The sequence below is a fragment of the Pontivivens nitratireducens genome (genome assembly GCF_014235845.1).
Lineage (GTDB): Bacteria > Pseudomonadota > Alphaproteobacteria > Rhodobacterales > Rhodobacteraceae > Pontivivens > Pontivivens nitratireducens.
Window position 1 is genome coordinate 1 of the sequence record NZ_JACJUQ010000005.1, and the last position, 228106, is coordinate 228106.

General features: G+C 62.3%; 212 protein-coding genes, 2 tRNA genes, 1 pseudogene and 1 riboswitch (1 of these 216 cut by a window edge). Of the genes and pseudogenes, 121 read left to right on the forward strand and 94 right to left on the reverse strand.

Annotated elements, in window-relative coordinates:
• Window positions 1-166: 166 nt before the first annotated feature.
• The 15 genes from H1S03_RS07265 to H1S03_RS07335 all read right to left on the reverse strand — a co-directional run bounded on the left by H1S03_RS07265 (window position 167) and on the right by H1S03_RS07335 (window position 16286).
• The gene (locus tag H1S03_RS07265; protein ID WP_185803835.1) at window positions 167-433 is read right to left on the reverse strand and encodes a DUF1467 family protein; all 267 of its coding nucleotides are present in this window, start codon (window positions 431-433) and stop codon (window positions 167-169) included.
• On the reverse strand, window positions 430-834 hold the full coding sequence (mce, locus tag H1S03_RS07270; protein WP_185803836.1) for a methylmalonyl-CoA epimerase: 405 nt from the start codon (window positions 832-834) through the stop codon (window positions 430-432). The genes H1S03_RS07265 and mce overlap by 4 nt, the downstream gene beginning before the upstream one ends.
• Window positions 835-907: 73 nt before the next feature.
• Window positions 908-1909 (reverse strand): ligase-associated DNA damage response exonuclease, encoded by a 1002-nt coding sequence (locus H1S03_RS07275; protein WP_185803837.1) that lies wholly within the window; start codon window positions 1907-1909, stop codon window positions 908-910.
• Between the two features lie 57 nt (window positions 1910-1966).
• Window positions 1967-2335: a hypothetical protein gene (locus H1S03_RS07280; protein WP_185803838.1), complete on the reverse strand. Its 369-nt coding sequence runs from the start codon at window positions 2333-2335 to the stop codon at window positions 1967-1969.
• A 16-nt stretch (window positions 2336-2351) separates the two neighbouring features.
• The gene (locus H1S03_RS07285; RefSeq protein ID WP_347339214.1) at window positions 2352-3164 is read right to left on the reverse strand and encodes a DUF6478 family protein; all 813 of its coding nucleotides are present in this window, start codon (window positions 3162-3164) and stop codon (window positions 2352-2354) included.
• Window positions 3112-3774, reverse strand: a complete 663-nt coding sequence (locus H1S03_RS07290; RefSeq protein ID WP_185803840.1) for a hypothetical protein — start codon at window positions 3772-3774, stop codon at window positions 3112-3114. The genes H1S03_RS07285 and H1S03_RS07290 overlap by 53 nt, the downstream gene beginning before the upstream one ends.
• Window positions 3761-5485: a dihydroxy-acid dehydratase gene (gene ilvD, locus H1S03_RS07295; protein ID WP_166189927.1), complete on the reverse strand. Its 1725-nt coding sequence runs from the start codon at window positions 5483-5485 to the stop codon at window positions 3761-3763. Before ilvD ends, H1S03_RS07290 begins: the two co-directional genes overlap by 14 nt.
• A gap of 304 nt (window positions 5486-5789) precedes the next feature.
• Window positions 5790-6896, reverse strand: coding sequence for a BMP family ABC transporter substrate-binding protein (locus H1S03_RS07300; protein WP_185803841.1), 1107 nt, complete (start codon window positions 6894-6896; stop codon window positions 5790-5792).
• Between the two features lie 42 nt (window positions 6897-6938).
• Window positions 6939-7988, reverse strand: a complete 1050-nt coding sequence (locus H1S03_RS07305) for an ABC transporter permease (RefSeq protein ID WP_185804030.1) — start codon at window positions 7986-7988, stop codon at window positions 6939-6941.
• A 77-nt stretch (window positions 7989-8065) separates the two neighbouring features.
• Window positions 8066-9154 carry an ABC transporter permease gene (locus tag H1S03_RS07310; protein WP_185803842.1) on the reverse strand — a complete coding sequence of 363 codons (1089 nt, stop codon included), beginning with the start codon at window positions 9152-9154 and terminating at the stop codon, window positions 8066-8068.
• The gene (locus H1S03_RS07315; protein ID WP_166189933.1) at window positions 9151-10650 is read right to left on the reverse strand and encodes an ABC transporter ATP-binding protein; all 1500 of its coding nucleotides are present in this window, start codon (window positions 10648-10650) and stop codon (window positions 9151-9153) included. The genes H1S03_RS07310 and H1S03_RS07315 overlap by 4 nt, the downstream gene beginning before the upstream one ends.
• On the reverse strand, window positions 10647-11588 hold the full coding sequence (xdhC, locus tag H1S03_RS07320) for a xanthine dehydrogenase accessory protein XdhC (protein WP_185803843.1): 942 nt from the start codon (window positions 11586-11588) through the stop codon (window positions 10647-10649). Before xdhC ends, H1S03_RS07315 begins: the two co-directional genes overlap by 4 nt.
• Before the next feature lie 40 nt (window positions 11589-11628).
• Window positions 11629-14019, reverse strand: a complete 2391-nt coding sequence (locus tag H1S03_RS07325; RefSeq protein WP_185803844.1) for a xanthine dehydrogenase molybdopterin binding subunit — start codon at window positions 14017-14019, stop codon at window positions 11629-11631.
• Complete coding sequence (xdhA, locus tag H1S03_RS07330; RefSeq protein ID WP_185803845.1) at window positions 14019-15434, reverse strand: xanthine dehydrogenase small subunit; 1416 nt, start codon at window positions 15432-15434, stop codon at window positions 14019-14021. The genes H1S03_RS07325 and xdhA overlap by 1 nt, the downstream gene beginning before the upstream one ends.
• Before the next feature lie 120 nt (window positions 15435-15554).
• On the reverse strand, window positions 15555-16286 hold the full coding sequence (locus H1S03_RS07335; RefSeq protein WP_185803846.1) for a hypothetical protein: 732 nt from the start codon (window positions 16284-16286) through the stop codon (window positions 15555-15557).
• Window positions 16287-16421: 135 nt separating this feature from the next.
• Here H1S03_RS07335 and dnaE point away from each other — a divergent pair, with 135 nt between their 5' ends.
• Window positions 16422-19949, forward strand: coding sequence for a DNA polymerase III subunit alpha (gene dnaE, locus H1S03_RS07340; RefSeq protein ID WP_185803847.1), 3528 nt, complete (start codon window positions 16422-16424; stop codon window positions 19947-19949).
• Between the two features lie 161 nt (window positions 19950-20110).
• On the opposite strand, the gene H1S03_RS07345 is transcribed toward dnaE, so the two are convergent.
• Window positions 20111-21232, reverse strand: coding sequence for an iron-containing alcohol dehydrogenase (locus H1S03_RS07345; protein WP_185803848.1), 1122 nt, complete (start codon window positions 21230-21232; stop codon window positions 20111-20113).
• A 110-nt stretch (window positions 21233-21342) separates the two neighbouring features.
• Here H1S03_RS07345 and H1S03_RS07350 point away from each other — a divergent pair.
• The 11 genes from H1S03_RS07350 (at window position 21343) to H1S03_RS07400 (ending at window position 30933) form a co-directional block, all read left to right on the forward strand.
• A tRNA-Gln gene (locus tag H1S03_RS07350) sits at window positions 21343-21417 on the forward strand.
• A gap of 432 nt (window positions 21418-21849) precedes the next feature.
• Window positions 21850-22869 (forward strand): extracellular solute-binding protein, encoded by a 1020-nt coding sequence (locus H1S03_RS07355; RefSeq protein ID WP_249777855.1) that lies wholly within the window; start codon window positions 21850-21852, stop codon window positions 22867-22869.
• 70 nt (window positions 22870-22939) lie between these two features.
• Entirely contained in the window at window positions 22940-24031 is a 1092-nt protein-coding gene (locus H1S03_RS07360; protein WP_185803850.1) for an ABC transporter ATP-binding protein, read from the forward strand.
• Between the two features lies 1 nt (window position 24032).
• A complete protein-coding gene (locus H1S03_RS07365; RefSeq protein WP_185803851.1) occupies window positions 24033-24896 on the forward strand; it encodes an ABC transporter permease in 864 nt (287 codons plus the stop codon).
• Between the two features lies 1 nt (window position 24897).
• Window positions 24898-25758, forward strand: coding sequence for an ABC transporter permease (locus H1S03_RS07370; protein WP_166190079.1), 861 nt, complete (start codon window positions 24898-24900; stop codon window positions 25756-25758).
• 485 nt (window positions 25759-26243) lie between these two features.
• A complete protein-coding gene (locus tag H1S03_RS07375) occupies window positions 26244-26735 on the forward strand; it encodes a DUF411 domain-containing protein (RefSeq protein ID WP_185803852.1) in 492 nt (163 codons plus the stop codon).
• Window positions 26736-26739: 4 nt separating this feature from the next.
• Window positions 26740-27216, forward strand: coding sequence for a c-type cytochrome (locus H1S03_RS07380; protein WP_185803853.1), 477 nt, complete (start codon window positions 26740-26742; stop codon window positions 27214-27216).
• 150 nt (window positions 27217-27366) lie between these two features.
• Complete coding sequence (locus H1S03_RS07385; protein WP_249777845.1) at window positions 27367-28122, forward strand: MauE/DoxX family redox-associated membrane protein; 756 nt, start codon at window positions 27367-27369, stop codon at window positions 28120-28122.
• Window positions 28123-28199: 77 nt separating this feature from the next.
• On the forward strand, window positions 28200-28958 hold the full coding sequence (locus H1S03_RS07390; protein ID WP_185803854.1) for a beta-keto acid cleavage family enzyme: 759 nt from the start codon (window positions 28200-28202) through the stop codon (window positions 28956-28958).
• Window positions 28959-29181: 223 nt separating this feature from the next.
• A complete protein-coding gene (purU, locus tag H1S03_RS07395) occupies window positions 29182-30066 on the forward strand; it encodes a formyltetrahydrofolate deformylase (RefSeq protein ID WP_185803855.1) in 885 nt (294 codons plus the stop codon).
• A 93-nt stretch (window positions 30067-30159) separates the two neighbouring features.
• The gene (locus H1S03_RS07400) at window positions 30160-30933 is read left to right on the forward strand and encodes an L-iditol 2-dehydrogenase (protein WP_185803856.1); all 774 of its coding nucleotides are present in this window, start codon (window positions 30160-30162) and stop codon (window positions 30931-30933) included.
• Between the two features lie 20 nt (window positions 30934-30953).
• Here the strand turns inward: H1S03_RS07400 and H1S03_RS07405 are convergent, their stop codons facing one another.
• Window positions 30954-31517, reverse strand: a complete 564-nt coding sequence (locus H1S03_RS07405; protein WP_347339215.1) for a gluconokinase — start codon at window positions 31515-31517, stop codon at window positions 30954-30956.
• Window positions 31518-31725: 208 nt separating this feature from the next.
• Here H1S03_RS07405 and H1S03_RS07410 point away from each other — a divergent pair, with 208 nt between their 5' ends.
• The 4 genes from H1S03_RS07410 to H1S03_RS07425 are packed head-to-tail and all read left to right on the forward strand — an operon-like array spanning window position 31726 to window position 34685.
• Entirely contained in the window at window positions 31726-32664 is a 939-nt protein-coding gene (locus H1S03_RS07410) for a zinc ABC transporter substrate-binding protein (protein WP_185803857.1), read from the forward strand.
• A gap of 8 nt (window positions 32665-32672) precedes the next feature.
• A complete protein-coding gene (locus H1S03_RS07415) occupies window positions 32673-33161 on the forward strand; it encodes a transcriptional repressor (RefSeq protein ID WP_185803858.1) in 489 nt (162 codons plus the stop codon).
• Window positions 33161-33889 (forward strand): ATP-binding cassette domain-containing protein, encoded by a 729-nt coding sequence (locus tag H1S03_RS07420; RefSeq protein ID WP_185803859.1) that lies wholly within the window; start codon window positions 33161-33163, stop codon window positions 33887-33889. The genes H1S03_RS07415 and H1S03_RS07420 overlap by 1 nt, the downstream gene beginning before the upstream one ends.
• A gap of 4 nt (window positions 33890-33893) precedes the next feature.
• Window positions 33894-34685: a metal ABC transporter permease gene (locus H1S03_RS07425; protein ID WP_166190097.1), complete on the forward strand. Its 792-nt coding sequence runs from the start codon at window positions 33894-33896 to the stop codon at window positions 34683-34685.
• Between the two features lie 54 nt (window positions 34686-34739).
• Here H1S03_RS07425 and H1S03_RS07430 read toward each other — a convergent pair whose 3' ends face one another.
• Window positions 34740-35642 carry a mechanosensitive ion channel family protein gene (locus tag H1S03_RS07430; RefSeq protein ID WP_249777846.1) on the reverse strand — a complete coding sequence of 301 codons (903 nt, stop codon included), beginning with the start codon at window positions 35640-35642 and terminating at the stop codon, window positions 34740-34742.
• 279 nt (window positions 35643-35921) lie between these two features.
• Between H1S03_RS07430 and H1S03_RS07435 the strand changes: the two genes are divergently transcribed.
• From H1S03_RS07435 to H1S03_RS07445, 3 genes are read left to right on the forward strand one after another with little or no spacing between them, the layout of a single operon-like run.
• Window positions 35922-36521, forward strand: a complete 600-nt coding sequence (locus H1S03_RS07435; protein ID WP_185803860.1) for a hypothetical protein — start codon at window positions 35922-35924, stop codon at window positions 36519-36521.
• The gene (locus H1S03_RS07440) at window positions 36518-36949 is read left to right on the forward strand and encodes a phage holin family protein (RefSeq protein ID WP_185803861.1); all 432 of its coding nucleotides are present in this window, start codon (window positions 36518-36520) and stop codon (window positions 36947-36949) included. The genes H1S03_RS07435 and H1S03_RS07440 overlap by 4 nt, the downstream gene beginning before the upstream one ends.
• A complete protein-coding gene (locus H1S03_RS07445) occupies window positions 36939-38147 on the forward strand; it encodes a DUF3618 domain-containing protein (protein WP_185803862.1) in 1209 nt (402 codons plus the stop codon). The genes H1S03_RS07440 and H1S03_RS07445 overlap by 11 nt, the downstream gene beginning before the upstream one ends.
• A 74-nt stretch (window positions 38148-38221) precedes the next feature.
• Here the strand turns inward: H1S03_RS07445 and ccoS are convergent, their stop codons facing one another.
• The 10 genes from ccoS to H1S03_RS07495 form a co-directional block, all read right to left on the reverse strand.
• Complete coding sequence (ccoS, locus tag H1S03_RS07450) at window positions 38222-38380, reverse strand: cbb3-type cytochrome oxidase assembly protein CcoS (protein ID WP_166190105.1); 159 nt, start codon at window positions 38378-38380, stop codon at window positions 38222-38224.
• Window positions 38377-40485, reverse strand: a complete 2109-nt coding sequence (locus H1S03_RS07455) for a heavy metal translocating P-type ATPase (RefSeq protein ID WP_185803863.1) — start codon at window positions 40483-40485, stop codon at window positions 38377-38379. Before H1S03_RS07455 ends, ccoS begins: the two co-directional genes overlap by 4 nt.
• A complete protein-coding gene (locus tag H1S03_RS07460; protein ID WP_185803864.1) occupies window positions 40482-40970 on the reverse strand; it encodes a FixH family protein in 489 nt (162 codons plus the stop codon). Before H1S03_RS07460 ends, H1S03_RS07455 begins: the two co-directional genes overlap by 4 nt.
• Window positions 40960-42675, reverse strand: coding sequence for a cytochrome c oxidase accessory protein CcoG (gene ccoG, locus H1S03_RS17465; protein ID WP_249777847.1), 1716 nt, complete (start codon window positions 42673-42675; stop codon window positions 40960-40962). Before ccoG ends, H1S03_RS07460 begins: the two co-directional genes overlap by 11 nt.
• A 101-nt stretch (window positions 42676-42776) precedes the next feature.
• Window positions 42777-43661, reverse strand: a complete 885-nt coding sequence (gene ccoP, locus H1S03_RS07470) for a cytochrome-c oxidase, cbb3-type subunit III (protein WP_185803865.1) — start codon at window positions 43659-43661, stop codon at window positions 42777-42779.
• On the reverse strand, window positions 43654-43860 hold the full coding sequence (locus H1S03_RS07475) for a cbb3-type cytochrome c oxidase subunit 3 (RefSeq protein WP_185803866.1): 207 nt from the start codon (window positions 43858-43860) through the stop codon (window positions 43654-43656). Before H1S03_RS07475 ends, ccoP begins: the two co-directional genes overlap by 8 nt.
• Before the next feature lie 10 nt (window positions 43861-43870).
• The gene (ccoO, locus tag H1S03_RS07480; protein WP_185803867.1) at window positions 43871-44701 is read right to left on the reverse strand and encodes a cytochrome-c oxidase, cbb3-type subunit II; all 831 of its coding nucleotides are present in this window, start codon (window positions 44699-44701) and stop codon (window positions 43871-43873) included.
• 4 nt (window positions 44702-44705) lie between these two features.
• Window positions 44706-46331 carry a cytochrome-c oxidase, cbb3-type subunit I gene (ccoN, locus tag H1S03_RS07485; protein WP_185803868.1) on the reverse strand — a complete coding sequence of 542 codons (1626 nt, stop codon included), beginning with the start codon at window positions 46329-46331 and terminating at the stop codon, window positions 44706-44708.
• Window positions 46332-46424: 93 nt separating this feature from the next.
• On the reverse strand, window positions 46425-47144 hold the full coding sequence (fnrL, locus tag H1S03_RS07490; RefSeq protein WP_166190121.1) for a transcriptional regulator FnrL: 720 nt from the start codon (window positions 47142-47144) through the stop codon (window positions 46425-46427).
• 244 nt (window positions 47145-47388) lie between these two features.
• The gene (locus H1S03_RS07495; protein ID WP_166190123.1) at window positions 47389-48786 is read right to left on the reverse strand and encodes a glutamine synthetase family protein; all 1398 of its coding nucleotides are present in this window, start codon (window positions 48784-48786) and stop codon (window positions 47389-47391) included.
• A gap of 145 nt (window positions 48787-48931) precedes the next feature.
• On the opposite strand from H1S03_RS07495, the gene H1S03_RS07500 reads away from it, so the two are divergent.
• The 9 genes from H1S03_RS07500 (at window position 48932) to H1S03_RS07540 (ending at window position 56976) form a co-directional block, all read left to right on the forward strand.
• A complete protein-coding gene (locus tag H1S03_RS07500) occupies window positions 48932-50035 on the forward strand; it encodes a polyamine ABC transporter substrate-binding protein (RefSeq protein ID WP_185803869.1) in 1104 nt (367 codons plus the stop codon).
• A complete protein-coding gene (locus H1S03_RS07505; RefSeq protein ID WP_185803870.1) occupies window positions 50008-51120 on the forward strand; it encodes an ATP-binding cassette domain-containing protein in 1113 nt (370 codons plus the stop codon). Before H1S03_RS07500 ends, H1S03_RS07505 begins: the two co-directional genes overlap by 28 nt.
• Before the next feature lie 160 nt (window positions 51121-51280).
• Window positions 51281-52189, forward strand: a complete 909-nt coding sequence (locus H1S03_RS07510) for an ABC transporter permease subunit (protein ID WP_185804034.1) — start codon at window positions 51281-51283, stop codon at window positions 52187-52189.
• The gene (locus H1S03_RS07515; RefSeq protein ID WP_185803871.1) at window positions 52189-52989 is read left to right on the forward strand and encodes an ABC transporter permease subunit; all 801 of its coding nucleotides are present in this window, start codon (window positions 52189-52191) and stop codon (window positions 52987-52989) included. The genes H1S03_RS07510 and H1S03_RS07515 overlap by 1 nt, the downstream gene beginning before the upstream one ends.
• 1 nt (window position 52990) lies before the next feature.
• A complete protein-coding gene (locus H1S03_RS07520; RefSeq protein WP_185803872.1) occupies window positions 52991-53407 on the forward strand; it encodes a GNAT family N-acetyltransferase in 417 nt (138 codons plus the stop codon).
• A gap of 61 nt (window positions 53408-53468) precedes the next feature.
• Complete coding sequence (gene sseA, locus H1S03_RS07525; protein ID WP_185803873.1) at window positions 53469-54320, forward strand: 3-mercaptopyruvate sulfurtransferase; 852 nt, start codon at window positions 53469-53471, stop codon at window positions 54318-54320.
• On the forward strand, window positions 54317-54868 hold the full coding sequence (locus H1S03_RS07530; RefSeq protein ID WP_166190137.1) for a GNAT family N-acetyltransferase: 552 nt from the start codon (window positions 54317-54319) through the stop codon (window positions 54866-54868). Before sseA ends, H1S03_RS07530 begins: the two co-directional genes overlap by 4 nt.
• A 12-nt stretch (window positions 54869-54880) precedes the next feature.
• Window positions 54881-56056 (forward strand): amino acid aminotransferase, encoded by a 1176-nt coding sequence (locus tag H1S03_RS07535; RefSeq protein WP_185803874.1) that lies wholly within the window; start codon window positions 54881-54883, stop codon window positions 56054-56056.
• Window positions 56056-56976: an ornithine cyclodeaminase family protein gene (locus H1S03_RS07540; protein WP_185803875.1), complete on the forward strand. Its 921-nt coding sequence runs from the start codon at window positions 56056-56058 to the stop codon at window positions 56974-56976. Before H1S03_RS07535 ends, H1S03_RS07540 begins: the two co-directional genes overlap by 1 nt.
• Window positions 56977-57123: 147 nt before the next feature.
• Here the strand turns inward: H1S03_RS07540 and H1S03_RS07545 are convergent, their stop codons facing one another.
• From H1S03_RS07545 to H1S03_RS07560, 4 genes are all read right to left on the reverse strand, one after another.
• Complete coding sequence (locus H1S03_RS07545) at window positions 57124-59802, reverse strand: sensor histidine kinase (protein WP_185803876.1); 2679 nt, start codon at window positions 59800-59802, stop codon at window positions 57124-57126.
• A 2-nt stretch (window positions 59803-59804) separates the two neighbouring features.
• Window positions 59805-60038: a hypothetical protein gene (locus H1S03_RS07550; protein WP_185804040.1), complete on the reverse strand. Its 234-nt coding sequence runs from the start codon at window positions 60036-60038 to the stop codon at window positions 59805-59807.
• The gene (locus H1S03_RS07555; protein ID WP_166190148.1) at window positions 60035-60409 is read right to left on the reverse strand and encodes a response regulator transcription factor; all 375 of its coding nucleotides are present in this window, start codon (window positions 60407-60409) and stop codon (window positions 60035-60037) included. The genes H1S03_RS07550 and H1S03_RS07555 overlap by 4 nt, the downstream gene beginning before the upstream one ends.
• A 92-nt stretch (window positions 60410-60501) precedes the next feature.
• Window positions 60502-61791: a helix-turn-helix transcriptional regulator gene (locus H1S03_RS07560; protein ID WP_185803877.1), complete on the reverse strand. Its 1290-nt coding sequence runs from the start codon at window positions 61789-61791 to the stop codon at window positions 60502-60504.
• A 232-nt stretch (window positions 61792-62023) separates the two neighbouring features.
• On the opposite strand from H1S03_RS07560, the gene H1S03_RS07565 reads away from it, so the two are divergent.
• From H1S03_RS07565 to H1S03_RS07595, 7 genes are all read left to right on the forward strand, one after another.
• A complete protein-coding gene (locus tag H1S03_RS07565) occupies window positions 62024-63367 on the forward strand; it encodes a substrate-binding protein (protein ID WP_166190152.1) in 1344 nt (447 codons plus the stop codon).
• Window positions 63368-63430: 63 nt separating this feature from the next.
• The gene (locus H1S03_RS07570; protein ID WP_185803878.1) at window positions 63431-64459 is read left to right on the forward strand and encodes a branched-chain amino acid ABC transporter permease; all 1029 of its coding nucleotides are present in this window, start codon (window positions 63431-63433) and stop codon (window positions 64457-64459) included.
• 3 nt (window positions 64460-64462) lie between these two features.
• Window positions 64463-65656 (forward strand): branched-chain amino acid ABC transporter permease, encoded by a 1194-nt coding sequence (locus H1S03_RS07575; RefSeq protein ID WP_166190156.1) that lies wholly within the window; start codon window positions 64463-64465, stop codon window positions 65654-65656.
• Between the two features lie 12 nt (window positions 65657-65668).
• Entirely contained in the window at window positions 65669-66427 is a 759-nt protein-coding gene (locus tag H1S03_RS07580; RefSeq protein ID WP_166190158.1) for an ABC transporter ATP-binding protein, read from the forward strand.
• 9 nt (window positions 66428-66436) lie between these two features.
• Entirely contained in the window at window positions 66437-67186 is a 750-nt protein-coding gene (locus H1S03_RS07585; RefSeq protein WP_185803879.1) for an ABC transporter ATP-binding protein, read from the forward strand.
• Between the two features lie 54 nt (window positions 67187-67240).
• A complete protein-coding gene (gene acs / locus H1S03_RS07590) occupies window positions 67241-69184 on the forward strand; it encodes an acetate--CoA ligase (protein WP_185803880.1) in 1944 nt (647 codons plus the stop codon).
• 135 nt (window positions 69185-69319) lie between these two features.
• Entirely contained in the window at window positions 69320-69589 is a 270-nt protein-coding gene (locus H1S03_RS07595) for an I78 family peptidase inhibitor (protein WP_185803881.1), read from the forward strand.
• A 63-nt stretch (window positions 69590-69652) separates the two neighbouring features.
• On the opposite strand, the gene H1S03_RS07600 is transcribed toward H1S03_RS07595, so the two are convergent.
• Together H1S03_RS07600 and H1S03_RS07605 are read right to left on the reverse strand one after the other, a co-directional pair.
• The gene (locus H1S03_RS07600) at window positions 69653-70573 is read right to left on the reverse strand and encodes an SDR family NAD(P)-dependent oxidoreductase (RefSeq protein WP_185803882.1); all 921 of its coding nucleotides are present in this window, start codon (window positions 70571-70573) and stop codon (window positions 69653-69655) included.
• Between the two features lie 28 nt (window positions 70574-70601).
• The gene (locus H1S03_RS07605) at window positions 70602-71375 is read right to left on the reverse strand and encodes an IclR family transcriptional regulator (protein ID WP_185803883.1); all 774 of its coding nucleotides are present in this window, start codon (window positions 71373-71375) and stop codon (window positions 70602-70604) included.
• Between the two features lie 93 nt (window positions 71376-71468).
• Here H1S03_RS07605 and H1S03_RS07610 point away from each other — a divergent pair, with 93 nt between their 5' ends.
• The 8 genes from H1S03_RS07610 to H1S03_RS07645 are packed head-to-tail and all read left to right on the forward strand — an operon-like array spanning window position 71469 to window position 79199.
• Window positions 71469-72635 (forward strand): acyl-CoA dehydrogenase family protein, encoded by a 1167-nt coding sequence (locus tag H1S03_RS07610; protein ID WP_185803884.1) that lies wholly within the window; start codon window positions 71469-71471, stop codon window positions 72633-72635.
• On the forward strand, window positions 72632-73066 hold the full coding sequence (locus H1S03_RS07615; RefSeq protein WP_185803885.1) for a PaaI family thioesterase: 435 nt from the start codon (window positions 72632-72634) through the stop codon (window positions 73064-73066). Before H1S03_RS07610 ends, H1S03_RS07615 begins: the two co-directional genes overlap by 4 nt.
• Window positions 73063-73437 (forward strand): Zn-ribbon domain-containing OB-fold protein, encoded by a 375-nt coding sequence (locus H1S03_RS07620; RefSeq protein WP_185803886.1) that lies wholly within the window; start codon window positions 73063-73065, stop codon window positions 73435-73437. The genes H1S03_RS07615 and H1S03_RS07620 overlap by 4 nt, the downstream gene beginning before the upstream one ends.
• Window positions 73434-74579: a thiolase gene (locus tag H1S03_RS07625; protein ID WP_185803887.1), complete on the forward strand. Its 1146-nt coding sequence runs from the start codon at window positions 73434-73436 to the stop codon at window positions 74577-74579. The genes H1S03_RS07620 and H1S03_RS07625 overlap by 4 nt, the downstream gene beginning before the upstream one ends.
• Entirely contained in the window at window positions 74576-76657 is a 2082-nt protein-coding gene (locus H1S03_RS07630) for an acetate--CoA ligase family protein (RefSeq protein WP_185803888.1), read from the forward strand. The genes H1S03_RS07625 and H1S03_RS07630 overlap by 4 nt, the downstream gene beginning before the upstream one ends.
• A 1-nt stretch (window position 76658) precedes the next feature.
• A complete protein-coding gene (locus H1S03_RS07635) occupies window positions 76659-76994 on the forward strand; it encodes a MaoC/PaaZ C-terminal domain-containing protein (RefSeq protein WP_249777848.1) in 336 nt (111 codons plus the stop codon).
• Complete coding sequence (locus H1S03_RS07640; protein ID WP_185803889.1) at window positions 76991-77752, forward strand: enoyl-CoA hydratase/isomerase family protein; 762 nt, start codon at window positions 76991-76993, stop codon at window positions 77750-77752. The genes H1S03_RS07635 and H1S03_RS07640 overlap by 4 nt, the downstream gene beginning before the upstream one ends.
• Window positions 77753-77768: 16 nt before the next feature.
• Complete coding sequence (locus H1S03_RS07645; RefSeq protein ID WP_185803890.1) at window positions 77769-79199, forward strand: hypothetical protein; 1431 nt, start codon at window positions 77769-77771, stop codon at window positions 79197-79199.
• On the opposite strand, the gene H1S03_RS07650 is transcribed toward H1S03_RS07645, so the two are convergent.
• Window positions 79196-80326 carry a CaiB/BaiF CoA transferase family protein gene (locus H1S03_RS07650; RefSeq protein WP_185803891.1) on the reverse strand — a complete coding sequence of 377 codons (1131 nt, stop codon included), beginning with the start codon at window positions 80324-80326 and terminating at the stop codon, window positions 79196-79198. The genes H1S03_RS07645 and H1S03_RS07650 overlap by 4 nt on opposite strands.
• Before the next feature lie 111 nt (window positions 80327-80437).
• Window positions 80438-81364 carry a LysR family transcriptional regulator gene (locus H1S03_RS07655; protein WP_185803892.1) on the reverse strand — a complete coding sequence of 309 codons (927 nt, stop codon included), beginning with the start codon at window positions 81362-81364 and terminating at the stop codon, window positions 80438-80440.
• Window positions 81365-81559: 195 nt separating this feature from the next.
• Between H1S03_RS07655 and H1S03_RS07660 the strand changes: the two genes are divergently transcribed.
• From H1S03_RS07660 to H1S03_RS07705, 10 genes are all read left to right on the forward strand, one after another.
• Window positions 81560-82687, forward strand: coding sequence for a TAXI family TRAP transporter solute-binding subunit (locus tag H1S03_RS07660; protein WP_185803893.1), 1128 nt, complete (start codon window positions 81560-81562; stop codon window positions 82685-82687).
• 154 nt (window positions 82688-82841) lie between these two features.
• Window positions 82842-84710: a TRAP transporter permease gene (locus H1S03_RS07665; RefSeq protein ID WP_249777849.1), complete on the forward strand. Its 1869-nt coding sequence runs from the start codon at window positions 82842-82844 to the stop codon at window positions 84708-84710.
• 10 nt (window positions 84711-84720) lie between these two features.
• Entirely contained in the window at window positions 84721-85386 is a 666-nt protein-coding gene (locus tag H1S03_RS07670) for a CoA transferase subunit A (protein WP_221892632.1), read from the forward strand.
• A complete protein-coding gene (locus H1S03_RS07675) occupies window positions 85383-86018 on the forward strand; it encodes a 3-oxoacid CoA-transferase subunit B (RefSeq protein ID WP_185803896.1) in 636 nt (211 codons plus the stop codon). The genes H1S03_RS07670 and H1S03_RS07675 overlap by 4 nt, the downstream gene beginning before the upstream one ends.
• Window positions 86019-86177: 159 nt before the next feature.
• Window positions 86178-87341: an acyl-CoA dehydrogenase family protein gene (locus tag H1S03_RS07680; protein ID WP_166190195.1), complete on the forward strand. Its 1164-nt coding sequence runs from the start codon at window positions 86178-86180 to the stop codon at window positions 87339-87341.
• 9 nt (window positions 87342-87350) lie between these two features.
• Window positions 87351-88172 (forward strand): HpcH/HpaI aldolase/citrate lyase family protein, encoded by an 822-nt coding sequence (locus H1S03_RS07685; protein ID WP_185803897.1) that lies wholly within the window; start codon window positions 87351-87353, stop codon window positions 88170-88172.
• Window positions 88169-88996 carry an HTD2 family dehydratase gene (locus H1S03_RS07690; RefSeq protein WP_185803898.1) on the forward strand — a complete coding sequence of 276 codons (828 nt, stop codon included), beginning with the start codon at window positions 88169-88171 and terminating at the stop codon, window positions 88994-88996. The genes H1S03_RS07685 and H1S03_RS07690 overlap by 4 nt, the downstream gene beginning before the upstream one ends.
• Before the next feature lie 10 nt (window positions 88997-89006).
• Window positions 89007-89969, forward strand: a complete 963-nt coding sequence (locus tag H1S03_RS07695; protein ID WP_185803899.1) for an NAD(P)H-dependent flavin oxidoreductase — start codon at window positions 89007-89009, stop codon at window positions 89967-89969.
• Window positions 89966-91714 carry an acyl-CoA dehydrogenase family protein gene (locus tag H1S03_RS07700; RefSeq protein ID WP_185803900.1) on the forward strand — a complete coding sequence of 583 codons (1749 nt, stop codon included), beginning with the start codon at window positions 89966-89968 and terminating at the stop codon, window positions 91712-91714. Before H1S03_RS07695 ends, H1S03_RS07700 begins: the two co-directional genes overlap by 4 nt.
• Window positions 91711-93003, forward strand: coding sequence for an MmgE/PrpD family protein (locus H1S03_RS07705; protein WP_185803901.1), 1293 nt, complete (start codon window positions 91711-91713; stop codon window positions 93001-93003). Before H1S03_RS07700 ends, H1S03_RS07705 begins: the two co-directional genes overlap by 4 nt.
• Before the next feature lie 56 nt (window positions 93004-93059).
• Here H1S03_RS07705 and H1S03_RS07710 read toward each other — a convergent pair whose 3' ends face one another.
• From H1S03_RS07710 to H1S03_RS07720, 3 genes are all read right to left on the reverse strand, one after another.
• The gene (locus tag H1S03_RS07710; protein ID WP_185803902.1) at window positions 93060-93728 is read right to left on the reverse strand and encodes a GntR family transcriptional regulator; all 669 of its coding nucleotides are present in this window, start codon (window positions 93726-93728) and stop codon (window positions 93060-93062) included.
• 143 nt (window positions 93729-93871) lie between these two features.
• Complete coding sequence (locus tag H1S03_RS07715) at window positions 93872-94888, reverse strand: AbrB family transcriptional regulator (protein ID WP_185803903.1); 1017 nt, start codon at window positions 94886-94888, stop codon at window positions 93872-93874.
• Window positions 94885-95529 carry a GntR family transcriptional regulator gene (locus H1S03_RS07720; protein WP_185803904.1) on the reverse strand — a complete coding sequence of 215 codons (645 nt, stop codon included), beginning with the start codon at window positions 95527-95529 and terminating at the stop codon, window positions 94885-94887. Before H1S03_RS07720 ends, H1S03_RS07715 begins: the two co-directional genes overlap by 4 nt.
• Window positions 95530-95730: 201 nt before the next feature.
• Here H1S03_RS07720 and H1S03_RS07725 point away from each other — a divergent pair, with 201 nt between their 5' ends.
• The 16 genes from H1S03_RS07725 (at window position 95731) to H1S03_RS07800 (ending at window position 113540) form a co-directional block, all read left to right on the forward strand.
• A complete protein-coding gene (locus tag H1S03_RS07725) occupies window positions 95731-96789 on the forward strand; it encodes a LacI family DNA-binding transcriptional regulator (RefSeq protein ID WP_249777850.1) in 1059 nt (352 codons plus the stop codon).
• A 70-nt stretch (window positions 96790-96859) separates the two neighbouring features.
• Window positions 96860-98206 (forward strand): ABC transporter substrate-binding protein, encoded by a 1347-nt coding sequence (locus H1S03_RS07730; RefSeq protein ID WP_185803905.1) that lies wholly within the window; start codon window positions 96860-96862, stop codon window positions 98204-98206.
• A gap of 73 nt (window positions 98207-98279) precedes the next feature.
• Window positions 98280-99524, forward strand: coding sequence for a carbohydrate ABC transporter permease (locus H1S03_RS07735; protein WP_185803906.1), 1245 nt, complete (start codon window positions 98280-98282; stop codon window positions 99522-99524).
• Entirely contained in the window at window positions 99524-100732 is a 1209-nt protein-coding gene (locus H1S03_RS07740) for a carbohydrate ABC transporter permease (RefSeq protein WP_185803907.1), read from the forward strand. The genes H1S03_RS07735 and H1S03_RS07740 overlap by 1 nt, the downstream gene beginning before the upstream one ends.
• Window positions 100729-102000, forward strand: coding sequence for an MGH1-like glycoside hydrolase domain-containing protein (locus H1S03_RS07745; protein ID WP_347339216.1), 1272 nt, complete (start codon window positions 100729-100731; stop codon window positions 101998-102000). Before H1S03_RS07740 ends, H1S03_RS07745 begins: the two co-directional genes overlap by 4 nt.
• Window positions 102000-103052, forward strand: coding sequence for an ABC transporter ATP-binding protein (locus tag H1S03_RS07750; protein ID WP_185803908.1), 1053 nt, complete (start codon window positions 102000-102002; stop codon window positions 103050-103052). Before H1S03_RS07745 ends, H1S03_RS07750 begins: the two co-directional genes overlap by 1 nt.
• Before the next feature lie 393 nt (window positions 103053-103445).
• The gene (gene urtA / locus H1S03_RS07755) at window positions 103446-104744 is read left to right on the forward strand and encodes an urea ABC transporter substrate-binding protein (RefSeq protein WP_205793321.1); all 1299 of its coding nucleotides are present in this window, start codon (window positions 103446-103448) and stop codon (window positions 104742-104744) included.
• Between the two features lie 81 nt (window positions 104745-104825).
• Complete coding sequence (gene urtB / locus H1S03_RS07760; protein ID WP_185803909.1) at window positions 104826-106424, forward strand: urea ABC transporter permease subunit UrtB; 1599 nt, start codon at window positions 104826-104828, stop codon at window positions 106422-106424.
• Window positions 106421-107521: an urea ABC transporter permease subunit UrtC gene (urtC, locus tag H1S03_RS07765; RefSeq protein WP_185803910.1), complete on the forward strand. Its 1101-nt coding sequence runs from the start codon at window positions 106421-106423 to the stop codon at window positions 107519-107521. The genes urtB and urtC overlap by 4 nt, the downstream gene beginning before the upstream one ends.
• Window positions 107518-108255 (forward strand): urea ABC transporter ATP-binding protein UrtD, encoded by a 738-nt coding sequence (gene urtD, locus H1S03_RS07770; protein ID WP_185803911.1) that lies wholly within the window; start codon window positions 107518-107520, stop codon window positions 108253-108255. The genes urtC and urtD overlap by 4 nt, the downstream gene beginning before the upstream one ends.
• 1 nt (window position 108256) lies before the next feature.
• Window positions 108257-108952: an urea ABC transporter ATP-binding subunit UrtE gene (gene urtE, locus H1S03_RS07775; RefSeq protein WP_185803912.1), complete on the forward strand. Its 696-nt coding sequence runs from the start codon at window positions 108257-108259 to the stop codon at window positions 108950-108952.
• 78 nt (window positions 108953-109030) lie between these two features.
• A complete protein-coding gene (locus tag H1S03_RS07780) occupies window positions 109031-110167 on the forward strand; it encodes an ABC transporter substrate-binding protein (RefSeq protein WP_185803913.1) in 1137 nt (378 codons plus the stop codon).
• A 50-nt stretch (window positions 110168-110217) separates the two neighbouring features.
• Window positions 110218-111138, forward strand: coding sequence for a branched-chain amino acid ABC transporter permease (locus H1S03_RS07785; RefSeq protein ID WP_166190233.1), 921 nt, complete (start codon window positions 110218-110220; stop codon window positions 111136-111138).
• A complete protein-coding gene (locus H1S03_RS07790; RefSeq protein ID WP_185803914.1) occupies window positions 111135-112118 on the forward strand; it encodes a branched-chain amino acid ABC transporter permease in 984 nt (327 codons plus the stop codon). The genes H1S03_RS07785 and H1S03_RS07790 overlap by 4 nt, the downstream gene beginning before the upstream one ends.
• Window positions 112111-112854 (forward strand): ABC transporter ATP-binding protein, encoded by a 744-nt coding sequence (locus H1S03_RS07795; RefSeq protein ID WP_185803915.1) that lies wholly within the window; start codon window positions 112111-112113, stop codon window positions 112852-112854. Before H1S03_RS07790 ends, H1S03_RS07795 begins: the two co-directional genes overlap by 8 nt.
• Entirely contained in the window at window positions 112851-113540 is a 690-nt protein-coding gene (locus tag H1S03_RS07800) for an ATP-binding cassette domain-containing protein (RefSeq protein WP_185803916.1), read from the forward strand. Before H1S03_RS07795 ends, H1S03_RS07800 begins: the two co-directional genes overlap by 4 nt.
• Before the next feature lie 394 nt (window positions 113541-113934).
• On the opposite strand, the gene H1S03_RS07805 is transcribed toward H1S03_RS07800, so the two are convergent.
• On the reverse strand, window positions 113935-114648 hold the full coding sequence (locus tag H1S03_RS07805; protein ID WP_185803917.1) for a Crp/Fnr family transcriptional regulator: 714 nt from the start codon (window positions 114646-114648) through the stop codon (window positions 113935-113937).
• Between the two features lie 88 nt (window positions 114649-114736).
• On the opposite strand from H1S03_RS07805, the gene H1S03_RS07810 reads away from it, so the two are divergent.
• On the forward strand, window positions 114737-116665 hold the full coding sequence (locus H1S03_RS07810; protein WP_185803918.1) for an FAD-dependent oxidoreductase: 1929 nt from the start codon (window positions 114737-114739) through the stop codon (window positions 116663-116665).
• Between the two features lie 9 nt (window positions 116666-116674).
• Here the strand turns inward: H1S03_RS07810 and H1S03_RS07815 are convergent, their stop codons facing one another.
• Genes H1S03_RS07815 through H1S03_RS07825 form a run of 3 tightly spaced genes read right to left on the reverse strand, consistent with a single transcriptional unit; the run spans window position 116675 to window position 123294 of the window.
• A complete protein-coding gene (locus H1S03_RS07815; RefSeq protein WP_185803919.1) occupies window positions 116675-117667 on the reverse strand; it encodes a hypothetical protein in 993 nt (330 codons plus the stop codon).
• A gap of 10 nt (window positions 117668-117677) precedes the next feature.
• Window positions 117678-119636, reverse strand: a complete 1959-nt coding sequence (locus tag H1S03_RS07820; protein ID WP_185803920.1) for an NAD(P)/FAD-dependent oxidoreductase — start codon at window positions 119634-119636, stop codon at window positions 117678-117680.
• A gap of 10 nt (window positions 119637-119646) precedes the next feature.
• Entirely contained in the window at window positions 119647-123294 is a 3648-nt protein-coding gene (locus H1S03_RS07825; RefSeq protein ID WP_185803921.1) for a hypothetical protein, read from the reverse strand.
• 178 nt (window positions 123295-123472) lie between these two features.
• On the opposite strand from H1S03_RS07825, the gene H1S03_RS07830 reads away from it, so the two are divergent.
• Complete coding sequence (locus tag H1S03_RS07830; RefSeq protein ID WP_185803922.1) at window positions 123473-125428, forward strand: bifunctional 2',3'-cyclic-nucleotide 2'-phosphodiesterase/3'-nucleotidase; 1956 nt, start codon at window positions 123473-123475, stop codon at window positions 125426-125428.
• A gap of 141 nt (window positions 125429-125569) precedes the next feature.
• Here the strand turns inward: H1S03_RS07830 and H1S03_RS07835 are convergent, their stop codons facing one another.
• The 4 genes from H1S03_RS07835 to H1S03_RS07850 all read right to left on the reverse strand — a co-directional run bounded on the left by H1S03_RS07835 (window position 125570) and on the right by H1S03_RS07850 (window position 130636).
• Window positions 125570-127087, reverse strand: coding sequence for a M48 family metalloprotease (locus H1S03_RS07835; protein WP_185803923.1), 1518 nt, complete (start codon window positions 127085-127087; stop codon window positions 125570-125572).
• An 18-nt stretch (window positions 127088-127105) separates the two neighbouring features.
• Window positions 127106-127474 (reverse strand): hypothetical protein, encoded by a 369-nt coding sequence (locus tag H1S03_RS07840; protein WP_185803924.1) that lies wholly within the window; start codon window positions 127472-127474, stop codon window positions 127106-127108.
• Between the two features lies 1 nt (window position 127475).
• A complete protein-coding gene (locus tag H1S03_RS07845) occupies window positions 127476-129299 on the reverse strand; it encodes a CHASE2 domain-containing protein (RefSeq protein WP_185803925.1) in 1824 nt (607 codons plus the stop codon).
• Between the two features lie 578 nt (window positions 129300-129877).
• Window positions 129878-130636, reverse strand: a complete 759-nt coding sequence (locus tag H1S03_RS07850) for a GntR family transcriptional regulator (RefSeq protein ID WP_185803926.1) — start codon at window positions 130634-130636, stop codon at window positions 129878-129880.
• A gap of 189 nt (window positions 130637-130825) precedes the next feature.
• On the opposite strand from H1S03_RS07850, the gene H1S03_RS07855 reads away from it, so the two are divergent.
• From H1S03_RS07855 to H1S03_RS07950, 20 genes are all read left to right on the forward strand, one after another.
• Window positions 130826-132304 (forward strand): 2-hydroxymuconic semialdehyde dehydrogenase, encoded by a 1479-nt coding sequence (locus H1S03_RS07855; protein ID WP_185803927.1) that lies wholly within the window; start codon window positions 130826-130828, stop codon window positions 132302-132304.
• Window positions 132305-132318: 14 nt separating this feature from the next.
• Window positions 132319-133116 carry a 2-keto-4-pentenoate hydratase gene (locus H1S03_RS07860; RefSeq protein ID WP_185803928.1) on the forward strand — a complete coding sequence of 266 codons (798 nt, stop codon included), beginning with the start codon at window positions 132319-132321 and terminating at the stop codon, window positions 133114-133116.
• Window positions 133113-134048, forward strand: coding sequence for an acetaldehyde dehydrogenase (acetylating) (locus H1S03_RS07865; RefSeq protein ID WP_185803929.1), 936 nt, complete (start codon window positions 133113-133115; stop codon window positions 134046-134048). The genes H1S03_RS07860 and H1S03_RS07865 overlap by 4 nt, the downstream gene beginning before the upstream one ends.
• Window position 134049: 1 nt before the next feature.
• On the forward strand, window positions 134050-135084 hold the full coding sequence (dmpG, locus tag H1S03_RS07870; RefSeq protein WP_185803930.1) for a 4-hydroxy-2-oxovalerate aldolase: 1035 nt from the start codon (window positions 134050-134052) through the stop codon (window positions 135082-135084).
• Window positions 135081-135848 (forward strand): 2-keto-4-pentenoate hydratase, encoded by a 768-nt coding sequence (locus H1S03_RS07875; RefSeq protein WP_185803931.1) that lies wholly within the window; start codon window positions 135081-135083, stop codon window positions 135846-135848. The genes dmpG and H1S03_RS07875 overlap by 4 nt, the downstream gene beginning before the upstream one ends.
• 11 nt (window positions 135849-135859) lie before the next feature.
• Window positions 135860-136078, forward strand: coding sequence for a 2-hydroxymuconate tautomerase (gene thmT, locus H1S03_RS07880; protein WP_185803932.1), 219 nt, complete (start codon window positions 135860-135862; stop codon window positions 136076-136078).
• A 74-nt stretch (window positions 136079-136152) separates the two neighbouring features.
• Window positions 136153-136974 (forward strand): alpha/beta fold hydrolase, encoded by an 822-nt coding sequence (locus H1S03_RS07885; protein WP_185803933.1) that lies wholly within the window; start codon window positions 136153-136155, stop codon window positions 136972-136974.
• A gap of 181 nt (window positions 136975-137155) precedes the next feature.
• Window positions 137156-137959, forward strand: a complete 804-nt coding sequence (locus tag H1S03_RS07890) for an ABC transporter ATP-binding protein (RefSeq protein ID WP_185803934.1) — start codon at window positions 137156-137158, stop codon at window positions 137957-137959.
• Window positions 137956-138717, forward strand: coding sequence for an ABC transporter permease (locus tag H1S03_RS07895; protein ID WP_185803935.1), 762 nt, complete (start codon window positions 137956-137958; stop codon window positions 138715-138717). The genes H1S03_RS07890 and H1S03_RS07895 overlap by 4 nt, the downstream gene beginning before the upstream one ends.
• A 98-nt stretch (window positions 138718-138815) precedes the next feature.
• On the forward strand, window positions 138816-139850 hold the full coding sequence (locus H1S03_RS07900; protein ID WP_185803936.1) for an ABC transporter substrate-binding protein: 1035 nt from the start codon (window positions 138816-138818) through the stop codon (window positions 139848-139850).
• A gap of 167 nt (window positions 139851-140017) precedes the next feature.
• Window positions 140018-140117: riboswitch (TPP riboswitch) on the forward strand.
• Window positions 140118-140177: 60 nt separating this feature from the next.
• Window positions 140178-140978 (forward strand): bifunctional hydroxymethylpyrimidine kinase/phosphomethylpyrimidine kinase, encoded by an 801-nt coding sequence (gene thiD / locus H1S03_RS07905; RefSeq protein ID WP_185803937.1) that lies wholly within the window; start codon window positions 140178-140180, stop codon window positions 140976-140978.
• Entirely contained in the window at window positions 140978-141952 is a 975-nt protein-coding gene (locus H1S03_RS07910; RefSeq protein ID WP_185803938.1) for an FAD-dependent oxidoreductase, read from the forward strand. The genes thiD and H1S03_RS07910 overlap by 1 nt, the downstream gene beginning before the upstream one ends.
• Window positions 141936-142133: a sulfur carrier protein ThiS gene (thiS, locus tag H1S03_RS07915; protein WP_166192559.1), complete on the forward strand. Its 198-nt coding sequence runs from the start codon at window positions 141936-141938 to the stop codon at window positions 142131-142133. The genes H1S03_RS07910 and thiS overlap by 17 nt, the downstream gene beginning before the upstream one ends.
• A 1-nt stretch (window position 142134) precedes the next feature.
• A complete protein-coding gene (locus tag H1S03_RS07920) occupies window positions 142135-142905 on the forward strand; it encodes a thiazole synthase (RefSeq protein ID WP_185803939.1) in 771 nt (256 codons plus the stop codon).
• Complete coding sequence (locus H1S03_RS07925) at window positions 142902-143498, forward strand: thiamine phosphate synthase (RefSeq protein WP_185803940.1); 597 nt, start codon at window positions 142902-142904, stop codon at window positions 143496-143498. The genes H1S03_RS07920 and H1S03_RS07925 overlap by 4 nt, the downstream gene beginning before the upstream one ends.
• Window positions 143495-144478, forward strand: a complete 984-nt coding sequence (locus H1S03_RS07930) for a HesA/MoeB/ThiF family protein (RefSeq protein WP_185803941.1) — start codon at window positions 143495-143497, stop codon at window positions 144476-144478. The genes H1S03_RS07925 and H1S03_RS07930 overlap by 4 nt, the downstream gene beginning before the upstream one ends.
• Window positions 144475-145410, forward strand: a complete 936-nt coding sequence (locus tag H1S03_RS07935; protein WP_185803942.1) for an ABC transporter substrate-binding protein — start codon at window positions 144475-144477, stop codon at window positions 145408-145410. The genes H1S03_RS07930 and H1S03_RS07935 overlap by 4 nt, the downstream gene beginning before the upstream one ends.
• Window positions 145407-146078, forward strand: coding sequence for a TenA family protein (locus H1S03_RS07940; protein WP_185803943.1), 672 nt, complete (start codon window positions 145407-145409; stop codon window positions 146076-146078). The genes H1S03_RS07935 and H1S03_RS07940 overlap by 4 nt, the downstream gene beginning before the upstream one ends.
• Complete coding sequence (locus H1S03_RS07945; RefSeq protein ID WP_185803944.1) at window positions 146075-146800, forward strand: ABC transporter ATP-binding protein; 726 nt, start codon at window positions 146075-146077, stop codon at window positions 146798-146800. The genes H1S03_RS07940 and H1S03_RS07945 overlap by 4 nt, the downstream gene beginning before the upstream one ends.
• Window positions 146797-147528, forward strand: coding sequence for an ABC transporter permease subunit (locus tag H1S03_RS07950; RefSeq protein WP_185803945.1), 732 nt, complete (start codon window positions 146797-146799; stop codon window positions 147526-147528). The genes H1S03_RS07945 and H1S03_RS07950 overlap by 4 nt, the downstream gene beginning before the upstream one ends.
• 10 nt (window positions 147529-147538) lie before the next feature.
• On the opposite strand, the gene H1S03_RS07955 is transcribed toward H1S03_RS07950, so the two are convergent.
• The 3 genes from H1S03_RS07955 to H1S03_RS07965 are packed head-to-tail and all read right to left on the reverse strand — an operon-like array spanning window position 147539 to window position 150675.
• On the reverse strand, window positions 147539-149089 hold the full coding sequence (locus tag H1S03_RS07955) for a DHA2 family efflux MFS transporter permease subunit (RefSeq protein ID WP_185803946.1): 1551 nt from the start codon (window positions 149087-149089) through the stop codon (window positions 147539-147541).
• Entirely contained in the window at window positions 149076-150218 is a 1143-nt protein-coding gene (locus H1S03_RS07960) for an HlyD family secretion protein (protein ID WP_221892633.1), read from the reverse strand. The genes H1S03_RS07955 and H1S03_RS07960 overlap by 14 nt, the downstream gene beginning before the upstream one ends.
• Window positions 150219-150222: 4 nt before the next feature.
• The gene (locus H1S03_RS07965; RefSeq protein ID WP_185803947.1) at window positions 150223-150675 is read right to left on the reverse strand and encodes a MarR family transcriptional regulator; all 453 of its coding nucleotides are present in this window, start codon (window positions 150673-150675) and stop codon (window positions 150223-150225) included.
• A 98-nt stretch (window positions 150676-150773) separates the two neighbouring features.
• On the opposite strand from H1S03_RS07965, the gene H1S03_RS07970 reads away from it, so the two are divergent.
• Window positions 150774-151232, forward strand: a complete 459-nt coding sequence (locus tag H1S03_RS07970) for a universal stress protein (RefSeq protein WP_185803948.1) — start codon at window positions 150774-150776, stop codon at window positions 151230-151232.
• A gap of 78 nt (window positions 151233-151310) precedes the next feature.
• Here H1S03_RS07970 and H1S03_RS07975 read toward each other — a convergent pair whose 3' ends face one another.
• From H1S03_RS07975 to H1S03_RS08005, 7 genes are all read right to left on the reverse strand, one after another.
• Window positions 151311-153500: a xanthine dehydrogenase family protein molybdopterin-binding subunit gene (locus tag H1S03_RS07975; protein WP_185803949.1), complete on the reverse strand. Its 2190-nt coding sequence runs from the start codon at window positions 153498-153500 to the stop codon at window positions 151311-151313.
• On the reverse strand, window positions 153497-154483 hold the full coding sequence (locus H1S03_RS07980; protein WP_185803950.1) for an FAD binding domain-containing protein: 987 nt from the start codon (window positions 154481-154483) through the stop codon (window positions 153497-153499). The genes H1S03_RS07975 and H1S03_RS07980 overlap by 4 nt, the downstream gene beginning before the upstream one ends.
• A complete protein-coding gene (locus H1S03_RS07985) occupies window positions 154480-154986 on the reverse strand; it encodes a 2Fe-2S iron-sulfur cluster-binding protein (protein WP_185803951.1) in 507 nt (168 codons plus the stop codon). Before H1S03_RS07985 ends, H1S03_RS07980 begins: the two co-directional genes overlap by 4 nt.
• A 224-nt stretch (window positions 154987-155210) precedes the next feature.
• The gene (locus tag H1S03_RS07990; RefSeq protein ID WP_166192514.1) at window positions 155211-155846 is read right to left on the reverse strand and encodes a TetR/AcrR family transcriptional regulator; all 636 of its coding nucleotides are present in this window, start codon (window positions 155844-155846) and stop codon (window positions 155211-155213) included.
• 208 nt (window positions 155847-156054) lie between these two features.
• Complete coding sequence (locus tag H1S03_RS07995) at window positions 156055-157680, reverse strand: long-chain fatty acid--CoA ligase (RefSeq protein ID WP_185803952.1); 1626 nt, start codon at window positions 157678-157680, stop codon at window positions 156055-156057.
• A 489-nt stretch (window positions 157681-158169) separates the two neighbouring features.
• Complete coding sequence (locus H1S03_RS08000; protein ID WP_185803953.1) at window positions 158170-159201, reverse strand: YeiH family protein; 1032 nt, start codon at window positions 159199-159201, stop codon at window positions 158170-158172.
• A gap of 337 nt (window positions 159202-159538) precedes the next feature.
• Window positions 159539-162658: a Hint domain-containing protein gene (locus H1S03_RS08005; RefSeq protein ID WP_185803954.1), complete on the reverse strand. Its 3120-nt coding sequence runs from the start codon at window positions 162656-162658 to the stop codon at window positions 159539-159541.
• A gap of 469 nt (window positions 162659-163127) precedes the next feature.
• On the opposite strand from H1S03_RS08005, the gene H1S03_RS08010 reads away from it, so the two are divergent.
• From H1S03_RS08010 to H1S03_RS08040, 7 genes and pseudogenes are all read left to right on the forward strand, one after another.
• Window positions 163128-163943 carry an alpha/beta hydrolase gene (locus H1S03_RS08010; RefSeq protein WP_185803955.1) on the forward strand — a complete coding sequence of 272 codons (816 nt, stop codon included), beginning with the start codon at window positions 163128-163130 and terminating at the stop codon, window positions 163941-163943.
• A 43-nt stretch (window positions 163944-163986) separates the two neighbouring features.
• The gene (gene aroQ / locus H1S03_RS08015) at window positions 163987-164415 is read left to right on the forward strand and encodes a type II 3-dehydroquinate dehydratase (protein WP_185803956.1); all 429 of its coding nucleotides are present in this window, start codon (window positions 163987-163989) and stop codon (window positions 164413-164415) included.
• 189 nt (window positions 164416-164604) lie between these two features.
• A complete protein-coding gene (locus H1S03_RS08020; RefSeq protein ID WP_185803957.1) occupies window positions 164605-165708 on the forward strand; it encodes an ABC transporter ATP-binding protein in 1104 nt (367 codons plus the stop codon).
• A 109-nt stretch (window positions 165709-165817) separates the two neighbouring features.
• Entirely contained in the window at window positions 165818-166930 is a 1113-nt protein-coding gene (locus H1S03_RS08025; RefSeq protein ID WP_185803958.1) for an extracellular solute-binding protein, read from the forward strand.
• Window positions 166931-167093: 163 nt separating this feature from the next.
• The gene (locus H1S03_RS08030; RefSeq protein WP_185803959.1) at window positions 167094-168356 is read left to right on the forward strand and encodes an ABC transporter permease; all 1263 of its coding nucleotides are present in this window, start codon (window positions 167094-167096) and stop codon (window positions 168354-168356) included.
• A gap of 30 nt (window positions 168357-168386) precedes the next feature.
• Window positions 168387-169244, forward strand: a pseudogene (locus H1S03_RS08035) (ABC transporter permease); the annotation flags it as partial.
• Window positions 169241-169960 carry a hypothetical protein gene (locus tag H1S03_RS08040; protein WP_185803960.1) on the forward strand — a complete coding sequence of 240 codons (720 nt, stop codon included), beginning with the start codon at window positions 169241-169243 and terminating at the stop codon, window positions 169958-169960. The pseudogene H1S03_RS08035 and the gene H1S03_RS08040, both read left to right, overlap by 4 nt.
• On the opposite strand, the gene H1S03_RS08045 is transcribed toward H1S03_RS08040, so the two are convergent.
• Genes H1S03_RS08045 through H1S03_RS08075 form a run of 7 tightly spaced genes read right to left on the reverse strand, consistent with a single transcriptional unit; the run spans window position 169907 to window position 176049 of the window.
• On the reverse strand, window positions 169907-170851 hold the full coding sequence (locus tag H1S03_RS08045) for an AEC family transporter (protein ID WP_185803961.1): 945 nt from the start codon (window positions 170849-170851) through the stop codon (window positions 169907-169909). The two genes, H1S03_RS08040 and H1S03_RS08045, sit on opposite strands and share 54 nt — an antisense overlap.
• A gap of 21 nt (window positions 170852-170872) precedes the next feature.
• Window positions 170873-171670, reverse strand: coding sequence for an MBL fold metallo-hydrolase (locus H1S03_RS08050; protein ID WP_185803962.1), 798 nt, complete (start codon window positions 171668-171670; stop codon window positions 170873-170875).
• Window positions 171670-172452 (reverse strand): TatD family hydrolase, encoded by a 783-nt coding sequence (locus H1S03_RS08055; RefSeq protein ID WP_185803963.1) that lies wholly within the window; start codon window positions 172450-172452, stop codon window positions 171670-171672. Before H1S03_RS08055 ends, H1S03_RS08050 begins: the two co-directional genes overlap by 1 nt.
• Before the next feature lie 5 nt (window positions 172453-172457).
• Window positions 172458-173552, reverse strand: coding sequence for a DNA polymerase III subunit delta' (locus H1S03_RS08060; protein ID WP_185803964.1), 1095 nt, complete (start codon window positions 173550-173552; stop codon window positions 172458-172460).
• Window positions 173549-174157, reverse strand: a complete 609-nt coding sequence (tmk, locus tag H1S03_RS08065) for a dTMP kinase (RefSeq protein WP_185803965.1) — start codon at window positions 174155-174157, stop codon at window positions 173549-173551. The genes H1S03_RS08060 and tmk overlap by 4 nt, the downstream gene beginning before the upstream one ends.
• Window positions 174158-174164: 7 nt before the next feature.
• Window positions 174165-175310, reverse strand: a complete 1146-nt coding sequence (locus tag H1S03_RS08070) for a D-alanyl-D-alanine carboxypeptidase family protein (protein ID WP_185803966.1) — start codon at window positions 175308-175310, stop codon at window positions 174165-174167.
• A 25-nt stretch (window positions 175311-175335) separates the two neighbouring features.
• Entirely contained in the window at window positions 175336-176049 is a 714-nt protein-coding gene (locus tag H1S03_RS08075; RefSeq protein WP_185803967.1) for an SPOR domain-containing protein, read from the reverse strand.
• A gap of 271 nt (window positions 176050-176320) precedes the next feature.
• Here H1S03_RS08075 and H1S03_RS08080 point away from each other — a divergent pair.
• Window positions 176321-176410, forward strand: a tRNA-Ser gene (locus H1S03_RS08080).
• A 152-nt stretch (window positions 176411-176562) separates the two neighbouring features.
• Window positions 176563-176796: a hypothetical protein gene (locus H1S03_RS08085; RefSeq protein WP_185803968.1), complete on the forward strand. Its 234-nt coding sequence runs from the start codon at window positions 176563-176565 to the stop codon at window positions 176794-176796.
• 18 nt (window positions 176797-176814) lie between these two features.
• On the opposite strand, the gene H1S03_RS08090 is transcribed toward H1S03_RS08085, so the two are convergent.
• The 15 genes from H1S03_RS08090 to H1S03_RS08160 all read right to left on the reverse strand — a co-directional run bounded on the left by H1S03_RS08090 (window position 176815) and on the right by H1S03_RS08160 (window position 188254).
• On the reverse strand, window positions 176815-177864 hold the full coding sequence (locus H1S03_RS08090) for a phage portal family protein (RefSeq protein WP_185803969.1): 1050 nt from the start codon (window positions 177862-177864) through the stop codon (window positions 176815-176817).
• Window positions 177861-178403 (reverse strand): hypothetical protein, encoded by a 543-nt coding sequence (locus H1S03_RS08095; RefSeq protein WP_185803970.1) that lies wholly within the window; start codon window positions 178401-178403, stop codon window positions 177861-177863. Before H1S03_RS08095 ends, H1S03_RS08090 begins: the two co-directional genes overlap by 4 nt.
• A 2-nt stretch (window positions 178404-178405) precedes the next feature.
• Window positions 178406-178951 (reverse strand): HK97 family phage prohead protease, encoded by a 546-nt coding sequence (locus H1S03_RS08100; protein ID WP_185803971.1) that lies wholly within the window; start codon window positions 178949-178951, stop codon window positions 178406-178408.
• Window positions 178951-180204 (reverse strand): phage major capsid protein, encoded by a 1254-nt coding sequence (locus tag H1S03_RS08105; protein WP_185803972.1) that lies wholly within the window; start codon window positions 180202-180204, stop codon window positions 178951-178953. Before H1S03_RS08105 ends, H1S03_RS08100 begins: the two co-directional genes overlap by 1 nt.
• Before the next feature lie 5 nt (window positions 180205-180209).
• Complete coding sequence (locus tag H1S03_RS08110) at window positions 180210-180467, reverse strand: HNH endonuclease (RefSeq protein ID WP_185804038.1); 258 nt, start codon at window positions 180465-180467, stop codon at window positions 180210-180212.
• Window positions 180468-180531: 64 nt separating this feature from the next.
• Window positions 180532-180891 carry a hypothetical protein gene (locus tag H1S03_RS08115; protein WP_185803973.1) on the reverse strand — a complete coding sequence of 120 codons (360 nt, stop codon included), beginning with the start codon at window positions 180889-180891 and terminating at the stop codon, window positions 180532-180534.
• Window positions 180882-182399 (reverse strand): terminase large subunit domain-containing protein, encoded by a 1518-nt coding sequence (locus H1S03_RS08120; protein WP_185803974.1) that lies wholly within the window; start codon window positions 182397-182399, stop codon window positions 180882-180884. Before H1S03_RS08120 ends, H1S03_RS08115 begins: the two co-directional genes overlap by 10 nt.
• Before the next feature lie 203 nt (window positions 182400-182602).
• Complete coding sequence (locus H1S03_RS08125; protein ID WP_221892636.1) at window positions 182603-183268, reverse strand: AAA family ATPase; 666 nt, start codon at window positions 183266-183268, stop codon at window positions 182603-182605.
• Window positions 183238-183669 carry an AAA family ATPase gene (locus tag H1S03_RS17650; protein WP_185803976.1) on the reverse strand — a complete coding sequence of 144 codons (432 nt, stop codon included), beginning with the start codon at window positions 183667-183669 and terminating at the stop codon, window positions 183238-183240. The genes H1S03_RS08125 and H1S03_RS17650 overlap by 31 nt, the downstream gene beginning before the upstream one ends.
• The gene (locus H1S03_RS08135; RefSeq protein ID WP_185803977.1) at window positions 183666-184466 is read right to left on the reverse strand and encodes a bifunctional DNA primase/polymerase; all 801 of its coding nucleotides are present in this window, start codon (window positions 184464-184466) and stop codon (window positions 183666-183668) included. The genes H1S03_RS17650 and H1S03_RS08135 overlap by 4 nt, the downstream gene beginning before the upstream one ends.
• On the reverse strand, window positions 184463-184684 hold the full coding sequence (locus H1S03_RS08140) for a hypothetical protein (protein ID WP_185803978.1): 222 nt from the start codon (window positions 184682-184684) through the stop codon (window positions 184463-184465). Before H1S03_RS08140 ends, H1S03_RS08135 begins: the two co-directional genes overlap by 4 nt.
• A gap of 145 nt (window positions 184685-184829) precedes the next feature.
• A complete protein-coding gene (locus tag H1S03_RS08145; protein WP_185803979.1) occupies window positions 184830-185018 on the reverse strand; it encodes a helix-turn-helix transcriptional regulator in 189 nt (62 codons plus the stop codon).
• Between the two features lie 95 nt (window positions 185019-185113).
• Window positions 185114-185812, reverse strand: coding sequence for a hypothetical protein (locus H1S03_RS08150; protein ID WP_185803980.1), 699 nt, complete (start codon window positions 185810-185812; stop codon window positions 185114-185116).
• On the reverse strand, window positions 185809-187092 hold the full coding sequence (locus tag H1S03_RS08155) for a tyrosine-type recombinase/integrase (protein WP_185803981.1): 1284 nt from the start codon (window positions 187090-187092) through the stop codon (window positions 185809-185811). Before H1S03_RS08155 ends, H1S03_RS08150 begins: the two co-directional genes overlap by 4 nt.
• A 397-nt stretch (window positions 187093-187489) precedes the next feature.
• Window positions 187490-188254, reverse strand: a complete 765-nt coding sequence (locus tag H1S03_RS08160; protein ID WP_185803982.1) for an AraC family transcriptional regulator — start codon at window positions 188252-188254, stop codon at window positions 187490-187492.
• Between the two features lie 156 nt (window positions 188255-188410).
• Here H1S03_RS08160 and H1S03_RS08165 point away from each other — a divergent pair, with 156 nt between their 5' ends.
• The 5 genes from H1S03_RS08165 to H1S03_RS08185 all read left to right on the forward strand — a co-directional run bounded on the left by H1S03_RS08165 (window position 188411) and on the right by H1S03_RS08185 (window position 194768).
• Complete coding sequence (locus H1S03_RS08165) at window positions 188411-189412, forward strand: dihydrodipicolinate synthase family protein (RefSeq protein ID WP_221892637.1); 1002 nt, start codon at window positions 188411-188413, stop codon at window positions 189410-189412.
• Window positions 189413-189482: 70 nt separating this feature from the next.
• Entirely contained in the window at window positions 189483-190454 is a 972-nt protein-coding gene (gene dctP / locus H1S03_RS08170) for a TRAP transporter substrate-binding protein DctP (RefSeq protein WP_185803984.1), read from the forward strand.
• Window positions 190455-190533: 79 nt separating this feature from the next.
• Entirely contained in the window at window positions 190534-191049 is a 516-nt protein-coding gene (locus H1S03_RS08175) for a TRAP transporter small permease (RefSeq protein ID WP_185803985.1), read from the forward strand.
• A 2-nt stretch (window positions 191050-191051) separates the two neighbouring features.
• The gene (locus H1S03_RS08180; RefSeq protein ID WP_185803986.1) at window positions 191052-192365 is read left to right on the forward strand and encodes a TRAP transporter large permease; all 1314 of its coding nucleotides are present in this window, start codon (window positions 191052-191054) and stop codon (window positions 192363-192365) included.
• Window positions 192366-192842: 477 nt separating this feature from the next.
• On the forward strand, window positions 192843-194768 hold the full coding sequence (locus H1S03_RS08185; protein ID WP_185803987.1) for a PhoX family protein: 1926 nt from the start codon (window positions 192843-192845) through the stop codon (window positions 194766-194768).
• Window positions 194769-194843: 75 nt separating this feature from the next.
• Here the strand turns inward: H1S03_RS08185 and cysG are convergent, their stop codons facing one another.
• From cysG to H1S03_RS08240, 11 genes are all read right to left on the reverse strand, one after another.
• Window positions 194844-196250 carry a siroheme synthase CysG gene (cysG, locus tag H1S03_RS08190; RefSeq protein ID WP_185803988.1) on the reverse strand — a complete coding sequence of 469 codons (1407 nt, stop codon included), beginning with the start codon at window positions 196248-196250 and terminating at the stop codon, window positions 194844-194846.
• Window positions 196251-196271: 21 nt separating this feature from the next.
• Window positions 196272-198899, reverse strand: a complete 2628-nt coding sequence (locus H1S03_RS08195; RefSeq protein ID WP_185803989.1) for a nitrate reductase — start codon at window positions 198897-198899, stop codon at window positions 196272-196274.
• Window positions 198896-199228 (reverse strand): nitrite reductase small subunit NirD, encoded by a 333-nt coding sequence (nirD, locus tag H1S03_RS08200; protein ID WP_185803990.1) that lies wholly within the window; start codon window positions 199226-199228, stop codon window positions 198896-198898. The genes H1S03_RS08195 and nirD overlap by 4 nt, the downstream gene beginning before the upstream one ends.
• Window positions 199225-201678 (reverse strand): nitrite reductase large subunit NirB, encoded by a 2454-nt coding sequence (gene nirB, locus H1S03_RS08205; RefSeq protein WP_185803991.1) that lies wholly within the window; start codon window positions 201676-201678, stop codon window positions 199225-199227. The genes nirD and nirB overlap by 4 nt, the downstream gene beginning before the upstream one ends.
• A 5-nt stretch (window positions 201679-201683) precedes the next feature.
• Complete coding sequence (locus H1S03_RS08210; protein ID WP_185803992.1) at window positions 201684-203366, reverse strand: ABC transporter ATP-binding protein; 1683 nt, start codon at window positions 203364-203366, stop codon at window positions 201684-201686.
• 5 nt (window positions 203367-203371) lie between these two features.
• Window positions 203372-204454 carry an ABC transporter permease gene (locus H1S03_RS08215; protein WP_185803993.1) on the reverse strand — a complete coding sequence of 361 codons (1083 nt, stop codon included), beginning with the start codon at window positions 204452-204454 and terminating at the stop codon, window positions 203372-203374.
• A 69-nt stretch (window positions 204455-204523) separates the two neighbouring features.
• On the reverse strand, window positions 204524-205891 hold the full coding sequence (locus H1S03_RS08220) for a CmpA/NrtA family ABC transporter substrate-binding protein (protein WP_185803994.1): 1368 nt from the start codon (window positions 205889-205891) through the stop codon (window positions 204524-204526).
• Window positions 205892-206163: 272 nt separating this feature from the next.
• Complete coding sequence (locus H1S03_RS08225; RefSeq protein WP_185803995.1) at window positions 206164-207339, reverse strand: CmpA/NrtA family ABC transporter substrate-binding protein; 1176 nt, start codon at window positions 207337-207339, stop codon at window positions 206164-206166.
• Window positions 207336-207920 carry an ANTAR domain-containing response regulator gene (locus H1S03_RS08230; protein WP_185803996.1) on the reverse strand — a complete coding sequence of 195 codons (585 nt, stop codon included), beginning with the start codon at window positions 207918-207920 and terminating at the stop codon, window positions 207336-207338. The genes H1S03_RS08225 and H1S03_RS08230 overlap by 4 nt, the downstream gene beginning before the upstream one ends.
• 122 nt (window positions 207921-208042) lie before the next feature.
• The gene (locus tag H1S03_RS08235) at window positions 208043-208906 is read right to left on the reverse strand and encodes an alpha/beta hydrolase (protein ID WP_249777852.1); all 864 of its coding nucleotides are present in this window, start codon (window positions 208904-208906) and stop codon (window positions 208043-208045) included.
• Between the two features lie 307 nt (window positions 208907-209213).
• Window positions 209214-210158: a LysR family transcriptional regulator gene (locus H1S03_RS08240; RefSeq protein ID WP_185803998.1), complete on the reverse strand. Its 945-nt coding sequence runs from the start codon at window positions 210156-210158 to the stop codon at window positions 209214-209216.
• Between the two features lie 84 nt (window positions 210159-210242).
• Between H1S03_RS08240 and H1S03_RS08245 the strand changes: the two genes are divergently transcribed.
• The 4 genes from H1S03_RS08245 to H1S03_RS08260 are packed head-to-tail and all read left to right on the forward strand — an operon-like array spanning window position 210243 to window position 214816.
• Window positions 210243-211799 (forward strand): sulfatase, encoded by a 1557-nt coding sequence (locus H1S03_RS08245; protein WP_185803999.1) that lies wholly within the window; start codon window positions 210243-210245, stop codon window positions 211797-211799.
• Window positions 211786-212775 carry a Bug family tripartite tricarboxylate transporter substrate binding protein gene (locus H1S03_RS08250; RefSeq protein WP_185804000.1) on the forward strand — a complete coding sequence of 330 codons (990 nt, stop codon included), beginning with the start codon at window positions 211786-211788 and terminating at the stop codon, window positions 212773-212775. The genes H1S03_RS08245 and H1S03_RS08250 overlap by 14 nt, the downstream gene beginning before the upstream one ends.
• Before the next feature lie 39 nt (window positions 212776-212814).
• Window positions 212815-213303, forward strand: coding sequence for a tripartite tricarboxylate transporter TctB family protein (locus tag H1S03_RS08255; protein WP_185804001.1), 489 nt, complete (start codon window positions 212815-212817; stop codon window positions 213301-213303).
• Between the two features lie 4 nt (window positions 213304-213307).
• Entirely contained in the window at window positions 213308-214816 is a 1509-nt protein-coding gene (locus tag H1S03_RS08260) for a tripartite tricarboxylate transporter permease (RefSeq protein ID WP_185804002.1), read from the forward strand.
• 121 nt (window positions 214817-214937) lie between these two features.
• On the opposite strand, the gene H1S03_RS08265 is transcribed toward H1S03_RS08260, so the two are convergent.
• A complete protein-coding gene (locus tag H1S03_RS08265) occupies window positions 214938-215858 on the reverse strand; it encodes a cation diffusion facilitator family transporter (RefSeq protein WP_185804003.1) in 921 nt (306 codons plus the stop codon).
• Between the two features lie 280 nt (window positions 215859-216138).
• Here H1S03_RS08265 and H1S03_RS08270 point away from each other — a divergent pair, with 280 nt between their 5' ends.
• From H1S03_RS08270 to H1S03_RS08305, 8 genes are all read left to right on the forward strand, one after another.
• Window positions 216139-217374: an alpha/beta hydrolase gene (locus H1S03_RS08270; protein ID WP_221892638.1), complete on the forward strand. Its 1236-nt coding sequence runs from the start codon at window positions 216139-216141 to the stop codon at window positions 217372-217374.
• 24 nt (window positions 217375-217398) lie between these two features.
• The gene (locus H1S03_RS08275) at window positions 217399-219075 is read left to right on the forward strand and encodes an AMP-binding protein (protein WP_185804005.1); all 1677 of its coding nucleotides are present in this window, start codon (window positions 217399-217401) and stop codon (window positions 219073-219075) included.
• 37 nt (window positions 219076-219112) lie between these two features.
• Window positions 219113-220249, forward strand: coding sequence for an FAD-dependent monooxygenase (locus H1S03_RS08280; RefSeq protein WP_185804006.1), 1137 nt, complete (start codon window positions 219113-219115; stop codon window positions 220247-220249).
• Window positions 220246-220752, forward strand: coding sequence for an acyl-CoA thioesterase (locus H1S03_RS08285; protein WP_185804007.1), 507 nt, complete (start codon window positions 220246-220248; stop codon window positions 220750-220752). The genes H1S03_RS08280 and H1S03_RS08285 overlap by 4 nt, the downstream gene beginning before the upstream one ends.
• Window positions 220749-221513, forward strand: coding sequence for a maleate cis-trans isomerase family protein (locus tag H1S03_RS08290; protein WP_185804008.1), 765 nt, complete (start codon window positions 220749-220751; stop codon window positions 221511-221513). Before H1S03_RS08285 ends, H1S03_RS08290 begins: the two co-directional genes overlap by 4 nt.
• A gap of 59 nt (window positions 221514-221572) precedes the next feature.
• A complete protein-coding gene (gene dctP / locus H1S03_RS08295) occupies window positions 221573-222550 on the forward strand; it encodes a TRAP transporter substrate-binding protein DctP (protein ID WP_185804009.1) in 978 nt (325 codons plus the stop codon).
• A gap of 66 nt (window positions 222551-222616) precedes the next feature.
• Window positions 222617-223144 carry a TRAP transporter small permease gene (locus H1S03_RS08300; RefSeq protein WP_185804010.1) on the forward strand — a complete coding sequence of 176 codons (528 nt, stop codon included), beginning with the start codon at window positions 222617-222619 and terminating at the stop codon, window positions 223142-223144.
• A complete protein-coding gene (locus H1S03_RS08305; protein WP_185804011.1) occupies window positions 223144-224433 on the forward strand; it encodes a TRAP transporter large permease in 1290 nt (429 codons plus the stop codon). Before H1S03_RS08300 ends, H1S03_RS08305 begins: the two co-directional genes overlap by 1 nt.
• Here the strand turns inward: H1S03_RS08305 and H1S03_RS08310 are convergent.
• The gene (locus H1S03_RS08310; RefSeq protein WP_185804012.1) at window positions 224428-225156 is read right to left on the reverse strand and encodes a TetR/AcrR family transcriptional regulator; all 729 of its coding nucleotides are present in this window, start codon (window positions 225154-225156) and stop codon (window positions 224428-224430) included. The genes H1S03_RS08305 and H1S03_RS08310 overlap by 6 nt on opposite strands.
• A 107-nt stretch (window positions 225157-225263) precedes the next feature.
• Here H1S03_RS08310 and H1S03_RS17350 point away from each other — a divergent pair, with 107 nt between their 5' ends.
• The 3 genes from H1S03_RS17350 to H1S03_RS08320 are packed head-to-tail and all read left to right on the forward strand — an operon-like array spanning window position 225264 to window position 226511.
• On the forward strand, window positions 225264-225965 hold the full coding sequence (locus tag H1S03_RS17350; protein ID WP_221892639.1) for a VOC family protein: 702 nt from the start codon (window positions 225264-225266) through the stop codon (window positions 225963-225965).
• A complete protein-coding gene (locus tag H1S03_RS17355) occupies window positions 225962-226222 on the forward strand; it encodes a hypothetical protein (RefSeq protein ID WP_205793294.1) in 261 nt (86 codons plus the stop codon). The genes H1S03_RS17350 and H1S03_RS17355 overlap by 4 nt, the downstream gene beginning before the upstream one ends.
• A 28-nt stretch (window positions 226223-226250) precedes the next feature.
• The gene (locus H1S03_RS08320) at window positions 226251-226511 is read left to right on the forward strand and encodes a DUF6455 family protein (protein WP_185804013.1); all 261 of its coding nucleotides are present in this window, start codon (window positions 226251-226253) and stop codon (window positions 226509-226511) included.
• Between the two features lie 101 nt (window positions 226512-226612).
• Here the strand turns inward: H1S03_RS08320 and H1S03_RS08325 are convergent, their stop codons facing one another.
• Both H1S03_RS08325 and H1S03_RS08330 read right to left on the reverse strand, forming a co-directional pair.
• Window positions 226613-227614, reverse strand: coding sequence for a fumarylacetoacetate hydrolase family protein (locus H1S03_RS08325; protein ID WP_185804014.1), 1002 nt, complete (start codon window positions 227612-227614; stop codon window positions 226613-226615).
• Between the two features lie 63 nt (window positions 227615-227677).
• Window positions 227678-228106: the end of a fatty acid desaturase family protein gene (locus tag H1S03_RS08330; RefSeq protein ID WP_185804015.1), read on the reverse strand. It continues 528 nt past the right edge of the window; 429 of the gene's 957 nt are visible here — the last part of the coding sequence; its start codon lies off the right edge, out of view — the gene reads right to left on this strand; the stop codon is at window positions 227678-227680.

Consider the following 228106-nt stretch of genomic DNA (forward strand, 5'->3'; position numbering starts at 1 on the left):
TCCGGAGAACTTCCTGGCAGCCATCAAGCTCGCAGCGATCCGCATCTGGATTGCTGATCAATGAGTCCACACCCTAGGGCCTCACCCAGAGGGCGCAGGTTTTCGAGGTTCCAGATTTCCCGCCGATGGCGCCTCGCGCGCCCTCGGTTCTGGGAAAGCGGCGCTCTCACCCCGTCGGGTCGAACACGTCCAGCATCTCGATGGTGATGACACCCGATATGATGATCCCGCAAATGATCGTGGACAGGATGCTGGCCACGATCGTGGTGATGATCAGCTTGCGTTTCATGTGCGGATGGGCGGGCGCGCCCTCGGGCGTTCCGGGTACGACGCGGCCATCCTCCGCCTGACTGACCTCACCGATGGGCAGCACGATGAACAGGGTCAGAAACCACAGAACCGCGAATACCACGATGACGGAGGTGATGGTCATGCCTGCTCCAACTCGACCAGGGTGCCGGTGAAATCCTTGGGGTGCAGGAACAGCACGGGTTTGCCGTGGGCACCGATCTTCGGTTCACCACTGCCCAGCACCCGCGCGCCGCTGTCCCGCAATTTGTCGCGTGCGGCGAGGATGTCATCCACCTCGTAGCAGATATGGTGAATCCCGCCCGAAGGGTTCTTGTCGAGGAAACCCTGAATGGGTGACCCCTCACCCAGCGGGTGCAGCAGCTCGATCTTGGTATTGGGCAGCGTGATGAAGACCACGGTCACACCGTGATCCGGCTCATCCTGCGGCGCACCGACATCCGCGCCCAGCGTATCGCGGTATTGCGCGACGGCGGCGTCCAGGTCGGGCACTGCGATTGCAACGTGATTGAGGCGTCCGATCATATTCGTCTCCTGATGGTTTGCCTGACTTCTAGTCCAACCCGCACGCGGGGGGAAGCGGGACGCGAGGTCGCGGTCAATCCTCCTCACCCCGCCCGGCAATGCTGAGCGGGGCGGCCTCCAGTCCCTGCTGGCGGCACCAGTGCACCAGTGCCTCCTCCGCGCCATGGGTTACCCAGATGGTCTGGGCCTTCACCTCGGTCACGGTGCGGCACAGCGCGTCCCAATCGCAATGGTCCGACACGATCAACGGCAGTTCGACGCGCCGTTGCCGCGCACGGGCGCGAACCTGCATCCAGCCGGACACGCCGACCGGCAGGGCATCGGGAAGCCGGCGCGCCCAGCGATCCTGAATGGCACCGGGCGGGGCGAGGACGATCTGCCCGCGCAATTCTTCCTTCTCCACCTCCATCACCTGTTTCCACGGGCCCAGGGGCACGCCCAGCGACTCGTATAACTGAGTCAGTTTGAGCAGCGCGCCGTGCAGATAGACAGGGCGGTCATAGCCGCGCGCCCGCAGTTCCGCCATGATGCGCTGCGCCTTGCCCAGTGCGTAGACGCCCAGCACATGCGCCCGCTGCGGGAACGCGGCGAGAGAGGCGAGCAATCGGTCCAGTTCCCCTTGCAGGGGCGGATGGCGGAACACCGGCAGGCCGAACGTCGCCTCGGTCACGAACAGGTCGCATTCCACCGGCTCGAACGGGGCACAGGTCGGGTCCGCCGCGCGTTTGTAATCCCCCGAGACGACGACACGCGCGCCACCGGTTTCCAGCACGATCTGGGCGGAGCCGAGCACATGCCCCGCAGGCACGAAGCGCACAGCGACATCACCGATGCGGATGGTTTGCCCGACCGGGGCCTCCTGAAAATTCTCGAATGCCTGCTCCCCATAGCGGGTGCGGGCGATCGCGACGGTTTCGGGTGTGGCCAGCAGGGATCGTGCACCGGGGGCGCAATGATCGCCATGCCCGTGCGTGACCAGCGCACGGTCCACAGGGCGGGAGGGGTCGATGTAGAAATCCCCGGCGGGGCAATACAGCCCGTCGGGCCTGACTTGCAAGACGTCGTGCGGCTTCATCGCGCCCTCCCTTTCAGGACAGAACGATAGAGCGGCGCGGGCGCAAGGCGAGGGGGATCAGATGCCGCGGCGCAGGCGTTCGCGCAGTACGGTCTTGACCAGTTCCAGCTCGCCTCGCAGCAGGGCGACCTCAGCCAGCAATATCTCGTCCGCGCCCTTGCCGATGATGACGGGCAGCGCGGCCAGAGGAGTTTCCTCGCCCTGCTTGCGCAGAAATATCACGCTGACACCGCTGGACACGACCTCGACCGGCAGTGGATGCTCGATTTCGACATATCCCGGCATCGTCTCGACAGGTCGGGGCACGGGGCGGGCGATGACCGCGCCGTCCAGAACCAGCTCCAACGGAACGAAGCCACCCGCCTTTACCTGGGCGTGCACCACACCGTTGTCGATCCAGAAGCGGTCTTCGGTCTGCGGGGTCATGACATCCTCGATAGGGTTAGAGCGACAGGCGCGGACGGCGAGAGATGACCAGATCGCGTACCACCACCCGGTTCAGCGGGCGCGTGTTGAAGATGAGGTCGATCCAGATCTCGCGCGCCCGTGTCGGATCGAAGGCGGTATAATGGACGTCGAATTCCAGCACGTCCCCCTGATTGCGCAGATCCAGCTGCCGCACCACCTGTTCCGTATTCGGACCATGCATCAGATTGAGCCGTGCGAACACATCGCAGCGCTGTTCCAGGTCGATGGTGTAGTCCAGACGGATCAGGTCCTCACGCGCGATCTTGGCCATCTGCTCCGATGGCAGGGCCAGGGCCAGCGACATGAAACTGCCCTGAGTGTTCCAGATATCCAGGGCAAAGTCATGATGCCCCTCGTCGCGCTGTATCTGGCGCGTCACGATGCGGGGTGGGTTCATGTCGTGGTGCAGGCTGACATCTGCGGCCAGTTGCGCCCCGCTCGGCGGGCTGACATGCCCGCCGGGGTTCTGGCGTATGGCCAGGATGCTGGGACGATGCAGAATTTCCGCGTCGTCGGGCATGCCGGTGGGGCGTTGCGATCTGTTGGCCAGACGCACGCCGCCGTCCATCTCGATCTCACGCGCGATCCGGCCCAGCTTTCGCGCCTGTCGTGTCCAACGGGTGGCCAGATCGTTATGCGCTGTCATGATGCGTCTGTGGCGACGCCGCATGATGCGGGCCGCCCACTGGATGACCAGATTCCCGATGATGCCACGTCTTGGCCTGCGCACCTGCCTAGACCGGCCCGGTATTGGCGGCCCGGATGCTCTCACGCAGGGCGATCGCACGTTCCAGCAGCGCCTGTTCGCCGGGCCAGAACATTTCGAGCGCGCGCACCGTCAGGATGACCATACGGTTGTTTTCCTCGCTCATCGCGCGCCAGAACCGCCGGTCGGCCCCATCGAAGGCGGTGGCTTCGTTATCCTCGACCAGGGCATAGACGGTGTCGCCGTGCAGGCGGGTTTCGATCAGTCGGGCCTCACCCCGGTGTTCGGCCAGCAGGCCTGCGATCCGCTCGCTCTGCAAGGCGCGCTCCAGTCGCGCGGCCCGCGCGGCCAGATGGCCATCGCCGGGGATCGCCGCATCTGCGACGCTGGCAGTCATCATGACCAGCGTTTCGCTGGCATCGCCGGCGGGCAGGGGGGCCTCGACCCCCATGGCCGCGCACCCCCCCATGACGACTGCGCCCTCATGGGCCACTTGCGGATCAATGCAATAGCCCTGAGGCGCCGCGATGGTGACGGCGTTTCCGCTACGCTCCAGCACGACGCTGCGAATTTCGACCTCACTGCGTGAGATCTCGCCCCCGGCCATGCCAGCGCCCTGCTGCTCGACACACGCGCCGAGCAGCAGGATCAGCCCTGCGCACAGAGCCTTCTTGACGTCACAGATCGACATAGACATGCGTTTCCGCATTTGCTCCCGGATGGGTCACCGCGCCCTTATAGGTGGAGCCGACCTGCTGCGCATATTTCCACAGCGCCCCCGAGGCATAGTTCGTCGCGCGCGGGCCGGGCCAGTCGGCTTTGCGTTGAGCCAGTTCCTCATCGCTCAGATCGACGGAGATGGTCCCCGCCCGCGCGTTCAGCGTGATGATGTCACCGTTGCGCAGCAGCGCGATGGGGCCGCCATGGGCGGATTCCGGTCCGACATGGCCGACGCAGAACCCCCGCGTCGCGCCCGAGAATCGCCCGTCGGTGATCAGCGCGACCTTCTTGCCCATGCCCTGACCCGACAGGGCCGCCGTGGTGGACAACATCTCACGCATGCCGGGGCCGCCCGAGGGGCCTTCGTTGCGGATGACGATCACGTCGCCTTCCTCGTATTCGCGTTTCTGCACGGCTTCGAAGGCGTCTTCTTCACACTCGAAGACACGGGCAGGGCCGCTGAACTGCAATTGCTCCTCGCTCATGCCCGCGATTTTCACGATGGCCCCTTCGGGGGCGATGTTGCCGGTCAGTCCGACGACCCCGCCGGTGGAGCTTAGCGGTGTCGCGACCGGGTGGATCACCTTGCCGTCCGCCTCACGCGTGACCTTGTCGATCTCCTCACCGATGGAATAGCCGGTGGCGGTCATGCAGTCGCGATAGATCAGGCCGGCCTTGTCCAGTTCCTTGAGGATGACGGGCACGCCACCGGCCTCGTACAGATCCTTGGCGACGTATTGCCCGCCGGGCTTGAGATCGACGAAATAGGGCGTCTCGCGGAAGATGTCGGTCACGTCCTGCAAGAAGAAGTCGATCCCCGCCTCATGCGCCATCGCAGGCAGGTGCAGGCCCGCATTGGTCGAACCGCCGGTGCATGCGACGACACGCGCGGCATTGATCAGCGATTCACGCGTGACGATGTCACGGGCGCGGATGTTCTTCTCGATCAGGTTCATGACCGCGCGGCCCGAGGCCTCACCATACTGGTCGCGGCTCTCATAGGGGGCCGGCGCGCCCGAGGAATTGGGCAGCGCGAGACCGATCGCCTCGGACACGCAGGCCATGGTGTTCGCGGTGAACTGACCGCCACATGCCCCGGCGGAGGGGCAGGCGACCTGTTCCAGCTTTTCCAGCTCGCAAGTGGACAGATTGCCCGCCTGATGCTGACCGACAGCCTCGAACACGTCCTGAACGGTGACGTCCTTGCCCTCAAACCGGCCCGGCAGGATCGAGCCGCCATAGACGAAGACCGACGGCACGTTCAGACGGATCATCGCCATCATCATGCCGGGCAGGGACTTGTCGCAGCCCGCCAACCCGACGAGCGCGTCATAGCAGTGGCCGCGCATGGTCAGCTCCACGGTGTCCGCTATGGCCTCACGACTGGCGAGGGATGAGCGCATCCCCTCGTGCCCCATGGCGATACCGTCCGTCACGGTGATGGTGGTGAACTCACGCGGGGTGCCGCGGGCGACCTTGACGCCCTGCTTGACGCTTTGCGCCTGACGGTTCAGCGCGATGTTGCACGGCGCGGCCTCGTTCCAGCAGGTTGCGACGCCGACCAGCGGCTGATGGATTTCCTCCTCGCTCAACCCCATTGCATAGAGGTACGAACGGTGCGGTGCCCGCGCCGGACCCTCGGTCACATGGCGGGAGGGCAGGCGGGATTTGTCGATGGTCATGGGTGGCTCCCTCAAGGTGGCGTCGTGCGCATTGCTTGGATCAAAGGCATATTGGCGCGAGGGGCCGAGGGCAAGAGCCGTGCCTTTCCCGAACGACGGTTAACGCGGGAAACAGAGGGCGCATTGGGGCACCTGCCTTGCCGCATGGGCCGGTATATCTGTGTTCCCGACCATGAGCGGATGGCACTCCGCCCCGATTTCATACACTGCACTCCCGTCTCAGTTCGCCGCCCGACCGGTGAGCCGGAACGCAAAAGGCCCCGGCGGGGTGCCGGGGCCTGTCACATTCACTTGCTGCGAAGGATCAGTTCGGGATCGCGCCCTCGATGCCCTCGACATAGAAGTTCATGCCCAGCAGCGTGCCGTCATCGGCGGTTTCGCCTTCTTCCAGCCAGACGGAGCCGTCCTGCTTGTTGATCGGGCCGGTGAACGGGTGCAGTTCGCCGGCTGCGATCGCCTCCATCGCGGCAGTCGCCTCGGCTGCGACATCCTCGGGGATGTTCTCGTTGAACGCGCCGATGGTGGTCGTGCCCTGGTCGATGCCGTGCCATGCGTCGGCGCTCTCCCAAGTGCCGTCCATCGCTGCCTGAACGCGCTCGATATAGTAAGGGGCCCAGTTGTCGATGATCGAGGAGAGACGCGCATTGGGTCCGAACTCCATCATGTCGGAGGCCTGACCGAAGGCGTAGATGCCGGTCTCGCCTTGCTCCAGCCCGTCCCATGTCGCCTCTGCGATGGTCATGGGGGCGGTGGAGTCGGTGTGCTGCATGATGACGTCAGCGCCCTGTTCGATCAGGGCATTTGCGGCGTCGGCCTCCTTCGCGGGGTCGAACCAGGTGGAGACCCAGACGATCTTGAACTCCACATCGGGGTTCACCGATTTCGCGGCGAGGTAGGAGGCATTGATGCCGCGGATAACCTCGGGGATGGGGAAGGACGCGATGTAGCCTATCACGTTCGATTCCGTCATATGCCCGGCCAGGATGCCCTGCACGGTGCGACCCTCGTAGAATCGGCCTGAATAGGTCGAGACATTGTCGGCACGCTGATAGCCGGTCGCATGTTCGAACATCGTGTCGGGGAACTGTTCCGCCACGCGCAGGGTCGGCGTCATATAGCCGAACGAGGTGGTGAAGATCAGGTCCGTGCCATCCTGTGCCATGCGACGGATCACACGCTCGCTGTCGCCCTCGGGGACGCTCTCGATATAGGTGGTCTCCACCGCATCGCCGAACTCTTCCTCCACGGCCAGGCGACCCTGCTCATGCTGATAGGACCAGCCGAAATCGCCGATCGGGCCGACATAGATGAAGCCGACCTTCAGCGGATCCTCGGAATGGCTCTCGGCCATCACGCCCCCGGTGGCGAGGGTCAGCGCCGTGGCCAGACCCAGTGACTTGAGAAGTTTCATAGCTGTCTCCTTGTTGATATGGTCGTCCCGCCCGCCCCTCGTTCAGTTGGAGGCGTGGAACACCCGACCCAGTGAGGCCGGGGCGTTGAGGGCCGCGCGCGTGCGGTCGCCGGAAATGGCAACCAGCACCACGATCGTCGTGAGGTAAGGTGTCATCGACAGATAGGCGGAGTCGAGACGGAAATCCGGCCATGTCAGGGCCATCGCCCAGCCAAGCAGCGCCAGTGCCCCTAAAAACGCCACCCTGATCCAGCCCTGCCGCGATTTTGTGCGAAGGTTGAATGCGATCATCACGACCGTGACCAGCGCCAGCACGATTGCGGCGATGGCCAGTATGTTGAGATTCGCGGCCTGAATGTTGATTTGCAGGATCGTGACGCCCCCGAACAGCCACGCGCCGATGATGACGCGCCCCGGTTTCCAGCTGGCGAACACCACGATGGCCAAGGCGATCCAGCCGATGCCCGCTGTCATCCCCTCGGACCAGTTCGGCACGCGCACGAGGCTGAGATACGCCCCCCCCATCCCCGCACAGGCCCCGCCAAAGGCGATGGCCGCCAGACGGATCGTGATCACACGGTAGCCCAGCGCGTGCGCCGCATCGTGGTTTTCGCCCACCGCACGCAGTACCAGACCGGGGCGGGTGTGATTGAGGAACCACCAGACTGCCCCCACCAGCGCCAGCGCGAAATAGACGATCCAGTCATAGGAAAACAGCATATCACCGAGGATGGGGAAATTCGACACTTCGGGAATGTCCAACCGCGTCGTCTGCGGCGGGCGGATGCCGGTATAGGTCTGTCCCATCAGCGCCGCCAGTCCCAGCCCGAACAGCGTCAGTGCCAGTCCCGTCGCCACCTGATTGCTCAGCAATACCTGCGTCAGAAATCCGAAGATCAGCGCCAGCAGTGCCCCCGCCAGCGCTGCGACGACAAATCCCGCGACGGGCGTGCCGCTTTCCACCGCGACGATGAAGCCGACGACCGCGCCCATAATCATCATCCCCTCGACGCCCAGGTTCAGCACGCCGGACTTTTCCACCACCAGTTCCCCGGTCGAGGCGAGCACAAGCGGCGTCGCCGCGATGATCATCGTGGGCAACAGCACGCTCAGCAGATAGCTCAGCGCCGTGACCAGCGACAGATCGGCGCTCAGCCCGATAACATCCATCATTGCGCGATCCCCCGTGCGCCGAAGCGGATGCGGTAGCGCACCAGAATGTCCAGCCCCAGCAGGAAGAACAGCAACATTCCCTGAAACACGCTGATCGCCGCACGCGGCAGGTTCAGGTCAAGCTGCGCGTTCTCACCGCCGATATAGGTCAGCGCCATCACCAGCCCTGCCGCCAGAATGCCCAGCGGGTTCAGGCGGCCCAGAAAGGCGACGATGATCGCGGTAAAGCCATAGCCCTGCGGCAGCGCAGGCACCAGCTGTCCGGCGGGACCGGCGACTTCGAACAACCCCGCCAGCCCGGCCAGCGCTCCGGACAGGCCCAGGCAGATATAGACGATGGAGGACGGGCGTACGCCCGAAAACCGTGCCGCGCGCGGGGCGGAGCCCATAACCTGAATGTTGAAGCCCAGCACATGCTTGCGCAGCAGAACCCAGGCCAGCGGTACGAGGATCAGCGCGATCAGCACCCCCAGATGCACGCGGGTGTATTGCGTCAGACCGGGCATTCCCTGCAACAGCGGCAGGACGGCACTGTCGTGGAACAGGCGGCTTTCGGGGAAATTGAAACCTGCCGGATTGCGCAGCGGACCCGCGACCATCGCACGCAGCAACTGATCGGCGACATAGACCAGCATCAGGCTGACCAGAATTTCATTGGCGTTGTAGCGGACCTTCAGGAACGCCGGGATCATCGCCCAGAACGTGCCCGCGGCCATGCCAGCCAGTGCCATCAGCGGCAGCAGCCAGATCGCTGGCGTGCCATAGAACGCCAGCCCCACCGCCGCGCCCGCGATGGCCCCGACGATGAACTGCCCCTCGGCCCCGATGTTCCAGATCCCGGCACGGAATCCGAAGGACAGCCCGATCGCGATCAGCACCAGCGGCGCTGCCTTCACGAACAGCTCATCCCGGCTGTAGGGATCCAGGATCGGATCGACGAAAATGGTCCAGATCGCCTCCACCGGGTTCTTGCCCAGAATGGCGAACAGGATGCCCCCCGCGATCATCGTGGCGATCACCGCCAGAACGGGGGTGCCCCACATCATGGTGCGCGACGGGGCGAGCCGGGGTTCCAGACGGATCATGCGGCTTCTCCCCCACCCATCATGCGGCCGATTTCCTCGATGCTGATGCTGCCGGCGGGGCGGGTGGCGCTCAACCTTCCACCGGCAATGACCGCGAACTGGTCCGACATTTCCATCAACTCATCCAGATCCTGTGAAATCACCAGAACGCTGGCGCCTGTCGCGGCCAGATCGCGCAGGCTCTGCCGGATTGCGGCGGCAGCGGCGGCGTCCACGCCCCAGGTGGGCTGATTGACCACCAGAACCCGCGGCTTTTGCATCACCTCGCGGCCAATGACGAATTTTTGCAGGTTTCCGCCGGACAGGGCGCGCGCGGGCGTATCCACCCCCGGCGTGCGCACGTCGAATTGCGCGATCACCGCCCGGGCGAAGTTCGCGGCGACGTTCCATTTCAGAAAACCCTGCGTGGACAGCCGCTGACGCACACGTCCGGTCAGCATGGTGTTGTCGGTCAGGCTCATCTCGGGCGCGGCGGCATGGCCCAGCCGTTCCTCGGGCGCGCTGAGCAGTCCCAGTGAGCGGCGACGGTTAGGGCCGAGCGTGCCGATGGGCGCATTGTCGAAGCGGATCATACCCGCCTCGACCAGAGCTTCGCCCGACAGGACCGCGACCAGCTCGTCCTGACCGTTGCCCGCAACCCCGGCGATCCCGGTGACTTCGCCGGCACGAAGCGTCAGGTCGATGCCGCTCAACGTCACGCCGAACGGATCATCGGTCGGCAGGCTCAAACCCGTCAGCTTCAGTAGGGTGCGACCGGGAATCGCGCGGCGCACCGGCGGGTCCGCCAGCGTGGTGCCAATCATCATTTCGGCCAGCGAACGCGGCGTCTCATCCCGTGGCAGACAGGTCGCCACCACCTTGCCGCCGCGCAGGATCGTGGCGCGATCGCACAGCACTCTGATCTCATCCAGCTTGTGCGAGATATAGAGGATCGCCACCCCGCGTTTCGACAGCAGGCGCAGCGTGTCGAACAGGGTTTCGACCTCCTGCGGGGTCAGAACGGATGTGGGTTCGTCCATGATCAACAGGCGTGGATCCTGCAACAGGCAGCGCACGATCTCGACCCGCTGCCGCTCGCCCACGCTCAGATCACCGATCAGGCGGTCGGGGTCCAGCGGCAGGCCGTAGTCGCGGCTGACGGTGCGAATGCGATCCGACAGGGTGCGCGGTGCGACCGCCTCGTCCAGCCCCAGCGCGATGTTTTCACGCACGCTCAAGGCCTCGAACAGGCTGAAATGCTGGAAGACCATGGACACACCGGCGGCGCGCGCGTCCTTGGGCGAGGTTGGCGCATAATCCCGGCCGTGCAGCCGCATGTGGCCCGCATCGGGTTGCACCAGCCCGTAAATCATCTTGACCAGAGTCGATTTGCCGGCGCCGTTCTCACCCAGCAGCGCGTGGACTTCACCGGGGGCGATATCAAAGGCGACATCGTCATTCGCGACGACGCCCGGATAGGCCTTCCTCAGTCCTGAGATGTCCAGAAGCATATTCATGCTCTCGATTCGGTAAGCTGCGTTACGTTATTTCGCAACTGCAAAAGTTCTGACGCAAGTCCAATCGCGATCTGGGCAGGTTCTTTTCCAAGGGACTTGTCGCCTATAGGGCAATTTAGACGGGCGATTGTGGCAGGGGCATGGCCGAGTTCACGCAACCGTTTCGCAAACCGCGCGGCCTTGGTCGCCGATCCGATCAGCCCCAGATGCGTGTGCGGGCGCAGCAAGACCCGGTGACAGATTTCCAGATCCAGCGCGTGCGAATAGGTCAGCACGATATGGATCGCGTCGAGCGGGGCGCGGCCCACCGCGTCCGCCGGGTTCGCGGCCATCAGCGGGGCCGCGTGATGGGGAATGTCTTCGGGAAATCTGGCGGCGGCATCATCGACCCAGGTGATGGCGAAGGGCAACCCGGTGAACACCCGCACCACCGCACGCCCGACATGGCCTGCGCCGTACAGCCAAAGGGATGTTTGTGCAGGGGCGATCCGCTCGACTATCCAGCGATCCTGCATCACGGGAACCTCGCGCCCCTCTCGCAACGCCTGCACGGCGCGGGCGACGGGGAAAGGCATCTGTGCCGCGCCATCGAGAGCACGTGCGAACACCGCGCCTGAGGGTTCGGCGGGCAAGGTATCGGGGGTGAACCGTTCAAAAACCAGATCGACGTGACCGCCGCAACACTGCCCCAGTGCAGGGCCCAGCGGCACGGCGCGCAGGGCGGTCGCGCGCCCACCCTTCAACATGCGGCGCGCCTGCGTCACCGCCTCGAATTCCAGTGTGCCGCCGCCGATGGTGCCGTGCTGACCCGTCGGTGTGACCAACATTGCGGTGCCCGCCTCTCGTGGGACCGATCCGCGATGCCGGGCGACCAGCACCCGCACCAGGGGTCCGCCGACACAGGCCGTGCGCAGCGCCTCAATGTCGAACCCGCTCATGAGGCCGCCGCCGCAATCCGCCCGGTATGCGCGCCCGCCGTCACCAACCTGACCCGCGTGAGGTTTCTATTGCGTTCAGCAGGCGTTCGGCTGTGGCTGGCGCGTCGAGCAGTACGTCCGAGCCTGCGGCCCGAACCGCGTCTTGCAAGGCCATCAGGGCCGAGATTCCCAACATCAAAGGCGGTTCGCCCACGGCCTTGGACCTGTGGATCGTGGCCTCGACGTTCTCATTTTCATAAAGGGCGACGTTGAAAACCTGTGGTCGATCCGCGCAGCCCGGAATCTTGTAGGTTGAGGGTGCATGAGTGGCCAGCCTGCCGCCCATGGTCGCGGGGCCCGGCGGAGTCCAGACCAGTTCCTCCGTCGTCAACCATCCCGCGCCCTGCACATAACCGCCCTCGATCTGGCCGATGTCCAGCGCGGGGTTCAGCGACTTGCCGCAATCGTGCAGGATATCCGTGCGCAGGATGCGGTTTTCCCCGGTCAGGGTGTCCAGCGCCACCTCCGTCACCGCCGCACCATAGGCGAAGTAGTAGAACGGCCGCCGGGGCCCGCTGCGCTGCATGCGGTCCCAGGCCAGCTTTGGCGTGGCGTAATAGCCGGTCGAGCTGAGCGAGATTCGCGCGACGTAGCAGGCCTGAACTGCCGCCCAGAACGGAATCGAATGTGTCCCGTCGCTCACCTGATCAGCGGCGAAGACCAGATCGTCAGGCGCGCAGTCGAAGGCATGTTCGCGGATCACTGGATGCCCGTCCCGGTCGATGATGCCTTTGCCTTCCTCGTCTCGGTCGTGCCACAGAACCTTGGCCGTGCACAGGTGTTGCGCCATGCGATCCCGGATCGTTTCGCAGGCCGCCTTGACCGCCATGCCGTTCATATCCGAACCGCTGGACGCCGCGGTGGCGGAGGTGTTGGGCACCTTCGCGGTGTCCGTCGCCGTGATCTTCACATGCGTGGCATCCACGCCGAACGCATCGGCGGCAACGGCGGCGACCTTGGTGAACAGGCCCTGGCCCATTTCCGTGCCACCGTGGTTCAACCGGATCGAGCCGTCAGTATAGACATTGACCAACGCGCCCGCCTGATTGAGCTGGGTCAGCGTGAACGAAATGCCGAACTTCACAGGGGTCAGTGCGATGCCGCGCTTGATGACCGGGCTGGTCGCGTTGAACTCGGCGATCTGCGCGCGGCGGGCGGAATAGTCGCTGGTTTCGGTCAACTGATCGACGATGCCGTGAATGACGTTATCCTCGACCTGCATTCCGTAGGGGGTGGTCTGACCGGTATTGCCCGGCGCATAGAAATTCGCGCGGCGCACCTCCAGCGGATCGCGGTCCAGATGGGCGGCGATATGCTCGATCACCCGTTCGATCCCCACTATGCCCTGCGGCCCGCCGAAGCCGCGAAATGCCGTGTTGGAACAGGTATGCGTCAGCAGCCGGGTCGATCTGATGCGCGCGGCGGGCAGGTCATAGGCGTTGTCCGCGTGCAGCATCGCGCGGTCGGCGACCGGCAGGCTGAGGTCGGCGGACCAGCCGCAGCGCACATATTGGTCAAAGATGACAGCCGCGATCCGGCCCGTGTCGTCGAACCCGACGTCGTAGTCGATGCGGATCTCGTGCCGTTTGCCGGTGATGGTCATGTCGTCGTCGCGGTCATAGCGCATCTTGACCGCGCGCCCGGTCCGCTGCGCGACCAGGGCGCAGGCGACGGCCAGTGCGTTGCCCTGCGATTCCTTGCCACCGAAGCCGCCGCCCATTCGGCGCACCTGTACCGTCACCTCGGCGAAGGGGACGTCCAGCGCCTGTGCGACCTTGTGCTGGATTTCGCTCGGATGTTGGGTGGAGGCATGGACGAGCATCTCATCCCCGTCGCCGGGGACCGCCATGGCGGCCTGACCCTCCAGATAGAAATGTTCCTGACCGCCGACCTCGATCCGGCCCTGCGCGCGGTGCGGGGCGGTGCCCAGTGCGTCGTCGGGGCTGCCTTTCTCCCACTCCAGCGGGTCCTCCAGCAGACGCCCTGCCGCAAGCGCCTGATCTATCGTCAGGATCGGTTCCCGTTCCTCGAACGTGACCTTGGCGGCGCGGGCGGCGTGGCGGGCCTGCAAATGCGTATCCGCAGCAACGACGAACAGCGGCTGGCCGTGGAACTGTACCTCGCCCGTGCACAGCAGGGGTTCCGGCGCGGGCGAGGGGGAGACATCGGGCATCCGCGCGAAATCATCCGGCCCCAGAACCAGCCGCACGCCGGGCATGGCGCGAACCGGCGCCAGATCGAGCGACGTGACCACCCCATGAGCGACCGCCGCAAGGCCAAAGGCCAGATGCAGCGTTCCGGCAGGTGCGGGAATGTCATCGGTATAGCGGGCGGCCCCGGTGACGTGCAGGGGTCCTGAATCGTGCGGTTTGGGCTGGTGAACGCTCGCCATCACGCGACCCCCGTTTCGGATTTCGGACCCACGAGGCGCGTCGGCACCCCCTCCACCCGCTCCAGCCAATAGCGCCGGATCATGTTGCGTGCCGCCTGCATCCTGTAGGCCGCGCTGGCCCGCATGTCGCTGAGGGGTTGGAAATCCTGGGTCAATGCGTTCTGAGCCTCCCGCACCGCATCCTCATCCAGCGCGCGCCCGGTCAGGGCTGCCTCCGCCGCGCTGGCCCGTTTCGGCGTACCTGCCATACCACCGAAGGCGATGCGCGCCTCGTCCACAACACCTCCATCCATGTGCAGCGCAAAACAACCGCACACTGCGGAAATATCCTGATCGAACCGCTTGCTCAGCTTGTAGCAGGCCAGCGTATCCTCCTGATCGGGCACGAAGATACTCTCGACGAACTCACCCGGCATCCGGTCCTGCTTGCCGTATTCGAGGAAGAAGTCTTCGAGCGGCATCCGCCTGCGATCCTCACCGTGGCGCAGCGTCAGCTCTGCCCCCAGCGCGATCAGCGCGGGCGGACCGTCCCCGATGGGGGAGCCATTGGCGATGTTGCCGCCGATGGTCGCGGCATTGCGCACCTGAACCGAGCCATAGCGGCGGATCAACTCGGCAAAGTCGGGATGGCGGTCGGCCATCGCGCCACGCAGCCTGCTGAGCGTGACGCCCGCCCCGATACGCAGACCGCCCTGCACACGCTCGATGCGGGCCAGATCGACGGCGCGGTGGGTGAAGATCACCGGACCGACCGGGCGGAACTGTTTCGTCACCCACAGGCCCACATCGGTGGCACCGGCCACGATTGTGGCGTTGGGATGCGCGGCATAGATCGCAGCCAGTGACGCGGTGGAGCCCGGCAGATACAGGCCCTCGCCGCTCATGTCCCCCGATTGCGCCAGCGCCTCCAGCGTGGCGCGTTCGTCGATCTCCCACGCTGGAACGGGGCGGGAGGCCGCGCGCTGGGCCGCGCGAACAATCGGGGCATATCCGGTGCAGCGGCATAGATTTCCGGCCAAGACATCGTCGTGATCGACCCGCCCGGTTCGGTGTGCGGTGTACATCGACATCACGAAACCGGGGGTGCAGAACCCGCATTGCGATCCGTGCTCCGCGACCATGGCGTCCTGAACCGGGTGCAATTCACCGTCAGGCGCGGCGATCCCCTCAACCGTTCGCACGGCCTTCCCGGCAAGTTGCGGCAGGAACAGGATGCAGGCGTTCAGGGCCTGATGTGTCACACCCGTGTCATCCAGCGTGCTGACGGTCACGGTACAGGCGCCGCAATCGCCCTCGTTGCAGCCTTCCTTGGTGCCGGTCAGGCCCCGCGTTTCGCGCAGCCAATCGAGCAGGGTGACCGTGGGCGCGGCCCCCTCGACCGTGACGATCTCTCCGTTGAGCATGAACCGGATCATAGCAAAGCTTTCCTCTAACCGTCGAAGCTGCCTTCAACGGTTTTTATCAAACGGTAAAATCACAGGGGCCGCAAGCCGCCCGCGACAGACCTGCCAGCATCCGCACCCTACAAAAGGCCGTCAAAGAGGATCGTAGCCCAGCGCCCGCATGATGCCATCGTCCAGTTGCAGGCGGAATTCGCGCAGATCGCGGCCCGGCAGACGGCGCAGGGCGGGCTCCCAGTTCGGCACCTCGATCCTGGCAAAGCCGGGCTTCGTGTCCTCCTTACGCATCATGTGGGGGGTCAGCGCGGCCTCGGCAGTCTCTCGCAGATTGGCGGCCTGCAACAGCACCACCTCACGATCCGTATCGGCGAGCTTTAGCAGCGCGCGTGCCTTGGCCGTCCACAATGCCAGGGGCAGGCGCGGTTCCTCATCGCCCAACCCGTCCCGCCGGTGGATCGGAAAGGGCTGTGCCAACCAGTCGGGCAGGGGCATCTGCTTGGTCGCGGCACCCGGTGTGCGCGGCCTGGCGTTCAACGCGGCGGCGAAGGCGGCGGGATGCATCGTCACACCCACGAACAATGTGTCCGCCGCATGGGCCGCAGATTGGATGATGTCCGGCGAGGGGGCCGTCGCGCTCCACCCGAAATCGGAATACAGGATCCGGTCATGCTCGGTATCCAGCATGTGGTTGTGCAGCGCGGCCCGCTCCCGCGGGGGGACGGATTTGAGGATGGAGCGAAGGCTCGCGCGGTCCAGTTCGGGTGCGCCGCGCATTTCGGTGACGTGCCATGCCTTGCGGATATCACGCCCCAGTTCTGCAGCGCCGCAATTCCGCTCGGCAAAAATCTTCACGAACAGTGCATTCACCCGGCAAACGCCCTTTCATTCGGTTCCCAACGATACCTAACGCCCGTGGACCGGCGGGGTAAAGCCCGGCATAATTTCCGCAGGCACCCCACGGGGCCGCTGGTTCACGAGCACGGCACACGATAAGGTCGAAGGATGACCACATCCCCCCGATTCATCCACCTGCGCGTCCACTCAGCCTATTCGCTGCTCGAAGGTGCGTTGCAGGTCAAGAAACTGCCCGAGATGGCCAAAGCCGCAGGTATGCCCGCGCTGGCCGTCACGGATACCTGCAACAATTTCGCCGCGCTGGAATTTTCCGAGGTCGCGGCAAAGGCCGGCCTGCATCCGATCATCGGCACGCAGTTCCCGCTGGCCTATGCAGGACCGCCCCGACCGGGTGAAAAGCCGGTGGAGCCTCGCTCGATCGTATTGCTGGCGCAGAACGAGACGGGCTGGGAAAACCTGATGCAGCTCAATTCGTGCGCCTATCTGGAGAGTGGCGATCTGCTGCCGCACCTGACGCTGGAGGAGTTGGCCCGACATTCGGACGGGTTGATCTGCCTGACCGGCGGTGCGCTGGGCCCGCTGGGGCAACTGATCCGCGATGGTCACGCACCCAGCGCCGCGATGCTAGCCGATCAACTGGCCGACATGTTCCCCGACCGGTTGTACATCGAACTGCAACGCCACCCCGTCGGAGACGCGACCCGGACACAGGAGGAATCCGCCAGCGAGCCCGGACTGGTGCAACTCGCCTACGCCAAGAACCTGCCGTTGGTCGCCACCAACGACGTGCACTTCCCTGTCAGAGAGATGTACGAGGCGCACGACGCTCTGCTCTGTATCGCCGATGGCAACTATGTCGATCAGGCGGAGCCGCGCCGCCGTCTGACCGAAGAACATTATTTCAAGAGCGCGGATGAGATGGCCGCCCTGTTCGCGGATCTGCCCGAAGCGCTGGAAAACACCGTCGAGATCGCCCATCGCTGTGCCTTCCGCGTGACGACACGCGATCCGATTCTGCCGAAATTCGCCGATGATGAAGTGGACGAATTGCGCCGTCAGGCGAACGAGGGCCTGCAAAACCGCCTCGCCGTGATTCCCCACGCCGTCCCGGTCGAGGAATACCAGAAACGTCTCGATTTCGAGTTGGAGATTATCGAGGGGATGGGCTTCCCCGGTTACTTCCTGATCGTTGCGGACTTCATCAAATGGGCCAAGGATCACGACATTCCCGTCGGTCCGGGCCGGGGCTCGGGGGCGGGCAGTTTGGTCGCCTACGCCCTGACCATCACCGATCTGGATCCCTTGCGCTATTCCCTGCTGTTCGAGCGGTTCTTGAATCCCGAACGGGTGTCGATGCCCGATTTCGACATCGATTTCTGCATGGACCGGCGTGAGGAGGTCATCCGCTACGTCCAGCAGAAATACGGGCGCGACAAGGTCGGGCAGATCATCACCTTCGGCGCGCTGCTGTCCAAGGCGGCGGTGCGCGACGTGGGCCGCGTGCTGCAAATGCCCTACATGCAGGTGGATCGCTTGTCCAAGCTGATCCCGGTCGAGGGGGTCAAGCCCGTCTCGATCCAGCAGGCGCTGGTGGATGAGCCACGACTGAAGGAAGAGGCCAGGCAGGAGGAGGTCGTCAACCGCCTGCTGACCATCGGTTCGGCGCTGGAGGGGCTGTTGCGCAACGCCTCGACCCACGCGGCGGGCGTGGTGATCGGGGACCGTCCGCTGGACCGGCTGGTGCCGCTGTTCAAGGATCCCCGCTCCGACATGCCGGCCACCCAGTTCAACATGAAATGGGTCGAACAGGCGGGGCTGGTGAAGTTCGACTTCCTCGGCCTGAAAACCCTGACCGTGATCCAGAACGCGCTCGACCTGCTCAAGGGGCAGGGCACCCCGTTGATGGATCCGCCCGAGGGCGACGACAACGCCAGCAAGGCCCGGCGCGCGGCGCTCGAAATCAATCCCTACGACATCTCCGCCATCCCGATCGACGATCCGCTCAGCTACGAGCTCTACGCCTCGGCTCAGACGGTGGCGGTGTTTCAGGTGGAAAGCTCAGGCATGCGCGACGCCCTGCGCCAGATGAAGCCCACCTGCATCGAGGATATCATCGCGCTGGTCGCCCTCTACCGTCCCGGCCCGATGGAGAATATCCCGACCTTCTGCGACGTGAAGAACGGGCGCAAGGAGCGTGCTTTGCTGCACCCCACCGTCGATCATATCTTGGATGAGACGCAGGGCATCATCGTCTATCAGGAGCAGGTGATGCAGATCGCGCAGGACATGGCCGGCTATACGCTGGGCGGTGCCGACATGCTGCGCCGCGCGATGGGCAAGAAGATTCAGGAGGCGATGGACGCCGAGCGCCCGAAATTCCTGGCCGGTGCTGCCGAAAACAACGTGGATCAGGCCAAGGCGCAGGAGGTCTGGGACCTGCTGGACAAGTTCGCCAATTACGGTTTCAACAAATCCCACGCCGCCGCCTATGCCGTGGTCAGCTACCAGACGGCATGGCTCAAGGCGAACCACCCGGTCGAATTCATGGCCGGCGTGATGAATTGCGACATTCACCTGACCGACAAGCTCAGCATCTACAAGCAGGAGATCGACCGCCTGAAAATCGGTCTGATCCCGCCCTGCGTGAACCGCGCCGAGGCGACGTTCACGGTCAAGGACGGGCAGGTCGTCTACGCCCTGGGCGGTCTGAAAAACGTCGGGGTCGAGGCGATGCGCCTGATAACGGATGCGCGGCGGGCGGACAGCGCGGACAAGCCCTTCCTCGACCTGTTCGACTTCGCCCGCCGGGTCGATCTGAAACGGGTGGGCAAGCGCCCGCTGGAAATGCTGGCCCGTGCCGGGGCGTTCGACCTGCTGGACGCGAACCGGCACAAGGTCTTCGCCAGTCTGGACAAGCTGGTGGCTTACTCCGCCGCCACGCATGAGGAAAAGAACTCCAGTCAGGGTGGTCTGTTCGGTGACGCGGGTGAGGATTTGCCCGCGCCGCGCCTGCCCATGCCCGAAGATTGGCTGCCGACGGAACGCTTGGCGCAGGAGCATCAGGCCATCGGTTTCTACCTGTCAGGCCACCCCCTCGACGATTATATGCCGCCCCTGCGGCGCAAGCGCGTGATGACCTTGGCGGACGTCACGGCCAAGGCGAAGGGCGGGCCCGTTGCTACGAAACTGGCCGGCACCGTTTCGGCCAAGCAGGTGCGCAAATCGGCGCGGGGCAACCGCTTCGCCTTCGTTTCCTGCTCGGACCCGACGGGCCTCTACGAGGTGACCGTGTTCGGTGACACGCTGGAACAGGCGGGCGATCTGTTCGATGTGGGCCAGAACATCGTGATGAGCGTCGAGGCCACGATGGAGGGGGACAGCCTGAAACTGCTCGCGCGCGGTGTCACCTCAGCCGAGGATATCGTGGCGGAGGCCGGAACCGCCGGTCTGAAGATCTATCTCAACGATCAGGACGCCCTCGGCTCCGTCGCCGCGCGTCTGGCCGACAGCGCCACGGGCCCGCGCCGGGGCAGGGGGCCGGTCAACCTGATCCTGCAACACCCGGACTTGCCGGGCGACGTGGAGATCAGGCTCAAGGACGAATACCGCGTCACGCCGCAGATCAAGGCGGCGATCAAATCGGCGCAGGGCGTGGTCTATGTGGAGGAATTCTAGCTCCGTCGGGATCGGCTAAACGAAATATCGGAAGGGGCATATCGCGCCCCTTCCAAGTTCGCACGGGCAGGGAGGACTCCGTACCGCTTCACCTTGGCCGGAAAAACCCTGCGATACGGTTAATCATGCGCAGGGGCAGACACCTCACAGCACCCGAACCGCTAGAAAACCGCGCGATAGATTTCGAGCGCGTCCGCATAGGCCACTTCACGCGGATTGTTCACCAGAAGGCGCGTTTGCTTCATGGCATCACGGGCCAGACCTTCCAGATGATGTTCCCCGACACCGACATCGCGCAGGGTCGTGACCAGCCCTATCTCTGGCGCGAGCGCACGAAATCCGTCGGCCAGCGTAACCCCGTCCTCGAAGAGGATCCGCGCCAATTCATCATATGGCTCTGAGGCCTGAGGAGCATTGAATGCCAGAACTTCCGACAGGACGAGGCAGTTGGACAATCCGTGCGGCACATGAAACTGACCGCCCAGCGGATAGGCCAGCGCATGGACCGCCGCCACCGGCGCGTTGGCAAATGCCTGCCCGGCGAGGCAGGAGCCCAATAGCATGGCGCCGCGCGCGTCCGCATCATCGGGATGGCTGCACACGCGCTTGATATTGCCCCCCAACAGCCGCAAAGCCTCTCGCGCGAGAGCGTCCGAAACCGGGTTCTTTTTCAATTTCGAGGTATAGGCCTCAATCGCATGAACCATCGCGTCCACGCCCGTCGCCGCAGTCACCGAGCGGGGCAGCCCAAGGGTCAGATCAGGATCGAGCAGCGCAATGTCCGGTAGCAGAACCTCACTGACCACGCCCATTTTTTCCTGCGTGCGCGTCGTCAGGATCGAAATCGGCGTAACCTCCGATCCCGTGCCTGCCGTCGTCGGCACAAGAATCAACGGCAACCGCGCGCCGGTGACATTTCCCACGCCGTACATTTGCGCCAAAGGCTGAGAACTGCACAATCGCACGGCGACCAGCTTCGCGATGTCGAGCGAAGATCCCCCACCGATCGACACGATTCCGTCGCACCCGACAAGCTGCTTCAGCGCATCCTCCAACATATCCTCGGTCGGATCAGGACTGGTGCCGTCATAGATGCTCACCTTCAACCCCGCAGAGTGCATTGATTTTTCAGCGGATTTCGTGAGGCTCAGCTCCCTCACCGTGCGGTCTGTCACCAGGCCCACATGCTGCACGCCCAATTCTGCTGCAAGGGCACCCAGCCGATCCGACGCTCCTGCCGCAAAGACGATCCGTCCTGTCGTTGAGAAGGTAAATTCCTGCATGTCGTAGGCTCCCTGTCCGCAGATACGACCCTCAAGACTGATCGCAGCTTTCTGAGGGCATTTTCCACTTGCAGCCCCGTTCCGCCACCACTAATAACCCCCTGACCTGTTGGGGTGTAGCCAAGCGGTAAGGCATCGGTTTTTGGTACCGTGTATCGTAGGTTCGAATCCTACCACCCCAGCCAGGCTTTCCAAGCCATTGTAATTATTTAGAGAAACGGCTTTTCGCCATCCACATCCTCTCACTGCGATAGATGGGTGTGATTCACTTGTGCGATACGCCCGCTTTCAGTTCTAAGCAACATGATCCTTTCGGCTCCATCAGGAGCCTAGAGAATGAGATTGCAGACCCGGTCCATCGCCGCGGTGCGGTCTATGTCTGCCGACGTCGTATTCCATCGAGCAATACCCGTGAATTAGGCGACTCAGTGGGCAGCAGGTCACGTGTTGCCGCGCTTTCAGATGCGATTGCGTGCTATCGGAGCGCGTCATGGCTTCGTCACGTAAAAAGTGGACATTGCGCGTCGGCCTTGCATTAATGCGGCAACTTCAAATCAAAGGAACTTATCATGGGTACGAAATCCGGCTTGCTGACCACGACGGTTTTGATCACGGCGATGTCCGTAGCCGCTGCCAATGCGGAAACGCTGCGTTTGCTGACCTGGGGCGGGTATGCACCTGATGATGTGATCGAGATGTTCGAGGCGGAAACCGGTCATTCTGTCGAGGTGACGACCTCCAACAACGAGGAAATGATCGCGAAGCTGCGGGCCACGAATGGCGGCGGTTTCGATCTGGCGCAACCCAGCCAGGATCGCATTACCAGCGCGCAGGAGGAGTTCGGCATCTACAAGCCGATCGATATGTCACGTGTCGATGCCGAGCAGTTCATCCCTTCGATGCTGAGCGCGACCGCGGATAACACCACGCTCGACGGTGAGGTTTATGGCCTGCCGCATGTCTGGGGCACCAGCGGCCTGGTGGTGAACACTGCCGAGGCGGGCGATGTGACGGATTACATGGACCTGTGCGATGAGGCGGTCGCAGGCCGCGTGTCGTATCGGTTGAAGCGGCCGACGCTGATCGGCTTTGCCTATTCGATGGGGCTTGACCCATTTGCGGCATATGGCGACACCGACAGCTATCAGGCCATTCTGGATGAGGTCGAGCAGACGTTGATCGACTGCAAGGACAACGTCAAAACCTATTGGGATGGCGGCGACGAGATCAAGAACCTGCTGCGGTCAGGTGAGGTGGTCGCGGCGATGGCATGGGACACGGGCGGCTGGCAGTTGAACGCCGACAACCCTGATATCACCTTCGTCGCGCCCGAGGCCGGTGCCCTGGGCTGGATCGACACATTCGTCCTGCCGGCGCGCGGTCGGGCGGATGATGCGGCTTACGACTGGATTAACTTCGTGATGCGCCCTGATATAGCGGCGATGATCACGAACACCGCAGGTAACTTCACCGCTGCCGTCGGTGGCGACGAAGGTGTCAGCGCCGAGTTGAAGGCCCGCTATCAGGGCAGCTTCGATCAGGCAGCGATCGACAACATCAAGTGGTATCCGCCGGTTCCTGCCGGGTTGGAAACGCTCGAAGGTGCCGCGCTGGACCGGATCAACGCCGCGAACTGAGCGATCCGAAAATATGATGACGGGAAGGGCGCAATCCGCGCCCTTCTTCGTTGAATGAAAGACACTGCACATGCCCGCAACCCCCGACCTGCAATGCATCGAACTAACCAAGGATTTCAGCGATTTTCGTGCTGTCGATCAGGTGAGCTTCGATGTTCCCCCCGGTTCCTTCTTCTCGATCCTGGGCCCGTCCGGGTGTGGCAAGACAACCTTGCTGCGGATGATCGCGGGGTTTCAGTTCCCCACCAGCGGCGATCTGAAGATCAAGGGCAAGTCGATGATCGGCGTTGGGCCGAACAAGCGTCCGGTCTCGATGGTGTTTCAACATCTGGCGCTGTTCCCGATGATGAATATAGGGGAGAATGTCGGCTTCGGCCTGCGACAGCGCGGCGTGAACAAGACGGAGATCAAGCAGCGGGTGGAGCGTGTGCTGGACCGGGTCGGCCTGCCCGGCATCACCGAACGACAGGTCAGTCAGTTGTCCGGCGGGCAGAAGCAGCGCGTCGCCATCGCGCGGTGCATGGTGCTGGAACCGGACGTTCTGCTGCTGGACGAACCGCTGGGCGCGCTGGATCTGAAGCTGCGCGAGCATATGAAGATCGAGCTGAAATCGCTGCAATCAGCCTTCAACACCACATTCGTCTATATCACCCATGACCAGTCCGAGGCGTTGGTGATGAGCGACAAGATCGCCGTGATGAACAAGGGCCGTTTCGACCAGATCGGCACGGCGCGCGAATTGTACTACGACCCCAACAGCGCCTTCGTGGCCGGCTTCGTCGGGGATGCGAACCGTTTCGAGGGGAAGATCACCGCCGTGAACGGGGACGCCGTGACGATGGTTACGGACAACGGATCGCACCTGAAGGCCTGCACGATCACGGAGCGTGTGACCAAGGGACAGCACGTACAGATCTTCATCCGGCCCGAGGCGATCCAACTGACGCTTGAGGCCGTTGCGGATGCTGACGAGTACACGATCGAGAGCGTTCTGTTCAACGGGGCCAACAGCCTGGCCATCCTGCGCGATCCGGCCACGGGTGATCTGCTCAACGTCACGCTGCCGCAAACCGGGGCGTTTCTGGGATTGGGCAAGGGCGACAGGGTTTATGCGCGATGGGAACCGGAGCAGGCCAGATGCTATCCGGGCGAGGGTCGCTAGGATGACCTCGGACAGATCGAAACTGGGATTCTACCTGCTGCTGGCGCCGCTTTTGCTATGGCTGGTGCTGCTGATCATCCTGCCGCATATCGGACTGTTCTTCGTGTCCATAAGTGAGAAGGTGGGTGTTCGGGAGTACGAGACGGGCTTGGGCAACTACGCTGTCTTTTTCAATGAGCCGCTCTATTGGCGGACATTCGCACGCACCGCGATCATGTCGATTTCGACCACCGCGCTGACACTGATACTGGGTTTTCCCATCGCGTATTACATCGCGAAGATGACGCGCGGGCGCACGAAGACCACCTTGTTCCTGATGTGTCTGATCCCGTTCTGGGTGTCCGAACTGGTGCGCACATTCGGGTGGATGATCCTGTTGCGCGAAACGGGAATTGTGTCCAATGCGCTGCAATATCTTGGCCTGACGGCGGGGCCGGTCGAGTTTTTGTACAATGACGCGGCGATCATGGTGGGGTTGGTCTATACCTCGATCCTGTTCATGATCGTACCGCTGGTCACTACGCTGGACAGCCTTGACGACAGCATGATTGAGGCGGGATACGATCTGGGCGGCACCGGCGTTTCGATCCTGCGTGAGATCATTATTCCCCACGCAATTCCCGGCATCGTTTCGGGCTGCATCGTTGTGTTCATGCTGTCGCTGGGCAACTACCTGACGCCGATCCTGCTGGGGGGTAAGGACAGCCTGTGGTTTACCGGGCTGATCTACACGCAGTTCATCACACGCTTTAACTGGGAGCTCGGCTCCGCCTTCGGGTTCCTGCTGCTGGCGCTGTCCTCGGGTATCGTCTTCGTCGGGTTGAAGCTGTCGCGTCAAACCCTGTCAGAAACGATGGGGCGTTGAGATGATCCCGACCGTACCGCAATCGGGCGTTCTGAAATGGTCCTACCGGGCCTATGTGACGTTGTTCTTTGTCTATCTCGCCCTGCCGCTCAGCGTGGTGTGCGCCTTCGCGTTCAACGACAGCGTGTTTCCCTCCCTGCCGTGGGAGGGCTTCACGCTGGATTGGTTCTTTGGCGATGAGGCGCCCTTCATCGGCGTGTTCCACGAACGCTCGATCCTGCGATCCATCGGAACGTCGGCCTTTGTCGCGGTCTGGGTGGCGGGCATGGCGGTTTCCGTGGGAACCTGCAACGCGTTCCTGTTCGTGCGGCACAGCTTTCGCGGGCAGGGGGTTCTTTATATTCTGATGCTGCTGCCGCTGATTATTCCGGGCGTCATTCTGGGGATTTCGATCCTGGTCTTTTCCAGCTCTGTCGCCAACACGTTGGAGGATGCGACCGGCCTGTGGTTCGACGGTCTGCGGCCGGGGCTGATCCTCGTCATTCTGGGGCAGTTCTCGTTCATCACGACCTTTGCGACGCTGGTCATTTCCGCCCGGTTGCAGAAGTTCGATCAAAGCCTGGAGGAAGCGGCCCTGAATCTGGGCGCCACGAAATGGGGCGCGGTCCGGCAGGTCACTCTGCCGTTCCTGCTGCCCGCCATTCTGGGGGCCGGTGTCGTTTCGGTGCTGATGAGCTTTGAGAACTTCAACACGACGCTGATGCTGGTCGGGTCGGATTCGCCGCTGACCATCACGATGTTCGACAAGCTCAAGCATGGCTCGACCCCGGTCCTGAACGCGGTTTCGCTGCTGCTGATCGTCTGTTCCGCCATTCTGGGCCTTATGTCCCTGCTGTTTCAGGGGCGCGGGAGTAAGGGCTGACAGAGTGCTGGGCCGGATCGGTCCTATATATGCCGGCGTGTGGGCATGGCCTGAACTTGTCATGCCCACCCTGCCGGCCTAGTTATCGGGAATGCGCAGGTTCCTCGCCTCTCTACTGGTTTTCGCTCTGCTCCTTGCGGTGCAGATGGATGTCGTACACGCGTTGGACCAAGGGCATGGCGATATGCCCGTGTCTGTTCAAATGCCTCTGCCTGCTCAAACGGATATGCATCAACTGAATGCGGATGAGTCCTGTTGCGAGACGTCAGGCGCGCATGCGAATTCTTGCCTGAGCGATATTGCGAACCCTCAGTACACTGCGATCACCGCATCGGGAACGCGTATCGTAAGGTTCAGTCCGTTTCAGGGGCGCACGCCTGTCACGTTCAGCCCCGATGGCCCTATCGACCCTCCCAAAGCCTGATCCCTATCGAACCTGATCTGTCGCGCCGGTGGCGGGGCATCTGTAGATATGAGGATCTTCAATGACAAATCGACGAGCTTTTCTGACTCTGCTGGGCGGTGGCGCCCTGACGAGCGCATTCACACCGGCGCTGGCAAATGCCGCCTCCGCACTGCCGGGCAACGACATTCACGTGCTGGCGGCACCGGGCTGTGGCTGTTGCCATGCCTGGGCCGATCTGGCGCGATTGCTTGGTTATGACGTGACGGTGGCGGAACTGGTGGAACCCGATGCGCAAAAATCGGCGCTGGGTGTGCCGCTGCGGTTGGCCTCCTGTCATACCGCGCTGTCGGGGGGATATATCTTTGAGGGGCATGTGCCCTTCGCAGCGCTCGCCGCTGTGTTGCGGGACCGCCCTGCCATCACTGGCCTTGCCGTGCCGGGTATGCCCGTGGGGTCCCCGGGAATGGGTGACGATCCGAACGCACGCTTCGACGTGATCGCATTCGGAGGCGACGCGGCAGACGGGCGGGTGTTCTATCGCGCGGGCTCCGAAGCCCCGTTCGCGGGGTGAGCGGATGCGTATCGCAGTCGTTTCACTGGCCGCCCTCGCTTTGATCGCGGGGGCTGGCTATTGGGCCATGTCCGGTTCCGACGGTTCGTCACCGACGGTGCAATTGTATCCGGAGGACCGGCAAAGAACTGCGAACGGGCGGCGGATCTATCGGCAGTCCTGCGCCTCGTGCCATGGTCGCGAGCTGGAGGGGCAACCCGAGTGGAGGAAAGCGGGCCCCGACGGTCTGATGCCCGCCCCACCGCATGATGAGACGGGCCATACCTGGCACCATGCCGACGCGGTGCTGTTCACGCTGACCCGCGATGGGCTGGGGGCGATTCTGGGTGAAAACGCGTCCTATACCTCGGCCATGCCGGCCTTTGGCGACAGCCTGACGGATGAGGAGATCGTGGACGTGCTGTCCTATATCAAATCGACGTGGCCCGAGGATATTCGGGCAACCCATGACGACATCAATGCGCGCGCCGCGAACGGCTAGGCCGATCGTTCTGACCGGTGCGGCATTCATGACCGGTCGCTTCCACCCCAGTCGATGCGGTGGAGGCGGCCAAGTTGCCGAGCCGATGCCGCGACATACCATGAATACGAGACTCGAAATTTCATAACCGACTTTGCAAAGGAAAATACGATGTCTGGAACCGATACTGGAAAGACCGCGGAACTTTACCGCATGGTGATGCCGGAGCACACGTGCCCCTATGGCCTGAAATCGAAGGACCTCCTCGAAAGGCAAGGTTACGACGTCGAGGATCACCCGCTGACCACGCGTGAAGAAACCGACGCCTTCATGGCGAAACACAATGTCGAAACCACGCCGCAGACCTTTATCGATGGCAAGCGGATCGGCGGATATGACGATCTGGAGGTGCATTTCGGCAAGAGGGATCCGAACGCGGATGATACCAGCTATACGCCGGTCATTGCCCTGTTTGCCGTGGCGGCACTGACCGCACTCGCCTTTAGCTGGTACGCGCTGGGCACCCTGTTCGCATGGCAGACGCTGGGCTGGTTCGTCTCGATCTCGATGATATTGCTGGGGCTGCAAAAGCTGAAGGATATCGAGAGCTTCTCGACCATGTTCCTCAATTACGATCTGCTGGCGAAACGCTGGGTGCGGTATGGCTATATCTATCCATTCGTGGAGACGGGCGCGGGAATTCTGATGACGGCGATGGTCGGCATCTGGCTGGCAGCACCCGCCGCGCTGTTCATCGGCACCGTCGGAGCGGTCAGCGTCTTCAAGGCGGTCTATATCGACAAGCGTGAGCTGAAATGTGCCTGTGTGGGCGGGGATTCCAACGTGCCGCTGGGGTTCGTTTCCCTTACCGAGAATCTGGGCATGATGGCCATGTCCATCACGATGCTTATCCTGCTGTTCACCTGACGCCGGTATTGATAAGCCGGAATTGGTAACGCGGTCCGCATTCCGCTGCGGGCCGCAATGGATCGGAGGTCCGCGCCATGAGACGTCCCTATATCATGGTTGCGCCGAACGGTGCACGGCGCGGCCGGTCCGATCATCCCGCGTTGCCTGTAACCTTGCCGCAAATCGTCGCCACGGCGGTGGCCTGCGCCGGGGCAGGGGCCGATGCGCTGCACCTGCATGTGCGTGACGCTGAGGGGCGCCATTCGCTGGATCCCGGCCGCTATATCGAGACCCTGGCAGAGTTGAGCCGCGCAGTGCCAGACCTGCGCGTCCAGATCACGACCGAGGCGGCAGGCCTCTTCGACGTTGCCACGCAGCTCGATTGTCTGACCCGTGTGCGGCCTGATTGGGCGTCGATCTCGATCCGTGAAATCGCCCGCGATCCTGCCCGTGCCAGCGCGATCTACGGCACCTGCGCCGCGCAGGGCACCCAGGTGCAGCATATCCTGTACGACAGTGCCGATATTGCCCTGCTGCGCGATTGGCGGGCGAGGTCTGTCGTCGCGGCGGGGCAAACCTCGGTCCTGTTCGTTCTGGGGCGTTATACAGCGGGACAGGTCGCCGCTCCACTCGATCTGGAGGAGTTCCTGGACGCCGCGCCCGACATGCGCGACTGGATGGTCTGCGCATTCGGCCCGCGCGAACATGAGTGTCTGCTGGCGGCCGCGCGGCGGGGCAGTGACCTGCGGGTCGGCTTTGAAAACAGTCTTACGGATCGTTTTGATCGCCAACATGCCGACAATGCGGCCTCGGTCCGTGCCTTGCGCGCCGCGCTTGAAAAACAGACCAGCTAGCACGTCGCCCTTGCGACCACTGGGCGGTCGGATCGCTTGCAGCGATCTGAATGCGAAATCGGCGGCATTTGTTCACAGAGGTCTGGCGGCACTGACCGCCAGCCCCTAAAGAACATACGGTATTCAACCGACCCGAACGAACGCCCAGCATTCAAACCAGATACCGGATATGGCCCCCCCGACCGGGCCATGACACGACCACCTGAGAGTATTCGGAGATTCCATGACCAAGTTCTGTCTGACTGTCGCCTGCCCGTCCCGCCGGGGTATCGTCGCGGCCATCGCCGGTTTCATCGCGGAGCAGGGCTGCAACATCACCGACAGCGCCCAGTTCGATGACCTCGAAAACGGCCAGTTCTTCATGCGCATCAGCGCGGTAGCCGAGACGGGCAGCACGCGCGACGAATTGACCGAACGTTTTACCGAACTCGCCCACACGTTCGAGATGGATTATCTTTTCCATGATGAGATGAGCAAGATGAAGGTCGTCGTCATGGTCTCCCGTTTCGGGCACTGCCTGAACGATCTGCTCTACCGGGTGCGCATCGGTGCCCTGCCGATCGAGATTGTCGCCGTGATCTCGAACCACATGGATTATCAAAAGGTGGTCGTGAACAACGATATCCCCTTTCACCTGATCCGCGTGACCAAGGAAAACAAACCCGAGGCCGAGGCCCGCATCATGCAGGTGGTTGAGGAGACCGGCGCGGAACTGGTGGTCCTCGCCCGGTACATGCAAATCCTCAGCGATCGGATGTGCCGGGAAATGTCGGGGCGCATCATCAATATCCATCACTCGTTTCTGCCCAGCTTCAAGGGCGCGAACCCGTACAAGCAGGCCTTCGCGCGCGGGGTGAAGCTGATCGGGGCCACCTCGCACTACGTCACTGCCGATCTGGACGAGGGGCCGATCATCGAGCAGGACACCGTGCGCGTCACCCATGCGCAAAGTGCGGAGGATTACGTCAGCCTGGGCCGGGACGTGGAGGCAAGCGTACTGGCTCGCGCCATCCACGCCCACGCGCATCGGCGCGTGTTCCTGAATGGAAACAAGACGGTGGTTTTCCCGGCCTCGCCCGGCAGCTACAGTTCCGAAAGAATGGGGTGATTTCGTGGTGCGACCCGGTTTGCGCCCCTTCGCCAACTCAACCGGTATGACCCGCCGCGCGGGCATCTTGCCGATGCCAAGGGAAAGTCTGATATGAAACGTCTGGACGGAAAATCGGCTCTGATAACCGGCGCGGCGCGTGGCATCGGTCGCGCTTTCGCGCAGGCCTATCTGGCCGAGGGGGCGACGGTCGGCATCGGAGATATCGACATGTCGGCGGCGGAACGCACGGCTGGCGATCTGGGTGCCGGGGCCTATGCGGTCCATATCGACGTGGCGGATCAGACGAGTATCGACGCCGCGATGGCTTGTGTGATTGCGCAAACGGGCAAGCTGGACATTCTGATAAACAACGCCGCCCTGTTCGATGCGGCGGAAACGGTGGATATCACCCGCGCCAGCTATGATCGGCTGTACGCCGTGAACGTGGCGGGAACCCTGTTCACCATGCAGGCCGCGGCGCGCCAGATGATCGCGCAGGGTCACGGCGGTAAGATCATCAACATGGCCTCCCAGGCGGGCCGCCGGGGCGAGAGCCTCGTTCTCATCTATTGCTCCACCAAGGCCGCCGTCATCTCGATGACGCAATCGGCAGGACTGAACCTGATCCAGCACGGAATCAACGTGAATGCCATCGCGCCCGGTGTCGTGGATGGTGAGCATTGGGAGCATGTGGACGCGATGTTCGCCAAGCTGGAGGGCAAGCAACCGGGTCAGAAGAAAGCCGAAGTAGCCGCCGGCGTTCCTGCCGGTCGGTTCGCCGTGCCGGAGGATTTGACCGGTATGGCGGTCTTCCTCGCATCCCGCGATTCCGACTACATCGTTTCTCAGACATACAATGTCGATGGCGGTCAGTGGATGAGCTGACGACGGTCCTCAGGACCCGCTCATCGGGGGGCAGTGCCCGTTCGAGACGTCTCGTGAATGCCCGCCAGCAAGTCTTGCACCACCGCGTCGAAGGGCTGGTCTATATCGACGGTAATCGCATCCTCGGGCGGGGTGGGGGGCTGCAAAGTTTCGAATTGACTGGCCAACAGCGCGGCCGGCATGAAATGACCCTCCCGATTGGCAAGGCGTTTCGCGATGACTTCCGGCGATCCTTCCAAAAACAGGTAGGTCACATGTTTGCCGGCGGCCTGCGCTATTGCGTCGCGATATTGTCTTTTCAGGGCTGAACATGCGATGAGCGTCGTCTCATCGTGCTGCGCCAGCGCCTTTCCAACCTCGATCAACCAGGGGGCACGGTCGGCGTCGTTCAGTGGTTCGCCTCGTGCCATCTTCGCGATATTGCTGGCTGGATGCAAAGCGTCGCCGTCGATGAAGGTGCCGCCCAAGGCCCGCGCGACCGTCGCGCCGATGGAGGATTTGCCGCAGCCCGACACACCCATCACGACGAAGGCCCTCGCGCTCGAATTTTCGCTTCGTATGGTGTCATGGTCCTTCGCGTTCACGACTCATATCCTCCGTTCGGTCGTCGGTGTCGCTGGCTCGGATTGCTGCACAACGCACGGATCGCAATCAGATGCGCAGACTGTCATCCTTGGCGTGCGCGTCAAGGTGGTGGGGAGTGGTCCCGCCTCTGCTGAACGCAACCGGAATGTAGGAATTGACAGGGGAAGGTTGTTATAACATAACAGCGCCATCAAAAAGGAGTCACCCATGCCGCACCTGCGTCCCACCCTCGCTGTTTTCAGTCTGCTCGCGACACCCGCCATGGCCGAGGTGCCACTTGTCGTGACCGATATCGCGCCGGTGCACTCGCTGGTCTCCATGGTGATGCAGGGCGTGGGGCAGCCCGATCTGCTGATCCCGGCTGGATCGTCACCGCATGATTTTTCGCTGCGCCCGTCGGATGCTGCCCGGCTTCAGGACGCGGACCTGATTGTCTGGATCGGTGAGGATCTGACCCCCTGGCTCGCCCGTCCACTCAGCATCGTAGCTGAGGACGCGGTGAACATGCCCCTGATCGAATTGCCCGTGACCCTGCTGCGTGAGGGGGGGCATGACCATGATACACTGGACGCGGCCGCCCATCCCGACGACGATCACGACGATCACGACGATCACGACGATCACGACGAGGAAATACATGGTTCCCACGATCCCCATGTCTGGCTGGACCCGGTGAACGCCATCGCATGGTTGCCGGAGATCGCAAGCGCGTTGACCAAGCAGGATCCGCAGAACGGCCCGCTCTATTCCGCGAATGCTGCAAACGCGGCGGACATGCTCGATCAGTTGCTGGACGAACTGGCGCAGGGCGACCTTGCCCGCCCATTTATCGTGTCCCATGACGCGTTTGGGTATTTCGAGGATCGTTTCGATGCACACGCCCTCGGCTCGATCGCGGGTGCCAATGCGTCGGCCCCCGGTCCCGCCCGTGTCGCCGCGCTGCGCGATGCCGCGCGCGCGGCGGATGTGCGCTGCGTTCTGGTGGAGCCTCAATTCAACTCCGGCCTGGCGGAGGCGGTCGTGCCCCAGGGGGTAACAATCAGACAGATTGACGCGATGGGATCGGATCTGCCGTTGGGCACCACGCTTTATCCCGATATGATCCGCAGCATTGCAGCCGCAATTTCGGGCTGCGCGGATGAGTGAGTGCAAAAATGAGTGAGCGCAAGGCAGAACAGGCCGCCGGCCTGGCCCGGCACGACCATTCCGCCTGTATCGCTGATGCGCTGGACGTGGTCGAGCGGACCTGCGCGACCGAGGGCCTGAACCTGACGCCTGTGCGTCGGCGCGTATTGGAGATCCTGCTGGAGACGCACACCGCGCTGGGGGCTTACGATGTGTTGGAGCGTCTGGCGGCGGAGGGGTTGGGCTCCAAGCCGCCCATAGCCTACCGTGCGCTGGGGTTTCTGGTGGATCACGGGTTCGCCCACCGCATCGAGGGGCGCAACGGCTTCGTCGCCTGTGCACATCCGGGGGAGCGGCACGAGCCCGCCTTCCTGATCTGCCGCACCTGCGGGCGGATCGGTGAGGCCCGGATCGAGACGGCGGAACTGGACCGATCCGCCGATCTGTCCGGCTTCGAGGTCGAGCGTACCGTTCTGGAGGCGGAGGGCCTGTGCCACCGCTGCGTAAAGGTATCCTGATGCAACCTCTCGTACAGACCCACGACATCGCCGTCGGTTTCGGCGGGCGGCAGGTTCTCTCGCATGTGGCCATCACCATCAATCCGGGTGAGATCGTCACCATCGTCGGCCCGAACGGTTCGGGAAAATCGACATTGCTGCGCTTGATCGCGGGGGCGGTAAAACCCGATCACGGTCAGGTCGTGCGCCGTCCCGGTCTGCGGATCGGCTATGTTCCGCAAAAGTTGCAGCTGGACCCCACACTGCCCATGACCGTCCGCCGGTTCCTCGATCTGCCGCGCCGCTGTGACGATGCCACGGCATTGGCCGCGTTGGAGGAAGCCGGGGTAAGCCCCGCCGCCGACAGGCAGATGTCCGACCTGTCCGGCGGTCAGTTTCAACGTGTCCTGCTGGCGCGGGCCCTGCTCAACCAACCCGACCTGCTGATCCTGGACGAGGCGACGCAGGGCTTGGATCAGCCCGGCTCCGCCGCGTTCTACCAAAGGATCGAGGCAGTGCGTGATAAACTGGGTTGCGGCGTCCTGATGGTCAGCCACGAACTGCACGTGGTGATGAGCGCATCGGACCGGGTCATCTGCCTGAACGGTCATGTCTGTTGCGAGGGGACGCCGGATGTCGTCTCCTCCGCCCCTGAATATCGTGAGTTGTTCGGCACCGGCACCGGCGGGGCCTTGGCGCTCTACCGCCACGAACACGACCACGCACACCACCACAACCCCGAGGATTAGACCCGTGTTCGACGATTTTCTGGTTCGCGCCACCCTGGCCGGTGTCGCCGTGGCGATGGCGGCTGCGGTGCTTGGATGTTTCGTCGTCTGGCGTCGCATGGCCTATTTCGGGGACGCGACGGCCCATGCCGCGATCCTGGGTGTGGCCCTGTCGCTGGGGCTGTCGATCTCGATCTTTGCGGGGGCGATGGCGGTGGCCGTCATCATGGCGCTGATCGTCGCGGGGTTGAGCGGTCGCGGCTATGCCGAGGATACGCTTCTAGGCGTTCTGGCGCATTCGGCGCTGGCCTTCGGTCTGGTCGCGGTGTCGTTTATCCCGGACGTGCGGGTCGATCTGGGGGCGTATCTGTTCGGGGATATCCTGGCGGTGGGCAAGGCTGATCTGGCCGTGATCTGGATCGGCGCGCTGGCGGTGGTCGGACTGATTGCATGGCGGTGGTCGCGGTTGCTGATGGCGACGCTGAATGCGGACCTTGCCTTTGCGTCGGGCATTCATCCCCGGCGCGAGCAACTGGTCCTGACGCTTGCACTGGCCATTGTGGTCGCCGTTTCGATCAAGGTTGTGGGTGCCTTGCTGATCACGGCCCTGCTTATCATTCCCGCCGCTGCCGCCCGCCCCTTTGGCCGCACGCCCGAAGCGATGGCGCTGGGCGCGGTGGTGATCGGGGTGGCCTCCGCCGTGCTGGGCATGGTCGCGGCCTATCAACTGGACACGCCGACCGGTCCCACGATCGTCAGCGTTGCGGCGATCCTGTTCGTGCTGAGCAATCTGAGCCGCCTGTTGTGGAGCCGCTAGGCCGCGCCACGCACGAGGCGGAGAAAGAGGCGTCGGGCCGGGAACGTGCCTCCCTCAACTTTCGGCGGAACTTTCCTGCGACTGCGGCGGTAGGGGAGCCGGGCTGTCGGACTTGAATGTCAAGGTCCTGTAGGGGAACGGAATTTCGATGCCGGCATCGTCCAGCGCACGCTTGACGGCGGACACGACCTGATCGCGGGAGGCCCGGATATCGACCGGGCGGGAGCCGGTCCACCAGGCGATCTCGAAATCTATGGACGAGGCGCCGAAGGCATGGGCGAAGACCTGCACATCGCGCACGTCATTGCGCACGGTATCGACGCTGCGCACCGCGTCCTCGATCACCGTGCGCGATATGTCCACATCCTCACCATAGGCGACGCCGCAGATGATAGTGGTGCGGCGCAGCTCGGCGTCGGTCCTGACAACCACGGGGTTCTGGAACAGCTCTGCATTCGGCACCACGGCAAGCTGCCCGTCGGTCTGGCGAATATGGGTGTCACGGATGGTGATCTCCTCGACCTGACCTTCGATCCCGGATTCCTCCGTCCAGATATAGTCCCCGATCTTGAAGGGTTCGCGCAGCAGGATCAGCAACCCGGCCAGAAAGTTCTCGAAGATATCCTTGAACGCGAAACCGATGGCGACGGAGCCCAGACCGAGTGTGGTGAGGGCGCGACCGGGGGTGATCGAAGGGAAGACGATCGTGCAGGCGATCAGCAGGCCGATCAGCCAGATTACAATGGACGTGAGCATCATCAGCACTTCACGCAGGTTTCGCCGCATCCGAGCGCGGTTGGCAACGCGCCGAATGATCCAGCGTGATGCGATGACTGTCAGCCAGGTGACAATTATCAGCAGGATAGCCGCCGCTATGCGGGGCAGGGCGGCGATCAGGGCCGTCCCGTATCCGCTGATCTGATCCATGATCAGAGTAATGAAACCCGCTTCTTCCATTGGCACCTCCCCGTTCGCAGGGACAGTTAGTCGCAATCGGCGTGAAATCAAAAAGTTAACGCGCCCGAACAGTTCGTTTCCCCTTGCCCGTGATGCGATTTTTGCCTGCCAATGGAACCATCGCTTTGCCGGGAGGTTGGTCGGGTACTCAAATAATAGGTAATTTCGAGGGAAAATAGATGGGTAGCGTATTCTATCTGATTGGTCTGATCGTGATCGTTCTGGCCATCATTAACCTTGTATTTTGAAAATTCTATCGGAGGCCCGATTATGACCGATATGCATAAAGACACCTCGTCCGGTTCCGCCAAGGACACCGCGAAAGAGACCAAGACCGAAGTTAAGGATGCGGCACGCGATGTTGCAGGCTCCGCGCGCGACGTGGCGCAGGACGCGGCCAACGCCGTTCGTGACGAAGCGCAAACCCACGCCGAGACCGCGAAGGGCAACGTTGCTGCTGAAGTTTCCAACATGGCGGAGGCGCTGCGCACTGCCGCAAGCGAGATGCGCGACGGTTCCCCACAGGAACGTACATTCGCCCAGATCGCGGACGGTCTGGCCGATGCGTCCGACAGCATCAAGGACAAGGACCTGGGTGAGATCGCCAGTGACGTGTCCCGCTTCGCCAAGCGCAATCCGCTGGTCTTCCTCGGCGGTGCCGCACTGGTCGGTTTCGCCGCCACACGGTTCGCGACGGCATCCGCCCGGAACGAGGCGGATTATTCCGGTTCGACCGGCACGTCCGCTCAGGGCAGCGCCCATGGCAGTGAACGCCAGCCCGTTACCTCGTCAACGACGCCACCTGTGAGCCGCCCGACACCAGCCATCCAGCCTGGTTTGCCGGGGGCCAAAGCCAACACATCGGGAGATAACGCATGACCGATCCCATCTATACCGATACCACTCCGCCGCAGCAGCCCGCCAGCCGCTCCACGACCGATCTGATCGGTGATGCGCTGAGCCATGTAAGCTCGCTCGTCCGTAAGGAAGTCGATCTGGCCCGCGCCGAAGTGAACGAAAACCTCAACCGCGCCGGTGTGGCGATCGGACTGATCGTAGGGGCCATCGTGATCGCGCTGACCGCGCTGAACGTTCTGGCCGCCGCACTGACCGCCGCATTGACCGAGGCGGGCATCCCCGCTGGGTGGAGCGCACTGCTCGTCGGTGTCGTGCTGGCCATCATCGCATTCGTGCTGATGAACAAGGGCCTGAACGACCTGAAGCTTTCGAGCCTCGCCCCCAGCCGCACCGCCGACAACGTCAAGCGTGACGCGCAAGCTGTAAAGGACGCATACGATGCAAAATGAAAACCGCACCCCCGAGCAGATCGAGCGCGACATCGAGCGTGAGCGCATGGATCTCAAGCAGACCATCAACGGCATCCAGGATCGGTTCTCGGTCGATGGCGTCGTGCGTGAAGTGTCCGACCAGTTGCGTGAGCATGGTGGCGACATCGGTCGTACGGTAAGCCGTTCGGTCAAGGAAAACCCGATGGCACTGGCACTTACGGGTGTTGGACTGGCATGGATGATCTTCGGTCAGAACCGGCCCGCGCCGCGTTCGGACGACGCATATCGCCCCCGGCATCTGCACCAGAACCGCCACGTCGCGCATTCCACTGATCTGGATGATGACGACTACGATTATGATGATCGCGTCGCGGTCGCCCGGACCACGCACACCCAGCGTCCTGCGCGCCCCGTGCCGCTGCCCGCTGGCCCCGAATGGTCGCGTCCGGTAACGCCCTCCGATTTCGACGACAATGATGAGGATTCCGGTCCTGGCATGATGGACAAGGCGAAGGACAAGGCCTCCGCTGCGGGCGATGCCGTGAAGAGCGGTTTGTCCTCCGCCGGGGACAGCGTCTCGAATGCGAAGTCCGCTGTTGGCGGGGCCGCGTCTTCGGCTGCTTCCTCGACTTCCGGTGCCGCAGGTGCGGTGCGGGATCGGGCGCGCGGCGCGTATTCCGATGCCAGCGCACGTGCACGGCTGATGCGTGAGCGTATGGCGGCGGGGACCGAATCCCTGTCCGAGGAGGCGCGTGAGCGTGTGATCGCCGCGCGTGAACGTGCGATGCAGGCGCGCGATGACGCGGCCCGCGCTCTTCGGAACAGTGGGGACAAGGCTGCTGACTTCTACGAGGATCATCCCCTCGTTGTAGGCGCTTTCGCATTCGCCATCGGTGCCGCTGTTGCAGGTGCCCTGCCGCGGACCCGGACGGAGGACGAGTATCTCGGCTCCCGCTCGGATGAGCTGTTCGACGAGGCGGAGCGCATCTTCGAGACGGAGAAGGCCCGTGCCAGCAAGGTCGCGGATGCCGCGTTGAAGGAAGCCAAGACGGTCATTTCCGACACCAAGGCCGATATCGACGCCAAGGCAGAGGGTGACAAGAACGCTGCCAAGGCTGTCGGAGACAAGGCCAAGGATGCCGCGGAACGGGTCAAGGATGCCGCAGCAGATGAGGCCGATAATCAGAACTTTGGCAGCAGCGTTCCCAAGCCCTGATCCCACCGCTTAACTGAATCGTGAAACGGCCCCGTCATCGGGGCCGTTTTTTCGTCCGCCTGTGAAACGCCTGTCTATTGCGGCTCGTCCGGCTCTCGGTCATCCAGCAAAATTCGGGCGGCGTCACCTTCCAGATCCTCGTATTGTCCATGTCGCAACGTCCAGATGCACGCCGCCAGCCCGGCAGCGCCCAACGTGATGGAAACGGGAATGAGAACGATGAGAATGTTCATCGGCGCACCGCATTTCCAACGACAGTGACCGACGACAGCGACATCGCGATGGCCGCGGTCAACGGTGAGGCGAGCCCGGCCAGCGCGATGGGTATGGCGATGGCATTGTATCCCGCCGCGATCGCCAGATTCTGCCGGATGCGTCGCAGCGCCCTTCGCGCCGCACGCAGCGATTGGGGGACGGCCCGCAAATCGCTGGCAAGGACCACTCCGTCCGAGGCGACCCGGGCGGCATCCAGCGCGGTGGCCGGGGCAAGGGAGACATGCGCCGCCGCCAGCGCCGCCGTATCGTTCAGCCCGTCCCCGATCATCAGCACCCTTCGACCCTGTGCGGTCAGTTCAGCGACCAGCGCGGCCTTGTCCTGTGGCTGCATCCCGGCATGAACATGCGAGATCCCCAACCGTGCCGCCAGAAGATCGGCAGCCTGCTGCCGGTCGCCGGTCAACATGTGCACGTCGTATCCGTCGGACCGCAGGCTCTCGATCATATCGGCAGCGCCGGGGCGCAAATGCTCTGCCATGTTCAGCGCGATCTGACAGTCTGGCAGCGTCAGGACGGTGCCATCGGGGCCGCGACCCAGCGCCACGGGGGAACCGTTCCATGTGGCGGTCATTCCCTGACCGGCGGTCTCGTGAATATCGTCGAGCGCAACCGGCGTGTGGCCCGTCAGCGCGGCGGCAATGGCTCGTGAAACAGGATGGCTGGAGGCCTGCGCCAGGGTCAACGCAATTCCGGCTGCAGTCGCGTCCAGTTCGGGCAATCGTGGCGTGCCCTCGGTCAGGGTTCCGGTCTTGTCGATCAGGATGCAATCGACCTCGGCCAAACGCTCCAGTGCCGTACCGGATTTCAGCAGGATGCCCGCCCGGAACAACCTGCCGGTCACACTGGCCGTGACGGCAGGCACGGCCAGGCCCAATGCGCAGGGGCACGTGATAATCAGGACGGCGGTCGCGATGCCAATGGCCAGATGTGCGTCACCCGTGCCCCACCACCAGCCCAGAAACGCCAGCGCGGCCAGCCCATGCACCAATGGCGCATAGAGCCGCGCGGCGCGGTCCGCGATCCCGGAATAGCGGTGGCGACCGGTTTCGGCCACCTCGACCAACGCGGCAAGGCGGCGCAAGGTGCTGTCCGCCGCACGGGCGGTGGCGCGCAGTGTCACGGGAGCGTCGAGGACGGTTTCGCCCGCGCAGATCGGCGCACCCGCCTCGATTGCGACCGGCGCGGATTCGCCCGTCAGGGCAGAGCGGTCGAGTATGGCCGGTCCCAGCGTGGTGCCGTCCACCGGCGCGCGCGCTCCGACGCTCAACGCGATATGATCGCCGGGCAGGATGCGGGCCACATCGACGGTGCGCCGTGTGGTGCCTTCGATCAGGGTGGCGCGAGGCAGTTCCAGCGCCGTCAGTTCCGCCGCCGCGGATCTGGCCGTGGCGCGGGCGCGGTGATCCAGATACCGCCCCGCCAACAGAAAGAACGTTAACGACAGCGCCGCGTCGAACCATGTGTCCGCCCCGGCGGAATAGATCGTTTCATGCAGCGAGGTGATGCTGGCCAGCAGGATCGCCAGAGCGATGGGCACGTCCATGTTGACGCGTCCCCCCCGGATCGCGCCGATGGCCGAGCTAAAGAACGGCACCGCCGCGTAGGCCAGCGCGGGCAGGGCGATGGCGGCTGAAACCCAGTGGAACATGGCTTCTGTGGTTTGCGAGGCCCCCGACCACACCGCGACCGACAGCGCCATGACATTCATCATGGCAAAGCCCGCCACCGCAATCCGCGCCAGCAGGGTGCGGCCCGTATCGTCGCCCGTGGGGGTCGCGATGCTGTCATCCAGCTGGTGGGCCTCGAACCCGGCGGCGGTCAGGGCCGCGAGGGCCGGGGCGGCTCCGATATCGGGCGCGGTGACGATGCGCACGCGGCGGCGGCCCAGATTGACCCGGGCGGCGCGAATGCCGGGCACCGAGGTCAGGGTACGCTCCACCCCGGCGATGCAGGCGGCGCAGTGAATGCCTGGCAGCGACAGATGCACCACCTCACCCGCCGCATCGCGGGCGATGTCCTGCGCGGAAGGGACCGCGACACAGGCTGCGCAGGCGGCAGTCATGGCAGCACATGCAGTGGGATGCGACGACGGAATGGTGTGCCGTCCGCGCTGCGCAGATCCAGGCGCAGGTTCCAGTTCCCCGGGGCGAGGGGCGTGTGCGCCGACAGATAGCTTCCCGTCCACACGAAGTCGGGCGTCATGTCCGAGGCCACCGTCGTCGCGCGGCCCAGCGTGGCGCTGATGATTTCGGGGTGCACATTCCGCCCATTCGGACCCACGATGTGCAGGTTCAGATCCTCATCTGCGTAAGTCAGATCGACGGTCCAGCCCAAGGCATCCTGCGCGGCGCGATCGGCGTCGAATGTCTGGCTGGCGACGTAGGAACTGTCCGTCTCCAGGCCGGGAAAGGTTCGCACGGCGCTATAGGCCAGCAGCAGGTTCACGGCGATGATGATGCCGAACCCGCCGATGAACATGGCCAATACGTGCCAGCCGGTCAGCGTGCGGTTGTGAGGGCGTCTGGTGTGCAAGGGTTCAGCGTGCATTGTTGCCTCGTCCGTTGAAGATGGTTTCACGGTGCGCCTCCTCGCCCGAGGCGGTGTCGCGGATCGTGAATCCGATCGTGGTGCGCTCATCCTGCGCGGCGTCGGTTTCGGGTGGTGCGATGACATATGCACGTTGCAGCATTGTCGCGTCGGGGGGAACCGTCACGGTCACGCCCGCATGTCCTTCGAGCATCAGCGCCATGTCGTCGTCAGAGGTGAGGGAGAACGCAAAATCGCGCGGCTCCCCGTGCTTGTTGCGCAGACGAATGTCGTAGGTGTTGCGCACCGCGCCGTCGGAAAGCGTCACGAAAGTCGGGTTGCGCACGGGGGCGATTGTCAGCTCGATATCCGGGCGCAGGTACAGGGCCGCCAGCAATCCCGCGCCGATAGCTGCCCATACGATGGTGTAGAGGATCGTGCGCGGCCGCAGTACGTGCCGCCAATTCGCGGTGGGCGTCCAGTCTTGGCTGTGAGACGTGGTGAAGGGCTGTTCCGCCGCATTGGGCGCAGGGGCCGGGTCGCCCTCAATCGGCGTGGTGGCCGTCGCGTCCGCGTCCAGCCCATCACGGGCGGCGGCGGTGGGGGTGGGTACGCCGGTCGCGGCACCCTGATCCTCCGGCACCTCGTTTCCGAAGGGGCGGACCGGGGCATGTTCGCCCGGCAAAACCGGCGGGCGGTCGTCGAGGGCGAGGTAGTCGATCAACCCGCGCGGGCGACCGATCCGGGCCATTACCTCATCACAGGCGTCGATGCACAGCGCGCAGGTGATGCATTCCAACTGCTGGCCCTCACGTATGTCGATGCCCATGGGGCAGACGTTGACGCAGGCCATGCAGTCGATGCAATCGCCCAGCACCTCGCCCTCGCGCGACAGTCTGGGTGCCGCGGTATCCTTGTCCGCGTCTGCGCCCGCGCCGTAGCGTACGGGCAGGGCGGGGCCAACCTCCGCCGCGACAGCGCGGCGTCGTGCGTTGCCCTTTCCACGCGGCTCCCCCCGCCAGTCGCGATAACCGACGGTCAGGGTGCCCTCGTCCATCATGGCGCCCTGGATGCGCGGCCAAGGGCACATGTAGATGCAGACCTGTTCGCGCATGAAACCGCCGAATATGAAGGTCGTAGCGGTCAGGATCGCGATGGTGACATAGGCGACCGGGGCCGCTTCGAATGTCACCAGATCGCGCAGCAATGTCGGCGCATCCGCGAAGTAGAACACCCACGCACCGCCCGTGGCCATGGCGATCAGCAGCCAGATCACCCATTTTGTGACGCGCAGCCGCCATTTATGCAGACTCCACGGTGCTTTCCACAGACGCACGCGGGCGTTGCGGTCGCCCTCGATCCAGCGTTCGACCTTCAGGAACAGGTCGGTCCACACGGTTTGCGGGCAGGCATAGCCGCACCAGACCCGACCAAGGGCGGAGGTGAACAGGAACAGCCCCAGCCCCGCCATGATCAGCAGGCCCGCCACGAAATAGAATTCATGGGGCCAGATCTCGATGAAGAAGAAATAGAATCGCCGGTTTGCCAGGTCGATCAGAACTGCCTGATCGGGCAGGGCGGGGCCACGGTCCCAGCGCAGCCACGGCACCAGATAGTAGATACCTAGGGTGATCCCCATTATCCACCATTTCAACCGCCGGTAAAAGCCGGAGACCCTTTTGGGAAAGATGGGTTCGCGTGCAGCGAAAAGGGGGGCATCGGACATGGGCGCGGCTTCCGTCGAAGGGAGGTTTCGCGGCCTGTATCGCGCACTGCACCCGCCCGCGCCTTGAGATGGATCAAGGCGCGGGCGGGTGCGGCGTTCTGTCAGTCGGTGGTGCCGACCTGTGCCTCACCGCCGCCCAGGCCGTGAACATAGGCGGCGACGGCGCGGACCTGCGCTTCGCCCAAGCGTTCGCCCCAGGGTGGCATCACGCCGAAGCGGGCGTTTTCGATGGTGTAGGTAACATCCTCGGTCGTGCCGCCATAAAGCCAGATCGCATCCGTCAGATCCGGCGCGCCCAAGGTGCGATCACCCGTACCCTCATCCCCGTGGCACGAGGCGCATTGGTCCGCGAACAGGGTCGCGCCCTGCGGATCTGCTTCCTCCAGCCCGGACAGGCTGCGGACATGGGTGGTCAGGGCCGCGATTTCTTCCTCCGACAGCATCTCGCCGAAGGCGGGCATGGCGGACCAGCGGGTCGCGGGGTCGTCCTCGGACCGGATGCCGTGGCGGACGGTGTCGGCAATGTCGGTGATCTGTCCACCCCACAGCCAGGCATCGTCGAGCAGGTTGGGATAGCCCGCCGCCTGCACGCCCGCCGCGCCCGCGCCGTGGCATTGCGAGCAATTCGTGCGAAACACCGCCGCCCCAGCCGATACGGCGAAACGGTGCAGCGCCTCGTTGCGTTCCAGCACGCCAAGGTCAACCTCGATCAGGCTCTGCGTCATCTCGGCGTTGGACAGGTTTACGGCCTCGATCTGTGCGGCGACCTCGCCCCGGGTGGTCCAGTCCAGGATGCCGCGGGTCGTTCCGGACACGAGGGGCCATGCCGGATAGAGGATCGTGTATATGATCCCCCAGACGATGGTGGCGTAGAACGTCCACAACCACCACCGGGGCAGCGGGGTGTTCAGCTCCTCGATACCGTCCCAGTTGTGGCCGGTCGTCTCTGTCCCGGTTTCGTCGTCGATGCGTTTCTTGTCAGTCATTGCCGTCACCTTTTGTCCGGGGGTCGTTGTGGCGGGGCAGCTGCGCATCGTCGTGACGGAAGGGCACGGCCGCCGCATCGTTGTGCATTCCGCGCGATCCCGGTCGGAAGGCCCACGCCACCACACCGAGGAAAATCAGCGTCAGGACCAGCAGAACCCAACTGTCGGCCAACTGGCGAAGGAAGGAGTATGTTTCCATGACGTGCGCCTCAACGATCAGGGTCGGGCGTGAAGGTCGAGAAATCGACCAACGTGCCAAGCATTTGCAGATAGGCGATCAGCGCGTCCATCTCGGACGTGCCCGGTAACCCGTCGAAATTGCGGACCTGTGCGCCCGGATAACGTTCCAACAGCCCGTCGATGTCGCCGGTGGGATTGGTCTGGACCAGGAAATCCGCGCGGGCCGCGATCACCATATCCTCGGTATAGGGCACGCCGACGCTGCGATGCGCTGACAGCAGATCTTCGATATGCGCGCCATTCAGGCGGGTATCGGCCAGGAAGGCGTATTTCGGCATCACGCTTTCCGGCACGACGGATTGCGGGTCGGACAGGTGATCGACATGCCATTCGTCCGAATAGCGCCCGCCGATGCGCGCCAGATCGGGGCCTGTGCGTTTCGAGCCCCACTGGTGCGGGTGGTCATACATCGATTCCGCGGCCAGACTGTAATGGCCGTAGCGTTCGACCTCGTCCCGCATGGGGCGGATCATCTGCGAGTGGCAGGTATAGCACCCCTCGCGCACATAGATCTCGCGCCCCGCCAGTTCGAGCGGCGAATAGGGGCGCATCCCCTCGACGTCCTCGATGGTGTTTTCCAGCCAGAACAGCGGCGCGATCTCAACGATGCCGCCGACGGTGACCACCGCGAAGCTGGCGATCAGCAGCAGGGTGGCGTTGCGCTCCAACCGCTGATGGAAGGATATGGTTGCCGTTTCGGGCGGCAACTGGTTGGGAACGTCGCCGGGTGCGTCCGACAAGGTCTTTACCTTGGGATCGTCCGCGGGATCGTAGTCGGGGTTGTGAGGGTCCTTGCTCATGTTCTTACTCCGCAGGGGTGGCGATGGCAGCGGTGCGCGGCTCGCGGATGGTCATCCACATGTTCCAGACCATCAGCACACCGCCCGCCAGATAGAGCGCGCCACCCAGGGCCCGCACGACATACATCGGGAATTTCGCATCGACCGTGTCCGCGAAGGAGTTCACGAGGAAGCCGTTGGGATCGACCTCGCGCCACATCAGGCCTTCCATGATGCCCGACACCCACATCGACGCGGCGTAGAGCACGATACCCACCGTCGCCAGCCAGAAATGGGCGTTGATCGCGGGGACCGAATACATCTCGCGCCGGCCCCACAGTTTGGGCGTCAGGAAATACAGCGCGCCAAAGGTGATCAGGCCGTTCCAGCCCAAAGCCCCCGAATGCACGTGACCGATGGTCCAGTCCGTGTAGTGCGACAGCGAGTTCACGGCGCGGATCGACATCATCGGGCCTTCGAACGTGCTCATCCCGTAAAAGGCCAGCGAGGCTACGAACATCCGGATGATCGGATCGGTGCGGATCTTGTCCCAGGCGCCTTGCAGCGTCATCAGGCCGTTGATCATGCCACCCCACGAGGGCATCCACAGGATGATCGAGAACACCATCCCCAGCGTCGCGGCCCAGTCGGGCAGGGCGGTATAGTGCAGGTGGTGCGGTCCCGCCCAGATATACAGGAAGATCAGCGCCCAGAAGTGGATGATGCTCAGCTTGTATGAATAGATCGGGCGGCCGGCCTGCTTGGGCACGAAATAGTACATCATGCCCAGAAAACCCGCCGTCAGGAAAAAACCGACCGCGTTGTGGCCGTACCACCATTGCGTCATCGCATCCTGCACACCGGCGAAGACCTGGACCGATTTTGACCCGAAAATGCTGACCGGAAGGGACAGGTTGTTGACCACGTGCAGCATCGCGATCGTCACGATGAAGGCGAGGTAGAACCAGTTGGCGACGTAGATGTGACGCTCACGCCGACGCAGGATCGTGCCGAAGAACACCGCCAGATAGGACAGCCAGACGATGGTCAGCCAGATGTCCACATACCATTCAGGCTCGGCATATTCCTTGGACTGGGTGGCGCCAAGGAGGTAGCCCGTGGCGGCCAGCACGATGAACATCTGATATCCCCAGAACACGAACCACGCCGTAGGTCCGCCCCACAGACGTGCGGCGCAGGTGCGCTGCACCACGTAGAAGGACGTCGCGATCAGCGCATTGCCGCCGAACGCGAAGATCACAGCCGAGGTGTGCAGCGGGCGCAGACGTCCGAAATTCGCATAGGGTTGCGCCCATTCGATGTTCAGCGCCGGAAAGGCCAGCTGGAACGCGATAAACGTGCCGACCAGAAATCCGACGACCCCCCAGAACGCGGTGGCGATCACGCCCGCCCGGACGGGACCGTCCATATAGCCGGTCGGTGCCTCGGGGGGCAGCACGGGGCCACCGCCCACCGGCAGGGATCTCAGGGTCCAGACGAACAGGCCTGCGGCCACCGTCATGAAAATGAGTGCGTGCACCATATAGGCGACATCGCGTGACCAGCCGGCGGCCAGGGCTGCGAAAAACGCAATTGCGGCCAGCGCGATCAGCAGCAGGACGCCCGAGGAGCCTCTGAGGTAATAGGACATGCGGACGGGATCCCTTTCCGATGGAGTTCGGATCGGGCATCGCAGATGCGCGGGGCCTGCGCCTTGATTCAGGTCAAACCGTTTGGAATTCGATCAGGGGGCTGCGTCGATTTCAGCCTCAGCCTGCAGGGCGGCCAGATCGGCACATAAAATACCGCGGCGCCCCTCCAGCCCGATCAGGCCGTCGCGGCGCAGGGCGGTCATCTGCCGGCTGACGGTTTCGATGGTCAGGCCCAGATAGATCGCCATCGCCTCTCGCGTCAGGGGCAATTCGGCGCGTATGGGATGCACGTCCGTTGCGGTGCGGCGCAGGATGTTGACCAGCAGGCTGGCGACTTTCTCCCGCGCGGTCTTGCGCCCCAGAACCATCATCCACTCGCGGGCGGCATCCAGTTCGTCCAGCGACATTTTCAGCAGGCGTTCCATGACATGCGGCGTGTCGCGAACCAGTTGCTGGAATTCCGCGCGCCGGAACAGGCAGAAGGTCACATCGGTGGCGGCGACGATCTGATACGCGGCACGGTCGCGATCATGCCGTCCGACGAAATCCGACGGCAGCAGCAGACCGACCATCTGCGTGCGCCCATCCTCCATCGAGCGGGTCAGTGTGGCGCAGCCTGATACAATGGACCCGACGAAGGGCAGAACGTCACCCTCCATCACGATGGTCTGTCCGACCCGCCAGCTGCGATAGGTCTTCATCCGTTCCAGCCGCAACAATTCATCGTCCTCGCAGGTCGCGCAGATGGCGCGGTGGCGGATCGGGCAGGCCGAACAGCTGGGCGCGGCGAGGGAGAGGTCGATACGGGTCATGCCGCACATCTACACACCAGTTGATCGACATCAAGGCGCGACGCTCAAACATCTGCTCCGGCCTGTCGAATCGTGCGGAACGTGACCCCGAGAACACGCGATTCGTTTTCCTGTCAGCGGGCAGCGAGAAATATGAAAACTGTCCACACCAGCGTGACGTGGGACTGCAACGGCGGACATCCGTGGCGCAGGCCGCCTGACAAAAGGGGCGGAGGCGCGAAGATCACGCCCCGGCCCGAAATCGCTACACGTTCAGCAGAAGATGCTGCCGCTCCCAGGGGGAGATGACTTGCATGAACTGGTCGTGCTCCGTCCGTTTCACGGCCGTGAACGTATCCACGAAATAATCGCCCAACACGTTGCGCAACTCCACGCTTTCGTCCAGCGCGACGATGGCGTCCAGCAGCGAGGTGGGCAGATCGCGGTCGCGGCTGTAGCTGTTGCCCTTGACCCGGACCCGCGGCTTGATCTCCTCGGTCAGGCCCAGATATCCGCAGGCCAGCGTTGCGGCCAGCGCGAGGTAGGGGTTGGCGTCCGCACCCGCGACCCGGTTTTCCACGCGGCGCGCGGCGGGGGTGGCGCGGGGGCTGCGCAGGCCGGTTGTCCGGTTGTCCTCGCCCCAGTCCAGATTGATCGGGGCCGACCAGCCCGGAATCAGGCGGCGGTAGGAGTTCACGTAAGGCGCGACCAGCGCCGTGGCCGCATGGAAATGCCCCTGCTGACCGCCGACAAAGGCATCGTGCAGCGCCGTCGCCTTTCCATCCGGGCCGGAAAAGATGTTGTTGCCGTTCACGTCCGTCACGCTCATGTGGATATGCATCGCGGAGCCGACCTGATTGCCATACGGCTTCGCCATGAAGGTCGCGTAGGAGCCGCAGCGCAGGGCGGCCTCGCGGATCAGACGCTTGAACAGGAACACCTCGTCGGCCAGCCGCACCGGATCGCCGTGGATCATGTTGATTTCCAGCTGGGCGGGTCCGGCCTCCTGAATGATGGTGTCGATGGCCAGGTTCTGTGCGTCGGCGTAATCGTAGATCAGCTCGATCACCTCGTCGTATTCATCCACCGCAGACAAGGAAAACGCCTGATTGCCGGTGGACTGACGCCCCGATCGGCCGACGGGCGGCTCCAACGGATAGTCGGGATCGTGGTTCGGTTTGACCAGATAGAATTCGATCTCGGGCGCTACGATCGGATACCAGCCACGCTCGTTATAAAGGCTCACCACCCGTTGCAGCACCTGACGCGGGGCGAGGCCGAACGCCTTGCCATCCTCGGTCTGGGCGTCATGCATGATCTGAAGCGAGCGGTCGTTGGCCCATGGCACGGCCCGGATGGCACCGTAATCGGGTGTCAGCACCAGATCCGGATCGGTATAGAGTTGCGGACCGACTTCCTCGGTGTAATCGCCGTTGATGGTGGCGAAGAAGGTGGACATCGGCAGACGCAGGCCAGGCTCACGCAGGAATTTCGCCGCCGGCATCACCTTGCCGCGTGCAATTCCGGCCAGATCGGGAATGACGCATTCGATTTCCTCGACCCGGTGTTCGCGGATCCACTGGCGAAGCTGATCCAGCGCGTCGGGTGCATCGCCGTCGATGTTGGGGGACTCGGTAAGGCTGAGCGGATTGCGCGGTTGCATTGTAAGGCTCCTGAAGCGTTGCGTTTACTGGCTAACATGGCCGCGATACGCGCGGTAGTGGGTCCGTGCGACGAAAGCTCTTCCCAAGCCGCGAACATGCTGCATATGCTCAAACCAAGCGAGAACGCCAACTGAGGAGTGCACCATGCTCAAGACCAAGCTGACCGCCACCACGGCCCTTGCCGCACTGGCGCTGACGGTCCCGGCCGCGCTGATGGCGCAGGACCGGGTGCTCAACATCTACAACTGGTCGGACTATATCGCCGAGGACACCATCGCGAAATTCGAGGAAGAATTCGACGTGACGGTCAACTACGACGTGTATGACGGCAACGAGGTGCTGGAGGCCCGGTTGTTCGCCGGAAATACCGGGTTCGACATCGTGGTGCCGACATCGGATTTTCTGCGCAGACAGGTTTTGGCGGGCATCTATCAGCCGCTCGATTATTCCAAGCTGCCCAATGCCGAAAACATGGATCCCGACCTGATGGCGGCCGCTGCGGTCTATGACGCGGATAACGCCCATTCCGTGATCTACATGTGGGGCACCACCGGCATCGGCTACAACACCGCAATGATCGAGGAACGGCTGGGCGCGGACGCGCCGACCGACAGCTGGGACATGGTGTTCGACCCGGAGGTAATCTCGCAACTGGCCGATTGCGGCGTCACCATGCTGGACGCCCCGACGGAGATGCTGCCCGCCGCGATGAATTACCTCGGCCTCGACCCGAGATCGACCGATACCGACGATCTGGAAGCAGGGGCGGAGCTGCTGGCCTCGATCCGGCCTTATGTGCGTTATTTCCACTCGTCCCAGTACATTTCCGATCTGGCGAACGGCGATGTCTGCCTGTCTGTCGGTTGGTCCGGTGACGTGTTCCAGGCGCTCTATCGTGCGGAGGAGGCTGAAAACGGGGTTGAAATCGCCTACGTGATTCCGTCCGAAGGCGCCTTGCAATGGTTCGACATGATGGCGATCCCCGCCGATGCGCCGAACCCCGATCTGGCGCATGAGTTCATCAACTTCGTGATGCGCCCGGACATCACCGCCGATATCACCAACTACGTCTGGTATGCCAACGGCAACGCCGCGTCGCTGGAACTGGTGGACCCCGAAATCACCGGCGATCCCGGAATCTTCCCGACGGAGGCCGCGAAGGACCGTCTGTGGGCCTCTGAAGTCTATGACGCGCGGACCGACCGGACGATCAACCGTCTGTGGACCACCGTCAAGACGGGCGAGTGATCGCGGTGCCGACGCAGGACGAACCGTTCCTGCGCATCCGCAATGTGGTGAAGGAATTCGACGGCGTGCGCGCCGTCGATGACCTGTCGATCGACATCCATCGAAAGGAATTGTTCTGCCTGCTGGGCGGCTCCGGTTCGGGAAAATCCACCCTGCTGCGCATGTTGGCAGGCTTCGAACTCCCGACCTCCGGCTCGATCGAGATCGAAGGCCGCGACATGGTCGGCATCGACCCGGCGGACCGGCCCGTGAACATGATGTTTCAGAGCTATGCCCTGTTCCCCCACATGAACGTTGCAAACAACATCGCCTACGGACTTCGCCGGATGGGTATGGGCCGCGCGGAGCGGGAGGCGCGTGTGCGCGAGATGTTGCGCCTCGTACGGATGGAAGGTTTCGCCACGCGCAAACCGCACCAGATGTCGGGCGGGCAACGCCAGCGGGTCGCCCTGGCACGGGCGCTGGCCCGGGGACCGAAACTGCTGTTGCTGGATGAACCGTTGAGCGCGCTGGACCGCAAGCTGCGTGAGGAAACGCAGTTTGAATTGATGGATATCTTCGACAAGACCGGCACCACCTTCGTCGTCGTCACCCACGATCAGGAGGAAGCGATGACGCTGGCCACCCGGATCGGCGTGATGGACAGGGGCCAACTGGTGCAGGTGGACACGCCGCGCCGCATCTACGAATTCCCGCGCAACAGGATGATCGCCGATTTCGTCGGCAACGTGAACATGCTGGAGGCGACCGTCAGGGGAATGGACGGTGATCGGGTCCGGCTGGATTGCCCCGCCATCGGGCAGCAGGTTCTGGCCGCCTGCGAGGGAACCCCGCCCGAGGTGGGTACACCTGTCACGCTGGCAATCCGGCCGGAGAAGATCACCCTCGGCACCGGGTTTCCTGCAGTGGTCGAGGATTACGCCTATCGCGGCGACGTCACCCGCTATCGCCTGACACTGCCGGGGGGCGGCACGCTGGACGTAACCCGCCCTAACCGGTTCCGCGAGGGGGAGGGCGACATCACCTGGGACACCCCCGTCCTGTTCGACTTCGCACCCGAGGGTGCCGTGGTGCTGCGCGAATGAGCGGGCATCGGATGAGCGGGAACCGGATCATTTCGCGCTGTCGCGCGAGGATATTTGCAGGACAGAAGAGGGCCGCTTTCTTCTGTCTTGAAATATCCATTTCGGATCCACCCCGATGAGCGAACCGGTGGAGGGCATCACGGACGTGACCGTCAGTGACATGGCAGGGGCGAAGCCCCGGCGCAGGCTGGGCGGCGGTTGGGGCAAGAGGCTGGTGATCGGCGTGCCGTTCCTCTGGCTGCTGCTGTTCTTTCTGATTCCGTTCGGCATCGTCTTTCTGGTGTCGCTGGGCAGTCCGCAGTTCAGCGTGCCGCCCTATTCGGCCGCTTTCGAGTTCGACGGCTGGTGGCCGCGCTTCGTCGGGTCGTTGGGCAATTACGTCTTTCTGACCGAGGACGATCTGTACTGGCGGGCCTATCTCGGCTCGGTGAAGATCGCGGCGGGCGCGACATTCCTGTGCCTGCTGGTCGCATGGCCGATGGCGTGGATGATCGCGCGGGCCGAACCCGCACGGCGCAATCTGTTGTTGATGCTGGTGATCCTGCCGTTCTGGACATCGTCACTGTTGCGGATCTATGCGCTGATGGGAATGTTGCGGCAGGGCGGTATCATCAATTCCGTTCTGATCTGGGCCGGTGTCATAGATCAACCGATCCAGATGATGCAGACGGATTTTGCCGTCTATCTGACCATCGTGTTTACCTATCTGCCCTTGATGGTGCTGCCCCTCTATTCCACGCTGGAGAAGCTCGACGGCGCGTTGCTGGAGGCATCCGCCGATCTGGGGGCCTCGAAATTCGCGACATTCTGCACCGTGACCTTGCCCCTGAGCGCACCGGGCATCGTCGCGGGGTGCCTGCTGGTGTTCATTCCGGCGGTGGGGGAGTTCGTGATCCCCGATCTGATGGGCGCTCAGGATTCCCCGATGATCGGAAATGTCCTGTGGGGTGAGTTCACGCGCAACCGCGACTGGCCCGTCGCCAGCGCGGTGGCCATCGCGATGCTGGCATTGCTGGTCATACCGTTCATGCTGCTGCGCTCCTCCCCGGCGCTGCGTGAGGAGGCGTGATGTTGAGGTTTCTGGCGATCCTTGGTTTCGCGCTGCTCTACGTGCCGCTGGCGATCCTTGTGATCTATTCGTTCAACGCCAGCCAGCTGGTCAGCGTCTGGGGTGGGTGGTCCACCAGGTGGTATGTCGAGTTGTGGTCCAACGAAGCTGTGCTGGACGCGGCCGTCGTCTCGCTGCAAGTGGCGGTGCTGTCCGCGACAGTGGGCACGGCGTTCGGCACGGTGATCGGCTATGTCCTGTCACGGTTCGGCGGGTTTCGTCTGCGCATCCTGTTCACCGCGATGGCCACGGCGCCCATCGTGATGCCCGAGGTCGTGACGGGCCTCTCGCTGTTGTTGCTGTTCATCACGATGGAGCAATGGTTCGGCTGGCCCGAGGGGCGGTCGATCCTGACCATCGTGATCGCGCACGCGACCTTCGGCATGGCCTTCGTCGCGGTGGTCATTCAGGCGCGTCTGGCCGGGTTCGACAAGAGCATCGAGGAAGCCGCCCGGGATCTGGGCGCACGTCCGCTGCGAATATTCGTCGGGATCACCCTGCCGGTGATCGCGCCGGCGGTGATTTCCGGCTGGTTGCTGGCATTCACCTTGTCGCTGGACGATCTGGTCATCGCGAGCTTCGTCAGCGGGCAGGGGTCCTCCACCCTGCCGATGGTGATCTACTCCAAGGTCCGGCTGGGTGTCAGCCCGGATGTGAACGCGCTGGGCACCATCGTGATCGCCATCGTCGGCGTGGGGCTGGTTGTGGGCATGCAAATCATGCGCCGGGCAGAGGCGCGCCGGAAACGGGGGCAGGATTGAAATGAGGATCACCCTCGATTCCGCCCCACCCACCGCGCGCGAAGCCTTCGCCCTGCGTGAAACTACCGGCTGGCCCATGCCGAGCGTGGAGCGGTTGGCCAGCGCGCTGGATGCTTCCTGCGCGCATGTGACCGCGCGCGACGAAGCCGGGAGCCTGATCGGAATGGCGCGCGCGGTCGGGGACGGGGCGCTGAACCTCTATATTCAGGATGTGATGGTCCATCCCGACATGCGCGGTTGCGGGATCGCCCGCGATATGGTGGCCAACCTGCTGGCACGGCTGCAATCGCAGGTGCAGCCGATGACGACCATCGGTCTGCTGGCAGTGGACGGGTTGGAGCCATTCTATGAAAGCCTTGGCTTCACACGTCGGCCCAATGGGCAATTCGGCGCCGGAATGATGCTGTTTACGCAATAGGCCACGCTTGAACTGACAGGAACCGCGCGGTAAGCACTTTTCAAAGCGTGGAGGGATTTCTATGGCAGTGGGTGAGACGGGCGATCTGGTCAGTGTCGAATGGCTGGCCAAACATCTGGGCGCACCTGATCTGCGCATCCTCGACGCCAGCTGGTTCCTGCCCGCGCAGGGCCGCGATGCCCGTGCCGAGTATGAGGACGAGCATATCCCCGGTGCTCGTTTCTTTGACATAGATGAGATCTCGGACAGTGCGTCCGATTTGCCGCATATGGCCCCCCCGGTCGAGAAGTTCATCTCACGCATGCGGGCGATGGGCATCGGCGATGGGCATCGTGTTGTGGTCTATGACAGCACTGGCCTGTTTTCCGCACCCCGCGTCTGGTGGCTGTTCCGCCTGATGGGCAAGAGCGACATCGCCGTTCTGGACGGTGGCCTGCCCGCATGGAAGGCCGCGGGCCACCCTGTCGAGGATGACTTGCCCTTGCTGCGTGACCGCCACTTCACCGCACGGCGCGACACGACCAAAGTGCGCGACGTCACGCAGGTCGCGGCACAGGTCAAGCTGGGTCAGGAACAGATCGTGGATGCCCGTTCCCCCGCCCGGTTCAAGGGTGAAGAGGAGGAGCCACGCCCCGGTCTGCGCGCGGGCCATATCCCCAATTCGCTGAACGTCTATTACAGGGACGTGCTGACGAGGGATGGAACAATGAAGTCGCAGGACGAACTGCGCACCGTGTTCGAGGGCGCCGACGTCGATCTGGACAAACCGATCATCACCACCTGCGGCTCCGGCGTGACGGCCGCGATCCTCAGCCTCGCGCTCGCTGTGATCGGGCATCGTCAGGTCGCGCTCTACGATGGATCGTGGGCCGAATGGGGGATGTACCCGGATCTGAAGGTCGTTCAGGGATGAGGCGCGAGGCAGGTGAGAAGGTCGAATATACCATCACCTTTCTGGAAATGAACGAACGGCCCGGTTTTCCCCGTCCTCCCGCGCCCAGCCGCCCCCCCGTGGCCTTGCTGAGGGCGGAGGATCCGCCGGTGCGCTATTTCCTCGACCTGTATCGCGGTGTCGGCTCCGATTGGGAATGGAACGATCGCTTGCGCCAGCCCCATGCGGAACTGGAGGCGTTCGTCTGCGATCCGAAGGTGCATCTGTACACCCTGATCCGAAACGGCTGGCCGTCGGGGTTCTTCATGCTCGACCACCGTCAGGATGAGATCTGCGATCTGGCCTATCTGGGCTTGATGCCTGAGGTCGTGGGGGCCGGTCTGGGCACCTGGTTGTTGCGCACGGCGATCCATTCCGCATGGGATGCCCCGGAAACCCGGCTCCTGACCATCAATACCTGCACGCTGGACCACCCGCGTGCGCTGCCGCTCTATCAGAAAAACGGGTTTTCGCCCGTGCGCCAAGAGATCGCGACCATGGTGCTGCGCGCACCGCGCGAAATGCCCTAAGGAGGCTTTCCAATGTTCAGCACCCTTCCCGAGCCGAAGCCGGACGCCATTATCGCGCTGATTCAGGCCTTTGCCGACGATCCGCGTGAGGACAAGGTCGATCTGGGGGTCGGCGTCTACAAGGACGATGCCGGCAAGACCCCGGTCATGCGCAGCGTAAAGGAGGCAGAGCGTCGCCTGCTGGCCCGGCAGGACACCAAGAGCTATACGAAACTCACCGGAAACCCCGATTTTGTCGCCGGTATGCAGCGCCTTGCCTTGGGTGAGGTGAACGACCGTCTGACCGGCGCGCAGGCCCCTGGCGGCACCGGGGCGTTGCGCGTGCTGTTCGAACTGACCCTGCGGGCGAACCCGAATGCGCGGTTCTGGCATTCCGATCCCAGCTGGCCAAACCATCAGGCGATGCTGGCCAGTATGAAGGTTCCGCACCAGACCTATCCGTATTTTGACACCGATACGCTGGGCGTGAAGTTCGATGCGATGATCGAGACGCTGGACAGGCTGGGCCCGGACGACATCGTGATCCTGCACGGCTGCTGCCACAATCCCACCGGCGCGAACCTGACTCAGGCGCAGTGGGAGCGTGTGACGCAAAGCGCACAGGACAATGGCTGGATGCCGCTGGTGGATTTCGCCTATCAAGGCCTCGGGGACGGGTTGGAGGAGGACGCGTGGGGCGTGCGCCACATGGCGTCGAAGCTCTCGCGTTTGATGATCGCCATGTCGTGCTCGAAGAATTTCGGCCTCTACCGCGACCGGGCCGGCTGCGCCATCGTTCAGTGTGAAAACGCGGCGGAGGCGGCGCTGGTCGCGGCGACGCTGGGTGTGGTGAACCGGTTGCTCTATTCCTTCGCGCCGGACCATCCTGCATCGGTTGTGGCGGAAATCCTGGGCGATCCCGAGCTTCGCGCCGATTGGGAGGCCGAGCTGGGCGCAATGCGCGATCGCATCAACGGCCTGCGCACCGGTCTGGCAGAGGCGCTTCGGCAGGAGACGAATTCCGACAGGTTCGATTTCATCGCGGAACATCGCGGCATGTTCTCGCGTCTCGGGGCGACCCCCGAACAGGTGGCCGCGATGCGTGAGGGGGGCATCTACATGGTGGGCGACAGCCGGATGAACATCGCAGGTCTGACCAGTGACAAGCTGCGCGATTTCGCACGCGGTGCGGCAAAGGCGGGAATTTGATGGCCGCGCTGCCTTATATCACGGCGGATGACGTCGGCAAATGCGACTGGCCGCGTCTGGTCGATGCGCTGCAGGCGGGGCATCGCGGTGCGGTGCCGGAAATCGCGGATCAGTTCCTGCATCGCGGCGAGGATGTGATGTTGAGCCGTGCCGCCTGGATCGACGGGCTGGGCGTGGGCGTGAAGTCGGTCACGGTCCTGCCGGGCAACACGGACAAGGGCCTGCCCAGCGTGCAGGGCGCGATGCTGATCTTCGACGATGCTACGGGCGCTCCGCGTGCCCTGATCGACAGCGAGTTGATCACACGCTGGAAAACGGCTGCGGATTCAGTGCTGGGCGCGCGTCTGCTGGCGCGCGAGGATGCAAAACACCTGTTGATTGTCGGCGCAGGCTCAGTCGCGGCGAGTCTGATCGAGGCCTATCCCGCCGTTCTGCCGGGACTCGAGCGGATCACCATCTGGAACCGCACGACAGCCAAGGCGCAGACTTTGGCCGCCGCGCATTCCGGCGTTGAGGTCGCGTCCGATCTGCACGCGGCGTTGGCCGATGCGGATATCGTGTCCACCGCGACGATGAGCAGCGCCCCGATCCTGCCCGGTGCCCTGCTGCGGCCCGGCACTCATGTTGATCTGATCGGGGCATTTACCGAGACCATGCGCGAGGCGGATGACGAGGTTCTGCGCCGCGGCCGCCTGTTCGTCGATGCGCGGGAAACCACAGTGGATCATATCGGGGAGCTGACGATCCCGCTGGCGGCGGGAACCATCAGCCGTACCGACATACAGGGCGACCTGCGCGATCTGGTTGCGGGCAGCGTGAAGCGCGACAGCATGCAAGAGATCACGGTGTTCAAGAATGGCGGCGGGGCGCATCTGGATCTGATGACCGCCGATCTGATTCTGACGATCTGCGGCGTTTAAGGAACTTTTCGCAATACGGTCACGTTGAGTGATTGTAATTGAAGATGAAAAGGAACTTTCCATGCGCAGCATCATTTATCTTGTCGGTCTCGTCGTCGTCGTTCTGGTCATTCTGAGCCTGCTCGGCATCGTTTGACCTTCGGGCCGTCACTGCGCGGCTGCAACATCTTCATGTGCATTCAGGCTGATCTGGAAACTTGCACCCGGCCCCTTCGGAGAGAGAGTAAGATCACCGTCCAGATTGCGCATGATTTCCCTGCTGATCGGCAGGCCAAGCCCAGCACTGCCCGCAAGGGTCTGATGGCCGAGCCGGGTGAATTTCTCGAACACCTTTTCCTGATCCTCAGGCGCGATGCCGGGGCCGTTATCCGCGATGGTAATGGTTACTCTATGCTCGGTTTTCTTGACCTGCACGATGATCGCGGGGGGGCTGCCTTGCCCGTATTTCACCGCATTGCTCAACACATTTATCAGCACCTGCGCCAGCCTGTCGCGATCGGCTGAAACGGTAATGTCCTGTCCGGGCGCGTGGATCAGTTGCACTCCCGCCCGTCGCATCAAAGGTTCCGTCGCCGCCAGCGCCTGTTCTATCGTCGCGTTGAGCGAGACCGGAACCTGCACGATCTGCGCCTGACCGTTTTCCAGCACCGAGACATCGAGGATTTCATCCAGCAGGCGCGTCAAACGCTGGCTTTCTTCGTGTATGATGGACACGAAGCGCCGAGCCTGATCCGGCTCCAGATCATCGCCGTCGCGCAGGATCTCCGCGAATGACCGCACGGAGGTCATCGGCGTGCGCAACTCGTGACTGACCTGGCTGAGGAAGGCGTCCTTCTGCTCCGCGATTTCGTGCAACTGCGCGTTCGCATGGCGAAGCTGGGATGCTGTCTCCTCCAACTCGCGGCTCTTTTCCTCGATCCGGTTGGAATATTCGATGATCTGGGCGGTTTCATCGGCCATGCGCATCAGTTCCGACACTGACACCGTACCGTGCCCCCCGATCTGGCTGACCATCGCATGAGCGGAGGCCGCGCCGATTGCGCCGGCCAGGGCGCGCTCCAACCTCTGCGTCAGGTCTGAGGAGGGGTCGGGCAGGCCGCTTGCCTTACCCTGCGCACGTGCCGTCTGCGTGAACATCCGCCACGCGGTTTCACGGCCGAGGATGCGTTGGGCAAGCTCGAACAAATCCTCGGATTTCGCGGTGCGTCGCAGGGCCATGCCGGGGCGGTCGGCGGTGCCGGTGAACACATCGACAAACAGTTTCGCCTGCAGTTGCTCCAGCGCGCCGGGCCGTGACAGCAGCGATACCACGACCAGCGCGCTGACATTCACCGCCATCGACCACAGCGTCGCGTGGACGAGGGGATCTTCGAATTCAGAACCGAACAATCCTTGCGGCCGCAGCAGCTCCACACCCCATGGCCCGTTGGCGATCACTTCGGGTGACAGCAGGAACGTGCCGTCGAAACTGGGTATGAACAGTGCATAGGCCCAGACCCCGAAGCCCAGTATCACTGCTGTAATCGCCCCGGTTCGCGTTGCACCGCGCCAGTACAATGCGCCGATGATGCTGGGAAACAACTGCGCCGCCCCCAAAAACGAGATCAATCCGATGGAGGCCAGCGAGGTGGAGCCGCCCGTGACCCGGAAATAGATATAGCCCAGCGCCAACACTCCGATGATGCTGGCGCGCCGTGACAGCAACAGCATTCCGCGCACATCGCCGCTTGCCGCCGTTGTATGTCGCGTGGATCGCAGCCAGAGCGGCATGATGATGTGGTTCGATACCATGGTGCTGAGCGCGATGGCCGCGACGATGACCATGGACGTCGCGGCGGAAAACCCGCCCAGAAACGCCAGCAGCGCCAGTCCACCGTTCCCGGCGCCCAGCGGCACAGTCAGAACATAGATGTCCGGATTCGCATCGGCGGGCAGTCCGGTCATGCCCATGATCGCGATGGGCATGACAAACAGGGACATCAGGAAGACATAGAAAGGAAATGCCCAACTGGCCGTTGCCAGATGACGCTCATCCACATTCTCGACCACGGCGACCTGAAACATCCGGGGCAGGCAGATCACGGCGGTGGCGGACAGGAACAGCAGCGTGACCCATCGCGGACCGAAGACATCCGCGCTCAACAATTCGGGGTCGGGCAGCCGGGCAAAGATATCCGCCGGGCCATCAGCGATACCAAAGACCACGAACAGACCGACGGAGGTCAGCGCGACAAGTTTCACGACCGCCTCCACCGCGATGGCGGTCACGACGCCATAATGCTGTTCATTGGCATCGACATGCCGGGTGCCGAACAGGATGGTGAAGGCGGCCAAACCGCTCGCGATCCAGAACGCCGTCTGCGCGGGGCGCGTGCCAACATCCGAGAACAGCGTGAAGCTCAGACTCAACGATTGCAGTTGCAGCGCGATATAGGGGGTGGAGGCGAGCACGGCGATCAGCGTCACGACGACGCCGATGGACGTGCTCTTGCCATAGCGGGAGGACAGCAGATCCGCGACTGAGGTGATGCGTTGTTCCCGCGAAATTCGCACCAGTTTGCGCAGGATCAGCCACCAGCCCAGAAATGTCAGCGTCGGGCCCAGATAGATCGTCACGAACTCCATGCCGCTGCGCGCGGCCGAGCCGACCGCCCCGTAATAGGTCCAGGTCGTGCAATAGACCGACAGCGACAGGGTGTAGACCCAGGGCGATCTGATCCAACCGAACTGACCACGCTTCGCCCGTTGTTCCGCCCAGAATGCGATGCAGAACAACAGGGTGACGTACAATAGGCACGTGATGACGATCGTGTTCCAACTGGGCATGATTATTCGTCGTCCGGGTGCGACAACAGGTGTGCCAACCGTCGGGCGATGGCAATCAGCGCCAGCCATTGGCCGAACAGCCATAGCACGATCAGCGGAATGCCGAATACCGTGACGGGGACGGCGAACAACCCGACGAAGGGCGGCAGGATCAACATCGCGGCGAAGATTGGCAGAATGACCGCTCCGTCATAGCGCCGCTTGCGCGCGCGAGGGATGTCCTCCGGCTGGCTCACGGATCCAGTCCGGTAAGCCGGCGTGCCTCCGCGATGATGGCGGCGTTCGAGAACGGCTTGGTCATGAACAGATCGGCACCCAGTTGTTCTGCCTGATCGCGGTCACGGGTCTGGCCCTTGGCTGTCAGCATCATAACCGGGGTCGCGCTCAGCCCGTCATGGGCGCGCAGATCGCGCAGCACGTCGAAGCCCGAAAGGTTGGGAAGCATCACGTCCAGTATCATCAGATCGGGTGAAACACGCTCCGCCTCACCCATGGCGCGGGCGCCGTCGGGCATGGTGGAAACCTCGAACCCGTCGCGGCGCAGCAGGAACGCCAGCGATTCCATGATATTAGCCTCATCCTCGACGATCAGAATGCGTTTGGGCATAGGTCTCCTTCCCTCCCCGGCGCATATGCGTCATCTGTCGTGACCCTTGGCGCGTGGGATACCTTAGCGCCGCGAGCGGTCATGCGGCAACGTCAAAGCTGATGCGCGATCACAGGCTCCGCGATGCGGGCGGTACAGCGCGTTCGGGAGCAGACCCGGCATCCCGGCCCTGCGGCGACGGTGCCCGGATCGGTGGGCGCAAACAGATGTCGCGCGGAATCGGGAACGATCAGCATCGTGGCGGACGGGCGCCCGCGTTCGCCCATACGGTGGGGCGCGTCTATTTCGGCGGTGCAGATCGCCAACGTGCTCTGACCGCCGGGCATCTGAACATCGACAGGCCAGGTCGTGCCGGGTTGCCAGAGCGCGTCGAAGACCGGTAGCAGCGGACAGGCCGCCATCTGACGTGAGATCGGCCAGTCGGGCAGGGGACGACGCAGCAATATCTGGCCCGCGCCGTTGATCGCGATCAGTCCCAACGGCGCCTGCCCCTGGCGGAAGGCCAGCCTGCGCATCAGTTGCGCGACACCAACGCCCAGCTTACGCGCCGCCACAGTCAAGTCGAGCGGCGTGGCAAGCAGATCGTCGAGCACCGCCTCCGGAACAGCTTCGGCATCGTTTCGCCATCGGGTCAGCCAGTGGCGCAGTTCGGCACGCGCGGCGGCCCCCTTTGGCAGCAACGTGTCCAGCAATGGCTCCACCTCACCGCCATGCTCCAACTGTGTGAAGCTGTAGCCCGCCGTTTCTAGGATGCGGGCGACCTCTTCTTCGGGTGTCGCCGGGGGGCGGTCGGAGGAGGCAGTGCGGTCGAAGTAATCTGTCAGGGCACCGGCAACCTCGCTCAATCGCTGGCTCTCGTCATGGATGGCACGGGTGAACCGCTGGCGCTGTGGCGCTTCTATGTCGTCCACCGTGGCCAGGATCGACGCGGTGGAGCGGATCGCGGTGATGGTGGTCAGCATCTCATGCATGTCCGATTGCAGCACCGGGTCATGGGTCAGCCGATCACCCAGCGCCTCGACCGTGGTGCGCAATTCACGGTTCGTCTGATCGAGCGTGGAAATCATGCGGGCCCAGCCGGGATAGCGACCGACGAATTCCTCAATCTGATGCGTCTCGGGGTCATGGACCGGCAGATCGGCGGCAGCCTCGCGCAGGGCCGCGACCAGGCCGAGGGTCGCTTGTTCGCCCAGTGCGGAGGGCGGTACATCCAGCGCCCGCGCCAGCGCCAAAAGCACCTTTCCCGCGACCGGGCGGCGGTTGTGCTCGATAAGATTGAGGTAGGACGGCGAAATTCCGGCCTCTCGCGCCAAGGCGGTCTGTGACAGGCCAAGGACGAGCCGACGCTCGCGAATCCGCAGCCCTGCGAACGACCGCACCATGGGGAAAATCCTTTTGCAAAAGCGCCTTACCGCGCCGCAATGTAATGTTCTTCACAGATCGACACATTGCAACTGTAAATATTTTACAAAATTAATATGCAAAAGCAACAACTTGTTGATTTGTTTACACCGACCTCGAATAGTGACGTCAGGTCAGAAATGGCCTGCCTGTGCCGTTCAGTCGCATCAAGAACGACCGACGCAGGCGATCCGACACAAAGGGAGGAACCTCATGTCGAAATCGAACTTCAGCCGTCGCGGTGTGCTCAAGACTGGCGCGGCCTTTGGCGGCGTTCTCGCAGCGCCGACATTCTTCACGTCCGCGGCCAACGCGTTCACCAACGCGCCGGGCGCGTCTTCCGTGACATTCGGCTTCAACGTGCCGCAGTCCGGCGCCTATGCCGACGAAGGTGCGGACGAACTGCGCGCATACCAACTGGCCGTGAAGCACCTGAACGGTGAGGGTGACGGCGGAATGCTCAACACCTTCTCGTCACGTGCGCTGGACGGCACCGGCATTCTGGGTCGCAAGGTCGAGTATGTTACGGGCGACACGCAGACCAAATCCGACGCTGCGCGTGCCTCTGCCCGCTCGATGATTGAGCAGGACGGCGCAATCATGATCACCGGTGGTTCGTCCTCGGGCGTGGCCGTGGCGGTTCAGGGTCTGTGCCAGGAAGCTGGCGTGATCTTCATGGCGGGTCTGACCCACTCGAACGACACGACCGGCAAGGACAAGAAGGCGAACGGCTTCCGTCACTTCTTCAACGCCTACATGTCTGCGGCTGCCCTGGCACCCGTGCTGTCGGCCAACTATGGCAATGACCGCAAGGCATATCACCTGACGGCAGATTACACCTGGGGCTGGACGCAGGAAGAATCCATCGCGGCCGCGACCGAAAATCTGGGCTGGGAGACAATCAACAAGGTGCGCACCCCGCTGGGCGCCGGCGATTTCTCGCAGTACATCACGCCGATCCTGAACTCCGGTGCCGATACGCTGATCCTGAACCACTATGGCAATGACATGGTGAACTCGCTGACGCAGGCGGTTCAGTTCGGTCTGCGCGACCGTCAGGTCAACGGCAAGGACTTCCAGATCGTCGTTCCCCTCTACTCCCGCCTGATGGCGCAGGGTGCGGGCGAAAACGTGAAGGGCATCTTCGGCTCCACCAACTGGCACTGGTCGCTTCAGGATGAGGCTTCGCAGGCCTTTGTGCGCGCGTTCGGTCAGGAATACGGCTTCCCGCCGTCCCAGGCTGCGCATACCTGCTACGTGCAGACGCTGCTCTATGCGGATGCTGTGCAGCGCGGTGGCGACTTCAACCCGTGCGCGGTGGCCGAAGCCCTCGAAGGGTTCGAGTTCGACGGTATGGGCAACGGGCCGACCCTGTATCGTGCCGCCGATCACCAGTGCTTCAAGGACGTTCTGGTGGTGAAGGGCAAGGACAACCCCTCCAACCAGTTCGACCTTCTGGAAGTGGTGGATGTCACCCCGGCCGATCAGGTTACCTATGCACCCGATCACCCCATGTTCGCCGGTGGTGAGCTGGGTGAGTGCAACCCGGGCGCGTAAGCACCTTCGGGCCGCCTTGCCTCGGGGCGGCCCATCCCCCTCATTCAACACCGGGAGCATCAGATGGGCGATATCGTCCTGCAAATTCTCAATGGCCTCGACAAGGGTTCCGCATATGCGTTGATCGCCCTTGGCCTCACCCTTATTTTCGGAACGCTCGGCGTTGTGAACTTCGCCCATGGCGCATTGTTCATGCTGGGCGCATTCGTCACCGTTACGTTCACCAACCTGCTCAGCTTCGAACGCGTCACCCTGTCCGAGACGGAAACGACGGCCTGGGGATCCCCGCTGGAAATCCGCGAGCCCGTGCTTCAGGCATGGTTCGGGGATTTCGGCCTGTGGTTGATCGACTATTCGGTGCTGGTGTCAATCCTCGTCGCGATCCCGATCATGTTCATCATCGGAGTGGTGATGGAACGCGGGCTTATCAAGCATTTCTATTCCCGCCCCCATGCGGAACAGATCCTCGTGACCTTCGGCCTTGCCATCGTGTTGCAGGAAATCGTGCGCACGTTCTATGGCGCGAACTCGATCTCGCAATCGGCACCCGACGCGTTGCGCGGAATGATGGATTTCGGGGTCGTTCTGGGATTCGAGCCTGGCATGGTGCCCTATCCCACATGGCGTTTCGTCTATTTCTTCTTCGCGGTGGTGGTCATCGGTGGCGTCTTTGCCTTTCTGCAATTCACCACCTTCGGAATGGTCGTGCGGGCCGGCATGGCGGATCGGGAAACCGTGGGCCTGCTGGGCATCGACATCGACAAGCGGTTCACCTTCATGTTCGGTCTGGCGGCCACGGTCGCGGGTCTGGCGGGGGTGATGTACACGCCGATCCTGTCACCCAACTATCAACTGGGCATGGATTTCCTTGTGCTGAGCTTCATCGTGGTCGTGGTTGGGGGTATGGGTTCGCTGCCCGGCGCGGTGGCGGCGGGGTTCCTGCTGGGCATCCTGCAATCCTTCGCCTCGATGAACGAGGTAAAGGAGATCATTCCGGGCATCGACCAGATCATCATCTATCTCGTCGCCGTCATCATTCTGCTTACCCGACCCCGGGGCCTGCTGGGCCGCGCGGGCGTGATGGAGGACTGAGCCATGTTCGGATCCAAGATCTCCGACACTACGACGCTGATCCTGTTCGTGATCGTGGTCGCCTTGATTCCGCTGCTCGCGGCACCGTTGGGGGCGGGCTACCCTGCGCTGATGCAGTTCTTCGCGATTTTCGGCATCCTGGCGATCGGCTTTAACATCCTGTTCGGCCTGACCGGCTATCTCAGCTTCGGGCATGCGGCCTTTCTGGGGGTCGGTTCCTATTCGGCGGTGTGGATGTTCAAGCTGTTAAGCATGAACGTGATCCCGGCGCTGATCCTGTCAATCCTGATCGCGGGCGTGTTCGCTCTCATCATCGGGTTTGTCAGCTTGCGCCGGTCCGGTATCTACTTTTCGATCCTGACGCTGGCCTTCGCGCAGATGAGCTACAAGCTGGCCTATTCGGTGCTGACCCCGATCACCAACGGTGAAACAGGTCTGCAACTGGCGCTGGACGATCCGCGGATTCTGGACAGTGCCCGCACCAGTGGCCAATTGCCGACGCCCAACCTGTTCGGTCTGGATATGAATGCGACGCGCGTGGTCGATGTCCTGGGTCTCGAAGTGCAGCTGAACTTTGGCTACTTCTTCTCGGCGGCGTTTCTGGTGCTGGCATTCTGGATCGCGATGCGCATCTTCCGCTCGCCCTTCGGTCTGATGCTCAAGGCGGTGAAGACCAACCAGAACCGGCTGAACTATACCGGCGTCAATACCCGGCCCTACACGCTGGCGGCGTTCGTCATCTCCGGCATGTATGCGGGTCTGGCGGGCGGATTGCTGGCCTGCATGGACCCCCTCGCCGGGGCGGAGCGCATGGTCTGGACCGCATCGGGAGAGATCGTTCTGATGACGATCCTGGGCGGTGCGGGCACCTTGCTGGGGCCGATCATCGGTGCGACCGTCATCAAGTTCGCCGAGGCCAAGCTGTCCAAGTTCAACGAGGGCGTCGTGCATGGCTGGTTCGATTTCCTGCCTGACGGGCTGGCGGACGTGCTGACATGGGTCGTGGCGAAATTCGTCGGTGATGGCTGGCACCTGACGCTGGGTCTGGTCTTCATGCTGGTCGTGACGTTCCTGCCCGGCGGTCTGGTCGAGGGCGCACGCCGCATCGGCGGTTATCTGGGGCGGCGCGGTCAGAAGGAAGACCTCGAACAGCTCGGCTCCAACGTGCAGGGTGGCAAGACCACCGCTGCGGAATAAGGGAGAGGGACGATGGGTATTCTCGAAGTCCAGAACGTAAACAAGCGCTTCGGCGGTTTGCAGGCGCTCGACGATGTCAACTTGAATGTTGAGGAAAACACGGTCCACGCCATCATCGGACCGAACGGCGCGGGCAAGTCCACGCTGCTCAACTGCTTCGTCGGGCGGCTGACGCCCGACACCGGCACCGTGATGTTCGACGGGCAGAGCCTGATCGGGCGCAAACCGCACGAGATCAACCAGATGGGCGTCAGCCGCGTTTTTCAGACGCCCGAGATCTTCACCGATCTGACCATTCTGGAAAACGTGATGATCCCGTCCTTTGCCAAGCGTGACGGGGCGTTCAAACTGTCCCCCTTCGCGGCGGTGAAGGCCGAAAGTGCCATTCGCGATCATGCCGAGGATATGCTGGGTCAGGTCGGAATGCTGGAAAAGCGTCATATGGTGGCCTCCGCCATGTCTCGCGGTGACAAGCGGCGGCTGGAGATGGCGATGTGCCTGGCGCAAAGCCCCAAGCTGCTGCTGCTGGATGAGCCGACGGCCGGCATGGCGCGCGCGGACACGAACGCGACGATCGACCTGCTCAAGCAGATCGCAGACAGCCGTCCGATCACCTTCGTGGTCATCGAGCACGACATGCACGTCGTGTTCTCTCTCGCCGATCGGATTAGCGTGCTCGCACAGGGTCACGTGATCGTCGAGGACCACCCGAGCAACATCAAGGGCAACCCCAAGGTGCGCGAAGCGTATCTGGGCGACGCGCACGAGTGAGGACGAAACATGACTGAAACTTCTACTCTGAGAGCGCCTGAGCATCCTTCCTCGCCTGCCTATTTCTCCTGCGTCGACATGCACGCCTATTATGGTGAAAGCTACATCGTGCAGGGCATCAGCATGAACATCCGGGAGGGCGAGATCCTCGCCCTGCTCGGGCGGAACGGCGCGGGAAAGACCTCCACGCTCAGGGCCATTGCGCGGGCGGGCTCACCTATGGTCACGCATGGCGAAATCTGGCTGGATCACCAGCCTCTCCATGAGATGAGCGCGCATGAGGCCGCACGTGCCGGCGTGGCACTGGTGCCCGAGGATCGCCGCATCATTCAGGGCCTGACCGTCGAGGAAAACCTGCAACTGGCCCAGATCGCCCCGCCCAAGGGCTGGTCCATCGAGCGTATCTACGAGTTGTTCCCCCGTCTGGGTGAGCGGCGCAAGCAGGAGGGTGTCACCCTGTCGGGCGGTGAGCAGCAGATGCTGGCCATCGGTCGCGCCCTGGCCCGTGACATCAAGTTGCTGTTGCTGGACGAACCTTATGAGGGACTGGCCCCCGTGATCGTCCACGAAATCGAGCGCACATTGCGTGAAATTCGCAGTCTGGGCATCACCACGGTCATTGTGGAACAAAATGCAGTGGCGGCGCTGAAGCTGGCAGACCGGGCGATAATCCTCGATACCGGTACTGTTGTCTATGATGACACGGCCCAGCACCTGCTGGATAACAAGGACATGCGTGAGCAATACCTCGCCATTTGACCTGCATCGCTTCGGCCCTGTCCCGAAGCGCAAGAAAAGTTCTGGAGGGATCCGATGAAGGATATCTACGAACCTGCCGCCGATCTGATCGCAAATGCGCATATCGATGCCGCGGGATACAAGGAAAAATACGCCGCGTCCGTTGCCGATCCGGAGGCGTTCTGGGCCGAGGAGGCAAAGCGCCTCGACTGGATCAAGGCTCCGACGAAAATCAAGAACACGACCTTCGCCTACCCGGATGTCTCGATCAAATGGTTCGAGGACGGCGAATTGAACGTTGCCGCGAACTGCATCGACCGGCACCTGGAAACCCGCCCGGATCAGACCGCGATCATCTGGGAGCCCGACGACCCGCAGGAGGACGCGCAGCATATCACCTATCGTGATCTGCACGCGAATGTCTGTCGGATGGCCAATGTGCTCAAGGATCTGGGCGTGGGCAAGGGCGACCGCGTCATCCTCTACATGCCGATGATACCGCAGGCGGCCTATGCGATGCTGGCCTGCGCGCGGATCGGCGCGATCCACTCCGTCGTGTTCGCCGGGTTCTCATCCGACGCGCTGGCAAACCGGATCAACGGATCGCAGGCGAAGGTGGTCATCACCTCTGACGGGGCGCCGCGCGGCGGCAAGGCCACGAACCTCAAGGACAACGTCAACCAGGCGCTGCTGCATTGCGATGACAGCGTGCAATGTCTGGTGGTCAAGCGGACGGGCCAGCAGATCGCCTGGCGGTCCGAGAACGACATCTGGCTGCATGAGGCCGAGGCGTCCGTCGCGGACACCTGCGCGCCGGAACCGATGAACGCGGAGGATCCGCTGTTCATCCTCTACACCTCCGGCTCCACCGGGATGCCCAAGGGGGTCGTGCACACGACGGGCGGCTATCTGCTCTACGCCGCGATGACGCATCAGTATACGTTCGACTATCACGATGGCGACGTGTTCTGGTGCACCGCCGATGTCGGCTGGGTCACAGGGCACAGCTATATCGTCTACGGTCCTCTGGCGAACGGGGCGACCACCGTGATGTTCGAGGGCGTGCCGACCTGGCCGGACGCCTCGCGCTTCTGGCAGGTTTGCGAAAAGCACAAGGTCACGCAGTTCTACACCGCCCCGACCGCGATCCGTGCGCTGATGGGCAAGGGCGCGAAGTGGGTCGAGGGCTGCGATCTGTCATCGGTCCGTATTCTGGGCACCGTGGGGGAGCCGATCAATCCCGAGGCCTGGACCTGGTACAACGATGTCGTGGGCAAGGGGAAATGCCCCATCGTCGACACGTGGTGGCAGACGGAGACCGGCGGCCACCTGATCACGCCGCTGCCGGGCGCTATTCCCACGAAACCGGGTTCTGCCACGGTGCCGTTCTTCGGCGTGCAGCCCGAGGTCCTAGATGCTGCGACCGGTGAGATCCAGACGCAGACGGAGGCCGAGGGCGTGCTGGTCATCAAGGACAGCTGGCCCGGCCAGATGCGCACCGTCTGGGGTGACCACAACCGGTTCGTGAAGACCTATTTCGCAGACTACAAGGGCTACTATTTCTCGGGCGATGGCTGTCGCCGCGATGCGGATGGCTACTACTGGATCACGGGCCGCGTGGACGATGTCATCAACGTCTCCGGTCACCGGATGGGCACGGCGGAGGTTGAAAGCGCTCTCGTCGCGCATTCCGCCGTATCCGAGGCTGCGGTCGTCGGATTCCCGCATGAGATCAAGGGGCAGGGCATCTATTGCTATGTCACCCTGATGGACGGGCGTGAGCCATCGGACGAGTTGCGGGCCGAGTTGCAGAACCACGTACGTGCCGAGATCGGCCCGATTGCCAAGCCTGATGTGATCCAGTGGGCGCCGGGCCTGCCCAAGACGCGGTCCGGCAAGATCATGCGCCGCATCCTGCGCAAGATCGCTGAAAACGACTATGGTGCGCTGGGCGACACATCCACCTTGGCCGACCCATCGGTCGTGGATGATCTGATCGCGAACCGGGCCGACGGCTGACATTCTGATATATCGAAGGGGCGCTGCGGCGCCCCTTTTCGTTTGGAGGATAATTTTTGATTTCCGCGGGACAGTCGGTGCTTTCGCCTTATCCTGTACGGTGATTTCCACGCCCAACAATTTCGGGAGCGTTCCATGCGCCAGTTTCTCATTCTTCCCGCACTCCTCCTCGCCGCATGTGCACCGCCGCCGCCGGTGGAGCCTGAGGTCGTGGTCTCCACCTGCGATCCTGCCGGATACGATGAGTTCATTGGGCAGAACGAGGAGATTTTCGCACGCTCGACATTCCCCGCACCCATGCGGATCATCCGTCCGGGGCAGTCCGTGACGATGGATTTCAATCCGGAGCGGCTGAACTTCACCCTCGATGACAGCGGCACCATCGTGCAGGTCTATTGCGGCTGATCGGGGCGACAACGAGACCGGCATTTGATCGGGGCGCGCCCGCGCGCGCCCCGGATCGTTTGGTCAGACCGGATCCCAGCAGAAGATGTCGCCCGATACGTCGAGCGGCTGGAAACTGGACCGCAGAGCCGGAATGGCCCGATCGCGCACAGTTTCGATATCCCAGCCGTCCCCGCTATGGACGGAGCGCACCGGACGCGGTTGCGACATCAGGAATATCTCGTTGTGACGCACGGCGAAAATTTGTCCGGTGATGTCTGCCCCCGCATCCGAGGCCAGATGCAGGGCTAGGGGGGCGATTTTCTCCGGCACCATTTCCTTCATCCGGTTGACGCGCTCCTCCTGCTCGGGGCTGTCCACCTTGATCGAGGAGGTCATGCGGCTCCACGCGAAGGGGGCGATGCAGTTCGACCGGACGTTCCAGCGCTTGAGGTCCAGCGCGATGGATTTCGACAGCGCGGCTATCCCCAGCTTGGCAGCGGAATAGTTTGCCTGCGCCAGATTGCCGATCAGGCCGGAGGTCGAGGTCATGTGGATCAGGCTGCCGCTTTCCTGCTGACGAAACACGTCGGCTGCGGCGCGGCTGGTGTTGAACGCACCGTAGAGGTGGACCTTAACCACGGCATCGAAATCCTCGTAGGTCATCTTGTGAAAGAAGCAGTCGCGCAGAATGCCGGCGTTGTTGATGACGGCGTCCAGCCTGCCAAAGCTGTCGGTCGCCTGCGTGACCATTGCCTTCGCGCCATCCGGCTCCGCCACACTGTCGCCGTTGGCAACGGCCTTTCCGCCCAGCTTCTCGATCTGGGCGACCACGGTTTCGGCGGCTTCGCTCGACTCGCGCTTGCCGTCCAAAGATGCGCCGAGGTCATTGACCACGACACTGGCGCCGGCCTTCGCGGCCTGAATGGCAAGGGCGCGGCCGATGCCGCCGCCTGCTCCGGTTACCAGGATGACTTTTCCATCAAGGGGGAGTTGTTCCGACATGTATCCTCCGTCTGTTTGAAGTTTGAAATCACGGTTCGGTCTTTCGGCCAAAGACCCCGCGTTCGATCTGTTCGGCCGCCGTCTTCAGCGATGAGGCCACAGCGGCGAGGCTATCCGCGCCCTGCTGACCGGCGATGGTGATACTGCTCATACCGATGCGAGGTGTCCCCTCGGCATCGCAGGCGAGCGTGGCGACAATTTCGAGCCCGCGAAAAAGGTTGCGATCATAGGCGTGCCCGGTTTCACGCGCCGTCTGCACGTCCTGCCAATAGCTCTCGAATCCCGGCGCATCCTGCCAGCGCACGGTGTCATACCCTGTACGGGTCTGCTGCTCCGTCAGGTTCATCGCCGCGGCATAGACCCGCCCGATGGCACCGCCGAAAACAGGCAGTCGGCTGTTGCGAGAGATGACGGCCTGCACGATCCGCTCCGCCGTGAAGCGGTCGATCAGTACGATCCGGTCGTTTTGCGTGATCTGCCACAGGGCGATCATCACCTGATGCTCCTGCGCAATCTCGTTCATCAAGGGACGTATCAGGTGGGTCGGATTTGCGCCGAGCAGGGGGGCCGCGAATTCCATGATGCCCATTCCCAGCAGGTAGTTCTTGGACAGCGGATCGAAACTGACCAGCCCTTCGTGGGTCAGCGTGCGCAGGATGTTGAATGCCGACGATACGTTCAGACCTGTCTCGCGCGCAATCTGGGTCGCGCCCATGGGCCGCCCCTGGGACGCCAGCAGCCGCAGGATCACCGTTGCGTTCTGCACCGCAGGAACAAATTTTTGACGAAGGTGATCGGACATGATATTTCCCTTATGGAATAATATTCAGTATACAGAATTTCATTGATACGACAAGAGGTGCGTACTCCGCGCCTCGGAGGAGGAGAGCCAAAAATGCTGACAGGTGTGGAAGAGGACGTATTCGCGCAGTTGGTGACGGCGGTGGACCGATTCGCGAAGGAAAGACTGATACCGGCCGAGCGTCAGGTTGAGGAGGAAAACGAAATCCCTCCCGAGATCGTCGCGGAAATGAAGGATATGGGCCTGTTCGGTCTGTCGACACCGCAGGAATTCGGCGGCATCGGCGTCAGCGCCAGTCAGGAGGCGGTGCTGATCGAAACCCTGTGCTACGCCTCTCTCAGCTTTCGGTCGCTGATCGGCACCAATGTCGGGATCGGCGCGCAGGGCATCGTGATGGACGGCACGCCCGAGCAAAAGGACGAATGGCTGCATCGTATCGCGGCGGGCGATGTCATCACCTCGTTCGCCTTGACGGAGCCTGACAACGGTTCGGACGCGGGGGGCATTCGCACATCGGCCCGGCGCGACGGCTCCGATTTCGTCATCAACGGCACCAAACGCTATATCACGAACGCGGTGAAGGCCGGGGTCTTCACTCTGTTCGCCCGGACGGACCCGGACAAATCCGGCGCAGACGGCGTCACCGCTTTCCTCGTTCCGGCCGATACGCCGGGCATCACTGTCGCCAGGCCGGACCGCAAGCTGGGTCAGCGCGGGGCGAAAACCTCCGACGTGATTTTTGACGATGTGCGCATTCCCGAAAGCGCCATCCTGGGCGGGCCAGACAAGCTGAACCAGGGCTTCCGTACCGCGATGAAGGTGCTGGACCGGGGCCGTATCCATGTCGGCGCGATGTCTGTCGGGCAAGGGCAGCGAATGCTGGATATCGCCACGGACTATGCACTGGATCGCAAGCAGTTCGGCAAACCGATCGGGGAGCATCAACTGGTTCAGGGCCTGCTGGCCGATTGCCAGGCCGATCTGCACGCCGCACGCGCACTGGTCAGGGCAACGGCGGATACCTTCGATCGAGAGGGGAAGGCCATTCTTCAGGCGTCGTGCACCAAGTATTTCTGCACCGAGGCGGTGGGCCGCATCGCCGACCGCGCATTGCAGGTTCACGGCGGGGCGGGATACATGGCCGAATATGATATCGAGCGTCTGTACCGCGATGTGCGCGTCTTGCGGATCTACGAAGGCACCAGCCAGATCCAGCAGATGATCATTGGGCGGCGCACCCTGGCGGAGCGTGCGGCATGAGCAACGAAAACACCCCACGCAGGCTCGACCAGATGCCGCCGCAATCCGCATATTCCGTGCTAACGGGTATCGAGCTGGTCAGTGTCACCCCCGACGAGGTGATCTGCCGGATGAAGGTGACGGACGATCTGACCAATCGCAACGGCGCGCTGCATGGCGGCGCGGTGATGACGCTGGCGGACAATGCCGCCGGAACGCTCGCTTTCATCAACATTCCGGCGGAAAAATCCAACACGACGGTCGAGGCGAAGACCAATTTTCTGCGCGGCGTCAGCGTTGGCGACATTGTGACGGCCCATTGTGTGCCGCTGCACCGGGGGCGCACGACTGTCGTGTTGCAGACCACGATGACGCGCGGCGATGGCAAGACCGTTGCCGTGACCACCCAAACTCACCTGATCCTGAACTGGTCGGAGGAACGATCCAAATGACCCAAGCCGATACCAAGGGCCCGCAGGCCACATACGAGGATTTCCTGGCACAGGGGAAATTCATGATCCAACGCGCGAAATCCACAGGGGAATACGTGTTCTATCCGCGCGTGACGACCGCGACCGGCGCGACCGATCTGGAATGGGTCGAGGCAGGCGGGGGTGGAACGCTCTATGCGATCACTGTCAACCGTACCCGCAGTGGATCGAGCAACGTGGCCCTGGTCGATCTGGATGAGGGCGTGCGCATGATGTCCACGCTGCCCGGTGTGGAAACAGCCGAGATCGGATCCCGGCTGACCGCGCGGATTGAGAACGAAGGCGAGACGCCGCGCGTCGTGTTTGATCTGGCAAAAGGAGACTCGGCATGAGCATGCGGGGAAAATCAGCCATCGTCGGAATGGCCACCGCCGGAATAGGAGAGGCACCGGGCTATTCCGCAATGGAACTGCTGGGGCAGGCCGCCGTCGCAGCCGTGGCCGATGCTGGCCTGAAGTTGCAGGACGTGGACGCGGTGTTCGCGGCGACATCCTCGCACGCGTTTCCGACGATGAGTGTGGTCGAATATCTGGGGCTGAAGCCGAAATTCTTCGACGGCACGAATGTCGGCGGCTCCAGCTTTGAATTGCATCTGCTACAGGCGACGATGGCGCTGGACGCGGGCCTGTGTGACGTGGCGCTGGTCTGCTATGGCTCGAACCAGCGCACGGCGGGCGGGCGCCTCGTGTCGATGAGCGAGCCGCAATGGCATGAGACGCCGTACAATCCCCGGCATCCGATCACGGCCTATGGGCTGGCCGCCAGCCGGCACATGCACCAGTACGGCACCACGCGTGAGCAACTGGCCGATGTCGCACTGGCGGCGCGCGGATGGGCGAACCTGAACCCCGAGGCCTTCGCCCGGGGGCCGCTGACGAAGGATGACTTGCTGTCTTCGCGGATGATCTCGGACCCATTGACCAAGGCGGATTGCTGTCTGGTGACGGACGGGGCCGCCGCCGTCATCCTGACCCGCGCGGATCGCGCCAAGGATCACCACGCGAAACCGGTATATTTCATGGGCGCGGGCGCTGCGAACTATCACCGCTCCATCGTTGCGATGCCGGATCTGACCACTACGGCGGCCGTGGACAGTGGCCCGCGCGCGTTCGAGATGGCGGGCGTGCAACGCTCCGATCTGGACCTCGTGATGCTGTATGACGCGTTTACGATCAACACGATCCTGTTCCTCGAAGACCTCGGCTTCTGCCCCAAGGGCGAGGGCGGGCGGTTCGTCGAGGATGGCCGCATCGCACCCGGCGGCGAACTGGCCGTGAACACCAATGGCGGGGGATTGTCCTGCGTTCATCCGGGTATGTACGGCCTGTTCCTGATCGCGGAGGCGGTGGAGCAGATCCGCGGCACCGCGGGGGAGCGTCAGGTTGACGACTGCAATCTGGCCCTGTGTCACGGCAACGGCGGCACGTTGTCCAGCCAGTGCACTGCCATCCTGGGATCGGAGGCTGCATTATGACGGACCTGAGCCATGTGGATGGATTGCTGACCCCCCGATCCGTTGCGGTGATCGGGGCGTCAGAGGATGTCACCCGCATCGGGGGCCGCCCCATCGCGGCGATGCTGAAGGCCGGATACAAGGGCCGCATCCTGTCCGTGAACCCCAAGCGGGAAACCGTGCAGGGATTGCCCTGCTATGCCGATATAGACGCATTGCCGGTTGCGCCGGATGCCGCCCTGATCGCCGTCCCGGCCAAGCTGGTGCCCGAAACGATCGTGGCGCTGGGCCGCAAGGGGTGCAAGGCCGCGACGCTGTTTTCCGCCGGGTTCGCAGAAACCGGGGAGGAGGGCGAGGCCGCGCAGCGTGAGTTGGTGGCCTTGGCGAAATCCTGCGGAATGCGCCTGCTGGGGCCGAATACGCTGGGCGTCTACAATGTCGATATCGGCTATTACGGCACGTTTTCGTCCTCTCTCGACACCGGGTATCCATTGCCCGGCAATATCGGCATCGCCAGCCAGTCCGGTGCATTCGGGGCGCATCTGGGTGCCTTGGCGCGGGATCGGGGGCTGGGATCCTCGATCCTGATGACCACGGGGAACGAGGCGGACATCACCGTCGCGGATGCGATCCGCTGGATGGCGCAGAGCGATGGCATCGACGTGATCTGCACCTATATGGAGGCCGTCAACGATGCGCCGGCCCTGCTGGACGCGCTCGACGCGGCACGCGCGGCTGGCAAGCCCGTGATTGCGCTGAAATCGGGGCGCTCCATCGTGGGGGCGCAGGCCGCCGCCTCGCACACGGCCTCGCTGACCGGTGACGCGGTCGTCGCTGATGCAGTGCTGAAGGCACATGGTGCCATCATCGTGCGCGATTCCGAGGCCATGATGGACATTGCCTATGTCGCCTCCAGAAAGATCTTCCCCACCCGCGATACGTTCGGTGTCATCACCGTCAGCGGTGGTGCCGGCATCGTCATTAGTGACGAGGCGGAGCGGATCGGTTTCGCGATGCCACCCATGCCGTCCGAGGCGCAGGCCCGCCTCAAGGCCGTGCTGCCCTATGGCTCCCCGGTCAATCCTCTCGATTGTACGGCGCAGGCGCTGAATGATCCGTCCTTGCTGGAGAAGTTCACCCGTGCCGCATTGGAGGAAGGGGGCTATGGCGCGGTGCTGTGCTTCTTTACCTATGTGGCGGGCAGCCCCGCGATGTCGGATATCATCCTCAAGGCTGTGAAACCCCTGCGTGAGGCGTACCCGGACCGCATTATCGCCTTTTGCGCATTGGGAGAGCCGGAGGTGCTCAAGGAATATGACGATCAGGGCATTCTGATCTTCAACGATCCGTGTCGCGCGGCGCGGGCGATCCATGCGATTTGCGGCTTCCGCCAGGCCACGCCCCGTGCCATCCCGTCTGCGCCTCCGGTAACACTGCCCGACACCACACCGGACGAAGCTGGCGCGAAGGAAATCCTCGCCGGGTGCGGTATTGCCTGCGCCCCGGAGCAGGCCGTGCAAACCGTCGAGGAGGCTGTCGCCGCGGCCGGGACATTCGGATATCCGGTGGTGATGAAAATCCTCTCGCCGGATATTTTGCATAAATCCGATATCGGCGCGGTCAAACTGGACCTTGGCGATGCCGATGCGGTTCGTGCAGCCTATACCGATATCGGCGCGGCGGTGGCGAAACATGCGCCGGATGCCAGGGTCAGCGGAATGTTGGTTGCCAAGCAACTGTCGGGAGGCGTCGAATGCCTGATGGGCATCAACCGCGACCCGGCGTTCGGGCCGGTGGCGGTCTTCGGGCTGGGCGGTATCTTCGTCGAACTGCTCAACGATGTTGCCGTTCAGGCCTGTCCGTTCGGTGCGGAATCGGCCCGTGAGATGATCCTTTCCATTCGCGGGGCCTCAATCCTGAAGGGCGCGCGCGGGCAGTCGGCGGTGGATATCGACGCGCTGGCGCAGATGCTGTCGCAATTGTCGATGTTCGCCGCCGGGGCAGGGGATCGTCTGGTTTCGGTCGACCTCAACCCTGTGCTGGCCCTGGCCGAGGGGGCCTATGCGCTGGACGCGGTGATCGAAATGGAGGACCGCTGACATGGCGATCGAGCAGGCGCTCTACTACCGCTGGAACGGCGACACGAATCCGCTGCACATGGACCCTCGTGTCGCACAAAAGGCCGGGTTCGAGCGCCCGATCCTGCACGGGCTGTGTACCTTTGGCGCGGCGGCGCAGGCCTTGCTGGCGGTTCTGTGCTCCTATGGCGCAACACGCTTCGGCTCGATGGACGGACGATTTACTGCGCATGTTTTCCCGGGTGAGACGCTGCGCACGGAAATCTGGAACGACGGGTCGTTCCGAACCCGTGTCGTCGAACGCGACAAGATCGCCATCGGCAACGGATTGTTCAAGCTCAGGAGGGATGCGGCATGACCGTCAAGACAGACATACGCGACACCGGCGTGATGGTCATCACGCTGAACCAGCCCGAGCGCCGCAATCCGATCGGGCATGAAGTACGCCGCGCCATAGTGGCCGCGCTGTCGCAGGCCGAGGGTGACGATACCATTCGTGCCGTCGTGCTGACCGGTGCGGGTGGGCAATTTTCGGCCGGCGGGGATGTCCGCGACCAGCGTGATCGCAGCATGGCCGAACAGCGCGAAAGATTTGCATGCGTCAAGGATATGGTCGAACGGATGGTTCGCTTCTCCAAGCCCTTGGTCTCAGCGGTCGAAGGGTGGGCTGCGGGGGGCGGCTTCTCGGTCGCAGTGGCGTGCCCTACGGTCGTTGCGGCCCGCGATGCGAAATTCGTGACCAGCTTTACCAAGGTGGGCCTGATCCCCGACATGGGCCTGTTGGGAACGTTGCCTGCGCGGGTCGGCCCGGCGCGTGCCCGCCGGATCATCCTGAACAATCGCCCGATCGGGGCGGAGGACGCGTTGGCAATCGGCATTGTCGATGAAGTTGCGGAGGCCGGCGGCGCATTGGAACTTGCCTGTACCATTGCGGCGCAAGAAGCTGCCGGTGCGCCGCTGCCACGGCAGTTCATCAACGATTGGTTCGCACGTGACGTTAGCGCCGCACTGGACTATGAGCATAGCTTGCAGCCGATTCTTCTAAACAGCGCCGACGCTGCCGAGGGTCGCGCGGCATTCCTGGAAAAACGCGCCCCGAACTACAAGGGGCGTTAGGCGCCTGCGGGGGCAAATGCCGAAACCACAGAACTCCACATCCCTTGCCGGGGCCCTGACCACGCTGCATCGTGGCCTGATGCCGTTTGTCATGCTCGCGGGCGTCACATTGATCTTCGTCGAGTCTGTCTGGCTTACGATCGTGGCGAACCTGGCACTGGTTGTTTTTCTGGCGATGGGGTGGCGACGCTTCAGTGTAGGTACGTGGGTTCCCGTGCTGCTGTCACTCGCGACGTTTGCGTTGGCCTTGTGGAAGGGTGTTTCAACCGAGGTCTTGCTGGATGCGCTGGGACGGATGCTGTTTCTGGCGGCGCTGATCTCGATGATGGGCACGCTGCGCTCCGCTGCGGCGCTGGCACCCGAGGTGATCCAGGCGGGCACGTATCTGACCGGGCAGCCCGCCTCGCGGCGCTATATCGCGCTAACCTTCGGGGGGCATTTGTTCGGTGTTTTGATCAATTTCGGCGGTCTTGCGCTGCTGCTCGATATGGCCACCCGCTCCATGAAGTCGGAGGCGAGCCTGAATCTGCCCGCCGCGATACGGGAGGTAAAGCTCAAGCGCATGACGCTGGCGATCGTACGGGGGTTCGGGCTGATATCGCTATGGTCGCCGCTGGGCTTCTCCGCGAATGTGATCCTGATCACGCTGCCCGGACTGACCTATCTGGATTTCGGCCCGGTAGGGTTCGTCATGTCCTTCGTCTTCATCGCGATCGGCTGGAGCTTCGACCAGATCGAACGGCGCAGGATCGGCACGGTTGCCGTGGCACGGCCCAAACCGCCAGCGGGGTCGTGGCTGGGGGCGGTGATGCTGGTGGGGCATGTGCTGGCGTTGGGTCTGCTGATATTCGTGGTGCATGGAATCTTCCCGTTGAGCTTTCAGGAAGGGTTGATGACGCTGATCCCGACCTACGCCTTTTTCTGGGTCATCTGGTCAACCAGAACGGCCCCCCGGGCGGGGCTGCGTGAGGCCGGAAAAATTGTCATGCAACGGCTGCCCAATTCCGCGGGGGAGGTCGGCGTATTCGCCTCCGCCGGGTTCCTGTCCGTCATGTTGTTGGCGCTAATCCCGGTGGAATCTTTGCGCCTGATCATCGCGGATTTCGGTTTGGGCGCAATCTCCCTGGCGCTGTGTATCGTGTTCGGCATCGTGCTCATGGCATTTGTGGGGATCAATCCCATCGTCTCCGCTTCGGTTCTGGGGGCGGTCGCGTCACAGCTTGCCGTGCCGGGGTTGAGCGATGCGGCAATCGCGTTTTCCATCATCGGTGGATGGACGACCGTGATCGGGCTTTCGCCGTTCATCACGACAATCATCTTCTGCGCCGCCATAATCGAACGCCCGCCAATCCTGATCGGCCTGAAGTGGAACAGGGCCTATTCCCTAACAATCCTGACGTTGTGGTGCGCGTTCCTGATCACTCTGATGCTGACGGGCGCGGTCTAGCTGCCGAATTCGGCGCGGATGCTGGCCGTATGCTCGCCGAGTGCCGGTATGCTGGCGTTCTGACCGCGACGCGCGCCGTCTGTGATGGCGGGGGCGGCCGGGTGGGTGACGCTGGCCCCCGCAGGCGTGGCTGTACGGGTCGTGGCGAGGTGGGGATGCGCGATCAGGCCCGTCATGTCCTTCACCCCAGCGAAGGCCACATTCGCATCCAGCAATACGCGGGTGATTTCCTCGTTGCTGCGCCGCGCGATGGCGGCGGCAACCGTGGCATCCACAATGGCACGATTGGCGAGGCGCGCCTTGTTGGTGGCGAACTGCGGATCGGAGGCCATCTCCGGTGCCTCCAGAACCTTCTGCGCGAACAGCGTCCATTCCCGGTCATTCTGAATCGACAGCAGCACGTCCTGCCCGTCCGCCGTGGTAAACACGCCATATGGCGAGATGGACGGATGGGCCAGGCCGATGCGCTGCGGCGTCTGCCCCGATGCGGCATGGAGGTACGGAACCGCCAGCCAGTCCGCGATCACGTCGAACATGGAAATGCGGATGTCGCAGCCCCGTCCGGTGATGCCGCGCTGGATCAATGCCTCCAGAATCGCGGACTGCGCCGCGGCGCCACTGGCGATATCGACGATCGAGATGCCGACGCGGGCCGGTTCATCAGGCCCACCAGTGATGGAGCAAAGCCCGGATTCCGCCTGAATCAGAAGGTCGTAAGCCTTGCGCGTCGCATAGGGGCCGGTATCGCCATATCCGCTGATGCCGCAGGTTATCAGGCGGTCGTTTCGCTGTCGCATTGCCTCAGGGCCCAGCCCCTTGCGTTCCAGTGCGCCGGGTTTGAGGTTGTGGACTAGGACATCCGCCTTGTCGATCATCGCCAGCAGAAGCTTGTGATCCGTGGCGTCGTCCATGTCGATCACGACGGATTCCTTGCCACGGTTGAGCCAGAGGAAATAGCTGCTTTCGCCATCCGCCGCTTGGTCGTAGCCCCGGGCGAAATCACCTTCGGGTCGCTCAACCTTGATCACACGCGCCCCCGCATCGGCCAGACGGGAGGTGCAATATGGCGCGGCCACCGCTTGCTCGATCGACACGACGAGAACGCCGTCCAGCGGACCTTTGGACATGTGAGCTTCCTTTCTGCCGGCCTTGCGTGACCATCGCGATAGCTTAAACCAAGCGAAACCATGCTTGTAAGGCCAATTGGAAATTTCAGAAATGCCTTTTCGGCATGACTGTCAGAGCGTGGTGCCAGGCCACTGGCCCGAAGTCACCAGATGGTGCACCTCGGAGGTAAGGAATGCCGAGAATTCTGACGCTACGCGCGATCCGGGGCGGTTGAGCGGGGTCATCAAAACCAGCGTCCTGTCAATCGTCCTGCGGATGATCGGACGGGCGATCAGTGTCCCCGCCCGGACCTGATGAATGACGCTGACCAAAGGCAGAACGGTGGAGCCGAGGCCGCGCTCGACAAAGGCCAGCATGGTCGGCAGGATATCAATTTCCAGAACGACGTTGAGGTCGATCTTCTCGCTTTGCGCAATGGATTCGACGCGCCCGCGCAGACCGTGTTCCGGGTTTGGCAGGATGAGGGGCAGGCGCAGCGCGTCCTGAGCCAGGATGGGCGTGCCATCCACCCCGTCTGAAAATTGCGCGGCCTGGATCAGGAAAAGTTGTTCCAGAATAATTGGTTGCGTCTTTATTGACGGGGATTTCTGCCCCTCGTAGGCCACACCCAGATCGATCTTTCCCCGCAACAACCAGTCCTGTACGTGGCCGCTGAAGCCGGAGACGATGCGCAGGTTCACATCGGGGTACAGGTCGAGGGCGCGCTCGATCAGATGGGTTGCCAGAACCTCCGCCACGGTGGGCGGCAATCCCAGTGTCAGGGTGCCGGACAGCGTCTTCTTGTTGCCCGAGAATTCACCGGCCAGATCCTCCATGCTTTCCAGAATGACGGAGGCCCGCCGGGCAAGTCGCAGGCCCTCCTCCGTCGGCATGACACCCCGCCCGTGACGGCGCAGCAGGGAAACGCCCAGTTCCGCCTCCAGCGCCTTGACCTGACGGCTCAGCGCGGGTTGCGCGATATGAAGGCGGTCAGCGGCGGCGGTGATGCTGCTCAATTCCACGATCTGTACGAAATTGCGGAGTTGGCGAAAATCCATTCATGCCTCATTTGTATCTCTGATATAGCCATAATGCATTTGCTACATGAATGACCATCTTTCACGGTGGGCGGGAAGGCAAGTCCGCTTTCCGGCCCGCCCCGGGCTCGGATGACCGCTTTGCTGTTCGGATACGGTCAACAGGCCGGTCGGAACGGTGTGCAGGCAAGGGCCTTCGCCATAGGGAGAATGAACATGAAGAAAAATATCCTGCGTTCCACGATCGGCGCGCTCATGACATGTGCGGCGTTGCCCGCATTTTCACAGGAACTGCCCGATACCATGGTCTGGACGTCGTATGATGTCGGTTCCGCCGGATATGCCGAGGCATCGGCGATTGCAGACGCATTCGGACGGGAATTCGGCACGCGCGTTCGCATCCAGCCCTCGGGCAGCAGCATCGGGCGCCTTCAGCCGCTGCTGCAGGGGCGGGCTGATTATGCATTCCTCGCAACGGAGGCTTTCTTCGTCTCCGAAGGAGCGTTCGATTTCGCGACGCCGGAATGGGGTCCGCACCAGTTGCGCGCCATCGCGGGCCGCCCTGCCGGCATCACGCTGATCGCTGCTGGCGACGCCGGTATTGATACGGTCGAGGATGCACGGGGCAAGCGTATCGCCTTCGTCGCGGGCAACCCGTCGGTGAACGTGAAGTGCGAAGCAATTCTGGCCTTTGGCGGGCTGACGCTCGACGATGTCGAAATCATCATGTTCCCGACCTATGGCGCGGCGATGTCGTCGATGACCCGCAACGAATCCGACGCGACCTGCACGACGCCGACCACCAGCCAGTTGTACGAACTGGCCGAGAGCCCGCGCGGCATCCACTACGCCCCGCTTGAGGCGGATAACGAAGCCGGGTGGGAGCAGCTGCTTAAGGTTCTTCCCATCATGACGCCATCGGATGAAGACGTCGCCGCCGGCCTGCCCGAAGGTGAAATCGCCAAGATGGCGGCCTATCGCTATCCCGTCATCACCACCACCGATGACAGGGACGAGGACGATGTCTATGCCTTCATCAAGGCGCTGGACGAGACTTATGACCTGTACAAGGACGGCACCGCCGCGATGAGCCGTTGGTCACTGGACATGTCCGGTCGTCCGGCCATCGACATTCCGTTTCACGAGGGGGCAATCCGCTACCTGCGCGAAATCGGCGTGTGGACTGAGGAAGACGATGCGTGGAACGAGCAGCGTGTGACGCGGCTGAATACGCTCAGCGAGGCGTGGGCGGAATTCCACGATGAGAACAGCGACATGTCAGAGGAGGATTTCTCCGCCGCGTGGATGGAGCGCCGCGCCGAGGTCGTTTCCTCGCTGAACTGATCGAGACCCAAGTCGCGATACCCCCCGGCGTTTCGGCGCCGGGGGGGCAGTTCATCAGTAGGTCAGGGACGGTCTAATGAAATCAGAGAGCACTTCCCCAGGCGCCGACGCGCCCGATTTCGCGACGAATGCGTCATCAGGACCCAGCGCGATCATGCGCTGGCCTGTCATGGCGTTGGGCGCGCTGGGTGTCCTGTTGGCCGTCAACCAGCAATTCCTGCTGAACCTGTTCGGGTTTCAACCGCTGGGGAACGCATATCTCTATTATCTGATCGGGATTTTTCTGGCAGTGACCTTTCTGGCGCTGCCGATTTCCAGCAACCTTGCCGGGCGTTTGCACTGGGTCAACGTCCTGCTGGCGATCGCCGCGATGGTCAGTGGCGGTTGGCTGGGGCTGCACGGGCTCGATATCATCTCACGCGGGTGGGAATACGATGCGCCGCTGATGGCGGACATCATGGCCACGATTCTGATTTTCCTGGTGCTTGAAGGCGTGCGCCGCGCTGGCGGGCCGGTCCTGCTGGCCACGGCGCTGCTGTTCGGGACCTTTCCGCTCTATGCCGGGCATATGCCGGGTTTCCTTTGGGGAACGCAGTTTTCCGCGATCGAGACCGTCCGCGCGCACGTGTTGGGGGTGGAGAGTATCATCGGCATCCCGATGCAGGTGGTCGCGGAACTGGTCATCGGCTTCGTGATCTTTGGCTCGGTTCTGGTCATCACCAAGGGCAGCGACTTCTTCATGGAGCTTGCCTCCGCGTTGTTGGGGCACAGCCGTGGTGGCCCGGCCAAGGTGGCGGTCATCGGTTCCGGCATACTCGGCTCTCTGTCGGGCAGCGTCATCTCGAACATTCTGACATCCGCACCGTTTTCCGTGCCGACAATGCGGCGGGTGGGGTATCCTGCCAGCTATGCCGCAGCGGTGGAGGCATGTGCGTCGACCGGGGCCACGTTGATGCCGCCGGTCATGGGCACGGTTGCCTTCGTCATGGCATCGTTTCTGGGCGTGCAATATTCCACCATCGTGATTGCCGCCGTGATCCCCGCGATTCTGTTCTATGTGGCACTGCTGTTTCAGGTGGACATGTACGCCGCGCGGCGCGGGCTGCACGGTCTGCCGCGATCCGAAACGCCGAAGATCCTGCCCGTTTTGGCCAAGGGCTGGCCCTATCTGCTGAGCCTCGCGGTGCTGATCTTCGTGCTGATGGTCCTGCGCATGGAGTCGCGTTCACCCTATTATGCCTCGATTGTGATGATCGTCGCCACGTCCTTTCGCAAGGAAACGCGCCTGACCTATCAGCGGTGCAAGGCGTTGCTTCTCGATATCTCGTTGAACGTGGGCAAGCTGGTCGCGATCCTGGCCGGGATCGGCCTGGTCGTGGGGGGGCTGTCCTATACCGGGGTGGCCGGTGCCTTCAGCCGTGAGCTGCTGCTTTATGCCGGCGGGAACACCGCGCTGATGCTGCTCGCCGGTGCTGTGACCAGCTTCGTTCTGGGCATGGGGATGACGGTGACGGCGTGTTATATCTTCCTGTCCATCCTACTGGCGCCCGCGCTGGTTCAGGCCGGGCTGAACCCGATCGCGAGCCACCTGTTCATCCTGTACTGGGGCATGCTGTCCTATATCACGCCGCCGGTCGCACTGGCTGCGATTACCGCCGCGAACGTCGCGGGGTCCAAACCGATGGAGACGGGATTCCGTGCCATGCGGCTGGGTCTGCCGTTGTTCGTCCTGCCCTTCATCTTCGTCTATGACCCCGCCCTGATCATGGAGGGGACGGCGATAAATATCGTGGAGCGGATCTTCCTGACGACGGTGGCGATCTGGGCGGTTACATCCGCGTTCGAAAGCTGGATATACAAGGTCGGACGGATCGGCGTGGTCAGCCGTATCGCATTTGCCGCCGGGGGTGTGCTGATCATCGTGCCGGAGCTATTGACCAGCATTGCGGGCGCGATCGTTCTGGGCGTCGTGATCGCCGTCAACCTGATGCTGAAGCGGCGCAAGCCGGCGCAGGGCATGTGAGGAGCGTATGATGGACAAGAGATTGCCTGATCTGGCGACCGCAGTTGCCAGGATCGAGGATGGCGCACGGCTGATGATCGGTGGCTTTGGGTCCGCCGGCATCCCGTTCGGCCTGATCGACGCGCTGCTCGATCACGGTGCGAAGGGTCTGACCGTGATTTCCAACAATGCCGGTGCGCAGGAAACCGGGATCGCGAAGCTGCTGAAGGAAGGGCGCGTGGCAAAGGTCATCTGCTCCTATCCCCGATCCCCCGGTTCCATCTGGTTCGAGCGCCGCTATGAGGCGGGAGAGATCGAACTGGAGGTCGTGCCGCAGGGCACGCTGGCCGAACGCATCCGTGCCGCAGGCGCCGGAATCGGCGGATTTCTGACGCCGACCGCCTATGGCACATTGCTGGCGGAGGGCAAGGAAACGCGGGTCATCGACGGACGCGGCTATGTCATGGAACTGCCGCTGCATGCCGATGTCGCGCTGTTGCGGGCCGACCGGGCGGACAAGTGGGGCAATCTGACGTTCCACGGCACCGCGCGAAACTTCAATCCGGTCATGGCGTCCGCTGCGAAATACGCAGTCGCGGAGGTGCGGGAGCTTTCCGACGTACCGCTCGACCCGGAACGGGTGGTGACGCCGGGCATCTTTGTGCAGGGCGTGGTGGAATATGGGGTACGGCCATGAACAGTCTCACCGACGCTCAACTGGCGGCGCGGGTTGCGCGCGACATTCCCGACGGCTCCTACGTCAATCTGGGGATCGGCAAGCCGACCCACGTGTCCAGCTACGTCCCCGAGGGACGCGAGATCATCTATCATTCGGAGAACGGCATTATCGGCGTCGGCCCGACCCCGCCCGAGGGCGAGGAAGATTTCGAGATGATCGACGCCAGCAAACGCTACATCACGACAGCCCCCGGTGCCGCGTTTTTCGAGCATGCCGACAGCTTCGCGATGATGCGTGGCGGGCATATAGATATCGCAGTGCTCGGCGCCTATCAGGTGGCGGAAAATGGCGATATCGCGAACTGGGCGACACTGGATGAGAAGTTTCCGCCTGCGGTCGGCGGTGCGATGGATCTGGTCGTCGGGGTTCCGACGATCTTCGTCATGATGAGGCATACGAACCGCGACGGCACACCCAAACTGCTGCGTAAATGCACCTATCCCCTGACCGGTCTGGCCATCGTCAGTCGCGTCTACACCGACCTTGCCGTTCTGGATCTGGCGCCTGAGGGTTTTCGTCTGGTTGAACTGACACCGGGCAACACGCTCGAAGAAGTGCAGGCCCTGACCGACGCGAAAATTCATTCCTGAAGGGCAGGCATGAGCAAGCACACGGAAAATCCCGCCCGATATCGGGTGGGGCATGGCGGACGGTGCATCGTTCGCACCGACAGTAAGATTCTAGGAAATCGCGGCCTTGCGGCCGAGTGACAACCGCCTTCGGGCACAGATAAAATTTAGGAGAGCCTTGTGAAAACCAGCGCCCCCGAGTCCCATGATGACCTGCGCGATGCATTGCGCGCATTATGTGCGGAATTCCCCGCCGAATATCACCGCAAGCACGGCGCGGCGGAGACATATCCCGAGGAATTCGTGACGTCCCTTACGCAGGCTGGCTGGCTGGCCGCGATGATCCCCGAGGAGTTCGGCGGATCGGGTCTGGGCCTGACCGAGGCGTCCATCGTGATGGAGGAGATCAACCGCGCGGGCGGCAATGCCGGCCATTGTCACGGGCAGATGTACAACATGGGCACGTTGCTGCGCCATGGATCGGCCGAGCAGAAGGCGAAGTACCTTCCCAAGATCGCGTCGGGTGAATTGCGCCTGCAATCCATGGCCGTGACCGAACCTACGACCGGAACCGACACGACGAAGCTGAAGACCACCGCCGTGCGCAAGGGTGACCGGTATGTCGTCAACGGTCAGAAGGTCTGGATCAGCCGTATCCAGCATTCCGACCTGATGATCCTGCTGGCCCGCACCACGCCACTGGCCGAGGTCAAGCGCAAGTCCGAGGGGCTTTCCATTTTCCTCGTCGAACTGGACCAGATGATCGGCAAGGGGATGGAGGTCAAACCCATCTCGAACATGGTCGGGCATGAGACGAACGAGTTGTTCTTCGACAATCTGGAAATCCCCGCCGAAAGCCTGATCGGTGAGGAGGGCAAGGGCTTTCGCTACATCCTCGACGGGCTGAACGCCGAGCGGACGCTGATCGCGGCGGAATGTATCGGTGACGGGTACTGGTTCATCGACAAGGCCACGCAATACGCCTCGGAGCGTGAGGTCTTCGGCAGACCCATCGGACAGAACCAGGGCATCCAGTTCCCGCTGGCCAAGGCCTTCGCCCATCTGGAGGCCGCCAATCTGATGCGGTTCGAAGCGTGCCGCCGGTTCGATGCGGTTCAGGACGCAGGCGCGCAGGCCAATATGGCGAAGCTGCTGGCCGCCGATGCCTCATGGGAGGCCGCGAACGCCACGATGCAGACATTCGGCGGTTTCGGCTTCGCGGAGGAATATGATGTCGAGCGCAAGTTCCGTGAAACGCGGCTGTATCAGGTCGCGCCGATCTCCACCAATCTGATCCTGTCCTATGTGGCCGAACATATCCTCGGTATGCCCCGCAGCTTCTAGGAGATCCCCATGTCCGATACCGCTATCACCGCAGTGCCGAGTTTCCCGCTGTTCGTGCCTGCCGATCGCCCCGATCGGTTCGCGAAGGCCTGTGCTGCGGGAACCGACACCGTCATCATAGATGTCGAGGATGCCGTCGCCCCAGATAGCAAGGTGGCGGTGCGCAGAATACCCGAAGGTGCCTTGCCCAAGGAGAGAACCGTGCGGTTGTACCTGCGGGTAAATGCCGTGGACACCCCATGGTATCGCGACGATGTCGCCTTCGCGCGGGCGATGGCCTTTGACGGGGTCGTTCTGCCCAAGGCGGAAAGCGCGGCTCAGGTCGCGGCCCTGCGTGAGGCGTTGGAGCCGGGGCGCACGATCCTCGCCCTGGTCGAGACGGTCGCCGGTCTGGCCGCGATAGACGAGATCGCGCGCGCCGCGGATCAGATCGCGTTCGGCTCCATCGACTTCGCGGAGGACATGGGATGCGCGCACACCCGGCAGACGCTGTTGCCGATCCGCAGCCGGGTCGTGATGGCCGCGCGGCTGGCCGGTCGGCCCGCGCCGATAGATGGCGTCACGCCGACGACCACGGATACCGCCCTGATGGCGGACGATGCCAAGCATTCCAATGAGATGGGCTTTGGCGGGAAGCTGTTGATCCATCCTCATCAGATTGCGCCCTCACGTGCGGCGTTCCGGCCTGATGCGGGGGATCTGGACTGGGCCAGCCGTGTACTTTCCGCCGCCAAGAGCGGGGCGACCGTGGTCATCGACGGTGCAATGGTTGACGCCCCCATCGTGGCGCGGGCCCGCAGAATTCTGGCTCGGGAAAGGGCCCTGACATGAACGACACAGCTGCAATCGACTTCGATCATCTGAACGGTTGGATCGGCCGCACCGAAACCGTGGCGGATATCGTGACACCGGGACTGGTGGATCGGTTTCGCGCTACCTTCGGCAAGCGTCTGTATGGCGATCCGCAGAGCGTGCCGCTGGGTCTGCACTGGTGCCTGGCCCCCCCGGCTGTTCCGTTGGAGGAGATCGGGCCCGATGGCCATCCTGCGCGGGGCGGCTTCCTGCCGCCGGTTCCGCTGGAAAACCGGATGTGGGCAGGCGGTGCCGTCAGCTTCCACGCGCCCTTGCAGATCGGGGACGAGGTTACGCGCGCATCTCGCATCGCGGCGATCACGCCCAAGAACGGGCGCAGTGGGCCGCTGGTCTTCGTCACGGTTGAGCATGAACTGCATGTCGGCAATCGCCGGGTGATCGAGGAGCGTCAGGACATCGTCTATCGCCCGGCCCGCTCGGTCGAGACGGCACAGCCCGAAGCCGTGCACGACATTCCCGAGGATGCGTTTGTCGGCGATCCGGTGACGTTGTTTCGCTACTCCGCCATGACGTTCAATGGCCACCGCATCCACTACGACTATCCCTATGTCACGCAGCAGGAGGGCTATTCCGGGCTGGTTGTTCACGGCCCCATTCAGGCGACCTTGCTGATGAACGCCGCCGCCGCCGCCGCGCAGCAGGATGCGATCCGGATCGAGTATCGCGGTCTGTCGCCGCTGATCGCGGGGCAGTCTGTCTCGATCAAGCGCGACGACAAGCATGTCTGGCTGGAAAAGCCCGATGCCACCGTCACCTTCGACGCCCGTTATTCACTGCTCTGAGGATACCACCATGGCCCGAGCCGACGTAGATGCACTGAAACCGGACCTTGTCCTGCCGCTGATCGGAGCGCCGATGTTTCTGACCTCGGGCGTTGATCTGGTGGTGGCGCAGTGTTGCGCCGGGATCATCGGCACGTTTCCGGCGCTCAACGCACGTCCGGCGCAGGTTCTGGATGAATGGCTGACCCGGATCGAAACGCGGCTGGCCGATCACGAGGCGCAAACGGGCCGCAAGCCCGCCCCCTATGGCGTCAACCTGATCGTCAACGACTACAACGAAAGGCTGGAGGAAGACCTGGCAACCATCGTTCGCCACCGGGTGCCGTTGGTCATCACGTCCCTGTCCGCCCCGGACAAGGTGGTCGCGGCGGTGCATGGATATGGCGGCATCGTCTTTCACGATGTCATCAAGGCGCGCCACGCAAAACGTGCGGTCAAATCCGGGGTGGACGGCCTGATACTTGTCTGCGCGGGGGCCGGTGGGCATGCCGGAACGCTCAGCCCGTTTGCGTTGGTCGAGGAGGTTCGCGCCTTCTATGATGGCCCGCTGATCCTCTCGGGCGCGATTGCCAACGGTCGTGCCGTGCTGGCGGCGCAGGTTCTGGGCTGCGATTTCGCCTATTCCGGCACGGTTTTCATCCCCACAAGTGAGGCGATCGCCCCCGAGGCACACAAGCAGATGATCGTCGCAGCCGAGGCGGAGGGCATCGTCTACACGCCGATGTTTTCGGGCACGCACGCGAACTACCTGACGGCGAGCATCGAGCAGGCCGGTGTCGATCCCGAGGAAGCCAGACGCGCCGAACCGCGCCCGATGGTCGCGAAGGATCATCCAGATCGCCCCAAGACCTGGAAGGAAATCTGGGGCGCGGGGCAGGCCGTAGGCCAGTCACGATCCGTGCAGCCCGCCGCCGACGTGGTGGCCCGGTTGCACGCTGAATATCGGGACGCATGCGGGAGGGTTTCGAAATGAGCCGGATCGAAGGGTCTGACACCTATTGCAACGTACCTGACAGCAGGGGGCTGAACGTCTTTCGCGCGGACCCGGCGCTGGCCGCGCTGGTCCGGCTGTATGCGCCGCCGGCGTTGCATGATGTATTGCTGCCGCAGTTGGACAGGATGGGATCGCTGGTCGGGGACCGGCTGGAAACCCTCGCGCTCAGCGCGGATCAGAACACACCGAAGCTGGTGTTGCGGGCGCGCACCGGAGCCCCGGATGAGCGGATCGAGAAGCACCCCGACTATCAGGAGCTGGAACGATTTGCCTTCGGTGAATTCGGACTGGCCGCAATGTCGCACCGGGCCGGGGTGTTCGGGTCGGATGCGCCGCTGCCGCCGATTGCGAAATACGCGCTGGTCTATCTCTTCGTGCAGGCGGAATTCGGCCTGTGCTGTCCGCTGAGCATGACGGATTCGCTGACCCGCACCTTGCGTAAGTTCGGCTCGGACGAGCTGATCGCGCGATATGTGGATCGCCTGACTTCGCAGGACATGGATGCGCTTTACCAGGGCGCGATGTTCATGACGGAGCAGGTCGCGGGCTCGGATGTGGGGGCGATCGAGACGACGGCCCGTCAGGATGGTGAAACATGGCGTTTGTCAGGTGACAAGTGGTTCTGCTCCAACCCCGACGCCGCGCTTGCCATGGTGTTGGCCCGACCCGAGGGGGGCGGCACCGGCACCCGCGGGCTGTCGCTTTTCCTGTTGCCGCGGCATTTGCCCGACGGGCGGCGAAACGACTACCGGATCGTGCGGCTGAAGGACAAGATGGGCACGCGGTCCATGGCCTCGGGTGAGATCGTGATGGAGGGGGCGGAGGCGTACCTCGTCGGTGATCCGGGGCAGGGCTTCAAGCAGATGACGGACATGATAAACATGTCACGTCTGGCCAATGGCGTGCGGTCCGCCGGATTGATGCGCCGCGCGGTGGGTGAGGCCCTGTTCATCGCGCGTCACCGCACCGCGTTCGGAAAATCCCTCTCCGACATGCCGCTGATGCGCCGCCAGTTGGTCAAGATGCTGCTGCCGGCGGAGCAGGGGCGCAGCATGGTGTTCCACACCGCCAGAGTTCTGCAGCAGTCAGATGCGGGCGATGCCGAGATGGCGAAGGTGGTGCGCATCCTGACACCGCTCATCAAGTTCCGGACCTGTCGCGATGCGCGCAAGGTTGCCGGTGACGCGATGGAGGTTCGCGGCGGTTGCGGCTATATTGAGGAGTTTTCGGATGCGCGGGTTCTGCGTGACGCCCATCTCGGCTCCATCTGGGAGGGCACGAGCAATATTGTAGCCCTCGACGTGGCACGGGCGAGCCATCGGACCGGGGCGCTGGACGCGCTCACCCGGTATCTGCGCGATCTCCTGGCAGGGATGGATGCCCCCCTCGCGGCGGAACTGGACGATGCCTTGACCAGGGCGGTTGCGTTGATGGGACAAACCGCCGAGGGTGAGGCCGAAGTGCGCCGCGCGGCCAGCGCGTTGTATCACGTAACGTCCGCGATCTTCCTCGCGTGGGAGGGGGCGCAGTTGGACGACGCTGCGGTGGCCCGCGACAGGTTGAGGCTTGCGTCACTGGTGTTGAGCCATATTCTGACGCCACGCGATCCGTTGGGGGTGGTCGAGGCTGAACCCGACTGGCTCGACGGCCTTCTGCGCCGTGCGGGCATCGACGATTTCTCCACCCCCGACTTCTCCACCCCCGACGAGGGAGCATCCACATGACGCTGGCCCAAATTCTCGCTGATTTTGCTTCGGCTCCCGTATCGCGGAACGACACGATGGCGCAGTTCGTGCGCTTCTCGCTGTTGGACTGGGCCAGCGTTGGCATCGCAGGCCGGGCGGAGCCTGTGGCGCAAGCTTCGCGTCAACTCGCACTGGCCGAGGGGATCGAACAGGCCACGCTGTTTGGGGGCGGCAAGGGGTCGGCGCGGACCGTGGCGATGGCCAATGGCGCGATCAGCCATGCTCTCGACTACGACGACACGCATTTCGGCTATGTCGGTCATCCCAGCGTGGCGATCATACCTGCCGTTCTCGCCATGGCGGAGCGTGAGGGGGTGAGCGGTGCCCGGTTCCTCGACGCGATCACCGTCGGGATGGAGGTCGTCTGCCGGATCGGAACCTGGCTGGGCCGGACGCATTATGATGCGGGGTTCCACCAGACTGGCACGTCGGGCGCGTTCGGGGCCACGGCTGCGGCCGGGCGGGTGCTGCGCCTGGACGCGCCCGCGATGGCGCATGCTCTCGCTCTGACCTCGACACGGGCGGCGGGATTGAAAAGCCAGTTTGGAACCATGGGAAAACCGCTCAATGCAGGTTTCGCGGCGGAGGTGGGCGTCACCTCGGCCTTGCTCGCGGCGGGGGGTGTAACGTCCGCGCTGGATGCGATCGAGGGTGTTCAGGGGTTCGGGCCGACCCATGCCGCGGCTGAAGATCATGCCGCGTTCGACGGGCTGGGCCAGGAGTGGCTGTTTCCAAATGTCTCCTACAAATTCCACGCCTGCTGCCATGGCCTGCACGCGATGTTGGAAGCATTGCGGACACTGAACCTGTCGGGTCCTGTCACCTCGGTTTCCATCGAGACGCATCCCCGCTGGTTGAAGGTGTGCAACCAACCGTCACCCACGACAGGGCTTGCGGCCAAGTTCAGCTACAGATTGACCGCCGCGATGATGCTGTCCGGTGTCGATACGGCGGCGCTGGAATCCTATACCGACGAAGTCTGCGCGCGACCGGACCTGATCGCACTGCGTGACAAGGTGGAGGTGCGTGGCAACGATACGCTTGAGGATACCGAGGCGCACGTGACCGTGGTCGCCGGTGGGCAAACCCATCAGGCGCGGAGCAATCTGATGGAGGTGACGGACATCGCTCGGATCGGCGATCGTCTGAACGCGAAATCCACGTCACTTCTGGGCGACGCGCTGGCGCGGGACCTGCGGCACGATCTGAGCGTGCTGGAGGAGGCCCGCGATCTGTCCGCATTCACGGCGCGGATCGCCACGATCTGATGCCTAGGGCGGCCAGACGTGGAAAGACCGCCACCGCGAATCCGGGTATCGTACCGCTACAGGGTCAGTCTATCCAATACGATTAGATATGCTGCCTGAATATGGGCCTGACAGGCGCGTTCGGCGCCCTCAGGATCGCGTGCACTGATTGCATCGACCAGCGCGCGCACCTCTTCTACACTCACTTCCAGCCGGCCGGGTGCCGACAGTGAGCTGACACGCAGTTGCGAAATCCGATTGTGCAGTGATTGCAGAATACGCTCGACCTGAATGTTGCATGCACCGCTGAACAGCGTGGCATAGAACTGGTTTTTTCTGGCGATCACCGTTTTGATATTCGGTTTCGTGCACGCATCCTCGAAGGCCGCGAATGCTTTTTTCAGCTTTGCGATGTCGGCATCCTTGCCGAGCAGGGCCATCTGACGGGCGCAATAACCTTCGAGAAGTTGCCGCAGATCGTATATCTGACGCGCGTCCTCTGCCGTCACGGTCGCGACTGTGGGGCCACGATGGGGCGGGCTGGTGACGATCCCCTCCGCCTCCAGCTGTCGCAGGGCCTCGCGAACGGACGTTCTGCCGACGTCGAACAATTCGCAAAGCTCCCGCTCGATAAGGCGGGCGCCCGGGGGGAACTGACCGCTGATTATGGCGGTTCTAAGCTGGTTCTCGACCAGAACGCGCAAACTGGTCGGACGCCTGGAGATAGTGAATTCGGACTCGGTCATTGGCGTGTTCCGAAACAAAGGGGGGGAGAAGCCTGATTATCATAGGCTCATTTCAGTCCGGTAAAGTCAGTGCGCAAGCATACACTAAAACGTAGTATCTGTTTACGGTGAAGTTACTGCCAAATCGTCGCGGCTTTTATTTTCTAGCGACGGTAGAGTCTTGCGAACGCGGGTGCGCCCACGATGACGACCAGAATGCGCAGAACGTGGTGTGCAATGACGAACGCCATGTCCGCCCCCACGATCAGGGCGAGGATCGCCATTTCGGCCTGACCACCGGGCGCGAAAGCCAGCAGGGTTTCCAGGGCAGGGGCCAGGTCGAGCAGGTGGACCGCCTCCGCGAATACCACCGTCAGGGCCAGCAGGATCACACAGAATCCCAAGGCTGCCGTCAGGTCGATGCGGACCTCGCGCATGGTGATGCCGGCATATTTCGCGCCCACGGTCATTCCGATGAAAAATTGCGCGGCCCAGATCGCCTCAACCGGGGGGCGATGGTGCAGGACGCCTGCCAGCGCGAAGGCTCCCGCCAGGATCATCGGCCCCAGGATGGAGGCACCGAACAGCCCGACACGCTCCGCCAGTTTCCAGCCGACCAGACCGCAGAAGATCATCAGCACCAGCTGCTGCCACGCGATTTCCGAGGCAGGCGCCCCCGGCGGAACCGACAGATCGACATCCCAGTAGGCGCGTAGAATGAACGGCAGGATCGCCACGATGAACAGCACACGGGTCGCATGGACCAGCGACATGGCGCGCACGTCGCCGCCTGCTTCCTCACCAAAGATCAACATATCCTGCAATCCACCGGGCATCGCTGAATAATAGGCGGTGGGAAAGTCGAAGCCCCAGATCTTCTGAAAATAGGGAACACCGACCAGACCGATCAGCACGGTCATCAGCGGGATCAGGATCAGAGTCGGCCACATCGCGCCCATCGACACCAGAAGCGCCGTGGTGAACGTTGCGCCGACCGCCACGCCCAGAATGCCGCGCATCGCGGTGTTCAGAACCTTGATGGTGTCCAGCGGTACGCCCAGCAATGCCGCCGTCAGACAGGCCATGATCGGCCCGAGCAACCATGGCAGCGGCAGATCGACATAGGAAAACGCGGCGACGCCCAGCCCGGCGATGGCGAATGTCATCAGGATGCGGATCATGTGCGCATCGTCATCAGGCGGTGGCGCAGGGACGTTTTCAGGTGTTCTTCGGCGGCGCTGCCCGCACGCTCGACATCGCCCTGACGAATGGCGTCTATGATCTGCGCATGTTGCGCACAGACGATCCGCACGCGGTCCTCATCGCCCAGCGTCGTTCGACCGAGCAGGAGCATTGCGTTGGTCAGCGCCCGGGTTGATCCCAACAGGAACCGGTTGCGCGTGGCCAGATACAGACAGCGGTGGAACTGCTGATTGATCGCGGCGGCGCGGTGCGGCTGCGTACCGGCGGCTTCGATTTCTGCGTTGAGCGCTTCCATCTCCTCCGTCTCGGCCTGCAATGCGTGTTTCGCGGCCATCTGTGCTGCGGTGCGTTCGAGGACGGCGCGCATTTCGTACAATTCGACGACTTCACCATGACCCAACTGCCGGATCACGGCACCGATGCGGGCGCGATGTTCGACGATGCCGTCGGCCTCCAGCCTTCGCAGGGCCTCGCGGATCGGAGTGCGTGAGATGTTCAGATGGTCTGCGATCTCCGCCTCACGCAAGCGGTCGCCGGGCAGAAAATCGCCCTTCGAGATCGCTTCATACAACCGGGAATAGGCCAGTTCGCCTTGTGACAGTTTCGTCAGTTCCGACATATTCCCATCCTTGTATCCGCCTGGATACAATGAGGGGTACAGGGCGGCGCGTCAGGTATCAAGCCTTGGTTTTCAGAAACGTCCACGCGGTCCGCTTTCGCCGGGTGTATTTGCCAAATTCAAATTAAACGCCGGCTGGCGAAACAAATTCCTTGCCGAAACCGGTTTCGTACCCAAGCCTGAGTCGTGGGAGGATAAAAGTTGAGCATCGACGCGGACCAGATGAAGGCCGGATCGCAACGCCTGCGCGTGACGATCTCCGACGTGTCCGAAGCTCTGGGTCTGACCAAATCGACGGTTTCACGTGCCCTGAACGGCTATGCCGATATTTCGGAATCCACCCGACTGCGCGTGCGGCGTGCGGCGGACAAGATGGGTTATCGCCCCTTGAGCCACGCCCAGGCCATCCGCACTGGGCGGACGAAATCGCTGGGTTTGGTCATTCAGATGGCGGACCACGATGCGCAGCGGCCGTTTCTGGCGGAATTCCTGTCCGGCCTGTCCCAGGGCGCGAGCGAGGAAGGCTGGACCCTGACGATCGCGGCCAGCGACAGCCCGGAAACCACGTTCGAAACGTTCAGGACCATGATCGCGGATCGCAAGGCGGACGGGTTCATCCTGCCGCGCACCATGAGCGACGACCCGCGGGTGAAGCTGCTGCGTGCCTCCGGCATTCCTTTCGTCCTGTTCGGACGCTGCGAGGATCCCGCCGGGTGCGCGTGGTACGATGTACTGGGTGAGGATGCGATGCAGGACGCCGTCCGGCATCTGGTCGCGCTTGGTCATCGGCGGATCGGCTTTATCAATGGCGGGATGCAGTACACCTACGGACATCTGCGGCGTGAGGGGTTCCTGACCGCCATGGCCGAGGCGGGTCTGAAGATCGAGCCGGAGCATATGCGCGAAAACGCGGTGACCATCCGGGATGGCGAAGGTCGTGCCCATGAAATTCTGGGTTCAAGCCCTGCGCCGACCGCCATCGTGTGTGCTGTCGATATGGCGGCGCTGGGTGTGTATCGCGCGGCGGCAGCGCGTGGATTGCAGATAGGGCGTGACCTGTCGGTCATATCCTATGACGGCATACAGGACGGCGCCCATGTAACGCCGCAACTGACGACCTATTCCGTCGATTATACCCATTCGGGCCGTCGCCTCAGCGCATTGCTGATCCGGCGGGTGATGGGTGAGCCGGTGGAGACGCTGCGCGAAACCGCGCAGGCCAGGTTCCTGAACAGGGGGTCCACCGGCCCACCCGCCTAGGGGGCTGACCGGGGCACAAGACCCCGGCCCATCGTGACTGCACAAAAACTTCAAAGGGAGAAAGACCAAGATGAAACTCAAAACACTCATGATGTCGGGAGCAGCGACGGCGCTGATCCTGTCCGCCACGACCGCAAGCGCGGAGGAACTGCGCTTCTGGACGACGGAGGAGCAGCCCGAGCGGCTGGCGCTGCAGGAGCAGATGGCCGCCGATTTTTCGGAGGCGTCCGGGCACAGCGTCGATGTCATTCCGGTGACGGAATCCGATCTGGGCACCCGCGCGACGGCGGCCTATGCGGCAGGCGATCTGCCTGATGTGATCTACCACACGCTGCAATACGCGCTGCCCTGGGCGGAGGCCGGCATTCTGGACACAGACGCCGCGACCGACGTGATCGAGGCGCTGGGCGCGGATACCTTCGCACCGGGTGCGCTGAACATGGCCGCGACGATGGATGGCTACGCCTCCGTTCCGGTCGATGGCTGGACGCAGATGATCGTCTATCGCTCCGATCTGTTCGAGGAGGCCGGACTGGCCCCGCCCAACACCTATGCCAACGTGATCGCCGCCATTGAGGCCCTGCACAATCCGCCAGAGATGTACGGGTTCGTCGCCGCGACCAAGATCGACGAGAATTTCATGAGCCAGGTGCTGGAACACGTGTTCCTGGCAAATGGCGTCTCTCCGGTCGGGCCCGACGGTGTGCAGCCGCTGGACGAGGCCGCCACCATCGAGGTGTTGGAGTTCTACAAGGCCATCGCGGAAGCGTCCCCTCCGGGTGATCTGTACTGGGATCAGTCCCGCTCGCTGTACTTTGCGGGTGATGCGGCGATGATCATCTGGTCGCCGTTCATTCTGGATGAGTTGGCCGGCCTGCGCGACAGCGCCCCGCCCACCATCAACGACGACCCGACCTCCACCGATCTGGCGGCGGCGACGGGCATCGTGACCAACTTCGCCGGTCCGTCGAACCCGGACGGCGCAGCATGGGGCGACATCCGCTATTTCGGCATCACGTCCGACGCTTCGACCGATGCGGCGATGGAATTCGTGGAATATTCGTTGAGCGAGGGATATGGCGCAACCCTGGCCATCGCCCCCGAGGGCAAGTTCCCGGTTCGGCGCGGTACGGCGGACAATCCGACGGAGTTTTCCGATCTGTGGGCGACGCTGGATGTCGGCGTCGATCGCCGTGCGCCGATGGGTGATCTCTACGCGCAGGAGATGATCGACGAGATCGTCGGCGGTCTGGACGTGGCCCAGCGTTGGGGTGTCGAGGACGGTCAGCTTGCCGCTGCGTCCAAGATCATCAACTCGCAGGTCATCAATCGTCTGGTCCGTGAGTATATCGACGGGGAGCGGGATGCAGCCGCGACCGTGGCGGAACTCAACGATGCGATTGCGTCCGTCGAGTAAATCAAGATCGGATGCGGGGCTGTTCGCGGCCTCGCATTCCTGTCCTGCGTGATCCTGAGCGGAGCACTGTTCCATGACCGATATCGCCCCACCCAAGGGCTCCGGCCCCCTCGCACGGCGCGAAGCGCGTCTTGCATGGGGGTTGTTGCTGCCGACAATTTCCGCCGTGGCGCTCGTCGTCGTTCTGCCGTTGCTCGCGATCTTCTGGATCTCGGTCAAGCCGGTGGGGCTGGCCGATTTGCGCGCGCCCGAGGTGGTGCTGCGCGAAGATCTGCGCGGCGGGCCGGAACAGGCAGGCGACGCGGCCGAAATCCGCTATCGATTGCGCAATTCATCGCAGGATCGGGTGATTTCGCAGGTGGGATTCACCGACACCGTGCCGGAGGGTCTGACGGTTACGCAACTGGACCCGCGCTGCACGTTGAACGGGTCGGCGCTGGCCTGCGATCTGGGCGATTGGCAGGGGGGGTATCGGGAAAACCTGATGATCCCGGTTACCGTGGAACAGGCCTATCTGGACGCCGGATTGCGTCCGCAGGACAGCGAAGCCCAGGTGCGGGGGCGGGCCTCCAGCGTGCTGACGGATTCGACGTTCACCCTGGATAACTTCGCGCGCATCTTCGATGGTGATGAATTCTGGGGCGTTCTTGGGGTGACGCTGTTCTATTCGGTCTTCGGCACGGTGGGGGCGCTGCTGTTCGGATTGTTCGCGGCCATGCTGCTGAACAAGTCCTTCAAGGGGCAGGGCATTCTGCGCGGGCTGTACCTGTTCCCCTATGTCTCCCCCGTTATTGCGGTGGCGTTCGCGTGGATCCTGCTGTTCGATCCGTTTTCCGGCTCGGCCAATGCGTTGTTGATCCAGATGGGGGTGACGCAGAACAGCATCAATTTCTTCGGTGAGAAGCCGCTGGCGCTGATTATGGTGACGCTGTTCGAAATCTGGCGCTACTTCCCGCTGAGCTTTCTGTTCATCCTCGCCCGGATGCAGAGCATCGACACCGACATGTATGAGGCGGCGGACATGGACGGTGCCTCGCCGTTCCAGAAGTTCTGGTATCTCAGCGTACCGCAATTGCTGGGTATTCTGAGCGTTCTGTTCCTGCTGCGCTTTATCTGGACGTTCAACAAGTTCGACGACATCTTTCTGCTGACCGGCGGCAATGCCGGAACGCGCACGCTGACTGTCAACGTGTATGAGCAGGCGTTCGCGATCTCCAACATCGGCGCGGGTGCGGCTGTGGCGGTGGTCATCTTTGGCTGCCTGCTGGTGTTCTCGCTATTGTTCCTGCGCTTCATTTCGCAAGAGGAGGGGCTGTGATGGACATGCTCAGACGGGGATATGTTACCGCACCGTTGCTGGGCATCCTGTGGATGTTCGCCATCGCGACGACCGTGGCGATCGCGATGTCCTTCGCAACCGGATCGGCTTTCCGTCCCTCCCTCTCAGGATCGGTGGTGTGGGGCGGAATTATCGGCCTCGCCTGCCTGCACGGCGCGTTGTGGCGGCCGGTTCTCGCGGCGGCTTTGGTCGTCGTCGTAACGGCACTGGGCTTTGGCCCGGTGGTGACGGGGGACGGGATCTCGGTCGTGTCCATGCTGCTGGGTGCGATCGCCACGGCAGGATTTGCGGCCTACGGATTGTGGAGGATACTGGACGAGGTGGCGCTGGGTGAAAACAACCGTCACCTGTTCGAGGCGGCGGTGCTGCGGTTTCTGACCGGATTTGGCTACATCTTCTTTACGGCGATTGTGCTGATCCCGTTCTACGTCATGGTTCTGACCAGTCTGAAGAACCAGGCGGAGCTGATCCAGAACCCGCTCGACTTCTCCATCGACCTTGGCAAGGGGTTCGAGCTGTTCCGTTCATATGACGAGTTGTTCACGCAGTTCAATTTCGGCACCTATCTGTTCAACTCGTTCTTCATTTCGGTGCTGACTGTATTCATCACGCTGCTGTTCGCGATACCCGGCGCCTATGCCGTGGCGCGGTTGCGGTTTAGTGGGCGGGCGACGTTTTCGCGCTCGATCCTGATGATCTACATGGTGCCGATGATCGTTCTGGCGCTGCCGATCTATATCGCGTTCTCGATGGCGGGTTTGCGCAACTCGCTGGGCGGGATCATCCTGATCTATCCGGTGACCACGATTCCGGTCGCGCTCTACATGTTGCAGGGCTATTTCCGCGGCCTGCCGGCGGAGATCGAGGAAGCCGGCCTGATGGACGGGTTGAGCCGTCTGGCCGTGATCTGGAAGATTACGTTGCCGCTCAGCCTGCCGGCGATGGCCAGCGTCTCGCTCTACGTCTTCATGATCGCGTGGAACGAGTTCCTGCTGGCGTTCATGCTGCTGGACGATCCGTCGAAATTCACCCTGACGCGGGGGATCGCGTCGTTGAACTCCTCCGAAATTCCGCGCCAGCACCTGATGGCGGGCTCCGTGATCGCGACCGTACCGATCATGGTGCTGTTCCTTGGGCTGGAACGCTTCATGACGAAAGGACTGACCGCGGGGTCGGTGAAAGGATGACCATGACTTCTCTGGACGAACAGGCGCGGGCGATCCTGCGTGGCAACGATCAGGGCGGCTATACCCTGCCGACGCACGGGCTGTATCCGTATCAATGGAACTGGGATTCCGCCTTTGCCGCGTGGGGGTTCGCCACCTTCGACAATGCGCGGGCATGGGATGAACTGGACACTCTGATGGCCAGTCAGTGGGATACGGGGATGGTGCCGCACATCATCTTTCACAAACCCGATCCGGGTTATTTTCCCGGCCCCGATGTCTGGCAAACCGGGCAAAGCCCCGCGACATCCGGCATCACGCAGCCTCCGGTGGCCGCGATCATGGCCCGCAAGGTATGGGAAATGGACCCCAAGGCAGGGCAGGCGCGGATGGCCGCGCTCTATCCCAAACTGCTGGCATGGCACCGTTGGTGGCATGAGGTCCGCTGTACCCACGGCCCCGCCGCGATTACCCATCCGTGGGAGTCCGGGCGTGACAACTGCCCTGACTGGGATATCGGCATGGCGGGCGTCGATGGGTCCAGCGCCGGGGAATACCAGCGGCGCGACACAGGCCACGTCAATCCCGAGATGCGCCCGACCAAGCAGGACTACGACCGCTACATCGCGATGGTGAAGTTTGGGTGCAGCGTCGATTGGGATCAGGCAAGGATCGTGCGGGACGGGCCGTTCCTGATGGCCGATCCAGGGATCACCTTCATGCTGCTGCGCGCGGATGAGGATCTGGCCGTCATGGGGCGGGCACTGGGTGAGGATGTGACGGAATTGCTCGGCTGGGCCGAGGATTTGCGCGCCGCTTTGCCCACGATCTGGAACGATGACCTGCACGCCTATGATGCGCTGAACCTCAAGACCGGCGAATTTGCGAACATCCTGGGATCGGGTGCGTTCATGGCCTATCTGGCCGATGCGGGAAATCCGCAGCTCGACGCGCAGTTGATGCGGGTGTGGGACAAGGTCAACTACGGCATTCCCTCCGCCGATCCGGAGGCCGCGACCTTCGACCCCCGCAAATACTGGCGCGGGCCGACCTGGCCGGTGGTGAATGCACTGCTCGCCATCGGGTTGCGCGATGCGGGTCGCGCCGATCTGGCCGAACGGTTGCGCGCGCAGACGGCAAGCCTGATCCGCAAACACGGCTTCTATGAATATTTCGATCCGCTCGACGCTACTCCCTGCGGCGGGGCGGACTTCACCTGGACGGCTGCGATCTGGTTGACCTGGGCCGGCAGGGACGTTGAAAGCGACGCTGTAAGAGGGGCTGCCTGATGTCATCCATCGAGTTGAAAGCCGTCGAGAAGTGGTTCGGCACCGTGCAGGTCATCAAGGGCGTCGATCTGGCGGTCGAGCAGGGCGAGTTCATCATTTTCGTCGGCCCGTCCGGCTGTGGCAAGTCCACCCTGCTGCGTATGATCGCGGGATTGGAAGAAACCAGCCGTGGCCAGATCATGATCGCTGGCCGCGATGCCACCGCCGAACCGCCGTCAAAACGCGGGCTGGCGATGGTCTTCCAGTCCTACGCGCTCTACCCGCATATGTCCGTTCGCGACAATATGGGATTCTCGCTGAAGGCCGCGGGCGTGCCCAAGGCGGAGCTGGACCGGCAGGTGAACGAGGCGGCCAAGGTTCTGAAGCTGGAACCCTTCCTCGACCGCCGCCCGCGCGATCTGTCCGGCGGGCAGCGTCAGCGCGTCGCCATCGGCCGATCCATCGTGCGGGAGCCGACGGCGTTCCTGTTCGATGAGCCCTTGTCCAACCTGGACGCAGCCCTGCGCGTCGAGATGCGGTATGAAATCGCCAAGCTGCATCAGACCCTGAAGGCGACGATGATCTACGTGACCCACGATCAGGTCGAGGCGATGACACTCGCCGACCGGATCGTGGTGCTCGATGGCGGACATATCGCGCAGGTCGGCTCCCCTCGGGAACTGTACGAACGGCCCGCGAACCTGTTCGTGGCGCAGTTCATCGGCAGCCCGCGTATGAACGTCATGCCCTGCACGGCAGAGGGGGCGTCATTCGCGCTGCCCGGCCAAGGCGGTGGCGCGTATGGGCGTTCGCGTGCCGCAGTCTCACTGGGCATTCGCCCCGAGCATATCGAGATGGCACCGGTCGGCGCGGGGCACCTCGACGGGGTGGTGGACGTTCTGGAATATCTCGGCTCCGATACTTTCGTGATCGTCGAATGCGGTGAAGCGGGCAAGGTTACGGTTCGCATCGCGGGGGATACTGACCTTGCCCCCGGCGATCCGTGCAGCCTGAATTTTCAGGCCCCACATCTGCACTTCTTTGATGAGAGCGGTCTTGCTGTACTGAACTGAGATATGGGCGGCACTGCGACAGCGGTGCCGTTCGCTTTTCTGTCGCACCTTTCGACGTTAGGGGGCGAGAGCGGGGAAAACCCCGACTGACAATTGCTGCGGATTTAATCAGACTGGAAAAATTCTGTCCTAAATCTGTGCTTTTGCAATTTGCTGATGTTTCTATGGGCAATAATTCTTGCCGCATTCGCGTTGTCGCTCAAGATAGGCGGCGCAAGAACGGGGCTAAGCCGGGACTGCATTGGAATGTGTGGTGACGAGACGCTTGGAACCGACCCCGCCACCACACGGGTGCAACGCGACGTTGCCTGACTGAAGTAGGACGGACCGATTGCGTGGGCAATACCGGTTGTCGGCTTTGGCGGGTCCGCGTCTCAATCGCGAGACAGATACATGACGAAACTTTTCCCCCTCACGGCCACGCTGTGCGCCGCCGCAATCAGCGTGGCCGCGCCCTCGATGGCTCAGGACGCGCCGTCGGGTGAGCCGATCAAGGTTGGTATCCTGCATTCTCTGTCCGGGACGATGGCGATTTCGGAAACGACGCTCAAGGACGTGATGCTGATGCTGATCGAGCGTCAGAACGCCGCCGGTGGTGTGCTTGGTCGCCCGCTGGAGGCCGTCGTCGTCGATCCCGCATCTGACTGGCCCCTGTTCGCCGAGAAGGCGCGCGAGCTGCTGGAGGTCGAGGAAGTCGCCGCCGTATTCGGCAACTGGACCTCGGTCAGCCGCAAATCCGTTTTGCCGGTGTTCGAGGAGCTCAACGGAATCCTGTTCTACCCGGTGCAGTACGAGGGCGAGGAATCGCAGCGCAACGTCTTCTACACCGGTGCCGCGCCCAACCAGCAGGCGATCCCCGCAGTGGATTACCTGATCGCGGAGGAAGGCGTGGAGCGTTGGGTTCTGGCCGGCACCGATTACGTCTATCCCCGCACGACCAATCGCATTCTGGAGGCATATCTGATCTCCCTCGGCGTGGCTGAGGAGGACATCATGATCAACTACACGCCGTTTGGTCATTCCGACTGGCAGACCATTGTCAGCGACATCGCCGCCTTCGGCTCCGAGGGGAAGAAGACCGCCGTCGTCTCGACCATCAATGGTGACGCGAACGTGCCGTTCTATCGTGAGCTGGGCAACCAGGGCATCTCCGCCGAGGATATCCCCGTCGTCGCGTTCTCCGTCGGGGAGGAAGAACTGGCGGGTCTGGACACGGCCCCTCTGGTCGGCCATCTGGCCGCGTGGAACTACTTCATGTCGGTGGATACGGACGCGAACTACGATTTCATCGACGATTGGGTGGAATTCATCGGTGACGAAAATCGCGTGACCAACGACCCGATGGAGGCCCACTACATCGGCTTCAACATGTGGGTTCAGGCGGTCGAGGCGGCAGGCACCACCGATGTGGATACGGTCATCGACTCGCTGATCGGGCAGACCGTGCCCAATCTGAGCGGCGGCTATTCCGCGATGATGCCGAACCACCATATCACCAAGCCCGTGCTGGTCGGAGAGATCCAGGACGACGGTCAATTCTCCATCGTCTGGGAGACGTCGGGACTGGTCCCCGGCGATGCGTGGTCGGACTATCTGCCCGACAGCGCCGACCTGATCTCGGACTGGCGGGCGCCGTTGTCGTGCGGCAACTACAACGTGGCGACAGCCTCGTGCGGCGGCGCGGCTGAGTAAGGCGTGATCTGCGGGGGGCGCGGACGACGCGCCCCCGGTTTTCGGTGCTGTGGCACCTGACTTTAATTCCTGGAACTCATCATGCTTGGCCTGCTGCGCAGAACGCTGCTGATCTTCCTGCTGACACCGTCATTTCTGATGGCGCAGGATTTCGAAAACCTAGTGACCCTGTTGCCAGAGGGCGATTTCGATGATCGCGGGCGGGTCGTGAACCAGATCGCGGTGAGCGGCGACGACAGGGCGCTGCCCTTGCTGGAGATGCTGACAAATGGTGAGCTGAGCTATTTGCGTGAAACCGGCCGCATCGTGACACTCCGCGAGGAAGGCGACGACGATGTTGCCTACGACGCGTTGAGCGATGAGCGGATCGGCGTTGTCGGGCGGCGTGACGCCCGCGACATTCGCGTGAACAATGGTTTGCGCCGCGACATCGCCGCCGCCATCGGACGCATGGGTTTGCAAAGCCCGGATCCCGCCGTGCGGCTTGACGCGGCCCAGCGGGCGTTTCGCGCCCGCGATCCCGCACAAATCGCAGCTTTGACCGACGCCCTGTCGGCGGAGTCCGAACCGCATGTCGCCACGGTGTTCGAGCAGGCGCGCGCAGCGGCGATCCTGCAATCGGATGATGCTGTGCAGGCAGACAAACGTGCGGCGATTGCCGTATTGGCGGCGCGCGGGGACAGGGACGCCCTGTCGGCGCTGTCCCCCGCCTTGTCGGACCCGGCTTTGGTCGCGGATGCACAGGCCGCAACCGATGAGATAGAGCGGTCCATCGCGTCATGGGGGCTGGCGCAGAACCTGTGGTACGGCATTTCCCTCGGCTCTGTTCTGATGCTTGCGGCCATCGGGTTGGCGATCACCTTCGGCGTGATGGGCGTCATCAATATGGCGCATGGCGAATTGGTGATGATCGGGGCTTACACCACCTATCTGGTGCAGGAAACGATCCGCAATTCCTTTCCCGAAATGTTCGGCTGGTCGCTGGCCATTGCCGTGCCCTTGGCCTTTCTGACGGCAGGCGCGGTCGGGGTGGCGATCGAGCGGGGCGTGGTGCGCTATCTCTACGGTCGCCCGTTGGAGACGTTGCTGGCCACATGGGGGATCAGCCTGATCCTGCAACAGGCCGTCCGCTCGATCTTCGGCCCCAATAACCGTGAGGTCGGCAACCCTGACTGGATGTCGGGGGCGGTGGATGTCGGGCAGATGGCGATGACGTGGAACCGGATCTGGATATTGGTCTTCGCGCTGGCCGTGTTCGCGGCGCTGCTATTGGTGCTCAATCGAACGCCGATCGGTTTGCAGATGCGCGCGGTGACGCAGAACCGCAGCATGGCGGCCAATATGGGCATTCGCACCGGTTGGGTCGATGCGATGACCTTCGGCCTGGGGGCAGGGGTCGCGGGGCTGGCCGGTGTGGCGTTGAGCCAGATCGACAACGTGTCACCGAATCTGGGGCAAAGCTACATCGTGGACAGCTTCATGGTCGTCGTCTTCGGCGGGGCGGGGAACCTGTGGGGCGCGTTCGCGGGGGCATTCACGCTGGGCATCGCGACCAAGTTCATGGAGCCGTGGGTCGGCGCGGTGCTGGCCAAGATCCTGATCCTCGTCGCGATCATCCTTTTCATTCAAAAGCGGCCGCGCGGTTTGTTCGCGCTCAAGGGTCGGGCGGTGGATTCATGAGCAGACTTATCGACAGGCGCATGGGGTTCTTCCTGATTGCGCTGTTCATCGCGGTGGTGGCAATCCCGGTGGGCAATCTGGTGATGGAGGGCAAGCCCGTCGCCTCCTACGTCGTGCAGTTGTCTGGCAAGTACCTGTGCTATGCCCTGCTGGCGGTGGCGCTCGATCTGGTGTGGGGCTATTGCGGCATCCTCAGCCTTGGCCATGGGGCGTTCTTCGCGCTGGGTGGCTACGCGATGGGGATGCACCTGATGCGCGAGATCGGGACGCGGGGCGTCTATGGCGACCCGGTGCTGCCGGACTTCATGGTCTTTCTCAGCTATGAGGAGCTGCCGTGGTTCTGGCTGGGCTTCGACCAGTTCTGGTTCGCGGCGCTGATGGCGATGGTGGTGCCGGGGGTGCTGGCGTTCCTGTTCGGCTGGTTCGCATTCCGCTCCCGCGTGTCGGGGGTGTATCTGTCGATCATTACGCAGGCCATGACCTACGCCCTGATGCTGGCGTTTTTCCGCAACGAAATGGGGTTCGGCGGCAATAACGGCCTGACGGATTTCAAGGACGTTCTGGGCTTCGACCTGCAATCGGATGCGACGCGCGCCGGGCTGTTCGTGGCCAGCGCGGTGGCGCTGGTGGCGGGGCTGCTGATCGCGAAGGCCATTGCGCTCAGCCAACTGGGCAAGGTGCTGATCGGTATTCGCGACGCGGAGGACCGGACGCGGTTCCTCGGCTACCGGGTGGAGGGGTACAAGCTGTTCGTCTTTGTGGTGTCGGCCATGATGGCCGGGGTTGCGGGCGCGCTGTATACCCCGCAGGTCGGGATCATCAATCCGGGGGAGTTCAGCCCCGCAAACTCCATCGAAATCGTGATCTGGGTCGCCCTGGGCGGGCGCGGCACGTTGGTTGGTGCGGCGATCGGTGCGATTTTCGTGGCGCTGGCAAAAACCTTCCTGACCGGCTGGATCCCCGAAATCTGGTTGTTCGCGCTGGGCGGTCTGTTCGTGTTCGTGACGCTGTTCATGCCCAAGGGCATCCTGGGCGTGATCGAGGATGGCTGGGGCCGCATCAGGCGACCGACCGTTCGAAAGGAGGTCACGCCATGACCGCGCAACTTTACCTGAACGGGGTGGAGCGCAGCTTCGATGGGTTCAAGGCGATCAACGGCCTGTCGCTGCACGTTACCAAGGGCGAATTGCGCGCAATCATCGGGCCGAACGGCGCGGGCAAGACCACGATGATGGACATCATCACGGGCAAGACCCGCCCCGACAAGGGCGAGGTCTTCTGGAACGAAAAGGTCGATCTGACCAAGACGGACGAAGCTGGCTCCGCCAGGCTGGGCATCGGACGCAAGTTCCAGAAACCCACGGTCATCGAAAGCCTGAGCGTTGAGGACAATATCGCGCTTGCCTTGAAAACCGACCGCTCCGTCTTCGCCACGTTGTTTGCCAGGCGAACCGCGGCACAGGAGGACCGGATTACCGAGTTGCTGGAACTGGTGCGGCTGGTGGCGGAGCGTTCGCGCCCCGCCGCGGATCTGAGCCACGGGCAGAAACAATGGCTGGAGATCGGGATGCTGCTGGCGCAGGAGCCGGAATTGCTGCTGGTGGATGAACCCGCTGCCGGCATGACCGATGATGAGACGATGCGCACCGCCGAATTGCTGCGCGGTCTGGCGGGTGAGCATACTGTCATCGTCGTCGAACACGACATGGAGTTCGTCCGCGCGCTGGACTGCAAGGTGACGGTCCTGCATCAGGGCCGTGTCCTGGCGGAGGGGTCCATCGACCATGTTTCCGCCAATCCCGAAGTCGTCGAAGTCTATCTGGGGCGCTGATATGTTGAACGTGGACAAGATCGACCTGCATTACGGCGCGGCGCAGGCCTTGCGCGGCGTCAGCCTGACCGCGACGCCGGGGCGGGTAATGACGGTTCTGGGCCGCAACGGTGTGGGCAAGACGACATTGTTGCGAGCCATCGCGGGGCGAAATGCTGTCTCCGCCGGGACGATCCGGTTCAAGGGGCAGGACGTGACCCGCACCAGATCCGAGGCGCGGGCCCGCAGCGGCATCGCCATGGTGCCGCAAGGGCGCGAAATTTTTCCGCTGCTCAGCGTGAAGGAGAACCTCGAAACCGGCTATGCGCGTCTGCCACGCAGGGACCGCAGCATCCCCGACGATGTGTTCGAGTTGTTTCCCGTGCTCAAGGACATGCTGGGCCGTCGCGGCGGCGATCTGTCGGGGGGGCAGCAACAACAGCTTGCCATCGGGCGGGCGCTGGTGATGCGGCCCGACCTTCTGGTTCTGGACGAACCGACGGAGGGGATCCAGCCCTCGATCATCAAGGATATCGGGCGGGCCATCACATATCTTCGCGCAAAGGGGGACATGGCCATCGTGCTGGTTGAGCAATATTTCGAGTTCGCCCGCGATCTGGCCGACGATTACGTCGTGATGGACCGGGGGGAAATCACGCTGGCAGGGGCCGCCGCCGATATGGATGAGGATGAGGTTCTGCGGCGCATCGCCGTGTGATGGGCGCGAAAGCGGGCTGACAAAACGGCTCGACCTTGTCACAGTGCCAAAAAACAAACCCGGGCGAGGAACAGATCCATGACCATCAGAACTCTCATCACGGCTGGCACGCTTGCAGCGTTGAGCGCGACCACCGCCCTTGCCGATGTGAAGGTCGGCATGATCACCACCCTTTCGGGCGGCGGTGCGGGGTTGGGCATCGATGTGCGGGACGGATTCATGCTGGCGGTTGAACAGTCGGGTCGGGACGATATCGAAGTCATCATCGAGGACGACCAGCGCAAACCGGATGTTGCGGTGCAGCTGGCCGACCGGATGATCCAGTCCGAACAGGTCGATATCCTGACGGGCATCGTCTGGTCCAACCTCGCCATGGCGGTGGTGCCCTCGGCGGTGGCGCAGGGCAAGTTCTACCTGTCGCCCAATGCGGGGCCTTCGGCACTGGCCGGACGGGGCTGCGACCCGAATTATTTCAACATCGCTTGGCAGAACGACAACCTGCATGAGGCCGCCGGCGCATATGCCAACGATGCGGGATATACGAACAGCTTCATCCTGGCACCGAACTATCCTGCCGGTCAGGATGCGTTGATGGGGTACAAGCGCATGTATGATGGCGAACTGGGGGGCGAGATCTACACGCAGCTTGGTCAGACCGATTATGCGGCGGAAATCGCGCAGATCCGCGCCTCGGATGCGGACAGCGTGTTTTTCTTCCTGCCCGGCGGCATGGGGATTTCATTCCTGAAACAATATGCGGACAGCGGCGTCGATCTGCCGGTGGTCGGGCCCGCGTTCAGCTTTGACCAGGGCATATTGCAAGCGGTGGGCGCCGCGGCGCTGGGCGTGCACAACACCTCGCAATGGAGCAAGGACCTCGACAACCCGACCAATATCGCCTTTGTCGAAAGTTTTCAGGCGGAATTCGGCCGTCTGCCTTCGCTTTATGCCAGTCAGGGATTCGACACGGCGAACCTGATGATTTCAGCGATGGAAGTCGCTGACGTGGACGATCAGGACGCGTTCCGCGCAGCACTTGAGGCCGCCGATTTCGACAGCACGCGCGGCGATTTCGCGTTCGGACCGAACCACCATCCCGTGCAGGACATCCATGTGCGAAAGGTCGTGCAGGAGGGGGACGTTTTCACCAATGTCATCGTCGCCACCGCCCTGACGGATCATGCGGATGCCTACGCGGCGGAATGCCAGTTCTGATCTGATGCCGTATCGGGCCTGATCGCAGGCCCGTTCAACTGGAGTTCTGCATGTCGATGATCCTGTTGATCGAACAGGTCCTGAATGGGCTTCAGTTCGGTGTGATGCTGTTCGTGATGGCGGCGGGCCTGACATTGGTGTTCGGGGTGATGGGGCTGATCAATCTGGCCCACGGATCGCTGTACATGATCGGCGCCTTCGCGGCGGCGACTGTGGCGGGGATGACGGGATCATTCCTGCTGGCGTTGGCGGCCAGTCTGGCGGCGGCGGCCGCGGCGGGCGCGATTGTGGAGGTCGTGGTGATCCGCAGGCTCTATGCACGCGATCACCTCGATCAGGTGCTGGCGACCTTCGCCTTGATTCTGATCTTTTCCGAAGGCACCCGCTGGCTGTTCGGATCGTTTCCGCTGTTTCTGGACGTGCCAGACTGGTTGCGCGGGCCGGTCAGTCTGCCCGGTGGTATCCTGTACCCGGCCTACAGGCTGGCCATTATCGGGGTCGGACTGGCCGTCGCGCTGGGATTGTGGGCGTTGATCGCGCGCACGCGTCTGGGCATCCGCATCCGCGCGGGTGAGAGTGATCGGGAGATGATCGCCGCATTGGGGGTCGATATCTCGAAACTGTACACGCTGGTTTTCGCGCTGGGGGCCGCTTTGGCCGGATTGGCCGGGGCTCTGGTCGGGGCAATCCAGTCGGTGCAGGTCGGAATGGGGGAACCTGTGATGATCCTCGCCTTCGTCGTGATCGTGATCGGAGGCATCGGCTCGATCAAGGGGGCGCTGGTCGCATCATTGCTGGTCGGGGTCACGGATACGCTGGGAGGGGTGCTGCTGCCTGTTGCCTTCGCCCAGATCATGCAGCCGTCGAACGCCATGCTTGTCGGATCGGCTCTGGCCTCCATGCTGATCTACATCCTGATGGCGGTCGTGCTGGTGGTGCGACCCTCCGGCCTGTATGGGGCGCGGGCATGATCGCGGAAAAACACCTCAACTGGCTGATCTCGGCAGTGCTGCTGGCCGTGCCGGTCGCGGCCTGGCTGGCGGGCGAGGTCTACACCGTGACGCTGGCGACGCGGGTGGCGGTGCTGGCCCTGGCCGGCGTCGGGCTGAACCTGGCGCTCGGCTCCGGCGGGCTGGTCAGCCTGGGCCATGCCGCATTCTTCGGTGCGGGGGGCTATGCGATGGGCATCCTGGCCAGTCACGCGCAAAGCTATCAACCGCTGATGGAGTGGCCCTTTCTGATCGAGGGCACGAAATCCATGCCAGTGATATGGCTGGTCGCGATTGCATCCGGCGCAATATCGGCGCTGGCGATCGGGGTGCTGAGCCTGCGCACCTCGGGCGTGTACTTTATCATGATCACACTCGCCTTTGGTCAGATGTTCTATTATTTCGCGATCTCGTGGCCTGCCTATGGTGGTGAGGACGGGTTGAGCATCTATGTGCGTAACGGTTTTCCGGGGCTCGATACGCTGCAACCGATCCAGTTTTTTGCCTTGTGCTATGCCTTGCTGATCGTGGCGCTGGTGCTGTGCGCGCGGATCAACGCCTCACCCTTCGGTCTGGCGTTGAATGCGGTGCGGCAAAGCGCCCAGCGGGTGGAGACGGTGGGCCTGTCGCCCCTTCGCCTGCGCCTGACGGCGTTCGTCCTGTCCGGCGCGATCACCGCGTTGGCCGGGGCCCTGTTTGCTGACCTCAACCGGTTCGTCAGCCCGACGATGTTCAGCTGGCAAACCAGTGGGGAGATCATGGTCTTTGTCATTCTGGGGGGAGTCGGGCGACTATATGGCCCGGTAATCGGCGCTGCGGTGTTCATCATGCTCGAACACTGGCTGGGGGGCGTCAGCGAGTATTGGCAACTGTTTCTGGGCGTACTGTTGCTGGGAGTCGTCCTGTTCGCACGGGGCGGATTGATCGGCGTGTTCGCCCGGCGGAGGGTCGGGCATGGCTGATCCGGTTCTGGAGTTGAAGGACGTCTGCAAGAGTTTCGGTGCCCTGAAGGCGAGCGACCACGTTTCACTCGACCTGAGGGCCGGTGAAATCCATGCCTTGATCGGGCCGAACGGGGCCGGAAAATCGACCCTGATCGCCCAGATCGCGGGCAGTCTGGCACCGGACAGCGGGTCGATCCATTTCGACGGACAGGATGTGACCCATCTGGGACCGAGCGCACGGGCACGGCTGGGGCTGGCACGCTCGTTCCAGATCAGCGCCGTCGTGCCGGGATTTACCGTGGCGCAGAATATCCTGCTGGCGGTTCAGGCGCGTGCGGGACGCAGCTATACGATGTGGAGCAAGGCCGATGATATGGCCAGCGATCAGGTGGCGCGTTGGGCAGATATGGTGGGTCTGTCCGACAGGCTGGGTGCCGCCGCCTCCGATATTGCACATGGAGAGCGTCGGCGCCTTGAAATCGCGATGGCGCTGGCGATGCGGCCCAAGGCCTTCGTTCTGGACGAACCGATGGCCGGAATGGGGACGGAGGGTGTCAGCGCCATGACATCGCTCCTCGACCCGTTGCGGTTGCAGGCTCCTATTTTGCTGGTGGAACACGACATGCAGGCGGTCTTCGCGCTTGCCGATCGGGTCAGTGTATTGGTCTACGGCCGTATCATCGCCACCGGCACCGTCGCGCAAATTCGGCGCGATCCCTTGGTGCGGCAGGCCTATCTGGGGGATGAAGCGTGAGCTTGCTCGAAGTGCGTGATCTCAAGGCGTCCTATGGCGGATCACCGGCCCTGTTCGGCGTTGACCTCAGCGTGGAGGAGGGCGAGGTGGTCGCTCTGATGGGCCGCAATGGCATGGGCAAGAGCACGACGATACGCTGTATCTGCCGGATGATGCCGTTAGATGTCGGAACGCTCAGCTTCGCTGGTCAGGATGTGCGATCGCTGCCCTCCCATGCGGCTGCTCGCCTCGGCATCGGTCTGGTGCCTGAAGGGCGGCGATGTTTCCCCAATCTGAGTGTTCGCGAAAACCTGATTGCCGCAGCCCGGCCCGGCCATTGGGACGCGGCACGGGTCGCCACACTGTTTCCGCGGCTGGCCGAACGCTCGGGTCAGAGCGCGGCCACCCTCTCGGGCGGGGAGCAGCAGATGCTGGCCATCGGGCGCGCGCTGATGACCAACCCGCGCATGTTGATCCTGGACGAGGCGACGGAGGGGCTGGCCCCTCTGGTTCGGCAGGAGATTCGCGAGGTGATCGCAGGTTTGAGCGGACAGAGCGGCCTGTCTATCCTCATCGTGGACAAGTCGCTTCGCGAACTGTCGCATATCGCCCGGCGCGTGGTTATATTGGAGCGGGGGCGCAGCGTCCTGAACGATGCGATATCCGCAGTGACCCCACAGGTGGCTGACCGATATCTGGGCGTATAGGCTGGGCGGCTGGCAGCGAACCTGTCCGAGCGATTTCTACTTTCAACGGCGGTGAGAGGAGGCGGCGAGGGGATCTGCCCCGACCGTTCCACTAGGGGTGAAAAACATCGTTCGTGCGGACGATCAGATGTGCCTTTCCGTGGGGGAAAGACATTTTGCAAACTGTGCCGATAGCGTGCGTATTTGTACCGACGCTGCGGGACAACTGAATTAATTGTCAGTCATCGCAAGGCGGATTTGGCTGTCCCAATATGCTGAAGCTTAAACGGCCTAAGTATATGCCATCGCCTCGATAAATGACCTTGCACCCCTCCGACGTCCCCGGGGTGCTCGGTTTCGCCGGAACACGGGTATGCCCCCCATTCGTGTTCCGGCATTACACCCTGAACGTTGCTTAGGAGGCGTCGATATCTCCCATGTCGTGGGCGTGCTGGATCAATCTGTCAGGTTCGAAAAAAGTAATGCAGCCCCGCCGTGTGCCGATAATGCCCATTTGGGCCAGGACGCTCAACTCACGGCTGACGGCCTCACGGTTTGCGCCGACCTGCGCGGCGATCTCGGCATGGGTTGGGGCGGGGCGCAGTTCGCCGCCCTCGACCAGAACGCTTTGTTCCAGTCCGGCTCGCACCAGAAACAAAGTCAGACGATCCGCCAGTTTCAGTGCCGTCAATTCGAAGCTGCGCTGCGTCAGATTTCGCACCTTCTCAACCATATCGCCCAGCAGGACCTGTGCCACACCCGGTTGATCCCGTATCAGGGCGCGCAAGGTCCGGCCGGGCAGGCGTGCCAGTTCCGCCGGGGTGCGGGCGAAGATGCTGGCAGACCGTTCGCCGCCTCCGATTGCGGCGATCTCTCCGAAATAGGTGCCGCGCTGCATCTCGCCCAGGGCGACTTCACGACCGCGCCCGGAAATCAGGATGGCCGTCAGTTGACCGCTCAACACCAGATAGAAGTCATCGGATTTGTCCAGGTGTTGCACCACCAGTTCACCACGCTCCGGTCGCACGATGTCGACGCGGTTCGCCAGGTCAGACAATGCATCGGCGTCGAGTGAGGCGAATATATCGAACTCCGCCAGTGATGACGGCAGATCACAACGCTTTATCATGGTCATCCCCTATGTCCCTTTGACAGACTGGTACTATTGCAGTGAACACGATTATCTGCCCGCGACGCGGTTAGTTAGGACAAAGCTGATGACACTAGCAAGTAAAACGAAGGTTTTGATCCTGGGGGGCGGGTGCGGTGGCGTTGCTGCGGCCTATACGCTTGGCGCGACGCCCGAACGGCGCGAGACCTTCGATGTCACGCTGTGTTCGCAAGGATGGCGGATCGGGGGCAAGGGGGCCAGCGGACGCAATGCCGCCGATCACCAGCGGATAGAGGAACACGGCCTGCATCTGTTCCTCGGGTTTTACCGAACGGCCTTCACGATGCTGCGCGATGCCTATGCCCAATTGAACGGTGTGCAAGACGGGGTGTTCCCCTCGGTTGAGGAGGCGTTCACCCCCCAGCACCACGTTACGTTATGGGCGGCCCCTGGCGATGGCGGGGGGGCGGGGTGGAAGGATTACACCCTGATGGCCCCCCGATGGCCCGGCCTGCCGTGGGATGCGGACGAGGACGATTTGCGCCAAGCCCCCGACAGGCTGGCCGAACTGATGCGGATCGAGGCCGCGCATGTCGGCGCGGACCGTTTGCGCACCCCGCTCGACCCCGACCGACATGCCCATGCGAAGCCCGAGGAGCGTGAGAGTCTGTTCGCCTGGTTCCTGGACGAGTTGCACGACATGGATTGGTCGCTGGGCTGGCACGTGTTCAGGGACCTACTCGAAATCGGGGGGGCGGTGTTGCGGGGGTATTTCGCGGATGTGTTGCCGCATGGCTGGAATGCCTGGCATCGAATCGACCATCTGGATTTTCGCGCCTGGCTGATGATGCACGGGGCCAATGCCTCCGCCGCGTGGTCCGAGACGATCCGCGTCATCTACGATCTGGCCTTTGCGTATCGGGGCGGGGACGGGGACGATCTCTCCGACGCGGATATCGCTGCGGGCGCATGTCTCAAGCTGATCCTCGATCTGGTGGCGGGCTATCGTGGTGCGCCGATGTGGCGCATGAACGCCGGGATGGGCGACACGGTCTTTACCCCGCTGGTGAAGTGCATTGCACGGCAAGGCGGCAAGATCAGGCTGTTCCAACGGGTCAGGGAGATCGAATTCGACGGCGACCGGGTCGTGCGGGTGCGCATGTCGGTTCAGGCCGCGCTGGCCGGGCAGGGCTATGATCCGTTCGTTCGGGTCAACGGTCTGGATTGTTGGCCCAGTTCGCCGCTTTGGGATCAGCTCTCTGCTGACACGCCGCGTGTGAACTTCGAGGATGCGTGGACGCATGTTTCGATCGCGGAGCATGTGCTGGAGGTAGGGCGCGATTTCGATCACGTCATTCTGGCGATTCCCCCCGCCGCGGCCGCACCGTTGACCGACGGGCTGGCGCGGACCAACCCCGATTGGGCGCGCATGTTGGACACGGTCGGCAGCGCGTCGGTCGCGACGCATTCCGTTCAGCTATGGCTGGACCGAACCACGGTCCAGGCCGGTTGGGCCGAGAGTGTGGAGCCGGTGTCCGGCGCCTGTGCGCCGCCCCTGGGAACATGGGCCGACATGACACATCTGATTGCCCATGAAACATGGCCATCGGGGCAGGCGAAAAGCTGTCAGTATCTGGTCAGCGTCACGGAACTGCCGCCCGACCTGCCACCGATCACGGTCGAGGCGCCACATGTGCAGATCGAGGCGAACACGGCGGGACAGACCTTTACCAACGTATGGTTGGACGCGAATGCCCATATCCTGTGGCCAGGGATCGCGACACCGGGCGCGTTCGACCGGCAGCGGATCGTCAGCACCTACGACCACGTCAATATCTCACCCAGCGAGCGTTACGTCCGCACCCCTCCCGGCAGTGTGGTGGACCGTTTGCCGCCCGATTGGGACGGCGTGCGAAACATGAGCCTGGCCGGGGACTGGACGATCACCTCGATCAATGGCGGCTCGGCGGAGGCCGCACTGGAAAGCGGCAAGACCGCAGCCGATGCGCTGGTCCGTGCCGCAGGGGTGGCGTGACCAGACGCCTCAGCCCGGTGCCTGCCACAGCGTCTTTCCGTTGCGGGTGGTGAAATCGAAGTTCACCCAGAACGCGAAGCGCGCCTGCGTGGTCAGCAGATCGCCGTCCCGCGTACCGGACAAGCCCAGATCGCGGGCGATCTGGTGGCTCTCGCAATCGCGGATCGTACAGGCCCACTGACCCGGCATCAGTCCGCCGCGATGTACGGCGTCCAGATGTGCAGGACTTTCGGTGATTGCCTGATAGCAGGCCTTGGTCCAGTCCTCCGCCGCGCGAAATTGCTTGAGGTTCACGACAGGCACGATGAAATCGAACGCGAGCTTGCCGATATCCCACACGAAGGCCGCGCCCTCCACCATGGTTTCCAGCAGACCTTGCGGGTGGCGCATCTGGTCCATGATAACGCTGAGCATACCGCCGATGTCCTGAAAGTCATCGCGCCAGGGGCCGTGCACATCGGTGCCGGTGAGGGTGATCAGCTCCGCATTCTCGACCGCGCGGGTGGTGTCGGCGAATGTCGGAAAGATGGTAGTGCGCGCGACGAACCTGTCACCGGGATCGGTGACGAGCTGAATATCGCCCAGCGTCTTGCGGTATCCCCAGATCTCGCGCCCGACGACCAGCCCGGTATCGACGTTGATAAACAGATAGGGCACCCAGAAGGTCAGCCGGGGAAAGATTTGCCCCTCGCGATATTCCCACAAGGGGACCCAGAACATCGCCTCCCTGTCGCCCTGCACGCCGATGGTCTGTGACAGGGATGTCGCGGCGGCCACCTCCAGAAAGGTCAGAAGGACCGTGTCGCCAACCGTCTCGTATCGCAGTTCTGGGGCGCAGGCGGCATTGAGCTGACTGTCCACAAAGGCCTGAACGCTGCGCGAATCCGCGTCGAGCGCGAAAGCATACGAGGTTGTCCCCTCCAGCCGCAAGGGCTGTGGAAAGCAGATCTCGCCGTGCCCCAGACGGTCCACGTAATCCGGCATCTTGCTGGTATCGGTCATGTCCATATCCTCACAGGTAATCTTCGCCGATGACGACGCGCGGTTGGCCGCTGATCGCGCGACTGGCCTGCATACCGCTCATCACGGCGGATTCGACGCAGGTGGTGTTCAGTCCCGTGCGGATATGACATCCGGCAAGGAACAGGTTATCGAAACCGCTGCCATCTGCGGGCAGACGGTATTGCACCTGTCCGGCCGCCGCCCCGACGCAGCATTCGGAGGGATCGATATTGGCGCGAACATAGACCTGTTCCGGCGACAGAGGTTCAGGCGGGCGGGCGCACCAGGCGGTGGTGCCGTAATCGTCGATCCATTGGGTAAATTGCGCGGTAACGTCGGCGTTTGCCACGGCCTGCGCATCCGTATGTGCAGGCGCGCTATACGCGGTAGAGGCATAGGCGCCGCAGAAATAATGGATGGACCCGGCCCCGCCCTCGACCGGCAAAAGCTGGCTCATGTCGGACCAGATATCGAACCGCTCAGGCCCCGCGACGGTGGCGGGGCGATCGTCCCAGCCCAGTTCGCTGGTGGTCTGTGGCAGCCAGACCTGTGCTGCCAGCGTCGGGATCAGCCCGGTATTTTCGACCATATCCGCGAAGGGGCCGCGCTGTGCAATCAATTCCCGCGCCAGACCGGGTTCGTCCGGGTTGAGCTGCTTGTACCCGCCCATTGCGATGCCGAGGATCACCTTGTCGAAATCCTGGCCCCTCTTCAGGATGACCTCCTCCGTCGGATAGGGGGGGGACCAATGGTTTTCGAAATCGACACCGGCTTTGGCCATTGCCTCGCCATCCTCGATCTGCTCCCAATAGGGATGCGCGGGCCAAGTGGGCACGCCGTCGATGACCTTGGTTGGCCGGTAGTCGCCCAAGGTCCGCGCCTGCCGTGCCAGAGTGATACGGGCGATGGAGTTTTCGGCGGCGTCCAGATGCAGGCCTGTCGTCTTGTGAAAGAAGTTCACCTTTACCCCCCGCGCGCGCAGGACGTCATATATCGGGGCGACGGCCACCTCCGCCATGCCGGCCTTGACCGTGAACATCACCGATTCCTTGTAGGTGGTGATGATCCGCAGGATTACCCGCAGCGCCGTGCCTGTGCCCACGGACGGGCGATTGTGGTCGCCCTCAAGATACCAGAAACAACAATCGTAGATCGCCCTCACAGGTGATGTGGTCTCGACGATCTTCGGGTCGGCGCCATGATTCTTGAGCCACTGGCGAAACTCGATCTCGTTCAGGTCGTCCAGGCTCTTGCCGCAAATCAGCACGTCCCAGGTGATGCCCGCAGCGAAGGTCGCGCCCAGATGCAGAAGATCCCTGAACAGATCGCCCAGCGGCAGGCTGCGCTGTCTTCTCGGGCGGAAGGACTCCCGAACCTCACGCAGATGTACCAGCGCCTCGGTATCGGAGCCCTCGGGCGCCTCGATCTTTTGCGCGGCACAGCCCAGATCGACGTCCTCTCTGGCCACGGCGCTATGTGTCGGATCGGTGTCGTCCTCGAAGGTGGCATGCAGAAGTTGTTTGAGCAGGGAGGCCAGTTGACTGAGCATTCCACGGATCGACAGGTTCAATTCACCCGAGCCACGCTCATCGCTATTCGTCGGCCATTCGATATTGCAGAAATCCCAGGAGCCATCGGACGATTGCGTCCATAACGGGGTGAAGTTCTGTGGCTCGAACGCGTCGAGACCCGTTTGAAACGGGCAGTTTTCCGGGCGGTCCCATTCGGCATATATCTCACGCAACATCGACCAGGCATTGTCGTAGCAGCCGAACCAGAAATGCAGGCCGTGTTCCAGAATGCGGTTGTGATCGTCGCGGCCCGTGGCACATTTTCCGCCGAGCCGCCAACCCATCTGCCAGATTTCCACATCGTATCGCCGCCGTAGTTCGGGTGTGGCGCTCAGATGCCATGCTGCGGTCAATGCGCCGAATCCTCCCCCAAGGATCGCGATCTTCTCTTTCTCCATGCGGATGCCCTCAGGGATCTTGCAGCCAGACCGGAATGGGCCGACCGACAGCCTCGGTAAAGTTCGTGAAGACCTCGGCATCGCTGACGAGGTGCATTTGTCGTGCCAATCTGGCAGCGTCGGCCAGCATTTCAGTGCGTTTCGATACGTTCGTCTGGTCGAAGGCGCTGTGGAACATGGCGGCTGGTTTCGCGACGGGCATCTTCAGCGCGAACCGGCGCAAGACCTTGCGCGCACGCGCGGCCGCTGCTGCGTCGTCCAGCAGGGTCGTGGCACAACACAGCCAACGCAATGCATTGCACAGATGCCACGCGCCGGGCGGGCTCTTCTCCGCTATATCCAGCGCAAGGTGGGCGCGCTGGCGGGCCAGCGCCGTCTCACCCATAAGGACATCGGCCAGCGCCAGCGTGCACAATGCAAATGTCTCGTCCGCCTTGTTGAGCTGTGGATGTGCGACCAGTCCCGCCAGCGCCTTGTGTGCCTCGATCGGGACGGGTTCTCCGCCGGACAGCGCGGCACCGATCCGGGCTGTCTTGACCCAGACACGGATCTGGGCGCTGACGCGGCTGTCCAGCCCGGATTCCAGTTCGCCCAATGCGGGGTCGTCGCTGCGCAATTTTCCCCGTGTTAGGCGCGAATGAATGTCTGTCGCGACGCTCTGCCGCCAGCGACCGCGCGCGCCCAGTTCACCGTACAGCCGGATTGCGTCGCGGGCCGCCGGATCGGCGCGAAGCCAGTCGCCCCGGCCTGAATACAGGACCAGCGCGACCAGTGACGTAAAGGCTCTGTCATGCGGATCGCCCCCGGCCAAGGCGGTGCGTTTGGCATATCCGGCATAGGTATCCGCGAGTTTCGGCAATCGGCTTGTCTCGAACCCGATGGATAGGGCGGTATAGCCCGCGACCATTTCGCGCGTCAGCCCGACCCGTTCCGCTATGTTGAGCGATTTCAGCGTGTGCAGCAGAACGTCACCCAATTCGCCTTCGAAATAGGCGATTTCGGCCAGATCCTTGTGTGCGCTCGCGGCCATTGCAGCATAGGGGATCGTTGCGGGCGTCGCGCGCCCTCTGACCCGGTGCAGCACCTGCCGGGCAAGCGCGGGAAAAAGTTGCAGCGTCTTGATCACCACGCTGTGCGATTGCGGGTGCCCCATCGCGGTCAGCGCCTCGGACAATCGGGCCTCGGCCATTCGCAATTCGACCGCCTCCAACGCGGCGGAGCCTTCGGTCATCAACAGCTCGATTCTGCGGCGCATCGGAAGGGTTATTCCGTTGCGCTGCGCGATCAGACGCGCGTGCGAGGCGTGGGCGATGGCCTCGTCATGGGCGAAAAGGGCGCTTGCATTCCGGGCAAGGCGTTCATGGCAGGCTAAGGCCTTCTGCGCCTGATCCGCCCCGGCCCAGTGACGGGCCGCATCGGCGAGGTCGTCCTGCCCGCACCGTTCGGCCAGATGCCGGTGCAGCCTGCGCCGCGCGGCGAAGGGGAGGGCGCTGTACGAAACCTCCCGCACCAGATCGTCGCGAAAGGCGAACTGGCCGGGCTCGACTTCCCGCAGAAACTCCCGCTGCAACAGCGAGGCAAGCGCGTCTTCGATAGGCGCAAGAGGCGGCGCGTCCGGCAGGGCGGCGATGTCAGGGGCGCTGAAACGCTGTCCCAACAGGCTGGCAATCGACAGGACCTGTCGTTCCACCGGGTTGCATGTGTCGAGCCGGGTCGCCGCCAGTTCGCGCAGCGTCGCGGGCGACATGCTGCGCAGTTCCGGGTCCGCAGGCTCCGCCGTAGGCAGTCGCAATGCGCCGCCCGTCATCCTCAGCCGCCCGCTTTCGCTCAGATCGCGAACGAGTTCCCTTAGGAACAGCGGGTTGCCGCCGCTGCGCCGAAACAGATCCCGCACGGTATCGGGTTCGCATGCAGGCGCGTTCATCAAGCGGCAAATTGCGCGATCGACGCCGTCCAGGTCGAGAGGTTCGATTGCGAAGCCCCCCTCGGACGGTGGAGCCGCCTCGTCGGTGCGGACCGCAATCACCACCCGCACCCCGTCACGTGCGACACGTTCCAGCATCGCGGCGGAACTTCGGTCGAGGCACTGCGCATCGTCCAGGGCGATCAGCAAAGGTGGCAGGTTGGCCAGATCATGCAGGATCAGCTGGCTCAGGGCGGATTCCAGAAGGGATTGTTGTGGCTCCCCGCTGGGGACGGGCGCTTGCGTCACGGTCGGTGGGGAGATCAGATCACGCAGCGGGACGAACTGTCGCAAGGCCGTGATCTGGGCTGCCGTAAACTGTGGCGCATCGTGAAAGGATGACACCAGCTCCGCCGCGATCCGCGCGATGCCTTCATATGCCAGTTGTGCCCCGTCGGGACGCAGGGCCGGACGAACGACACGCCAGCCGGTGGCCTGTGCGATGGCGCAAAGCCCGCGCATATGTTCCGATCGCCCGATCCCCCTGGGTCCGCTGAGGACATGAACCGGGTGCGGCAATCGCGGGTCCGTCAGCCAATGGCTCAACGGTGAGGTGAGCGTCAGATCGTTCGCGGGCGACATATCCCGGATCCGGGCAATGGCTACGGGATCGGACCAGCCCTTTACCGAGAGAGGCGGCAGCGGCTGGGTGTCGATTGCCACGCCCGCACGCTCCGCTGTTGCTGCATCGACCAGAGGCGCGTCCGTCGCGGCCTGCATCAAACGGGTGGCGAGGGAACTGGGCCATCCGATGGCGGAGACGGTTCGCGTGGTGCGCGTTCCATGACGGCTCAGGAACATCCGGCCATCGGCCACACCCACCGGACATCCGAGCTTCGGATCCGCCATGATGGAGACAGCAGCCCGCATCGCGCGCAATTCGCGCCCCGATGGCCCAAGCGGTGGCAGCCCGAACACGATGTGGAGCACCGTGCCTTTCTCCTCGGCCATCATGTTGACGGGAACGCCGGCCCAGGGCTCGATATGGCGGAAAATCCGGCCGAGACGCTCGGCAACCTGATCGGCGCGGTATTCTTCGGCATGGGCACCTGCCGTCAGATCGCATGACAGAACCGTCAGATCGCGAAACGTCGATGTGCCGTCCTCACCGGTGATCCGGGTCCAGACGCGGGTCAGCGGTGTCCGATCATGTCGGGGCGCAACGCGGGTCTGGTCCTGTTCGCCAGCAGATGGGCGGCGCAATTCACTCAATATGGTCGCGCCGGGTGCTGCGCTGGAGTTCAGGCGTGCAGCAGTCGCCGCCGCAGGGCCCGTTGCCAGCCAGATCTCGTCCGTGCCGGCATGGGTGTAACGGTCGATACCGGCACGACCGGAGGCGACGCTGATGCGGCATCGTATCTGATCGGGCAATTCGCTGTGGATGATCCGTGCGGTGTCATGCGCGGTGACGTCCATTCCGGCGCCTGGCCAGACCGCCATGACGGCATCACCGGCGAATCCGGCGATCAATCCGCCCCTGGCTTCGACGGTGCGGATGATCGTGTCGAAGAATGTTTCCAGAACAGAGGACAGGATTTCCGCACCTTGCGGGCCCTGCTTCGACAGGTTCGCGGCCAAGCCGGAAAACCCGACAAGATCGGCCTGCAGGACGGTTGCAGCGTCCCACATGATGCTGAATGTTTCTACATCGTCATGCTTTTGTAGATCCGAACCGTCCATTGGTATCCACCGCATCTGCCCCCTGTGCGCGATTCACGTCCCTGACGTTCCGGTGCACCTCTCGACCGATAGCAGAAAAGCGCCGTTCATGTATGCAAAATGCGAACATCGTCTCTGGCGGGAATGTCACGTGACAGTCGTGTAGCGGAGGTATTCAATCGGGCAACCAGTCACTTTCGCGAAAGGCATTCACATGACCGCAACATTCAACATCAGCCGGCGGACCCTTTTGGCCAGCGCAGGTGCGCTGGTGGTCCTGCATCCCTTTTCGGCCATGGCGCAGGGCCGTCAGGCGCATTTGCGCATCATGTCCACGACAGATTTGCACGTGCATGTGTACCCTTACGACTATTACGCGGATCGTCAGGTGGATACGGTCGGGCTCGCCCGGACGGCCAGCCTGATCGAGGGCATTCGCGCCGAGGCGACGAACACCGTTCTGGTGGACAATGGCGATTTCCTGCAAGGCAATCCGATGGGCGACTACATGGCCTATGAGAAGGGCCTCTCCGACGGGGACGTGCATCCCGTCATCACGGCGATGAACACCCTGGGCTATGACGCCGCGACGCTGGGCAATCACGAGTTCAACTACGGGCTGGATTTCCTGATGAAGGCGGTTGCCGGCGCGCAATTCCCCATCGTGTCCGCCAATGTGGCGAAGGGTGAGCTGGGCGCGACCCCGCAGGCCGACGATCATCTGGTGCCGCCCTACACGATTGTGGAGCGTGCCGTGACCTTGGGCGACGGCACGACGGAAACCGTCAGGATCGGGCTGATCGGCCTGTTGCCACCGCAAATCATGAACTGGGATCGCCGCCATCTGGAGGGCAAGGCCAACACCCGTGACATCCTGCAAGCTGCCCGCGCCTTCGTGCCTGAAATCCGCGAACAGGGGGCCGATCTGGTGGTCGCGTTGAGCCATTCGGGCATCTCGACCGAGGCGCATACGGACGGGATGGAAAACGCCTCGCTCTACGTGGCGGGAATCGACGGGATCGACGCGGTCGTGACCGGGCACCATCACCTCGTCTTTCCGGGTGAGGATTATTCGGGCGAAGGCATCGGCCAGGACACCCTGATGGGCAAGCCTGCCGTGATGGCCGGTTTCTGGGGCAGCCATATGGGGCTGATCGACCTGATGCTGGAGCATGAGGCCGGTGAATGGCGGGTCGTGAACTCCACCACCGAGGCGCGGCCGATCTATTCCCGGGTGGAGCGTGAGGTCGAACCGCTGGTCGAAAGTTTCGAGCCGGTGCTCGCCGCCACCGCGCAGGAGCATGAGGAGACCCTTGCCTATATCCGGCGGGCCGTTGGGGAAACGGCGGCACCGCTGCATTCCTATTTCGCGCTGGTCGCGGACGATCCCTCCGTTCAGATCGTCAGCCAGGCTCAGACCTGGTATATCGAGCAGATGATGAAGGGAACGGAGTGGGAGGGCCTGCCGATCCTGTCCGCCGCCGCACCGTTCAAGGCGGGCGGCCGTGGAGGGCCGGATTATTACACCGATGTGCCGGTCGGCCCTGTCGCGATCAAGAACGTCTCGGATCTGTATCTGTACCCCAACACCGCCCGTGCCGTTCTGATCAACGGGGCAACGGTCAAGGAGTGGTTGGAGCGTTCCGCCGCGATGTTCAATCAGGTCGCGCCGGGCGCGCAGGACGCCACGCTGATCAACCCCGACATGCCGTCCTATAACTTCGACGTCATGGACGGGGTCGAGTATCAGATCGATCTCAGCCAGCCTGCGAAATATGACCGTGACGGCGCAATCGTGAACCCGGACGCCAACCGTATCGTGAATCTGACCTATCAGGGCGCGCCGATTGACCCGGCACAGAAGTTTGTTGTGGCAACGAATAACTACCGCGCGGGCGGCGGCGGCAATTTCCCCGGGGCGGACGGTTCGACGACGATCTTCGTCGGGCCGGACACCAACCGCGATGTGATCGTGCGCTATATCGTCGATCAGGGGACCATTGACCCCAAGGCTGACGCGAACTGGACCTTCGCCCCCATGCCGGACACCACCGTTCTGTTCGACACAGGCCCCGCGGGGGCGGAGCATATGGACTCCGTGACCGGTGTGAACATCGAAGCGGCCGGAGAGGGCGACGACGGCTTCGCGCGCTATCGCATCACGCTGTAACGCGCGACCTCCCGCGCGGTGCGTCTACGGATGTCCCGCGCGGGACAGCCTGCTCTGTGTGGAAATCTGGTCAAATATCGCAGAATAGCTTACTTTTGTCCTCCCGCCCGCCAGTGAGGCGGGCGGGAAAGTGTAATGCTGCTATTCGTTTGTCGCTGCCTCGCCCTTGATTAGGTTCTGGAAAATCGCCAACGGACTGCTCTCGTTCTCTTCGGGAGCGGTCCTGCCAGACGCGATATTGCGGCAGGTCAGCACGGTTGAGGAGGAAAGCGTTTCACACCGTTCCAACGCCAGGGCCAACTGACCGGCATCTTCCAGCAATACGGCAGAGGAAACCCTGATCGGTTGGGCGCTATCGGGGCCATAAGCACGTTCGACCCGGGCTGCGATATTCTCGGCAAAGCGAGGGTTGCCGGTGCGTATCTCCTCCGCAGCCCAAGGGCCGGCGACATATAACCCGATGACGGCATCCTCGGGCAATCGGCGCATTGTGTCGCGCATCCGGCGTTGTTCGTCCGCCGCGAGATAGCTCATGGCGAGAGCATGCACCCCCCCCGGGTGCGGTGTGCCCGACAAAAGCCGCGAGAGGGTCCGCGCGGCTGCATCAGCGCGGTTCGAACTCACCAGGGTTCCTGCTTCGCTCTCCGCCTCGGCCAGACGCTGTAGAGCCGCGATCCCGGAGCTGTTTTTCCAGCGCGCCCACTGGGTATCGTCGATTGATCGCCCTTGATACGGATCGTCACCGATATAGTCGAACAGCGCCGCTTCGCGATCCTGCGGTGATGGATGGGTTTTTGCCGCCCACAGCAGCATGTCCTGCGCTGCAAAAATCGCAGTCTGCTGCGCTAAGGCACGCAAACCCTCGCGTATGATGTTCTCATCCATCGACAGCGCGATCGCATTTGCCTGCGCTCTCAGGTTCGCCGCGTTCTGTTCGAGGATCGTCTTGCGCTCGATCTCACCACTCGCGATGTTGCTGAAAGTAGCTGGATAGGCATCTGCGCCATAGCCGGCCGCCGAGTACATATCCCAAGCCAACCGATCCGCCGCTAGTTCGGTTCGGCGGCCATGCACAGTGCCCGCAATCGCGTCCGCGCTCATCTGCGCGAAGGTGGCCGCCCCGAACGCGGCGATGACGTCTTCGTCCTCGATCAGGTCCAGGCCCACCCCCAATTGCGAAACCGAATCCACAATAGCGGCCATGGTATCGATGGTGTTGTCGAACGTGGCGAAAGCATCACCACCGCCATTATGGCTCAACGCGATATGGGCCAATTCATGCGCGATCAGGAACGCGACTTCATCCTCGCTGGTGGCCTGATGCAGAGCGCCGACGGAGATGTAGATGTCGTTCGTATTGGACGCCGAGCCGTTGTAATACTCGCTGATCTGCGGATGGATCCGAACCTGTCCACCGGGCAGGCTGGCGCCGGGCACATGGGGCAGGAGGGTTTGCAGGATTTCCTCCAGCTTGCTTTCGACCGCGCGGCTGGACGCGACTTGCCAGCCCTTGTCGTTGGTCCGGTCCGAATAGAGAGAGATCGTTCCCGGCGGTCCGAAGGCCAGGGTCGGTGGACCAGATTCGATCGATGGGGTGCAGGCAGAGATCGACAGGCCCGCAATGGTGATTGCAGCCGTTTTGCTCAGAATATTCATCATGTCCGGTGTCCTTTCCGATTAATCGCAATTCGTCAGGGCGCGCGATCCACCGACGGTGGTTCCCGCGTTCAATACCGGCTCGCACCGGTTGCCGGTGGGTCGAATGCTCCGCTCCGGCCGTGTGATCAATGGTCGGGAGCTGAACGTTCCGCGCAGCAGGGGAATGTAGATTTGACCGTTGATGCGGTATCCTTCCTTGTCGATTAGCTGCGTGCCTGCGACTTCCATCGTTTGTTCGCCGCCGCACAGCGTCATCGTAACCGTCTCTGTGCGGGTTTCGATGATAGTCAGCGCGTCGTTAGATTCGGTGCAGGCCATCGCAATCGCGGGCGCGCATGTCAGCGCGAGCGCGGCGAAGGGAAGCTGGCGAATGGGGGGCAGTCTCATTTCAGAATCCTTCGGTTTCGGTCGGGGGGGAGGTGTCGTAGGTGTGATCGAATATGGATTTCAGTCCGGTCATGGCGGCGGCGGCGAACAGACTGGCAGTGCCTATCCAGTTGAAACCGGACCAGTCCAATGCGACCCAGGTCAGGCGATAGAGGATCAGGCCGCCAATCGACCCCACCACCAGAAAGACCACGAACAGCCATAGCAGGAGCGAAAACCGCAACGTCCACCAACGAATGCGCGCCGTCGTGCCGGTCGGGGGATGGGGTGAAATCCGGGTGGCCGCGCAGCGCAACATCCCTTGCAACAGGTCGTAGAATCCCGCCCAGCGGCCACCCCCCAGTGGAATCCGCACCAGCAGAACCGCGGTGACGACCGTGGCATCCACCAGATCACCCCACGAACCGGGTAGTTCCCAGCCCAGAACTGTGAATGTTTCCGGGCTAGGCTGCTTGAAGTCGGGCCCCAGGCGCAGCAGATTGTCCAGCGCCATCGCGTGAAGCTCGGTGCCGTGACGTCTTACATCCAGAATCTGATGGCGATCGGCATAGGGTGCGAAATCCAGTCCTACGATGAACGTGCTGCCCCGGAATTTCTCGCGGGTTTCGAGATCGTTGCGAAGATCGTAGAATTCCGTCACTGACAAACTATCGAAATACGGACAGACTATTCTTTCCCGCACGGCCTGCGGGCTGAATAGCGCACGCCGGAGATAGGTCAGTGCCTGCAGGAACTCATCGAACAAGGTGTTGGTGCTGCTGCAAAGTGCGGCCCCGCCGTCCTGCACGGAATATCGCGACCCGCTGGCCCAAATCAGACTCATTGACGCCGACGAACTGGTTTGACCGGAGTCGTGCGCCCTCTGGATCTGCATTAGGCGTTGCATCACCTCCTCGCGCCCCGAGCATCCGGGATAGCGAGCGAGCGCGATCTGACGATCCTCAGCGAGGGCCAATGCACATTTCCAGAAGTAGAGCTGAAAGGCCGCTGGCATGCGTTCGCGGACCATTTCGGCAAACTCGACCCTCAGGTGATGCCCCAGCGTGGCAGGCATCAACCCGCCAGCAGGCCCTGGATAGTAGGGGTCCGGTGCAGCCGGCGGTGCATAGTAAACCTGCCGAGGCCATTTCCGTACTGTCTGCGCCTGATCCACAGGGGTCGTCAGTACAATAGCGTTCTGTTCGGCAAGCACCGAGATACTGCGACGCTGGTTCGCATCCGAGCTTCTGGTATCTGCGGACGATCCGGAGATGATGCCTGTGTCCCATTCGCGCAACCCCGGGGCCGCGTCACGGCGTGCAATCTCGACCAGTTGTCGATCAATGCCGTGCCAGGACCAGTCGAGCGAGGCTTGCATCACGTCTTCCTGATCATCTGTATATATCACGTCGAGAAATATGCCCTGCGGGTCCAGACTGGATATTTCCTCGATCAGTTGCTGATAATAGACCATCTCGATCGGGGTCGGCCCGCCCATATAGCCGATTTCACAATCCACATACGGATTGACCTGCGGTCTATGGTTTCCATCATCTGGTCTGGTGGTGAACGGCGCGGGCAGTTCCTCGACGGTGCGTTCGCCACAGGCTCCAAACAGATCTTCCTCAGTCACTTGAATCAGAACCACCGATGGTGGCGCGTCCGGGTCCGTTTTCCCAGGCATCAACATCTCATAGAACGGCCCGAACGTATTGGCCGTGATGCGCGCCGTGTTCCTGTCGATGGCATTAGATGCGCCTAATACATCGAAGAAACCTACGAAGAATTCCACGAACAGCGTGACCAGCAATATCTGTTTCAGGTATGCCGTGTAGACAATCTTCATACTCAGTTCCTGCTTCTTGATTGGGATATTTTAGGAAGCTGCTGGATGAATCAAGTATGAGTGATTATGTTCGAAGGAATTTGTGTGGATATAGACGAAAAAATTAGGTATTTCGTGACGTTACGCGAAATAAACGCGATATGATCATTTTGGATGGTAGAAGGGGCGCCCTCTCATAGCGCGCGGAGGTTCTATATTTGCACATGCCCTGGTTGTCGGAGGCTTCGTACATAGAATCACAAGATGGCGTGTCGCAGGCTGGTATATGATTGGTTGGGTTAGCTGGAAGTCGAAGATTTTTCGCTCGAACACAACTCTTCGACATCAAGAGGCCTGAAGGCCTGCTTGAGAAGGTTTAGGGTCATGATTGACCTCAGGACGCTGAGCTGTTCGATTTTTCGCGGTGGCTTCGTAGTTCTCCCTCTGTCGAGAGCGACACTGCCAACGAAAATCATTCATCTGTACCGTTTGGAGCGCCCAATCCGAACTTTCCAAAAGGCAGAACGCAACTGCTGGGGTAGGCAGCGTTAGCCCTTCCCCGCTGGGAACGGCTGATCAAATGCAAGGTGTGGCCGGACCTATTGGCGTTTGGTTCGCAGGCGAGGCGGCCGATTGCTCTGGGTTGCCTCGATCGAAATCGAGAGGTCGTCCGTGGATTGGGTCAAGTGCTTGGTGATCAGACTGACCGTCGTATCAATATGGGTTTCGACCAGTTTTACGCAGGTTTCGACTTTCCCCTCGATCGCGCTTTCAAAAATTTGAGCATGCTCCTTGCTGACATCGCGGTACTTGCGATTGTCCTTCAGCGCGAGGCGATGATACCGGTCGCTGTGCTGGTGGAGTTGCCGTCGGAAATCGATAAGCCACGCATTTCCGCAGTTCTGAATAAGGCAATCGTGGAACCTGCGATTTCGAACATGCCATTCGCTTGTCAGGTCGGTGTCCTGGCCTTCAAGCAAGCGGTCTTCGACAAGTTTCAACCTTCGATACGCCGCGAACAGATCGCCCTCCCAATTGTCGTCCCGTTGAGCGAGGGAGGACCGAAGGGCGCCGATTTCGATAATTCTGCGGGCCTCGCTGATGCTCCGAAAATCCTCAATGCTCAACTGCCGAACCCAAAACCCGCGTTGGCGCTCCGTGGTTACCAGGTTGTCGATGAGCAACCGGGACAAGGCCTCGCGCACCGTTGCGGTCGAGACGTCGAATTTGAGTCGCAGGTTGTCGACATGAAGGTGCGTGCCGGGGGGAAGGTCAAAGTTCAGGATTTGGTCCCTGAGTTCTGACTGCACGGTTTCGACGGCAGTCTTCTTTGCCGGGTTAACGTTCTGGGAAGCCATGCGAGTCCTCAGCTGAATGGGTAGGGGTGTCTTATAGCAATTGTTTTGAGGAGCCAACGAGTTATTCGATATAAGACGTTTATCAAAATTCAAAAACGTTTTTAAAGTTGACGAAACGATTATCTCTCGACATCCTCTCTCCACATTGGTTCGCTGCGGACTGAACGCCTTAGAGATTCAGGGGAAGACATGTTGAAACGCGAGGCCCACGACGAGCACCGATTGTTTATCGATGGGCAATACCGCTCTGCGCTTTCAGGGCGCATGTTCGAGAAGATCTCGCCGATCACCGGGTCTGTTATCGCCCAGGTTCATGAAGCAGGGAGGGAGGATGTGGACCTCGCGGTGCGGGCGGCGAAAGCGGCGCTGCGCGGCCCCTGGGGCAGGCTGACCGTCGCCGAGCGTGCAAGCCTGTTGCAGGACGTGTCGCAGGCCATAAACGATCGGTTCGATGATTTTCTCGAAGCGGAGATTGCGGATACGGGGAAGCCGCGCAGTCTTGCGCGTGCAGTGGACATTCCACGTGGCGGCGCGAATTTTTCAACCTTTGCCGATATGATCAAGAATCTCGGATCCGAGTTTTTCAAGACGGATACGCCCGATGGCGGGACGGCGATAAACTATGGCTCCTATCGGCCCAAGGGCGTGATCGGGGTCATCAGCCCATGGAATCTTCCGCTGTTGCTGATGACCTGGAAAGTCGGACCCGCGCTGGCATGCGGCAACACCGTTGTGGTCAAGCCCTCGGAAGTAACGCCGCATACTACGACGCTGCTGGGTGAGGTTATGAACGCGGTCGGTATTCCCAAGGGCGTCTATAACGTCATTCACGGGTTCGGGCCGGGATCGGCGGGTGAGTATCTGACGCAGCACCCGCTGGTCGATGGGATTACGTTCACCGGAGAAACCGTGACAGGCGAAGCAATCATGACGCAGGCTGCTGTGGGATTGCGGGATGTGTCGTTGGAGCTTGGTGGAAAGAACGCCGCCATCGTATTTGCCGACGCCGATCTGGATAAAGCGGTCGCCGGAACGATGCGGTCGGTATTTTCGAATTGCGGTCAGGTATGTCTCGGCACGGAGCGGGTATATGTCGAACGGCCCGTATTCGACGAATTCGTTGCACGCCTGAAAGCGGGAGCCGAAGAGCTTGTTCTGGGCGGGCCCGATTATCCCGGTGTCGGGATGGGGCCTCTGATTTCGGCGGAACATCGCGACAAGGTTCTGTCCTACTATCAGTTGGCCGAAAAAGAGCAGGCAAACATCGTAACCGGTGGTGGCGTTCCGCAGTTCGGGGATGACCGGGATCGTGGTTACTTCGTCGAGCCGACGATCTGGACGGGACTGCCCGAAACAAGCGCGCTGGTGCGCGAAGAAATTTTTGGTCCGTGTTGCCACATCAGTCCGTTCGACAGCGAGGACGAGGTGATCGCACGGGTCAACGACAATGAATACGGCCTGGCGAGCGCGATCTGGACGCAAGATATCTCGCGGGCGCACCGGGTTGCACCGCAGATCGAGGTTGGTCTGGTCTGGGTGAACTCATGGTTCCTGCGCGACCTTCGCACCGCGTTTGGCGGCTCCAAGAAATCTGGCATCGGTCGTGAAGGCGGTGAGCATTCGCTCGAGTTCTATACCGAGCGCGCCAATATCTGCGTGAAACTGTAAGGGGGGTATCGGTGATGGCGGACCTGATACGGAAAACGACCGAGACATTGATTTCGGCGGCGCGTGACCGGCTTCCGATTGCGCCGCTGGCGGCTGATTTCGGTGACCGCGCGGATCTCGATACGGCATATGAAATTCAGGACGAAGTAACCAAAGAGGGGATACTTCGTGGGCGTCGGCCCGTTGGGCGCAAGATCGGGCTGACTTCGCTCGCTGTGCAGGCGCAGATGGGCGTGGATCAGCCTGACTACGGAATGCTGTTTGCCGACATGGAATATGCGGATGGTGCGAGCATTCCCGCAGACTTGCTTATTCAGCCAAAGGTTGAGGCTGAAATTGCCTTTGTTCTGGGGCAGGACTTGGCCAACGAAGATGTGACGATAGCGCAGCTCATCGGAGCCATTGATTATGCGCTTCCCGCGATCGAGATCGTCGACAGTCGGATCGTCGATTGGAAGATCGGCATATTCGACACGATCGCGGACAACGCTTCGTCGGGATTGTACGTGCTTGGCTCCCGCCCCGTGAAACTCGCTGATTTTGACGTGCGGCTTTGCGGCATGGTGACGGAGCAGGCGGGGCAGGCGGTCAGCTTCGGTGTGGGTGCCGCGTGCATGGGAAATCCGCTGATCTCCTCGCTCTGGCTGGCGCGTCGAATGGCGCAGGTCGGGCGCCCGCTGTGCAGGGGGGATGTGATCCTTTCAGGTGCGCTCGGGCCGATGGTTGCAGCGCGTCCGGGCGATACCTTTCGAGTTTCGATCAATGGGCTTGGTGAGGTGAACACCCATTTTGCAGAAGGAAACGACACGTGAAATCCAAGGTTGCGATAATCGGTTCCGGCAATATCGGGACGGATCTGATGATCAAGATCCTGAACGGCTCGGATGAGTTGGAGATGGGCGCGATGGTCGGGATCGACCCGCAGAGCGACGGGCTCAAACGTGCGACCGACCTTGGTATTCCCACCACCCATGAGGGCTTGGATGGCTTGCGCGGAATGCCTGAATACGCCGATATTTCCATCGTGATGGATGCGACCTCGGCGGGTGCGCATATGAAGCATCACCCTGTCTTGACCGCGGATGGAAAGCAGATCATCGACCTCACCCCGGCGGCGATCGGTCCCTTCGTCGTGCCGTCGGTAAACCTTGAGGAAAACCGGGACGAGACCGCGTTGAACATGGTGACATGTGGCGGACAGGCGACGATCCCGATGGTCAACGCAGTGCGCCGCGCCACGGACCGCCTGATCTACGCTGAGATCGTGGCATCTGTGGCGTCCCTGTCGGCAGGCCCCGGAACGCGGGCGAATATCGACGAGTTCACCCAGACCACCAGCAAGGCCATCGAGAAGGTCGGAGGGGCCGAACGAGGGAAGGCCATTATCATCCTCAACCCTGCTGATCCTCCGATGCTGATGCGCGATTCAATCTTCACGCTGAGCCAGGGTGGCGACGAGGATGCGATCCGCGAAAGCGTCGCAAGGATGGTGAAAGAGGTCCAACATTATGTTCCCGGCTACCGTCTGAAACAGGACGTGCAATTCGAGAAGATCGGCAAGGACGCACCGCTGAACGTTCCGGGTGTCGGACCTGTCTGGGGGCTCAAATCCTCGATCTTCATCGAGGTGGAGGGCAAGGCCGATTATTTTCCGTCCTATGCGGGCAATCTCGACATCATGACCTCGGCGGCCAAGGCGGCAGCAGAACACTGGGTCCGCGCCCATAACCGAAAGGGGTTTTGAGATGGCAATCACCAACAAGGACAAGCTCTATATTCAGGACGTTACCATGCGCGACGGCATGCACGCCCTGCGCCATCAGGTGGGCCTCGAAGATGTCGCGAAAATAGCGGGTGCGCTTGATCGCGCAGGTGTCGATGCGATTGAGGTCACACATGGTGACGGGTTGTCGGGATCGTCGTTTACCTATGGTTTTGGCAGCCACTCTGACCTCGACTGGATCAGTGCGGCAGCGGATGCGATCGAGACTGCGCGGATCACTGTTTTGCTGGTGCCGGGCATTGGACTGGCCGATGATCTGAAGGATGCCTACAGCGCCGGGGCGCGGTCCGTCAGGGTTGCCACCCATTGCACGGAGGCGGACGTTTCGCGTCAACACATCCGTGTCGCCCGTGATCTGGGATATGACACGGCCTGTTTTCTCATGATGGCTCATATGACCCCGCCCGAGGCGCTGGCTGAGCAAGCACTGTTGATGGAAAGTTATGGTGCCGAATGCGTCTACGTCGTGGACAGCTCCGGTGCGATGCTGCCCGCCGATGTGACCGCGCGCGTTGCTGCCCTGCGCAGCGCGTTGGACCCGAAAACAGAGGTGGGCATCCATACTCACGAAAACCTGCATCACGGCATCGCAAATGCGGTCGCGGGGGTGCGGGCCGGCGCTGTTCGTGTCGATGGCTCGCTTGCCGGACTGGGTGCCGGTGCGGGCAACGCGCCTATCGAGGCGATGGTTGCTGTCTTTGACCGGCTGGGCCTGAAAACCGGTTGCGATTTTGCGCAGCTTTCCGCCGCGGCAGACGATCTGGTGCGCCCGCTCATGGATCGACCCGTGCGGGTGGATCGTGAAAGCCTGATGCTCGGCTACGCGGGCGTTTACTCTTCCTTCCTGCGTCACGCGGAAAAGGCGGCGAAGGATTACGGGATCCCTGCCTCCGACATCCTTGTCGAACTGGGCAGACGAAAAATGATCGGCGGTCAGGAAGACATGATCGTCGATGTCGCGCTCGACCTTGTCGCGGCAGGAGGGCAGCAGCAATGACCAGTGAACTTTCCGCCGTTGCGAAACGGCTGGATCATGCAATCCAATCCGCCACGGCAACGCATCAATTGCCCGCAGACCAACAGGTCGATGCCGCAACAGGATATGCCATTCAGGCAATGGGCGTAGAGCTGCGTCAACAGCGCGGCGAACGGATCGTCGGCGTCAAGCTAGGGCTGACCAGCCGCGCGAAAATGGAACAGGTCGGTGTTGACGAAGTGACCTGGGGGCGCCTGACCGATGCGATGCGTCGTGAAGAGGGCGGTACGCTTGTCAGGGCCGATTTCATCCACCCACGCGCGGAGCCTGAGATCGCCTTCGTGCTCGGCCGCCGTTTGACTGGTGATGTCAGTCTGGCGGAGGCCGCCCTTGCCATCGAGGCCGTGGCCCCAGCGATAGAAATCATCGATTCCCGGTATGAGAATTTCAAGTTCTCGCTGAGTGACGTTGTCGCGGACAATTCCTCTTCGGCGGCCTTCTTCATCGGGGGATATGCGCGGCCCGATACGGATATCGCGAATTTGGGCATGGTGCTGTCGATCAACAGACGCCCCCGCGAGGTTGGGTCTTCGGCGGCTATTCTGGGCCATCCGTTGCGCTCGCTCGTTGCGGCGGCGCGCATGACGGCGCGTGCGGGTCACGTTCTCGAACCGGGGGATATCGTGCTGGCCGGGGCCGCGACTGCAGCGGTGCCGTTGGCCTCAGGGATGCAGGTCGAGGCCGAGGTCCAAAATCTCGGTCGGGTCAGATTCGATGTCAGGTAAAGGAGGCTGCTGTGCCGCTAGTTGAAGTAACGATGATTGAAGGTCGCAGTGCCGAACAGAAATCGGCCCTCATCATGCAAGTGACGGACGCCGTCGAACGCGCGATTGGCGCCCCGCGCAACGCGATCAGAGTGGCGATCCGAGAGCTTCCAGCCGAGCATTGGGCGATCGGTGGCGTGTCGATTGCAGAAATACGGGCGAAGGACAGCGGCAAGAAATCAACACAATAGCCATAACTTCTGGCGTGATCGCGGCACGATGAATTTCGCCGGATCAGCATGATAATTCGTAGCGGAGCAAAGTAATGTCTGAAAATCAGGAAATCGGCAGCCAGATTACGGTGGGTGGTTTGCATACGAATTACCATGATCTGGGGGATGGTCGTCCCGTCTTTTTCATACATGGGTCCGGCCCCGGTGTTTCGGCCTGGGCAAACTGGAGGCTGAACCTCGCCCCGATCGCCGAGCGCGGGTTTCGATGCATAGCGGCGGATATGCTCGGGTTCGGGTATTCCGACGCTCCGAAGGATCTGGAGTTTTCGCGCGAAATCTGGGTCGAGCACTTCGCCGCATTTGTGGATGCGCAGACGAGCGATAAGATCTCCATCGTCGGGAACTCCTTCGGAGAGGCCATTGCCCTGGCCTATGCCATCCGGTTCCCGGAGCGGGTCGATCGCCTCGTCCTGATGGGGGCTGTCGGGCTCGACTTTCCGATCACCGATGAGCTGGATCGGATTTGGGGCTATAATCCGACTTCGGACGACATGTACGAGATTACGAAGACCTTCGCCTTTGATCCTTCGTTTGTCAGCAGGGAACTCGCGGAACTGCGCTATCGCGCGGCGATCCGTCCGGGGGTCATGGAATCCTACTCAGCGATGTTCCCGGAGCCTCGGCAAAACGCTCTTCGGGCGCTTGCCTCGAAGGAGGAGGATGTTGCGCAGGTGCAGGCACCTACTCTGGTCCTGCACGGGCATGATGATCGTGTCATTCCGGTGGATGTGTCCAAACGATTGTTCGATCTGCTGCCCAATGCCGAACTTCATCTGTTCCGCAAGTGCGGACATTGGACACAAATCGAGAAAACGGCCCGCTTTAATACGCTCGTCAGCGACTTCTTGAGCTGACGAGAACAAGGACGATCCGGAGGCACAACCCAAAGGTCATGTCGCATGAACGAAACAACACTCTGACGTCACGAGAAAACAGGGCGTGCTGAACGCGCCCGACTTCAGGGAAAGCGCGTCGGAGCAGCTACTTTTCCTTGCCGATATCGCAACTGGCAAGGGTCCACATCGGGGAGGCTACATGTCTACATTTTCTATTGCCAGCACGACGGGGGAGACCATCCGCCTTGCTGGAGTGTCGAAAACCTATGAGACTGCGAGCGGACCTTTGCCCGTCTTGCGCGATATCAACCTTCAGGTCGAAGCGGGTGAATTTATCTCGTTCGTCGGGCCATCCGGCTGCGGTAAATCCACGTTGCTCAAGATTATCGCCGGATTGGTCAGCTATGACACGGGAACGGTGGAGGTTGGCGACCAGAAACCCAAGGCCGGGCGTGAGGACATCGGCTTCATGCTTCAACAGTCGGTCCTGATGCCGTGGTTGAACGTCAGCAAGAATGTGGAGCTGCCCTTCGTGATTGCGCGGCGTCAGGACGTCAGCACATCGCGGCGGGTTGAGGAATTGCTCGACCTCGTTGGCCTCTCCTCCGTCGCGTCCCTGAATTCGTGGGAGCTTTCGGGCGGTATGCAGCAGCGGGTCGCGCTCGCCCGCGCGTTGGCGCTCGATCCGGGTATCATGTTGATGGACGAACCGTTTTCGGCGCTTGATGAATTCAAGCGTGAATATCTGAACATCGAAGTTGCGCAAATGGCCGACCAACTCGGCAAGACGACCCTGCTGGTGACGCATAGCATCGGTGAAGCGGTCTTGATGTCCGATCGCATCATTGCTCTTGGCGCAAACCCCGGGCGAACCGTTGGCGATATCGCCGTCGATCTGGAGCGTCCGCGCCGCGCCGACATGATCGGCACCGATCAATACCAGCAAATCTGCAATGAAGTGCGGGCCGCTCTGGCGTCTGACTTGGCGGGAGAAACGCTATGACAAACTCAGTTTTCTACCGGATCGGTCTGCCGGTGCTCGTGGGGGTGGTGCTGGTCGCCACATGGCAACTCATGAGCAATTTCGGCATGATCAACGAGATCATGATCCCGTCTCCGGCCGCGATTGTCGTGGGGTTCAGCGAACTTGTGACGCGGGGATATTTCTGGGACTCGACCTGGGTCACTTTGCAAGAGACCCTATACGGCTTCGCAATCGGCGTTTCGCTCGGGTTGATCATCGGTGCATTGACAGGAACGTTTCAAACATTTCGCACCGCGTTCTATCCGTTCGTCATCGCGTTCCAGAACACGCCTCGGGTGGCGCTCGCGCCGATCTTCCTGACCTGGTTCGGGTTTGGCATCACGTCAAAGGTCGTGATGGCCGCCGTGATCTGTTTCTTTCCCGTCGTGATCAACACCGTGGCCGGCATGGCCAGCGTCGATGACAACGCGAAGATGCTGTTTCGAACGATGGGTGCGAGCAAATCCCAGACGTTTTTCCGTCTGACACTTCCCGGTGCATCGGCAATCGCATTCGCGGGTGTGAAAACCGCTCTGACATTGGCGCTGCTTGGCGCGATCGTTGCTGAATTCGTTGGCGGCTCCGTTGGTCTTGGCGTGTTGATCAAAGAACTGAACTTCCAACTCGAAGTGGCCAAGGCCTTTTCCGTCGTGCTGTTTCTGGCGGTCATCGGCCTGGTTCTCTACGGGCTGATTGAGCTGTTGGAGAGGTACTTGATTACATGGAAGCAAGATTGATGAAGGGCGTTTGGAGGGCGCCGGACAGAAGCGACTAAGTAAAAATGCCGTGACGCGCACATAAACGCGCCGCGATCACAACAAAAAGGGAGAAGACTATGACACGAAAATTCAACAAGGCGCGCACCGCCCTGCTCGGGGCTATGGCGTTGCAAATCGGCATGAGTTTCGGCGCTGTCGCTCAGGATGTGACGCCGGTGGAAATCATGCTGCCAATCCCTGAAGGCTTCGCGTTCACGCCGTTGATCGTGGCGCGTGAGCTGGGTTATTTCACTGACAATGGCGTCGAAGTATCTACTGTCGTTGCTGACGGTTCCGGATACCTCTCGCAGCAGGTCGTCGCGGGCAACAGCGATTTCGTGCTCATGGGGGCGGCCGACGCCGTGGTCGCGTTCAATCGGCGCGACGATATCCGCGTTCTGTTCTGCAATCAGGTCAAGAACGTCTACCGCATCGTTGCGCAGGCCGACACCGGTATCACGTCGATGGCGGGTCTCGAAGGCAAGGTGCTGGGCTACACCGAGGCTGGTGGCGGTGAAAGCCAGCTTGTCTCCGCCGCGATCTCCGAGGCCGGCTTGGAGGTCAACAAGAACATCACCCTTCTTCCAATCGGTCCCGCAGGGCCGCAATCTCTGGTTGCGCTGCAAAATGACAGGGTTCAAGCCTACAGTTCCAGCTTCCCTGACGTCGCATCGCTGGCCGCGTCAGGTATTGAATGGGTCGATATCACGCCCGAAACCTACTCGAATGTGCCGGGTGCGTGCATGGTAACCACGGAGGAAGTCCTTTCCACCGACGAAGGGTTGAGTGCGGCAAAAGCTATCGCAAGCGCTTGGGTCGAGGGGCAGTATTATGCGATCGAAAACTCGCAAGCGGCATTTGATCTTGTCTGCGGCATCATCGAGTCTGCTTGTGAGAACCAGGCCGTGGCCGAGGCGTTCTATGCAGAGGCGATGAACCTGATCACGCCCCCCGAAGGGCAACGTCCGGGTGAACTCAAACTGTCCTCATGGCAGACGGTCGTGGATATCCTTGCGGCAAACGGGACGGTTTCTGCCGATCTTGATGTCTTGCCCCTGATCTCGGGCGACAATGTGCAGACTGTCATCGATGCCGCATATGCGGATCGATGACGCCGCGGCCCTGCATCGGGTAGCAACGCTATCCACCTGAGCTGAAGCCTCCGCCCCGGCCGCAATGGTCGGGGTCAGCGATTGGCCAAAACCGGGACCGCGTCGAGGTGGCCGATCAGATCTGCCGTCGCCGCTTGCAGGGCGACCCGTCGGCTGTTAGCATTCACGCAAATCCGTTGGGGTGCCCGTTCAGGGCTGAGAGGCGCAAGCTGACCCATCGAACCTGATCCGGACAATACCGGCGTAGGGAACGGAGCATGATCTGATGCGGCGCGTACCCTTCGCCTGTAGATCTCTCTCCACCTGTCGCTGGTGGAGGCAATGAAGATGTCACACCCATCCGCAATGACGATAGCAGGCTCCGACAGTGGTGGAGGCGCCGGGATTCAGGCCGACCTCAAGACGTTTTGCGCCCTCGGGGTTTATGGGACCAGCGCCATAACCGCGATCACGGCACAGAACACGCGCGGTGTCACCGCTATCGAGCCTGTTTCCTCCCGGACAGTTTCGGCGCAGATCGCCGCCGTGCTCGACGACATTCCGCCGATGGCAATCAAGATCGGGATGCTCGGATCGCCGGACATTGTGGCCGCCGTTGCGGCCGCGATCGAAGGCTATGATGGCCCTGTGATCCTCGATCCCGTCATGGTTGCGAAGTCGGGGGACGCGCTTTTGTCCCAAGAGGGGGAGGCGGCGCTGGTTGAACTGCTGCTTCCACGTGCGGATGTTCTGACGCCGAACCTGCCCGAGGCCGCGCGTCTGCTGGGCAGCGCCCCCGCGCAGGACGCGGCGGAGGTGGTGCGTCAGGGCAGGGCGCTGCTTGACCTTGGCGCGCGGGCGGTGGTGATGAAGGGCGGCCATGCCGAGGGGGCGACCTGCATCGACCGGCTGGTCACGGCGTCGGGCGTCATCACGATGGAGCAAACGCGCTGCATGACCCGCAACACGCACGGGACAGGATGCAGCCTGTCCTCGGCGATTGCGGCCGAACTGGCAAAGGGGGCGAGCGTCGAGGCCGCCGTGCGGCGGGCGCAGGTCTGGCTTCATGGCGCGATCCGCGCAGCCGACCGGCTGGACATTGGCAGTGGCCACGGCCCTGTGCATCATTTTCATGAGGTCTGGCCGTGATGCAGGCGCGTGTCATCGGTGCCGGGGTCGCAGGGCTTTGCGTCGCGACGGAACTGGTCGCGCGTGGTTGCGAGGTGACGGTCTTCGACCCTTCGCCAATGCCCGGGCCATATGCCTGTTCGTGGTGGGCAGGGGGAATGCTTGCCCCTTTCTGTGAGGGCGAAACCGCCGAGGAACTTGTTGTCCGCCTCGGCCAGAGCGCGGCGGATTGGTGGGCGCGGCAGGGCGTGAGCGTGGAGCGGCGGGGCACGCTGGTGCTGACCCTGCGGCGTGATCGGCGGGAACTGGACCGCTTTGCCCGGCGCGTGGCGGAGCATGAGACGCTCGACAGCGCCGGGCTGGCCGCGCTGGAACCTGACCTTGAGGGACGCTTCGATCGCGCTTTGCATGTGGCGGGTGAGGCGCATCTCGACCCGCGCGCGGCGTTGCGCCATCTTCGCGCCCGGTTGGAGCAGGCTGGCGTTGCCTTCGTGGCTGAGCCGGGCCACGCGAAAGGGCTGACCTTCGACTGTCGCGGCCTCGCCGCGCGCGATAGCCTCAAGGATCTGCGTGGGGTAAAGGGTGAGATGGCCGTGCTGCGCAGCGCCGATATTCGCTTGACGCGCCCGGTCCGGCTGCTGCATCCGCGCTATCCGCTTTATGTCGTGCCCCGCGCGGACGGCCTGTTCATGCTGGGCGCCACCCAGATCGAGAGCGACGACGTAAGGCGGACCGTGCGCTCGACCCTCGAACTGTTATCCGCGGCCTATGCGTTGCATCCGGCCTTCGGTGAGGCTGAGCTGGTCGAAGTCGGCGTTGATGCCCGCCCCGCCTTTCCTGACAACCTGCCTCGCCTGGTGCGGCGGGGTGAGACGATTTACGTCAACGGTCTGTTCCGACACGGCTTTCTGCTCGCCCCCGAATTGGCGCGCGAAGCGGTGGAGGCAGCCTGTGACGGCAGCAAACCGGAGTTCTGGCATGAAGATCATGATTAACGGCACACCGACCGAGACGCGGGCAGAGATGCTTGACGCGGTTCTGGAGGAACTCGGCTTTGGCGATGCCAAGGTGGCAACAGCCGTCAACGAGGATTTCGTTCCAGCCTCGCTGCGTGGGCAAACGGCGCTGGCACCCGGCGACCGGGTGGAGATCGTCACACCCCGGCAGGGGGGCTGAAATGCGACTTTATGAAACCGAGATCGCGTCGCGCCTGATGCTGGGCACCGCGCAGTATCCCTCACCCGCCGTGCTGACGGAGGCGTTCCGCCGCTCCGCCGCCGGGATCGCAACCGTTTCTGTCCGGCGTGAGGCAGGGCACGAACGGGCGGGCGCGGCCTTCTGGGGGCTGGTGCGCGATTTGAGGGTGACGCTTTTGCCGAACACCGCAGGCTGCCATTCGGTTCGGGAGGCCGTCACGACGGCGCAGATGGCGCGCGAACTGTTCGATACGCCCTGGATCAAGCTTGAGGTGATCGGCCATGCCGACACGCTTCAACCCGATCCGTTCGGACTGGTCGAGGCTGCTCGCATCCTGACCGATGAGGGATTCCAGGTCTTTCCCTACACGACCGAGGATGTGGTGCTTGCCGGCCGCCTGCTCGATGCGGGGTGCGAGGTGTTGATGCCCTGGGGCGCGCCGATCGGCACCGGTCTGGGGCTGACGAATATCTACGGTCTGCGCACGCTTCGCGCCCAGTTTCCGCAAGTGCCGATGGTCGTGGATGCGGGCCTCGGCCTGCCCAGCCAGGCGGCGATGGCGATGGAGATGGGGTTCGACGCGGTGTTGTTGAACACTGCGGTCGCCAAAGCCGGTGATCCCGCCCGTATGGCGGAGGGGTTCGCCCGCGCGGTTCAGGCCGGACGGCTGGCGTTCGAGGCCGACCCGATGGAGCCGCGCGACATGGCGGCACCCTCAACCCCGGTGATTGGAATGGCGTTTCTGGAATGACACTCGACCGTTTTTACCCGATTTTCGATGGTCCCGACTGGCTGGAGCGCATGTTGCCGCTCGGCGTGAAGCTGGTGCAACTGCGGATCAAGGACATGGCGGAGCCTGATCTGAGGGCCGCATTGGCGCGGTCGCAAGCGATGTGCCAGGCGCATGGTGCGGTGATGGTGATTAACGACCACTGGCGACTTGCCATCGACGAAGGTTGCGACTGGGTGCATCTGGGGCAGGAAGATCTCGATATTGCGGATCTGCCCGCCATCCGCCGGGCCGGGCTGAAGCTGGGCATCAGTACCCACGATCATGCCGAACTCGACCGCGCGCTTTCATTGGAGCCCGATTATGTCGCGCTCGGCCCGGTCTATCCGACGATCCTCAAGAAGATGAAGTGGGAGCGTCAGGGCCTGGACCGCGTCACGGAATGGAAACGCCGCATCGGTGATCTGCCTCTCGTGGCCATCGGCGGGATGAGTGTTGAGCGAGCGGCGGGCGCTTATCAGGCGGGCGCCGACATCGTCTCGGCGGTCACGGACATCACCCTGAACAAGGATCCCGAGCGCCGCCTGAGCGAGTGGATCGAGGCGACAAGATGAGCCGTTATGCCCGTCAGATCGCGGTCCCCGAACTCGGCAAGGCGGGTGACAGCCTCCTGCGGCAGGCGCATGTGCTGATCGTAGGGGGCGGGGGGCTGGCCGCGCCCGTGCTGCAATATCTCGGCGGTGCTGGCGTCGGGCGCATCCGTCTGGTCGATCCCGACCGGGTGGAGGTGACGAACCTGCACCGGCAGACGCTGTTTGCGCAATCCGATATCGGCCGGCCCAAGGCTGATGCGGCGGCGGCGGCGGTCAGGGCGCTCAATCCGGACTGTGTTGTCGAGCCGATCGTCACGACGCTGGATCCGGCCAATGACGCCGTGCTTTGCGAGGGTGTCGATCTGGTTATCGACTGCGCCGACAATTTTGCCGCAAGCTACATCCTGTCCGACAGGTGTCACGCAACCGGGTTGCCGTTGGTCAGCGGATCGGTGATCGGTCTGGATGGCTATGCCGGTGCCTTTTGCGGGGGGGCGCCCAGCTTGCGTGCCGTCTTCCCGGACATGCCGCGACACATGGGCTCCTGCGCCGAGGATGGCGTTCTGGGCCCGGTCGTGGGGGTTGTCGGCGGGCTTCAGGCGCAGATGGCGCTGGCGCTTCTGGGGCGTATGGAGCCCGCGCCGCTGGGCAGGCTCGTCACCTTCGATGCACGCTCGTTCCGCTTCGGCGGTTTTCAGTTTTCCGGCGCGCCTGAGCCGGATCGCAAGCCGCGTTTTCTCGCCCCGTCCGAGATTGCCGAGGGCGATTTCCTCGTTGATCTGCGTTCCGAGGAGGAGGCCCCGCTGGTTCGCGCCGCCGCCCATCGCCTGACCACAACCGCCTTGGGCGCGGGCGGGCCTGTTCCCGCCGCCGGCCAACGCGCGGTGCTGTGCTGCCGTTCGGGCCTGCGGGCCTGGGCTGCCGCCGAACGGCTCGCCTCCGTCTGGGATGGAGAAATATGCCTCGTCGCCCTTGGCGACCCTACCGGAGAAACTCCATGAAGACCGTACTGACCACTCTCCTCCTTCTTGCGGCCACACCGACCGTTGCGCAGGATCGGATGACCGTCATGCTCGACTGGTTCGTGAACCCCGATCACGGGCCTATCGTCGTCGCGCAGGAACGTGGCTACTTTGCCGATATGGGGCTGGAGGTCGAGATCATCGCCCCCGCCAACCCCGCCGATCCGCCCAAGATGGTCGCCGCCGGTGCCGCGGATCTCGCCATTTCCTATCAGCCGCAACTGCACCTTCAGGTGGCCGAGGGCATGCCGCTGATCCGGGTGGGCACTCTGGTCGCGACGCCGCTCAACTGCCTTCTGGTGCTGGAGGACGGCCCCATCGAGCAGATCGCGGATCTCGAAGGTCGCAAGATCGGATTCTCCGTCTCGGGGTTTGAGGAGGCGTTGCTGTCGACGATGCTGGGGCAGGCGGACCTCGGGATGGACGATGTCGAACTGATCAACGTCAACTGGTCGCTCTCACCCGCGCTTATGTCGGGTCAGGTCGATGCGGTGATCGGCGCGTTTCGCAATTTCGAGCTAAATCAGATGGATATCGAGGGTGTGTCGGGCCGCTGCTTCTATCCCGAATCCGAAGGCGTGCCGACCTATGATGAGCTGATCTATGTCGCCAACCCTGACACGATGGATGCGGAAATGATCCGCCGTTTCCTCGCTGCCACGGAGAAGGCGACGCAGTATATCATCAATTATCCGCAGGAAAGCTGGGAGGTCTTCTCCTCGACTTCGGCCGAATTGCAGGACGAGTTGAACGAGCGGGCCTGGGGCGACACGCTGCCCCGCTTTGCCCTTCGCCCCGAGGCGCTGGACGCGGGGCGTTATGCCCGCTTTGAAGCCTTCCTGGCTGAGGCTGGCCTGATCGAGGGCACGCGCCCCGTCTCCGATCTGGCGATCGATCTGGGCGCGCAATGAGTTACGGTGCGATTTTCCCCCTCTGGCGCGCGGCGGCGGGCCAGACATGGGACGATTACACCCGCCATGCCTTTGTGAAGGGGTTGGGGAACGGCACGCTTCCGCGTGAGGCGTTCCTGCGCTATCTGGTGCAGGATTACCTGTTCCTCATCCACTTCTCCCGCGCGTGGGCGCTGGCCGTGACCAAGGCGGAGACGCCGGAGGAAATGCGGGCCTGCGCCGCCACGGTTCACGCGCTGCTTGACGGGGAATTGCAGCTGCATATCGAGACTTGCGCAGCCGAGGGCATTTCTGAGGCCCAGCTTTTCGCAGCCCGCGAGGCTCCGCAGAACCTGGCCTATACACGCTATGTGCTCGATGCCGGTCATTCGGGCGATTTCCTCGACCTGATGGCGGCGCTGGCCGTGTGCGTGCTGGGATATGGCGAGATCGGCACGCGGCTGGCGGCGCAGGCGGGCGAGACCCCGTATGCCGACTGGATCGCGACCTATGCGGGCGCCGAATATCAGCACACGTGCCGCGAGGTGGGTGCGCTGATCGATGCGGCGACCGCGCGGCGTCTGGGGGAGCAGCCGGAAAGCAGTCCGCGCTGGCCCCGCCTGTGCGCCCGTTTCGAGATGGCAACCCGGCTTGAGGTCGATTTCTGGGGCATGGGCCTCAGCGCATGAGCGTCGCGCCCGCGCTGAACATGGCCGGTCGTGCGACGATCGACGGCACGGCGATCTTCGGGCCGCTTTCGTTCGTGGCGCCTGCCGGGGAATGGACCTGCCTGCTCGGCCCCTCGGGCGTGGGAAAATCGACCGTGTTGCGTTTGCTCGCGGGACTTGGCGATGAGGTTCTCTTTTTGGGCGAGGCCTCAGCCGGTGACGGTGCATCGTTGTGCGGCCGCGTGGCGTTGATGGCGCAGAGCGACTTGTTGATGCCGTGGCTGGACCTCACCGCGAATGTCACTCTGGGCACGCGGTTGCGAGGGCAAAAAACTCAGCAGGATCGCGCGCGGCAGGTGCTGGAACGTGTCGGGCTGGCCGATCACGCGGGCAAGCGACCGAATGCGCTATCGGGGGGACAGCGACAGCGGGTGGCGCTGGCCCGCACGCTGATGGAGGATCGCCCGGTTGTGCTGCTGGATGAGCCGTTCTCGTCTCTCGATGCCAGATCGCGGGCCCTGATGCAGGACCTGTCTGCCGAAGTGCTGGCCGGGCGCACTGTCCTCCATGTCACCCACGACACAGCCGAGGCCGCGCGTCTGGGACATCATGTCCTGCTGATGACGCGGCGCGGTATCACCTCCGTACCCCCGCCGGACAGCCCGATCCCGCGCCGCTACGACGCGCCAGAAACGCTCGAATTTCAGGGGCGTCTGCTGCGAATGCTGATGGAGGCAGAGTGAAATCAACCCTTCGCATTCTGGCGGTAACGCTTCTGGGATTGGCGGGTTGGCAGGCCGTCGTCACGTGGGGCGAACTGCCCCGTTTCATTCTGCCCGGCCCGCGTCTCGTCTTTACGACGTTGTGGACCAGCCGCGCGCTGATTGCCGAGCACGCGGTCGTCACGGCCATCGAGGTTCTCCTCGGCCTCGGGCTGGGTGCGGCGGCTGGCTTTGCCTCGGCTATCGCGCTGGCGGCCTCACCGCTGGCGCGGTCCCTGCTGCGGCCGATGCTCGTCTTCAGCCAGGCGATACCGGTCTTCGCTCTGGCCCCGATCCTGACGCTTTGGCTTGGCTACGGGCTCTGGTCCAAGGTCGCGATGGCGCTCCTCATCATCTATTTTCCAGTCACCTCGGCCTTCTTCGATGCACTGATGCGAACACCGCGCGGCTGGCTGGAGCTTGCCCACGTGATGAACGCCATGCCGGGTCGTATCCTCTGGCGTATTCGTGTGCCTGCGGCGATGCCGGGCTTCGCCTCGGGTCTGCGGCTCGCCGCTGTCTATGCCCCGATCGGCGCGATCATCGGTGAATGGGTTGGGGCGTCCCAAGGGCTGGGCTATCTGATGCTGTTGGCGAATGGTCGTGCGAAAATCGACCTGATGTTCGCAGCGTTGATTGTTCTGGCGGTGTTGACGCTGGTGCTGCACGCAGCCGTCGATACCGCTTGCCGGCGGCTTTGGGATGGATGAAACCCGTAACCTATCCGCTTGAGGAAGGGGCGCGCCACATGAACCATGTCGGGATCAGCGCGAGCAGGAATATACCGCATACGACCAGGAATCCGTCCTGGAATGCCGCGTTCGAGGATTGGATCATCACCGTCTGGCCCAGGAACGATGCCGCCGCAGGCATAAGCTGGGAGTCCGGCAATCCCGAGGTGTGAAGGAGACCGGCCACCTGGCCCAACAACTCCATCGTCGTGGAGTTGTCGCTGGTCTGGGTTGCGGCAAAGGCATCCGCGTGCATGATCGTGCGCCGTTCGATGAACACGCTCAGAAGGTTCACCCCGAAGGCACCGCCAAGTTGCCGGATGAAGTTGGACGCCCCCGAACCCTGACCCAGAAGATGCACCGGCAAAACCTTGAGCGCGCCAGACGAAATGGCGGGAAACACCAGCCCCAGCCCCACCCGCGACAGGACCGTCCACCACGCCAGTGTCCAGAACGCCGTATGGACATTCGCGCTTGCCATCAGCCAGGAGGACCCGGCAAAGACCGCCATCCCGATAGCGATCATGATCGGCGCAGACACCTTGTCTGACAACCGGCCCGCAATCGGGAAAACCAGCAGCATCGCAAAGCCCGAGGGCATCAGAAGCAGGCCCGCCTGCGTCGGTGTCATGCCCTGAATCTGCTGCACGAAAACCGGCAGCAGATAGGTGGACCCGAACAGCCCCGCCCCCATGATAAAGGCAATGACCGAAGCGGAGGAGAAGGCGAAATTCTTGAAAAGCCGCATGTCGAGCATCGGCTTGGCCGTATACATCTCCCAGGCGATGAAGGAGATGGCCGAAACCACGGAGATCGTGAAACCCGACAGGATGACATTGGAATCCCATCCCAGGCGCTGCGCGTTCGTCAGCGTGCTGAGCAGCACCGCGAGAAAGATCGACAGGATCGACACCCCGATAAAGTCGAAGGGCGGCATCGGCCCGCTTTCCTCACGCGTGGGCAGGAATATGTTTGACAGCAAGATGGCCAGGCCGGCGAAGGGCAGGCAAAGGTAGAAGACGAAACGCCAATCGAACGCATCCATAAGCACGCCCCCGATCCACGGGCCCAGCGCCGGTGCCAGAACGACGCCAACGCCGTAGATCCCCATGGCTGCGCCGCGCTTGTCAGGCGGAAAGACCTTGAACAGCATGATCATGGCCAACGGTTGAACGACACCCGCCGCAGCCCCCTGCACCACGCGCGCCAGCGTCAGAACGGTCTCATTCGGCGCGACGCCCCCAAGGACGGACCCCGCCAGAAACACGCCCATCGATGCGCTCAACGTCAGCCGCATTCCGAAGGCACGGTTGGCCCAATCGGCCAGCAGCATCGTGGCGGTCATGGCGGCCAGGAACCCGGTGGAGATCCATTGCGCCTGTACCGCGCTGATGCCGAATGCCCCCATGACCGCCGGAATGGCGACGTTGACGATTGTGGTGGACAGCACAACCGAGATGGTTGCGATCATGATCGTTCCGGTCGCGAACCACTTGTAGGCAGCCCCGTAACGTTCGAAGTAACGATCAATCTGTGACATCGACGTAGACCTCAACCATCATGCCGGGCCTGAGTTCGATGCCGTCAGCGTCGATCGACACACGGATCGGCAGGCGCTGGGTCACTTTCGTGAAGTTGCCCGAGGGGTTGGGGCTGGGCAGAAGCGCAAGCTGGCTCGTGGCCGCGCCGCCCATCCCGATCACCTCCCCCTCGAATGTCCGGTCTGGAATGGCATCAACGGTGATGGTCGCGGGCGATCCGACATGGATCCTGCCGTAATCGGTCTCCTTGACGTTTGCGTCGATCCAGACGTCATTCGGCGCGTGATACATCGCGATGCGCGTGCCGGGCGTCACATACTCACCGACATCGACAAAGGTCGCATCGACTAGGCCGTCGAACTGAGCCGTGATCATGCGGTGTGCGAGGTCGATCTCCTTAAGGCTGCGGTCGGCCTCGGTTCCCGTGCGCTGGGCGAGAACGGATGCGATCTGGGATTCCAGCACGTTTATCTGCTCTCCGTCGGCCTCGACGATGGCCAGACTGGCGCGGGCGCTTTCGATCGCGGCGAATGCGGCACGTTCCTGCTGGGCGGCGGTATCCAGCGCGGCCTGGGTCTCGTCCAGGGTTTGCTGCGACGTGATATTCTGCTCGGTAAGTTTGATCGCCCTCTCCTGACGGGCGCGGGCATTCGTCAATACGGCGAGTGATGCCTCATGGTTCGCATCCGCGGCAGCTATCCCGGCCAAGGCCGCATCCCGACGTGCGGACAACTGCCGTTCAAGCAGCACCCTGCGTGCCTGAAGCTCCTCCAACTGCGCGTCGGTTGCGGCAAGTGTGGACAGGACGGCGTCAAGCTGCGGCTGCGAGTATTCGCGGTCGATGGACGCGATCAGGTCACCCTCCTCGACGGTGTCCCCCACCAGAACCGACATTGCCGTGACGCGTCCGGAAACCTCGCTGGATACGGTGACGACATTGGCCGTGATCCGGGCATCGTTGATGTGCACCTGCGTGAACCGCGCGATCAGCCAGGGGGCGGCCAGCCAGATGGCAACAGCGACCACGCCGGCGATCACGATCAGTTTGATCCATTTCGTGCGGCTTCTTCTGCGTGGGGTGGACGGCACAGGTTTATCCGTGCCTGCCTCGCCCGCATCGGTTTTCATATTATCAATTTTCGCCACTGCTCAAATTCTCCAATCTGGCCGTGATGCGGCTCAGGACTTTTGTTGCAATACGCAGATCCTGCTGGGAGATGCCCTCAAGAATTTCCGTGCGGCTGGTCGCGGACATCTCTTCCATCTTCTCGATGAGAGGATATGCCGCCTTCGTCAGGTGCAGCGTCTTTGCCCGCCTGTCCGTGGCTGAAGGTCGACGTTCGATCAGACCGGCATCCTCCAACCCATCCAGCTGGCGAACCAGTGTTGCGGCCTCAATTCCCAGAGTGCGCGCCAGTTCAACCTGCGTAACCTCTTCATTTTGCGACAGCTCAAACAGAACGCTCCACCGTGCCTGCGACAGTTCGAGGTCACGAAACACCAGATCGAGATAGCGTCTCCACATACGCGCCGAGGAGATCAGCGAGCGCGTAAAAGGCTCCTGAGCCTCGATGTCGTTCTGCATCGCTCATCAACTTTCAATAGCTTGCTAATAGATGCAAGGCTAATTAGTGTGATCTCAATCATATTGCAAGGGCCAATGCGGAACCGGAGATCCACCCAATGTACAAGAAGATTTTGCTGTGTTTCGATGGCTCTCGCGAGGGTCGGCTGGCACTGCGAGAGGGGGCGCGGCTGGCCCAGATCACGGGCGCCGCGGTGATCCTGCTCGCGGTGGTCGAAACGGGCGCGGCCAGCGCGCTGGCGCAGGGCGCGGATGTCGGGGCGCTTGCCCAGCAGCAGACCGATTTCAAGGAAATCCTCGACGAGGGCTATCGAAGGCTCTCCGGCATGGGGCTGTCGCCCGAGGTTCATATGGAGTTCGGGGATCCGGTCGCAAAAATCACACATGTCGCGAATGCAATCGGGGCAGATCTGGTCGTCATCGGGCATCACCAGCAGGGGTTCTGGACCCGCTGGATGAGCCGCTCGGTCGCGGCGGGGCTGGGCGACACGCTGGGATGTAGCCTGCTTCTGGCGCAAAAGGTCGTCGAGGATTCAGAGCTTTTCCACAACGATTGAAGGTCTGTACCTGACAGATCGTGCGGTTTCATAGTGAGGTGGCCGGCGGGGTAGGTTCGGCCACCCCGCCGGCACAGGTCACATTCCGGCAATCACCTTGTCCAGCGTTGCGGGATAGTCGCGCACCCGCACACCCGTCGCGTTGTGGATCGCGTTGACGATCGCGGCGGCGGCACCGCAGATGCCCAGCTCCCCGATCCCCTTGGCCTGCATCGGGTTGGCCCAATCGTCGCGTTCCTCCAGCAATTCGACGGTCATCTGCGGCACGTCCGCGTTCACGGGAATGTGGTACTCCGCCAGATTGTGGTTCGCCACGTGGCCGTCGCGCGGGTCGAAGGCCAGTTCTTCCTCCAACGCCATGCCAATACCGAAGATCATGCCCCCCAGACACTGCGATCGTGCCGTCTTGGCGTTTAATATCCGGCCCGCCGCGAAGCTGCCATGCATCCGCCGCACCCGCGTCTCACCCGAGGCTGCGTGCACGGCAACCTCGGCAAAATAGGCGCCGAAAGTCGCCTGCCTGACGGCTTGCGATGTATCGCCGGGTTGAACATGGCCCAGCTTGACGATCTCATCGCCTTGCAGGATTTCGACCAGGGATCGGGTTCGATTGTCGAAGGTCGCGCTGCCGTCCTTCAACGTCAGGTCGGGTTCGCTGACCTGCAACCGCTCGGCCAATTGCCTGCGGATTGCCTGGCAGGCAAGGTAGACGGATGTGCCGCTTGAGGATGCCCCCCACGACCCGCCGGAACCTGACGAAGGCGGCAGATCGGTGTCGCCCAGAACCACCTCCACATCCTCACGCGGCAGCCCCAGCATCTCACCGGCAATCTGTCCCAGAATGGCATATGTGCCCGTGCCGATATCGGTCATGTCCGTCTGGACCACGGCCTTGCCCTGCGGTGTCAGGCTGACGCGCGCCTGAGATTCCATCAGCACATTCACCCGCGCCGCCGAGGCCATGCCGTAGCCGATCAGCCATTCGCCTTCGCGCCGTTCCTTGACGCCGGGGCGATCTGCCCAGCCGAAGGCCTCGGCCCCGCTATCCAGCGCTTCGCGGAACCGGCGGGAGGAGAACGCCTTGCCGCTTTCAGGATCCTTGTCCGGTATATTGCGACGGCGCAGTTCGACGGGATCCATGCCGATTTTATAGGCCAGCTCGTCCATGGCGCTTTCCAGAACGGTTACGCCCACGGCCTCACCGGGCGCGCGCACCGACCCCGCACAAAGCCTGTGCAGGCGCGCCATATCCATCGACATCCGGCGGTTCTGACCCGAATAGAGGAAGTGCGAGGCCTGCAGAACCGGCTCGGCGAATGTTTCACCGGGCAGGTTCGATATCCGGGCGTCATGGCCCAGCCCGGTCAACCGGCCCTCGGCATCGGCGGCAAGGCGGACGCGCTGGCGGGTCTCAGACCGACGCATCGTTGCCTCGAAAACCTGCTGGCGCTGCAATGCGACCGATACCGGACGTCCGACCTCCCTTGCCGCTATGGCCGCCGCCACCGCCTCGGGCGAGAGGCCCAGTTTGGAGCCGAAACCACCGCCTACATAGGGGGAGAGGACGCGCACCCGGTCGGGATGGATGCCCAATGAATCCGCGAGTTCATTGCGATTGTATTTCAGCATCTGATAGCTGCCGCGCAGGGTCAGATCCTCCCCCTCCCATGACGCGATCGAGGCATGCGGCTCCATCGCCGCGCTGGAATGCGAGGGCGTGGTATAGGTTACATCGACCGCGTAGGCCGCATCACGCATCGCCGCGTCGAGGTCCCCCTGGTCGAGCGCTTGGCCCTCCTGCGGTTCGAGCGCTGCGGTATCGGGATCGACCGCCACCACTTCGGCGTTTTCCAGCGTTACCTGCAAACACTGCGCGGCATGGCGTGCCTGCTCAAAGCTTTCGGCCACAACCACGGCGATCAACTGGCCCATATAGGCTGCGTGATGTGGTCCCTGAATGGGCGCTTCGTTCGCCGTGCCCTGCGCCGGATTGCGCAACAGACGATCGTCCTGAATGACAGAAAGCACGCCGGGCATAGCCGCAACCACATCGCGATTGGTCAGCACGACATGCCCGCTGTTGCCCGGCGCGCGAACCATCACGCCATGGACCATGCCTTCGACCTGCCATTCATTGGCGTAGGTCGCTTGGCCCGTTACCTTCAACGGCCCCTCGGGCCGGTCGAGCGGTGCGCCGACCAGTCCCTGCACCATGTCATCGAGCCGTCGGTCCGTGACCGGGGCGTCCATCTTGAAAGACTCGGTCATGCGCTTGCCTCCTGGGTCAGTTCCGTTAGCACCGACACCAGAGTGCGCCGCGTGAGGGGGATCTTGAAATCATTTGCGCCAAAACCGCGTGCCTCGGCCAGCAGCAGGTCGGCGGCTTTGCCGAACAGGGATTCGGACGGGACCTCACCCACCAGCAGGTCCTCGACCTGCGCATTGCGCCAAGGTTTTGGCGCCAGTCCGCCAAATGCCAGATCGGCGCGGCTGATGCGCCCATCCTCCACCGCGACGATGCCCGCGGTCGAAACGAGAGCGAATGCATAGGACGCGCGATCGCGCACCTTGCGGTAGGTCTGGCGACCTTCGACGGGTGCGGGCAGGACGACCGCGGTAATCAGTTCGCCGGGCTCCAGCACCGTCTCACGGTCGGGCCGGTCGCCGGGCAACAGGTACAACTCATCCAGCGTCAACTGTCGGGTTTCCCCGTCCTGCCTCAACGTTTCCACTTGCGCGTCGAGCGCGCGCATGGCCACGGCCATGTCGCTGGGATGGGTGGCGATGCAATGTTCCGACGTGCCGAGCACGGCCAGCATACGATTGAACCCATCGCGCGCGGCACAGCCGCTGCCCGGTTCGCGTTTGTTACAGGCCATGGCGCGGTCATAGAAATACAGGCACCGCGTGCGTTGCAGCAGGTTGCCGCCCGTGGTCGCCTTATTGCGCAACTGACCGCTGGCGCCCGCCAGCAGGGCCCGGCTCAGGACCGGCCAGTTGCGGCGCACGTCAGAATTATTCGCCAGATCGCTGTTCGTGACCAGCGCCCCGATCCGCAAGCCACCGTCATCTGTCCGCTCGATCCTGCCAAGGTCGAGCCGGTTGATGTCGATCAGCGATCCGGGTGCCATCACCTCCAGTTTCATCAGGTCCAGCAGATTGGTGCCGCCGGCGATGAAGGTTGCCCCGCTGGCCGCCTGCCGCGTGGCGTCTTCGCTGGTTTCGGCGCGGGTATAGTCGAACGGTCTCATACGCTTTCCTTCGCGGCCTTGCGGATTGCTTCCACGATGTTGGGATAGGCTGAACAACGGCAGAGGTTGCCGCTCATCCGTTCCGAGATTTCCTCGGTCGTCAGCTCCGGCGCGCTGTCGAGGTCATCAGTGACGTGGCTGGGCCAACCGTTCGAGACTTCCTGCAACATCGCGGTGGCCGAACAGATCTGACCGGGTGTGCAATAGCCGCATTGAAAACCGTCCTCGGCAACGAAGGCCTGTTGCAGCGGGCTGAGGTTTCCCGGCTGGCCGAGGCCCTCGATCGTGGTCACTTCGTCACCCTCATGCATGCAGACGAGGGTAAGGCAGGAATTGATCCGCTGCCCGTTAACCATCACCGTACAGGCCCCGCATTGCCCGTGGTCGCAGCCCTTCTTGCTGCCCGTCAGGCCCAGATGATGGCGCAAGGCATCCAGCAGCGTCGTCCTCTCGTCGAGGTCCAGCCGATGCTGCGTGCCATTGATGGTAAGCTCAGTTTCCATGTCGAATCCTTCCCGCCGATTGTGAAGCCGGAAGCAGCATCCAGCTTGGTCGTTGTTTTTTCAGGTAAAGCGGGGAGGGCGCGGAGCAAGGAATAACTGCGCAGGCACACACGTTATAGTTGAGAAAGCAGCCTAAACGAGGACGCGCAGCCAATGCGCCTTAGCGAAAATATCCAAGTCAGGGCGGTCGCGACAAAATGCTGTCTGCCCGTCTGCGGAGTGCGCTATCTACCGATCCGGGCTGCTCTTGAAACGGTCCTCAACATGCCCATCACCAGATCCTCGAAATCGGCTGGTGCGGTGCTGTCATCCGTGAGCAGCTTTTGCAGGTGATAGCGGAATGCGGCGTCCAGCAGCAGATAGATCGAGGTGGCATCGACATGTGTGTGGCCGGTTCGCTCCAGAAACTCCTCGACCAGTTCCACAAGCCCGGCTTCGATGTCTTCGACGATCTGGTGGAACGAGGGGTCGAACATGGCCTGGGATCGGATGTCATACCAAAGCCGGTGCGTCTTCGCCTCGCGATGGATGGACAGGGCGAGGCCGCTGACGAACCGCTCGGCCAGACGCTCCGGCGGGGCGTCCTCGGCCAGGATCGACTGCATTTCCGCGACGAAACCCACCTTGTAGCGGCGCACGCAGTAGGCAATCAGATCGACCTTGTCATCGAAGTAGTAATGCAACGTGCCGACGGCCACGCCGGACAGTTCGGCGATGTCACGCAGGCTGGTGCGGGCATAGCCGAGCTGCTTCAGTGCGGCTATCGCGCTGTCTGCCAGTTCGTCCTTCTTGCGGACGCGCTTCGCGACCTTGGCATCGGCCTTGGCTGCGAGGCGGTTGACCTTGTCGAGCTTGTTCATGTCCCGGTCTCACCCCCGCACTGCGTAGATGAAAATGGGCGCCGGTTTCAACCACCCCCAAGGGCGCTGTACGCGGGGCGGAAGCCTGCCCGGGCCGCGCTGACGCCTGTCGATCACGCAGCAACGCGCCCCGGTTGCGGGCAGAGTATCAAGGTCACGATCAATGGCCCGCAGGTCGGGGCGAATATCGATCGTGACCCTGTTCACGTCAGGCGTCCTTCGTCAGAACGTCGCCATAGGTCTCACGCAGCTTGTTCTTGAGCACCTTGCCGGTCGCACCGATGGGCAGTTCGTCAACGAAGATCACCTTGTCGGGAACCTGCCAGCTGGCCACCTTGCCGTCGTAGGAGGCGATGATTTCCTCCTCGGTCGGCGTTTCCCCTTCGTCCGGGACGGCAATCACAACGGGGCGTTCATCCCATTTCGGATGATATGCGGCGATGGCGGCGGCGTTGGCGATCTTGGGGTGCGCAATCGCGATGTTTTCCAGCTCAACGGTCGAGATCCATTCCCCGCCGGACTTGATGATGTCCTTCGAGCGGTCGCGAATGACCAGATAGCCGTCGCTGTCCAGCGTCGCCACATCGCCGGTATCGAACCAGCCGTCATCGGTCAGGGCGTTGTTTTCCTGGCCGAAATAGCTCTCGACGATCCAGTGGCCGCGCACTTGCAGTTCACCTTGCGTTTTGCCGTCGCGGGGCAGTTCATTCCCTTCGGAATCGACGATGCGTACGTCCACACCCCACGGTGGGCGGCCCTGGCCTTCGCGCAGCTTGAACTTCTCGCTCTCGCTGAGCCCGGAGTGCTTTTCGAGCATCTGGTTCAGCGTGCCGAGGGGCGAAGTCTCCGTCATTCCCCAGGCGTGGATCAGTTCGACACCATATTTTTCGCGGAAGTCCCGGATCATGGAGGGCGGCAGCGCCGAGCCACCGACCACGGTGCGCTTCATGGAGTCGGGCTTGATGCCGGTACTCTTGAGCGCGGCCAGCAATCCCATCCAGATCGTCGGCACACCCAGCGATATCGTCACCTTCTCGGAGTCGATCAACCGGACGAGGCTTTCGCCGTCCAGATTCGGCCCCGGCAATACCAGTTTCGCCCCGACGCCAGCGGCAATATAGGTCGAGCCCCAGGCATTGACGTGGAACATCGGCACGACCGGCATCACAACGTCGCGCGCGGCGATGCTCATCCCATCGGGCTGGTTTCCACCGATGGTGTGCAGAATGAGAGAGCGGTGCGAATACTGCACGCCCTTGGGGTTGCCGGTCGTGCCGGAGGTATAGCACAGAACGACGGGGGAGTTTTCATCCAGTTCCGGCCATGCGGGCACCGGATCGTTCTCGGCCAGCATCTCGTCGTAGAACAGCAGCCCTTCGACCATGGCGGCGGCTTCCTCATCACGCGGACCCATCAGGACATAGTGCTTCACCGTTTTCAGGTGCTCGCCCAGCTTGGCCACAATCGGCAGGAATGTGCGGTCCACGAACAGCACTTCGTCCCCGGCATGGTTGAAGATATAGATCATCTGTTCGGGGGTCAGACGCGGGTTGATCGTGTGAACCACGCGCCCGCCGCTGCCGATTCCGAAGTAAAGCTCCAGATGGCGGCGGTTGTTCCAGGCGATGGTCGCGCAGCGTGCGCCGTCGGACACGCCCAGCTTGTCCAGCGCGGCCTTCATCCGCCGCGCGTTGACCCCGACCTCACCCCAGTTGGACCGCGTGATCTGGCCATCCGTTTCGACCGAAACGACCTCGGTTCCGGCGTGATATTTCTCGGCGTGATCGATCAGCGAACCTGTCGACAGCGCCTGATACATCATTGTTCCATACATACTGTTCTCCTTTATTCTGCTGCGATCGCAGCTGGTGTAGTGCCACGGAACGGGCCCGCCGCCCGTTTCGCGATCATGATTGTCGGCGCGTTGGTGTTGCGCCGCAGGCGGCACCGGTCGCGCGCGTTTTTCCGGTCGGAATTTCGGTGACATGTGCGCCGTAGATGATCGTCAGATCCTTGCGGGGGTTCTGGATCGGATGCAGCTGGGCCGCAAAGGTCGAACAGCCGCAGCCCCCGGCCGCCAGCAGGCAGGCAGGCGGACACAAGAGGACCCCCGGACAGGCGTACCGCAGGGGGATACCCCGCAGAACCACCGCCCACGATCACGTAGTTACATGACGCATTGAATGGCAATTTCATCTTCCCTTGACGCAGTCTTTTTGCTGCTCATGTGAAGGTGAACATATAATCTGGACATGTGTCCAGCAGAATTGCAGCGAGCGGTTCATTTGGCCGAGACCGGACATGGGCCCGACATGAAGCTGGATCAGATCACCCCGATCACCATCAGGCCGACCCCGGTGAACGTCGCCAGAAACACCGTTTCCACCACCAGCAGCAGGGCGGCGGTCTTGCCGACCTTCAGCAGATCCCTGGGCACCGTTTTCAGCCCGACCGCGGCGATGGCGATCAGCAGCAGAGTGCGCGAACCGTCGGCGGCCAGTAACAGCAGGATTTCGGGCAGGGCAACCAGGGAATTCAATGTGGCCAGAACGATAAAACCGATCAGAAACAGCGGCACGACGGGTTGCGCCTCCCCGCTCGCCCCAGCCGGATGGCCCAGCCTGCTGCGCACGATCAGGGCGATGCTCACGACCACGGGCGCCAGCATGGCGACCCGGATCAGCTTGACGAGCGTCGCCGTCTCACCCGCCGTTTCGGACACGGAGAATCCGGCCCCCACGACCTGTGCCACATCATGGATGGTCGCCCCCAGATAGATGCCGATCACGGTGTCGGTAGGGGCCACGAGCGATCCCAGGATCGGGTACAGGATCATCGCGATCGTCGAAAGGATGGTGACGCCGACCACGGTGAACACCAACTGGTCCTGGGCATTCTTCTCCTGCGGCAGCACGGCGGCTATGGCCAGGGCGGCTGACGCACCGCAGATCGCAACCGAGCCTGAGGACAGGACCGCAAAGCGCGGCCCGAACCCGAAAAGCCGCGCCACGGCCATGCCAAACCCGATGGTCGCGACAACGCCCCCGACAACAAGTGCGACGACCGGCCATCCCAGTTCGAGCGCCATGTCAAAGCTGATCCGCAAGCCGAGCAGCGCCACGCCGAAGCGCAGAACCGTCCGCGCGCCGAATTCGACGCCGGGACCGCAACGGATGTCTTCGGACAGGAAATTGAGCGCAATGCCCAGCAGCAGCGCCAACAGCATCGCGGGTGCGCCGTAATGCTCGGAAATGAACAGACTGGCCAGCGCGACCGTTATGGCCAGAACCATGCCCGGAGCTATGCTGCGCAGCTTCGCGATTGCGTCTCGGGTCCGGTCGGCCAGTGTGGTCATGGCTCATCCTCGATCGTGGCAGCGTATGGGCGGACGACACACGCCATCGTGCACATCCCTTTTCGCAGGCTCCTTCGCGGAACGATAGAGCGTCGCCAGAACAAATTTAGCCAGAACAAATTTACCGTGAACCCATTTGCCGTGGTCGAGAGTTTTCGGCAGTCATGCAACTGCGTGCCACGGCATCTCAGGCAGTGCGCCGCACGGTGCGGCAGGCCTCACAGTTGGACCGGGCTGTTTCTCTTGACCCGCGCCACCGGCAGGCGCGTGATGCCCCCGGGATCCGGGGCCGCCTGCAGAAGATGCGAAGGCCCCCCAGCATGTTCTGCGGGTTTTTTCATGCGCTGCGCGCGAAGCTGGCAGGCACTTCCCATGGTTTCAACGTCTCACGCGATGATGGGCCGTAGCCCTGAGGGCCGCTGACGGCCAGTTCCGGGAACAGCGCGAACAATTCGCTTCGACCTGCGGGGTCCAGCGCCTCATACCCCATTTCGCCGGGGTGGAAGCTCTCGGACTCGATCCCCTCGGCAAAGATGATGGCGTGGCGGTCGAACATCAGGTGCACATACTCGATGGTGCCGCCGCTGATCTGACGGATCGTCGTGTCGTTCACCATATGCTTTGCGGCAACCAGCATCTCATCGACACCGTGGGTCAGCCGCAGCGCACTGTCGCGCAGCAGCATCCGGTGCTGCGGTGACACGCGCAGGACGTTGCGATTGCCGAATACGCCTGCGTCGAACTGGATCGGAGCCAACGCCCCGGTGGCGCGGACCGTCCGCCGTCCCATCCAGCGCACGGGTTGCAGGCCGTGATCGCGCGTCACGATCAGATCGCCCGGCTTCAGCTTTCCCGCGGCACGGGGACCGGTCGGCGTCATGATCCGCGCCTCGGAATCGAAGCAGATCACGCGCTCCATCTCGCTGAAGGTTACGACGGTGCCATCCTCCATCGTGAAGCTGCCCGCCTCGGGATCGCCGTTCACGAAGGTGATGTCGTTCTTGGTAAGGCCGTTGCCGGAGAGATTTGTCAGACCCGCCAGCGACAGCGTGTCGATATCGCTGTCGCCGGGATCCTCACCACCCGTGGCGACGATCGTATCGCTGCCCGCACCGCTGGATGCGCCCGGTGCGAAGTTGAAGAAGTCGTTTCCTAATCCGCCGGTCGCCGTATCGTTTTCGAACATGGTCAGGGTATCGGAGCCCGCGCCGCCGGACATCGTATCCGCGCCCGAGTTGCCCTGAAGGCTGTCGTTTCCTTCGCCGCCCACGATATTGTCATCGCCCAGTCCGGTGACGATCGTATCGTTGCCCGCGCCGCCATCCACGTTTCTGTTGCCGGTGCTTGCATCCGCATCGTAACTGTCGTCACCCCCGGCCAGATCGTGATCCCGCACGTTCGAGGCGATGTTGTCCGCGTTGACGTTGTCTGCCTGCTCGGAAAATACGAAGTCGCGGATCGAGCTGAACTCACCGGATGCGTTCGTCTGATCGCTGATCGTACCGTCGTTGCTGTTCGAGAAGAAGACGTCAATGCCATGCGCAGTCAGATTTGAGGCGTCGATGATATCGTTTCCGCCGTCACCGCTCAGCGTATCCTGGGCGAAGTTGTCTTCCAGCTGGAACGTGTCGTTGCCGGCCTGGCCGCGAATGCTGTCATTGCCTGTTCCGACGATAAGCAGATCGGCACCGTCGCCCGCATAGACGTAATCGTCGCCGGCACCGGAACTGATCGTATCGTTGCCCGAACTTGTGGCCCCCCCGGTGGAGGTGTTCACGTTGCCGCCATAAATCGTATCGTTGCCCGATCCGGTGGTGATCGCGTCATCACCCTGCAGACCTTCGACGGTCACCGCACCCACGGCGGTGGAATCGTAGGTGTCGTCATTGTTCGACAGCACAAGCGTTTCGATTTCGGAAAATTCCGTGATGTCTCCCGTACCAGATTCCTCGACTGTGCCGGTCAGGTTCCCGTTGGAGAAACCGCTGATAATGACATCGACGCCATTCGACGACAGACCGATCGCGGTCAGTGTATCCTGATCGGTTCCGCCCTCGGACCCGCGAATGGTATCCGCGCCGAACCCGTCATTGAGCAGGATGATATCGGAATCGTTTCCGGCGTCGATCAGGTCGTTGCCGGTTCCACCATCCAGCGTATCGGTGCCCGAGGATCCGTACAGCGTATCGTTGCCAGCACCGCCGCTGACATAATCGTTGCCCTCGTTACTCGCATCGCCGATCGTCGTCGGCGTTGTGAAATCTCGCGTATCGAAGGTGAAACCGGAGTTCACACGTCGCGACGTAAGTGTCACGGTAAAGCTCTCACGGTTCACGAAGTCCAGTGCGACCTGGTTTTGCTCCTGCTCCACGGCGCTCAGGGTGGTCTGGTCGTTATTGCGTGAGCCCGAGAACGTGAAACTGTTGGCGTTGTCCTGCACCTCGACCGATGTATTTGTCGCGACCTCGTAGCTGGTGAATTCCGAGGTGGCGACCGTGATCCGCTCGACATCGGTTTCCAGCCCGTTATTCGGGTCTGTTTCATCCAGATCGCGGAAAACGAACGTACCGTTGAGCGCGATGGGTTGGCCGGTATTCGGACCTGATGCCGCGAAGAATTCGACGATGATCTCCGCCTTGTGTCCGCCATAGACCGCGCCGGGGCCACCTGTGGTCGTGGCCCCAAGGTTCAGAATCACGATGTTGGGATCGCCCATGTCGCTGTTGTTCAGATCGACCGGCATCGCCGAGGGCGTCGTACCATCGGACTCGGTTATCGACAGGATGGTGAACCGTGCATCGACCACCACGCCCTCGGCCGTGGTCGCAACGGCTTCGTAAGTGATCGATTCACCGACGGTCTCGTTTGCGTCGCCATTGTCGCTGGTGTTCGTCGTATCCACGTTGGCACGGTTGAAGTTGAAAGTCGCGGCATCCTGGTTGGGGTCGCGTACATCCGACCCATCGCCGTAGACGATATCGTCGCCGTCGCCGCCCTCGACCGTATCGTCGTTTTCGCCCCCCAGCACGCTGTCATCGCCGGCACCGCCGAGCAGGTTGTCATTACCCACCGCGCCATCGAGGCTGTCATTGCCATCCCCGCCGGTAATGGTGTCGTTGCCTGACAAACCGCGCAGGGAATCGTCGCCGTCCAGTCCGTAGATTGCGTCATCGCCGCCCAAAGCGGGACCACCCTCGGCACCTGTCAGCGTCTCACCCCAGCTGGGGATGGCGTCGTAGGCGATACTCGAACCCTCAACCACCGAATCGTATGTAGCCGTCTGGCCGGAGTAGGTTTGCTGCTCGCTTTCCGAGATGATGTTGTAGATATCGCCGTCGATGTCGATCGCGTAGACCGTGACGAAGCCACCGGAAACGGCCCATCTGTCGACGACTGCCAGTTCAACCTGACCACTGTCTGTGTATGTTCCAGTAGAAGGATCGAAGATATAGGCCATCGCATTGGATTGAGGTCGAGATAGCGTTGTATCCGTATCCTCTATGTGAATCTGTAGGGATGGTGCTGACGTCGGAACTGTGAATTCGGTGAAACCACCGTCGAAATTCATTTCCGCATCCGTATAGGCCGAGTAGGTGTATATATTGGCCATCGAGTGTCTCCGAAATTACGTCAGGCATTTATGTCGCGTTCACCTGCCCCGAATGCGGTACGTAAAGAACGACAGGCTTTTCGTACTGAAATCTAACCGATTCAGATAGCAAAGTACCGGGTTTTGTCAAAGACTACAGTTTATTAGGCGAGTTGATTTCATGTAGCACACGTTTAGCGTGTTGTTGCGATTTCGAGCAATCAGACTTCCAAAATCCAGCACGATCAGGCACAAACGATTTCCGAGTTGCGTTGATTGCATGACCGTGCAGGGCACATGAACCCTTGACGATGTGCCTTACGAGAAGGAAGCGGGCATGATCTCCGATTGGAACGATGCCTATGCCAATGGTGCGCATATCAAGGGTGCCGAGAGCTATCCGGAGCTGTGGCGGGAGCGTGCCGAGAAATACCGCGAAACCCTGCTCGATGCGGATCGTGCGCGGTTGAGCGTGGGATACGGCACCTCGGAACGCGAACGTTTCGATCTGTTCATGCCGGTATCGGTACCGCTGGGACTGGCTGTGTTCGTCCATGGCGGCTATTGGCGGACCTTCGACAAATCCACTTGGTCCCATCTGGCGCAGGGCGCGGTGGACAGGGGCTACGCGGTCGCCATTCCATCCTATACCTTGTGCCCGAACGCCGCGATCTCCGACATCACCGCGCAGATCGCCCGCGCGGTCTCACAGGCGTCCGGAATGGTTGCGGGGCCGGTGCATCTGGCGGGGCATTCAGCCGGGGGGCATCTGGTGACACGCATGGCCTGCGCGCTCAGCCCCTTGGGGCAGGGGGTGGCGGGGCGGCTCGGTCCTGTCCTGTCCATCAGCGGTCTGCACGATCTGCGCCCCTTGTTGAGGACCGACATGAACCGTGACCTGCGTCTGGACTGGGCGGAGGCCACCGCCGAAAGCCCGGCCCTGCACGCGCCGCGCGACGGCACACGCCTGACGGCCTGGGTCGGTGCCGAGGAGCGCCCCGAATTTCTGCGTCAGGCGGAGTTGATTGCGAATATCTGGACAGGCTGCGGCGCCGACACCACGCTGAAGGTGGCGGCGAACCGGCACCATTTCGATGTCATAGATGATCTGGCCGATCCGCAAAGCGCGATGATCGAGCATTGGCTTTCCTGACAATCTCCGGCACCGTGCCCGCGACATCGAAATCGGAGCCGTCATGACCCGCACAATCCATATCCTAAACGGACCGAATCTTAACCTGCTGGGACAGCGTGAGCCTGAGATCTACGGCTCCGATACGTTGGCCCAGATCGAGCAGAGGTGCCAGGCGCGCGCTGCGGAGCGTGGGATCGCGCTGACGTTCTGTCAGACGAATTCCGAGGGAACGCTGGTCGATCACATCCACCGGGCCAGGGGCGAGGGCGCCGATATCATCATCAATGCGGCGGCCTACACCCATACCTCAGTGGCGGTTCTGGACGCTCTCAAGACATGCGATGGCCTGCAGGTGATCGAATTGCATCTGTCCAATCCGCACCGTCGGGAGGCGTTTCGCCACCACTCGTTCGTGGCCCCAGCAGCGACGGGCGTTATCGCCGGCTTCGGTGCGCAAGGTTACCTTATGGCTCTCGACGCCCTCGCCTGATAAGGAAAACCTCCTGTTTTGAAGCAAAATTTCAGGCAATCCAGCCTGCATGAGGTGAATTAACGAAGCGATGTGCCTGTTCTGGCAGCGTTTTCGATGGCCCGTTGCATCTTGAAAAAGCGCTGCTAGGCTCTTGGGGCAAGCTGGCGGAACGACGCCTGACAGGGATAGCGGACAGGGATTTCAGATTTGGCGGACACTTCAACGAACGACGGCTTCGTAACATTTGATCGTGTTCAAAAGAGCTACGACGGTGAAACGCTCGTGGTGAAGGACCTGAACCTTTCTATCGGGCGCGGTGAGTTTCTGACGATGCTCGGGCCGTCCGGTTCCGGCAAGACGACATGCCTGATGATGCTGGCGGGGTTCGAGAGTGCCACCCACGGTGAGATCAAGCTCGATGGCGTTTCCATCAACAACATTCCACCGCACAAGCGCGGCATCGGGATGGTCTTTCAGAATTACGCCCTGTTCCCCCACATGACCGTGGCGGAAAATCTGGCCTTCCCCCTCGAAGTGCGCAAGATGGGCAAGGCCGAGCGTGAGGCCAAGGTAAAGCGCGTGCTGGACATGGTGCAGATGGGGGAGTTTGGCGGCCGTCGTCCGGCGCAACTCTCGGGCGGTCAGCAACAGCGGATCGCACTGGCCCGCGCCTTGGTCTTCGACGCGGAGCTGGTTCTGATGGATGAGCCGCTGGGCGCGCTCGACAAACAGTTGCGCGAACATATGCAGTTCGAGATCAAGCACTTGCACGAACAGCTTGGCATCACCGTGGTCTACGTCACCCACGATCAGGGTGAGGCGCTGACGATGTCGGATCGGGTTGCGGTCTTCAACGACGGTCGCATCCAGCAACTCGCCCCGCCCGAGGATTTGTACGAGCGCCCCGAAAACAGCTTCGTCGCGCAGTTTATCGGTGAAAACAACACGTTGCCCGGCACGGTTGAGAGCATCGCCAATGGCGTGGCCGAGGTGCGCCTCCCCTCGGGTGAGCTGATCAGCGCGGAACCGGTGAACGTTTCGAATCCGGGGGAAAGCACGCTCGTCTCCATCCGCCCCGAGCGGGTCGAGATTGATCACAGTCGTCTGCCGGAGGACGCGCATCTGATCGATGCGGAAGTGCTGGAGTGGATCTACATGGGCGATATCTTCCGCACACGACTTCGTGTGGCTGGAAACGACCAATTTGTTGTAAAATCGAGGAATTCCGGCGATCAGCGCAGGCTGGCGCCCGGAGAGCGCATCAAGATCGGCTGGGCACCCACGGATGCCCGCGCGCTTGAGGTGAACTGAACGAGATAGTCGCGTGGGCGGTAATGCCTCGCGCGGCGACACCCGCAGCGACCGGAGCCCCGGTTCGGTGCACTGCGGAACAGATCAAAACCGGGACAGGGAATTGAACATGAAACTCAAGACATTGATGATCGGTGCGACATCCGCACTCGCACTCACCGGCGTCGCGAACGCCGAGGGCCATATGGCCGACAGCATGACGATCGTCAGCTGGGGCGGCGCATATCAGACCTCTCAGGAAAAGGCTTACTCCGAGCCCTACGCCGAGGAGACCGGAATTCAGATCACCTGGGACGAAAGCTCGGCCGAGGCTGTCGCCCGTCTGCGCGCGATGTCCGAAGCTGACAACGTGACCTGGGATCTGGTCGATGTCGTCGCCGCGGACGCAATGCGCCTGTGCGACGAAGGTATCGCAATGGAGATCGACCACGACGAAGTCCTCGCCCAGGGCGATGACGGGTCGAGTCCGACAGAGGATTTCGGTGAACTGATCATCTCCGACTGCTTCATTCCGCAGATCGTTTATTCCACAACGTTCGGCTATCGCACCGATGTCGAGGAGTGGGGCGGTGCCGAGCCTTCCTCCGTCTGCGATGTGTGGAACACGGAAGAATTCCCCGGTCAGCGCGCGCTGGAAAAGCGCCCGATCGGCAACGTAGAGTGGGCGTTGATTTGTGACGGCGTCGCCTACGAAGACGTCTACGACATGCTGGAGACCGAGGAAGGCGTCGCACGCGCCCTCGCCAAGCTGGATGAGATCAAGGACAACACCATCTGGTGGTCCGCCGGCGCGGAAACGCCGCAGCTGCTGGCTGACGGCGAAATCGTCATCGGTTCGACCTATAACGGTCGTCTGTTCTCGGTCATCGAGGAGCAGGACCAGCCGGTCGGCATGCTGTGGGATTACCAGATGTTCGACCTGGACGGCTGGATCGTTCCCGCCGGTCTGCCCGAGGATCGTCTGGCCCGTGTGATGGACTTCCTGCACTTCGCGACCGATACGCAGCGTCTGGCGGATCAGGCGAAATACATCGCCTACGGTCCCGCCCGTGCGTCCTCCGCCCCGCTGGTCAGCACCCATGAGGAGCTGGGCATCGAGATGGCGCCGCACATGCCGACCGATCCCGCGAACAGTGTGAACACGTTCCTGTTCAACTACGAGTGGTGGGCTGATAACCGCGACGATATCGACGCGCAGTTCCAGTCCTGGCTGCTTCAGTAAGCTCGGACCGAATACACTGGTGCGGCATCCTCGGGGTGCCGCACCGCCCCCCGCAAAAGGGGCATTCAGGTATGCGGTGGTCCGCACCACCCCATTCCTGAATATCACCCTGTTCCTGAATGTAGGCGACAACTGCGTCAGCGCGCGCAAAGGATTTTGGACGATGAGCACCTCCACCGAACCCGTACTTGCCGCGGATGGCCAGCCGCTCAAGCGGTCCCTCGCGAGGGCGCTGCGCCGTCAGAAGATCCGGGCATTGCTGCTTGTCGCGCCGCTGCTGTTGTTCATCCTTCTGACATTCATCATTCCGATCGGGAACATGCTGCTGCGCTCGGTGGACAATGCAATCGTCGAGGAAACGATCCCCCGGACCGTCGAGGCCTTGCGCGATTGGGACGCCAATTCCGGCCTGCTGCCCGAAGAGCCGGTTTTCGAGGCGCTCTACGCCGATATGCTGATCGCCACCGAACAGAAAATCCACACGCGCCTTGGCTCGCGCTTGAACTACGAATCCTCGGGCATGTCGTCGCTGTTTCGCAAAACCAATGAGCGGCGTCTGGGGCGGATGGACACCTCCGCGCCGCTGGCCCCTCAATTCGAGGATATTGACGAGGATTGGGTGGATCCGGAGACCTGGTACGTCATCAAGACAAATTCCGATCCGATAACGGCCGGCTACTTCCTTGCCGCGCTTGACCTGCAGGCGACGCCCGACGGGATCGAGCCGGTGTCCGATTTGCAGGCGATCTATGTGAAGCTGTTCATTCGCACGATGATCCTGTCGGTCACGATCACCTTCATGTGCTTCCTGCTGGGCTATCCAATTGCGTGGATTCTGGCGAACCTGCCGTCGCGCAGCGCCAATCTGCTGTTGATTCTGGTCCTGCTGCCCTTCTGGACATCTCTTCTGGTGCGCACATCCGCGTGGAAGGTTCTGTTGCAGCAACAGGGGGTCATAAACGACACGCTGGTCTGGATCGGTATCATCGCGGATGACAACAGATTGGCGATGATAAACAACGCAACGGGGACGGTCATCGCGATGACGCATATCCTGCTGCCGTTCATGATCCTGCCGCTCTATTCCGTTATGAAGACGATCTCGCCCACGTATCTGCGCGCGGCGAAGTCGCTGGGCGCGACCGACTGGACGGCCTTCTGGCGGGTGTATTTCCCGCAAAGCGTTCCGGGCATCGGGGCGGGGGCGATCCTCGTCTTCATCCTGGCCATCGGGTATTACATCACGCCTGAACTGGTCGGCGGTACGGATGGCACGTTCATTTCCAACCGGATTTACTATCACATCTCGTCGAGCCTGAACTGGGGCCTTGCCGCAGCGCTCGCCACCATTCTGCTCGCGATGGTTCTGGCCCTCTATTGGGTTTACGACCGCCTCGTCGGCATCGACAACGTGAAGCTGGGGTAAGCCATGTCACTTCCTGCATATGCATCCACCGGGCAAACGATCTGGTATTACAGTTTCCGCGTCATCTGCGGCCTGATCTTCGCGTTCCTGATCATCCCGATCCTCGTCATCATTCCGTTGAGCTTCAACGCGCAGGATTTCTTTACCTTCACGCCTGAAATGCTGCGTTTCGATCCGGCGGGGTACAGCCTGAAGCATTATCAGGATTTCTTTACGGACAGCGGCTGGCAGCAGGCATTGCGCAATTCGTTCATCATCGCGCCGATTGCGACCGTGATCGCCGTAACCTTCGGCACGCTTGCCGCAATCGGGTTGAGTCAGAGCCACGTTCCGTTCCGCGGGGCGATCATGGCGATCCTGATCTCACCCATGATCGTGCCGCTGATCATCTCCGCGACGGGAATGTTCTTCTTCTATTCGAAGATGGGTAATTTTCTGGAGGATCAGCTGGGCTGGAGCCAGAACTTCGTCGGCTATATCAAGATCGTGCTGGCGCATGCGGCACTGGGCATTCCATTCGTGATCATCACGGTTACGGCGACCCTGGTCGGGTTCGATAAATCGCTGACGCGGGCCTCCGCCAATATGGGGGCAGGGCCGGTGCGCACCTTCTTCAAGGTGCAGATGCCGCTGATTCTGCCCGGTGTGATTTCGGGCGGTCTGTTCGCCTTCATCACATCCTTCGATGAGGTGGTCGTCGTGATCTTCATCGGATCGGCCAATCAACAAACCCTGCCATGGCAGATGTTTACCGGCCTGCGTGAACAGATCAGCCCGACGATTCTGGCTGTCGCGACAATTCTGGTTTTCATTTCCATCCTGTTGCTTACAACGGTCGAATTGCTGCGGCGCAGGTCTGAGCGCCTTCGAGGAATGTCGCCTGGATGAAGCTGAAATTCGCTATGTTGTCAGTCCTGATCGCCTCGGCCCCTATGGCCGAGGCGTGTACGTCTGACGGTATGTTGTTCTTCGATGCGAACCCCCGGGCCACTCTGTTCGTGGTGCCTGACGATCTGCCGTTAAGCGACAGCAAGGGCATTACCGTTACAGGGGCCTATACGGGTACGGAACTGCGCGAAGGGGGCGGCAACGCGCCCGTTGGATTTTTCCTGCAAGACGGTGAGGTCATAAACCGCAACGGTGGTCCGATGGACGGGGTCCTGCTGATCGACGGGGACAACGTGCGGATCACCCGACGCGACGTGATCGGGATCGACAGCGCGGAAGGCCGGCTTGCCCTGGCTGAGCGGGCGAAGCAGGACCACATCTCAATGCTTCAGTCGCACCTGCTGATTTCGGATGGCGAACTGGACATTCACGAAATCGAGGACGCCCCGCGTTTCACCCGCCGTGTGCTGATCCAGACGGAGGACGGTCTGGGCATCTGGCAAAGCGCCCAGCCCCTGACGCTGTATTCTGCTGCCGTCGCAGTTCAGACCGCCTGCGCCCCGACAATGGCGCTGAACCTGGATATGGGATCATACGATTATTGCGTCAGCGACGGGCGTTATTGCGGTCTGCGCCGTGATACGGAACGATTGTCGAACCTGCTAAGGCTGGAGCGTGGAGAGCGCCCACAGCCAGATGGAGACGCTGAGGACTGACATCCCGGTGCCCAACAGGACCACCGACGCGGCCACACCCTTTGCCCGGTCGTACATGTTCGCGAAGACATACGCATTGATCCCCGGCGCCATCGCGGCCGTAACAACGGCGGAGCGGACGAATTCCGGCGACAGATCGAACACCTCCACCGTCATCAGCCATGCGATCGACGGATGCACGATCAGCGACAGGACACTGACCATCAGGGCCTGGGGCAACTGGGCCGACAGCTTGTACCGCGTCAGGATCGCGCCCAGTCCGAACAGGGCCGCAGGCAGGGCGGCCCGTACCATCAGATCGACCGCTGCCCAGACCGGATCGGGCAGGGAAATGTTGCCGAGATTGACGATAAAGCCGAGCGCGAGGCCGATCATCAGCGAGTTTCGAAACATCGACCGCACGACGGCGCGCACCGTATCGACCGGACCGCGCCCATCCGCCCGCGCGATTTCCATCGACGTTATCCCCAGCAGATAGCAAAACGGCGCGTGGATCGAGATGATCGCGAAGTTCGCCGCCAGCGATTCCGTACCATAGGCCCGCTCCATGATCGGCAGGCCCAGCAGGACGGAGTTCGAGAAGAGAGCGCCGAAGCCGATCGCCACCGCCTCACCCGGGCGGCGTCGGAAGATCAGCCGCGCCCCCAGAATGCCCAGCACGAAACAGGTGCTGGCGCCGACGTAGAAGCTGATCAGCAACCTGATATCGAACACCGCCCCCAGATCCAGACGGGCAAGCGCGGCGAACAGCAGGCAGGGAATGGCGAACCCTTGCGTGAACACCATCAAACCGTCTGCACCTGAATCGCTGAACAGTTTCAGCCGCGTCGCGATGTAGCCTGCCCCGATCACCAGAAAGACCGGAATGACGATCTGGATCAGTCCCAGCATGGGAACTCGATCCGGGCGCGGCTACAGGTCATATTCGATCTTCATCCCGTCATAGGCCGCCGTCACATTTTCGGGCGTATCGCGACAGACCGTCGCGTAGTCGAGGTCGATGTGCATGTTGGTCAGGATTGCCCGTTTCGGCTGCGCCCGGGCGATCCAGTCCAGCGTCTGCGCGTAATGACTGTGTGTCGGGTGCGGTTTGTAGCGCAAGGCATCGACCACCCAGCAGTCCAGCCCTTCGACAGCCTGCCACGCCGCGTCGTTCATCTGGGCGACATCGGGCAGGTAGGCGAAATCACCGACCCGGATGCCCTGTGCCTGGATGCTGCCATGATCGACAGCGAAGGGCGTGATGTCGATCGTTCCGCCTGCGCCGTCGATCTCGATGCGCCCGTCCAATGGCTTGAGGTACAGGATCGGCGGATAGGGGCTGCCCTCGGGTGTTTTGAACGCATATCCGAACCGTTCCAGCAAGGCGCGGCGCGTCGGTTCGTCGGCCCAAACGGGCAGGCGGGCGCGCATGTTGAACACGATCATGCGCAAATCGTCCAGCCCGTGAACATGGTCCGCATGCTCATGCGTATAAACCACACCGTCGAGGGTGCCGATGCCTGCTTCCAGCAGCTGGTTTCGCATGTCAGGTGAGGTGTCGATCAGAACGCGGGTGGCGTCCTCCCCCTCGAACCGCTCGATCAGCAGCGAGCAGCGGCGCCGGGCGTTTTTCGGCTCTTCCGGGTCGCATGATCCCCAATGCCCGCCAAGGCGCGGAACCCCGCCGGACGATCCGCAGCCCAATATTGTGAACACCATTCGCGCCATCACGCAGCCGCCACGGTGCGCGTGAACAGGCGCTCGAAATTGGCTTCGGTATGGGCCGCGAAATCCTCGACGCTGATGCCGAAAACCTCCGCCCCGCGGGCCGCGGTATGGGCGGTATGGGCCGGTTCGTTCCGCTTGCCGCGATGGGGAACCGGGGCGAGGTAGGGGCTGTCCGTCTCGACCAGGATACGGTCAAGCGGGGCGGTCGCGAAAATCTCACGCAGTTCGGTTGATTTCGGAAAGGTCACGATCCCCGACATGCTGAGGTAGAAGCCGAGCTCCAGCGCCGTGGCGGCCAGGTCCGGACCCGAGGAAAAGCAGTGCATCACGCAGGTGAACGGGCCGCTGGCGTGCTCCTCCCGCAGGATCGCGGCCATGTCGTCATCCGCCGCGCGTGAGTGGATGATGAGGGGCAGACCCGTCTGGCGGCATGCCTCGATATGACGGCGCAGGCTGGTCTGCTGCGCCTCCGCGCTTTCCGCCGTGTAATGATAGTCCAGTCCAGTCTCACCAATGCCGACCATGCGCGGATGCTGCGCGGCCTCGACCAGTTCGGACACCTCGATCATGGGTTCGGATGCCACGCTCATCGGATGAATGCCGTAGGCGAACCAAACCTCGGGCAGCCGTTCCGCGATGGAGTGTACCTTCGCCAGCCCCGCGCGTTTGGTGCAGATCGTGACCATCCGGTTCACGCCCGCCGCGTGGGCACGGGCGATGACCTGCGACAGGTCGTCGTCAAAATCGGGAAAGTCGAGATGGCAGTGACTGTCGGTGAGCATGGGGCCTACTGAATTTGCCGTCGTGCGGTCGCATCTATTGCAAGGAAGGTATCGAGGATGACTTGCGCAGGGTCAAGGTTGACCAGCCGTCCGTGGTCAATCCGTGCGCTGGTCGTCTGGGCCAGTTCGGCCCATTGCTGGGCGGCGAAGGGCGTGGGGGCAAGCCTGCGCAGGGTCGCGGCCTCACCCTCCACCGCCTCGACGGGGGGCTGACCGGTGGCCCCGGTTCGCGACAGTCGGTTCAACAGAAGGGCAATCAGGCGCACGGTCAGGTCGTATCGCTCCTCCGCACCGCGCCCGGCGCATCCATCCGCCACACGGGTCATCAGCATCCGGTCCATGCGGGGTGCCGCCGAAAGGATGGCGATCAGGTTTCCGTAAAGCACCAGGCCTTCGTCCGCGATCAGGCGCACGGCCTCACCCGCGCTGCCCCCGCTGAGGCTGGTCAGCGCCTGCGTATCCGCATCGGGCGCGTAGCCCGCGTCCATCATCGCACTGCCCAGCGATGCGGCATCCAGCGCGCCCAGCCGCAATTCGCGACACCGTGACCGTATGGTCGGCAACAGGCGGCCCGGCTGATGGCAGACCATCAGGAACAGGACCTTCTCGGGCGGTTCCTCCAGTATTTTTAGCAGAGCGTTCTGGGCGGGGATATTCAGATCGTCCATCGCGTCGACGATCGCGACCCGCCAGCCGCCATCGGCCGCGCTCATGTTGAAAAAGCTCTTGAGCTTGCGAACCTCCTCGACGGTGATCTGTTTGCGGAGCTTCTTGGTCTTTTCATCCCAGGGGCGGCGGCACAGCAGCACACGCGGCTCCCCCAATGAGGCGACCCTGCGGAACGCGGGCTGGTCAGGGTCGATATACAACCCGGCATCGCCCTCGGGCTGACCCGCGATCATCCACCGCGCGATGCGCCAGGCCAATGTCGCCTTGCCCACGCCGCGCGGGCCGGTCAGCATCCAGCCGTGATGCAATCTGCCGCCCCGCGCCACGCTGAGAAACGCATCCTGCGCCGCGTCTTGACCGTGCAGGGCGGCAGTCTCCCTTGGATGGGGGGCACCCGCGATGCGGTCCGGTTCTGGTATGTCGTCGCTCACAGCCTTGCCTCGACACGGTGGGCGATATCTGCCGAGACAATCTGGACCGGGCGATCGCCGTCTATCAGAATGCAACGCTCCGGCTGGTCCTGCGCCAAGGCACAAAACCCCTCTCGCAGGGTGTGCTGGAAACGGGCCCCCATATCCTCGAACCGGTCCTCTCCGGATTTGCGCGCCAGTCCGCGGGCCAGTGCGGCATCGGGGTCCGTGTCCAGGATCAACGTGATGTCCGGTTCGACCCCGATCATCAGATCGTGCAGGGCATCGACGGTATCGCGCAGGTCGCCGCGCGTCGCACCCTGATAGACACGGGTGCTGTCCGCGAAACGGTCGGAGATAACCACCGCGCCGCGATCCAGCGCGGGGCGGATCGTGCGCTCCAGATGGTCCCGGCGGGCGGCAGTGAACAGCAGGATCTCCGTCTCCGCCGACCAGCGGCCCGGATCGCCCTCGACCAGAAGCTTGCGGATATCCTCGGCCCCCGGTGCGCCGCCCGGCTCACGCGTCAGCACCACGTCGCGTCCAGTCGAGGCCAGCCGTTCCCACAGCATCCGCGCCTGCGTCGATTTTCCAGACCCGTCTATGCCCTCGAACGTGATGAACATCGCCCCCTCAATCCGATCCGAACAGATTGTCGAGCGCGCGCGACGCCAGCAGCCCGGTGGAGGAGACGATACGGGTCATCGGCCCGCCCTCCGCGACGTCGCTGCGGGCGAGCAGGGGGATTGTCATGGTGCCGACGCCGGGGGTTTCGATCAGCAGATCCGCGATGTGCTGGCCCGCCTGGATCGGAGCAGGGACAGGGCCGTCATACACGACCCGAGCCGTGGCCTCATCCGCCTGTCCGCGCGGTAGGGTGGCGACGATATCCTCACCGGCGATCAGATCGACCTGCTTGTCCTCCCCCAGCCAGACATCGGCCTGCGCGACCGGCGTCTCACCGTCGAAGAAGGTGACGTTCTCGAACTCGCGAAAGGCCCAGGCCGCGATCCGCTCGCTTTCGTTCGTGCGGGTCTCGGTGCTGTCCAGACCCGTGACCATGAAGATGATCCGACGCCCGTCGCGAACCGCCGAGCCGACCAGCCCGTAACCGGCTTCCTCGGTATGCCCGGTTTTCAGGCCATCCCCCGCGATGGAGCTGTACAGCAGCGGGTTCCGGTTTGGCTGGGTGATGCCGTTCCAGGTGAACTCCCGCTCCGCGAAGAAGGGATAGTACTCTCCGAATTCGTCCATCATCCGGCGGGCCAGAAAGACCAGGTCACGCGCGCTCATCCGGTGCGATTCCGCCGGCCAGCCGGTCGCGTTGGCAAAGGTCGAGCCATCCATCCCCAGTTCGCGCGCCCGCTCCGTCATGCGGGAGGCAAATGCGCCTTCGGACCCGGCCAGATGTTCCGCCACCACGATACAGGCATCGTTGCCGGACAGCACCACGATGCCCCGGATCAGGTCGCGCACCGTCGGGTCGTGCCGGGTTTCAAGGAACATGGTCGAGCCGGGATAGCCATGGGCGTTCGCGCTGACCGGGAACGTATCGTCCATATCGACGCGCCCTTCCTCGATGGCCTCGAACAGCATGTTCAGCGTCATCAGCTTCGACATGGAGGCGGGGGGAATCGGCGTGTCCGCGTTCTTCTCCAGCAGGACAGCGCCGGTGTCGTAGTCAACGACGAGCGCGGCTGTGGCGGACGTGTCCAGCGTCTGGGCTGAAATCGGCGCTGCGAATGCGAACACCAGCACGGCGAAAATACGCAAAATCATCGGAAAAACTCCACTGGTTCAAATCTTAGAGGGCGACGGCGAGGGCATCATCGAACCCCATCTGCCGCAACCTGTCACGGATCGCCGCCAGATCCGAGGCACTGCGCGCCGGGCCGACGACAACCCGGGTCAGAGCGCCCGCAGGTTCGGTACGCGCCGACAGGCCTTCGGCTTGCAATTTCGTCACCAAAGCCGTCGCGTTTGAGGCGACACCGAACGTACCGACCTGCATGTAGGGCCGCTCCGGCACCGTTCCGGGCGCGGGGGGTGAGGGCGGAACCGTCGCCGGTTGCGGCGCGGCAACAACCGGCGCGACCGGTTCGACGTCAGGCATATCGGCCGGAATATCGGGCGCCGTGTCGGGAATGTCGATGATCGTCGCCTGCATCGGCTCCGCAATGTCTGCAACCACATCTTGTGCGGTGATCTGGGCCGGCGCAGTCGCGTCAAAGCGCAGGGCGACGACCTCTACCTCCACCGGAACGCCGGGCGTAACGCCCAGCTGCTGCGCCGCGTCCGCTGACAACTGAAACGGTGGACCGGGGATCGACGGATCACGACGGAACAGCGCGGCGGTGATCGTGCGGCCTGTGGAAATCTCCGTGATGCTGGCCCGCTCCGCCGACACGACATCAGGATGCGCGATCCAGGCCCCTCCGAGCGAGGGCCTCCCGTCCCAAGCGGCCAAGGTTCGCAGCGCGAAAAGATCCGGTCGCGGGGTGGCGCCGTCGCCCTGCATGGCTGGCTCGACAGCACGATCGACGATATTCTGAGTGAGTGGCGTGCCTTGCGGCCCTTCAGGCACCTCGCATGCCGTGACCGCCAAAACCGCGCATATCGCTGTGGTTGTACGAACGTATCGCATCGTTATCGCCATGGAGCCTGCCTCTTTGCCTGTGACCGCGACCCTCTGCGGGACCGTCGTCCGCGCAAACTCTACCCCACGGCGATCCACTAGGAAAGTCTGGTGCTGGACGTTATGCGTTCACTTCGCTAGGACCAACCTAGCTGGAGGTGTGGCCGAGCGGTTTAAGGCACCGGTCTTGAAAACCGGCGTGCGTGAAAGCGTACCGTGGGTTCGAATCCCACCGCCTCCGCCATAAATATTTATAAGATATTGTTTTTAATCAATATTATTGTGTCACAGATGAGCCTCCCTCCCATCTACCCGCCAACCCCAAAACGCATGATTTTTTGCAGTTTTTTTATTTGGTTGGCGGTAGATTGAACGCGAAACTACGTTAGGCAAGCCATGAAACTCAATACTCGTCAGCAGAAAGCCCTCAAGGGTATCGTTTTTGAAAGCGACTTCTTAGAAGGTGACTTTGCGCCCGATGGAACATTTGGCAGTGGAATGGGAAAGGTGACTTTCGATAGCCTCATAGAATTGGGGCTTATTGAAAGCGGGCCGAGCAAGCGTCACCACGGGGCCATCGGATACCGACCCACGCAGTTAGGCAAAGAGACTGAGAATTCGCTTTACTGAAAACTCAGCCTCCAAACTCTATTCTTTCCAATCCACCAGCTTGAGCGCCATCGCCGGATCGACGCCCGCCGCCTTGGCCTCTGCCAGCGCCTTCACAAGTGCCGTGACCGTCCTTGCACGTCCACCACTGTCAAACGCCTGTAGGGGCCGCATCACGTCCAGCGTCACCACGTTGCCCAGTTTGTCCGTGGCTTCCTCTGCCATGCCCTCAGCCATTGGCTGTAAGGTCCAGCTTGCAAGGTGGCGTTGCGCCTCCCTGACCATCGGCCCCGTGGTCGCTTTGTTGTTCAGACCGGGCAGGATACCATAGGCCGCGTTAATCTGGTCGCGGGCTTGGTCTAGCGTCTTGTCCAGCAACGCTTTGGAAAGGTCGGGGGTTAGATCGTTTGCCCGCCAATCTTGCGCTGGGGCTGGTCCGCCCGCCGCTTGAACCTGCACCGATTCCCGTACCAGCACCCGGCCCCGTGATCCACGAAAGCCCCGCGCAATGTCCGCAAGGTCAGTTTCCGGCGTCTCAGGCATTGGCACAATGGACGATCCCAGCGGGGCGTCCCCATAGACCTCGACAAGCGCCCGCTCGATGATTTCCAGCAGGTCAGCCGAGAGACTGGACCGCTTGAGCGGGGCCGTCCCATACCACGGTTGCGTTGCATCCGCGCCGATCCGAAAGTGCAGCACCTCGCCAGCCAGCGCCGTCATGGTCTTGCCGCCGCCCACATCGGGCAATGTCAGGCGGTAGGCCGTGGGCCGCGACAGGCGGGTGGACAAATCCCAATCCGACACCGGGATAAGCATATCGTCGGTGATGTAGAAAAGCGCCTCGCCCCGCAGGGCCAGCATCCGGCCCGCCATGGCCAGCGTTCGCTTGGTCAACAGGTCGGTGCCGTCCACGTCAGCAACAGACAGTCCGTTTTCCCAGAGCGTGACCGCTCCTTGAACCGTGGCCGTCAGTTCGGCCCGCCCGCCCGTGCCGGTGATGTAGGCCGTCCGGGCTTGGATCATCTGCGCCGAGTATCCCGCCGAGGATGCCGCGCGCGTCTCAGTCTTGCGTTTGAATGGCCAGATCATTTCTGCCTCCGATATGGGCGCAGCAGATCAGCCGCCCCGCTGTTTTGAAGCGCACGGGCCGCATGGGCCGCGCTGCGCTGATAGCTTTCTTGGATCGCGCCGCCCATGTTGACGCTGTAGCTGGACACGCCCGCCCGGTCGGTGTCGTCGGCCATGTATTCGGCCAGCCGCCGGAACGCCTCAGAGACGGCTTTGGGCGGGTCGCTAGCACCCACTTGCGCTGTGACCTTGAACACGCCGTCAGACGGCAAACAAAGCCCCACGGGGCCGTCAGGTAGCGCCGTTGATACCCATGCGCCGCCTTCCCATTTCTCAGCGGTGTGAGACGCGATAGGCGACAGCGGGGGCGTCCAGTTCTCGCCCTCGCCACCCTCGACAGTCCACACCACCTCGCGGGCCGTGTAGCGGGTCCGGGTGTATGCCTCGATCCGCTCCCAGATCACTTCAGCGTCCAGCGCCGCCGCCGGGGTCGAAAGCCCGGACGGGGTGGCGGGATAGCTGGCGGGGGTCGCCTCAGCCTCTTGCAATAGGTCTGTCATGCTCATGCCCTCCACCGCATTGCGGCCGGAACGGGTGCGCGGGCAAGTTGGCCGGCCTCCCAGTTCCGCGCCTCGATTTGCGCCGAGGGATAGGCCCCGCGTGTGACCGCAGAGACTTCCACCAGTGCCGCGTCGATGATCTTGCGATGCACCACGTTACCGTCGCGGGTGACACGTTCGCCGCCCTTGGACACGCGAAAGCCGGGGGAAAGGCCCCGGATCAAGCCCGCATCATGGGCCGCTAGGAAGTCGCGCGCCCATGTCGTGTTGCCCGCAACCGTCGCCTGGAAGGTCAGGGCGTCACCGTCCTGGCGCACCTCAAGCGTTCCCGCCGTCCGGCTGGCCAGCGGTTTCTCGAAGTCGTGACCGCTCAGAAAATGCAGATCGTCGTCAGAGTTCACGCGGGACGCAAAGGCCCCCCGCGCGATTGTCTCAAAGTATCCCGGCGCAAGTTCCGTCCGGGTGTCATAGGGGAAGCGGCCCACCACGCGCACCGCCTCGCCCTCTTGGCGAACCTCAAGGCCCCCCAGCGAACCGCCCCAAAGCATCACTGCACCCCGGTCAGGATTTCGAGCTGCACCCCACGGGCCACAGTCACATCCATGGTCGTCAGTGCAGTGAGGCGCAGTTGCCCGGATTTGGCGTCGGAATACGGATCGCGGATCAGATCGACCGCGCCCCACATACCGCAGAACACTGGGGCCACGCCGTTCGTGGTCGTGGTCAGCAGCGCCTTGGACTCGACAGGGGGTCCACCAGCCGGGGCTGTGATGCCGTTCGTGGTCAGCACCACCTTGCCCATCTTGGCAACCAGCCGATCCCATTCCGAGATTGCCAGCCCGGAAATGAGTTCGTCCATGCCGTCGAACACCTCAGGGCGCAGCAGCAGGTTGACCGCGCTAAGGCTGTTGGCCGCGTTCGCCGTCATGAACCGCACCGCCGCCGCCCGGAACGCCGCATAGGACGCCGCCGCATCAACCGCCGTTTCGGTGATGCCGTAGGTGGACGCGCCGGGAAAGATGCCCAGCGGCTCACCACCGGAACCCGCCCCAAGGAAAATGGCCCGATCCGTCTCTTGCTGGATTGCCGCGCTCATGTCGCGCCGCACCGCTTGCTCAAGGCCCGCGCCCGCTTGCTTCAACGCCTTGCGGGTGATCTTCATCTGAACGCCCAACGTGTTATCCGGCTTCATCGGGCGGTCAACCGTGGTATAAGCCTGAGGCCCCGGCACGTCGCCAGTTTCAGACCCGGCCCAGCCCGGTTGCGCGCCACCCGTGGCAACGGGGTATTCGATTTCCCCCACACCCACGTTGATCATCCGCGCGCCCATCTGAGTTGCCGAGGAACCGGCAAACAGACGGTCAATCGTCGGCATGGTGCGGATCGGGTCAGGCACACCGCCCGCCAGCGTTTCACCGGCACGGGTTTCCAGAGCCTCAAGCGGAACCGGGATACCTTGGAATCCGCCCGCGCTGCGCAGTTCCTCCACCATTTCGGCGGTCGCACCGTCCAGCTTGCGGCCTTCGTCCAGAGCCAAGGCGACTTGGCGCACCTCGAACCCGGACGCCATTTCGGCCCATTCCTTTTCAGAACGGGTTTCCAGTTCGGCACCGGCCTCCCGGCGTTCGTCGTCCTCAGAGACAAGGGCCGCGCGATATTGGGTTTCCTTGGCACGGTATTCCGTATCCAGATCGCCCATCTTGCGCACCTCGTCCTCAGACGGGTTTTCGATGTTTGCCAGTTCGGCCAGAGATTGCCGGATTTCAGACCGGCGCAGTTCCAGTTTTTTCGATGTCAGCATGGTGATTATCCTTTGTGCTCGACAGGGTTGCGCTGCATGTCTCGCAGCAGGTCACGCCATTGCTGGCGCTTTGGGGTCAGGGGCTTATGCCCAACCTCAATTCGGGTTTTGCGCGTGTGACAGGCACCGCACAAAATCTGTAAATTGCTCAGGGTGTAGGCGAGTTCGGGGTGCGTCCTGACGGGCAGAACGTGGTCGCACTCAAGCCTTTTGTGGGTGCCGCACTGGACGCAGGCCCAGCCATCCCGGTCTAGCGCCTGCATCCGCAGAGCGCGCCACCGGGGGCCGCGTGTGACCGCCCGTGAATGGCGGATATGTTCCTTGCGCTTAAACGAGGTCACGGGCTTGCACCTCCCAGAAATAGAGGGTGCCGCCGGGGGCGTGGGGAACCACGCGGACGATGCCGAGCGGGGTCGTGCCGATCCGCAGCTTGTCGGTCATCTCAGGCTGGATCGTCAGCCCATCGACAGCCACCAGCACTCGCAGATCGCCCACGTCCAGCAGGCCAGCGGCAATAAATTCCTCGTTCACAGTGAAGGTCGCCACCATGGCTGTGCAGGGGTGTGCCGTGTCCGGGCCGGGGGTGTATCCACCGTATTCGTCATATGTGCCTTCACCGGGTCGCAGCACCTCAGCCGCTTGTCCATATTTTACGATTAGTCGCGTTGCCGTTTCAGTCAGCCCCATGCCAGCCTCCCCGCTTTGCGGGCCGGTCGGCCCATGATCCGAGCGCCCTCAGCAACGGCCAGAACCGCAGCACATGCCGCGTCGATCCGGCCCATGCTGCGCCCCTTTGTGATTTTGGAATTGCCCGCCGGGTCGATTTGCACCGCCGCCTCAGCCATTGCGTGACGCAGCAGGTAGTTGGCCGAGGTGGCCACTTTCCCGTCGAATACGGTGCGGCGGAACCGCTCCACATCCTCGCCCCCGTCGCGGAACCCCATACCCCGCCAGATCACTGGGGCGCGGTTGCCGATAGCGTCCAGCCCGTCCGCAATCTCGCTTTGCTTGAAGCGGTCGCAGACAATGGCCGCGATGTTCTCGCCTTCCACCTTGCCCAGCATCGCCCGCAGGAATTGCGCAAGCGGCACCGTGCGGTCGCCCATCAGCAGCAGATCACCGCGCTTGTGCATGATCGAATACAGATCACCCACCGCGTCAGCCTGCCCACGGGCCTCAAGGGTCGGTTGAGTCCCGAACGCGCCGAACGCCTCAAGTCGCCCCGTCTCAGGCCACAGGAACGCCGCCGCCGTCATGGACGCCGATTGCCCTTGATCCAGCCCGATCACCACCTGACCTTGGCGCGGGGGCAGATCGTCGGTTTCGCAGGCCAGCCATTCGTCCAGCGTCAGCAGCGCGTCCCGGTTGTCCTCAGCCACCCGTTCGTTGCGGGTCAGCAGGCGGAACCGCGACAACGCAGAGCCGCCCCGTTCCATCGCCAGCGCCGCGTCCTGTTTCAGCCGCGTCAGCGTGGGGCCGATCCCATACTTGGAACCGGGGTTAGCGATTTTCAGGCTTTCCACATCATCGACAGGCAAGCCCGGTGTGGGCCGGTGTTCTTGGCGATAAACGCCCGGTGCATCCCGATCCAGCCAGAGCGAAAACGGGTGCATGTCATTGCTGGCCGAGGTGCTGATAATCAGAGCCTTGCCGTCACGCTTGGCCAAACCCGTCAGCAATGCCGCCTCAAGTTCGTCACCCGCCGCCAAGGGCCAGTGGCCGCGCTCATCTAGGACGCAGAGCGTGGGGCTTGAGCCGAGCGCGCTTTTACCATCCGCAGAGATTGCCTTGAGAATGTGCGGGCCGTTGTGGTCGTCATACTGGATTTCAAACCGGGGTTGCCGCCGGATCGTGATGTTGGCTTGGATTTCCTCAGGCAGGGTTCCGATGAATGACGCGGTGTAGTTCCACGCAATCTTGGCTTGCTCTTGGGTCCGGGCCGCGATGATAATTTCCCGCTCAGCCGCGTCAGACCAAGCGCCCAGCAGTTCGCCCGCGCAGAGCATAGCAGACAACGCAGACTTGCCGTTGCCGCGCCCGACACTCAGAACGCCCACGTTCACGTCCGCGCCGAAAGCGCCCTCGATAAATTGGCTCTGATACGGGGCCAGCTTGATCCCGTTTCCGGCCAGTCGCCCGGTCGGAACCTTGAGCGATTTGCAGAACCTCTTAACCAGCGTGGAAGTCTTAGCCATCGGCCAGCCCTCCCGTGTGTGTCGAAAGAAAAGTCATGCCGCCGGTTACAGGCCCACTCAGAAAACGGGGCATTGGGACCATTTCAGCCTGCCACGCGCCCCAGCGAACAACCGTAACACTTCCTAGTGTTGTGTTACGTTCGTTACGCTCAGAGGGGTCGGAACATGTGACGCACAGTTCGCGGTTGTTACGTTCGTTACGCTCAATCATCATCTTGAACCCTCCAAACGTGGTCGCCAAACTCGCGCACCTCATCCATGTCCATCAGCTTGTCCTTGGCCCGTTTGAAGGCCATCCGGGCCGCTGCATCAGTTGCGCCAGTGGTCAGGCCATGAGTGGCACATGCCTCGCGCCAATGATCGACGCTCACCACCTTGCGGTTGGACGGATACAGGTTGCCCGTGCGCGTCTCGCCGTGGTCGCGCAGGGCGTCATAGAGCGCCTGCATGGCCACCTCATTCTTGCCCTTGAGCGGCTTGCGTTCGGGCTTGGGCGGTTCGGCTACGTCCACCACCGCGCTTGTCACGGGGTCGCCATCTTCATCGCAGCCCAGCACCACAGAGCGCAGCTTGAAATGCAGCGGCTCAGGCGGTTCTTGATCGCGCTGTTTGCGGGATATGATTTCCCAATCGGCTGTAACCTGTATCTCATTATCCACCGCCGCCCGTAGGGCAGACGATCCACGCGCGCCCCGGTCCTCATCCTTGCCGGTGTGGTGAATGACCATGACGTGCGCGCCGGTCGCCTCGCGGATCAGGTCGCAGTTGCGGACGAACATGGCCGCATCCTTGGCCGTGTTCTCATCGCCCGCGCCCATCGACCGGGCCAAGGTGTCGATCACCACAAGCGCCGGGTCAGCGTCCGGCATGATCTCGCAGACGGCCATAGCATCGCCTTGGCCGTGCAGGTCCAGCCCAACAGGCAACAGGGTGAGGGTGCCGCCGCCAGTTCGGGGCGGTCACGCTTGATCGCCGCAAGGCGGTTGCGGATGCCCGCGCCGCCCTCAGCCGCGATGTAGAGGACAGGCCCGCCATTGACCCGTAGGCCGCGCCACGGCTGGCCCGCCGCGATGTGCATGGCAATGTCCAACGCCACGAACGTCTTGCCCGCGTTGGACGGGCCGTAGAGCATCGAAAGGCAGTTTCGATCCAGCCACCCTTTGACCATGTAGTTGCTGGTCAACACCGCCTCGATAGCGGACAGGCTCACAAGGCGGGTTTCGATTTCGGACGCGCGGGAAGCGTTCATGTTGAGGTTAATCACGGTCATGCTGCCCACCTCCGCGCAATGTCAGAGAGGTCAGCACCATTTTGACGGGCCAGCGCCGGGATAGTCGCCCAAGACACGCCGCTGCGCTTGAAGCTGCGCCACTTGGCGGCAACCTCGCCCTTGCGGTATTTCGATCCGGTCGCGCTCCACCGATCCGCCAGCGCGAAACCTTCAGCAGAGCCGTTGAAGCGGTCGTGCAAGGCCATCAGCACGGCCACCCAATCGCCGTAGGGCATATCCGCCGGGATGTGGGTCAGCAGTTCCTCCACCTCGCCCGTGGGGGTCAGGCGGTCAAAGGTGCGAGTTGGTGCAAGTGGTGTGTGAAGCAGGATCGCCCGCAACCCCATAGGAACCGCAGGCAACACATCGGGGAAGTGGCCGAGATACGACCCACCCTCAACAAACGAACCGGGCGCGACCACGTAGCCGCCTTGCCCGCGCGTGTCGATCTTGGGGCCGATCTTGTTCGCCGTGTTGCGCGCACCATTGAAGTGCTGGCAATAGATGTGCCGCCCGCCTGAGGGCGTGTAGACGTTCGCGTGATCCAGTAGGCCCGCATAGCGGGGCAGAGCCTTCAAGCTGGCCTCGCCCATCGGTTCGCCCGTGGCCTTGTCCACATCCAGGTCGATCACGAACAGATTGTTGACAGCGCCGCACGGGATACCCCACGCGACAGCGCCGTGGGCTTCCCATTGTGCAATGGTGAAGCCATCGCGGGTGGCTTTGCTTTGCCATCCCGCCACCAGCGGCGCTTTGTCAGGCCCCACCGGAAAGATATTGAACGGGATACGGGTCATGCTGCACCCCCACGCATCTTGAAGGGGCGTTGCATCCGCGCAGCCGTTTTCCGACCGTGGTCAATCGCGGTTTGTTTGTCGCTAAAGCCATAGAGCGCCGTCTTGATCGGCTTCATGCCCACAATGGGCGTGACCAGCACGACATTGAACCAAGAGCCGCGCTTGTTGACCGTGTAGTAGGACGTTACCGCCGTGGGCAGTTGGGTGACGTTGCTCATACCAGCGCCCCCCAATGCATTGCCAAGATCGGGAAAAGTGCGGTACACTCCACCCCCGAACAGACGCCTTCCACAACGTCTTTAGCCCCGGTTGCGATTGCCGTCGCGCCGGGGCTTTCATTTGCGGTTTTGTTCGGTTTCTGGATCACGCTGCCACCTCGGCTTTTGAGGCTTCCCATGCGGTGATTTCGCTCAGTTTCCAGCGTGTGCAGTTAGGAGAAAGTTTGACAGCGCGGGGAAAATCGGGACGTTCCCGATGCCAGCGCCAGACAGTGTTCCGAGCGATGCCGTAGCGTTCGGCAAGGGTCGTATCGGCAAGATATGTATCAGGCATTGAAGCACCTCGTTGTTACAAGATGCTTCCCAATATTCCCACAATTTCAGATAAGTCGCACATACCTCGTGCGATAGTTTAGGCTAAACTAGGGACTAATCAGCAACCGCACTTTCCTTAGCCCATGCCCGGAAAGCAGACCGAACGTCGCCTTGCACCTCACAAGCCTCGAATACGTCAGCAAGAAACGCACCAAACGCGGACGCTGTATTCAAGTCTTTGGTAGGTGCCTTGTTGTCCCCAGACAATTCCCAGACAAATCGTGCGGCTTCTACAAGCTGGATGCCTACAAGGTTTATTCGTGCGGTGGATTTTCGCGCTCGTTCCGATACCATGATGTCGTCTTTGGTTTTTGCAATCGCGTCCCTAATTGCCGCTGAAAATTCTTCTACGCTAGAAAGCGCTGAGGTCACTTGCTGGCCTGTTTCGGAATGATAGGCCAACAAATCCCGCCCAGCATCGCTATCAAGCAGGGTTATTTCACACTGCATGAGTCCATCATAATGCGGACCATGCACCATCCTTGCGCCCAGATTGTCGCTAGCAGCTTGGGTCAGTCCAAAATAGTAGAGCCGTTCAATTTCAGAAACAGCAGCATCCAGCCTACTAAGTGCTTCTAGGTCTTTTGGTTGATCGTAAACAGCCCATTCCTGCAAAAATGCACGATCCATCAAGACACCAGCTAACCGATGTGGATCATCATCCGATTGGCTCAAATGGACCTCCATTGCCTTCTTGACCCCATCCACAAGTGACTTGTCGAATAGCTTCGCAACTTGATCTTCTTCGTTCATACCGCTGCCCCAATCTGCACAACCTTTGCGCCTGTTTCACCACGCAAGAACCGCCCCCAAGCGGCCATCATTGCGCGCCGTTTCTCTACCATATCGCCGCGACGATAGGCCCGCTCAACCTCGGAACCGACAGTATGCGCTAACGCAATCTCTGCCATATCACGGGGGTATTCGGTGCGCTCAGCCACCCAATCCCTAAACGTGCTGCGCAAGCCATGCGGGACCGCTGGACGCCCTGACTGGCGGTCCAGATACTTGTCAGGCTTGGCCGCGTGTATCCGCTTCATACAGGCCGACAGCGCCGCGTCGGACAATTCACCGCCGCGAGGTGCAGGGAATACAAACTCAGACCCCGCAAGCCGATCCAGACCTTTCAACAGATCAACGGTTTCTTTGGTCAAAGGGACGCGGTGTTCGGCCCGTGCTTTCATGCGCTCAGACGGTATCGTCCAGACAGCTTTGTCTAAGTCCATTTCAGACCAAACAGCACCGCGCACCTCGCCGGATCGTGCCGCGACCATCGCCATAAATTGAAGCGCCCGCGTGGCGAACCCGCCACGGCCCTGCACATCGGAAAACCAACTTGCCGCCTCATCCATCGGCAAGGCCGGATGATGCACCACCTTTGCCAGCTTGGACGGCTTGGGCAGGATCGCATCAAGATTGCCTTTCCACCGCGCCGGATTGTCACCCGACCGATGCCCCGCAACCGTAGCCCACGCCATCACTGCCTCGATACGTCCGCGCAGACGTGACGCGGTTTCGGTTTTTGTGGCCCAGATAGGTTCTAGCGTTCGCTTGATGTCGGACACGTCAATATCCGCGACCAGCATCTTGCCCAAAGTTGGGACCGCATACTTGTCCAGCGTGGCCCGCCATTGCTTGCGGTGTTTGTCGTTATCAAATTCTTGCAACTTGCCCTCAAGATAGCGTTCCATCGCATCATCGAAGGACAGGCCGCGACGCTGCGCCGTGACCAGCGCCGCGCGGTTCGCCTTGCGGTGTTCTACCGGATCAATGCCTTGCCAGATCATTTCTCGCGCATCCCGCGCCCGATCACGGGCTTGCGCCAACGTCACGTCAGGATAGCCGCCTAGGCCGATGTGCCGCCGCTTGTCACCGATCTTGCAACGCAACAGCCATGACCGTCCGTTCACTGGCGTCATTTGCAGCAACAGGCCATCAACACCGCCGACCGCAACCGTTTGATTGCCACCTTTGCCGGAATGTTGCAGCCGCTTCACCTCGACCGCCGACAACTCTTTTGCTTTTCGTGGCATATCATTCCCATCATCCTACCCGCCATAAGAAATAGCATTGGGATAGACGGGACGCAACAGGACGTTACAGGGAAAGTCAGAAAACCCCTTAATTTCATAGTAATATGGTGCAGCACGTTACGGGGCGTTACGGCAGATTGGCCGCCACCGCCTCCGCCACTTGCCCTTGAGAAACCGTTCTCCCGATCCGGCTTTGGCCGGATTTTTCCTTTATATTCAGGGGTTATGCGGGCGGGGCTATTCACCGGCCCATGTGCCGGGAGGGCCGGAAGCAGTCCCCGCCCATGTTTCTGATGGATAACAGAACCTTCTGTCCGTCGCGGCACACGCCGATGGTGGCCAGCACCGAAATGTTCGTGGCCTTCCGGTCCAGTCGCCTCGTACAATACGTCCTTCGTCAGCGTGTGAAAAATTTCCCCGGCGTGCGCCCGGTTGTCCGTTTGAACATGCTGATAAAGGCGCTTTGCGACCGGTAGCCCAGTTCGTAGGCCATTTCGGTCACGCTGCGACCTTCCGACAACCCTTTCAGCGCCGCCATCACCCGCGCCCGTTCGCGCCAGCTGCCAAAGCTCAAGCCGGTTTGCGTGACAAAGAGCCGCGACAGGGTGCGCGAGCAGCTGCCCACTTCGTCGGCCCATGCGTCAAGCGACTGTGAATCGGACGGATCGTCCAGAAGCCTGTCGATAATGGGTTTAAGGCGAGAATCGTTTGCCACCGGCAAGAAAAGGGGCTCGGCAGGCAAATGATTGACCTGGTCCAGAATGACCGAGATCAGTCGTTCTGACGCAGCGGGATTCAGCGTGTCGAGCGATCGCGTGGCATACAGGATCAGCTCCCTCAGCAATGGGGAAATCGTGACCACGCTGCAGATGTCAAGGAACTCGGCACCGCCGACGGTGTTGAAGAAAAGGCTGTGCATGGTCACGATGCCGTTGCTCTTGACGTCGTGCGGCACGCCGGCGGGCAGCCAGAAGGCCTGGCCGTTCGGCACCACCCAATCACCGCCGTCGGTGTGCACCTGAAGAAATCCGGTCGTGGTGTAGAGCAGCTGGGGGTGCATGTGGCTGTGGCGCGGCACCAGCGTGAGTTCCTCGCACTGGCGCACGATGAAGGAGATCAACGGTCCGGGATTGTCGTAGTTGTGCGGGGGAAGAACTTGCATGCGGTCAGCCTTTTGTCCGAATCGCGTTATTCTATGTCCAATTACCCGGTAGCGCCACCTTCTGCGTCTTCCCTAGATTACCACTATGTAATGGCCGTGCCTCAAATGCCGGAGGACACGCACGGCCAGTGTTTTTGCACTATTGGGAGAGAAGCAATGCCAAACGCTAACGGATGCCGACTTACGGTTGAGGACGTGACAGGAATCTGGGGAATCATCCCCTCGTGCAGCACGCCCGAGGCGGCCGACCCGCTGTATGACGGTGTTGCCATCAATGTCGAAGAAACCCGCCGCGCAGTTAGCCAGATCATCGAGGACGGCGTGGACGCCATCCTCACCAACGGCACCTTCGGTGAAGAAGCCACGCTCACCCCCGAAGAATGGAAAGTCTACGTGACGGCGGTGGTCGATGAAGCGGCCGGACGCGTTCCGGTCTGCATCGGGACGACGATGCAGAGCACCCGCGAGACCATCGAGCGGATGAAATTCGTACGCGATCTTGGCGCCCAGGGAACCATGCTGGGACGCCCGATGTGGTGCCAATTGGCGCCCGAGGCGATCGTGCAATATTATCGCGACGTGTCTTCAGCAGTGCCGGAACTGGGTATTGTGGTCTACGACAACCCCGAAGCCTTCAAGGGGCGGATCACTCCCGAGACCTGGGCCGAGCTTGCCGAGATCCCTCAGATGATCGCCGCCAAGACCATTGGTGTGGACGACATCTACGCGCGCAGCCTGGAAGCCGTGAAGGGCCGGATCCGGCTGCTTCCGCTGGAACGCGACTGGCTGAAAGCCCGGGAAATCGACGCCGATGTCTCCGTGGCCGCCTGGGCCGGGTCTGCAAGCTGCGGCATGCTGCCCTGCACGAAACTGAGGGACCTGATCGCCGACGATAAGGCCGAAATGGCGCAGAAACTCACCGATCGGATCACCTGGAGCTACGAGACCTTCTTTCCGAACGGCGACTTCCGCGAGTTTTCCAAGTACAATATCCCGTTGGAGAAGGAACGTTTCAACGCAGCCGGATATATCAACGCGGGCCCAACACGCCCCCCGTTCGATCTGATGCCGAAAGCCTACCTTGAAGGCACCGTGGAAGCCGCGCGCAGGTGGGTGGCCGTCTCGGACGAGGTCAAGCAGGGCGCGTTTGACCTGTAAACAACAGAAAGACTTGGTGAACCGGCCGTAAGCGCCGGGCACCAAAACCCACCAAAGGGAGGAAAAGACCATGTTGAAGGTTCTGACTATAAATACCGCCGCGGCCCTGTCGCTTATGGCGCTGGCGCTTCCGGCACTGGCCGAAGACGTAACCATCCGAGCGGTGAGTGGCTGGCAGGCCGGGTCAAGCCTTTCGGAGCGCTACGAGACATTCATCGATCAGGTGAACGAGCGCGGCGAGGGCGATGTGAGAATCGATTTCCTGGGCGGTTCGCCGGCCATCGGCAGTCCGCTGCAGATCGTCAAGAAAGTGCAGGGCGGGGTCTACGGTATGGCCTATATCACCGGCGGCTGGTACACCAACGTTCTGCCCGAGGCCGACTTCTTCAAGCTGTCGGAGGTCGACATCGCGGAGCTTCGCCAGAATGGCGGTTACGAGTACATTCAGAAGCTGCATGCCGAAAAGGGCCTGCACTATCTGGGTCGCACCTACGACATGTCGCCCTACTATCTCTACCTGAACAAGCCGATCGATTCGGCTGATCTCAGCGGGATCGACATCCGTGTGTCGACGGCCTACCAGGCGTTCTTCTCTGCCCTGGGGGCCTCGACCCACTCTGCGCCCGTGCCCGAAGTCTATACGCTCATGGAACGCGGCGTGGTGGACGGCTACGGCTGGGTCTCCGAGGGCATCTTCGACTATAGCTGGGATCAGGTGACGGATTACCGGGTCGAGCCCGGGTTCTTTACCGGCAACGGCCACGTCGTTATGAATCTCGATCTCTGGGAAAGCATGTCTGAAGACCAGCAGGCGATGCTCAACGAAATGATGCTCGAACTCGAACGCGGGAACTACCTTGTCGCCGAGAATGACGCGCAGGAAATCGCGCGGCAGACGGAAGCCGGCATCGAGACCATTGTGCTGCCGCCCGACCAAGCGGAGATCTGGAGTGAGACGGCACGTCGTGTGGGATGGGAAGAAGCCCGCAAGATCAACGCCACGGTCGCCGACGAGTTGCGAGCGTTCATTACCCAGCAATGAGCTTCCGCACGTGGCCGCGTCATTGCGGCCACGTGCATGTCTCATATGAATTTGCTTAGAATAGGGAGGTGTGTCTGGAATGTTAGGACGTGTTCGCGCGGTATACGACAGTGCGCTCAAGGTGTTTGTGCTGCTCTTTGGCGGCGCGGTGGGGTTCATCGCCGTTACGGTCTCGATGAATATCTTCCTGCGCCTGCTTGGCATACCTACGGTCGAGTGGGTCGGGGAGGTGGCGGAATACGCGATCTATGTGGGCGCTTTCGCGGCCGCGCCCTGGGTGCTCCGTCTTGGACTCCATGTCAGGATCGACATCCTCTCCAAGACCCTGCCCCGTGCGGGCGCTCGTGCGCTCGACCTGGTCGCCGACTCTGTCGGTCTCGCGATCTGTCTGTTCATCGCCTACTTCAGCGCGGGGGCCGCCTACAACTCGTTCGAACACGGCAGCCAGATCTACAAGAGCCTGGTGATCCCGGAATGGCCCCTGCTTGCGGTCATACCTATCTCGTTCGTGCTTCTCGCCATCGAATTTGTCTTGCGCATCGTCGTCAACAAGTCGGACGACGCCGAAACGGCGTCAATCTCGGGAGGATTCTGACCATGGAGTGGTATCTCGCACTCTTGTTGATGCTTGCCATCATCGCTTTCGGCATGGCCATCGGCCTGCCCGTAGCCTTTTCCTTCATCGGAGCGAACCTGATCGGCATGACGCTGTTCATGGGGGGCACCGCCTCGCTGGAATTCCTGTCCGGCGAAATGTTCGAATCGGTCGCCAAGTTTTCCTTCCTGCCCGTCGTCCTGTTTCTGCTGATGGGAGAGATCCTGTTCCAGTCCAAGGTCGCCTTCCGGGCGATCAACGCGGTCGATGTTCTGATCTCGCGCGTTCCCGGCCGCATGTCGGTGGTGGCGATCGCCGGGGGAACCATTTTTTCATCGCTCACCGGCTCGACCATTGCCAACACGGCGCTGATGGGCGGTGTTCTTTTGCCTGACATGCTCAAACGGGGTTATAATCCGGGCATCGCCATGGGACCAATCATGGCGACAGGGGGGATTGCCATGCTGATCCCGCCCTCAGCGCTGGCGGTCCTGCTGGGCAGTCTCGCCTATATTCCGATTTCGTCGCTCCTCGTGGCCGGCCTCGTGCCCGGTATCCTGATGGCAGTGCTGTTCTTGGGCTATGTCCTGATCCGGTGCACAATCAACCCCGAACTGGCGCCGGTTCAGGAAAGCTTTGACGATCTGACGCTCAGCCAGAGATGGCGCCCGTTTCTGGTCTACGTCCTGCCCCTGATGTTGATCTTCGTTGCCGTGGTGGGCAGCATCTTCGGCGGCATCGCATCGCCCACCGAGGCGGCCGCAATCGGCTGCATGGCCGCGGTGATCGCAGCGATCGCTTACCGGTCACTGTCCTTCGAAGTCCTGGGGGTCGCGCTCTCCGAGACCGCCAAGGTTGCCTCGATGATCCTGCTCATCGTCGCCGGTTCCACCACCTTCTCTCAGCTCCTGTCCCTTTCGGGGGCGATCCAGGGGATGCTGGGGTTCGTGGAAGGGATGAACCTGACGGCCTTCGGTGCGGTGTTGATGATGCTACTCGTGTTGATCTTCCTGGGCGCTTTCATGGATCAGGTCAGCATGCTGTTGGTCACTCTTCCCTTCTTCCTGCCGATTGCGCTGGCTCAAGACGTCAACATGCTCTGGCTTGGCGTCCTGTTCCTGGTGGTGATGGAGGTCAGCCTTTTGACGCCACCATTCGGCCTCCTGCTGTTCGTGATGCGCGGCGTGGCGCCGGAGTCGATATCGATGCTGACGATCTACCGCGCAGCGATCCCGTTCATCTGCCTCGAAATCCTGGTTCTGTTCGTGCTGTTTCTCTTCCCGGAACTGGCCCTCTGGTTGCCCAGCTTTTTGTAGCCGACAGGCTTACTGTCGACGGCGGACGGAACGCCGACCACGTAGGAAGGCGGAGGTCTTCTGGGATGGGTCCCTACGCTCTCTCACTGATGGCGGCCTGCGCGACACTCGCGCGCCGCTATCAGTGAGGCAAAAGCGAACCCGGAACCGGCGAAGCCGAAACTCCGCGCAGCCCATGGCAGTGAGTGCAAGGATTGGCTGCCGAAAAAGCGGCTCGCCCTTGTGAACCGCGCCGGGTTAGGCGGGCATCCTACGGGTTCCTCGTTCTGGGCATGAAAACACCCTGCTTCATAAACACCCTGCTTCATCATGTGAAAAGTGTTCATCACACCGGGGGAGTTCCAACTCCAGTTTTTGAAGATGAGCGCCCGGGATGCCAGCCCTGGGGTTTCACAAATCCCAAACAGTCCTGTTACAAAACTGTCGATATCACCTCCTAGTTTTCGGGCCAGTAGCACCCGATCAGGAAGCCAGGATATGTCCCACATTAACTATGATGAATTGTCTTTTGATGATGAAGACGAGCTGAAGTTCCCGCGTCCCACCATACAGGGTTTCGACGCTGTGGTCGAAAGCGCAATCTCTCGCCGGGGCTTTCTGGGCGGGGCATTGGCCTTTGGCTCTGGCGCCGCTGTCATGGGTGCCAGCGTGCTGACGGGCACTGCCGCTGAGGCGCAGCAAACGTCTCGGTTCGCTTTCGAGCAAATCACCCCGCAGACTGACGGCACCGTCCACGTCCCCAATGGCTATCGCTGGGACGTGCTGGCGCGCTGGGGCGATCCGCTGTTCTCGGACGCGCCCGCCTTCGATGCGGCCACGGGTATCCCCACCGAAGGTTCCGATCGTGTTTTCGGTGAAAACACCGATGGGATGGAGCTGTTCGTCATCGGCGGGAAAGAGCTGCTGGTTGTGAATTCCGAATACGTAAACGGAGGGATCAACCTGCCTGCGGAACAGAATGGCCAACCAGCCTCAGCCGATGATGTGACGCGGCTACAGAACTTTCAGGGCGTGACCGTGATGGAGGTGACCGAGGGCGACGAAGGATGGAAGGTCGTTGTCGACAGCCCCTATAACCGTCGCATCCACCACCGCACACCAATGCAGATCGACGGCCCGGCTGCTGGCCACGACCTGATGAAAACCAGCGCCGATCCCACCGGCACCACGTCACTGGGCACATTCAACAACTGCGGCTCGGGGCGCACACCGTGGGGCACCTATCTGACTTGCGAGGAAAACTTCAACGGCTATTTCGGAACCACGTCTGAACTGTCACTGGAGGACGCAACAGCCGACGGTTTCGCACGCTACGGCGTGAATACCGAGATCGACCCGGGCCGCTACAACTACCATGGATTCGATGCCCGCTTCGATCTGTCGAAGGAGCCGAACGAGCCGCACCGCGCCGGATATATCGTGGAGATTGACCCCTCAGACCCCACCTCGACACCGATCAAACGCACCGCTCTGGGCCGTTTCAAGCATGAGAACGCAGCTTCGGTCGTCGCACCGGATGGCCGCGTTGTGGTCTATATGGGCGATGATGAACGTGGCGAATACATGTACAAGTGGGTGAGCCGCGATGTGTACACCCCGGGCGGGGATACCTCGACCTTGCTGAGCGAAGGTCAGCTTTATGTTGCCAAATTCAATGACGATATGACCGGCACATGGATCGCCCTGACCCCAGAGGATACCGGCATGTCTGCCGCTGAAATCGCGATCTTCACCCGGATTGCGGCGACTCAGGTAAGCGCGACCACCATGGATCGGCCCGAATGGATCGCCGTGAACCCCACTGCGATCGAGGCGTATTGCTGCCTGACCAACAACTCACGGCGGGGCGCGACGAACGATGATGGGTCCGTCCGTACCAATGCCGCGGGCGAGCCGATGGTGGTGAACGCGCCCAACCCGCGTGAGGTCAACAATTATGGCCAGATCGTGCGCTGGCGGCCGCATTACGACGATCACGCGGCGTCGACCTTTGACTGGGACCTCTATGTCATGGCGGGCAACCCCACGGTCTATATCGAGGGGCTGTATGCAGGCACGGCCAACATCAACGCTGGCAACCTGTTCAACTCCCCTGACGGCATGCAGATCGACAGCACCGGCATGATCTGGATCCAGACCGATGGAAACGACGATAACGAAGGTGATTTCCTGGGCATGGGCAACAACCAGATGTTGGCCGGCGATCCTGTGACGGGCGAGATTCGCCGCTTCCTCACCGGCCCCAATGGATCAGAGGTCACGGGCCTTACCTGGTCGGCTGATCGCCGCACGATGTTCGTGGGCATCCAGCACCCTGCCGCGCCGTTTCCTGATGGTGAGGGCGCGCTTCCCCGCTCGTCCATTGTGACGGTGAAGCGGGTGGACAACGCATTGGTCGGCTAACGTCGCCACTGTCTCAGGCGGAGTATTTCGCCTGAGACATTACAGCCCGTGGGCGGTGAAGACCTTCGCCAACGTTCAAACGGTTGCGAGCAGGGGCCGAGCCGCCGGTATGCCCTGTTGCGTCACGGCTGCCGCCGGCCAAGTGATGATCAGCACGGCGCAGCCGGTGATGCCATGTTCGGCCAAGGTGTCGGGCAGGGCCGTGATCGTGGTCTTGAGAACCTGCTGCGACCTCTTGGAGATGTCGGCCCCGATTGTCACCTGCGCCTGTGCGGGCAGGCCACTTGCCATCAACTCATCCCTCAGGCGGGGGGCCTGGGCCACGGCCATGTAGAGCACGGTGGTGGTGCCGGGGCCGCTATGGCGCAGCGTATCGGGCAGGGCCGCGCCCTCCCGCGCCATGCCGGTGGCCAGCACCAGCGTATCGGCAACGCCGCGCTCCGTCAGGGGCAGCCCGGCGGCGGCGGCGGCCCCGCAGGCCGCGGTGATGCCCGGCACGATCTCCACGTCTATTCCGGCCTCACGGGCCGCGTCGATTTCCTCAGCCGCGCGCCCGAAAATGCCCGGATCGCCGGATTTCAGGCGGACGACCCGGCGACCTTTGCGCGCTTCGGCCACGATGACGGCGTTGATCCGCTCCTGCGGCCAGGCATGTGCGCCCACGACCTTGCCGACGAAAACACGCTCGGCATCGCGGCGGGCAAGCTCCAGCACGTCTTCGCTGACGAGCCGGTCGTAGAAGATCACATCCGCCTCCTGCAACCGCTCCACCGCGCGCAGGGTCAGCAGGTCGCGCGCGCCCGGCCCGGCACCGACCAGCGCAATGGAGCCTTTGGCCTCCTGCTGGAAGGTGCCGCCTGCCTCCAGCGCCGATTTCACCTCGGTGATTGCGTGATGTTCCTGCCCCGCGATCCACTTGCGGCGCGGGGAGCCGTTGAAAACCCAGGCCCAGAAGGCACGACGCCGCGCGCGCGGGATGTCGCGCGCCACGGCCCCGCGCAATCGACCGGAAAAGGCGGCAAGTCCGCCCAGCGTGGGGGCCAGCGATTGCTCGATCTGCGTCTTTATCTGCCGGGCGAGCACGGGGGCGGTGCCCTCCGTCCCGATGGCGACCACGACCGGATCGCGGTCCACGAGCGACGGCGTGGTGATGTCACACAGGTCGGGGCGGTCCACCACGTTAACCGGGCACCGCGCCGCCGTGGCCAATGCATGAAGCGCGGCATCGTGAGCCGGGCAACCGGTGGCGATGAAGGCCATGGCGGCTCCCTCGAACGTGGCCAGGGTGACGGGGCTTGCGGACCATTCCACGGTGCCTTGCGCGACGGCGCCTGCCAGTTCGTCCTCCAGCCTGGGCGCGGCCAGGATGATACGTGCATCGGTCTTGAGGATCAGGCGTGTCTTTTGTGCCGCCTGCTCCCCCCCGCCGACGATGACGACCCGGCGGTCGGTGGTGCGGATGAACATGGGAAAGCTTTTCATCACAATACTCCTTGGCGGGACTTATTCAGCGGCAAGCGGGCGGCGGGCACGCGAGATCAGTTCGGCGATTTCGGGGCGGCAGGAGCCGCAATTGGTGCCTGCTCCAAGCGCCTCGCCGATCGATTCCACGGTGAGAAGCTCGCCGGACTCGACTGCAGACAGGATCGTGTTCACCCCGACCGAAAGGCAGGCACAGAGCACTGGGCCGGGATCAGCCTGATCGCCGGGGCGGCGGCCCGACAGCACGGTCGGCGCGTCCGTTCCCGGCAGCTGGGCCAGGTAATCGCGCATCGCCACCACCGGGGTGGGTGAGAGGAATAGCGCGGCCTCCAGCACGCCATCGCGGTGAAAGGCGAGCCGGTGCTGGCCCTTTGCAGGGTCGCTGATCTGCTGAAGGTCACTGTCGGGCAGCGCAAAGAGCGCGCGCCCCATCGTCTCTACATCACCCAATGGTGCAGCGCCTGCCAGCTCCGCCCGCCACCCCTGGGGTGTGCGGGCGCGGGCCCAATAGGTGCTGTCGGGTGTGATGGGACCGGCAGAGATGGCAAAGCCGTACCAAGCGGCCCTGAAGGGTGTGACCGAAACCACTGCCGCCTTGCTTTCCGGCTGACCTGACACGGGGTCATATGCCGCCGGGACCAGTGTATCGACGCGGGCACTCGGGGCCGTGTCGCCGGTCCAGTGGATGGGGGCGAAGACCTGACCGGGTGCCACGGCATCGGTCCGGCGGGCGCGGAAAATCGTGCGGCCGGTTGGGCTGGCCACCGTGACCAGCGCACCGGGGATGAGGTTGAGGTCCGCCGCATCATCGGGATGAATGTCCAGAAAGGGTTCGCCCAGATGCGCCGACAGGCGCGGCGCGCGTGCCGTGCGTGTCATAGTATGCCACTGATCGCGAATCCGGCCGGTGTTAAGGCGAAACGGATATTTCGGGCTGGTCCGCGCGGCCGGCGCACGATGGGTCAGCGGCAGCATCCGGGCCTTTCCGTCAGGGTGGAAATAGCGCCCGTCCGCGAAGAAACGCTCCGCGTTACCGCGCCCTGTGGCGGGCCAGCGGGTGGGGGGCAGGGCGTCGTAGCCCGGTTCATCCAGATCGGCGAGGGCGGAAATGTCGAAATCGCGGCCGAAGCTGGCTGCGACTGCGGAAAGGCGTGCATATTCGCGAAAAATCTCCGCCTCGCTCCGCCAATCGAAGGCGTCACGCCAGCCCATGCGCTGTGCGACCTGCGCCATGATCCGCCAGTCGGGGCGTGCTGTGCCGGGGGCGGGCAAAGCTGCGCGCTGGCGGCTGATGGTGCGATCCGAATTGGTGACGGTGCCTGATTTCTCGGCCCAACCGGCGGCGGGCAGCAGCACATCGGCCAGTCGCGCGGTGTCGGTATCGCCCGTGATGTCGCTGACCACGACGAAGGGGCAGGCCGCGATGGCGTCGGCCACGGCGTCGGCATCCGGCATGGTCACGGCGGGATTGGTGTGGACGATCCACAGGGCCTTGATGCGCCCGTCGCCCACGGCCCTGAACATATCCACAGCCTTGAGCCCCGGTGCATCGGGAAGCGGTACGGGCGCGTCCCAGAACCCGCTCACCGCCGCACGGTGGGAGGTGTTTTCGAGGTCGAGGTGACAGGCAAGCATGTTGGCCAGTCCGCCGACCTCACGCCCGCCCATGGCGTTGGGCTGGCCGGTAACGGAGAACGGCCCCATCCCCGGCTTGCCGATCCGCCCCGTCGCCAGATGGCAATTCAGGATCGCGTTCACCTTGTCGGAGCCGGAACTGGACTGGTTCACGCCCTGGGAGAAGACGGTGACGACCCTTTCGGTGCCGATCCACAGCTTGCAAAACGTGGCGAGGTCGTCGGGGTTGAGGCCGGTGACCCCGACATCATCCGCCAGGGCGGCCGCCAGAGCCGCCTCGAACCCGGTGACCGTGGCCGCAAGGTCGGTGGAGACGTGGCCCGTGCGGTCGATTTCGGCCAGAAGGTGGTTGAACAGGGCCACGTCAGAGCCGGGCGCAAGGGCAAGATGCAGGTCCGCCCCGTCGCAGGTTGCCGTGCGGCGGGGGTCGATGACGACGATCCTGGTTCCGCGCCTTTGCCGCGCGGCCAGCAGGCGTTGGTGCAGCACCGGGTGGCACCACGCGAGGTTGGAGCCGACCAGCACGACAAGGTCGGCCTGATCAAGATCCTCATAGGTGCCCGGCACCGTGTCCGTCCCGAAGGCACGTTTATGTCCCGCCACGGTGGAGGACATGCAAAGCCGTGAATTCGTGTCGATATTCGCAGAACCGATGAAACCCTTCATCAGCTTGTTGGCGACGTAGTAATCCTCCGTCAGCAACTGGCCGGAGACGTAGAAGGCCACGCTGTCGGGCCCGTGTTCGGCAATCGCGTCCGTAAATTTGCCCGCCACCAGATCGAGCGCGGTGTCCCAGTCGGCTGTTTGCCCGCCGATCCGGGGGGTCAGCAGGCGGCCCTCGGATCCGAGCGTCTCACCCAGGGCGGTGCCCTTTGAGCAGAGCCGCCCGTGATTGGCCGGGTGTTCAGGGTCGCCGCGCACGGCCAGGCCGCCCGCACCGTCCGGGCTCAACAAAACCCCGCATCCCACACCGCAATAGGGGCAGGTGGAACGGATGTCGCGCGGCGTGCTCATGCCGCTTGCCGGGCCAGCAGCTTCGTTGCGTCGAGCAGGATGCGGCCCGTCTCGATCCGCACCGGATAGGTGTCGATCCGGCCTTCGTCCGCGCCCTGCGCCTGCCCGGTGTTCAGGTCGAACACCCAGTTGTGCAGCGGGCAAGTGACCTTTTGCCCGTGCACGATCCCCTCGGCCAGCGGGCCGGCCTTGTGCGGGCAGGTGTTGGAGGCCGCGAAGACCTCCTCCACGTCTGTGCGAAAAACGGCCACGCAGCCTGCCTTGGTCTTTACGATGCGTGCGCCGCGCAGGGGGATATCGTCCACCGCGCCTATGTCGAGCCAGTTCATTCCGCCGCCTCCAATGTCAGATCTGCGAGAGGTTCGTATTTCGCCTGAGCCTTCTTGGCCTCATCCGCCCAGGGATCGCGGCGATAGATGGATTGGGAGAGTTCGAACCGCGCGACCAGTGCAGCACGCTCCTCGATATCATCGACGACCCGCTCACGCGTCCAATCGAGGCTGACCTTGTCGATCCACTTGTAGATCCGGTCGAGATATTTGGCTTGCTCGCGGTAGAGCTGGACAAAGGCAATGATGACGTCCATCGCCTCTTCCTCCGTCTCCACCTCGGTCAGGCGCTGGATTTCCTTGAGGTCCATGCCTGCGGCCCCGCCGACGCCGATCTGATATCCGCTGTCCACGCAGACGATGCCGATATCCTTGCAGGTCGCCTCCGCGCAATTGCGCGGGCAGCCCGATACGCCCAGCTTGACCTTGTGCGGTGTCCAGCTGCCCCACAATGCGCGTTCAAGCCGGATGCCCAGGCCGGTGGAATCCTGCGTTCCAAAGCGGCAATGATCGGTGCCGACGCAGGTTTTTACCGTGCGCAGACCCTTGGAGTAGGCGTGGCCCGATACGAGGCCCGCGCGGCCCAGATCGGCCCACATGGCGGGCAGATCCTCGCCCTTGACGCCCAGCAGGTCGATGCGCTGGCCGCCGGTCACCTTCACAGTTGGCACATTGTATTTATCCGCCGCATCGGCGATTGCGCGCAATTCGGCCGCGTTGGTGATCCCGCCCCACATGCGCGGCACGACACTGAAGGTGCCGTCCTTCTGGATGTTGGCGTGCTTACGCTCATTGATGAAGCGACTTTGCGGGTCGTCCTGATATTCCACCGGCCAATCTGCGATCAGATAGAAATTCACTGCGGGGCGGCAGACATGGCAGCCATTGGGCGTGGTCCAGCCAAGTTCCTGCCAGACGGCGGGCTGGGATTTCAGCTCCTTGGTTCTGATGAGCAGGCGCACATCCTCATGGCTGAGATCGGTGCAGCCGCAGATCGCGGCGGACTGGGGTGCGGCGTAGTCATCGCCGAGCGTGACTTCGAGCAATTGTTCCACCAGTCCCGTGCAGGTCCCGCAGGACGCACTGGCCTTGGTCGTTGCGCGCACGGCCGCCAGATCGCCTGATCCCGCGCCGATCGCCTCCACGATCTTGCCTTTGCAAATGCCGTTGCAGCCACAGATTTCCGCATCAAGCGGCAAGGCTGCAACGGCTGAGAGAGGGTCCGCGGGGGAGCCCCCCTGAAAGGCCGGGCCGAAGATCAGGGTTTCGCGCATCTCCGCGATGTCGGTGCCGTCCTTGATCAGCCCGAAGAACCAGTTGCCATCCGCCGTGTCGCCATACATCACAGCGCCGACCAGCGTGTCATTCTCGATCACGAGGCGTTTGTAGATGCCGCGCGCGGGGTCACGGAAGACGATATCCTCGCGGCCTTCGCCCTCTGCGAAATCACCGGCGCTGAACAGATCACAGCCTGTCACCTTCAGCTTGGTGGAGAGGGTTTTCTGCATGAACACCGCCTGCTGACCCATCAGCGTCTGCGCCGCGACCTTCGCCTGATCGTAGAGTGGCGCGACGAGGCCGAAGACCGCGCCGTCATGCTCGACACATTCACCCACGGCGAGGATGTCCTCGTCCGAGGTGACAAGCTGATCGTCCACATGCACGCCGCGCCCGACGGCAAGACCTGCGTCCTTGGCAAGCGTGACGGAGGGCCGGATGCCCACCGCCATGACCAGCAGGTCGCAGGGCAATTCCTCACCCCCGTCCAGTTGCAGGGCGCGGACATGGCCGTTTTCGCCCAGAATGGCAGTGGAGTTCGCCATCAGCCGGATGGTGATGCCCTTTTTCTCCAGCGAGGTTTTGAGCAGATAGCTTGCCGCCTCGTCCAGCTGCCGCTCCATCAGGTGGCCCATGATGTGCACCACCGTGACCTCGGCGCCGCGTGCGGCCATGCCGGCTGCCGCCTCCAGCCCCAGCAATCCGCCGCCGATGACGACGACGCGCTTGCCTGCGCCGGTCTCCATCATCTTCTGGGTATCTTCCAGGTCGCGATAGGCGATCACACCGTCCAGATCATGACCGGGCAGGGGGATGATGAATGGGTCGGAGCCTGTGCCCAGCACCAGTTTGTCATAGGGCACATCGCCGTTCGGCGCGCGCACGACCTTGGCCTCGCGGTCGATCTGCATCACACGCTCGCCAAAGCGGCAGGTCACCCCGCGCTCGACATACCAAGCCTCGTCGTGGGTGATGATGTCCTCATAGGTTTTCTCGCCCGACAGGACAGGGGACAGCATGATGCGGTTGTAGTTTCCGCGCGGCTCGGCGTTGAACAGGGTGATGTCCCAGTCTACGCCTGAATCCCCGTCCGCACCTGAATCGGTGAGGTGTTCAAGCACGCGGCCCGTGGCCATGCCTGCGCCGATGATAACGAGTTTCTGTTTGCTCATATCGTTCACTCCGCTGCTACCGCCGCGGGGGCGGGTGATGTCTTTGGCTTGGCGCCGTGCTCATATTCCTTGAGGAAATCCAACACTTCCTGCCGGTAGGTGTAGTAATCGGGATGCTCCAGCAGCGCCTTGCGCGTGCGGGGGCGGGGCAGATCGACCTCGGTGATCTTGCCGATGGTCGCTTGTGGGCCGTTGGTCATCATCACCACGCGGTCGGCCAGCAGGATCGCCTCGTCCACGTCATGGGTCACGCAGATCGCCGTGACCTTGGTGCGGGACCAGACCTCCATCAGAACTTCCTGCAGCTCCCACCGGGTCAGGCTGTCGAGCATGCCGAACGGCTCATCCAGAAGCAGAAGTTTGGGGCTGAGCGCAAAGGCACGGGCAATGCCGACCCGCTGCCTCATACCGTTGGAGAGGGAGCTGGCCTGCTTGTCCATCGCATCGGCCAGTCCGACCCGTTCGAGGTAGTATTCGATCACGTCCTGCCGTTCGGCGCGCGATGCACGGGGATAGACCTTGTCCACACCGATGGCGACGTTTTCCTTCGCGCTGAGCCATGGGAACAGGTTGGGTGACTGGAAAACCACGGCCCGCTCGGGATCCGCGCCCAGCACGCCGCGCCCGTCGAGGGCGATCACGCCCTTCGAGATTTCGTTCAATCCCGCGGCCATGGTCAGCACCGTGGACTTGCCGCAGCCCGAATGCCCGATGAGGGAGACGAACTCCCCCTTGCGAAGCTTGAGGTTGAAATCCTCGACCACCGTAAGCGGCCCCTTCGGGGTGGGATAGACCTTGTGCACCTGCGAGAAATCGACATAGCGCTCGGTCACGCCGGAGGCACCGGCAGCCGCCACCGCGCTGGGCATCCCGTGGATCGGGGTTACGCTGGGCAGGGTCCGGGTTTCCTCGATCTTCGCCTCGATGCCCACGTCCACGAGGTAGGATGTGACCTGCGCGCGCAGCGCCTTGAACGTTTCATCGCTGTTCATCGCGATGCGGTCACGCGGGCGGGGAATGGTGACGCTCACCGGCTCCCCCAAGGTTCCGTCGGGGTTGAGCGGCACGATACGGTCGGCCAGCAGAATGGCCTCGTCCACATCATTGGTGATGAGGATGCAGGTCTTCTTGTCCTGCTCCCAGATATCGAGGATCTCATCCGCCAGATTGGCTCGTGTCAGCGCATCGAGCGCCGAAAGCGGCTCATCAAGCAGCAGCATTTCGGGGTCCATGGCCAGCGCACGAGCGACGGAGACGCGCTGACGCATCCCGCCTGACAATTCGGCCGGGCGGCGCGTGGCCGCGTGGCTCAGACCCACCATCTGGATATAGTGATCGGCCTTGGCTGTCTTTTCGGACTTGGAAAGCTTGGGATAGACCGCCTCCACCGCGAGCATCACATTGCCCTGCACCGTCAGCCACGGCATCAGCGAATAGGACTGAAAGACCAATCCCCGCTCCGGCCCCGGCCCGGTGATCGGCGCGCCCTTAAAGGTGACGGTGCCGCTGTCGGGGGATTCCAGCCCCGCGATGAGGTTCATGAGGGTGGATTTGCCGGTGCCCGAGAAGCCGAGGATCGCGACGAATTCGCCCTCCGCCACATCGAGGGAGATGTTTTTCAACACCTCCACCCGATGGGCGCCCCCTCCAAACCCCTTGGAAACATTGTCGAATGTCAGGATACCCATGGCGCTCACCGATTTTTCGAGAAGGTGAAGAGCGATTGCAGCGCATACATCACCCGGTCGAGCAGGAAGCCGATGATCCCGATGGTGAAGACCGCCACCATGATCTTGGCCAGGCTCGACGATGAACCGTTCTGGAACTCGTCCCAGACAAATTTGCCGAGGCCGGGGTTCTGGGCGAGCATCTCCGCCGCGATCAGCACCATCCAGCCCACGCCGAGGCTGAGCCGCAACCCGGTGAAGATCAGCGGCAATGAGGAGGGCAACACCAGCTTGGTGATCTTGGTCCAGGTGTTCATCTTGAGCACCTTGGAAACGGAGACGAGATCCTTGTCGATGGAGGCCACGCCAAGCGCCGTATTGATCAGCGTCGGCCAAAGCGAACACAGCGTCACGGTGATCGCGGAGACGAGGAACGATTTCGCGAACAGACCGTCATTCGTGGTGTAAACCGCCGAGACCACCATGGTGACGATGGGCAGCCAGGCAAGCGGGCTGACCGGCTTGAAAATCTGGATCAGCGGGTTCAGGGCTGCATTTGCCGTCGCCGACAGGCCCGCAGCGATGCCCAGCGGCACCGCGATGGCCGTGGCAATCAGAAAGCCGAAGAACACCGTCTGGATCGAGGTCCAGATCTGCTGGTAATAGCTGGGTGCGCCGGTATAGGGCACATCGCGCACGTCCTCGGGGCGACCCGCCTCGATCATGCGCTGGTTGCGGGCATCGACTTGGGTCTGGAACTGCTCGGCGCGTGTGGCCTTGGCGCGCGCATCTTCGTGCAGGTTGACGGCTTCCTCCCACACTGCGCCCGGACCGGGGATCGCGCCCAGCGAGGTCTGCACCGTGGGGGCCAGCGTGGCCCACATCATCAGAAAGGCGGCAATGGCCAGAAGCGGCACGCCAAGCTGGCGCCAGATCTCGCCCATCTGCGCGCGGGGATTATCGCCCGCTGCCGCCTTGAAAACAGGGGTCAGCCAGGCAAGGCCCAGAACCTGCAACCATTTATCCACGGCGTTGATGCGCGTGAAAAGACGGGCGCGCCGCGCCGCGCGGGCGGCCTCGATCTCGACTTGTGGGTCGGCGGTGATCATCGTTCAAATACCTTCCGGCTCAAGGGGACAGGTCCGGGCCAGCGGTGCGGCCCGGACACGCAGCGGGCCTTAGCCCTGTACTTCATCGCCAACGACGCGCTGATCGCCGTGCAGACCTATGGGCAGGCTGTCGAGATAGGCGTTCGGCGCACGGCCGTCATAGGGAATGCCGTCGATGATATCGGCCGCAGGTGTCGGCGCGCGGTAGCCATCGGTGTCCCATGGAAAATCAGCCTCATCTGCCAGACCGTCGTCCACCAAGGAGCGTGCGGCCTCCAGATAGATGTCGGGGCGATAGACCGAGCGGGCGACCTCATCATACCAGCTGTCGGGCTGCTGCTCGGCGATCTGACCCCAGCGGCGCATCTGGGTCAGATACCAGACCGCGTCGGAATAATAGGGATAGGTCGCATTGTAGCGGAAGAAGACGTTGAAATCGGGAATGTCGCGCACGTCGCCCGGCTCGAACTCGAACGTGCCGGTCATGGAGGCGGCAATCACCTCTGCATCGGCGCCGACATAGTCCGGGCGGCTGAGGATCTGGACCGCTTCCTCCCGGTTGGCGTTGTCATCCGCGTCGAGCCACATCGCGGCCCGGATCAGGGCGCGGGTGACGGCCAGGGTCGTGTTGGGGTTTTCCTCCACGAACTCGGCGGACATGCCGAAGACCTTCTCGGGGTTGTTGCGCCAGAGTTGGTAATCGGTGATGACCGGCACCCCGATTCCCATGCGCACGGCCTGCTGGTTCCACGGCTCCCCCACGGCGTAGCCGGAGATCGTGCCAGCCTCCAAAGTGGCGGGCATCTGCGGCGGCGGGGTGACGGAGAGATATGCATCCGCCCCGATCTGGCCGGTGATGTTATCGGGGGAGTAGTAGCCGGGGCTGATCCCGCCTGCGGCCAGCCAGTAGCGCAGTTCGTAATTGTGGGTGGAGACGGGGAACACCATGCCCATGTTGAACGCTTCACCGCGCGCGTTGAAATCCTCGATCACCGGGATCAGAGCTTCGGCGCTGATCGGGTGCTGGGGGCGTCCATCCTCCATCGAGGGGACGTGCGGGCGCATCATGTCCCACACCTCGTTTGATACGGTGATGCCGTTGCCGTTCAGATCCATCGAGAAGGGCGTGACGATATGCGCCTCGGTTCCGTAGCCGATCGTGGCGGCGAGCGGTTGGCCCGCGAGCATATGCGCACCCTGAAGCTGACCGTCGATCACGCCATCGAGCAGAACCTTCCAGTTGGCCTGCGCCTCAAGGGTCACGAACAGGCCCTCATCAAAGAAATAACCCTGCTCGTAGGCCACCGCGAGGGGCGCCATGTCAGTCAACTTGATGAAGCCGAAGGTCAGGATATCGGTCTCAAGCTCCAGCATTTGGGCAAAGCTGGGGGAGCCGATGCCTGTGGTCGCGGCCAATGCAATGAGCAGTTTCTTCATGGAGATTCTCCGAAACGTTGGTGGATCGCCCGATCCGTCGGGCAATAAAAAAAGCCGCCGACACGCCTCGCCCAAATGTGGGCAAACGTGTCGAGCGGCTTTGCTCTGATACTGCCCTGCTACCGGGCGAATTTCGTGCCGGAGGCGCCATTGCCTTCCAACACCTTCATTAAACCGACAGGACTTCGCAGTCGCAACAGAAAAATGCACCTATGCGTGCACCTTACCTGAATTGTGTAATTTATGGGCGAAAATTGGGGCTTGATTGATCGCTATTTAAGCAGTGGCTCAAAAATCTCACCGTTAAAGAAGCAGTCGCGCGGCAGAATCAGGCGGCCCGCGCGGGAGGCGACAGGCGTATCCTCGCTCAGGGCGCCTTCCAGTTTTGCGGATGCGCCGGGCAGATCAGCGCCGGTGTTCGCCATCGCGGCGCGATAAATGTCACTGCGAAAGGTCGAGCGCGCCTTTTCCGCTGCCTGATCCGGGTCGAGGCCGACGCGATTGGCAAGGCGCGAGGCGATCCATTCCGCCTGACTGCGCCACGGAAAATTCGCGGCACCCCGGTGGAACTCGACAAAGCCCGACGTGCGCCGCATCGTACCATCGGGCGAGGTCACGAAAGTACCGCTGAGTGCACGATCCAGAAGTTCGGCAGGCAGGTTCAGCCATTGCGAGCGCGACAGAAACTCCGTCGCCAATGCGCGCGAAGATGGATTGGCCAGCCAGCGCCCCGCCCGCCACAGCGCGCGGATCAGTGCCTGCACGACCCGAGGTTCCTGCTCAATCCAGGCGTCGCGCACCGCCAGCACCTTTTCCGGCGCGAAGGCCCAGATGCGTGAGCAGGGCAACAGCAGTTCCCCGACGCCGCTTTCCACGGAATGGCTGCCCCATGGCTCACCTACGCAAAAGGCGTCGATCTCTCCCGCGCGGATCGCCTCCCCCATGTGGGGGGGTGGGACGACGCGCACGATCAGCCCCTCGGGCGCGGGCATGCCGAGCGTCTTGAGCCAGTAATAAACAAGTTCCGCATGCATGGAGAACGGAAACGGCACCCCGATGCGCAATGGCTTGTCCGCCGCCGCGATCAGCGCGCGGCCCGCATCCCATGCGTCGTCAAAACCGAAGCTGTGCCCCTGATCGCGCAGGCGTGCGGCCAACGCGCGGCTTACACCGATCACATTGCCGTTCACGCTGAGTACCGAAACCGCCGACAGCTTTTCCTCGACACCGCCAAGGCCAAGGGCAGCGGCAACCGGCACGGGGGCGAGCATGTGCGCGGCATCGACCCGGCCGAGCCGCAGCATATCGCGCAAGGCAGACCAGGACGGCGCCCGCGACAGGGTCAGATCCAGCCCTTCCTCATGCGCGTAGCCCATTTCGTGGGCGATAATCAGCGGTGCCGCGTCTATCAATGGAATGAAGCCGAGCGTCACGGGATGGCTTCTCATGATAGCAGTCCCGCCGCAGTGACCAGAGAGGCGGCGATGTCAGCCAATCGTTTGCCTTGATCCATGGCCGCTTTGCGCAGAATGGCGTAGGCCTCGTCCTCATCGACGCCTCGGGCCTTCATCACCATGCCTTTGGCGCGGTCGATCAATTTGCGTTCCTCCAGCGCCTTCTTGGTTTCGGCCAGCTCGGTGCGCATCCGCTGGAACATGCGAAAGCGCGCGATGGCCGCGTCCAGAATGGGTTTGAGCCGCTGCGGTTGCAGCCCGTCCACCACATAGGTCGACACGCCCGCCTCGATCGCCGTGTCCGACAGCCCCTCGTCTGAGCGGTCGACGAACATCGCCACCGCACGTTCCATCGGGTCGGAGGCGATGGCAAGCTCTTCGAGCATATCGCGGGAGGGGTTTTCAATGTCGATCAACACCACATCGGGCGACAGCGCCTTGATCTGGCGGGCAAGCCCGGTGCGTGAGCCGAGCACGTGGATCTCATAATCCCCCGCCTCACGCAGCGCATCGACGATGACGAGCGCACGCTCGCGATCCTCCTCGACGACAACGATGGATAAATTCTGAGCCATGAGGGTAAAAGTAGCCATGCTGCGCCCGCGAAGTAAAGGTGCAAGTGCGAAGCCGGAAGGGTTGCACGCGCGGTCTGAATCGTGGTCGCGGTTTTCGTGCCCTCGGACAGGTCAGCGCATCTTCAGTTGCCCAAAGTTATGCTGACCGGTCCGACAGACAGGGAGTTGGAAGGAATCGGCTCAATATCGCGCAGCCCCTTTATCAGGGCGATTGCGGCGGGCGATGTTCCGGGCAGAAAGTGATTTCCGCCCCTGTTCCCCAGCCCGGTCATATCAATTGTGGAAACTCCGAGTTCATCAAGCTGATCGAGATCCTCAACGGAGCCGAGCTTCTCCGCCCCTCCCGAAATACCGGAGGAAAGGAGCAGCAGTCGGTCGTTGCGCGCTACCGCGACAATGAAGGGCTGCGGAGGTTCACCCAATGCGCGAATCTGGGACCGAAACAGATCCAGATCGATATCGGGTGAGATCAATGCGATGGAGGCCAGATTGTCGAGCGTATCGCGCCTGCCGCTCAGCGCGATTTGCCTCAAGGTTTCCATGATCAGATGGCATCCCATCGAGTGGCCGACGAGGGATACCTTTAGCCCATCTTCTTTCAGAAGCGCGGTAAGCAAAGTAGCAAGAGCATCGCGCGCAATGAGCACGCTGTCGCGATCATAGGCGTATTCCAGGGGATCCCCGGCCGACGGCCAGGCAAAGTGGATTTGTGGCCCCCGCATCTCGTAATCCCAGGCGATCTGGGCGTGACGATAGGCGGCTTCGGCAAAATTGTTGTTGTAACCATGGACGAACAGCACCGTTTCTTCATCGGACTGTGCCGCAGCGGCCCGCGCGGCTTGGATAAGAGCCTCGATATCCGGCATGGTGTCCGCGCTGGTAAGAGCGAAATGCCGTGCGGGATCGACGAAGCGCACCGGTGGCCATTCTATTTCTCCAGGCTGGTGGGTCGGTGGGATCGAGATCGCGAGCCGTGCAAATTCCATCTGCTCCGCGCGGGCTTTGCCATAGGCGATCGGCGCGGGATCGGCGACACGTGACGTGGCAACCAACAGTTCCTGAATGCCCGCCGCGACGTCGGATTGCGGCGCGACGGAAAAACTGCCCCGCGGTGTGCATCCGGTCAGCGCGGCCGCGCCTGCAAGCGTGAGGAAACGACGGCGGTCGCAGAGGGGTATGTTCACAGGACAACCTCGTTCAGGCGGATGGTTCGGAGACAGATTTGTACACGCGCACGTGCAGCATTGCCAGCGCGTGCAAGATGTGTCGGCATCACGAATGCGCAACTGCATTTCATGGGTTTCGTTCCTCAAAAGACGGCTCTCGAACCAGGCTTCGGATCCTCTGGCCTATCTGCTCACGGAAAAACCGTATCGGAAGCAGGTCTGCCGCCACCTGGCGATAGTAGATGTTGACCGGCATGTCCCAAAGTGGCTCCGCCAGGCGAAGTTCGCTCAGTCCAACGCGGCAGGCCGATCGGGCCAGTGGCGAGATCAGCACCGCCACCATGTCCGACGCGCGCACCAGCGAGGTCAGCGCGGCGGCTGAATTCGTGCGGATCGCGATCTTCGGCGCCGGCAGATTGCGCAAAGCCATGTAATGTTGCGAAAGGTGGAAGAAACCTTCGTCTTCGTAAAATCCGGCCCAGGACCACGCGGCCAGATCGGAGGGCGTCACCCGGTCCATCCGTGCCAGGGCGTGGTCGCTGTCCGCCACTGCCCGCATGGGCAGATTGGCGATGAATTCGGTTTCGATTTCGTGCGAGTTGAGCGCCGGGATCGACCCCGCCGCAAGAAACACGTCGATCTCACCCGCAAGGAAAAGCCCGGCAAGTTGATCCCCCACGCCGGTAATCATGTCGATCGTCATCCCGGCGAACTGCGCCTGCAAGTCGATCAGGACATCGGGCAGAACCGTCGTGGTCCAGGCAACCCCGGCCCCCAACCGCAGGCGGCTCAGTTTGCCCTCTCCCATGGCCGCGACTTCCTCCCTCGCGAGCCGCGCGCCCTGCTGGATGCTGATGGCATAGCGATACAGCACCTCACCCGCTGCGGTCGGGGAAACGCCGCGCGGTTGCCTGCGAAACAGTTCCGCGCCGAATTCGTCCTCCAGTTGGCGCAGGCTCATGCTGAGTGCGGGCTGGGAAATGCCGATCTGCGCCGCGGCATGCGCGATGTTGCCACTTTCGTAGACCGCGACGAAATGAAGGAGTTTGCGAGTTACGAGAGGGTTTATCATCAATAAATATTACTTATACCGACACTGGAAATATATACTTTTCTTTACTCATACACCGTGAGACCGTTCCCGCAAGGGGGACAGATGCGCACGATTTTCGTACTTTTCGACAGCTTGAACCGGAGCGCATTGGGCGCTTATGGCGGCACATCCGTCAAAACGCCGAATTTCGACCGGTTTGCCGAGCGAGCCATGACCTTCGACCGGCATTACGTCGGATCGTTGCCCTGCATGCCAGCGCGCCGCGACCTGCACACCGGGCGACTGAATTTCACGCATCGCAGCTGGGGGCCGCTGGAACCATTCGACAATTCCTTCGCCGAGATCCTCAAATCCAAAGGCACCTACAGCCACCTGATCAGCGATCACCTGCATTATTTCGAGGATGGCGGCGCCGGGTTTCACACCCGTTTCAACAGCTGGGACTTCATCCGCGGGCAGGAATACGATCCCTGGGTCGCCATGGTGAAACCGCCTCTGGATCGCTTTCGCGAAATGTATGACGCGCGTCATTATCCGATAACCCGTGATAGCAAGCGTTTTCAGTCAATGGTCAACCGTGAAACGATCCGGGACGAAGCCGATTTTCCAGGGCCGAAATGCTTCGCGTCAGGGTTCGAGTTCCTCGACAGGAACCGTGAGGCCGATGACTGGCTGCTGATGTTGGAATGCTTCGATCCGCACGAACCCTTTCACGCCCCCGCCGACTATCAAGACGCCTATGTCGCGTCGGCGGGCAAGGTTCTGGACTGGCCGCGCTATGAACGCGTGGCGGAAAACCCGGAAGAGATCGAAACGATCCGCGCCAATTACGCGGCACTTGTGGCGATGTGCGATGCCTATTTCGGCAAGTTGCTGGATTATCTGGACCGCCACGAGATGTGGGAGGACACGGCTCTGATCCTGACCACGGATCATGGTTTCCTGTTGTCGGAGCATGACTGGTGGGGCAAATGCCGGATGCCCTATTATGAGGAAGTCAGCCACATCCCGTTGATGATCCATGACCCGCGCTTTCCGCAGGCGGCGGGGCAGCGGACCGATGCGGTGACCCAGACAATGGACCTGATGCCGACGCTTCTGGGGCTGCACGATGCGCCCGTGCCGCCCGAAGCCCGCTCGCATGATCTGGCGGACGTGCTGGCAGGGCCCGCCTCCGGTGGCCGCGATGTCGCGGTGTTTGGCGTTTTCGGGGGGCCGATCGGGATGACGGACGGTCAGCATGTCCTTTACCATTACCCCGCCGACTGGCGCGCGCCGGGGCTGCGTGAATACACGCTGGCGCCACAGCACATGAACGGCCCGTTTTCGGTCGCGGAGTTGAAGACTGCGGAACTGTCGCAGGGGTTCGACTTCACCAAGGGCGTGCCGCTTTTGTCGATTGCGGCCCTGCCGGACGCGCCCCGTGTGCCGATGAATGACGGTTTGGGCTTCGACGATGTCGGCACGCGTCTTTACGATCTGGTCGATGATCCTGCCCAGGAATGCCCCGTCGACGCTCCGGACATCGCTGCGCGCCTGCGGGCGCAAGCTATCGCGGTTCTACAAGACCACGACACGCCCGAGGAAGTGTACCGCTGGTACAACCTCGACGTTTCCACACAGACCAAAAAAAGGGAGGAACTACATGACACTGTTTAACAAGATTGCAGCCGTCGCGCTCAGCGCCACGGTACTGGCCAGCCCCGCGCTGGCCGAATTCCCTGAACGGAATATCGAGAACATCTACCCCTGGGCGCCCGGCGCGACCATGGCGGCGAGCCAGGTGATCGCCGACGCGATGGGGGATGAGCTTGGCGTCAACATTTCGGTCGTCTCGACACCGGGCGCTGGCGGTGTGAAGGCGTTCGAGACGGCGATGTCACGCCCGGCGGACGGCTACACGATCTTCGACGGCTATGTCGCACCTCTCGTCTTGCAGCCGATGCAGGGCAACGCGGACTGGAGCTATACGGATTTCACGCCGCTGTGGTCCGCCACCTCCAACGCCTTCGCCATCGCCGTGCGCGCGGATGAGGACCGATTCGAGGATCTGCCTGCGCTGCTCGATTATGCGGCTCAGAATCCGGGCGATCTGCGCTATTCGCCGGGCAATGCCGGGGCGCTGCCGCATATGGTGGTGGCCAAGGTCATGCAGAACAGCGACGCCGTCGCGCAGCTTGTCCCCTACCCGGAAATCGACAACGCGGTTCGCGATCTGCGCAGCGGCATCCTCGACTTCATTGTGATCAATCCGGGGGTCTACACCGTCAACAAGGACAGCGTGAAGATTCTCGGCGTCCTCTCGACCCTCGAACGGTCGTCCGAGACCTATGGCGGTGCGCCGCTGATCGGGTCGTTCGGGCTGGACATGGGCATGACCGATCTGTCTCCGATGGGCTGGAACTGGTGGCTCGTACGCAGCGACACGCCAGAGGGCGTCGTCGCCACCCTGCGTGAGGCCATGGGCACGGTTATGAACGACGAGGAAACACAGAACCGGCTCCTCGAAATGGGCTATGTGCCGACGCTGTTCTCCCCTGAGCAGTATGAGGAGATCGTCGGCCCGGTCGCGGAGCAGCTGCAAGGCGGCATCGACGCCATCGCGTGGGAGAAGGAGCAGCTCGACAACATGTAAGTTGTGGCGTCGCCGCCGCGTCTGAGGGAGGAGAAAATCTTGCGTCTACGGGCTTATTCCTATGACTGGATCGTGTGGGGGCTGTTTCTGGCGCTGCCGCTCGTCATTTTCTGGCAGGCCGCCACCTCACTCGAAGAACAGGGCGTGGCGGGCGGCGGCCCCATGGAGAACGCGGCCAGCTTCCCCCGACTGATCGCCTGGCTCCTCCTCGGCCTCGCGGCGGTGAACGGAGTTCGCATCGCGCTCTGCCGCATTTCCGCGCCTTCCCCGCTGGCGCCGACGCCCACGACGCGGCTTGCCTGTGTCGTGGCGGCGGTCTTCGTCGCCTACCTGCTCTTGCTGCCGTGGCTGGGGTATCACCTCGTCACGCCGGTCATGATGGCGACGACGATGATGTTGCTCGGACTCTCGATCCCCGTCGCGGTCGCGGGCGGTGTGGCGATATCGCTGCTCGTGGCGGCGGTGTTCCAGGGGCTGCTTAACGTCGTGTTGCCGGTCGGTCTCTTCGAGATCACATTGTTCGGCTGACCGGATGCTTGACCTTCTCATTCAGGGTGCACCGCTGTTCTTTACGTGGCAGGCGGTGCTGCTGACAGCGGCGGGGATTGTCGCCGGCCTGTTCATCGGAGTCCTGCCCGGGCTGGGGCCGCTGATGGGCATCGTTCTGATGCTGCCGGTGGCATTTCACTTGCCGCCGATTCCGGCGATGGGGATGCTGATCGCGATCTATGTCGGCGGATCGGCCGGTGGTTCGATCTCGGCTATCCTGCTGCGGATCCCGGGCACGCCCCTCGCCGCCGCCACGCTGTTCGACGGCTATCCGATGGCGCAGAAGGGGCGGTCGCAGGATGCTATCGGGCTGTCGATCATCGCTTCGTCGCTGGGCGGGCTGCTCGCCGGTTGCGTGCTGTTGTTTTTCTCGCCCCTTCTTGCGGCGTTCGCGCTGCGCTTCGGCCCGCCGGAATATGCCGCGATGGCGCTCTTCGGGCTTCTGACCATCGCGATCGTATCCGAGGGTTCGACGATCAAGGGGATGGTCACGGGGGCCTTCGGACTGGCCATCGCTACGATGGGGACCGACGAGTTCACCAACGCCTATCGGTTCACCTTCGGGAACTTCAACCTGACGAGCGGCCCGCATATCGTTCCCGTGGTTGTCGGCCTGTTCGCGCTCTCCGAGGTCTTCGTGCAGATCGAAGGCGGCGACCTAACCGCCAGCCCGAAGATCCAGCGGCTCAGGGTGTCGTTCCGCGCATTGCGGCTGATCCTGGCGCATAAGGTCAACCTCGTCCGCTCGGCGATGATCGGCACGTTCATGGGCGCTATTCCGGGCGCTGGCGGGGATGTCAGCGCCTTTGTTTCCTATGCTGTCGCGCGCCGTCTTGCGGGGCCGGACGAAGGCTACGGTGAGGGCGCGGAGGGCGGTGTCGTTGCGACCGAGGCGGCCAATAATGGCTGTTGCGGGGGCGCGCTGATCCCGTCCCTGTCGCTTGGCATCCCCGGTGACGCCTCGACAGCGGTTTTGCTAGCGGCGCTGTTTCTTCTGGGGTTCTTTCCGGGGCCGGAGTTGTTCCAGTACAACGCCGACATCGCGGGGGGCATCTTCATCGCCTATCTCATTGGCAATATCGTGCTGCTGATCGCCGGGATCGTGCTGGTCCCGTTTTTCGGCAGCGTGCTGAAGCTTCCGAAGGCGTGGCTGCTGCCCGCCGTGATCCTGCTTTCGACGATGGGGACTTACGCTTTACAGAACTCGGTCTTCGATCTGTGGGTCATGCTGGTGTTCGGGGCGGTCGGCTATCTGTTGCGCCGCGCAAATTATCCACTTGCGCCAATCATCATCGGCATGATCCTCGGCCCCGTGTTGGAGAACAACCTTCGCCGGTCGCTGCTGATCTCACGCGATGGGTTGCAGATCTTCATTGACCGCCCGATCAGCGCGACGATCCTGGGGATGACCGGGGTGTTGCTGGCCTATGTCGTCATCACGCTGATCCGTGGCGCGCCGAAAGCTGCGAAGGACGAAGAGTCGTCGGATTGATTTTCTTACATCTGAACCGAGGATCTTTGGCCTTGCGTCCGCACTACATTGGCTTCCGCCAGAGCGGGTTCCGAGGGCAGGCAAGTTCGATCCGGGTCTTTCGGACAAATGGATCCGTTGGCTATTCTTGGCCGTGACCGTAGAGTTCAGCATTATCATGCGCGCGGTCCTGATGCTCGAACTCCAGACTTGAATGGTTGATGGCAAAGCGGTCACGCAGGCGATCCTTGATCTCTCGCTTCACGGTCTCGATGCGCGACCAGGCCTCCGCCGTCAGGACGACGTGGCAATCAAGCGCTGCCTCATGCTCCTGCATTTGCCACAGATGCACGTGATGCACGTCGCTTACGCCTTCGACGCTTCGCACTGTTTCCACCACCTTGCTGCCATCCATCTCTGGCGGGCTGCCCAGCATGAGTGTTCGGATCGGACCGCCGATTTCGGTGAAGGCCAGCCATAATATGTAGAGTGCGATACCGATGGTTATCACCGGATCGACCCAGCGCAGATCGTAGAGGATGATCAATGTCCCCCCGACGATGACCGCGAGCGAGGCGAGCGCGTCCGACAGGTTGTGCAGAAAGAGTGCGCGTATGTTCACGCTGCCCTTTTGCATCGACCAGGTAAGCCAGGCCGTCAGGCTGTCCACGATCAGCGCGACGGTGCCGAGTATCACGACCGTCCAGCCCTGCACCTGGGGCGGGTCGATCATGCGCATCGCACCTTCGTAGATCAGATAGAAACCGATGAGGATCAGCGTCGTGTAATTGATCAGGGCGGCCACGATCTCGATCCGGCCATAGCCGAAGGTCATGTCTTCGTCCGCAGGCCGCCGCGCAATCTTGCGCGCGGCAAAGGCTATCAGCAGCGATGCCATGTCGGAGAAATTATGCAGTGCATCGGCAATCAGGGCGAGGCTGCCGGACAGGATACCGCCGATGATTTGCGCGACGGTCAGAAGCGCGTTCGCCCAGATCGCGACGGAGACGCGCCGGTCGCCTGATTGCGCGCTGATATGCGCGTGGCCGTGGTCATGCGGCATTTCGTGCCTCCTTCGCGTAGCGGTGCTCGTTATGAAACGCGGCGGTATGTCGAACGTTCCGAAGCTGGGCGCAATGCGGGCTTACTGGATACAAGCGTCTCCCGGCCCATTCGACCAGCGTTTTCTGGCCCGTCAAACAGGGGTGGTTTGACCGCTTTCCCCGCTCAAAACGTATTGCAGCATATCCGAGGCCAGTTTCAACCGCCTCCATCGAGGTAAGAATCTTAATTGACACTATATCAATAAATACTGTATGCCCGTTTAACCCAAGGAGGACAGAGTGCAGAATCAAACCGTAAAGCCGTTGGCAGGATTGCGCGGCGCCCAGTGGAACGAAGCTCAATTACCGGCTGACATGCGCGCAAGCGTACATTCGTTGACCACCGTGGACGGGGCCAATCTCAACGGTTTTCTGTACTCGCGCGGGGGTGAAAAGGCCGTGTGCTGCCTGATGCACCCGCGGGAGATTCTGGCCAGTCATTATCTTGTGCCGGAACTGCTGCGCGCGGGGGCCGCCGTGTGGGTTCAAGGGTCGCGCAGTGCGGGCAACGACCTGCGTCTTGAGCATGAGCTGGCTGTGCTCGACGTGGATGCGGGCACTTCATTCCTCAAGAACGCGGGCTTCGAACAGATCGTGTTGGTGGGCAATTCCGGTGGCGGCGGGCTTTACGCCTATTACGCCGAGCAGGCATCGCTCGACCCGGAGGCACGGGAGAAGCGCACGCCAGGCGGGCGGCCGGTCAAGCTGGCGCAGGCCCCGTTGGCCCGGCCCGATCTGATGATCTTCGTCGCGCCGCACCCGGGGCAGGGTATCTTGCTGATGAACTCCGTCGACCCGTCGGTGACTGACGAACGCGATCCCCTGTCGATGGATCAGTCCCTGTTTCCGTTCGCATCCGAAAATGGCTTTGATCCCAAAGGAGCGACATACGCCCCCGATTTCGTGACCCGCTATCGCGATGCGCAAAGGGCACGGACTGCCCGAATTGATGTCGCCGCAAAGGACATGATCCGCTCACGCATGCTCGCACGCAAATTGAGTGATCCGTCCATGCAGGAAAAGCTGATTGCGGGCTGGCAGCAGATATTCGAAGTCCCGCGCACCGATGCGGACCTGCGGAACTGGGACCTCTCCCTGGACCCTACGGATCGCAAGATCGGCTCGCTGTGGGGCAACGATCCGTTCAAGACAAACATGAACGGCGTCGGCTTTGGCCGGGTGTGTACGCCGGAAAGCTGGCTTTCGACGTGGTCAGGGCTGACCTCCCGCGCCTCGATCGTGCGGTGCGCACCCGCGATCGACCAGCCGACACTCGTTATCCGCTACACAGCCGATGCCTGCGTTTTCCCCGCCGATCTGGAGGAGATCTGGCAAGCTCTCGGAACGAGCGACAAGGAAATCGCTGTCATTCGCGGCACCCATCACGGGCAACCGCTGGAGCCGGGAGAGCCGAGCGGCCAGGCCCTGGCGGGTGAGGCGATACGTGATTTCCTGGCGGGGCGGTTGACGACCTGAATAAAAACTCTGGGAGGAGAGGCCATGAAATACGAACCAAATGAGCGGCTTGCCGGTGTCGTCTATCCGGATCCAGCCGATGTGCAACGTTGGCATGAGGCCGGTGCACTCAGGGATGAGACGTTGGCCGAAGGGTTCCGGTCCGCCGCCAGGAAACACGCGACCCGTGATGCGATCCTGTGGGTTGGCGGAAAGATGACCTACGCGCAGCTGGATGAGGCAAGTGACCGGGTGGCGGCGGGGCTTCTGGATCTGGGGCTGGCGCCGCTGGATCGGGTGATCTTTCAGCTGTCCAATACGCCTGAAACCCTGATCGCCTACATTGCCTGCTGGAAGGCGGGCATCATTCCGATCTGCACATTGTCCGCACATCGGGAGATGGAGATTGGCTATTTGGCCAAATTCGGTGGGGCCAAGGCGCACTTTATCGAATCCGACACGCCCAAGTTCGACTTCCACGCATTCGCACAGAAAATACAGGGCGAGGTTGAAAGCCTGCGCTTGATCATCTCCACTCGCGGCACAGCTGGGAAGGGCGCTGTCGATCTGGCCGATTTGCAGACAAAGCGTGAGGGCGTGGCAGAGGCATTGGCCAAGGTGCCGCGCGATCCCATGCAGGTTGGCGCATTCCAACTGTCCGGCGGGACAACAGGGGTGCCCAAGATCATTCCCCGGCTCAATTCGGAATACGCGTATAATATGCGCTCAGTTTTCGCGTTCAAAGGCTGGTCATCCGAGGATCGCATCTTTGTGCCGATGCCATTCGCGCACAACCTGAACATGGGATGCGGCTGGGGCTCCATGATCTTGTCAGGCGGCGCGGTGATTGCCACGCCGCAGGTCGATCCGGCCTCGATCCGTGCCGTGCATAATACCCTGCGCCCCACTGTGATGGGTGCGGCCAAGCCGATCGTGATGCGGATGAAATCCGAGGTCCTCGAAGGTCAGATAGATATCAGCAGCCTGAAGGAGATCTTCTCGACCGATGCGGCCGAAACTGTAACGAAAACCATGGGTGTTCCCGGCCACCAGATCTTCGGCATGACCGAGGGCACGTGCATGTTCACCCGTGAGGGGGACAGTGAGGCGATACGCTACAACACCTGCGGGCAGCCAATATCGGAATTCGATGAGGTTCGGATACTCAAACCGGGTACGGAAACCGATGTCCCCGACGGTGAAATCGGTGAGATGGTAACCCGCGGGCCCTACACGATCCGCGGCTATTACAATGCCGAGGAGCGCAATGCCGAAGCATTCACATCCGACGGCTTCTACCGCTCCGGCGATCTGATGCGCCGGATCCGGGAGGACGGGAAGGCATATTATTCGTTCGAGGGCAGGATCAAGGATGTCGTGGACCGCGCGAACGAAAAGGTGAACTGCGAGGAAGTCGAACGCGCCGTAATGGCTCATCCCGCGTTCACGGATGTCGCTGTGGTCGGCATGCCTTGTCCGACGCATGGGGAGCGGATTTGTCTGTTTGCCGTGGCACCGGAGGGCACCGCTCTGCCGAGCGTCAAGGAACTGGGTGCGTTCCTCAAGGATGCAGGCCTCGCAATTTTCAAATGGCCCGAGCGGATCGAACGCATTGATGCGCTGCCGCTGACCAAGGTGGGCAAACTGGACAAGGCACCATTGCGCACACTCATCGCAGAAATGGTGCACCGTGAAGCAGCTGGCGAGACGATGGCGGAATGACCGATTTTTCACCGGTTAAAATTGAGGGAGTCTCGATATGAAGATCAATGTCCTGGGCGGTGGGCCAGCGGGTCTGTACCTCGCCTATCTTGCACGCAAACGTATTCCCGGCTGCGAGGTGCATGTGCATGAACGCAACGCCGCCGACGCTACCTTTGGCTTTGGCGTGGTTCTCGCGGGTCGCGGAATGGCCAAACTGGAAGCGGCGGATGTCGAGAGTTTCGAACGTATCAAGGCGATCAGCAGGATGCTCGGCCATCAGCGCATCATTCTGAACGGCGAGGCGATTGAGATTGAGGGCGCAGAATATGGCGGCGCGGTCGAGCGTCTGAAACTGTTGAACGTACTGCAAACGCTTTGCGAGGAGCAGGGCGTCAGGATCAGCTATCACGATGATGTCACGGATCCGACCCTGCTGGAGGAAGCCGATCTGGTTGTTGGCGCTGACGGCGCAAACTCCACCCTGCGAAATGCGTATAACGAAGAGTTTGGCACCTATAGTTCGAGCCTGACCAACGCATTCTCATGGTATGGGGCGGAATGTGATGGCAATGGACCGACCTTAAGTTTTCGGACCGCAGGAAAGGGCGCCTTCTGTGCCCATTACTATCCCTATACGGATACGATGTGCACATTCGTAATGGAATGCGACATAGCTGCCTGGCAAAGCTGCGGTTTCGAAGAGAAATCCGATGATGAGCGGCAGGCCTTTTGCGAAGAGCTGTTCCAAGAGGATCTGGGCGGCCGCAAGCTGATTTCAAACAACTCGGTCTGGCGGAATTTCGAGCCTGTGGGCAACCGCAACTGGGTGCATGGTCACCGGGTGCTGATCGGTGACGCGGTGCGGCGTGCGCATTTCTCGATCGGGTCTGGCACCCGGATCGCGATGGAGGATTCCATCGCACTGGTCGATGCAATCGCGGAATGTCAGGATATCCCCTCGGCGCTGGAAACCTACGTCGCGCGGCGCAAGCCGAAGGCCGACAATCTGCTTTCTGCCGCTCGGGAAAGCTACACCTGGTACGAGGACATGGCAAAGCGCATGGCAGGCAAGCCTGTGCATGATTTCGCCCTCGATTACCTGACGCGCACCTCCAACATGGACGTGGCGCGGGCGACGGTGGAATATCCCGGTTTCATGGCGCAGCTTGATTGCGCAAAGGCTGCATCATGACGATGCCAGCCGCCTTCTACGATGCAACGGATGCTGTCGTGTCCGACGCGCCTTTGGTGATCCGTCGGGTTGTGCGCTGGGGCGAATGCGATCCTGCGGGCATCGTGTATACGCCCCGGTTCCTCGACTATTGCGTCACGGCCTATGAGGCCTTTCTGGGACAGATGCTGGGCGGCCCCCTGCACGCGGCAAAGCACAGCATGGGCGTCGATTTCCCGGTTCGCGGTGCGGAACTTGATTTTCGATCCCCGCTGCCGCTGGACGCAGTATTTACCATGGAGGTCAGGGTCGGAGCCATTCGCAGCCGGACGTTCGATCTGCACATCACCGCGCGTCATGTCGTTGAGGAGGGTAAGCGCGAAGGCCCCATCGCTTTCCTCGCGCGGCTGACCCCCGTGGTGGTGGACCCCGAAACCCGTGCTGCCGTGGCGCTGCCTGAAATACTCAAGGAGCGCGTAGAAGAATACGCCGCGCGCCACCCCGATCAGGAGAAACAGCCATGAAAGCCACGTATCGCATCGGACAGATCGTCCCAAGCTCGAACGTCACGATGGAAACCGAGATTCCTGCCATGCTGCGGGCGCGTGAGGCGATCAGGCCTGAGCGGTTTACCTTTCATTCCAGCCGGATGCGCATGAAGAAAGTCACCGCCGAGGAACTATCCGCAATGGATGCGGACAGCCTGCGGTGCGCCCGTGAGCTGGCGGATGCCGAGGTGGACGTGATGGGCTATGCCTGCCTGGTCGCCATCATGGCGCAGAGCCTGGGTTATCACCGGATTTCGCGCAAGAACCTCGAAGGGGTTGTCGCGGAGGAGGGCAAGGACATTCCCGTGGTTTCCTCTGCCGGTGCCCTGGTCGAGGGGCTGCACGAAATGGGGGCAAAGCGGGTCAGTCTGCTGATGCCTTACATGAAACCGCTGGCGGCGAAGGTAACAGATTACATCGCCAGCGAGGGATTCGAGGTTCACGACAGCCTCGCGCTGGAGATCGCCGACAACCTGGAGGTCGGCGCACGTGATCCGATGGCCTTGATCGAAGACGTCAAACGGCTCGATACCAAGGGCGTCGATGTCGTGGTGCTGTCGGCCTGTGTGCAGATGCCGTCGCTCGCGGCGCTGTCCCCGGTGGAGCAGCAGTTGGGCCTGCCCGTCACGTCAGCTGCCGCCTGCACGGTTCGCTCGATGCTCAAGTCAATGAACCTTGAGCCGGTAACGCAAGGGGCCGGCACCATTCTGGAAGAGAAATTTGCGCCTGCTGCCTGACAGTTGACGCACAATAACGGGGCCGGACGTACCGGCACTCGAACGGGAGGAGACCCAAAATGAAACAACAGATAACCACTTTGCTGGCGACCTGCGTAATTACGGTATCGGCGTTTGCCGCATCTGCGGAAACCTCGGTTCGGATGCTCAAGACTTGGGATGATCGCTATACCGGCTCAAGCGTGATTTGTGACCGCTATGCCGAGATGCTGGAAGAAGCGTCCGGCGGCGAAATCAGTGTTCAGATGTTTGGACCCGAAACGATCCCGCCGCTCGACCAGCTTGAGCCTGTCCAGAACGGACTGTTTCAGGTGCTCTGCACCTATCCCGGCTTCCACACCGGGGCGATCACATTGCTGACCGGCCTGGAAAGCATCCGCCCCGAAGCTGAGGCCTTCCGTGACAGCGGTGCGCGTGATGTGATCGACGAAGCTTACGGGGCGCTGGGCGTTCAGACACTGTCTGTTCCACTGGCGCATGGTTACTGGATTTACCTCAACCGTGATCTTTCGGATCAGGGCGATCTGACTGGCCTGCAAGTCCGCGCGTTGCCGCCGCAACATCCCTATGTCGCATCGCTGGGCGGGACGCCGGTTGTTCTGCCACCGGCGGAGATGTTCAGCGCGTTGGAGCGTGGCGTGGTTGACGGGGCGTATTTCCCTGCCGCCGGTGCGACTGGCTACGGCTTCGCCGAAGTGACGAAACTCTACTTCGACACCAAGACCACTTCACCGCACATCATCCTCGCCAACCAATCGTTCTGGGACGGTCTGGATGATGCAACGCGTGAAGTATTCGAGTCTCAGGCAATAGTGTTGGAGGATGAGACTCCAGGCGTCTACGATCGCCTCAATGCGGAGGAAGCGGAGAAGATGGCTGCCGCCGGAATGGAGTTGATCGAGCTGAGTGACGAGGCTGCCGGACGCCTTGCAGCCGCAGTCGTCAGTGGTTCCTGGGCCTTTGCCGGCTCACGCAATCCCGACGAAGCCGCGCGTATGCGTGAAGCGGTCGAAGATGCCGGATTGTTGCGCGAGTAATACGCGCAACCCTGCCACTTCCGGTACGCTGGAAGTGGCGAATCCCCAGTCATTGGAGCTACCGTCATGCTGCGATCCCTAGGCCTGTTTCACGATCGTCTGAGCGAACTGGGCCTATGGCTGGGCATGATGGCGCTTGCCGCGCTTGCTACGCTCTCGTTCGCGGGAACGATGTCGCGCTATTTGCTGTCGACACCGCTTGGCTGGGTGCCTGACTGGACGGGATACACCCTCGCGGCTTCCATATTCATCACTGCACCGGCTGTCACCAAACACGGACAACATGTGGCGATGGATTTCATAGCCGCCGCCGCGACATCGCAAACCGTGGTTCGCTATCTGACCGGAATCGCTGCCGCAATGACATTCATCGTTCTGGCGACGATGACATGGATCGTGACTGACAGCCTGCTGGCCGCCTTCCGCGCCGGCACCGGAACGGCTGCGGGATACCCGATCCCCCGCTGGTGGTTGTTGTCGTTCATCACCTACGGGTTCGGATCATCAGCTGTTCACTTTCTTCGGACTGCGCTCACGGCCTTTCTGGGCAAAGAGAAATTTAGTGACCTTCACATAAGCAGGGAAGCCAACTGATGCCCATCGCAATCGGTTTCGGCGCATTGGCGCTATTGTTCATCATTGGCGTCCCGGTCTTCGCCGCCTTTTTCGGCTTCAACATCATCGCCGCGTTGGGCCTGATGGGGCCACAAGGATTGTCGATTTTTGCCGCCAGCATTCTGGATACGTCAATGACGTCGGAACTGGTTACAGTGCCGCTCTTCATTCTGCTGGGGGAGCTGCTGTTCCGCTCCGGCTGTATAACCATCCTGTTCGATGCGGTTGACGACATCGTAGGGCGCATCCGCGGGCGTCAATATGTCATCGTCGTGCTGATCTCCGTCCTGTTGGGGGCGCTGTCCGGCTCCGCCGTCGCGGTTGCCGCAATGCTGGGCAAGACGGTCATGTCCGAGGCGATGGAGCGTGGCGGGGACAAACGCCTGCTTGCGGGCCTGGTCCTGGGCGGGGCGTGCCTTGCGCCGATCATCCCGCCAAGTTTCCTCATCGTTCTGATCGGCATGCTCTCGGGCACTTCGATCTCGGCCCTGCTGGCGGCCGGTGTGCTGCCCGGTTTGGTGGCGGGTCTGTTGTTTTTTGCCTATGTGCAATTTCTGCTGTGGCGCGATCCGTCCCGCGACATGACGTCCAGCCCGGACAAACTGCGCGGACCGATGTGGAAGGCCGTGATATCGTTGCTTCCATTCTCGATCGTGATTTTCGCTGTGCTGGGATTGATCCTGCTGGGCATCGCCACCCCGAACGAGGCGGCAGCCTGCGGGGTGTTCGGTGCGCTGGCCGTTGCCGCGATCTATGGCAAGTTGTCGGTGCGGATGATCCTGGACTCGCTCAAGGGGGCCATCCTCATGTCGGCAATGATTTTGCTGATCATGGCCGCCTCGAAGGTTCTGACACAGCTTCTGGCATTTTCGGGACTGACGCGCGATCTGGTGGCGTTCCTGACCGCGCTGGATATGCCGACGGTAATGGTTCTGATCCTGCTGATGATCATCCCTTTCGTGTTGTGCATGTTTCTGGACCAGATCGCGCTGCTGCTGATCCTGATTCCGATTTACACGCCGTTGCTGGATACCTTCGGTTTCGATCCACTGGTGTTCTGGACACTTTTCCTGCTGAACCTGACGCTGGGCGCGATCACGCCGCCATTTGGCTACGCCTTGTTCGCGCTGGGTTCGGCGAGCCCGCGTGAGGTCAGTCTGCGCGACATCTACGGGGCGTCGTGGCCCTTTATCGGGCTGATCCTGCTGACACTCGTGCTTGTCTGGGCGGTTCCGGGGCTGGCGACATGGCTGCCTTCGCAGCTATGACCTCTCGGCGGCGAAACGGTCGAGCAGTGCCTCAAGCCCCAGCCTGAACGCTTCGTCCGCGCGGATGTCGGCGAAGTCGTTCAGCGCGTAGCCCAGCCCTGGAAAGGTCTCTGCGTCGCTGGTTGCGGCGCGTTCTTTCAGGAACGTTCCATGCTCCGCCGGCTCCAATCGTCGGCTGTCGCTATTGGCCGAGGCGAGACAGTGCAGCGCCAGCGTGTGATAATAAAGGGCGGTTTGATGGGCGGTAAATCCCGCCTCCCTGAACAAGGTGAAAACGTGGTCCAGAAACAGGGCGCCGTAATCCCGCTCCCCTTCCTTGACCTTTTGAAAGACACGATATTTCGCGCGCGTCTGAATATGCTCGGCAGCACCCCTGTGCTCTCTCCAGCTTTCCAGCAGGATCCAGCCGGCGCTGGAAATTCTGTCGCGCCATGATCCATCGGAGATCTCGGCAACCATCCTGTTCAGCAAACCCTTGTAGAAGCGGTTCAGAATGGCGGAGTTCAGGTCATCCTTGGTGCCGATGTGATAGTGCAGCGATCCGGGCACCACGCCCAGCGACTTGGCCAGCTGGACGAACGAGATGGAGGACAATGGCGTGGTCCGGGCCTCGGCATAGGCAAGATCAATGATCGCCTCGCGCGTGACTATTCCGTTGTCATCATCCCCTGTGGAACGGGGGCGTCCCCGGCTGCGGCGCTTGGATTTCACTTGCTCAGTCATGGCGGTACCGATGGCATGAATGTTCTTTCCGGGCCAGAGAAAATAGTTATTGATACTCTCTCAATAAAACGCTACATGTTCAAGAATGAAATCGGGAGGATGCGAACATGAGCGAAAAACTTGGCAAACGCGAAGATGCCTCATCGGCGGTAACCTTCAACAGCGCGATGGGCATCGCGTCGAGCGATGTATCCGCAATGAAGAAGGTCGATGGGCCGGGCTCTCTCACGCTTTCGGGTGTCGATCACACCGCGCGACCCACGTGGAAGCTGAATGAGACAGTCGAGTTCTATCGCGATGTGCTGGGCCTGCCGCTGGTCCACGCGATCAGCGCCCGTGGCTGGGGCCCTCCCGGTCACCACGATTTCCTGCACTTCTTTTTCGATGCGGGAAAAGACGCGACCATCGCATTTTTCTACTATATCGGCAGCGAGCAGCCGGAACGCTATATCCCTGAGGAACATCATTTCTACTTCGCCACCCACACCGCCTGGGCTGTCGATACGGAGGAAGAACTGATCGCCTGGAAGGAAGCCCTGACCGAACGGGGGGTGAAGGTCTCCCCCTACACCAAGCATGAGATCCTTGAATCGATCTATTTCCTTGATCCCAACGGCTATCCTGTCGAGATCACGCGCCGGCTGCGCGAAACCGAAAAGATCGACGAGGTTGACGCGATGCTAACCCTCAAGGCTGCCATGGAAGTGGAGCGCGAAGCCCGTGACGAAGGGCAACTGCTTGCCGATATCGACACGGTTTGGCGTCGCAAGGCCGCCTATGTCCGCGCGTATCAGGAGTCCGACACATGATCGCGGTATTCGTTCTGGATGTGCCGGAGTTTCGCCCGATGGTGGAAACGACACGCGATGTCGAGGGGGTCAAGATCAGTGGGCCAACCAAGGGCTACTGGACAATCGAAGCCCCCACCCAGCTCTCTTTCAGCCGCAAGGCAATGAAGATGAAGCCAGCCGTATGGTACGGTATCTTCACCGGCGGTCTGGATGGCGAGATTGCAGATTGGGGTCGAGACGAGGTTCGATTGGTGGGAACCAACAAACCTCTTTAACCCGCATAATTGCGAAAGGAATAATCCAATGTCCATAGGTCGCAAGAAGAACCATGACGAAAAGCTCGTCGTGCAAATGATGGAAACCTCCGGGATCGACATTGAGGCCGAACTGGTCGGTCACGTGAACGGCGCCAGCAGAATGCGAACCGCGATGCTGCGCTGTGGACGTTGTTTGAACGCCGACGACTGTCAGGGATGGCTCGCTGAGAATGCAGGCTCACATGTGGGGTCCCCGCCGGACTACTGCCTCAACAAGGACCTTATCAGAACCGTTCGGGAAGGCTGACCGCCCGCCGGGTTCGCAGGTGAGGCGGTAGCGGCCTTTGTTATCCTCTGTGAAGGGGACGGGATTTGTGCCGATCCCCCGCCGCCAGGTCCCCGACGATATCAGATTTCGACGACCGTCTGCTCGATCGCGCCGAAGATCGAGTGGCCCTGTTCGTCTCTCATATCCATCCGCACGACATCGTCCTCACCCAGCCAGGGGGTGTACGCCGTGCCCTCCGCGATGGTTTCGATCATGCGCAATTCCGCTATGCAGGAATATCCGGCGCCGCCCTCTCCCACAGTGGTCATGGGGCCGTCGTCGAGCTTGTTGGAGACCGTGCCCGAACCGATGATCGTTCCGGCCACCAGATGCCGGGTCTTGGCGGCATGGGCGATCAGCTCACCGAAATCGAACGTCATGTCGTCACCTGAGCGAACGCGCCCGAACGGAACGCCGTTCAGATCGACCTCCAGAATGCCGGTCAGCTTTCCCTCGGCCCAGCCTATCAGGGCATCGGGGGTAACCGCGACGGGGGAACAGGCGCTGGCGGGTTTCGATTGCACGAACCCGAAGCCTTTCGTCAATTCAGGCTGGATCAGGCTGCGCAGGGAAATGTCGTTGAGCAAAATGACCAGCACGACCAGATCGCGCGCCGTCTCTGCATCGGTTCCCATCGGAACGTCGTCCGTGATGACGGCGATCTCCCCCTCGAAATCGGTGCCCCAATCGGAATGCGACGCGATTGCACCACGTGGCGGCAGAAAGCCGCTGGCGGTTCCCTGATACATCAGCGGATCCGTGTGGAAGGAGGGCGGCATCTGCGCGCCGCGTGCTTTCCTGACCAACTCTACATGATTGATATAGGCGGACCCGTCGAGGAACTCGTAAGCCCGGGGAAGGGGGGAGAGGGCGTTGCGCTCATGAAACCGCTCGATGGGAACGGAGCCGCTTTCGAGCGCGCGGGCGAGCGCGGCCAGTTCGGGCCTCAATCTGGACCAATCGTCCAATGCGGCCTGCAAGGTGGGCGCGATCCGACGTGCATCGGTGCAGCGTGTCAGGTCGTTCGAAACGACGACCAGTCGGCCATCGCGGCTGTCGTCGTCCAGAGTGGCAAGTTTCATCGGTACGCCTTTCCGCTGTGATGAGCTCAGCCTAGCCGAGCAAACTGGCGGCGTCGATTGCTGTTAGCGGACCTTGCGTCGCCAGCCCACGTCGCCCAGGACGCTCCAGTACGACGGTGACAGCCGCATGGCCGCCCCGTGGCCCCGTTCGATCATCAAACGGTGCAGCTTTGGCAGGTTTCGGGCGGGAAGGTGCATCACCAGATGATGTTCCAGATGGTAGTTGACCCAGTAGGGCGCGACAAACAGCCGCCACAACGGCCCGGCCGCCGTGGTGCGGACGTTTTGCAGGGGGTTCTCGGAATGCTCGACGGCTCCATGCTCCGCAATGTTGCGGATCCTCAAGACAAGCTGGAACCACGTCAGCAGGGGCAACAGCCAGAACGCCAGCCCCCACCACCAGTCACCGATCAGACCGAAGGCGATGATGATCGCGGCGTTGACCCCAAGCGACGTGCCGAAGTCCAAACCCTTGAACGCTTGTGCCATCTT

What these genes read in the sequence shown, in the direction of transcription:
- H1S03_RS07965 (WP_185803947.1), bottom strand. Translation starts at nt 150,675, where the DNA reads ATGCAGAACGACATCGAGGCTCAGGAGCCTTTTACGCGCTCGCTGATC.
- H1S03_RS07785 (WP_166190233.1), top strand. Translation starts at nt 110,218, where the DNA reads ATGTCGATGATCCTGTTGATCGAACAGGTCCTGAATGGGCTTCAGTTC.
- H1S03_RS07955 (WP_185803946.1), bottom strand. Translation starts at nt 149,089, where the DNA reads ATGTCACAGATTGATCGTTACTTCGAACGTTACGGGGCTGCCTACAAG.
- H1S03_RS08000 (WP_185803953.1), bottom strand. Translation starts at nt 159,201, where the DNA reads ATGACCACACTGGCCGACCGGACCCGAGACGCAATCGCGAAGCTGCGC.
- H1S03_RS07845 (WP_185803925.1), bottom strand. Translation starts at nt 129,299, where the DNA reads ATGAAGATTGTCTACACGGCATACCTGAAACAGATATTGCTGGTCACG.
- H1S03_RS08325 (WP_185804014.1), bottom strand. Translation starts at nt 227,614, where the DNA reads ATGAAACTTGCCACTCTGGACGACGACAGCCGCGATGGCCGACTGGTC.
- H1S03_RS07735 (WP_185803906.1), top strand. Translation starts at nt 98,280, where the DNA reads ATGACCGATATCGCCCCACCCAAGGGCTCCGGCCCCCTCGCACGGCGC.
- H1S03_RS07920 (WP_185803939.1), top strand. Translation starts at nt 142,135, where the DNA reads ATGCGACTTTATGAAACCGAGATCGCGTCGCGCCTGATGCTGGGCACC.
- H1S03_RS08025 (WP_185803958.1), top strand. Translation starts at nt 165,818, where the DNA reads ATGAAACTCAAGACATTGATGATCGGTGCGACATCCGCACTCGCACTC.
- H1S03_RS08110 (WP_185804038.1), bottom strand. Translation starts at nt 180,467, where the DNA reads ATGCAGGCGCTAGACCGGGATGGCTGGGCCTGCGTCCAGTGCGGCACC.
- H1S03_RS08055 (WP_185803963.1), bottom strand. Translation starts at nt 172,452, where the DNA reads ATGCTCACCGACAGTCACTGCCATCTCGACTTTCCCGATTTTGACGAC.
- H1S03_RS07370 (WP_166190079.1), top strand. Translation starts at nt 24,898, where the DNA reads ATGATCCCGACCGTACCGCAATCGGGCGTTCTGAAATGGTCCTACCGG.
- H1S03_RS08220 (WP_185803994.1), bottom strand. Translation starts at nt 205,891, where the DNA reads ATGAAGAAACTGCTCATTGCATTGGCCGCGACCACAGGCATCGGCTCC.
- H1S03_RS08290 (WP_185804008.1), top strand. Translation starts at nt 220,749, where the DNA reads ATGAAAGCCACGTATCGCATCGGACAGATCGTCCCAAGCTCGAACGTC.
- H1S03_RS08320 (WP_185804013.1), top strand. Translation starts at nt 226,251, where the DNA reads ATGTCCATAGGTCGCAAGAAGAACCATGACGAAAAGCTCGTCGTGCAA.
- H1S03_RS08310 (WP_185804012.1), bottom strand. Translation starts at nt 225,156, where the DNA reads ATGACTGAGCAAGTGAAATCCAAGCGCCGCAGCCGGGGACGCCCCCGT.
- H1S03_RS07690 (WP_185803898.1), top strand. Translation starts at nt 88,169, where the DNA reads ATGAACGACACAGCTGCAATCGACTTCGATCATCTGAACGGTTGGATC.
- H1S03_RS07440 (WP_185803861.1), top strand. Translation starts at nt 36,518, where the DNA reads ATGACCGATCCCATCTATACCGATACCACTCCGCCGCAGCAGCCCGCC.
- acs (WP_185803880.1), top strand. Translation starts at nt 67,241, where the DNA reads ATGAAGGATATCTACGAACCTGCCGCCGATCTGATCGCAAATGCGCAT.
- H1S03_RS07410 (WP_185803857.1), top strand. Translation starts at nt 31,726, where the DNA reads ATGCCGCACCTGCGTCCCACCCTCGCTGTTTTCAGTCTGCTCGCGACA.
- H1S03_RS07535 (WP_185803874.1), top strand. Translation starts at nt 54,881, where the DNA reads ATGTTCAGCACCCTTCCCGAGCCGAAGCCGGACGCCATTATCGCGCTG.
- H1S03_RS07585 (WP_185803879.1), top strand. Translation starts at nt 66,437, where the DNA reads ATGACTGAAACTTCTACTCTGAGAGCGCCTGAGCATCCTTCCTCGCCT.
- aroQ (WP_185803956.1), top strand. Translation starts at nt 163,987, where the DNA reads ATGACCCGCACAATCCATATCCTAAACGGACCGAATCTTAACCTGCTG.
- urtD (WP_185803911.1), top strand. Translation starts at nt 107,518, where the DNA reads ATGACCGCGCAACTTTACCTGAACGGGGTGGAGCGCAGCTTCGATGGG.
- H1S03_RS08250 (WP_185804000.1), top strand. Translation starts at nt 211,786, where the DNA reads ATGACACTGTTTAACAAGATTGCAGCCGTCGCGCTCAGCGCCACGGTA.
- H1S03_RS08165 (WP_221892637.1), top strand. Translation starts at nt 188,411, where the DNA reads ATGCCAAACGCTAACGGATGCCGACTTACGGTTGAGGACGTGACAGGA.
- H1S03_RS07475 (WP_185803866.1), bottom strand. Translation starts at nt 43,860, where the DNA reads ATGGAAACATACTCCTTCCTTCGCCAGTTGGCCGACAGTTGGGTTCTG.
- H1S03_RS07840 (WP_185803924.1), bottom strand. Translation starts at nt 127,474, where the DNA reads ATGAGACTGCCCCCCATTCGCCAGCTTCCCTTCGCCGCGCTCGCGCTG.
- H1S03_RS08085 (WP_185803968.1), top strand. Translation starts at nt 176,563, where the DNA reads ATGAAACTCAATACTCGTCAGCAGAAAGCCCTCAAGGGTATCGTTTTT.
- H1S03_RS07620 (WP_185803886.1), top strand. Translation starts at nt 73,063, where the DNA reads ATGACCCAAGCCGATACCAAGGGCCCGCAGGCCACATACGAGGATTTC.
- H1S03_RS07400 (WP_185803856.1), top strand. Translation starts at nt 30,160, where the DNA reads ATGAAACGTCTGGACGGAAAATCGGCTCTGATAACCGGCGCGGCGCGT.
- H1S03_RS08010 (WP_185803955.1), top strand. Translation starts at nt 163,128, where the DNA reads ATGATCTCCGATTGGAACGATGCCTATGCCAATGGTGCGCATATCAAG.
- cysG (WP_185803988.1), bottom strand. Translation starts at nt 196,250, where the DNA reads ATGAAAAGCTTTCCCATGTTCATCCGCACCACCGACCGCCGGGTCGTC.
- H1S03_RS08075 (WP_185803967.1), bottom strand. Translation starts at nt 176,049, where the DNA reads ATGCAGGGCGACGGCGCCACCCCGCGACCGGATCTTTTCGCGCTGCGA.
- H1S03_RS07655 (WP_185803892.1), bottom strand. Translation starts at nt 81,364, where the DNA reads ATGGATTTTCGCCAACTCCGCAATTTCGTACAGATCGTGGAATTGAGC.
- H1S03_RS07750 (WP_185803908.1), top strand. Translation starts at nt 102,000, where the DNA reads ATGTCATCCATCGAGTTGAAAGCCGTCGAGAAGTGGTTCGGCACCGTG.
- H1S03_RS07570 (WP_185803878.1), top strand. Translation starts at nt 63,431, where the DNA reads ATGGGCGATATCGTCCTGCAAATTCTCAATGGCCTCGACAAGGGTTCC.
- H1S03_RS07935 (WP_185803942.1), top strand. Translation starts at nt 144,475, where the DNA reads ATGAAGACCGTACTGACCACTCTCCTCCTTCTTGCGGCCACACCGACC.
- H1S03_RS07515 (WP_185803871.1), top strand. Translation starts at nt 52,189, where the DNA reads ATGTTGAGGTTTCTGGCGATCCTTGGTTTCGCGCTGCTCTACGTGCCG.
- H1S03_RS07925 (WP_185803940.1), top strand. Translation starts at nt 142,902, where the DNA reads ATGACACTCGACCGTTTTTACCCGATTTTCGATGGTCCCGACTGGCTG.
- H1S03_RS08180 (WP_185803986.1), top strand. Translation starts at nt 191,052, where the DNA reads ATGGAGTGGTATCTCGCACTCTTGTTGATGCTTGCCATCATCGCTTTC.
- H1S03_RS08260 (WP_185804002.1), top strand. Translation starts at nt 213,308, where the DNA reads ATGCTTGACCTTCTCATTCAGGGTGCACCGCTGTTCTTTACGTGGCAG.
- H1S03_RS07855 (WP_185803927.1), top strand. Translation starts at nt 130,826, where the DNA reads ATGTTGAAACGCGAGGCCCACGACGAGCACCGATTGTTTATCGATGGG.
- H1S03_RS07390 (WP_185803854.1), top strand. Translation starts at nt 28,200, where the DNA reads ATGAGACGTCCCTATATCATGGTTGCGCCGAACGGTGCACGGCGCGGC.
- H1S03_RS07645 (WP_185803890.1), top strand. Translation starts at nt 77,769, where the DNA reads ATGCCGAAACCACAGAACTCCACATCCCTTGCCGGGGCCCTGACCACG.
- H1S03_RS07995 (WP_185803952.1), bottom strand. Translation starts at nt 157,680, where the DNA reads ATGTATGGAACAATGATGTATCAGGCGCTGTCGACAGGTTCGCTGATC.
- H1S03_RS08185 (WP_185803987.1), top strand. Translation starts at nt 192,843, where the DNA reads ATGTCCCACATTAACTATGATGAATTGTCTTTTGATGATGAAGACGAG.
- H1S03_RS07540 (WP_185803875.1), top strand. Translation starts at nt 56,056, where the DNA reads ATGGCCGCGCTGCCTTATATCACGGCGGATGACGTCGGCAAATGCGAC.
- H1S03_RS08040 (WP_185803960.1), top strand. Translation starts at nt 169,241, where the DNA reads ATGAAGCTGAAATTCGCTATGTTGTCAGTCCTGATCGCCTCGGCCCCT.
- H1S03_RS07745 (WP_347339216.1), top strand. Translation starts at nt 100,729, where the DNA reads ATGACCATGACTTCTCTGGACGAACAGGCGCGGGCGATCCTGCGTGGC.
- H1S03_RS07695 (WP_185803899.1), top strand. Translation starts at nt 89,007, where the DNA reads ATGGCCCGAGCCGACGTAGATGCACTGAAACCGGACCTTGTCCTGCCG.
- H1S03_RS07640 (WP_185803889.1), top strand. Translation starts at nt 76,991, where the DNA reads ATGACCGTCAAGACAGACATACGCGACACCGGCGTGATGGTCATCACG.
- thiS (WP_166192559.1), top strand. Translation starts at nt 141,936, where the DNA reads ATGAAGATCATGATTAACGGCACACCGACCGAGACGCGGGCAGAGATG.
- H1S03_RS07885 (WP_185803933.1), top strand. Translation starts at nt 136,153, where the DNA reads ATGTCTGAAAATCAGGAAATCGGCAGCCAGATTACGGTGGGTGGTTTG.
- H1S03_RS07635 (WP_249777848.1), top strand. Translation starts at nt 76,659, where the DNA reads ATGGCGATCGAGCAGGCGCTCTACTACCGCTGGAACGGCGACACGAAT.
- H1S03_RS08300 (WP_185804010.1), top strand. Translation starts at nt 222,617, where the DNA reads ATGCTGCGATCCCTAGGCCTGTTTCACGATCGTCTGAGCGAACTGGGC.
- H1S03_RS07670 (WP_221892632.1), top strand. Translation starts at nt 84,721, where the DNA reads ATGGACAAGAGATTGCCTGATCTGGCGACCGCAGTTGCCAGGATCGAG.
- H1S03_RS07790 (WP_185803914.1), top strand. Translation starts at nt 111,135, where the DNA reads ATGATCGCGGAAAAACACCTCAACTGGCTGATCTCGGCAGTGCTGCTG.
- H1S03_RS07985 (WP_185803951.1), bottom strand. Translation starts at nt 154,986, where the DNA reads ATGGAAACTGAGCTTACCATCAATGGCACGCAGCATCGGCTGGACCTC.
- H1S03_RS07455 (WP_185803863.1), bottom strand. Translation starts at nt 40,485, where the DNA reads ATGACTGCCGCCTGCGCAGCCTGTGTCGCGGTCCCTTCCGCGCAGGAC.
- H1S03_RS08045 (WP_185803961.1), bottom strand. Translation starts at nt 170,851, where the DNA reads ATGCTGGGACTGATCCAGATCGTCATTCCGGTCTTTCTGGTGATCGGG.
- H1S03_RS08090 (WP_185803969.1), bottom strand. Translation starts at nt 177,864, where the DNA reads ATGATCTGGCCATTCAAACGCAAGACTGAGACGCGCGCGGCATCCTCG.
- H1S03_RS07970 (WP_185803948.1), top strand. Translation starts at nt 150,774, where the DNA reads ATGTACAAGAAGATTTTGCTGTGTTTCGATGGCTCTCGCGAGGGTCGG.
- H1S03_RS07360 (WP_185803850.1), top strand. Translation starts at nt 22,940, where the DNA reads ATGCCCGCAACCCCCGACCTGCAATGCATCGAACTAACCAAGGATTTC.
- ccoP (WP_185803865.1), bottom strand. Translation starts at nt 43,661, where the DNA reads ATGACTGACAAGAAACGCATCGACGACGAAACCGGGACAGAGACGACC.
- H1S03_RS07835 (WP_185803923.1), bottom strand. Translation starts at nt 127,087, where the DNA reads ATGATGAATATTCTGAGCAAAACGGCTGCAATCACCATTGCGGGCCTG.
- H1S03_RS08100 (WP_185803971.1), bottom strand. Translation starts at nt 178,951, where the DNA reads ATGCTTTGGGGCGGTTCGCTGGGGGGCCTTGAGGTTCGCCAAGAGGGC.
- urtA (WP_205793321.1), top strand. Translation starts at nt 103,446, where the DNA reads ATGACGAAACTTTTCCCCCTCACGGCCACGCTGTGCGCCGCCGCAATC.
- H1S03_RS07345 (WP_185803848.1), bottom strand. Translation starts at nt 21,232, where the DNA reads ATGCAGGAATTTACCTTCTCAACGACAGGACGGATCGTCTTTGCGGCA.
- H1S03_RS08125 (WP_221892636.1), bottom strand. Translation starts at nt 183,268, where the DNA reads ATGCCGGACGCTGACCCGGCGCTTGTGGTGATCGACACCTTGGCCCGG.
- H1S03_RS07890 (WP_185803934.1), top strand. Translation starts at nt 137,156, where the DNA reads ATGTCTACATTTTCTATTGCCAGCACGACGGGGGAGACCATCCGCCTT.
- H1S03_RS07605 (WP_185803883.1), bottom strand. Translation starts at nt 71,375, where the DNA reads ATGTCCGATCACCTTCGTCAAAAATTTGTTCCTGCGGTGCAGAACGCA.
- H1S03_RS07705 (WP_185803901.1), top strand. Translation starts at nt 91,711, where the DNA reads ATGACGCTGGCCCAAATTCTCGCTGATTTTGCTTCGGCTCCCGTATCG.
- ilvD (WP_166189927.1), bottom strand. Translation starts at nt 5,485, where the DNA reads ATGACCATCGACAAATCCCGCCTGCCCTCCCGCCATGTGACCGAGGGT.
- H1S03_RS07415 (WP_185803858.1), top strand. Translation starts at nt 32,673, where the DNA reads ATGAGTGAGCGCAAGGCAGAACAGGCCGCCGGCCTGGCCCGGCACGAC.
- mce (WP_185803836.1), bottom strand. Translation starts at nt 834, where the DNA reads ATGATCGGACGCCTCAATCACGTTGCAATCGCAGTGCCCGACCTGGAC.
- H1S03_RS07445 (WP_185803862.1), top strand. Translation starts at nt 36,939, where the DNA reads ATGCAAAATGAAAACCGCACCCCCGAGCAGATCGAGCGCGACATCGAG.
- H1S03_RS07900 (WP_185803936.1), top strand. Translation starts at nt 138,816, where the DNA reads ATGACACGAAAATTCAACAAGGCGCGCACCGCCCTGCTCGGGGCTATG.
- H1S03_RS08120 (WP_185803974.1), bottom strand. Translation starts at nt 182,399, where the DNA reads ATGGCTAAGACTTCCACGCTGGTTAAGAGGTTCTGCAAATCGCTCAAG.
- H1S03_RS08030 (WP_185803959.1), top strand. Translation starts at nt 167,094, where the DNA reads ATGAGCACCTCCACCGAACCCGTACTTGCCGCGGATGGCCAGCCGCTC.
- H1S03_RS07930 (WP_185803941.1), top strand. Translation starts at nt 143,495, where the DNA reads ATGAGCCGTTATGCCCGTCAGATCGCGGTCCCCGAACTCGGCAAGGCG.
- xdhC (WP_185803843.1), bottom strand. Translation starts at nt 11,588, where the DNA reads ATGAGCGGGTTCGACATTGAGGCGCTGCGCACGGCCTGTGTCGGCGGA.
- H1S03_RS07850 (WP_185803926.1), bottom strand. Translation starts at nt 130,636, where the DNA reads ATGGCTTCCCAGAACGTTAACCCGGCAAAGAAGACTGCCGTCGAAACC.
- H1S03_RS07375 (WP_185803852.1), top strand. Translation starts at nt 26,244, where the DNA reads ATGACAAATCGACGAGCTTTTCTGACTCTGCTGGGCGGTGGCGCCCTG.
- H1S03_RS07365 (WP_185803851.1), top strand. Translation starts at nt 24,033, where the DNA reads ATGACCTCGGACAGATCGAAACTGGGATTCTACCTGCTGCTGGCGCCG.
- ccoO (WP_185803867.1), bottom strand. Translation starts at nt 44,701, where the DNA reads ATGAGCAAGGACCCTCACAACCCCGACTACGATCCCGCGGACGATCCC.
- H1S03_RS08160 (WP_185803982.1), bottom strand. Translation starts at nt 188,254, where the DNA reads ATGCAAGTTCTTCCCCCGCACAACTACGACAATCCCGGACCGTTGATC.
- H1S03_RS08140 (WP_185803978.1), bottom strand. Translation starts at nt 184,684, where the DNA reads ATGAGCAACGTCACCCAACTGCCCACGGCGGTAACGTCCTACTACACG.
- H1S03_RS07530 (WP_166190137.1), top strand. Translation starts at nt 54,317, where the DNA reads ATGAGGCGCGAGGCAGGTGAGAAGGTCGAATATACCATCACCTTTCTG.
- H1S03_RS07940 (WP_185803943.1), top strand. Translation starts at nt 145,407, where the DNA reads ATGAGTTACGGTGCGATTTTCCCCCTCTGGCGCGCGGCGGCGGGCCAG.
- H1S03_RS07420 (WP_185803859.1), top strand. Translation starts at nt 33,161, where the DNA reads ATGCAACCTCTCGTACAGACCCACGACATCGCCGTCGGTTTCGGCGGG.
- H1S03_RS07810 (WP_185803918.1), top strand. Translation starts at nt 114,737, where the DNA reads ATGACACTAGCAAGTAAAACGAAGGTTTTGATCCTGGGGGGCGGGTGC.
- thiD (WP_185803937.1), top strand. Translation starts at nt 140,178, where the DNA reads ATGTCACACCCATCCGCAATGACGATAGCAGGCTCCGACAGTGGTGGA.
- dmpG (WP_185803930.1), top strand. Translation starts at nt 134,050, where the DNA reads ATGGCAATCACCAACAAGGACAAGCTCTATATTCAGGACGTTACCATG.
- H1S03_RS17355 (WP_205793294.1), top strand. Translation starts at nt 225,962, where the DNA reads ATGATCGCGGTATTCGTTCTGGATGTGCCGGAGTTTCGCCCGATGGTG.
- xdhA (WP_185803845.1), bottom strand. Translation starts at nt 15,434, where the DNA reads ATGATCCGGTTCATGCTCAACGGAGAGATCGTCACGGTCGAGGGGGCC.
- H1S03_RS07820 (WP_185803920.1), bottom strand. Translation starts at nt 119,636, where the DNA reads ATGGAGAAAGAGAAGATCGCGATCCTTGGGGGAGGATTCGGCGCATTG.
- H1S03_RS07945 (WP_185803944.1), top strand. Translation starts at nt 146,075, where the DNA reads ATGAGCGTCGCGCCCGCGCTGAACATGGCCGGTCGTGCGACGATCGAC.
- H1S03_RS07545 (WP_185803876.1), bottom strand. Translation starts at nt 59,802, where the DNA reads ATGCCCAGTTGGAACACGATCGTCATCACGTGCCTATTGTACGTCACC.
- H1S03_RS08245 (WP_185803999.1), top strand. Translation starts at nt 210,243, where the DNA reads ATGCGCACGATTTTCGTACTTTTCGACAGCTTGAACCGGAGCGCATTG.
- H1S03_RS07615 (WP_185803885.1), top strand. Translation starts at nt 72,632, where the DNA reads ATGAGCAACGAAAACACCCCACGCAGGCTCGACCAGATGCCGCCGCAA.
- H1S03_RS08235 (WP_249777852.1), bottom strand. Translation starts at nt 208,906, where the DNA reads ATGGAATTTGCACGGCTCGCGATCTCGATCCCACCGACCCACCAGCCT.
- H1S03_RS08275 (WP_185804005.1), top strand. Translation starts at nt 217,399, where the DNA reads ATGAAATACGAACCAAATGAGCGGCTTGCCGGTGTCGTCTATCCGGAT.
- H1S03_RS07990 (WP_166192514.1), bottom strand. Translation starts at nt 155,846, where the DNA reads ATGAACAAGCTCGACAAGGTCAACCGCCTCGCAGCCAAGGCCGATGCC.
- H1S03_RS08115 (WP_185803973.1), bottom strand. Translation starts at nt 180,891, where the DNA reads ATGGGGCTGACTGAAACGGCAACGCGACTAATCGTAAAATATGGACAA.
- H1S03_RS17650 (WP_185803976.1), bottom strand. Translation starts at nt 183,669, where the DNA reads ATGACCGTGATTAACCTCAACATGAACGCTTCCCGCGCGTCCGAAATC.
- H1S03_RS07310 (WP_185803842.1), bottom strand. Translation starts at nt 9,154, where the DNA reads ATGATCCGTCTGGAACCCCGGCTCGCCCCGTCGCGCACCATGATGTGG.
- nirB (WP_185803991.1), bottom strand. Translation starts at nt 201,678, where the DNA reads ATGAGCAAACAGAAACTCGTTATCATCGGCGCAGGCATGGCCACGGGC.
- ccoG (WP_249777847.1), bottom strand. Translation starts at nt 42,675, where the DNA reads ATGTCCGATGCCCCCCTTTTCGCTGCACGCGAACCCATCTTTCCCAAA.
- H1S03_RS08155 (WP_185803981.1), bottom strand. Translation starts at nt 187,092, where the DNA reads ATGCCACGAAAAGCAAAAGAGTTGTCGGCGGTCGAGGTGAAGCGGCTG.
- H1S03_RS07980 (WP_185803950.1), bottom strand. Translation starts at nt 154,483, where the DNA reads ATGAGACCGTTCGACTATACCCGCGCCGAAACCAGCGAAGACGCCACG.
- H1S03_RS07650 (WP_185803891.1), bottom strand. Translation starts at nt 80,326, where the DNA reads ATGTCCAAAGGTCCGCTGGACGGCGTTCTCGTCGTGTCGATCGAGCAA.
- H1S03_RS07895 (WP_185803935.1), top strand. Translation starts at nt 137,956, where the DNA reads ATGACAAACTCAGTTTTCTACCGGATCGGTCTGCCGGTGCTCGTGGGG.
- H1S03_RS07355 (WP_249777855.1), top strand. Translation starts at nt 21,850, where the DNA reads ATGTCCGTAGCCGCTGCCAATGCGGAAACGCTGCGTTTGCTGACCTGG.
- ccoS (WP_166190105.1), bottom strand. Translation starts at nt 38,380, where the DNA reads ATGAACATTCTCATCGTTCTCATTCCCGTTTCCATCACGTTGGGCGCT.
- H1S03_RS07300 (WP_185803841.1), bottom strand. Translation starts at nt 6,896, where the DNA reads ATGAAACTTCTCAAGTCACTGGGTCTGGCCACGGCGCTGACCCTCGCC.
- H1S03_RS07385 (WP_249777845.1), top strand. Translation starts at nt 27,367, where the DNA reads ATGTCTGGAACCGATACTGGAAAGACCGCGGAACTTTACCGCATGGTG.
- H1S03_RS08105 (WP_185803972.1), bottom strand. Translation starts at nt 180,204, where the DNA reads ATGCTGACATCGAAAAAACTGGAACTGCGCCGGTCTGAAATCCGGCAA.
- H1S03_RS07660 (WP_185803893.1), top strand. Translation starts at nt 81,560, where the DNA reads ATGAAGAAAAATATCCTGCGTTCCACGATCGGCGCGCTCATGACATGT.
- H1S03_RS07830 (WP_185803922.1), top strand. Translation starts at nt 123,473, where the DNA reads ATGACCGCAACATTCAACATCAGCCGGCGGACCCTTTTGGCCAGCGCA.
- H1S03_RS07305 (WP_185804030.1), bottom strand. Translation starts at nt 7,988, where the DNA reads ATGATCATCGCGGCGACGCCGCTTGTGCTCGCCTCGACCGGGGAACTG.
- H1S03_RS07610 (WP_185803884.1), top strand. Translation starts at nt 71,469, where the DNA reads ATGCTGACAGGTGTGGAAGAGGACGTATTCGCGCAGTTGGTGACGGCG.
- H1S03_RS07975 (WP_185803949.1), bottom strand. Translation starts at nt 153,500, where the DNA reads ATGACCGAGTCTTTCAAGATGGACGCCCCGGTCACGGACCGACGGCTC.
- H1S03_RS07575 (WP_166190156.1), top strand. Translation starts at nt 64,463, where the DNA reads ATGTTCGGATCCAAGATCTCCGACACTACGACGCTGATCCTGTTCGTG.
- purU (WP_185803855.1), top strand. Translation starts at nt 29,182, where the DNA reads ATGACCAAGTTCTGTCTGACTGTCGCCTGCCCGTCCCGCCGGGGTATC.
- H1S03_RS07290 (WP_185803840.1), bottom strand. Translation starts at nt 3,774, where the DNA reads ATGTCGATCTGTGACGTCAAGAAGGCTCTGTGCGCAGGGCTGATCCTG.
- H1S03_RS08175 (WP_185803985.1), top strand. Translation starts at nt 190,534, where the DNA reads ATGTTAGGACGTGTTCGCGCGGTATACGACAGTGCGCTCAAGGTGTTT.
- H1S03_RS07685 (WP_185803897.1), top strand. Translation starts at nt 87,351, where the DNA reads ATGTCCGATACCGCTATCACCGCAGTGCCGAGTTTCCCGCTGTTCGTG.
- H1S03_RS08050 (WP_185803962.1), bottom strand. Translation starts at nt 171,670, where the DNA reads ATGGCGCGAATGGTGTTCACAATATTGGGCTGCGGATCGTCCGGCGGG.
- H1S03_RS07960 (WP_221892633.1), bottom strand. Translation starts at nt 150,218, where the DNA reads ATGAAAACCGATGCGGGCGAGGCAGGCACGGATAAACCTGTGCCGTCC.
- H1S03_RS07710 (WP_185803902.1), bottom strand. Translation starts at nt 93,728, where the DNA reads ATGACCGAGTCCGAATTCACTATCTCCAGGCGTCCGACCAGTTTGCGC.
- H1S03_RS08305 (WP_185804011.1), top strand. Translation starts at nt 223,144, where the DNA reads ATGCCCATCGCAATCGGTTTCGGCGCATTGGCGCTATTGTTCATCATT.
- H1S03_RS07275 (WP_185803837.1), bottom strand. Translation starts at nt 1,909, where the DNA reads ATGAAGCCGCACGACGTCTTGCAAGTCAGGCCCGACGGGCTGTATTGC.
- H1S03_RS07435 (WP_185803860.1), top strand. Translation starts at nt 35,922, where the DNA reads ATGCATAAAGACACCTCGTCCGGTTCCGCCAAGGACACCGCGAAAGAG.
- H1S03_RS07795 (WP_185803915.1), top strand. Translation starts at nt 112,111, where the DNA reads ATGGCTGATCCGGTTCTGGAGTTGAAGGACGTCTGCAAGAGTTTCGGT.
- H1S03_RS07380 (WP_185803853.1), top strand. Translation starts at nt 26,740, where the DNA reads ATGCGTATCGCAGTCGTTTCACTGGCCGCCCTCGCTTTGATCGCGGGG.
- H1S03_RS07600 (WP_185803882.1), bottom strand. Translation starts at nt 70,573, where the DNA reads ATGTCGGAACAACTCCCCCTTGATGGAAAAGTCATCCTGGTAACCGGA.
- H1S03_RS07280 (WP_185803838.1), bottom strand. Translation starts at nt 2,335, where the DNA reads ATGACCCCGCAGACCGAAGACCGCTTCTGGATCGACAACGGTGTGGTG.
- H1S03_RS08265 (WP_185804003.1), bottom strand. Translation starts at nt 215,858, where the DNA reads ATGCCGCATGACCACGGCCACGCGCATATCAGCGCGCAATCAGGCGAC.
- H1S03_RS08195 (WP_185803989.1), bottom strand. Translation starts at nt 198,899, where the DNA reads ATGAGCACGCCGCGCGACATCCGTTCCACCTGCCCCTATTGCGGTGTG.
- sseA (WP_185803873.1), top strand. Translation starts at nt 53,469, where the DNA reads ATGGCAGTGGGTGAGACGGGCGATCTGGTCAGTGTCGAATGGCTGGCC.
- urtE (WP_185803912.1), top strand. Translation starts at nt 108,257, where the DNA reads ATGTTGAACGTGGACAAGATCGACCTGCATTACGGCGCGGCGCAGGCC.
- H1S03_RS07720 (WP_185803904.1), bottom strand. Translation starts at nt 95,529, where the DNA reads ATGTCGGAACTGACGAAACTGTCACAAGGCGAACTGGCCTATTCCCGG.
- H1S03_RS08240 (WP_185803998.1), bottom strand. Translation starts at nt 210,158, where the DNA reads ATGATAAACCCTCTCGTAACTCGCAAACTCCTTCATTTCGTCGCGGTC.
- H1S03_RS07520 (WP_185803872.1), top strand. Translation starts at nt 52,991, where the DNA reads ATGAGGATCACCCTCGATTCCGCCCCACCCACCGCGCGCGAAGCCTTC.
- H1S03_RS08135 (WP_185803977.1), bottom strand. Translation starts at nt 184,466, where the DNA reads ATGACCCGTATCCCGTTCAATATCTTTCCGGTGGGGCCTGACAAAGCG.
- dctP (WP_185804009.1), top strand. Translation starts at nt 221,573, where the DNA reads ATGAAACAACAGATAACCACTTTGCTGGCGACCTGCGTAATTACGGTA.
- fnrL (WP_166190121.1), bottom strand. Translation starts at nt 47,144, where the DNA reads ATGACCCGTATCGACCTCTCCCTCGCCGCGCCCAGCTGTTCGGCCTGC.
- H1S03_RS07265 (WP_185803835.1), bottom strand. Translation starts at nt 433, where the DNA reads ATGACCATCACCTCCGTCATCGTGGTATTCGCGGTTCTGTGGTTTCTG.
- H1S03_RS07510 (WP_185804034.1), top strand. Translation starts at nt 51,281, where the DNA reads ATGGCAGGGGCGAAGCCCCGGCGCAGGCTGGGCGGCGGTTGGGGCAAG.
- H1S03_RS08280 (WP_185804006.1), top strand. Translation starts at nt 219,113, where the DNA reads ATGAAGATCAATGTCCTGGGCGGTGGGCCAGCGGGTCTGTACCTCGCC.
- H1S03_RS07625 (WP_185803887.1), top strand. Translation starts at nt 73,434, where the DNA reads ATGAGCATGCGGGGAAAATCAGCCATCGTCGGAATGGCCACCGCCGGA.
- dnaE (WP_185803847.1), top strand. Translation starts at nt 16,422, where the DNA reads ATGACCACATCCCCCCGATTCATCCACCTGCGCGTCCACTCAGCCTAT.
- tmk (WP_185803965.1), bottom strand. Translation starts at nt 174,157, where the DNA reads ATGTTCATCACGTTCGAGGGCATAGACGGGTCTGGAAAATCGACGCAG.
- H1S03_RS07315 (WP_166189933.1), bottom strand. Translation starts at nt 10,650, where the DNA reads ATGAATATGCTTCTGGACATCTCAGGACTGAGGAAGGCCTATCCGGGC.
- H1S03_RS08285 (WP_185804007.1), top strand. Translation starts at nt 220,246, where the DNA reads ATGACGATGCCAGCCGCCTTCTACGATGCAACGGATGCTGTCGTGTCC.
- H1S03_RS07430 (WP_249777846.1), bottom strand. Translation starts at nt 35,642, where the DNA reads ATGGAAGAAGCGGGTTTCATTACTCTGATCATGGATCAGATCAGCGGA.
- H1S03_RS07715 (WP_185803903.1), bottom strand. Translation starts at nt 94,888, where the DNA reads ATGATCCGCATCCTGATGACATTCGCCATCGCCGGGCTGGGCGTCGCC.
- H1S03_RS07325 (WP_185803844.1), bottom strand. Translation starts at nt 14,019, where the DNA reads ATGGCGAGCGTTCACCAGCCCAAACCGCACGATTCAGGACCCCTGCAC.
- H1S03_RS07805 (WP_185803917.1), bottom strand. Translation starts at nt 114,648, where the DNA reads ATGATAAAGCGTTGTGATCTGCCGTCATCACTGGCGGAGTTCGATATA.
- ccoN (WP_185803868.1), bottom strand. Translation starts at nt 46,331, where the DNA reads ATGTCCTATTACCTCAGAGGCTCCTCGGGCGTCCTGCTGCTGATCGCG.
- H1S03_RS08145 (WP_185803979.1), bottom strand. Translation starts at nt 185,018, where the DNA reads ATGCCTGATACATATCTTGCCGATACGACCCTTGCCGAACGCTACGGC.
- H1S03_RS08095 (WP_185803970.1), bottom strand. Translation starts at nt 178,403, where the DNA reads ATGACAGACCTATTGCAAGAGGCTGAGGCGACCCCCGCCAGCTATCCC.
- H1S03_RS07825 (WP_185803921.1), bottom strand. Translation starts at nt 123,294, where the DNA reads ATGCGGTGGATACCAATGGACGGTTCGGATCTACAAAAGCATGACGAT.
- H1S03_RS08150 (WP_185803980.1), bottom strand. Translation starts at nt 185,812, where the DNA reads ATGAACGAAGAAGATCAAGTTGCGAAGCTATTCGACAAGTCACTTGTG.
- H1S03_RS08005 (WP_185803954.1), bottom strand. Translation starts at nt 162,658, where the DNA reads ATGGCCTATATCTTCGATCCTTCTACTGGAACATACACAGACAGTGGT.
- H1S03_RS07910 (WP_185803938.1), top strand. Translation starts at nt 140,978, where the DNA reads ATGCAGGCGCGTGTCATCGGTGCCGGGGTCGCAGGGCTTTGCGTCGCG.
- H1S03_RS08210 (WP_185803992.1), bottom strand. Translation starts at nt 203,366, where the DNA reads ATGGGTATCCTGACATTCGACAATGTTTCCAAGGGGTTTGGAGGGGGC.
- dctP (WP_185803984.1), top strand. Translation starts at nt 189,483, where the DNA reads ATGTTGAAGGTTCTGACTATAAATACCGCCGCGGCCCTGTCGCTTATG.
- H1S03_RS07875 (WP_185803931.1), top strand. Translation starts at nt 135,081, where the DNA reads ATGACCAGTGAACTTTCCGCCGTTGCGAAACGGCTGGATCATGCAATC.
- H1S03_RS17350 (WP_221892639.1), top strand. Translation starts at nt 225,264, where the DNA reads ATGAGCGAAAAACTTGGCAAACGCGAAGATGCCTCATCGGCGGTAACC.
- H1S03_RS07815 (WP_185803919.1), bottom strand. Translation starts at nt 117,667, where the DNA reads ATGACCGATACCAGCAAGATGCCGGATTACGTGGACCGTCTGGGGCAC.
- urtB (WP_185803909.1), top strand. Translation starts at nt 104,826, where the DNA reads ATGCTTGGCCTGCTGCGCAGAACGCTGCTGATCTTCCTGCTGACACCG.
- H1S03_RS07700 (WP_185803900.1), top strand. Translation starts at nt 89,966, where the DNA reads ATGAGCCGGATCGAAGGGTCTGACACCTATTGCAACGTACCTGACAGC.
- H1S03_RS07460 (WP_185803864.1), bottom strand. Translation starts at nt 40,970, where the DNA reads ATGCACGCTGAACCCTTGCACACCAGACGCCCTCACAACCGCACGCTG.
- H1S03_RS08070 (WP_185803966.1), bottom strand. Translation starts at nt 175,310, where the DNA reads ATGATTTTGCGTATTTTCGCCGTGCTGGTGTTCGCATTCGCAGCGCCG.
- H1S03_RS07595 (WP_185803881.1), top strand. Translation starts at nt 69,320, where the DNA reads ATGCGCCAGTTTCTCATTCTTCCCGCACTCCTCCTCGCCGCATGTGCA.
- H1S03_RS07780 (WP_185803913.1), top strand. Translation starts at nt 109,031, where the DNA reads ATGACCATCAGAACTCTCATCACGGCTGGCACGCTTGCAGCGTTGAGC.
- nirD (WP_185803990.1), bottom strand. Translation starts at nt 199,228, where the DNA reads ATGAACTGGCTCGACATAGGCGCGGTGGACGATATCCCCCTGCGCGGC.
- H1S03_RS08225 (WP_185803995.1), bottom strand. Translation starts at nt 207,339, where the DNA reads ATGAGAAGCCATCCCGTGACGCTCGGCTTCATTCCATTGATAGACGCG.
- urtC (WP_185803910.1), top strand. Translation starts at nt 106,421, where the DNA reads ATGAGCAGACTTATCGACAGGCGCATGGGGTTCTTCCTGATTGCGCTG.
- H1S03_RS07565 (WP_166190152.1), top strand. Translation starts at nt 62,024, where the DNA reads ATGTCGAAATCGAACTTCAGCCGTCGCGGTGTGCTCAAGACTGGCGCG.
- H1S03_RS07860 (WP_185803928.1), top strand. Translation starts at nt 132,319, where the DNA reads ATGGCGGACCTGATACGGAAAACGACCGAGACATTGATTTCGGCGGCG.
- H1S03_RS07580 (WP_166190158.1), top strand. Translation starts at nt 65,669, where the DNA reads ATGGGTATTCTCGAAGTCCAGAACGTAAACAAGCGCTTCGGCGGTTTG.
- H1S03_RS08230 (WP_185803996.1), bottom strand. Translation starts at nt 207,920, where the DNA reads ATGGCTCAGAATTTATCCATCGTTGTCGTCGAGGAGGATCGCGAGCGT.
- H1S03_RS07495 (WP_166190123.1), bottom strand. Translation starts at nt 48,786, where the DNA reads ATGCAACCGCGCAATCCGCTCAGCCTTACCGAGTCCCCCAACATCGAC.
- H1S03_RS07675 (WP_185803896.1), top strand. Translation starts at nt 85,383, where the DNA reads ATGAACAGTCTCACCGACGCTCAACTGGCGGCGCGGGTTGCGCGCGAC.
- H1S03_RS07740 (WP_185803907.1), top strand. Translation starts at nt 99,524, where the DNA reads ATGGACATGCTCAGACGGGGATATGTTACCGCACCGTTGCTGGGCATC.
- H1S03_RS07630 (WP_185803888.1), top strand. Translation starts at nt 74,576, where the DNA reads ATGACGGACCTGAGCCATGTGGATGGATTGCTGACCCCCCGATCCGTT.
- H1S03_RS07730 (WP_185803905.1), top strand. Translation starts at nt 96,860, where the DNA reads ATGAAACTCAAAACACTCATGATGTCGGGAGCAGCGACGGCGCTGATC.
- H1S03_RS07500 (WP_185803869.1), top strand. Translation starts at nt 48,932, where the DNA reads ATGCTCAAGACCAAGCTGACCGCCACCACGGCCCTTGCCGCACTGGCG.
- H1S03_RS07560 (WP_185803877.1), bottom strand. Translation starts at nt 61,791, where the DNA reads ATGGTGCGGTCGTTCGCAGGGCTGCGGATTCGCGAGCGTCGGCTCGTC.
- H1S03_RS07555 (WP_166190148.1), bottom strand. Translation starts at nt 60,409, where the DNA reads ATGCCCAAACGCATTCTGATCGTCGAGGATGAGGCTAATATCATGGAA.
- H1S03_RS08215 (WP_185803993.1), bottom strand. Translation starts at nt 204,454, where the DNA reads ATGATCACCGCCGACCCACAAGTCGAGATCGAGGCCGCCCGCGCGGCG.
- H1S03_RS07665 (WP_249777849.1), top strand. Translation starts at nt 82,842, where the DNA reads ATGCGCTGGCCTGTCATGGCGTTGGGCGCGCTGGGTGTCCTGTTGGCC.